Origin of the sequence: Parabacteroides caecihominis (assembly GCF_023656785.1) — a bacterium.
Taxonomy (GTDB): Bacteria; Bacteroidota; Bacteroidia; order Bacteroidales; family Tannerellaceae; genus Parabacteroides; species Parabacteroides segnis.
The window spans coordinates 1-230,686 of the sequence record NZ_JAMOKS010000007.1; the positions used below are offsets into that span (position 1 = coordinate 1).

The following is a 230,686-nucleotide window of genomic DNA, read 5'->3' on the forward strand; positions in this document are numbered from 1 at the left end:
ATAATGAAAAACTTTATGCCTAAAGATACAAAAACTTTGGGTAATAACAAAGCCCGGGCTTGTGAAAGTCTGGGCTTTGTGCATAAAAAAAGGTTGTGCCAGCGTTTTGACACAACCTCTTTTATCTTTCAAATAAAACTATTTTCAATTCTTAAAGACCAGCCCCTCCCCTTCGCGATCAATCGTGATCGGACGGTTCTTGTCGATCTTCATGCCCAGTATTTCCTTCGACAGTTCGTTGAGGACATACTTCTGGATGGCACGTTTCACAGGACGGGCACCGAACTGGGAATCGTAACCGGCATCCGAGATAAAGTCGAGAGCGGCATCGGTAAAGTTCAAAGCGATACCGTTGTTTGCCAGCATCTTTTTCACACCGTTCAACTGTAAAGTGACAATCTTGCGGATCTCTTCCTCGTTCAGCGGAGTGAACATGATGATCTCGTCAATACGGTTCAGAAATTCCGGACGAATGTTTTTCTTCAACAGTTCCAACACCTGGATACGGGTTTCATCGATCACCTTTTCACGGTTGTCGGGCGTAATCTTCTCGAAACTTTCACGAATCAGCGATGAACCCATATTGCTGGTCATGATGATGATGGTATTCTTGAAGTTTACGACACGGCCCTTGTTGTCCGTCAGACGCCCGTCATCCAATACCTGCAAGAGGATATTGAATACATCCGGATGCGCCTTTTCGATCTCGTCGAAGAGGACAACGGAGTATGGCTTACGACGGATAGCTTCCGTCAACTGGCCGCCTTCATCGTAACCGACATATCCCGGAGGCGCACCGATCAAACGAGTCGCACTGAATTTTTCCTGATATTCACTCATATCGATACGCGTCATCATATTTTCATCGTCAAACAGATATTCAGCTAACGCTTTGGCCAGCTCTGTCTTACCGACACCAGTCGTACCGAGGAAGATAAAGGAACCAATCGGACGTTTCGGGTCCTGCAATCCGGCACGGCTACGGCGTACGGCATCGGCTATCGCACTGATTGCCTCATCCTGACCGATCACACGGGTATGCAGTTCATCTTCCAAACGAAGCAGTTTGTCCCTTTCGCTCTGCAACATCTTATTAACAGGGATACCTGTCCAACGGGATACTACATCGGCAATATCTTCGCTGTCGACTTCCTCCTTGATCATGGCAGCAGCACCTTGCATCGTATGCAATTTAGCCTGCACTTCCTTGATCTCTTCTTCTTTGGCTTTTACTTTGCCGTAACGGATTTCGGCCACTTTACCATAGTCGCCTTCGCGTTCGGCTTTGTCGGCTTCGAATTTCAGGTTCTCGATGTCTATCTTGTTCTGCTGGATCTTGTTGATCAATTCTTTTTCGCTTTCCCATTGAGCTTTCTGTTTTCTCTCTTCTTCTTTGAGGTTGGCGATTTCCTTGTTCAACTGCTCCAGCTTGCCTTTGTCGTTCTCACGTTTGATCGCTTCGCGTTCGATTTCCAACTGTTTGATACGACGGGTCACTTCGTCCAATGATTCCGGTACGGAGTCTACCTGCAAACGCAGACGGGCGGCAGCCTCATCCATCAAGTCGATTGCCTTATCCGGCAAAAAACGGTCGGTGATATAACGGCTTGAAAGCTGGACGGCCGAAATGATTGCGTCGTCTTTGATACGAACCTTATGGTGGTTTTCGTATTTCTCCTTCAAACCACGCAGGATAGAAATAGTATCCAGTTCATCCGGTTCTTCGACCATGACCACCTGAAAACGACGCTCCAGGGCTTTATCCTTTTCAAAATATTTTTGATACTCATCCAGGGTAGTCGCACCAATGGAACGCAATTCGCCACGTGCCAGTGCCGGCTTCAGGATATTGGCGGCATCCATAGCACCGTCGCCCTTTCCGGCCCCTACCAATGTATGTATTTCATCAATAAAGAGGATAATCTCACCTTCCGATTTGGTTACTTCATTAACAACCGACTTCAGACGTTCCTCAAATTCACCTTTATATTTGGCACCGGCAATCAAAGCTCCCATATCCAAAGAAAAAATCTGTTTCGATTTCAAATTCTCCGGAACATCGCCACGTATAATACGATGTGCCAAACCTTCAGCGATAGCGGTCTTACCGACACCCGGCTCACCGATCAGGATCGGGTTGTTCTTTGTACGACGGCTCAGAATCTGCAATACACGACGGATTTCATCGTCACGGCCAATCACCGGGTCGAGCTTGCCGCTACGGGCACGTTCGTTCAGGTTGATGGCGTATTTGCTCAATGAGTCGTATGTATCTTCTGCGGACTGACTGGTTACCTTATTACCTTTACGCAATTCTTCGATCGCTTTTTTCAGTTCATTTTCCGTCACGCCTGCATCTTTCAAGATCTGTGAAGCAGTACTCTTTACGGTAAATAAAGCGAGGATGATATGTTCCAGAGAAACATACTGGTCACCCATCTTACCGGAATAGTCGATTGCTTTCTGCAAAACGGCATTCGATTCGCTTGACAGATAAGGTTCACCGCCGGATACTTTCGGATAGGATTCTACCTGACGATCCAGCACCATATTCAGATTCTGGATATTCACACCCAGCTTCTGGAAAAGGAAGTTCGTTACGCTTTCGCCCGTCATAATGACAGCTTTAAGCAAATGGACAGGCTCGATCACTTGCTGGTTGTTCTTCTGAACCAACTGAACGGCCTGCTGAACAGCCTCCTGTGATTTGATTGTAAAATTGTTTAAATTCATATGCTATATTGTTTTCTTGTTATCTTTATCATTTTCAAATTCCACTGATATACCTACAAAAGAAATACCAGAATAAAAATAAGACATTTTGTCATATTTATATAAAAATCAGAGAAAGACACCATGTCGTTCAGTCGGAAGTAACGACACATTGCGGACTTTCGGAGAGAAAACAACAAGAAAGCAAAAAAGGTTTGCCGGATAGTGTTATATTCGCTCCGAAAACTGGATCTGAGAAATCACACCCCGAGAATAAGGAGTTTTTATTTTCTCTTTTTACTTACCAGCGTTAACCGTTTCAGGGCAACAGTGCTTCTCATCATGCCAAATGCAACAGTGGCCTGTTTTCCCTGTAACTCCAGAATAACGCCGACTGTCGGTTGTCCGTCCAGTTTCACGCTATCTCCTTTTTCGATAACGGCATTTTCGAGGAATTGCTTCCTGACAGAATTTTCTGCTTTTCCTTTTGATGATTCAAGAGACCCGGCAGCCTCTATCGCCCTAGTTTCAATCGCTTTACGTTCAATGGCTGTTATCTCTTTCCGCTTATCTTCCCAATACAATTTATCCCGTGCGATAGATTGCAGGAAGTTATCCATATTGATAAAATCCTCACCCATTTTAGCAGACGAATCGACAATAATATCTTCCGGAAGACCGATCCTGCGGGCTACTTCAACAGCAAACGAACTTCCCGGACTGCCGATGGAAAGCCTGTATAACGGCTGCATGCGTTCGGCATCGTAAAGCATGGCTCCGTTCACAACTCCGTCGGTCTCATAGGCAAAATGCTTCAGGTTCTGGAAATGAGTTGTTATTACCCCGAAGCTATGCTTCCGGTTAAACCGGTCGAGTATGGTTTCAGCGATAGCACCTCCGATTTGCGGTTCCGTCCCACTACCGAATTCATCTATCAGGATAAGCGTTTTATTATCACAGTTTTCTACAAAAAACTTCATATTGGTCAGATGCGAAGTATAGGTACTAAGACTATTTTCTATACTCTGCCCGTCTCCTATATCGACAAAGATATGATCGAAAATACCTGTCCGCGAACTTTCATCCACAGGGATAAGAAGTCCGCACTGCAACATATATTGCAGCAAGGCAACCGTTTTCAGACAGAGGGACTTACCTCCTGCGTTTGCTCCGGAAACAATCAGTAACCTGTCCTTTCGGTTCAACCTGATATCCAAAGGGAATGCTTCCTTATTCTGTTGACGCAACTGTATATTCAGCAGCGGATGCACAGCCTGTATCCATTCCACCTGTTGTTCATTTTCAAAGACCGGTTTGATCCCATTGATACGCAGGGCAAATGAAGCCTTGGCACGGATAAAGTCCATTTCGCCCATAAAATGATAGGAACGCATCAGATCAGCAAGATGCGGACGTACCTGATTTGTAAATTCGATCAGTATCCTTGCAACCTCACGGCGCTCATCGTTCTCCAATTCACGAAGACGGCTACTGGCTGCTGCTACTGCTTCCGGTTCGATAAATACTGTTTTACCACTGCCTGAATCGGCATGTACCACGCCTTTGATCTTTCGTTTATTGGCTGCATTGACCGGAATCAACATATGGCCTTCACGCAGACTGGGTTGTGCATCCCTACCGATAAGTCCTGCCGCCTGTGCCTCCCGTATCGCTATCTGCATATTGCGGGTAATGGCTTTAGCGGCTTCGGCTTTGTCCCTGCGTATATCCGCAAGCCGGCGCGAAGCATTATCTTTCACCTGGCAGGATTTATCCAATATGGAATTGGCTTTATCAATCAACAAGGGGAAAACGGTTATCTGGCCGGCCATAAATGTCAGTGAGGGATACTTCATTCTTCCGGTATCCGTCCTGGCATTATGCAGAAAGGCTACTATATCGCTGATAGTCTGAAGAGAATTCATCAACCCGGCTATTTCTTCTTCCGAAAGCCATGCCGTTATATCCTCTCCTATCCGTTGCAGGGTATCGCGGACATCCAAAAAGAAATCGACCGGGAAATCTTCTTTATTACGCAAGATTTGTAAAAACTCCCCTGTTTGCTCCAACCATCTGGCAATGGTGGCATAGTCTGTCGAAAAATCCATCGCTGCGACCTTTTCTTCTCCCAGAGTACTTAAACATTTTTCTGTAACAAACTGGCGAATTGTATCTATACCTATTCTTTGTTCAAAATTATTCGGGTAAATCATGTTCTCATTACTATATAACATTGGCCGTCCATCAGATTAATAGACCAATATCTGTTTATAAAATAGTTTATTTAGAAAATGAGATTATCCATATTCCGACAGAATACCAACAAAACGATTGATCCTCCTCTCGCAAATACGCGAAGCTGACCGTTAGTATAATGACATCTCAAAGACCGGAGATGTGAACTCGAAATACGGATTTATACCGATGCACTAAACATAAAAAGGTTATTATATTGTTTTATTTACTCTGTTCGTACCGCAAAGATAGTTTGTTTTTTTAGATTTACAAGAGGCTTTCTGCCTTTGAGTCATTTTTTTAATACCTTTGCGCTCAGATATTTCCAGTTTGAACGCATTATCTACTATGCAATTATGATGAAAAAAAGCATATCCGTCTTATTATTATTCTGTACATTCATATGCTTGTCATGTAACAAGTACCTCTTGAATGAAAAAGACAAGGAAGAAGAAAAAGAGGATATTTTTATTGAAGCATTCGACGGCTTTACAGACGTAGACCTATCCCAACGGAGCAATTGGATATTGGCTATGAATTATTCTTACATATATGATTACACTATAGACGGAAAAATGATTAAATCTTTTCCCAAAGATGAACCCTGTTATATTCCAGGCTTATTTATAGGAACAAACAACAATGGCGAAGACTGGCTTGCTCCGGGAGCTGGTCCGTTTATACTCTTTGCCTCACCTAGTTTTTACTCCAATTTCATATACGGAACTTCCGATACTGCCTCTATAAAGATTTTTGATCAAACAACCGAAGAAAAGTTATTAGCAGCCGATTGTCTATATTGTCAATATTCAGGAAAAGCATCTATAAGCATTTCCGGTACTCTGGTTCATTACAATGCTTTATTGGATTTTGAATTGAAGAATGTTCCGGCCTCCGCTACTGTCATGCTGGACAACCAGATGTCAATCAAACCATTCAGGGACAAAAAGAACCCACAACATTATAAAGCGATTGTATTTGCTTATTGGGGGGAGAAATATTCACAAGTACATATAACAATGAACAACAAGACTTACATTGTCAAATTAATTCCTCATATTAACTTGCCCGATGAAAATAGTTATGCAACCCCAAGTATATTCCGCCACATAAAAAGTGATACATATTACAAATTCACCTTGTCTTTTGACAAAGATAAGGATACATTTACTATTGGGGATATACAGAATGAGGTATGGAGTAAAGTTTCTATTTTATAGGTTATACCCCATATTATAAGACTCAACAAGCGATGCCCTTCATTTGTAGCATATTATTATAAAGTTAACGGATATAAATCATAAAATAAAAGGACTGTTTTATCGGCTTCTTCCAGTATATCTTCTTTTCTTAGGTACTCGAAACCATTCTTTAAGTAAAAAGGAAGGGCTATCCGCAAGGCATCAACAGTAATAAAACCACATCCCGTTCTATTATCGGTAACAAACATTTTCTTGATAAAGAAGAGTATATCAGAACCCAAATGTTCATGTTGATACTTTTTACTTACAGCAAGTCTACCTATTTTCACTGCTGGATAATCATTCCTATGCTTTGCATGAGGAAAACGTTTTTTTATTCTGCGCCACGTAGCTTTATCACTCTCTGGGATAGATATTTTATCATTAGACAAACTAAAATAGGCAACAATGTCATCATCTGAAACCATTAGATAAGTAACAGAAAGCAAGCGTTGTTTATAAGGTAACGCATCTTCTACCAGAAAATTATTCAGATCATTATCTCCACAGTCAAAAGGTCTTAGCTGATAATTTTCCGATAACTTAATTATTCGGAAATTGGATCTCATACTTCTAAAATTTAAATGTCATCATTTTATTTATTCGTTGAAATCCTTCGTTCATTCGTTCCAGTTCTTCTTTACTGGCCTTTTTGCGCTGTTCTATTTTATAAATAAAATTGACAGCATCTTCGCCCTTTAGGACAGGTGTTGGTTTAATTTGTCGTGCCATAATATTTAATATTTTAGTCGTACAAAGTTAACAAGAAATTTCTTTCACAACAATCAATTGACCTATTATTTCATTAAACTTTTCCGGTATTCGTTTTTTGATTTCCCGCTTTATATCTTCCGGCATTCCATAATAAGCCTCTGCAATCCCGCCTGTTATGCAAGCCAGCGTATCGCTATCGCCACCCAGCGAAACTGCCAAACGGATGGCATGCTCGAAATCCGAATTATCCAGAAAGGCAATGATCGCTTCGGGAACGGTTCCCTGGCAACTAACATCAAAAGAATAGTCCGGACGAACGTCATCACAGGAACGGTCCAGGTCGTAAAAAAAGACGGTTTCTATATATTGCTTGATCTCCTGTTTGCACTTTCCGCTTCGTGCCAGGTAAATAGCGGCAGCAGTGGCTTGTGCTCCTTTTATCCCTTCGGGGTGATTATGAGAGACAATAGCCGTTTCCTTAGCCACTTCCAATGTCTTTTCCAATGAATCAAATTTCCATCCGACAGCACTTACCCGCATCGCCGAACCATTTCCCCAACTATTATAAGGTAACGGATTCTCTTCCATAAGCCAGTAACTGAAACGGCCACCATAACCGCCCATCGGACAAGGATATTCAGCTGAATACCGCTGCATAACCTTCACCAGGTCTCCCCCATTCAATAACCAGTCCGCAACGGCCACTGTCATAATTGTATCGTCGGTATAATCGCTTTCGTCCGTAAACAGCGGGAAGTCCGTTGTCTTTATATTATCAAACTCATAAACGGAGCCAATGATGTCTCCTGCTATTGCACCTGTCATAATTCTATCTTTTACAAAGTTTCAATTTATTATTCACTAACAATCCTGTCCGAACAGAACTTCTTCCGTTTACAAGTCTTACAGGGAATCCCCATCCACAAACAGTCAAATTGTTCGACAGCCTCTTTCACCAGTTCTTCCACCGAAGTAAATATTCCCGCTTCAAAATTACGGTTATCTTTTCCTTTCATGCCCAAAGCGGCTCCCGTTAAGTTTGCCGACCCAATATAGGCTTGCTTCAAATCGAATATCAACAGCTTGAAATGGACACGCGGACACAATACACGTTCCATCCGGCTCCAAAGCAAGGGATATTTATCGAAGTCGTCCCGAAAGTTCTGTCCCGGTTCTTTGGCATGGATCAGACGGACCTCCACCCCTACCTTCACCTTTTGTTCCAGTAGTTTCAACAGAGGGACGGCATTCTTTCCTTCCTTGATATAAAGGTCCTTAATATCGGCCGTCCCGATCCAGATCGTCCGCCTGGCTTGCCGGATAGCTTCGATAAAGAAGGTATAATGTTGTTCATTTTTGATGTACTGTAGCATAAATAGTAACTTCTCTGATGAAACATTGAAGCCATATCATATGGCACGCGCTTGACCACACACAGCAGTCAAGCGCACAACAAGTATACAAAATATAATCTACATACCCTAAAGTTTATCTACTTAACCAGAAACTTTTTTGTCTGATCTTTGCAGTTCAGCAAATAAATGCCACTTTCCAAAGAGAAGTTACATTGGCCGCTATTATCCGTTATGTGAGTGGATACGGCTCTTCCGCCTATTTCATAAATGGTAAATGAAGTCCGGGCAGGAAGTCCTTCCACTAGTATCTGGTTATCTGAAACAGACAGATGGAACGACACTGCATTTATTTCATCTATACCTGTTCCGGTCTGATACGTGACTATGTTATTACCGGAAAGTTTCAACTGACAGACGTTATTGTAATAGATTATCTTCTGCAAATCGGTTGCTGCCAATCGATAACCGTTACGACCGGTAGCAACTATAGTTCCGGCCGGAGGTGTATCGACATAACTGATCTGCCAGTTATTCCGTAAGGCCGGATTAACTAAGAGACTGTTCCCGTCATTCAGCAAAGTTAATCCGGTAACTTTTGCCGGTCCGCCTATTTGCAGATCAGACCAGGTATAAAGATCACAGTCCTCATTGCCGGATATTTCACCTCCGGTCATGGTGAAGGTACAATTATCGCTGACAAAGACACCGCCGCAACCATCGGTCACTTTATTGGAAGATATTCGACCTCCGGTCATTATAAACTCTCCTCCGGCATTATTTACGACAGTTCCGATCTGGCCACTGTTGGCTGAGATTTCTCCATCGGCCATTGTAAATGTTCCTTCATTATAAACGGCACTACCATAGGCTCCGGTATTACCGGAAATAGTACCTCCGTTCATTGTCAATACACCACCCTGTGCTACACAAATTGCACCGGAAGGAGAATCTGCTTCCGTACGGTAACAGTTCTTTATAGAAACACCGTCTTTCAATTTCAACTTCCCGTAGACAATCAGGGTTCCATCCTTCTGCCTGAGCACATTGCCATCAATCGTAATATCCTCCAACTCTAAAGAATAACCGGAACGGATACGAAGCATAGCATAAGGATTGTCATTGCTTCTTATTAACTTTCCTCCTTTTAAACGGATGTGTTTATTTATATCCAAAGGTTTTTCCAGTGTAATGCCATCACTGGGGATAAAGATTTCAGTAGGACTATCTTCGGAGCCTTCGGGAGCGTCGCCGATAGCACCTTCGAGTTCTTCATCGGTTGTTGGATTGCTGGGGGTTGGGTCGGGGTTAGAAGGTATAGTTTCACCATATGATATGATATATTTATTATTACCTTCCCTGATTTCTATAACATAACCTTCTTCATCATACAAATAGTTATAATTAACATTTCTCATTGAAGCCATTAAATTTATATCTTTATTTCCAAGATATCCACACAAAGCAAAGCCCCACATATCTTCCATATAAGTTTCTCTCATCAAATGATTAAAATTTATATTGGCTTTATTAATCACATTAGTATATGTATAAGACTCATTTAATAGACTTGTAACCTTCACTACATTTCCATTAATCCATTCAAACGAAGCAGGCGTTCCATCATACGAAGCTGAAATTGTTTGCCCATCAGAATCATATGTATATATAAAAACACCTTCATTAGCAGAGCCAGAATCTAAATCAGTCTCTCTAATAATATATCCCATATTATTTAAGCTACAGGCGCATAATTTCGTTTTATTAATAGAAGAACCCTCTCCATATAAATCAAGCTGATTTCCTTTCTTTTCATAATATAATGTACAATTTTCCGGTAAAGCCGAAATATTTCCTAAACCTTCCATTTTCAATGAATAAACTCTCCCCGTTTCATCATAATCGAAAGTTAAAACTTCATCTAAACGATCGTTTTTTCCATATACAGTAATAGTCTTAACTAGCTTTTGTTTCTCTTTTTTCAATAATCTTATTGAGATATCTTCTTTCTGAAGTTCTTTCTCTAGATTGAGTTTCAATGATTTTTGAGAAAATACAGCGAAAGGTAATACAAGGATCATTCCTACAATCGATAAAACAGGAATAATCAAATTGTGTAACATGTGTTTCATAATACTAGTAGTTGCAACACTGAGGCCCGAAGTGTTTTTTTAAGAAAAGAAGTGTGAGCCTGTTAGTTTATCCAACAAAGAGGCTCTGGACTGCCCATTATGAAGATAAAAGATAACAGCTCACACCTTTATCATATATGAAATACATATACAACAAGGATGAACGTTCCCATTTATTCCTTCATAATAGAAATTGTCCAGATTTCTTTGTTAGGAATAAGCTAAACGCTTCTATAAATATTTATGTCAGCTCAGGAAATAATTCCTTTGCCGCAACAAATATATGAAATGTTTAGTATAGAAACGCTCTGTGAGCTGTTTATTTTTCTTTCTGAGTAGTAATGAAACTTTAACGTGAAAGTTTGGCAAAGCCTATTCTTTGCCATCTTCTTCGTTTCGCATCCCTTTCTGCCATCTCTCCTTCAGCACATAATACTTTTGCTTTCCCCTTCCCAGCCAGGTTATCTTACCTAGCTCATTCAGTTTCTTCAGGTCTTTCAGGGCCTGATAACGGCTGCAATGATTGAACAACATACAATCGGTGGAAGAGACAAGGCGTTCGTCTTTTAGCTTGGAGAGGATATTTGCCAGGCGTTCCTCTTCTGCCAGGTCCTTTCGTTTGGGTAGTACGGCACGGACAAGCGGGATGGTTTTCAGCTTATGTTTCAACTCAGGGGAAGTACGGTAGACGACATTGTTGAAACGGATCGATTCGGCACGGATTTGCTTAGGGTCCGTAATGCCTTTCAGTGTCTTCAATGTCACGGAAAAATTACCGATACCGTCAATATCGACAGTCTCGCCTTCGCTAAGATGATAGTGCAACATCTCCGACAAAGCCTTTACCACTCCTTTTACATCGCCGGAACTAAAGGTAGATCTCTGGGCTATTTCGTCGGCCAGCTTGTCGGTCGTGATCTTACCTCCTGAAACTACTTTAGCATACAGCGAACCTGTTTCTCCCGTCTCACGGTTCGGTGGGTTCTTATAGAACGCATATTTAGCACACATATGCAATAGATTTAAGTTTAAAGTCCTTGTTATTTAGTTCGAAAGATAGGAATAATTTTTCTTTTCCGCAAGTATAAAATCAATTTTGAGCATGCTAAAAATTAAATTCGACGTAGCTAAAAATTAATTTTGCGCATGCTCAAAAGCAAAGAAATAAGGGAGGAAAATATTAGTTTATAGTATGTTTTAAATTAAAGGACAAGGAGAAACGAACTAATACTACTTAATCGGTTGGTGCCGTTACGGTAAATGGTGTATTACAGGCATTTATAGCTGCTTGTTGGCATATTCTAAAATTCTTTTCCGTAACAGGGGTATCTCCATACGCATCAAGGAAAGGAGTATCAGAAAGTTCGACTTTGTAAACAGAGGTTATTAATGCCTGAAACAGCGTGCAAGAAGCAGTATACCGGCCTATACCGCAATCAAGATGACGATAATCTCTCGTTATATCCAACGGAGAATTGTTCAGGCTCGTATTTCTTAAATTCTGGATTGCGGTACCGACCGGCACCAGTATATCCACCTCAGATTGGTTCATCATTACTTTCGTCGCATTGGTGATGGCTTTGTACATCTTCTGTTGATTATATCCGTACTTGCCAAAATATTCTTCCTGACATCCGGTTCCATATGCCCAGGGCATTTGCCAGGCAATAACAGGTTTGGATTTACGGCATTCGTTTTTTGCAATATCAATCAAACTGGAAAGAACAGGCTGATAGGTTTCATATCTTCCGGCTTTATAAGAAACCTGCTGAAAGGTTATGATATCCCAGTCCGCATATTGCAAGGCTTGCTTCAATGTATAATTCTGCGATATCGTCATCCATTGCATTTGATCGTTTGTAACCTGATATATACCGATGGGAGAATTCTCCATATAACCTTCATAAAACTTTCTTAGAGAAGCTCCTCCCGCAATGAGGTGACCGATACAAATATGACTCAAACCGACTGATTTAATAATCCTTGGCAACCCACTTGTCGCATCTTCCGTAAAACTATTACCAATGCATAATATTTTCAACGCAGCAGGATTGGCAGGAAGATGTTGCTTCTTATCAGACAAATGATTATTACTTTTCTGCCTCATAAACCGGAGGATCGTTCTGTCGGTATAATAAAAATAGAAGAAATGCCTTGACTCTATTATATTTTTAAGGACAGGGATGTCAGGCATATCCAAAGGCATGGCGGCCTGTATAGTCGTACTTTTTTCGTTTATCGACCAATTTCCTCTGCCATCGACATCTATAGACTGAAGGTTTGATTCGGAATTTGGTATGTTCGATAGGGCCTTTATATCGGTATTGACTCCATTGATCAACCAATTATTATTGTTTCCGATAGTTGTATAAAAGACTTTCTTTCCGCCGGGAAAAGAGATGACACTATTATCGCTGAACAAAATCTCGAAGGAACCGGACGTTTGCTTAATTTCCCGAATGGACAAATCATTTTGCAAAGCCTGAAATAACAGCTCCTGAGAGACCCCGACCCAATCATCGCCTTCCTCTTTTTCCGCACATGAAATATTCAAAAGGAAAAACAAGCAAGCGAACAAAACATGTATCCTCATACCAACATTCATTTTATGCAGGCAAATATATAATATAACTTGATTTAACGGATTTCTAAATAAATAAAATAAATTAAACGCATAAAGATTTAACAACAGCACCAAGTTGTATTTGTTATTGTTACTTTTACCCGTTGAAACAGATAAATAAATTAGTATGCTGATTATATTGACTTCGGCCAAAACAATGACCGGTACATCCAAAATAAAAGCTCCTGCCGGGACGATGCCCCGTTTCGCACAGGAAGCGAATGAAATAGCCCTGAATATGGCACAGTTCTCTACCGACGACCTGAAAAAGATTCTGAAACTGAATCCCAAACTGGCATTGGAAAATTACAACCGGTTTCAGGAATTCCATACCGCAGAGGTACACTCCTTACAGGCATTACTGGCTTATACCGGAGTGGTTTTCAAGAATATCAACCCCAAAGATTTCACGGAAGATGATTTCCTGTATGCAAACGACCATCTGAGGATTGCCTCCATCTGCTACGGACTGCTGCGTCCGCTCGACCTGATCAAGCCTTACCGGATGGAATATGAGGTGAAGCTGCCGGAGCTGGGAGAAGGAAATATGTATAATTATTGGCGTCCGCGTCAGACAGAACTGCTGATCGACGAAGTAAAAAAGAGCGATAACATCCTGATAAACCTTGCCAGCCAGGAAATACAGGGGGCGTACGACTGGAAGAAAGTCGGGAGCACCGTCCGCATCATCACACCGGAGTTCAAGGTATGGAAAGACGGAAAAGCGCAGACTATCGTGATCTACATGAAGATGGCCCGCGGGCAGATGACACGATATATACTGAAAAACAGGATCACTGATCCGGAAGCTCTCAAAAACTTCTCCTGGGAAGGTTTTACCTACGACGAGAGTCTGTCAAACGGGGACAACTGGGTTTTCCTGCAAAGCTAAATGAAAAGAAATTGCCGCTTCGTTCAATAATCCGGAGATAAAAGCGTTATATTTATGTTCCTTTTTAAATGAATGATGAAATGAAAAAGACCTGTTTGCTATTACTTTTGCTCGTTGGAATAATCTACATAAACGAAGGTTACAAGATTATAAGCGAAGATATGCCGGTGAAAAGCACCACCGAAGGCTCCCTATCAGACGTTGCCGACGAAGTGATCGCCATTCCGCTGGAAACAACATCCGACTGCCGGCTGAAACATGCCACACAGATCAAGCGCGACAGGAATGAATTGTTCCTGGTAAGCAACGGCCAGCTTTTTCATTTCGACTGCTCCGGCAAATTCCTTAGCCGGATCACCAGCAATAAGCATTTCCAGGTTACCGATTACGTCATCGATCCGCTCGAAAAGCAACTGGTCGTCATGGACGACCGGGAAAACGTTTATTATTATGATTACGACGGGACGTTGCTGGATAGGAAAAGCCTTGCCGGAATCAATCCGTTGAAAACCCCTACCCGTCTGATGTACCATAATCGCCATATATGGATGACGGCACAATCGTTATCGCCTTCCGAAGAGGGGACCGGCAAACAATGTGTCAACCAGTGGCTCTATAAATTCGATACGACATTCAACCTCCAGGATACCCGCAAACTGACGGCTGCCGACCTGGGACGGTTCTATCTGGGTGCCTGCTTCTCTACCGAACTGTCCGTTGCCAACGGGAATGTCTACGCCTATTCTCCTTCCACCCAGCCGGACGAGTTGCTGGCGGATACGCTTTACCTGATCAGACGGAACAAACTGAATATACATGAGGAATATTCCTCAATCCTACCCCTCTGCATAGCCGGACGTTATCTGGTTTCCACTTACTCGGACGCGACTGATACGGATAAGAATTACACGTTCTGTTACGATCGCCGGGAAGACTATGCCTATAATGTAACAGGAGGCTTCGAAGATAATTTCTACCATACGGGAAGGGTTCCCGACCTGAAATCACTGGATATTTATAACAATTCTTTCTGTTATTGCCGTTCAGGAGAAGATGTAAAGAAAGCATTCCCGGATCGCACGGAAGAAGATAATCCGGTGCTGTTCATTGTTAGGATGAAAGCATAATGAAGGACAAGGTAATTATAGCAAAATAGATATTTCAAATATTGTCAAATATGAGCTATTTGTGTCTTTTTAATGGGGCTTTGCCCCATGCCGCAGGCTCTCTTTTGCCGTCAGTTTCAACTGACGGATAGATAAATCTTCCGGTTTTGCCGGATTCCTCTGTGGGTTTCAACCCCTTTTCCAGATATTTATAAGAATATGAAAGGGGATAAATCCCACAGAGGAAGAGGCTTTGCCTCCTATATTTAAAACCGTTGGTTGAAACCAACGGCAAAAGAGAGCCTGCGGCACGAGGCGAGCCTCGTTTAAAATAAACCGTAGATATTTCAATTCTTTCTAAGAATGAAATTATTCTACTACAATTACCTCCTCTTTATCAGAACAATCTGCCGCAAAAGCGCAGTTTCATAACCGGATAAACAGTCAGTTTATCTATGATTTTTGTGAAACTGTCGTCTCCGTCGGTTGAAGTGCTGCCCAGGATTCCGGCATCAGTATACACTTTGGGAGTTCCGTGGAACTGAACACCTAATTCAAACTGTACGCCGATACGCTTTTTAGGAACTGCACGTCCGAAACCTACTCCCAGATAAGGACGAAATCCGGCTGCTTTAAGACCGCCGGCGATATTACCATCCTTGTCTACCGGAATCGTCTGATCACCGATAACAATACCAGCCTTTCCACCTTCGTTCACATATTCCTTCAACTCATCACTGTGGCCAGTGATCTTCACTAACTTGGAACCGCCGAAATAAGCACCGGCCGTCACAAAGAAAGAAGAACTCAGGAACGGATAGTAGTTCACCAATAATTCTCCGGAAGCACGGCTCATACTACCTTTAAGGTCAAGCGTACTCGGATAGCTTCCCAGATCAGGATCATTCAGTTCCACATCCACATCTGTGCTGATTTTAATACCCGGCATAAACGAAACGCCTCCACGGATGGCAAAATGGGGAGTGACCGGAGTCGCTACATCAACGCCAATACCTGTTGTTCCGGCACTTACACCAACTGAGAGAGAATTGAAAATCCCCAGCTCTTTCTGAGCGGAGACATAAGAAGAAATTACACTCATAGCTATGAGTGCACACATGAAAATTACCCTTTTCATATCCAATAGAGTTATTATTAATACTAGTCGCTGCAAAAGTAATAAAATAAATATAATTTACATAAAAAAAGAAGTGATACCGACATTTATTCGATACCACTTCTTTTTTATAAGGTCAAAGCGAATGTTATTCTTCTTCGCTATCGTCTTCCTTCATAATAATAAAAATGTTTACAATCTAGTATTCTTCATCGTATATTTGCAGCAAACAAACAGACAATCAAAATGAAACAAGCAGCTTTATTATTAAGGTGTAGCACTGATTCACAGGACTACGATAGACAGCAAAGAGATTTACTACCTACAGCTAAAAATCTGGGATATGAGGTTACAAAAGATCTTATATTTGGAGAATATGTTACAGGTAAAGATGATGTAAGAAAAAAAGATAGAGAATCTATAGTCAATTTAAAACAAGCGTGTAAAGAAGGTAAAGTAGATGCTATCTTCATTAATGAAGTTTCAAGACTATCCAGAGATAGCATAGCTGGCAGACTTTTTGTTAGAGAATTTAATGAACAATACAAAGTCCCCATATTCTTTAGAGACTTACAACAATGGACTATTGCCCCAGAGACTAAAATTAAAAATACTTATTTAGAACAAATGTTAGGCTTTCATTTTGATGTAGCAGCTACAGAATTAAAGTCTATGAAAACTAGATTTGCTTCTGGCAAACGCAAAAATGCCAGAACAGGCAAAAGTATTGGTGGTGTCCCTTCCATTGGTTATACAAAAGACAATGAAGGTACTATTATTATAGATGAAGAAGCCGCTAAACTTATCAAAATCATATTTGACAAGTACTTAGAGAAAGAAGGTACAATAACAACGGTATGTAGATACCTTCGAGGAATTAGCAATATTAGGGCTTGGGGTACTGGAACTATTGGTAACATATTAAGAAATAGAGCCTATACTGGTAAAATGGAAGTTTCTATTACTAATCCAGATGAGCAAGATGAAAACAAAAGAGTTGAAAAGTATATAACAACAATTCCTATTATTATAGAAGAAGACACATTTAATAAGGTACAAAAAAAATTAGATAAAAATAGAAGTACCCAAGAATATACTAGATCTAAAGTTCATCTGCTACAGAAACTTATTAAATGCAGTGATTGTGGCAAACTATTTTCAGCAAAGACAGTAAGTTCTGGAAAAAGCACTGCATATTGTTGCGTTTCAAAACAAAATGGCATCAACTGCAATCTATCTATAGCTTTAGACGCAAATAAAGTTGAATCTATTATTTGGAATTTAGTTAAAAGTAAATTAATGGAATTAAATAGATTAGGGGAAGATGAGAAGATAAAGCGTATTACAGCAGAAAAAATACAAATTCAAAGCTATATAGAAGAAATTAATGGATTAGAATTAGGCATCAATAAATTAATAAAAAGAAGGAACAACTTAATTTCCTATATAGAAAATGCTGAAACTGAAGAAGAAATAGCAGAAATTAAAGACAGGAGAAAGAAGCTAGACAAAGAAGTCAACGACAACAAAGAGAGAATCAACCATTTAAAGAAGAATATAGAGATATGTGAAAGTAATATCAATAATCATTTAAATAATTCTTATACTTCTTCTATCTTAGAATCTATAGAATCAGATAGAAATAAATTAAAAAAGCAAATAAAGGAGTTTGTAAGAGAAATATTACCCTACCCTATTGCAAATAGTCATTCAGTACTAAAAGTTAATACAACATTTGGGATTTACTATATTCTTTATAGCAGTAGGGATAAAGACAAGCAAGCGTATTATATACAAGATATGTATGCAAAATTCTTTCCAACTGACAAGAAATTTCTTATTATTGGAGATAAAACAGAGATTCCTATGTGTGATAAGATAAGTTCTCTAGCTAGAGTTGCTAGAACAACAACAGATGAAAAAGAGAAAGAAGAAATGTATAGACAAATAGAAGAACTAGAACCACAAAAAATAAAATATCCACAGAAGGAAACAGCAAGCTTAAAAGATATATATCAGCTTAACACAGAATACTTTAACAATATACTAAAAAAACTAGATCAAATAGGAATATATACTTATGATGAAATGAAAGAAATGTGTAAAAGTATGGGATTTATACTACCATTCAACTAATTATAGCGAAAACCCACCAGTTTATGCTAGTGGGCTTTGTTGTATTAGAAACTTTACTTACATTTGTATCAACTTCTAAAACTCAAAGCGTTGAACCTCTTAGAAGGGACATATTTAATTTAAGAGCGTTAAAGATATTATCTTATTGTGGAATCTGGACAATTCTATATACTGGGATAATAGACAAAGACGCTCACGCTAGTATTATATACCTACCTGAAGGTGGACTATATAGCTATTTAGCGTGGGCTATTGTTTATTACCAGTATAGGGCAGTCCAGAGCCTCACAATAGTAATATTCAATAGTTCCCACGCTTCATATTTTATAATCCTTACCAGAGGGAGCAGGAAGGGTAAAATTTAGATGTTATGAAGAAGATATTATTTGTACTCTTTACGTTATTCACACTTACTAGTTGTGGAGGTGATGATTCCCCTATTGATGAACCAATTGATCCAGAGCAACCAGATGGAAAAATAGAAGTACAGTTAAGTGATGTTACTCTTTCTCTAAAGATAGGAGAAGAAAAACAATTAACTTATACAACCAAACCTGAATATTCAGGTGATGTTATATGGAGTAGTACTAATGATCAGATCGTTTCAGTATCTGATAAAGGGCTTATAAAGGGAGAGTCTGCTGGTGATGCAACTATTTCTCTTAAATTGAAACAATACCCTAACATTATTGAAATCTGTAAAGTTGACGTATCTGATTCACCTTTAGAAGCTCAGGATAAGAAAATTAAGACAATGAATATTCAATGGCCTAATGAATCTTGTTTTTTTAATCTTGAGTTCTTTTATGATAAAGACGATAGACTAGAAAAAGTTGCATATATAAACTCTGAATATAAAGGAGAACGATCTATTAGCTATCAAGAGGATAAGATTATATTCTATGATTATGAACAAGATGATCAACATACAGATCGTGATACCTTTTGCATTAAACTGAACAATAATGGATTCATTGATAATATGAATGGTAACTATGGTAATACCGTAACCTTTGAATATACTGATAATTTTTTAAGCAAATCACAATATATCAGTGATAATGGTTCTTCCTATATGCCTATAGAATTCATTTATTCAGAGGGTAATTTAATCCAGATAGTTGATGGTAATTCTGGACCTTTTGAAAAACCTAAATTTCATTATACTAAATATGATAATAAAGCCCATATATTCCCATTTTTAATTGATTATGACGGTATGATGACTGATGATTACAACTTTCTATTTCATTATATGGGATTATATGGAAAATGTTCTACAAAGCTAGAAGAATCTGTAATAAATAATTATTCTCAGTTTTCCTTTTCTTATACATTTGATAAAGATGGCTATCCTACTAAAATCCAACGTAAAGAAACTAAAGATAATGATGATGATTATGTAGCTTCTATTAGCTACTATGAATAAGACTATCTATGATATAATTGTCATAGTTATTAGACTAGAAACCATATAAATAGAAAGTCCTGTCTATTTAGACGACACTGTCCATAAAACAGCTTGAACTGTGTTAGCAAAGTTACACAATCCTTGCTAACATAGTTTAATTTGTGACTCTTTATTCTTTTATCATCTGTAAAAAAATGACACCCAATTCATTTATAGAAATATAAGGCTGATCTAATATGGGATCTTCACATTTAACATTAAAACTCTCAAATGTTTTTGCCACTTTCAATTCTGGAGGATTTAAATTATTACTTACATAAATAAGTCCACGTTTTTCCAAATCCATCAGAAAAAACCACATATTATCTATAGTTAGATCTATAATGTTATTATCCTTTTCAAATAGATAATAATAATCTGAAAACGAATCTATCTGAAATAATTTATCTTTATTTAAATATATATAATTCATAAATAGTATTTGTACAGGGTGTAATTCTTCTATATATCTGACAAATATTGACTTCAAATAATAAGAGACATCTATTAATATTGAATTTTTTAATATACAAGCATATAAATTCATTTGCTCATCTAAATGAGTTCTTAATGCCCTTTGAGTAGTTTCTAACAAAAGAGAAATAAATTCTTCATCATTTTTTAGGCGATTTATAAGATTATTATCTTTTGCTATTAATTCATCTAACCTATTAGCTACTTCTTTAAACCATTTTTCTTTTCGTCTTTCAAAAGAAGAAGGTAAATATTCTGATAATATTTCAGATAATATATTTCCATAAGGCACAACATCTATCACTTGCTTAACCATCCAATACCAATAATCTCTTTCTTCTTTTTGAGGAAATTCTAACTTTGTATTTTTCATATTACTCAATTAAAATATTAACAAATATACAAAAAAGCCTAACAGAATCAACTGCTAGGCTTTTTTTTTAGTTTACTCTTGTTCATTTATTATTAACTCTCTCAAATCTAATAGCATACTTAGTAGGAATATCTAGAAACTGCTTATATTCATAGCCATTATTTGCAGCTGTAGTCTTTGGCACTCATTTTTTTATTAATGGACAGGTAGTAGTACTAATATGCTTCAAATCATAGATGTACATAACATCTTTACCAAAGAAATTCACATATCAGGCTTTAGAGCAATTACCATCTATCTTAGCTTTTGTCAGGTTCATATACTTATCTAACTCTATCCAATGGCTAAAAAACTTAGCATAAGCTGGGGTTCTGGTTTTAATCTCTACTACTGCCTTTTTATTATCCTGTACTACATATCCATCTACAAAATCATATTTACCTGTAGTTGGCTGTCAGGTAGTAGCTGCTTTCAATTGCTTTACAAATCCTTCAAATCAGGATCTGCCTATTAGTTCGTCTTGTTCAAATTTATCCATTGTGTTGTAAATTAAAATTATAAAGAAGTATCTATTTGGCTATGTATATCTAGTGTAGCACCATTTAAAGGAAGAATGCCAGATCTATTCTGGTTTATCCTCTATTTCTTCTTTAGATGGTTGAGCGTTAATATCACTTTGAAGATCAGCTATTAAAACTGCTACATCTTTATAGGGCTGAACTGCCAAATAGTTAAAAATTGCCTGTACTGTTTGTACTGATAGATTAATTGATTCCATTTCTTTTATTACTTTTAAATTTATTGTATTCATCTTTGATTAGTAAATATCCAGCATATATTAAAACTAGATTCGATAGTGCATTTGATATAAGTATATAAGCTATCATATTGGTTTTGTATAAAGTTTGTTGTTAAGTGGTCTTATAATTTTCTATCTATGAATATTTCTAATCTATATTTTAAGGTTATAACCATTTAAAGATGAAATAGCCAAATTAATTCGGTTATATAGTATTGATTCTGTTTAAGGCATTTTTAGCCATTCCATTTTATTTTGGATGGATTATACCCTTTTCTTCTTTAAATGGTTCTACGCTTAAAAATGCACTATCAAAACTTATTTTACAGATAAATATCCTCTATTGGCTCTGAATCTTCTTTACTTTTATATGGAACTCCAGATATAACATAGTTCATAAAATACTCCATATTGCGTATTTTCTTAAAGTTATCTTTCTTTGCTGCCAGATATTGCATATATGATCTAGGTAATTGTACATCTGATTCTTTCATAATAAGTATTACATTCTCTACTTTCTGTATCAATAGTTCTACTTCTACAGATTGACCTTTTAGCATATCTATCAGAAAACTTTCTATATGTAAATCGAAACCAGCACCATTTAAAGAGAGAAAGCCTTTGTTTATTAGTTCATTATTATATTTACTTACAGTTACTTTAGCCATTTTAAATTCTTTAGCTATTGCTGTGGCAGAGTAACTGATATGATAACTATGTGCATCTGCCAAAGCGAAGAGTTTCAGTAAATAACCTTTTAGTTTAATTGATAAGTCCAGATTTATAAAGCCTCTGCTGATTCTTCTGTATTTAGTTGGAATTGCTTCTTTAAAAGCATAGATGATTCTATTTACTTCCTTATTCTCTTTTAGAGATTTTGCCCTAATATGTTCTATTTCCACTTCTCCAGATTCGGCTAATCTATCAGTTAAAGCCGTATTTATTTTACCTGAATCATAATTTCTTCTACTTTCTCCAACGAAACTAGCTAGTTGATCTAAAGTAGTATCTGTTTTTAAAGTCTTTTTATCAGTGGTTAAAGACAATACGAAGAATCTGTATAAATCTGGACAGCTTAATGTATATGCAGCTGATATGTTCATAGTGGTGTAACCTTTAAATGGTAGTTTTATTGATTGATTCATTGAAAGCAAGTGAATTAGTTTTAGTAAATATAAAATCTCTTCTTTCTAAGCATCTATTATATTCTGCTGTTCCAAAATAGATTTTGGCTTCTTTTCGATTCTGAAATATTTGTCCAGTTGGTTTATAGACTATCATATATTTGATTTTTTAAACTTGATAAAAAATAATTGATCTAGGAACGTCTGAAGCCCGATAGGGCTGATAGCGTACTAATAGGAATGGAGTACTGGAGTGTAGTAGAACGGTAAAAATTACCACCTTGTACACGGTAAATATTTTAGCACTATGGAATGTAGAATAACGGTAAATGTTTTCTATGAGGACGGTAAAATAATTATGTGACTAGTAAATTTTATCAATTTGTACACGGTAATTTTTCAGTAGACATAAAATAAAACCAGATTAACATCTGGCTCTATTTCGTTTAATTTACTTACACACAGGATAAATTTTTAACTCTAAGTATATTTGTAGCAAGTTACCTAACACACTATTTATCCTTTTTCTTATAATACAAAGATACTGCTTTTTTTCAAGGCTGTCAAATGATTTTTCAACAATCTTAATATTTAACCGTATGTATATCTGATGTTTAATTATTTGTGTATTAGTGGTAATCTTAGAGTGTTTTTAAGTTTTAAACCATCTAAAAGAAGAATGATCTGGTAACTCCAAATTAATTCAGCATATTCTTCTTTAAATGGTCTATATCCTTCCATTCCTGCAATATAGATTTTATATCTGTAGATTGTTTGTCTGGAGTTGATGATTCAATTATTTCTTTTATTCTTAGTTGACCATCTTCTAATCAAATTTTAATTTTTTTCATTATGTATTTTCTGGTGACATTCTTTACATAAGGACATTAGGTTATCTGGATTATAAGCTATGCATTTTCTCTTTAAATGGTCATTAGTAGACATAAAGCTGATAATATGGTGTACATCTACGGCAGGAACTACTTTATCTTCCCGCTGGCATAACTCGCATAGTGGATGCTGTTGTAGATATGCCGATCTAAGTTTACGCCATTGGCTAGTATCATATATCTTCCTTCTATCCTCTCTATTTATCTGTCTATTCTTCTGTTTGGCAGGCTTCTTTAGATATGGCATTTGTAAATAGTTTTTTCAGTTGTTTGTGATCCATCTTAGTTTGGTAGCGTAACATCTTAATTCGGTATTCTATTTGATCTAATATACCATCTTCTATTCCTTCTGATATTACTTTGAGTAAGGTATTATGAAATATATCTTCATCTGTCTGGGATAATTCCAGATAGGTAGTATTACCCACATATTTAGCCCTTAGACGTTCATAGTTTTTAGCAATCACATCTGCTACTGCTGCACTGACTTCTTTTGTAGTATAGTTAAACCTGTGTTCTCCAATTGTTTCTGATGAAGGGTTAATGATAGCTTCTATATCTTTAGGCTCTATCCCAAACCGTTTAGATGTTTGATCTGCGCCATAGTCATAAATGTATTGTAGTAGTGTTTCTCTATCTGGTCTTAACTTTTTCATAGTATTGGTTTAGTAGTTCTTCATTATTATCAAAAAAATCTTTTAAAATCATTCTAATTATCTTAGATTTGTCTGTGGAAGTAGCTTGTTGGAGAATTGATAGGTTAAGGTCTAGTTCTTCATCCAATCTCACAGTAACGCGTGTAGATTTTGAGGTTGGTTTCATTATAGAATATTAATTTTCAAAACTTAAAGATACTAGTATTATGGGACAAGAACAAATGAACACAGCAAATTCTACAAATACTGTAGAAATGAATTTCTTAAAAAAATTTGTATATCTTTTAATTAGCAGCTATAGGAATAAGCCTTTTAAATTGTGGGTAAATGTAATCTTATTTGTGTTGTCAATAGGAACATTAATAGTAATAAGAACTAACAATGGCTTTATATCTTCTTTATTAGATAACGAAACCAACCAGCTTATCAATACATTTTTAGACTTCATTTCAATATCCTATATTATTGGATTAATGTCTTATTTATATTGGGAGGTATCTCCAATTAAAAAAGAATTAACATTGTCTAGTGGATTAATCTTTATAATACTTATTTCTATTACAGTTGCATTGTTTCTAATACCAGTTTATGATGGTTTACGAAATATTATTTTACCTGATATAAAACTAACATTAGGGGAGTTTGGTTCTTTTTTCGCTTCAATAACTGGATTGTTGGCATTTCTTGCAGTATTATATACATCTGGAAACGCAGATAAGAGAGCAAAGGAAACTATAGCATTAACTAAAGAAGAAGCGGAAAACAATAGGGTTAGAGCAGAGAAAGCAGAAGAAAATAATAGACTACAAATAGAAGAGGTAAGAAGAAGATATAGAGAAGATAGTGAACGAACTATATTCTTCCAGCTATTAGAGTTGCATACTAAGAAAGTAGAAAGTGTCATTTATTCAAACGCTAATAACATTAAAGAACTTGTTGGAGCTAGAGCCTTTGAACGGTTTGTTGATAAAGCCAATACATATTGGGTTTTAACTATTATATTTGAGCATATACTAACATTAGAAGAAGACGATTCTATTTATTATAAAGATGCTTATATGAAAGTAAAGGAGATCTTTGAACAATATAACTTAAAGGCTGTCCAAAGCCTGATAAGAGATAATAATAATCGGTTTAAAATAAAAGGATATGAGAATATTATAAGAGATCCTAAATATATGGATGATGATGGACGATTTGAAATATGGAGTTGGGCGAGAAGTATAGAGATTGAGCTACTAAAGAATGAGAACTATAGTTACATTACGAAATTGATAACAATGATAGCAGATGTTATATATAAAGAATACGGACACATATTAGGTCACTACTTTAGGAATATGTTCTATGTAATGGATACAATTAATGAATTCTCTGATAAGAAGAACTATAAAGAGTTATTTAGAGCACAGCTATCCAGATTTGAATTAACACTAGGTTTATTCAATGCAGTTAGTAGTAATTCCAGTATTAAGATGGTAAAACTATTAGAAGAGTTTGATGTATTTAAAGATGTGTACCCTGAAGATCTACAGTTATTGAAAACAGCCAAGGAAATAGGTATTAATCCTAATACTCTTATAAATAATATACTTAATGAATATAAGAAAGATATAAATAAGTTGTCTGACAACTAACAGGTTCCAATATAGAAACAACCAAAATCTTAACTATTTATGGGAAATTATAAAATACCTTCTGACATCTGTAAAGAAGCAAAAGACTATATGAAGGACGTACTGCAAAGATTGGAAGAATCAGGAGTATTGGAAAATGTAGATACTGCTGCACTAGATATGCTAGCCAGAAACTACAGTATGTTTATCGCTGCTTCTAAACAGCTTGAGCGTGAAGGTGCAACTATCACTAATGTACAGGGAAATATAGTCAAACATCCTGCTGTAACTATTGCCAAAGATGCACAAGTACAGGCTGTAAAAATTATGCAGGAATTTGGCTTAACAGCTAAAGCCAGAACCAAACTACCTAAACTGGATAAAGAGAAAGAAGAAGATTCACCACTGGAACAATTTGTAAAGACTGCTAAAGAAGTACGCTAATGAAACTATACTACGATTATTGTAGTAAGGTTTTAGATGGAAGTATTGTAGTTGGAGAATACATTAAACTAACCTGTGAGAGATTCCAGAACGATCTTCAAAGGGATGATCTGGTATTCATAGAAGATAAAGTAGACCGGGCTATTCAGTTTATTTCTACTCTTAGACACTATACAGGTAAACATTCTGGTAAATCATTCATACTAGAAAGCTGGCAGCAGTTCATAATAGCTAATATAGTAGGCTGGTACTGGAAGGAATCAGGTACAAGAAGATTTACCAGTAGTTATATAGAAGTAAGTAGAAAACAGGGTAAGACAGCCCTAGCTGCTGCACTATGTTTGTACTACTTAATTGCTGATGGCGAAGATGGTGCAGAAGTTTTATTGGCTGCTAACAGTAAAGAGCAAGCTAAAATTGCTTTTGATATGTGCAGTAAGTTTAGTAAAGGGCTAGATCCTAAAGGTAAATATCTCACTGCTTATAGGGCAGATATTCTATTTAGCCTTAATAATTCAAAACTAAAAGTACTGGCTGCTGACGATAGTAAGCTGGATGGTTTTAATGCTAGCTTTGGTTTATTGGATGAATACCACGCTGCTGCAAATAGTAAAGTGAGAGACGTTATTAAGTCCTCTATGGGAATGCGTGAAAATCCACATCTATGTACTATTACTACTGCTGGGTTTGATAAATCATTACCCTGTTATCAACTTAGAACTGTAGCTATTGAAGTGCTAAACCATTTAAAGGAAGATGATAGTATGTTTATTGCTATCTACTCTTTAGATGGTAGTGATAATTGGCAGGATGAAAAGAACTGGTGTAAATGTGCTCCCAATTTAGGTGTAACAGTTACTAAAAAATATATCAAGGAACAGGTACAGCAGGCAAAGAATAATCCCAGTGATGAAGTTGGAGTTAAAACTAAGACGCTTAATATCTGGTGTGATTCTGCTACTGTTTGGATTCCAGAAGACTATATAGTGAAATGTAGTGATATAGTTGATCTTTCTTCTTTAAATGGTAAAGAGTGTTATGTAGGTGTAGATTTAGGTGCTACCAGTGACTTAACAGCTGTATCATATTTAGTAGTAGATAATGATAAGTATTACTTCAAAACTCACTATTACCTGCCAGAATCAGCATTGGAAGAAAAGACTGATAAAGAATTATACAAGTTATGGAAGCGAGCAGGACTATTAACTGTTACGCCTGGGAATGTTACAGACTATGACTATATAACCAGTGATCTGCTTAAAGCCACAGAAGTTGTTAATATTGTATCAGTTAGTTATGATAAATTTAATGCTACTCAATGGGCTATCAATTGTACTGAACAGGGTTTGCCATTAGATGAATATCCACAAACACTAGGCAGTTTCAATAGACCTACTAAAGAACTGGAAAGACTTATACTATCAGGACAGGCAGTAATAGACAATAACGATATTACTAGAAACTGCTTTAGGAATGTAGTACTTAAATCTGATTACTGTGATAATGTAAAGCCTGTAAAACAGCAGGATAAAAAGAAAATAGATGGTGTGATTGCTATGATACAGGCATTAGGGGGATACTTACAAACGCCACACTACAGCAATTCAATATTTACGATATAAAACCTTAACTATGGGATTATTTGATTTTTTGAGAAAGAAACCTAAACAAGTAATAGAAGAAGAAAGGGCATATTCACCTTATGGACTTAATAGTCTGGTATATAATTCCAATTCCAGCTACAGTAATAACAAAGCTATGCTATTATCTACAGTTTATAGATGTGTAGATGTTATTGGAGATTCTGTAGCTCAATTGCCTTTAGAACCTTACTTTATTGATAAAAATGGTTACAAAAGGAAGTTTACAGAACATCCTTCTTACTATTTACTAAATAGAGAACCAAGTAAAAAGATGAGCCGATTTACTTTTATGAAAACATTAATTACTAGTGTTCTCTTAAAAGGTAATGGCTACGCATATATAGAAAGAAATAACAAAGGGGATGCAGTAGCATTGGAATTAATTCCTTCTGAATTAGTGACTGTATCTAATTTGAATGATAACATAATGTACAATGTTGTAGGATTCAAGCAACTGGTAGAACCTGTAAATATGATCCATATTCTGAACTTCAGCTATGATGGCATTACAGGGATCAGTACACTGCAACACGCTAAAAATACTTTAAGACTAGCTACAGATAGTGAAGCGCACGCTGAAGGATTCTTTAAAGGTGGTGCAAACTTAGCTGGAATCATTAAATTACAATCTTCATTAACACCAAAGCAGAAGCAAGATATTAGTGAGGTTTGGCAAAAGACATTTAGCCCGATTACAGGTACTCCAAACGGTGTAGCTGTACTGGAAGGTAATATGGACTTCCAGTCAATTACAGTTAATCCATCTGATGCACAACTATTAGAAACTAGACAGTTTAATGTAATAGACATTTGTCGCTTCTTTGGAGTTTCACCAGTTAAAGCATTCGACCTAAGTAAAAGTAGCTACAGTACAGTGGAAGCTACACAACTGGCATTCCTTACCGATACACTAGCACCTTTATTAGAAAAGATTGAACTGGAATTTGAAAGAAAACTGTATAAACCATCTGAAAGAAATAGTATAGATGTGCGCTTTGATACATCTGTATTGCTTAGGGCAGATAAGGCTAGTCTTGCAAATTACTATAATACCTTATTCCAGATTGGGGTTATTACTCCAAATGAAATTAGAAAGGCTTTAGATTTGGAAGCTATAGAAAATGGTGATCACACATTTGTACAGGTAAATATACAGACCTTAAACAATGCAGTGAAAGATAAGACAGATATTAATCCTTTAAATGGTGAAGATGGTACAGAAAATATATAAAGGCAGTGATATACTAATAGATTTAGTATTGAAAGATATAAATGGTACTCCATTTAGAATTAGTGCTACCAATGAGTTTAATATTAAGTTCTTTACTACTAATCCAGATATATTTATAGAAGGCAGTTATTCCATTAATAAATATACAGGAATTATAGCAGGTGAATATATTGATTATATAGCTTTAAATGCCATTGATCTTGATAAGTTAGAAGATGGGATATTAAACTATATCTACACTATCAGAACCATAAATACAGACTTTAAAGATGGATTTTATGATGAAGTAGTGAAAGGACAAACAAACTTTTATTTAAAATCAAAAATCTGTGGTAATGAAATATAGCTTAGAACTAAAAAGAGCTAATGTGATCTTAGGTTCTGGAGGTGAAGTTACAAATGCAATTTGAGGAACAATTACAGGTGATATAACCCAACAGAAAGATTTGCAGGCAGAATTAGATACTATTAAAGAATCAATTCCAGAGCCTTACAACGATATACAAGTAAAAGAAGATATTAACCATCTAAAAGAAGAAAAGGCTGATAAAGCTGATACATACACCAAAAAGGAAGTAGACGATAAGATCACTGGTTCTGGTAGTGTTGATCTTACTGATTATTATACCAAACAGGAAATAGAAAGCAAAGGATATTTGACTACAGAAACAGATCCTACAGTTCCTGATTGGGCTAAACAGCCAAATAAACCGGTATATACAGCAAGTGAAGTCGGCGCACTGCCTGATACAACTAAAATTCCAGATGTTACAGGGTTGGCTACTAAGACTGAATTAACAGAAGGTCTGGCTACAAAGGCTGATATTTTTTCTTTAAATGGTAAGGTAGACAAAATAGAGGGTAAAGGATTATCTACTAATGATTATACAAATGAAGCTGTAGCACAACTAGCACAATTATGGAAATTGGATAAAGCTATATGAATAGGCGAAACAGAACCACCTGATAAGAATTATCCTATTTGGATTGATATAAGCGAAAATTAATATAGACAATGAAAGAACTACGAAACTGTAACTATGAAATTAGAACCACTACACCAGAATCCAGAGAAGTTGAAGGCTATGCTTTAGTATTCAATAAAGAATCTAGGGATCTAGGTGGATTTACAGAGATTATAGAACCAGAAGCATTAGAAGATATATTAGATAAATCTGATATTCTTTGTCTGCTTAATCATAATGAAGAAAGAGGAGTACTAGCCAGATCAAAATATGGCAAAGGCTCACTTACTTTATCTGTAGATGGTACTGGTTTAAAATATAGATTTGAAGCACCCAATACTGCACTTGGGGATGAACTACTGGAAGGACTTAAAAGAGGTGATATTACTACTTCTTCTTTTGCCTTTACTATTGAAGGTGATAAATGGGAAAAGAGAACAGACGGTAAGTATCTAAGACGGATCACTAAGTTTAAAGAACTATTCGATGTTTCCCCTGTGTATAGACCTGCGTATCCAGATACATCTGTAGCTTGTAGAAAGATGCAGGAACTGGATACAGAAGAATTAAAGGACTATTACCAAAACCTTAGAGAAGGATTATAATGGACACATTGACTTTAATAGACCAAAAAGAACAACTAAGAAAAAAGGCAGAAACGTTAATCGCTGATGCTGAAAAGGAACTAAGAAAGCTGAATGAAGGAGAAGAAAGTGAACTTATTTCCATTAAGAAAGAGATTGCAGATTTAGATAGCCAGATCAGACAAATAGAAGAAGAAACAAAACGTAACTATAAACCACAAACTAAAACTATGGAAAAATTTTCATTGTTAAAGGCTATTAATGATGTAGCCAACAACAGACAACTAGACGAGAGAGCACAGGAAGTTGTATCTACAGGTGTTGCAGAAATGCGCAAAGCAGGACAGTCTTACAGCGGACAAATTGTACTACCTATCGAAGAAAGAGCAAACATTCAGGCTACAGTAGCTACTGCTGGACAGGAAAATGTAGCAGAAGATAAATTAGGAATCCTAGAGCCATTAAGAGCAGATTTAGTGCTGGTACAAGCTGGTGCTTCTTATATGACTGGCTTAATTGGTAATGTATCTATTCCTGCTTATTCTGGTTCTAATGTTACTTGGGCTGGTGAAGTAACAGAAGCTACAGAAGGTGCTGGTATATTTAGTGAAGTGAACCTAGAACCTAAAAGATTGACCGCTTATATTGACGTATCAAAACAGTTCTTAATACAGGATTCTAATTCTGCTGAAGAAATGTTGAAACGTGATATTGTTGCTGCTATTTCTAATAAACTGGAAGCAACTATTTTAGGTACTGGCGTAGGATCGGCTAATGAACCTAAAGGTTTACTAAATGGCGTAACTGCTGATACTGCTGCTATCACTTATAAGGATATTGTAGCTATGGAAGCTGAACTGGAAGAAGCCAATGTAAGAGGTGATATTAAATATATTGTATCCCCATCTGCTAAAGCAGATCTTAAAACTACAGATAAAGGGACTGATACAGGTAAGTATCTGATGGAAGGAAACGAAGTAAATGGTTATCCAGTTCTTTGTACTTCTGCTGTAGCTGGTAAAGGTGTAGTAATGGGTAATTTCTCTGATTATGTAATTGGTCAGTGGGGAGGTATCGACTTAACTGTAGATCCATATACACAGGCTGCTAAAGGTAAAGTAAGATTGGTTATCAATGCTTACTTTGATGCTAAACCACGTAGAGAGGAAGCATTCGTTACTAAAGTACTGAAAGCGTAACCTTAACAATGAATAAGCTATGTATGTAACTTTATGCGAAGCAAAGAAACATCTGTTAGTTGATAATTCATTTAAGGATGATGATGAGTATATACTAGCTTTAATAGATGTAGCAGAAGATGCTGTAGCTATAAACTTAAATGTTCAGCTAGCCAGCATTACAGTAGGTGGAGAATTACCACCTGCTGTAAAAGCTGCTATTCTTTTATTAGTTGGTAACTTATATGCTAACAGAGAACCTGTAGCCTATACTTCTATTAATAAAGTACCCTATACTTTCGATTACCTTATATCACTATATAAAAACTACAAGTAATGAGAGCAGGACTATTAACAGAACCTGTTACTTTTAAACGTGCGACTACTGCTAAAAATGATTATGGACAGGAAGTTACATATTGGGAAAACTATATTATAACCAGAGGTAACGTAAAGTACAATACAGGTAACAGGACTATCGAGAATCAGGAGATCATTAATACCTATACAGTCACATTTATTGTTAGAAGCTATCATAAGATAGATGAATCAATGAGAGTACTGTATAATAAGAAACTGTATAGAATCCTGTCAATTAATGAGGATAGATTAAAACAATCAACAACTATTATTGGAGAACTGGTAAATGAGTAATGCAGCGGTAGTCGATACAAAGCAGGTGCTAGAAATGTTTGCTGAACTGGATAGTAAAAAGCAAAAGAAAGCACATAGAACTGCACTTAGAAAAGCTACTGGCATACTGGTTAAAGAGGTTAGAAAGAATTTTAGGCAGGTAATTAAGAATCCTAATGCTAGAAACAGATGGAACGGTAAAACCTTTTCATCTGGTATTAAGTCCAGTATCAATAAGGAAGTTACAGAAGGTAAGGTTCACATACTGGGAGACTTTAGACTAAAATTCTTTGAGCTTGGGACTAAGACACGTTATAAGAAACAAACTAAAGGCAGACCGTCTACAGGAAGTATTAAGGCTACTAACTTCTTCAAAAAAGCCAGAGAAGCCAAAGAATCAGAAATAAGTAATAGTATGAATAATATAATAACCCAATCTATACTAAAAGTAAATGGACAGTTTAAAGGTAGGTAAAGTAATCTTTTCTCTTTTAAATGGTAATAGTGATCTTACAGCCTTTGTTAATAATAAGATATATCCTATTATAGTGGAAAAAGAAACTACTTTTCCATTTATTGTATATAAGAGAAATAATATTATTCCAGACTACACCAAAGACTTCCATTTTAAGGACAATGTAATAATTGATATTATATGTGTATCTACTAATTATGCAGAGAGTATAGAAATAGCTGGAATAATAAGAAATATATTGGAAGATAAAAGATATGATGATATACAAAGCATTAAACTGGAATCTGCTGATGAAGATTATACAGATGATGCTTATGTACAAACACTAAGTTTTAATTTAACTATAAACAAATAATATAACTATGGGAAAACCAATTGACGGTAGTGATTTGATGTTATTTATAGGCACTGGCAGTGGTCAGTCTATTACATACAAATCAATAGCCTTTGCAACCAGCCATAAACTTTCTATGAGTGCAGAAACAGTAGAAACTAGTTCTAAAGATTCTGGTGGTAAATGGGTATCTAAGGCTGTACGTAAACTAAGCTGGAATATGAGTACAGATAATCTGTTCTCTTTAGATGGAGAAGGTTCTACTTATGATGATCTGTTTGATCTAATGACAGGAAGAAAGGAAATAGATGTAGTATTCAGTCTGGAAAAAGATTACGCTAGTAAAGCGGATGAAGTACCAACAGGAGGATGGACACCTGTAACTACTGGACAATATAAAGGAAAGGTAGTTATTACCAGTCTGGAACTAAATGCACCAAATGGAGATAACGCAACATTTACAGCTTCTTTTGAAGGTGTGGGAGCACTAGCGAAAGTATCTGCTTAATTTTTAATTTCTAAAGCCTTTATATCTCTGCTATAGGGGTGTAAGGGCTTTACTTATATATAGACTATGGAAATAACAATTAAAGACAACACATATAAAGTGAAGTACAGCATTAGAGCAATGTTTGTATTTGAGAAGTTGACAGGTAAAATATTCAATCTGGAGAATTTGATGGACTGGTATATATTCTACTATTCTATGATACTGGCTAATAATCCAGAATGTACTTTACTGTTTGATGATTTTATAGATGAATGTGATTCTAAACCTGCTTTGGTAATTGATATTCAGAATTATCTTACTACTGAATTTCAGAAGCAAGGACAACTGGAACCATTTAAAGAAGAAGATACAGCAAAAAAAAAGTAATAGCCATATCAGACTTATATAGTATCATAGTAGTAGAATGTGGAATACAGCCAGATTACTTTCTGGATCGTATGCAATGGTATGAAGTAGAAGCCTGTTTTAATGGTCTGGAAAATAAAAATAAGGCAGGTTGGGAACAGGCTAGATTTATCGGTTATGTTACTGCACAGGTTAATAATACAAAGAAACTGAAACCAACCGATATACTTACTTTTACTTGGGATAAGCCAGAAGATGTTAGTAAAGAAACTATTATTACTAATGAAGATGTACAGCGATTAAAAGATAAAGCAAATCAAACCTTAACACTATTATAATAATGGCTGATTTAATTACAAGGCTAATACTTAATACACAGCAGTTCGATCAGAATATAGGTAAATCCAGTAAGCAAATACAGGGATTCCAGCAGAAGATACAAGGATTTTCCAGTGGTGCTATTGGTGCTTTTACTAAGTTTGCTGGCGGTATTGGATTAGCAATTAGTGCAGGTGAAGCACTCAATAAGATGATGCGCAGCAATCAGACTACCAGTGATATGTTCGATAACAATATGAATGCAGCCAGAGATTCAGTAGATGCTTTCTTTAGATCATTAACTACTGGTGACTGGAGCGTATTTAGTAATGGTATTATTGCTGCCTTTACAAACCTGAAAGAATTATCTGCTTTAATGGATGAACTGGCAGATAAAAAGCTATCCCTGTCATATATTAAAGCAGAGGATTTAAAAGAGATCGAGCAATACGAGACTGTAGCCAAAGACACTAATAAAAGTCTGGATGAAAGAAAAATAGCAGCTGAAAAGATGGCAATGGCTGTAAAGCACCTGTCTAAAGAAACTGCTGATTATATAAAGTCCAGTGAAGAAGGACTATCTAAAACATATAAAGCTAATTATGGAGTTGATGTGGATAGAGAAACATTGGATTACTTCTTTAAGCATACTAATAAATCAGATGGTAGTGTATTGTCTGAAATAGATAAGTATAAGAAAGAGAGAGCAGCGTTAGAACGTAAATATACTACAACTACTACAGTTCCTTCTTCTTTTGGTGCTACTACTATATCTACTCTTAGTAAGGAAGGAAAGGAAGCATTACAGCAGTATGATAAACAGAATGAGTTTATAAGGACACAATCTGTTTTACTGGAAGAAGTAGACGACAAAAGAGTAGCTACATTGAATGTGCTGAAAGAACAGTATGCAATGGAGCGTGAGATATATAGTCTACAAAAGAGAACGGATGAAACAGGCAGAACGGTTAATAATTCTGGAAAGACTACTAAGGCGAAAGAAATAATACCAGAAGGTTCATTAGCAGAACTGGATAAGAAACTGGCTGAATGGCGAAAGAAATTTAATGAAGCAACTACTTTAGAAGCCAGACTTGCTGCTGATAAGATGGTAAAGGAGATCAGTCAGCAGAAAGCACATCTAAATGTAGAAGTAAAATATGGCGAAGCCAGTGATTTAAAGGAACTAGTTAATAAACAGAAGATTCCGACACTATCAGTAAAAGGAAAGAATGTTAAGGAGGATATTAAAAGCGGTGCATTGGATATTAAGCCTATCGACAACAGTGTAATAGAATCAAATTATAGCTATGCTGATTCTTTAAATGCTATTGGTTCTATAATGGGATCAGTAACCAATCTGACAAATGAAGGTGCTGCTGCTTGGATTAGTTGGGGAGCTAATATACTCACTGCTATAGCTGCTGCTATACCTGCTATTGCTACATTAACCGTAACAAAGAAAGCAGAAGCTACAGCCAATAGTGAAGCAGCCGTTACTGGTGCTATGTCGTCTGTGGCTTCTATACCTTTTGTTGGTTGGATTATGGCTTTAGCTGCTGGTGCTTCTGTTATTGCGGCAATGGCTTCGATTCCTAAGTTTGCTGGTGGTGGTATATTTAGTGGCAATTCCTTTATAGGGGATAATATGATAGCCAGGGTAAATAGCGGTGAAATGATTCTGAACAACAGACAACAGAAGAACCTGTTTAACCTCTTAGATGGTAAAGGAGGAGCTGCTTCTTTAAATGGTGGAACAGTTGAATTTAAACTCAAAGGTAAAGAACTAGTAGGTGTTTTGAATGCACAAGCAAGTAAGACAAATAAATACAAATAATCAATGTATAACCTGATATATACAGTACCGTTTACTAATGTAGATGGTGAAGCCTTAACTGTACAAATACTGGAAGATGGTGGAACTGGATTACCTGTAGAACTTACAGGTGGTACGCCACCATTTATAGTAGATGTAAACGATGAAGATTTTTTATATACTCCAACCAGATTCAGTGGTGCTACATTAAAATTGGTAGGTAGTGATTACCTACAGAAGTTATTTAGTACCCAATACCAAAAGTTTAAAGTAAATTTGGTGAAAGCTGGTTCTGTTATCTGGACAGGCTTTATAACGCCAGAACTATATTCACAGGATTATGATAACAGCCTGTTTGAATTGGAAATAGAATGTATATCAGCCTTATCTACTTTAGAGTATATAGACTATAAACAGGAAGGATCTACTATCTCTTTACTTGGATTGATTAGGAAATGTATTACTGAAAGCAAAGGAGATTTTAGAGCCGTTTATATTCCCAATACCTATACTTCTTCTTTAGATGGGATTACTGTTAGTACAGCTAACTTCATTGATGAAGATGGTAAAGCTATGACTTTAAAAGAATGTCTGGAAGAAGTATGTAAGTTTCTTAATTGGACTGTAACGGAGTATGACGGTTGTGTCTATTTCATAGATGTAGACTATATAAAGGCAGGTAAAACAGCATACACTAATATACTCACTAATACATCTGTTATATTATCTTCTACTATTAACTTACAAGCAATACCATCTAAAGGTAATAGTAATAGCTTATCTCTTTTAGGTGGATATAATAAAGTTGTTATCATAGATAGTGATTATGAAGCAGATAAAGATCAGCTATATCCAGAACTGGAATTTGCTAATGATACAAAATTACATCATAAAGCAATGGATAGAGATGGTAAAAGGTATCAGAAAGAGTACTATGATACAACAGTGGTCCAATTATTCACTTATAAATATAATACTTCATCAAATAGTTATGAATCAACATCTGATAGTATGTTTAACAATGTTGGAAAACAATTAGCTGGTTCAATAGCTGTACAACAATCGAATTATGAAATTGATAATATGCCAAATAAATTGAATTGGGATAAAATGATTGAAATAAAGCAATATGAAGATGGTTATTCAACAGTAGGTAATAATACATTCTTATGTAGACAATCAGATTCAACTATATTGGCTAAATATCCAGTCATTAAAACTAAGACATCTTCTTCAACATTAGTGTTTGATCCTTCAATTAAGTTGGCTGTCAATTTCCAGATCTATCCTTTAGCTGATGATTTAAACGGTTACATAGGTGATTTTAATTATAAAATTGGTGGTACAGACAATTTTGATTTAGATGGAGTATATGTATTAGCAAGATTGCGCTGTGGAGATTATTGGTATAACGGAACAACTTGGACAATTAATTCTAATAACTCATTTAAGATATATACTGACATAACAAGAAAGAACGTAGTTGGTGAATGGTTTTACGCAAGGAATACAAACGACTTTACGCAAGGTGTTAATGATCTTACTGGTACGATCATTAATTTTGACAAGGTTATAATAGGTGACTTGGAGTTAGTTCTTTATAATCCCAAATTTGAAACAGCAGTCACTTATTTCTTTCTAAAGGATATAACAATTGATAGCCAGAAGGTTAGTTATTCAACTGTAACAAAGGATGATAATAAAGAAGATACTAAGTATGAGAATGTAGTAAATGAAAGTTATATCAATGCTTTGGATGATATAGAATTTAAAATAACATCTAAGAATGATAGCGAATTATCGTTTAGTAAAGCTATAATAGGTGGTTTAATACTGGATAAGCTGGCTAATACCATTTATAATAGTAGTGATAAACCAGAGGAACTATTAATAAAGAGAATCATTAACCAGTATCAACAGCCAAAGATCAAACTAGCCCAAATTGTAAAACCAATCATATTCCCTTATTCCATTATCACAGATAGCTATCTATCTGGTAAAAAGTTCCTGTTTACAGGCGGAACTGTTGATTACGAAGATAATAGTATAGAATGCAATATGATAGAACTAAATTAACTATGGATATAATTAGCAATAGAATACCAGCTACACCCAGAAGTAAGTACACCCAATATAATACTGGTGTATCCTACTCTTTAAATGGTAGTGGAACTAATATAGATACATCTAACTTTGTAAAGCTAAAAGGACAAATCAGCCAAATAATAGACGGTTCTGTAGGTGCAACAGGTGATATAGTAGCTTACCAGACAAATCCAGAGGCAGGAGATTTTAAGCTACCTATTGCCTCTACTGATGCTTTAGGTTGTATTAAAATAGGTGAGAATTTGACCATTACAGAAGATGGCACGGTAAATGCTAATGCTGGTGGTGTAAGTAGTTGGAATGATCTTACAGACAAACCATCTACATACGCCTCAACTTGGGGACAGATAACAGGCAAACCGACAGTATTCCCAACTAATTGGGATTTGGTAAATAATAAACCAGCCACATTTATACCTTCTGCACATAAACATTTAAAGGTTGATATAACAGATTTTGCACATACACATAAAATACAGGACATATCTGATTTCATAGGTGTAACTATTAATACAGATCAAACAATAACAGGACAAAAGACTTTTACTAAAACTATATTAGGACTGGCTGATGTAGTAGCTTATGCAACTGGGGATTATAAAGAATCATTTCCTATAGCATCTACAAGTGCCTTAGGTTGTATTAAAATTGGTAATAACCTTTCTATCAGGGAAGACGGCACAGTAGATGTTAATGCTGGTGGTATAACAGAAGTAGATTGGAGTATTATAAAGAATAAGCCTTCATTTGCTACGGTAGCTATATCTGGATCATACAATGACTTATCTAATAAACCAGCTATTCCAACTTCTTTAAAAAGTCCTTATAGCCTTACTATCTCTTTAAATGGAACTTCGCAAGGTGCATATGATGGTAGTGCTGCAAAATCATTTAATATTAATTATTCAAATATTGGGGCAGCAGCTGCAAGTCATACTCACGGGAATTATGCCTCAACAGTAACTACTACAGGTACAGGTAATGCAATTACAGCCATTAGCCAAAATGGTAATACTATTACAGCAACAAAAGGAAGTAGTTTCTCACTGTCAAGTCATACACATAATTATGCAGGTTCTTCAACTGTTGGAGGTGCAGCTAATTCAGCAGTAAAATTAACAACTGCACGAACTATTAATGGAACTTCATTTGATGGTACAGCAAATATAACTACGGCTAATTGGGGTACTGCTAGAACATTGACATTAGGGAATGATGTTTCTGGATCAGTCAGTATTAATGGTTCCGCTAATGTTACGCTTAATGGTTCTGTAAATCGTATTAGCGGTGTATATACAGGTAATGGAGGCAAACAGGCTCCATCTTATGTTACCAGTGGTAAAGTTAGATTCAATATGATGAATACTAATACTAATGGCAATACGAACTATAAAGACTTTATCCTTATGGATACTTATACAGGTTCAGATGTACCTTATGTGACTGCCATAGGCATATCAAAGACAGCTATACCTATGGCTTTTATTATGAGCGGACCAAAGGGTAATACAACTGAAGCGACCTGGGTTTCCAGGCAACTGGCTACAACTGTGGATAATGTAGCGTCTGCAACGAAATTACAGACTGCACGCAATATCTGGGGACAATCTTTCAACGGGACATCTAATATTAGTGGGAATATGACAGGTGTGGGATCAATTACTGCATCTGGATTAATAAGTACAACTAATTCAATTAGAGCAAATGGTGATGTGATTGCATATAATGGGAGTTCATCTGTTTCATTAGCCAATCATACACATTCTTACTTACCGCTTGGAGGTGGAACGCTGACAGGTGCTTTAACGATTAATTATAGTGATTATTCAAGTGTTAAAGTTGTACGTAAGTCAAACTCAGCATATAATACATATTTAGCAGCAACCAATGTGAATGATGTTGGTGGTATAATTCAATCAAGTCATAAATTTCTAATAATGGCAAGGAACTCATACGGTCAACACGTAGAGTTTGATAAGGGGAATATTCTTGCATACGGTAGTGTTACTGCCTATGCGTCATCTGATAAACGTTTAAAGAAGGATATAAAGCCATTAACCAATTCTTTAAATCTGATTAATCAATTAGAACCAGTTCAATATAGGTGGAATAGCAAAGCAATAGAACTTGATTCATTTAAGGATACAGAAAATCGTCAATACGGCTTAATTGCCCAAGATGTTGAAAAGTTGATACCAGATATTGTACACGATCAATATAAAGATGGAGGTACAACATACAAATCAATTGATTATGTAAAGATTATACCATTATTGATTGATTGTATACAAGATTTATCAAAACAAATAACTGAATTAAAACAACTGAATAAATAATGATACTTCCTGCAAAAAATATAGGCATAATAGATGTGCATAACTGTTTAGGTGATGCAAGTTATGATTTAGGAACTCTTTGTAAATCAACTAATATAAATCATTGGAGTAAATGGAAGCCTATAAATTATAATGGGACAACAATTGATGAAGTTATCCTTAAAGGTAGAAATTATGGGATTAATTTAACTCAATCAAATGAAATTACAGTCTTAATAAATAGAATAGATTCTAGTGGTACATATACATATAATAAGCCTACAGGCGGTTCTGCTTCACCTTTTCGCTTAGGTGATTTTAGAAATTACGATCATAATGCACCACTACCAGCACACCCTATGTCAAACAAAATGATAAACAATGGTGGTACGGCGGTTACCGGCTTAGCTGGTATAACATCAATTGGCACAACGACAGCCATAGGTTATAATGATATATATCCAGCAGGCTTAAAAAGAGGTATTTATATGAAGAACTCTAAAGGAGAAATAGCTTGGTGTACTGACAAAATTGAATGGAGTAAAATTAATAATATTAATAACTGGAAAGGAGATGTAACCGCTTATGATTTTTATACGAACGTGAGTAAAACAATAAATGGAATACATACAGGTAATGCTAGCGATTTATTTTATGCAGTCACTTCAACAAATGATAATCCAAATCCCTACACATTGACTTTGACAGGAGATAAGCCAGCTGGTTCAGAGAAATATTTCTTTAGCCTTAATTGTAAGAAGGTTCAAGGTACTACTAATAGAGTACATTATAATGTGACAATCAGTTCTATCGGTGACGTTTACAGAGGTGGAACGGCTAATAATATTGCGATACAAATTCATAAAACAGCGGAATCGACGTCTCAAATGGTTGCATCAGCTACAATTGCAAGTAGTTATACAATAGGAGCAGAAACATCTTATAGTTGGGAAGGCAATATTACCGTTAACGTAGCGTCAACAGCTGGTCTACGATGCTTCCTGTATGCAGATGGTCAGATACAAGCAAGAACTGGTATTCTACAAGAACAATAGGAATAGATAATATAGTAGTAAATTGAACAATGAATAAGTACTTAATAGTACAATTGATAGTAGCTTGTGTATTAGTAGTTTTAGGAATAGGATTACTTATAGCAGGCTTCTGTGTACCACCTGTAGGAATAATCCACGGTAGTGTATTAACTGCCTTTGGAGAAGTCTGTACATTTGCTGGGGCACTATTTGGAGTAGATTACCATTACAAATTTAAGATGAATAAGAAGTAGAACACAAGCCTGTTTGCCTTTATATGGTAGACGGGCTTTTTCTGTATTAACCATTTAAAAGGAAAATACTCCAATTATAGATATTTTAAGCCTTTTGATGTTAATAAATAGATACATTTTTTACACCATTATCATACTACTGTATATCCTTGAAAATCATATCTTCATTATATTAAACATCTATTAGATAAACACTCGTGCAAAGATATTTAATTGAATAAGTTTCATTTCATTTTATACCTACATTGCCGCCAGTTTAATCAATAAATACAATTGTTATGACAGATCAAAAGTTAGAGAAGAAAGAAGAAAAGTTATTCACATTAGAAGGTAGTGGAAAGATATTGGCTTTTACCAATATAAATAGACAGATCAATAGAAGTATAGTTAATTCTAAAAAGAAGTCTATTGAAGAATTTGGTTTATTATCACCTATAACAGTAATAGATGCTAAAGATGTTATAGAAAAAGGTATTACTGTTTATGATGCCAATAATCCTACTGATGAAGTAAATGCTGAAAATGCAAAGAACTATTTAGTGATCTTAGATGGACAGCATAGATATGCAGCTATTAAAGAACTGAATAAGAAAGATAAGTATTATGATATTTGGCTGATGTATCCGCTTAATAGAGAAGTAGCCGTATCTACTTTAATAATGGAAATTAATACTACTGCTATTAACTGGAAGAATGATAATTATATTTCTGTACTGGCAAAATTAAGACCAGAAGATAAAGGATTAGCATTTATAGATCAGTATATGCAGCTAAGACATACAAGAACTAAAGATGGTGAACAATCTGATAATTTGCCCAATAATGGTTATGGACTATCTGTATTATCTAAGTATCTCACTTTGAGCACTGCTATTAATAAGGACTATCTTTATAGGATGGCAAATAATCCTAATAAGAAATTACCTAATGAAAGTAATGTAAATAGAGCAGAGAAGATAATACAGACAGGAAAAGAAGTTGGTTTTACACATACTTTCTTATCTAGTAGATTCTTTATTGATTGGATTGCTAAATGGGTTAGAAGTGAATATAAAGTGGATCAGATCTTAGAATGTGTAAAAGAATCTATGACTGATGAAAAGGCAAAGAAATTGATGGATGAATGCAAGGCTGATAATTTTAGTGATCTATTCGATGAAGTTATAGAATTACATTAATAATCAATATTATGCAGATACCTAACAATTTTAAATTATCTTTTAAACTGGGTGATATACAAGTAGATTCTTTAGAAGAATTTTATGCTTTGGATAAAAGGAGTGTATTAGAGCACTTTGGCTTTATTATTAGTAAAGACACATTAGGAGAAGAATTTACCAGTAGAAATATAACTAGTGTAGAAGATGTACAGGAGATCATTTTTATATCTAATGCTGCTTTATATTGCCAATTAGAAGATAAAGAGCTAGCAATAGACGATAAAATGAAAGACTTATATAAAGTATGGATTCATAATACAGACCTATTAGAAGATTTGTTTATAGCCTATACTAAGTTAGATCCAGATAAGATGTCTAAAAGAATACTGAAACAGCAGAAAGATGGTACTATAGAACGATTCTTAAATAAATAAGCTCTATTTAATTCTTAAGTCCAGTTATCCTAGTGGTAGCTGGGCTTTCTTCTTTTTAGGGGTATGGGGTAATATTTTAGAGACAAAATGAAAGTAACCACACTCCCCCCAACTTTTCGCAGCTGGTAACTTTCTAAAGTCTCAAATTCCTCTATCAGAAAAATAAAAAGGAAGTACAAATGCACTCCCTTTTGTTAATCTATATTAAATAAATCCGTATACAAATTCATAAAAGGCTAATACACAGACTATTCTTCATTGTCATCAATTCCATCTTCCTTCATATTATGGAATACATTCTGTACGTCGTCATCTTCTTCCAGCTTTTCAATCAGCTTATCCAATGCTTCACGCTGTTCGGCTGTCACTTCTTTCAGATCGTTCGGGATACGAACAAACTCGCTACTTGTGATTTCGTAACCGTTCTCTTCAAGATATTTCTGGATAGCGGAGTTCTGGGCGAATTCGCCGTAGATAATTATATCTTCTTCGTCTTCGTCTACTTCATCCACTCCATAATCGATCAGTTCCAGTTCCAGGTCTTCCAACGAAATACCATCTTTCTTGTTGATATGGAATACACATTTATGATCGAACAGGAATTCAAGGCTACCGCTTGTACCCAGTGAGCCACCGTGCTTATTGAAATAACTGCGCACATTGGCAACCGTACGGGTTGTATTATCGGTCGCTGTTTCCACGAAGATAGCAATACCGAACGGGCCGTAACCTTCATAAGTCATCTCCTTATAACCGGAGAAATCTTTTTCTACAGCACGCTTAATGGCACGTTCCACATTTTCTTTCGGCATATTCTCCTTCTTTGCATTCTGCATCAATGCACGCAAATGGGGGTTATTCTCCGGATCAGGACCGCCTGCTTTCGCAGCAATAGTGATTTCCTTACCCAGTTTTGTGAATACGCGGGCCATATTACCCCAACGTTTAAATTTTCTTGCTTTACGGAACTCAAACGCTCTTCCCATATTATATCTGTATTATATTATTATAAACTTTTGTCTTATCTCAATGATGCACCCAGTTTGCTTTCCAGATTCTTGCGGATCTTCTGCATGATCGCGTCGATCTGTTTGTCGTTCAATGTCTTCGTTTCATCTTGCAGGTAGAAACTTACGGCATACGATTTCTTTCCGGCCGGCAGGTTTTTGCCTTCGTAAACGTCGAACAGGGAAACCTCCTTCAACAGTTTGCGTTCGCTTTCTTCGGCAATCTTTTCGATCTCAGCAAACTGAACGGACTTGTCCAGCAACAAGGCCAGGTCACGTTTTACTGCCGGGAATTTAGAGATCTCGGAGAATGTCACCTTATTCTTCTTTGTCTCCTTCATCAGCAATGTCCAGGACAACTCAGCATAATATACCTCGAAATCAATATCCATAGCCTTGCAGATCTTACGGTTTACGATACCGAACGTACCCAGTTCGCGGCCCGAAGTTGTTGTAAGACTTACGCCTGTTGAATAAATATCATTGCTCAGGTTTCCGAAGACAACCTTCTTCAAATTCACGCCCAGACGGATAAGGATATTTTCCACATAGGCTTTCAGTTCATACACGGTAGCCTTTTCATCTGCATGCGCCCAACTGTTTTCCACACGGTCGCCGCAAACCCATAATCCCAGGCGATAGTCTTCCGAGAATTCGGCCAGTGTAGCGTCTTCACGCTTCTTCTCTACATTATAATCGTAGCAGTTGCCGAATTCGAAGAAACGGATATTGCCGTTCTTACGTTTCGCATTATGTTCGATGCTTTCCAGACCGCCGAACAACAATGTCTGACGCATGCCGTTCAGGTCTGCACTCAACGGGTTCATCAGCATAACGCAATGAGAAACCGGATAAGTAGTCAGTTCATCGTAATAAGCGGAACGTGTCAGCGAATTGTTCATGATCTCATTGAAACCTGAACCGCAAAGCTGTTCAGAGATCAGGTTTTGCAGATCGTAGCCACGGTCGGTAGCTGTCTTGTAGCTCAGGTTCGATTTTACACTGTCGCTGAACTCTATATTATTATATCCGTAGATACGGAGGATATCTTCAATTACATCGACATCACGCTGTACGTCGATACGGTAAACCGGCACATGGATGGTCAAGCCTTCGGTTGTTTCCGAAACGATTTCCATCTCCAGGCTGGCCAGAATACTCTTAACTGTCTCTACCGGAATGTCCTTACCGATCAGACTGTTGATCTTGTTGTAAGTCAGTTCTACCGTATAAGGCTGTACCGGATTCGGATAAACATCCTGGATAGATCCGGTAATCTTACCGCCGGCTACTTCCTGGATCAACAGAGCGGCACGTTTCAATACATAGATTGTATTGTTCGCATCCAGACCACGTTCGAAGCGGAAAGAAGCATCGGTATTCAAACCGAAACGACGGGCTGTCTTACGAATCCATGTCGGATGGAAACAAGCCGATTCAAGGAATACATCCGTAGTCTGCTCCGTCACACCCGAATCCAGGCCGCCGAACACACCACCGATACACATTGCATCTTTCGTATTGCAGATCATCAGGTCACGGTCGGTCAACGTACGTTCAACACCATCCAGGGTGACGAACTTGGTACCTTCCGGCATCGTCTTCACGATCACTTTATCGCCTGTAACCTTACCTGCATCGAATGAATGCAGAGGCTGTCCCATTTCATGCAATACATAGTTGGTTACGTCCACTACGTTATTGATAGGACGCAAACCGATTATATTCAGACGGTTCTTTAACCATTCCGGACTTTCTTTCACTGTTACGCCCTTGATGGTAACGCCGGAGTAACGGGGGCATGCTTCCGTATTTTCAACGATCACTTCGATAGCCGGAGTTTCATCGTCGATCTTGAATGCGTCGACAGACGGACGTTTCAGTTCCGTCGGCTTACCGTTCTGTTTCAGGTAAGCAGCCAGGTCGCGGGCAACACCGAAATGGGAGGTTCCATCCACACGGTTCGGAGTGATATCCACTTCCAGCACATAGTCGCTCTTTACATTATAATATTCCTTGGCAGGAGTTCCTACAACCGCATCAGCCGGAAGCACGATAATGCCGGCATGGTCTGTTCCGATACCGATCTCATCTTCCGCACAGATCATACCGTTCGACTCAACGCCACGGATTTTTGATCTTTTAATGGTAAAGACTTCGTCACCGTCATAGAGTTTCGTACCGTTCACAGCAACAACCACTTTCTGGCCTGCTGCGACATTGGGCGCACCACAAACGATTTGTAAAGGTTCTTCTCCACCGACATTCACCGTCGTGATATGCAAATGGTCAGAATTCGGATGTTCCACACAAGTCAGAACTTCGCCGATAACCAGTCCTTCCAGTCCACCTTTGATCGTTTGAACTTCTTCTACTCCCCCGGTTTCCAAACCGATAGAGGTTAGTGCTGCTGATACTTCTTCGGGCTGCAAGTCGAAATCAAGATACTCTTTCAGCCAGTTGTAAGATATATTCATTGTTCTAAAATTTATTCAATCAATTTTTATGCGTCCGCGAGATTCCCCGCCAGCGGCAATTTGACTGGCAAAAGTACTAATAATAGAATAATTATTCAACGAGTGTGCGGACTTTATTCTTACCACAAGCCAAAAAATCTTATTAATCAACGGTTATTTCATTTCCAAATCTTTGTCCAATATAAAAATTCAGCCTAATTTAGAGGCGTAATTCTTACTGAATATCAAAAAATACAAACACACTAGGGATAAAATATTTACTTAATCATTCATAATGTAATGTCTAACAAGATTCTATCAGTGCAATATATACTCATACTTGTCCTATTTTGTATTCTAAATGGTTCATGCAACCAGACGACGCCTCATAAACACATATTAATCATCCAGTCTTACGAAACCGGTCTCCCGGCATATAAGAAAATGAAAAATATCTTTGCAGAACAATTACGGAAAAGGGACATACATGCGGAAGTCCATACCCTTTATCTGGATTGTACTAAAAAAACGGAGAAGAAGCAGAAGCTGACCATCTATGAAGAACTGAATACTTTGTCATCCTGGACCCCTGATGTAATCCTGACTTGCGATGACCCAGCCCTGAACGCCTTACTGACCTGCGACCATCCTTCCGTTAAAACGACCCCGATAGTCTTCACCGGAGCAAACTATCCGAACGAGCCTTTCATTCAAAAGTTGCCCAACATAACAGGCTTTCACGACAAACCGGATTATAAAACCAATGTAGAGCTGATAGAACAACTCATAGGCAAATGTATTGTCGTGCGGGTTACCGACGATATCTATGCAGACAAAATCATTTTGGCCGATATGGACGAACAAATCAAAGACATCTGCAAAGCGAACAATATTTTCTCCCCGGACAGAATACGCTTATCCGGAAAACGAGGCACCTCCATCCCCAAAGAAAAGAAGATAATACCGGACGCCATGTACATAAGCACGATCAACGGAAAATCTACCCGGTCACTGATCAAAGGATTGGGCGAGAACTATTATAATAAGGCCTATCTGGCAATCAAAAGGGACTACCTGACTCTTTCTTTGGGACGTTTCAGTTCTTTCCCCGGTTTCTCGGTCCTCAACGAAATGGTCGGTTACAATTATGGCGTAGTCGGAGGATATGTCACGACACAGCAGGAACAGACAATACTGGCAGCCAACCGTATTGCCGATATACTGGACGGAACTCCGGTAAGCAACTTTCCGCAAATTACGGAGGCAGATAAAAAGTACATATTCGATTATAAAATACTCGACCAATGGGGGATCAGCCTCAATAAACTTCCGGTAGACAGCGAGATTGTAAATATCCCCTTTTATATCCGTTATCAGTTTTATATTATATGTATAGCAGTTCTGCTGGGAATCATACTGATAATCATTATCATTTACCAGCGAATGTTGTATAAAAGAGAAGCTACCCATAAAAAAGAGGTGCAGGAAAACCTGAAACATGAGAAAGAGTTCCTCTCTTTCGCTTTGGAAAGTGGTAACATCTTCACGTTCCGGTATAAAAACGGAACCTTCTATTTTGATAAAGAATTTTACCATTATCTGGATATGCCTGAAAAACCGATCAGTGCAATAAGTTTCAGTAATGCCATTCATGAGAATGAGCAATCTGATTTCGAACTGAACAGATACAAACTAGACCATGGTTTTCCATCCCGGCAAATCACCAGAAGAAGGTATGATTTCAATGGGAAAGGACACCAATGGTGGGAATTCCGGTATGCCCAAAACACCAATACAAACACCGACGGCACTGATAATTCCGTTGAAGTAAACGGCCTCTGCCTCAATATCCAGCAAATCAAGGAAACAGAAATCAATCTGACCAAGGCCCTGAAAAAGGCGGAAGAATCCGATAAGATGAAATCGGCCTTCCTGGCCAATATGAGCCATGAGATACGCACACCGCTCAACGCCATCGTCGGCTTCTCCCAACTGCTGAGTTCGGATATGGAACTGGAGCAGGATGAAAAAAATGAGTTTATCGGCCTGATAAACACGAATAACGACTTGCTTCTGAAACTGATCAGCGACATTCTCGACCTGTCGCGCATCGAATCCGGACAGATCTCCTTTACCTATGCAGACTGCGATCTGAATCAATTGGTGGAAGATATTTTTAATACACATCGCGTACTGATGCCTCAGGGAGTAGAATTGATCAAAGAAGTTCCGGAGATCCCGGCCATTATCTATACCGACCGATTCAGACTGACCCAGGTAGTTACTAATTTCATAAACAATGCGACAAAATTTACTACTCACGGATATATCAAAGTCAAATACGAATACGATACCGAACATATCCTGCTGTCAGTCGAAGATACAGGAAAAGGTATTCCTAAAGATAAGATAAAGCAAGTATTCGAACGCTTCCAGAAACTGGATGAGTTTGCCAAAGGAACCGGTCTCGGACTGGCAATCAGCCTGAGCATTATAAAAACGTTTAAAGGAACCATCCTGTTGGATTCGGAAGAAGGGAAAGGCAGCAAGTTTACTATCTCGCTACCTTATACTCCTCAATAAAACGTTTATTGGCTTTTGCCTCTTTAGTCCATTCCGGTATAACGGTTTTCAGAAATTCATCTTTGGCAGCCAGTTCTGATTTCATATCCAGACCTATATATTTCTGTGCCTTCTCCTTGGTTGAGATATCGGGCATGGGTACTTCTTGATTATAACCGTGTTTGTTCAGTACGTCTTTTATGACCAGGCGGGCCTGCATCGTTTTATACAGGCCGTCTCCTAAAATACGTTGTACTTCTTGGGGAGCATGGAAGGCAGCGCCATGGGAAGCGATAGCAAAATCCCAACGCCACTGGGCCTGACGCAGCAGTTTGAGCACGGGCTCCATCTGGTTATCCGCCGCTCCCCTATCCCAGGCAAACTTCGCTTCGATATGTGCTTTCGCCAATTCCTTTTCCAATTTATTACGCAGTTCCACGGCTTTGTTCTGCCGGGTATATACGTCCTGACGAAGCACTTCCGCACTTTCATGATGACAGGTCTGGCAAGTTTTTTCGATCATTGCCAGCGGGCTTTGGATATGATGATTATTATAGGAACGAACCTCTTCCTCGACATACGGCATGTGGCATTCACCGCAGGAAACACCCCGGCGGGCATGGATTCCCATCTGAGCCAGTTCAAAATCCGGATGCTGGGCTTTCAACATAGGTGCTTTACTCAGTTTATGGACATAATCGGAAAAACCGATCTTATCGTAATAGTTTTCCATAGCTTCAACCGTATAACCGGAATCCCAGGGAAGGACGACTTCCTTATTCTCCACTTCAAAATAATATTCCGCATGGCATTGGGCACAAACAAGCGAACGCATCCTCTGGTCGGAAGCATCTTCAATGGGATCGCCTTCCCGTTTCAGAGCGTCGATCAGGAACTGGCGCGGAACACGCAAATCCATACTCTCCGGATCATGACAATCGCCGCAACCGACAGGATTGACCACTTCCGATCCCCAGTCGTACCATTTCTTTTTATAGAACCCATCCGAACCCACTTCGTCTATCAACCGTGGGACATCCAGGCTTTTACAGGCCCAGCAGGAAGCAGGCTGAGGACCGTCGTTCGCCTTTCGAGGAGCGCCGGTACGCAAACTACGATAAAGATCTTCAATAGCATACATATGTCCCCTCGGAGACAAATAACTTTTTGCAAAGCCATAACCCGCCCACAAGATTACCATTTCGGGCCGCATAGCCAGAATGTCTTCGGCCTGATTACCGTTATACAAACTTTTGAAAGTCGTATCCGCCGTATTCTTCCAGCTCTTATATTCGTAGGAATTCGATAGATTCAGTTCATTGGCTTGAAGGGGGTCTTCGGTTCCCCCGTTTTCCACCTTGTCGATAAATATGATTTCTCCCCTATTTACATAAGAATATCCTGTAGTCACGATCAAAATGGCTATAACAGTTGCGACCAGCAACACTTTTAAATACCCTACACCTAGTGTTTTTTTCATCAGATATAATTTGCTTATATAAAATCCATATGTAAATAGCTTTAATAAGCTTTGATTTTTGAGCTGTTTGATTTAGATCACAAATGTAGTAAAAAGATATTATGGACCAAGAGAATTTTGATAACTATAAAATAAAGCTGTATTTTTGCAGCATAAATAAATGAACCTCTATGCGTATCGACATACTGACCGTACTTCCGGAAATGATCGATGGAATGATTAATTGCTCCATCGTAAAAAGAGCACAGGACAAGGGACTGGCTGAAATCCATTTACATAACCTGCGTGACTACACCACTAACAAATGGCGGCGTGTGGATGATTATCCTTTCGGCGGTGAGGCCGGGATGGTGATGCAGATCGAACCGATCGACCGGGCTATCTCCGCTTTGAAAAGCGAACGGGAGTATGACGAGATTATTTACACCTCTCCCGACGGGGAAACATTCAACCAACCGATAGCAAACAGCATGTCCCTGTTCAATAACATGATCATTCTATGCGGCCATTATAAAGGGATCGACTACCGTATCCGTGAACATCTGATCACCCGGGAAATATCCGTAGGCGACTATGTCCTGACAGGCGGCGAACTGGCTGCCGCTATTATTACCGATGCGGTTGTCCGCCTGATACCCGGAGCCATCGGTGACGAACAGAGTGCCCTCTCCGATTCTTTCCAGGATAACCTGCTGGCTCCGCCGGTCTATACACGCCCGGCTGATTATAACGGTTGGAAAGTTCCGGATGTGCTTCTCTCCGGCCACCAGCGTAAGATCGACGAATGGCGGTTGCAGCAAGCACAGGAACGGACGGCACGGCTACGGCCGGATTTGCTGAAAGGGGAATAAATCGAAACTACCTTTTTGACAAAATGACACCCTACCAGGTATTTTATAAACATATTTATATGTTAAAAAATATTACCCAGTAGGGTATTTTATTTTACCCGATATATTAATCCGATTTACCCGGTAGAGTAGTGTCATTTTGATAGTTGTCTATTTTAGCAAAATACTCAAATCACTATTCTTTTGTCGCGCCATCAATTGCGCTATATATAAGGAACGGGGAAATAGATTGATCTCATTCTGTCCTTCCCAGATGCCATCCGGGCGATCGGTAAAATGACCGGGATACTTCTCTCCTTTCAATCCTATACAATAATTATGCCCCGAAGTCCACGGGTTCTGTACGGCAGCACGGTTCACCCGGCAGTTCCACAATACCTGCGTCACGCCTGCCCAACCATGTCCGCTTCCCATCTGACCGCGGTCCTGTACGTTTATTTCGCCATCGGTGACGATATTGTCATATAATGTGCCGACAGACCAACGGTGGTGCGGACCTATATCGGCAAACGTCTGCGAAGCCGTGCAATTATAGAAGACATTCGGACCGCATACTTGTGCACCGGTTACATAATCATGACGGCCTTCCGCCGCCTGACAGTTCATAAAGAGATTCTGCTGTCCCCAGTTATTGAAAGAATAACGATAACCTCCGGTAATAAGTGACTTTGCTTCCAAGCAACGACAATCCACAACAGAAACGTTTTTGGCAAAACGTTCGCAACTGACAGCCGAGTAGCCGAAATAACGCGCCGTGATGTTCCGCACCCAACAGTTTTCCGCTTTATCCAGTCCGACGGCAATCCAACCGTGTTCCAGGTCTTCATAATCTTCAAACTCGGATTCAAAGCAGATATCCGATATACCGACCTCACTGATACGTCCGTCGAACGTATATTTATAGACTTCGCCACCTCCAAACTTCTTATCCATCTGCATCACGACAGGGTTGTCGATAAAAAGACGGTTGCCTTCGATCTTCGTGATCTGACGTTCGAAAGCCAGGTTATATTCCTGCGGCGTCCATTGGCGTGTACCTTTCCGTTCCACGATCTGGTCCATCTTAATGGCATGGATCCATTCCTGGGTGCCGGGACGGTAAACGATCACCCGGTCGCCCACCTTAAAACCTTTTGTCGACGAGACCCGGAATGAATGGGTACCGACCGGCACGAAATCGTCTGTTATCTTCACCCGTGTATCCGGTATTTCCTTCATCGAACCGCTTCCTTCCACCCGGATCAAAGTACGACGCTCTTTACCGGTAGCGATCAGACGGGTTTCATTGACATTATCGCCTTCTCCCATCAACACTATACCACCGGTGTTTATCACGACAGAACCGGCAATCCTGTAAACACCCCGTTTTAAAAGAATCGTCCCCCGATGACCGTTTTCATCCGGTTGTCTGCGGGATATTTCATCGACAGCCTCTTGTATCAAGGCTCCGCTATCCCCTTCTTTTACAGGAAAAACGACTTTAACGACCGGATATTGAGGAATACTTTTATCGCCATGATGATAGCCTACCCGGCTGAAATCAGGTATGGTATTGCCGTCTTTATCGGGAATATAAGTCAGAATACCTTCCTCACTGATCCTGACCAGCGAAGACTGCCAGGCCGGCGGCAGCTTCGTCTGTGCATGGCTACAAACGAAAGCTGCTCCGGCCACCAGTCCGATTATGATTTGTTTAAATGCGCTCATTCGATACTTAATCTTCAATGATTACACGGAAACCTACATTATGCACTTTCTGCCAGGGCAGATAAGATTTACGGTAATAGGCTGTCGAGGTTTTCGGATGATCGGTCCAGGAACCGCCGCGTACCACTTTTTCGGTTCCGTTACCTTGTGCCTTCTCGTTATAAGGATAAGGCAGATAGTCGGAACGTGTCCATTCGGCGATGTTACCCTGCATATCATACAATCCCCAGGGGTTAGCCTGATAACCGCCGCCTTTCACCATCAGCATATTGCCGTCGTCGACATTATTGTCTTTCGGCTGGTATGTGTAGTATTTGTACCAGGGGTCACCCGGGCTCATCGGCTGCGGGTTCACACCTCTTACCGCCAGCTTGTTCAGTTGCTTGTCACCCATATTTTCATAGGCGGCAAAATTGGTATTCAGCGCCCCGTACCAGAAATCGGATTCACTACCGGCACGGCAGGCCCACTCCCACTGCATTTCAGTCGGCAAAGTCACTTTCAAACCGGTTTTCTCACTCAGCTTCTCACAGAAGGCCATCGCCTCTTCCCAACTGACACGGATGGCGGGTTGTTCCGGATTGTTGGCCGGATACCCCTGGTGCACATGATCCTTCCAAAGTTGGTTCACGAAACGGCTGTTATGATCGGGGAAAATTGTACGGAACTGTTCGTTACTCACCTCTATCTCCGCCATCCAGAATGCCTTTTTCACCTCCTGCTTATTGGCCGGAGAGTAATCGGAATGTCCCTTGTTACTTCCCATCACAAACTTACCTGCCGGGATGCGGACAAAGTTCATCACGATACCCGGAGCCAGTTCGATGCTCTTCTTTGTCTCCTGTTCCTTTGCCAGCATGCTCTTAGCGGTTGTTGCATCAAACGGCCAGCCTTTCACATTCACTTCTTTATCTTTATATTCCCTGCGTTCCGGTTTTACGGGAGACGGCTTCGGCTGTTTGCCCAGATAATCGGCATAGGCACGGATTTCCGACTGCCAGTCTACACCGGAACCGGCATATTTCTCCGTCAACTCCGTACGACGGCTGATCTGTTCCACTCCCTTGAAGATATTTGCTTTAAATTTACTGTGATAAGGAGCATTAAAGTCAATCCAGTTATAAAGCGTTTTCCATTCCTTATCGGTCAGTTCAACGCCATGATGTCCGGTTTTCAACATCTTGATCAGTTGGCTGGTCGAGGCATGATATTCGTACGGATTCAAGACTTCGATCTCCGCTTCCGGTCCCTGGCGGTGGATATACGGATGAAGATTCAGATAACTTTTGCCAAATCCGGTAAAATCATCGATACGGCCACCGGTAAAATCGGCCAGTTTATTGGAACCGTCATGGCAGGCGATGCAGGCACGGTCCAGCACCGGCTGTACTTCCAGTTCGAACGTGAACGGACGCTGTCCGCCTTCCGGCAATGCGATCGCATGCGGTTTGATAGTCGAAGCGACCACACGTTTCGGGATAGGTATCTGGTTCTGGTCTTCGTGACAACCGATACAGGAGACGGTTTCTCCCGGCATTCCGGTCAGCCAGCTACGCATCCACTGCACGGCACGTCCGCACGAATCCAGCGGTTGAAGTGAGATCGGCGTATTGGCGGGGATAGTGAACAAGGCAGAGCCATCCTCTTCGACCGGCACCGTACCCAACAGGCGTTTGATATCCCATCCGCTCTGAACACCCTGTGCCCAATGGTCGGACGGAGTTTTATTATAAGCATATTCGTAAGACAACACACGGAATGCTTTCACCGTACCACGGGGTACGCCCTTCAAACCTTCACCTTCGTAAATATCCTGAATAAAGACAGTTGCCTCCTTCGTGCCCGGTTTCGTACGGTCGGGAATAATGGGGGGAACCGGAGTTTTCTTTACCGGTATCGGGTGGATCAATCCTTCACCTTCATACTCGGCAATCAGAGTCAGGTTATCATACACGTCTACCAGATAAATGCCCCATAAAGCATTCGGATTCAATTTGGCGGCAACCAGATAATATTTATCGTTCAACGGATAAGGCTTGATAAACTGAGGCCAGACATCATCCACCAGCCGGTCTTTCACGATCGGTTCGATCTTGCGGTCGCGAAATGGCAGTTCCTGCACCATTCCCAGTTCCGACTTGCGGCCTTTGGAGGGATCGAACAGGATCAGACGGCCGGAACGGGCAACACCGTGGTGTCCGGAGATGATTCCGACAAAACCGGATGCCTGGCCGGGTATCGGTTTCGCGTCGAATGTGCTGTTCGGAAAATAAGAGCCGCTGCCGTAAAGTGCTTTCTGCTCGGTTCCGTCGGGATTCATATGCATCACGAAGCGGGAGAAATAGTGTGTCAGGTCGGTGTACTCCCAACGGGTATACATCACCTTGCCATTGTGCATGATGACCGGCGACCAGTTGGCATCCTGGTCGAACGTCAGACGACGCAGGGAACGGTCTTCCGGATTATAAAGCACCATATTACCGACCTCATCATTCCCATTTACACAAGGAACACCGTTGTAACCGATATTGGATACAGCAATGATCTTTCCCGAAGGCAACCAGGTCGCATCAAAGAACTCAAGGTCTTTCTCGGGTGACTCGATCAGTTTTTTCAAACCTTTCCCGTCCAGTCCCACTTCGAAAACCTGCCAGCGCTTGTCGGTGTCGATCATGGAAAACATCACCCGGTCGGCATCCCAATGCAGTTTCAGGTCGGGAACGGAGGAACCGTTATCCGGCTTGAAGATGGTACGTGACTGAATGTCGCCGCGAAGATTCGAAAGTTCAACGATCTCCGCATCGAATCCGCCACGCGGGGCGGAAGTCTGGTTCGACCAGTTATTATTCTGTGTTCCCAGCGAGCGGGGGTTGACCTGGCGGGCAGAGGTACCGATATGGTAACGGCCCACGATCAGTTTATCCATATCCAGTTCCGGATTGGCCAGCAGTATTTCCCGTTTTAACTGTAATGCCTGCCGAGCATCTTTTATCGTATTTTCATCGTTTGAATAGATACCTGCAAAACCTTTGTCTGCCAATTCCTTTAAGGTTGACAATCTGGATTGGTTAATGGCCTGGTCAAACGACTTACTGCGTTTCATATCATTGAAAGCCTCTTCGATGGCCCGCATATTAAGCCAGCTCAGCGACTCCTGCAATTCGTATACCTTCATGGCATCCTGTGCAATATTCAGGTATGTCACCACTTGTTTATCCAGCTCCTTCTCCTGACCGGCAGCAGCGATACGGGCTGTAAAATATTTTTTATCCGTCAGCAGGTCTACGACCGATTCGGCGATATGTTTTTCTATGGTAGCATCATAGGTTGTCACCAGGGCTTTCATGTCGCTTCCGGCAAACGGAAGGAATTGTGCCGATTCAGCCGGATAGCCGGCAATAATATCTTCGGATAACTCTTTGCCTGTTATCCCCTGCAAGCGGAAAATGACGGTCCCTGCGGAAGAACGGTTTTCCAGTCCGATTTCCGCTTCAAAACGGACATATTTTTTATCCAGCGGAACGGCGATCTGTGAGTTGGCATTCGCCATAATCGTCCGTTCGTATGTTTTTCCTTTCATGATGACCGGAACGCCTTTGGCATTGGCATTAAAGACCGGGCGGCCTGTACCGGTATCCTTAAAAGTATCTTTCAGATCGTTCAGCCAGACGGAAGAGCCGTCGGCCGCGATCAATCGGGCATTTGCCCATACAGCCTGGTCGTCGGCAGTCCCGTCAACCGTACCCCAGGTATAAAGTACCATTTCATCCAGTCCGGTCACATCGGCGGTAAACATTTCGGTAGCTTGTTTCGCCTTAATTACCTTTGAAGAAACCGGAAGGCTGTTCATTTTCATCTGTTCGTAAGCATTCTGCTTGGCAACGGCAATTTTCTCAGACCAGGAAGCAGGCGTGTTACCCTGCTTTTTCTGCTTTTGAGGAAAAGCGGAAAGCGAAAAGGCCAGGCAGGCTGATAAAACAATTAAACTCTTTTTCATGATATCTATCTCTTATATTTTACGATGATCTGCGCTACCGGTTTATGAAATCCGGCCCCTCTTGTTAGTGGGGGTATCCCACTAACGTTAGCAGAGATGCCCCACTAACGTTAGCAGAGATGTGCCACTAACGCTAGCGGCGGTGTCCCACTAAAATCGGAAAGAAAGCCCCGCCTTTAACAGCGGAGCTTCTCACCCATACTTAAATTATTATCGAACGATTAATAGTTCGGATTCTGGATCAATACACCGTTAGAGAAGTCGATCTGCGACTGCGGCAACGGGAAATACTCATGCGCTTTCGACCAGGCAGTCACATGTCCGGACAAGAGAGGATCGAGTTCAAGGCCATTCAGTTTATCCATGATTTTCCAACGTTTCATATCATAGTAACGGATTACCTCGAACGGAGTTTCTACGCGGCGTTCATGACGGATCTTTTCACGCAACTGATCCTGTGTCAGATTGGTTGCCAGGTCAGCCAATCCTGCACGCTTACGCACCTGATTTACCATATCGGCAGCACCACCGATACCTAATTCATTGGCAGCTTCAGCTTTTAAAAGTAGCAATTCACCCCAACGCAGATAGATGAAATCCGTTTCACTGCGGAAACTTGCCCCCCATGAATCGCCTTCTTTCATTAACGGTGTCAGATATTTAACCATTGCCTTCTTCAAATCACTTTTAGGTAATGATAGCAATTCACCACCGGGCCACTGATATTTATCATCAAAAGCAACAATCTGACCTAATCGGTTATCACCTTCTTCATAATCATTTGTCAAATTTGCGACAGGGCGAACCGCAGCATAGTCACCATATATACGGTCAAAATCCGTATAATTATTCGGAGCAAGATATTTTATAGAGAAAACAATTTCATTGCTGCCTTCTTGAGTATCGTAAGTGAAATTATCTGCATAACGATCGGTCAGTGAATATCCATTGATTTCATTCAATAAATTATATGCTTCCTGTACCTCGTCCCGATTAGCCACTTTACCATCTTCACCATAAGCATGATACATCAGGAGACGCGCTTTTAGCCCTTTGGCAGCACCTTTGGTTGCATGCCCACCAGCACCTTTAAAAGTCTTGTCATCCATTTTATCGATAGCCGTCTGCAAATCAGTAATCAAATTTTTGTAAACTGTTTCCAAAGGCTCTTTCGCCATATTCTGAGTTACAAGATCCAGCGGTTCGGTTGGATAAGGCACTTCCCCATAGCACAAATAAAGCAGATAATAACAGTAGGAACGAAGAAATAACACTTCACCTTCGTACTGATTACGTACACTATTCATATCCGCTCCTTCATAGTTTTTCAACTGATAAAGGAATATATTCATACGAGCAATGGCAGAATAGGCTTCTTCATAAAGATCAGGAATAAAACCGGTCATTGACGGATCGATATTGTCTGCCTGAATCATATAAGACAAATAAACATAAGAGGACCCGGAACTTCCGTAAGCATTATCCGTTAAACAGTCGAAAACAATAGACCGATGTGACAATGTATTTTGTTGCATGCCTTGATAACAACCGGTCAATGCAGAATCAAAATCAGACTTGGACTGCCAGAAGATACTTTCCGACGGAGTTGTTGTCGGAGGGGTGTCCAGAATATCTGAACAGGAAGACATTGTCATCAAGCCGGCAACCAACAGCGAAATATATGATAATTTATTCATTTTCATAATTAATATACGATTTAATTAGAATTCAAGATTTACACCAAATGAAATAATACGGTTCTGCGGATAATATACCAGACGCGTACTTTTTGTCGAATTGTAGTTACGTTCCGGGTCACCACCCTGTGGAAATTTAGTTATTGTCAGCAAATTGTCACCAGAGAAGTAGAAACGCAGACGTTCGATCTTCGCTTTGCTTGTCAGTGCTTTCGGCAAAGTGTAGCCGAATGTCAGGTTCTTCAAACGGAAGTAAGAAGCATTGTATAACCAGTAAGTACTTTCACGTTGATTCTTTGCACCTCCCAAATCGGCAAAATACAGGCGGGGATATTTAGCATCCGTATGCTCTTCTGTCCACATATTATCTATATAATCCTGAGAGATTGGTGAGCCTTGGTAGAAAGGACGTAAACCCCAACCACTGGCATAATGTTTGACTCCTTGCACACCTTGTCCCATCAAAGAAAGATCAAAACCTTTCCAACTGGCAGCCAGGTTCACTGTATATTCGAAGTCCGGTAAACGGCCGTCCAAAACCTTACGGTCATTTTCATCGACTACACCATCAGGGACACCATTCGGGCCACTGATATCGGCATATTTGATATCACCCGGCAAAGTCTTGTCATTAAACTGTTTAGGCGAATTGGCTACATCTGCTTCATCTTTGAATATACCGATTGCTTCATAACCGTAATACGATTCGTAAGGTAAGCCTTCCTTATAGATTAAACCTTTAGTAGAGTTAATATAATCAGTACCATACTTTGTCAATTCGTTTCTCGTACGGTCAAAGAAGATACCAGCATTATAACTCAATCCTTTAAATACACCTTCCTGAATATATCCGTTATAAGCCAATGACACTTCAATACCTTTATTGACCATTTCACCAGCATTGATATACGGAGCCTTCAAACCTAATAATGAATTACTCTGTGCCTCACGAAGAATATCGTATGTCCTTTTCTTATACCAGTCGAAAGTTACATTGAAACCATTGAAAGCGGTAATGTCAATACCAAAGTCACCAATAGAAGTGGACTCCCATTTCAGATCACGATTAGTAAGAGCAGTCTGAGCCACACCTGCATTCAAATTTGAATTATCAAAACTGTAATCCTTACCGGTTGTAACCGAGGCATAATAAGAATAAAGATCTATATTCTGGTTACCAAGGATACCCCATGATCCACGTAGCTTCAGACTGTTCAACCATTCCCAATTCAGTTCTTTCATCCACTCTTCTTCTGTCACACGCCATCCCAAAGAGAAAGAAGGGAATATACCCCAACGAGATTCGGAAGAAATACGGGAAGAACCGTCGTAACGAGCATTTACTTCTAACAGATAGCGTTGTTTGAATGCATAGTTGGCACGGAAGAAAGCGGACATAATTCCCCATTCTTCAGACTTACCTTCATTAGTCTGTACGGAAGCAATACCAGTATTCAACTCATGTAAGGGGAAGTCATAATTCTGACGATAACCGGAAAGATTGTCCAGCTTATAATATTCCAGATTATAACCGGCCATTACAGAAAAATCATGTTCTTTATTCGGAGTAGCCCAGTCATATTTCAAATAAGTATACAAGTTATAATAAGAACTATTATTCATCGTACTGGTTAATCCTGTACCTCCGGTATTCAGCGTTCCATTCTGCTTGCCATCGTGATAATAATAGATCGGTGTAGCCATAGCTCCCCAAATTTTTTCATGTTGCTGTTTGTAACGCATGGCACCTTTCGTATACCAAGTCAAACCTTTGATCGGATTTACTTCCAACCAAGTTTGTGCATTCACATCCGTATTGACATTCGTCTTAAAATTCTCAGTTTCTACAATGGCGACCATATTCTTATTGTTAGACTCGAAAGAAAATGCCTTTGAAGTATAACGTTTAATTCCTGTACCGTCATCCGGCAACCACGGCATATAAGTCGGAGCTTGCGAAATTGTAGACAGATAAGCATCCGTATCACCCTGGCGTGTTTCCTGACGATTGCTGCGGCTACCGGTAAAATACATTCCAAATTTTACCCAATCATTTACTCGTGAAGTAAGATCAAGTGTTGCATTGTAACGTTTAAACTCCGAACCTTTCAATGTTCCGGGCTGATTGACCATACTTAAAGATGCATTATAAGATGTTTTACCAGTTGTACCTGCAATACTCAGATTATGCTGTTGTACAAATGCAGGATTAAACATATAGTCAAGCCAGTTGAAACTCGGGTACTTGGTTGGATCAGACGGATTAGTATAATTAGCAATCATTTCATCCGAATAACGGTCGGTAGCCGGAGCACCGGAATTATCTTTAGCCATATTAAAATACTTCATATAGGTAGGAGAATCCCAAATCAGATCTAACAAAGTAGTCGGATTGTAAACAGCAAAGTTTCCGTTATAGCGGATAGAAACACGTTCTTTCACTTCCGAACCATTCTTTGTAGTAATCAAAATCACACCGTTTGCAGCACGCGAACCATAAATAGAAGCCGAAGCTGCATCCTTCAACACAGAAACACTTTCGATAATGTTCGGATCGAGGGAGGCCAGGTCTCCCTCGACACCGTTAATCAGGATTAACGGATCGGAACCGGTACCGGAATAAGTACCCTGACCACGCACGCGAATATTAACATTTTCACTACCCGGCTGGCCTTTGTCGGAAGTGATACGCAAACCTGGCATCTGGCCCTGCAACATGGTCGATGTATTGGCTACCGGACGTTTGGCAATTTCTTCTCCCGTCACAGCTGAAACGGCACCGGTCAGGTTTACCTTTTTCTGTGTACCGTAACCGACTACGACTACTTCATCCAGATTCTGGCTATCTTCCTGAAGAGTAATTTTCAGGCGGGCATCACTTGTTACTTTTATTTCCTGGTCTTTGTAACCAAGATACTTTACCAATAAAACATCACCGGTTTTAGCCGGGACGGTGAAGTTCCCTTCTACATCTGTAATAATACCTGTGGTTGTTCCTTTCACTAGTACAGATACACCGATCATCGGGTCTCCAAATTCATCCAGAACGATTCCGGAGACAGTCTGTGTTTGCGCAAACAAACTCAGACTTGAGTTAAACGCCACCATTAATAATAATAATCGCCAAAACGATTGAGTGGCCCTTTTGATTTCTTTTTTCATTTAATCATGGATTTAATTAGACTTAAAATTTCAACAAATTCAATAACACAAAGAAACATATTCTCTTTTTCACAAAAAGAAAATATGCTCCCAATTTAATATTAAATTATTCTATATGAATAGATTGAGACAAAAGTAACAGAAATGTGATACGATTTTATCAGCCGCCCTGTTCCTGATTGTTTTTTATCTGCACAAATTCAGTCGGAGTGCATCCATAAAAAGTCTTAAAGGAATTGGAGAAGTAAGAGTGACTGTTAAATCCAAGATGTGACGCAATTTCAGAGACATTCATTTCGGATTCTTTCAACAATTTTGCCGCCATCTCGAGGCGTTTGTTACGGATCAGTTCCATCGGTGAAAGTTCGGTGATGGATTTGAGTTTGCGGTAGAGGTTCGCACGGCTGATACCGATTTCCGTGCATAACAATTCGACATCCAGCTTTTCATTGGATATGTTTTTCTCGATCACGTCAAACAGTTTCTGCGAGAACCGTTCGTCGGCCGACTTCACCTCGATCCCCATTACATCCGGGGAGAAACGTTTTCCATAGAGTTTTTTCAATTGCTCCCTCGAAGCCAGCAAGCTACGGATACGTGTCTGCAACACGTCCATATTGAACGGTTTCACAATATAATCGTCCGCTCCCGCCTGGAATCCTTCCTTGATATGGACTACCATCGAACGGGCAGTCATCAGAATAACCGGGATATGTCCGACGCGGATATCATTCTTGATCATCGTACACAGTTCCAGTCCGTCGCGCTTTGGCATCATGATATCGCTAAGTACCAGGTCAGGGAAATCCTGCACTACTTTTTCGTAAGCCCTCACTCCATCGGCTGCTTCAATAACAATATATTCGGCTTCCAGGCTTTTCTTCAGATAATCACGTACATCCTTATCATCCTCGACCAGCAAAATCTTATATTTAGGTTGATCTTTATTCTCCGGCACCGGCAACGAGACCGATATATCCTCCGTATTCGTTATTTCCGCAATTTTATCTATTTCCCTGCTCTCTATCTGTTCTTCAGAGAATGCCGAACGGGATACCGGAAGGATAACGACAAAGCAAGCACCTTTTGTTTCCGTATGATCCACATAAATTACCCCACGATGGAGCTGCACAATCGTATAAACAAGACTCAGACCGATACCTGTCCCCGACAAATTAATACCGGACGTTTCAGGAATCTGATAGAAAGGAGTGAATATCTTATCCGCCTCTCCTTCTTCAATCCCTTTACCGGAATCTTTGACTTTCAGGATTACGTAATGAATGTTTTCATCTTTATACAATCCGTCAGTCTGTTTCGGGTCCAGTTCTTTCAGGGTTACTTCCGACACCTCCATAAGAACAGATTCACCGGAAGCCGTATATTTGAAGGCATTCGACAAGAGGTTAAAGACGACTTTTTCCAAGAGGGATTTATCAAACCAGCCATTGATCGTTTTAGGAGTACAATTCAGGGTGAATTTGACTTCATTGGTCAAAGCAATCTGATTGAACGCATAATAGATTTCTTTGATATATTCGCAGATATCCCCTTCACTTACCTTCAGGTCCATGCTACCCGCCTGGTTCTTATGCAGGTCCATCAGCTGATTGACAAGAAGCAAAAGTTTTTGGGCGTTCTTATAAATAATGGATAGCTTGTCATGCAACTCCGCCGGAATATCCACCCGTTTGACCAGCTCTTCAAACGGAGTGATAATCAACATTAAAGGTGTACGCAACTCATGAGAGAAGTTTGTGAACAGACGTATCTTTGCCTGATGAAATTCTTCCTGTTTTTGTTTCTCCAGTTGTTTCATTTTCAACCCGGCTTCCAGGTTACGTTTGATATTTACATAATAAAGAATTCCGTAAATAATAGCCGCTAAAGCAATAACATAAAATAGATAAGCATACCAGGTCCTCCACAGAGGCGGCTGCACGATAATAGCCAATGAACGTCCTTCCTCATTCCAGACACCGTCATTATTAGAGGCTTTTATATGAAAAATATATTTGCCGGGACTCAGGTTGGTATAAAAGGCAGAATTACGTTCTCCTACATAGTTCCAATCCGTATCATATCCTTCTAGTTTATAAGCATACTGATTTTGCGTCGCATAAATATAATTTAAGGCCTGGTAAGTGATTGAAAAGTTATTTTCATTATAAGCCAGACGGATCGTTTCCATGCCGTCCAATACTTTATTCAGGATAGCAGACTCATCACCGACTTTCACCGGATGGTTGTTAACAGATAATTGCTCCAATACCACAGGCGGAATATTATTATTTTTATCCATCGCCTCCACATGAAATGTCACAAAACCGTTGCTTCCGGCAAAACAAAGACTCCCATCCGGCAAAGCGATGCCGCTATGCAATGTAAATTCACGAATATCTATTCCGTTATGACGATGATAATTCCTGACTTCATCTTTCGCCGGATCAAACATGATCAGGCCGTTTACCGTACTCATCCATAACCGTTGATCGCTACTTTCTACCAACGTACAGATATTATTATCCAGCAAACCTTCCCTGACAGTCATTATCCGCCGGATCGCCTTCGATTCATCCAGTTGAAAAATACCACCTCCGTAAGTCGATACCCATATCTCACCGGATTTAGTCCGGACAATCGCCGATATATAGTTATTGGGTATCCGGTATTTCTCTACAGAAGCCTCATTGGAATATTTTGTCAGCTGTTTTTTATGCGTATCGAAGCGAAGTAATCCCTCAGCCGTACTTCCCAGCAAAAAGACGCCGTCTTCTTCTTCCAGGATACAACGTACATTCGAAAAATAGATCGGTTCATCTACATTATTATAAAAGGTAGTAACCAGGGAATCATTCACAAAACAGGTCAGTCCAAATTCGGTCGATGCGCCACCCACCCATAAAACACCATTATGGTCGCGAATGATAGAATAGATGGAATATTCAATCGGATACTGATGATACAAGGAAAATTTTTTGGTTTTGATATTAAACTTGTAGATTTCTCCTTTAGTCGTTCCGCACCAGACATAACCGTCTTCGTAAAAAACGGATTTAATGATATTCGTATTAAATGCGAACCGGACGGAAGGATCGATCAGGTAATAATGTGACTCATTCGTCCGCTTATTATAATTCAATAATCCGTATCCTTCTGTCGCTATCCATAAATCTTCGGGAGATTCATACGTAATAGCTCCGTAAATACCGGTCCTGATATTAAATTCTTCCTGCGGTTTATGAAGAACAAAGCGGTTTGTGAATTTATTCAGATAATTAACCCCTCCGGCAAATGTACCGACCCACAGTGTTTCGTCCCGGTCTACACAAAAACAATAAACCGAATAATGGCTTAATGACTTATTTATATCGTCGTAACCGGCCACCTTTACGATCCGTTCGGTCGCTTTATCCAAATCAAAAATGCCATCAAAAGTACCGATTAGCAGCTTCCCCTGCCATTCGATTATACAACGCACCGAGTTATTGCTCAATCCGCTGTTTAAATTAGTATATGAGGTCACCTCATTATCACGCAGATTGATTTTATTCAGTCCGCTATTCTTACAACCAACCCATATCTGCTTCTTATCATCTTCATAAATGGAAGTAATATTGTTGTTATTCAATGGCATATTTTTAGATTCACTCGTAAACTGACTGATCAGATTCATCTGATGGTCACATAGGAGCAATCCTTTGTTTCTTGTACCGATCCAAAATCTGCCTGAGCTATCTTCCAGCAAAGTCACTATCATTGCTCTTTCAGTATCATCTTCTATAGGGATATATTCAAAATGGTCTCCCTCCCTATTATAGCGATTCAACCCCTCCCAGGTTCCAACCCACAGACAACCCGAACGGTCGGTGTATACCGTAGAAATACTATTGGCAACCAATCCGTTTGTCTCCAGGTTATAGCGTTTAATCTCATTTGTGTTCAGATCTATCCGGTTCAGTCCATTGCTGGTTCCCACCCAGAGAAAACCTTCCTGATCTTCGGTAATGGAGGTGACGGAGTTATTCGACAGGCTCTGCTCATTTCCGTCTTCCCGATGATAGATTTTATATTCTTTTCCGTTAAAACGGTTCAGTCCGTTCTTGGTTGCAAACCACAAATATCCTCTCGAATCCTGATAAATAGTCATCACAGAGAGTTGGGAAATCCCTTCATTCAGATCTGAATTAAAAGAATACAGATAGTTTGTCTTTTCTGCATGTAGTGTTAATACGGAAAGGATTAGAAATAGTATCGAAAAAGATTTCCTGATCATACTTGTTGCATCTGATTTATGTAGAACAAAAATAGTAAAAGTTTCGATTAGCAAAAATAATCAATAGGAGATTAACAGCCGGTTTATGTTTAGAAATAATTGAGCTATCTGTTTAGTGACTGGTTGTAACTAAACAGATAGCTCATATTTGATAAATTCTGAATCAAATAACCTCCTTATAAATCAGATTTACTGTATTTCCATAAATACAGTCGGTATCCCCTCTGACTTAACGGCTACTATGCTCTTTCCTTTATTCAGATTTACTTTGATGCGAGCCCTGCCGTTATAGGCCTGGACCTTACGGCTGCCGGTAGATGTTCCCTGATTCTGAATCAATGTACCATCACCAGCCAGTTCAAATTCAAGATATTTCTTTGAATCGAGGCAGCGAACGCCTTCCTTATCGTAAAGCTGAGCTTCCAACAACGCCATATCGCCTTCACGTGATACGATATGTACTGTAACAGAGGCTTCTTCTCCCCATTTTGCCGTCTGATATTCTTGGCTGATCTCATCCGTAATCTTTGTCTTTCCTTTTACGGCCACAGCACGAATCTCGTTCTTTCCTTCTTCATATACACAATTCCAACGCAGTCCGGCCGCCGGATAATCCTGACTGTTGCGTTTCTTCACTCCCTGGCTGACACCGTTCACGAACAACTCCACCTCGTCGCAGTTTGAATAGACCAATATTTCTTTGCGGTCTCCCTGGTTACCCCAGCGCACCGGCCAGCTATGTCCGTAAATATGTACCATAGGCTCGGTCGTCCAGTATGACTGAAAGACATAATAACTTTCTTTCGGAGTGAAATCACGCTCTATTACCCCTTTCTGATTCACATACGGGACCGGATTTTCAGGACGAACAGGAGTTGAGAAATCCTTGAACGGCCAATAAGCAGCCCCAGTCAGCCACGGCATTGTTTCCTGCTCTTTCAAATGCCAGTCGATCAGGCGGACAATATAACTTTCCGACCAGTCGCCATCCTTCGATGCACGGGCGGCGCCACCGTATAAAGAAGCATCCCCGGCACGTTCGTCGGCACCATTGCCGGATTCAATACCTTTCAGATTGGCAAATACATTCTCTGAATGACGGCGGGCATGGCTGTCTCCTCCCCACTCCACATGCAGGAAACGTTTTACCTTCTGCATCTCCTGTTCCGAAACGGATTTATAATCAGTAAATACCCCACGATACCATCCGGCCCAGATAGAAGGAGAATAAACATCCACAATATCACTACAAAACTCACAGCGGCGGATGGCCGTCATACGGGTATCATCCAAGCGATGAGCCAGGTCATGCAATTCCTTCATAAAAGTACGGATAGCCCCTTTATCAAACTCACTGAAATCGTTGGGCCAATCGTTTTCGTTACCCAGGCCCCAGATAATAACGGCCGGGTGATTATGATGCTGATCGATCATATTAGCCAGCATACGACGGGCCTGTTCCTTATATACCGGACCTCCCAGACCTCCGCGGCACCAGGGAATTTCTTCCCAGACAAGGATACCCAGTGAATCACAAAGTTGCAGGATAATATCCGATTGCTGGTAATGTCCGAGACGGATAAAGTTCACACCCATATCCTTCATCAGCTGCATTTCCATACGCATCATATCTTCGGTCATAGCCTGGGCTACTCCGGCGTGATCTTCATGGCGGTGCGTTCCCTGAAGCAAAAGACGCCGGCCATTCAGGAAGAACGGGCCTTTCTCCTGAAATTCGAATTGACGGAAACCGAAGCGTTCTTCCGCTGTCAATGTCTGTCCGTCGGTATTTATAGTCAATTCGCAAGTATAAAGGTTGGGAGAATCCACGTCCCACAAGACGGGGTTCTTCACTTTTACTTCCGTCAGGAATTGATTGCCAAGAGGCTGAACATTTTCTATCGTTTGAGTAAATATCTGTTTGCGGTTTGCATCATATACAGAGACAGTCACATCCGCCTTTCGTATATCTGCCGGATTATAGAAAGAGGCTTTGACTTTTACAGAACCTTCTTTGCGGTTTGCCGAAAGTTCCGGCTCCAGGCGAATCTGTTCAAAAGAGGCTTTCGGAAGATAAACCAGGTTCAGGTAACGATACAGACCTCCGTAGAGATTAAAATCAGACAAATCGGACGGGATCATTTCGAGATCGCGCGAGTTATCGCAACGGATAGACAGAGGTATTTTTCCTTTGAAACGCTTCATCTGCTTATCATCCGCCATAAATGACTTCACGGCTTCCGTAATATCGACACTCCAACCGTCGTAACCACCGGTATGTTCTCCGACTAATGTGGTATAGACATATACTTTTGTCTTCTGTCCCGCTCCTTCAAAATCCAATATGATACGGCCATCCGCATAGGGATTATCAATTGTCAGCAGTGTTTTATACCAACCCGGTCCCTGATAATAATTCACATCGGGATCTACGGCATCTTCCGCATTGAAACAATGGGGAAGAGTGACTTTTTGCCAGACAGGAACCGTCTCCGGACTTCCCGGTGAAGCAGGGCGCACAGCTTCCCAGATTCCGCCCAGATCACCTTTCAGATATTCCCAGTTATCCGTTAATCGTATTTTTTGTTTAGAAGGTACTTTCCCTGCCATCGAAAAGCAACAAAACAGGAAAAGACAGGAAAAAAGAATGTTTCTCATTATTTATTCGTTTTATATTAGTTAATCATTATCAATAAAGATATACCAATGCAAAGATTGGTTAGTTCAGAATTTATCAGATATGAGTGTTTGTTTATAGCAACTGGTTGTACCTGGCTCCCCTCTGGAGAGGGGGCAGGGGGTGTGTCATATCCCCGCCATACAACCACCATAATCAGAGTCACTTGACTATTACAGGTTCATTTGCCGTTTGCTTCAGCTAACGGTTTACAAGTTGTTTCTCTCTTTTGGCTTCAGCCACATTTCTCCTAGATAGAAAACTGTAAGAAATGGGACTAAAGTCCAATGAGATAGACCCTTTACTAATCCGTCAGCTGAAGCAGACGGCAAATAAACCTGTTACAAGGCTTGTTTTATTGACTGGCTTTAACACACCCCCTACCCCCTCTCAAGAGGGGAGCCAGTTACAACCAGTCAATAAACAGATGATTCAATTATTTCTAAATTCACAATATCGCTGTTCCTTCCTTCTCCAGTTTCTGTTTCCGGAGGAGGGCTTCCAGATAATAATAATCAGCATATACAATCGGGACGTCCACCTCCACATTGTGCATTTTAGTACCTGTGCTATGCAATAGCAGGAAGCCTCTGTCTTTGCCGGCTGCCGCACGATAGTTTGCTGACAGATTCTCAAGGATTGTATTTGCTTTTGTAACATAATCCTGGCGTTTAGCCGGGTCATACATGCTTAACTCATATAAAGCAGAAGCTGTAACAGTTGCAGCAGAAGCATCGCGAGGTTCATTGGGTATTCCCGGAGCATTGAAATCCCAATAAGGAACAAGGTCTTCGGGCAATGTCGGACTGGAAAAGATATAATTTTCTATATGCTTCGCCTGTTCCAAAAACTCAGGCAAACCCGTTTCACGGTAACACACGGTATATCCGTAAAGTCCCCAGGCCTGTCCACGCGACCAGGCCGATTCATGCGCATATCCCTGATGCGTATGTTTATGCAGTACTGCCCCGGTAATCGTATCATAGTCAACCACATGGTAAGAACTGTAATCATCGCGGAAATGATTCTTCATTGTCGTACGGGCATGATTTACGGCTACATTATAAAACAGAGAATCACCGCTTGTCCTGAACGCCCAGAAAAGAAGTTCCAGGTTCATCATATTATCGATAATAACCGGACAATCCCATTTATCCCGGCTATGGTCCCATGAGCGGATTATCCCCGCACCCTCTTTATAACGGGTAGTCAAGGTATAAGCAGCCTGCAACAGAACATCCTTATAAGCCGCATCCCCCGTCAGCCGGTAACCGTTTCCGAAACTGCAATAGACCTTAAAGCCCATATCGTGCGTTCCGCCGTTCATCTTCTCACGTTCGATCAAGGCAGTTTGCTGCTGCGCCTTTTCTTTCCAGAAATCATCCTTGGTATATTCATACATGTACCAAAGTTCACCCGGGAAAAATCCACTCGTCCAGTCGCGGGAAATAACCATATGCAACGTACCGTCCGGTTCGACATTACGCGGACTGGCCAACGGGCCCAGGTTTTGTTTATCACGTAATTCCTGCTTTTGTCTCGGTTCCGCACAACGGGCAGCATCCATCTCGACAAAAGCCTGTTTGAATTGTGTTCCGGCAAAAGCAAAGTTCTCCTGAACCAGATCGGGTTTCTCGATTCCGCAGGAAGCCATAGCAGCCAGTAACAGAAAAATAGGAGTTTTGAATTTCATATTCTTTCAACTAAATAAGATAAATCAATAATAACTAAAACAGAATAATCACAGCCACAACAGCGGATGACGAAGAGGAAAATTCCGTATCACCTCATCATTCTCCGGAAAATGTTCCAACTCCGACCAAAGGGAGAAATAATTTTCATCAGGCGTATCGCAGACGCTGAATAGCAAAGCTGTATGCGCCACCGGCCATTCATCCCAATACATCACATCTTTTTCAAACGGCCACGCAGACTTATCCTTTATATAGGGGTACAGCCAGGCCACCCCTTTCTGCATATTCCGTCCGTCTTCCGTTGTATATTGCCAGAGATTATTTGTATCATCGGAAAGGATATGGCACACTGTTGCCATAGCATCCAGATTGAAAAGGGAATATCCGTACGGTTTGGTTCTCGCCAATTCCAACGGAAAACTACCATCCGTATCCATCTGTCCCGGTAACAGAACTGTTTGATAACGTTCGCGGCAGAAGTCCAGCACCTCTCTATTCCCGGTATACTTTGCAAACTGGGCCGCCTGCATCACCCAGCAGGTACCATGGTTGTTTTTGGCATTCATCTCATCCTTTCCGTAAGGATGGTTCGTCAGCCAGTATAAATAGTTGGAAAACCAGTCTTTGGTAGCAACGGCATCTTCACAGGAAAGCAAACCGGCCTGTTCCATTACGATCAGTGACTGCACGACTTCCAACAGATGAATAGTATCGATTATTCCTATTCCACGGCCCGTAACAATTCCTTTTATTGCCTGGGCGTATTGAAGATCGGGATTCATCCGTGTCTCCGGATCAATGAACCAGGCACGGATATGTTTTAATGCCTGTACAATATATTTCTCATCTTTCGTCACGATCCAGGCAGAAGTCAAGTCTCCTACAATCGAACTGAAACGGATCATTGCATGGCGATGAGCAACAAAGTTCTCCGGATTCGTTTCCCCGTCACGCCGGATATAGGCACTGTCCGGATTAACCGGATCAGGCCACCAGTAATCACCTTCCGAATAAAAATCGTGTACCCCTCCGGCGCTTCTCTCAGCGACAAAAGAAGTAATGGTGACAGGTTCTTGCGTTAAAGCCAGGTCTCCCCGGGTTATAATTTCCGTATGTAACAAATCTGATACCCGCTTTTGCAACCGCGTTCCGTCAGAACAACGGCAGCATACAAGTATTGTTGCAGAAATTAATAATAACAATTTTAGATTCATGGCATAGACAGATTATTTTCTGTCCAAAATTACGCCAAGCATCTCTTTCCGGTTTTTAATATTATCGCAAAAGCTTGCAGATTTATTACAAAAATGACATTTGATGAGATAATTATACAATACCGACAGATAATACTATCCGATCTTATTTAGTTTGTTTCATAATTATAAACAAAAGAATATTCATACGTATTCTGTCCGGCATCCAGACCTTCTACTGATTTTATATCTTCTGTAATAACCATGCCAGTGATATAGTCACCGACAGTCTGGTAACGAAAAGTATATTCAGCACCATTTTTACTCTCGCCCAACAAATAACGGCTGGCCGATTCCGGTAAATTACGGTTGGAGGTCCCGTATAACGAATTCAAAGGATTTACTAAATCCGGTGTTATCGGTCTCAATGTATTAAGCACACGGAACGGGAAATTGGCAGGGCACAACTGGCTACCATAGGTATAACTCACCTCATCACGCGGAAGACACTGATAAACGGTTACATTCCCATTAGTCCACGTATATTTATCTAAAGATACTGGTTCATTTTTCTTATATCCTCCTTCTTCCAACGGACGTTGAAAAATCCAATCTGCTTCAGTCAGATTGCTACGATCATATTTATACCGATATTCATTCTTCACATATTCCGCATTCGGGACATATTCATTGATAGCCCATTCCTGCTTATTTACGACCACATTTCCACTCATCTGAAAATCTTCCGTATGCACATTTGAAGCATCGATCACAGATATCTTATTTCCTGTATAAATCAAGTTAAAAGTACCTTTGGAAGTCGTTATTTTACTAACATTACCATCCTGATTGTAAATTATATCCAATGAATATTCAGGGAAATCGGCCCCGTTCTTTTTACAGGTTATCTTTGTTAACTTATTCAACTTCGGAAGAGAAGGCTTATCATCATCTCCGCAAGAGATCAAGCCAATCACTAAAATCAACATCAGGTATACACACTTTTTCATAAGTTCTACTTTTATAATTCAACATCACAAAAGTAAAACATTTGGCAAAATAAAGGCAGATGTAACCAATTTTAAGTAATCTCTACATTTTAATAACATGGATTCACTCCCCTTTTATCAGCTGCTGTATCTTATTTTTATCGCCCACTACCCAGACCAGATCGTCCAGTTCGAACACCGTATCGTTATCCGGCGTCATCAGCGAATCCCCGTTACGTTCGATCGCAACAATCAGGCAGTTGTACCGCCGGCCTACGTTCGACTGCATGATACTTTGTCCGAGGAACGGAAAACTGTCATCGACAACAAACGAATTGACCGTAACCTCTTTCGGCTGCCCGACCGAACAATCGGAACCGTTCTCCTGATCTTCCAGCTTAGCCTGAAAGGCTTTTAACTGTTCGTCGGTTCCTACCACAACCACCTTATCCTGCGGATAAATATGATCGGAACCACCGGGGATATAGATTTTATGATCACCACGGATGATCTCTACGATACTTACTCCAAACTCCTTCCTAAGCGGCAAATCCGACAGCGCTTTCCCTGCATAGGGAGAACAAGGGGAAACCGGAACTACGGCCAGGTGTATATCTTTATCACTTAACTGATTATTAAAACTCGCCTTCAACGGATTACGTTTCCGGTCGACCTCTTCCCTACGGTTCAGGTTAGTAAGAAAATGGGCTTCCAGCCTGGAATACTGGTTCAGGTCGCGGCGGAACAGAATAACAAGGATCAGGACTCCCACTGCAATAATAGCTCCGATGCCATATTGCACATGATAATATTTAATCAGCACGATCGAAACAAACAGAATGGCGACAAACACCCTGAACAACACAAGCGCCACCAGTTTCCCATGATTATATTTATTATCCTTCCACAGGCTCATAAACAACTCCGGCGAATTATTCTTGTTCGCCACCAGCCCGGACAGGAAAGGAACCATCAGTATCAACGTCAGCACACTCATAACGATACTCCCCCACATCTCCATTGCCGGAAATTTTTCTATCAGCAACGGATGAATAACCTGGGTGGAAAGTAACAAGATAGCCGTCAGCAACACCGAATGAATCAATATCTTTCCTACATAAATCTTTAATAGCTTACGCCAGTCGCTTTCATGGTTGATCGTTTTCGTTCCGGAAGAATAGCGGTCCAGAAAATCGCGTGTCTTATCCGGCAATACCTTGTACAGCCACTCAGCAAACGGTCCCGACAAACGGATAAAATAAGGAGTCGTAAAAGTCGTTATCACCGACACGGCAACGATAATCGGATAAACATACTCGTCGAGTACCTTCAACGACACCCCTAAAGCCGCAATGATAAAAGCAAATTCACCGATCTGAGCCAGACTGAAACCCGACTGAATAGATGTTTTCAGCGGCTGTCCGGACAAAAGTACTCCGAAAGACGAAAAGAAAGCCTTCCCCACGATCGTCACCAACGTGATCAGAATGACAGGCCATGCATATTGCACCAGGACAGCCGGATCGACCAACATACCTACCGACACGAAAAAGATGGCGCCAAACAAATCCTTGACAGGCTTGATAATATGTTCGATGCGCTCCGCCTCTATCGTTTCGGCAAGGATAGACCCCATAATAAAGGCCCCCAAAGCAGCCGAGAAACCCGTTTTCGTCGCTACCACCACCATTCCCAGACACAGACCCAGTGCAATAACCAGCAACGTTTCATCATTCATCAGCTTCTTCACCTTTTTCAGGAAAGCCGGAATAATAAATATACCTACCAGAAACCAGAGAATCAGGAAAAAGGCGACCTTCAGGATACTACCGATCATTTCCTCCCCGGCAAACTCCTGGCTCACCGCCATCGTTGAAAGCAAGACCATCATAATAATGGCAACCAGGTCCTCGACGACCAATGTCCCGAACACAATCCCCGTAAACCGCTGGCTCCGCAACCCAAGGTCATCAAAAGCCTTTATAATGATCGTTGTCGACGACATCGACAGCATCCCGCCCAGAAATATGGAATTCATCGTAGACCATCCCAGCAGATGCCCGACCAGATAACCGACGATCAGCATCGTTATCACCTCGGTCATCGCTGTAATAAAAGCGGTAGAACCGACATTCATCAACTTTTTGAAACTAAACTCAAGTCCCAGGGCAAACAGCAGGAAGACGACTCCCATCTCCGCCCACAAATTAATATTTTCAATGTCTACAACCGTAGGAAAAATCTGTACATAAGGCCCGGCCAGTAAACCGGCGACGATATACCCCAGCACCAGGGGTTGTTTCAGCCATTTAAATAATAAAGTAATTATCCCTGCGGATATAAGAATCAATGCAAGATCGGAAATCAAATCAGGTAAATGCGACATACACTATATTATTGATTAATCTGTTAGCTAACAAAAATAACATTTTTCCGTATTTTATCAAGTACAGCCGATGCTTTTTTATAACTTTGCTAGAAATAAATAAAAACATCTATCTATTTACTTAAATCTGTTAGTATATGAAAAACAAGATTATTCTCTTTCTTGTTCTGTGTTTCTGTTTTAATTTAGCAGGATTCGCGCAAAGTACCGTTCATGAATCGGTCAAGTTCCAAAGTAAAAAGTTAGGAAAAGAAGTCTCCTACTCGATCTATCTTCCGGACGGATACAACAGCTCCGAACGTTATTATCCAGTGCTTTACCTGCTGCACGGTTATACCGATGATGAAACCATGTGGATACAAACCGGGCAGATGCAGGAAATTACCGACCGCGCCATCTGTAGCGACCAGGCCGTGCCTATGATCGTTGTCATGCCGGATGCCTGGGATACCTGGTATATCAACCAATACGATGGGAAGGTACCCTACGAAGACATGTTTTTTGAAGAGTTGATTCCCCACATCGAAAAGACCTACCGCGCCCGCAGTAACAAAGAGTTCCGTGCCATCGCCGGACTGTCGATGGGAGGTTACGGTTCGTTCCTTTACACCCTGCATCATCCGGATATGTTTTCCGCCTGCGCCCCGCTTAGTGCCGCTATTTTCGACGACAGCGTGATGGAACGCCGCCAGGCTGAATCCCACAAAGACCTCTTCGGCCGCCTGTTCGGTCCCGGACTGGATTACTGGCACAAAAACAGCGTCTTAAAAATGCTTTCCGAACTGGATAAAGAGAATCTGCCCCGCATCCGTTATTACATCGACTGCGGAGACCAAGACGGCCTGCTGGATGGTAATTTCCAGGCCCATAAGATCATGCGGGAGAAAGGGATGAAGCATGAATTTCGTGTCAGAGGCGGCGGACATACCTGGTTATACTGGCGCACGGCATTGCCCAACGTCCTGGAATTTGTCAGCGGAGCATTCCGGAGGGATCAATAGTAATCAGTACCAAGATACCCCCAAAACATACCGGTGCGCCCCACTATGCACAACAATTACATACTCACATTCTTGCGCCTGAAGGCACGCTACTGCTTAGCTTCACAATGACACGCAGATGACACAGATAAAGCAGATGAGCACAGATCAACGTTTAAAATTAAAATAAAAATCTGTGCTCATCTGTCCAATCTGCGTCATCTGTGGACCATATAGAAACTTGATACATTAAGTTCAATTATTTCTAAATTGGCATATTGGCTCATTTTTTCTATAATGGAACTATTACCCATCAACTCATTATTTCTTATACCAAACCGGACCTGGCTGATTTCCCATTTCAAACTCAAGCGTTGCGCCGCTCATGATCTGGTCGTGGGTGATATAGCTCTTGTCGTAAGGCTGGCCATTCAGTTTGACTGACTGGATATAGATATTCTCCGCATTTACTCCCGGAGCTAAAATCTTGAATACTTTACCATCCGCCAAATGCATTTTTACTTCCGGGAACAAAGGTGTTCCTATCTCATACTGTCCGCCTACCGGATCGACAGGATAAAATCCCATCGCACTGAAAACGAACCAGGCCGACATCTGTCCGCAATCTTCATTACCACAGATACCATCCGGAGCATTCAGATACAAATCATGCAAAACCTGAGCCACATACTTCTGCGTCTTCCAGGGTTGTCCCACCTTATTATACAGATAAATAACATGATGGCTCGGTTCGTTACCATGCGCATATTGTCCGATCATACCTGTACTGAAAATTGGCAGGTCTTCTTTCGCATCCGGAGCATACGTAAACATGCTATCCAGCTTTTCCGTGAAACGCTCCTTGCTGCCCAGCAAACCGATCAAGCCGTCCAGATCCTGCGGAACATACCAGAAATACTGCCATGCATTACTTTCGCAGATATCTTCCGTATAATCTTTCGCATTGAACGGAGTTACGAAATTACCCTTTTCATCACGCGGCTGCATAAAGGTCGTTTCAGGATTATAGACATTGCGATAGTTCTGTGAACGTTTATAGAATTCATCCGCAATCGCTTTCTTTCCCATCTTTTCCGCCATACGGGCAATGCAATAGTCATCATAAGCATATTCCATTGTTTTGGACAACGACCAGTTTTCCCATTTTTCCGGATCACTGTTAGCCGGTACATATCCCAACTTCTTATACTCCCCAATACCCCGGTAATCATCCCGGTTAGCCGTAGCAACACATGCCTGTAAAGCCAGTTCCGGATTAAAAGTACTGATACCTTTCAGGTAAGCATCCACAATCACAGGAACAGCGTGATAACCGATCATCATATTCGTTTCATGCCCATACAGGTTCCACAAAGGAAGGGCGCCATTCTGTTCGTAGAATTTCAGGAAACCCTGAATCATATCGTTCACACGTTTCGGGTCCGTATAAGTGTACAACGGATGGGCTGCCCGGAAAGTATCCCACAAAGAGAAGGTCGAATAATTATTCCAACCGTCAGCCTTATGTATCTGATTATCCGGACCATAATACGAGCCGTCCACATCACTGAAAATAGTCGGGGCGATCATCGTATGATACATGGCGGTATAGAACTTAACCAGGTCATCTGTATTATTGCCGTTCACTTCGATCTTCGACAATTCTTTGTTCCAGCGGGCAACAGCCTCCGTATGATAACGGTCAAAATCGTTGACCGGCACTTCTGCCTGAAGGTTCTTTGCCGCACCTTCCATGCTCACACCCGAAATAGCCGTATTCACCAGAATCTCTTCGTCCTTTTCCGTATTGAAATCGAAACGGGCTACATAGGCTGTACCGATACGGCCTTTATCCTTCGTCACAATCGCCGTTGTATCCATATGGTAAGCAACAAACGGTTTGGAGAAACGGGTCTGGAAATAGACATGCTGGTCGGGCGACCATCCTTGTGAAAAACGGTAACCGCGGATAGTAACGGAATCGACCACCTCGATATAAGAATCAAGCGTGAAATCCCAGTTCATCGCTTTCTTCAGATTCAAAAAAACGGAAGCTTCTGCCTTTGGGAACGTATAACGCTGGATACCGCAGCGTTCGGTAGCCGTCAATTCGACATTAATATTATAGTCTTTCAGCAACACCCGGTAATAACCGGCCGAAGCAGCCTCGTCATTATGTGAAAAAGTGGAATAAATACCCAGCGGTGCTTCAGCCTCTTTATACGGACGGGTCACCGGCATAAAGGAAATATCATATAAATCCCCTGCCCCGGTACCGGAAAGATGCGTATGGCTGAAACCGGCAATCGTCGTATCCGGATAAAAATAGCCTGAGATACGGTCCCATCCGGGCAACCCGTTATCAGGACTTAACTGCACCATACCGAAAGGAGCCTGTGCTCCCGGATAAGTATTCCCGGTAAAATCAGTACCGATCATAGGATTAACATACTGCGCATAATCCGCCTCCTGTTGTTTCTCCGGCGTGCAGGCCATCAAAGCCAGCAAGGAGACCGCCAATAAAGTGATGTGCCTCATTTGTTTATAAATTGTTTAAGTCTTGACAAATATACAAAAAGAGACGTAACATTTAAACAATGTACGTCTCTTTCTATAACTAAATTCCAATGTCTATGGTTTATTAACCTTCATTTTCTTCTTCGTCCTCTTCATCCGGTTCTTCTTCCGGCGGTTTTCTTACAAAGAATGCACTTAATTCGTACAAACCGTAAAGCGGGAAGAACACGACACTCAGTGTAAACGGATCGCTACTTGGTGTTATAAATGCTGCGGCAACAAGCAATCCCACAATGGCATGGCGCCTGTACTTATGGAAAAATCCTCTGTGCAGCAATCCCAGCTTCGACAACAACCACGATACCAACGGCATTTCAAACACAATCCCCATCACAAAGATCAGCATCAGGAAGTTATCCATATACGAATCCAGGGAAACCTGTTCCTTAATGTCAGGACTCAGCTGATAGGTTGCCAAAAAGCGGAGCGTCATCGGGAATACCATAAAATATCCCACTGCACATCCGAAGAAAAACATAATTGTTCCGAAAAAGAATACCCAACGAATATTCCTCTTTTCATTATCATACAAAGCCGGGCTGATAAACTTCCATACTTCATACATCAAGTAAGGAAAAGTCAGAACCAAAGCCAGCCAAAAAGAAGTTGTCATGTGAGTGAAGAACTGGGATGCCAGTTTGATATTGATAATCTCCACATGAAAATCATCATTACAGAAATCCGGCAATACATCCAACCAGGGACTTACATTGATCATCCATTGGTTTAATTCACACAACCACTGATAAAGAATAAAATCGGAACGACAAGGTGCCGTGATAACGTGATTAAAGATATCACGCATAAAAGCAAAACTACCGATAGCAAAAACAAAGAGCGCCAGAATAGAACGGAATAAAGTCCAACGAAGTTCTTCCAGGTGGTCCCAGAAGGACATTTCATCTTGTTCCAATTCTTCCATTTCGTCTACTTCTTATCGTTGTCGTCCAGCTTAATGTCGTCTTCTAATCCTTTTACACCGTCTTTAAAGTTCTTCACACCTTTACCGATACCTTTCATCAGTTCAGGGATTTTCTTTCCACCGAAAAGTAACAACACAACAATAGCGATGATAACGATTTCGCCTGTACCTAAATTTCCTAAAAATAGTAATTCGTTCATGATATTATAAATATTAGTCGTTAATATTCTCCTTTTAATAGGGGCAAAGATACTATTTGTAACGAATAGTCACTCCATTATTCTAAATTTATTACCTTTGCACCGTCTTAAAAAACTGAAATTAGAAAAAGATTAGAAAGATGAAAGCTTATGTATTTCCCGGTCAGGGTGCACAGTTTGTCGGAATGGGAAAAGACCTTTACGATAACAATCCCCTTGCAAAAGAGATGTTTGAGAAAGCAAACGAAATTCTCGGTTTCCGCATTACAGATCTGATGTTCGCAGGAACAGACGAAGATCTGAGACAAACCAAGGTTACACAGCCTGCCATATTCTTACACTCGGTTATCCTCGCTAAAACTTTAGGCGACCAGTTCAAACCGGATATGACAGCCGGGCACTCCCTGGGTGAGTTCTCTGCACTTGTTGCAGCCGGAGCACTATCTTTTGAAGATGGTCTGGTATTGGTTTCCAAACGTGCCATGGCTATGCAGAAAGCTTGCGAAGCCACTCCTTCTACGATGGCTGCCGTACTGGCTTTGCCGGATGCAACAGTTGAAGAAATCTGCGCAAGTATTACAGACGAAGTAGTTGTTTGTGCAAACTACAACTGTCCGGGTCAGCTGGTTATCTCCGGTTCAATCCCCGGTATCGACACTGCCTGCGAAAAGATGCTGGCTGCCGGTGCAAAACGTGCATTGAAGCTGAAAGTAGGGGGTGCGTTCCACTCTCCGCTGATGGAACCGGCCCGTGCCGAACTGGCTGCCGCTATCGAAGCGACTCCAATCCACGAACCTTCTTGCCCTGTTTACCAGAACGTAAGCACAAAAGGTGAAACCGATCCTGAAACAATCAAGGCCAACTTGATCGCCCAGCTGACAGCTCCGGTTCGTTGGACTCAAAGCGTTCAGAACATGATCGCCGACGGTGCCGACCATTTCATCGAATTAGGACCGGGTGCCGTACTGCAAGGATTAGTCAAGAAAATCAATAAAGAAATGACTACAGAAGGTATGCAATAAGCGACAAATCCATGTATATAAAAAAGGTTGGCAAAAGAATATTGCCAACCTTTTTTTATTCTTAAATATGACTTCTACAATGTACTTAATGATTCAATACTTATCATATTTGAACTATCTTTTTTATATCAGAGCGCCAGCTCTGTCATCCCGGGCTTGACCCGGGACCTCATACTTAACTAATAATCAACCAGTAGGATGAGGTGGCGGGTCAAGCCCGCCATGACAGAAAGAGGGGCGCCTGAATAGGATAAAAGATTCACCTTTTTCTAAACACAAACCAAACTCCCAACAACAATACCCCTCCCCCACCCAGCACCCACCAAACCGGCAAGCGCCCCAGCGACCAGCCGCTTTCTTTCTGCTCCGTAGCCACTGTTTCCCGCAGCCGGCGGCCTTCCTGTCGCGAAAGTGAGAGCAGTGTATCCTGACTGACAGATACCTGCCGGCAGTCCGCCACAGCACGCCTTATTTGCCCTACGTGCTGCCTGCCATTGCTGTCAGGAGCCGAAAACGAGACCTCCTCCCACCGGAGCGTCGTTTGCATATCAGACTTCCGTACACGTTCCGCCCACAAGCTGTCGTACCGTTCCACAATCAACGAATCCCTCTCCCCGAACGTCCGCTCCGCCACCGTTTTCCTCCCCGCAACACAGCCACTGCCGACCGCCAGCATACACAAAAAGCACCCGATCAATCCTTTACTCTTCTTTCTCATCCCTTCTGATCTTATATTTATAACTATAATCCACCCCGAACAACGCCCCTGAAAACGTCGACACCTCACCGAATCCCACCAACACCGAGTTATGTATCTCCCCTGCCGGACTGCACCAAAACCCCATAAACAACAATACAACACCTGCCAGCGACAACAAAACCGCCACCCATAACTGGCAACTAAGCGGCCAACCCCTTCTTTTACAATATCCCATACTCCTCCTCCGCATCAAAACAAGGACACTCTTTCAACCATTCATCCCGCGTGATCTTCCCGTCGCCATTCCGGTCGGGCGACAAATCACGGTGCCCGCAGATCCGGCATCCCGGATACTGCACCAGCAGCAGCAACAACAATCCCCTGATAGACAATTTCTGCCTCTCCGTACGCGTATCTTTCGGATGCCCGCCGGCATCCAGCCCACCTTCGTAACAAATCCCCAAGCTGAACGCGTTATACCCTCTCACATGTGCCGGAATCTGCTCCGGCGGACGCATCGGCACGAGCTCACCCGAACGGCGGATATAATAATTATAACCGGCCGAAAAGAAACCACGCGCCTTATGGTCACGTTCCAGCTGTTCCGGCGTATACTCCATCGTCTCACGGGTAGCCGAACAATGCAAAACAATCAGATTAATTTTTCTCATGATTCAATTCTGTTTATCGTTAATGTGAAAGCAAATGTACAGGAAGGGGAAAGTATGGAATCGGTTTAAATGGGAATAGCAGGGAATAAGAGGGAATAAAACAGATTTTACCGGGAACCGGAGTATTCAGGTAAAGAGACAAGGATTGAACCCGAACACGTTCACCGTCCCGCTTCGTTTATTTATTATCAAATATTCCAGGTCTCAGGATCGCCCAGATGATCCACCAGTATCTCCACCTGGCGCGGCGTAAACATACGCTGTCCCTTGCGGTAACCCGCTTTCTTCAGATCATCCAGCAACTCTTCATCCCGTCTGATCCACAACGACAACTGTGCAGAAGCCGATTTCGGTAAAATACCCGGGAAATACAACCGGGCCAGTTCCGTATGCCCCCATACCTTGCTCTTATCCATGATCATTTTGTTTTTGTTGTTTTTCTTTCAGTTGCAAATATTCCTCGTAAGTGATACCGCCGGACGACACATTCTCCGGTTTCTCCTCCTTCTTTCGTGCCGCCTTATAACGGTTTGTCTCCGTCAGGCGTTCGCCCATAAACTGCATCAGCGCACTGGTGACAGTCAACGCATCCACCATCCCGTAAAAACGGCCGTAACGCCCGCATTTCAGCCGATGGAAAAACAGCAGCAATTCCGTCACCTTCAGATAAGGATATTCCGCCAACACCAGACGCGACAACTCGCGCTGGCGGTTGACCGGCATTTTCTCTTTCACCCCAACAAACAGGTTAATATCTTCCAGCAGAGCGCATATAAACACCATGACCACCAGCTCGCCATACCCCAGGCAAACCGTTTCCAACATGGGAGCCGTACCGAAATAAGCACGCTCGGTATAACGGGCGGCCATTACCTGCATATCCGGTTTAAACGTATTCAGGAATTTCTCCGCATTCCCGTAACGAGCCGTCATATCAGCAACTTCTTGTTGCTTCTTCAGCCATGCGGAGGAGTTCTTCCCGTCGGGCAGCTTCTCCGTTATCGTCTGAAAATCGAGTTTCATTTGATTTTCCATATTGTGTAGATTGATTTACATTTTGATTTCCATTTCCATTTTCCGGGGTTTTCGTTACAGAAACCGGAGTTTCTGTTGCAATAACCGGGGTTTCTGCAACAATAACCCCTTCATTCGCCCAATTATCCGGTATTTCGAGATCCGGATCGATCTTTATTCCGAGTCTTTTACTGATCTCCCGGAAGCGTCTCTGTATCGCCAGCGAAGAAAGTACCTGCCGGTATTCCAGCAGTTCCCTGTCGAACAACTGAAGATCTATACAATAAAGGACCGCCTCACTGACCGTAGCCTCGTCCAACCCCAGGATAACAGAGATATCGAAACAGAAATCACTGTCATAAGAGATATAATACCCCTTCTCCCGGTAAATTTCACAAAGGATCGCTAAATAAATACAGATGCCCTTACACCCGTACTTTCGGAGCAGGCGTTGTATTTTCCTGTCCGAATACAGGTCCGTATCCAGCGGAAAATAGCCCAGTCCTTTTTTTAATGGTCTAGCCATAATTTTAATTTTTAAAATGTTGATTACCTGAAGCACCAACGGTTAACAAATCCGGTGCGAAAGAAAGGAAGTGATTTACAATAAAAGTCTTTGGCGTGTACAAAAACAGTAAAAGTTGAACTCCAAACTCCCGTTTAAAATTCAACCCTTAGACTCTTTATGCGGTAAACATAGACAAATATATTTTTATATCCTATTTATCCGGTAAAAATCAGGATAATATGCTTTTAGATTAAAAAAAAGCATATCTTTGTATCGTAACAATTTAAATATGAACAACTATGAAAAATGATTCTGCTTTGGTCCGTTTCGATTGGGCCGTAAAGCGCCTTTTACGTAATAAATCAAACTTTGTTGTGTTGGAAGGCTTTTTGTCCACTTTACTTGGGCAAGAAATACGTATTGTCAAAATGCTGGAAAGCGAAAGCAACAAGGATAGTGTCGATGATAAGTTCAACCGGGTAGATATGCTGGCAGAAGACAGCAAAGGGGAACTCATCATCATTGAGGTACAGAACAACCGTGAACTGGATTATTTCCATCGTATGTTATACGGAGCATCCAAAGCCATTACCGATTATATCAATGAAGGCCAGGAATATGGTGTTATTCGTAAAGTATATTCAATCAACATCGTTTATTTTGAATTAGGGCAAGGCAAAGACTATGTCTATCATGGTCGTACCTGCTTTAAAGGAATCCATTACAATGACATTCTTCAGTTGTCCGTACGCCAACGTGAACAGTTTGTACGACACGAAGCCGGAGATATTTTCCCTGAATATTACGTATTACGGGTAGACGGTTTTAACCAACAGGCTAAAACGCCTTTGGACGAATGGATTGCTTTCCTGAAAACCGGCGAGATCGATAAAAACAGTACGGTTCACGGTTTACAAGAAGCACGCGAACGATTGCGGATAGACCAGTTAGACGAGAAAGACAGACGACAATATTATGCAGACATGGAAGCTATACGTTATCAACGCAGTGTGATCAAGACCGGATGGATTGAAGGCCGGGCCGAAGGAATAGCGGAAGGGAAAGCGGAAGGAATAGTTGAAGGGAGAGCAGAAGGGAAAGCAGAGCAACAACGACTTATAGCTATAAACCTGAAGCAGAACGGAGTCGACCCTCTCATTATTGCACGATCTACCGGCTTGTCGATAGAAGAAATAGAACAGCTCTAAAGACCTGACACGGCATAAAACATATTCCCGGGGAGGCTCTTCTCGCCGGGATTTTTATAGCAATACATACAAAATCCCAAATTGCCATTTTGATAGTGAATAGCGATTTTGAAAATCGCTTTGATACGTTAAAAAATATTACCCGGTAGGGTATTTTATTTTACCCGGTATATTAATCCGATTTACCCGGTTGGGTAGTGTCATTTTGATAGTTGGAGAAAGTCATCTGATAACCGGTCCCCCAGTCCGACTCTATTTTAATACAGGGAAATGCTCTCAGATTCTCTCTTAAACGGGATATAGCCATAGCTACACAATCCTGATCCGACTTACAGACCTTACTTTCAACCAAACGTCCCAAAACATGGACACAAATATCCTTATGTGTTAATTTATAATTCTCTGCTTCGATAAAACACTTAAATAATTTTGAAGAATTACCTTTCAAAGAAATAGATAATTTTTCCTGAAAACGTAGAATTCGTTGTTGTTTATGAAAATAGAAATCACACGGCAAAGCTATCCAAGGATTTTTCTTCAACATAAAAAAAGTTCTCTTATTTTGTAATTTTAATATTTCAGCTTCCTTTTGTTCTATCAATTCTGCCTGTTGTCGATTAACTGATTCTGCCTGTTGCAATTTAAGTGATCCAGCCTCTTTCAACTCGAGCAGTTCAGTTTCTTTTCGTTCTATCAAATCAGCCAGCTGTCGATTAACCGATTCTGCCTGTTGCAATTTAAGCGATTCAGTCTCTTTCAACTCGAGCAGTTCAGCTTCTTTTCGTTTTATCAAATCAGCCAGTTGTCGATTAACTGATTCTGCCTGATGCAATTTAAGTGATTCAGCCTCTTTCAACTCTAGCAGTTCAGCTTCTTTTCGTTCTATCAATTCTGCCTGATGTCGATTAACAGATTCTGCCTGATGCAATTTAAGTGATTCAGCCTCTTTCAACTCTAGCAGTTCAGTTTCTTTTCGTTTTATCAAATCAGCCTGCTGTCGATTAACAGATTCTGCCTGTTGCAATTTAAGTGATTCAGCCTCTTTCAACTCTAGCAGTTCAGCTTCTTTTTGTTTTATCAATTCAGCTTGTTGTCGATTAAATGATTCTGCCTGTTTCCTTAAATATACCCAAACTAATCCTACCAAAATCAGCAACCCAAAAGGTATTGTCAGAAACCATCCCATTCGGTTCAAAACAGTTCGAGCAGGAATATTTACGTAAGCTAAAAGTGTTATATCCTTCTCTGCATCTTTATCTTTCTTGCAGACGATCGGCCCCAAAAACTTAGCCACCTCATATAAGGTACTATCTGTTGAAGAATCAAATGATTTTCCATTCCTTATACAGCGTATTGCTGTTTCAGCCTGAATATTATGTTCCAGTAGTATTTGATGGAAAAGACTGTCCAGTACATACCGGTTCGAATCTTTGTCTGCAAGATAGTCTTGATTAAACCAAGCATTTTTCTCCTCCTCCGAAAAATCATTCAGAGACTTTTGAGAATCATAATATTTTTTTCGGACTGTGATTCGTTGTTTCTTTTCTTTTTGCATGGCCTCTGTAAAAAATATAAAAGCTTCTGAGTGTAGTTTTTCTTTCTGACTACGATAAATATCCATAAACCACAACACCAATAAAACGATAATAACTATAAAAACAAATCCGATCACCAGTGTTTTGCTAAACTTTATTATTATTTTCATATTATTCTCCTTTCTTTTACTAACAGATTTCTAATCACTTTCTGACAATTTACTAACAAATTTGCAATTAAACAGTTATTTTTCAAACGATTAATATTTATAGTATTTCTCACATCCATCTTTCTATCAAATTATTACATACCTTTGCGATAAATCAAAGGATGCCTGATAATCATTCTTAGAACAAAGTTAATCAACTTAAATAAAAAAGTATATGAAAAAAACAATTAAAACAGGATTTATTCTTTTATCATTATTCGGTGCTTGGTATTTTAGTCACATTAATTCAGAAAAAAAATCAATGGAAGATTTGGTACTCGAAAATATCGAAGCCTTGGCTTGGGATGAAAACGGCCTACCTGACGAAAACTTTCAATGTTATAATTGGGGCGAAGTCGACTGTTACGGAGACAAAGTTGAAGTTAAATACAGTGGTTATAGTTTAGACTAACAATGAAATCTCTCCCCTCCATATTATTAATAGGTATTAGTACCCTTGCCGCCTGTTCCGGAAATCAGCAAACCCCTTTCCCCCGGTACGCTGACTTTCCTGAAACAAAGGCGATCAAGGCACAGGTCGCAGACCTGGATACTGTCCTGCTCCGTTACCCATTCCGGGTAGCGGTCAGGGATAGTATTGCCGTGGTGATGGACCTGCATAATATGGATCATTTCCTGCATGCTTTTACCTATCCCAGATGGAAGCATCTCGCCTCCTTCGGCAAACGCGGGGAAGGACCAGAAGAAATGCTTTCTGCTGAAAATATCCAATTCAACTCCTTAGACTCTTTATGGGCGATCGACGCCAATAAAATGGAGATTACACGTTGGAAAATATCTCCGGCTACCGGCTCAGCGGAGCGCGTCGAAGAGATCAAGCTGGATAAGGAATTAGTACGTTCACTGGACTTTCATACGATGGAATCGGGGTTTTTCATTCCGGATTACATGGGAGAGTTCCGGTATTGGGAAGTCGACAGCAACGGTAAGCCGGTCAAAAGCATCGGAGAAATCCCAGGCGAAACGATCGATGAAAACACCGTTCGTCCGGCACTCGCTCAGGCATGGAGAAGTTTTATGGATTACAATCCCGACAACGGTATCCTGACAATAGCTACCCAACTGGGGGAAGTATTTGAAATCTTCAATCTGAAAGATAACACTCATAAAGTCCTTTATGGTCCCGCAGGTGAACCGCAATACAAAACGGCAAAAGACGGCACAGGCGTTCCCACCGGAATTATGGGGTTTAGCGATATAAAGGTGACAAACAAATACATCTACGCTGTTTTTCAAGGCATTAAGTTCGATGACAAAATTGCTGCTATCAAGCAAGGAAAAGAACCTGAAAACGGAGCAAAGTATATCTATGTATTCGATCTGGAAGGTAATCCGGTACGTAGATACGAACTGGATCGTCGCATCAACAGTATAGATATCAACGAAGAAACAAACACGATCGTTGCCACCGAGGTGAAAAGCGATGATCCGATCATAGAATTTAAGATTTAGCAAACGATATGAAAGCCTTTTATCTTTACATATTATTAATAGCAACCACCTTCTTCTCCTGCCACAACGAACAGAAAGAGAAGGAAAATAAGATTGCGCATCTGGTCAGCGAATGGCAAGGGAAACAAATACAGTTCCCTGAAAACCTGACCTTCACACGCTATCTGACAGATACTACGGATTTCCAAATCCCACAATCTGAATACAAGGTATTAATATATGTAGACTCTATCGGTTGCACCAGTTGCAAACTGCAACTTCATAAATGGAAGGAACTGATCGAATACACTGATTCAGTAACACAGGGAAAAGTTCCTTTCCTCTTCTTCATGCATCCAAAAGATGCAAAGGAAATACGTTACCTCCTGAAACGAGACGCATTCGATCGCCCTATCTGTATTGATATAGACGATCGACTAAACAAACTGAACAAATTCCCGGCAGACATAACTTTCCAGACATTCTTGTTGGATAAAGACAATAAAGTTGCTGTATTAGGAAATCCGGTACATAACACAGCTGTGAAAGAACTGTATCTGAAACAGATTACAGGTAAGGACAGTCCGAATAAAAACATACCGAAAACAACAGCCGAAGCAACAAAGACAGAAATCGACTTCGGTACTTTCAACAAATCGGAAGTAAAGGAGACAACCATAGAAATAAAAAACACCGGGGACACTCCCCTCGTGATAGTGGACGTAAGTACCACCTGCGGCTGCACAGCAGCCACATACGACAAACGACCCGCGAAACCCGGAGAATCTCTTCGGGTGGGAATTAAGATGACACCGAAAGACACAGGTTTCTTCGATGAAGTCGTTACGATCAAGTATAACAGCTTGAATAATCAACATGTTAAACTAAAGATAAAGGGGAATGTTCGGTGATCGAACGAATGGGAGTTTGCTGCATCTCTGGCAAGAATGTACAAGCAAACTCCCGAAGTCCCCTTGCAATACAGAAAGGAGGTATATCATGATAACATAACCGACAAAACAGAATGATACAGGTGTCATTCGGCTATCTAATCTGAAGAATAGTAGGCAAAGATAGAAAATAGCCTGATTAAATAATAATTTTAATAAATAATTAAACATATACGGATATGAAAAAGTTATTCGGCATCATGGCTCTAGCGGCGATAGCAGCTGCAGCTGGCTGGAATTTCTGTCAGAACCAAGACAAAGTGGAACTGTCCGACTTGGCTCTTGCCAATATAGAAGCGTTGGCCAGAAATGAAGGTAGCGGTAAGACTTGTTATACTTATTGCTGCCAAACAAGATATAACGCATGTCTCGATGCACTTCATGCAGAAGGATGTACAAGCATGAACATAACATTAGATACAAGTTGTTAATCGATATTTGATCAGGTATGAAGCCTTTACTCATAATCTTCATACCTGATTTATAAATCATTATTTACTATTTCATATGAAGATAATACATTTCAACAAAATGTCACAAATTATTCTATGTGTTGTATTTCTAATATCATGTAATACACCTAAGGATAAAACTGAAACCATCATAAGTTCCTCTTTAATTAATATTGACACATTATCCGTCAATATCAATGAGAATTATATGCAAAATTATACCTCATTAAAAAATCGAATTTATAACGATCAGCTTTACGCTTATAATATTCATCAACATACAATAGATATTTTTGATTTCACTACACAAAATTTCACATCTAAGATAAAACTACAAAAAGAAGGTGCCGATGGAATACCTAATATAAACTCATTTATTGTTACAAATGAGTTTATTATTACACAAAATGAATCCAATTACACAATAATTGATCACAACGGGCATATTATAAAAAAAATCTCAAAAGAAATACTAACCAATAATTTAAACAACAAAGATTACTTATTGGATGCACCTAATAATATATCAATTAGCAACTTCGAAGACATAACATATGACTCTAACGATAAAAAATTGATAGTTCCTATAAGCACATTAGACCCATTTAAACTAAAAGGTAAGTATTGCTTAGCTAGTATAGATATAAATAGTGAAGAAATCTCATTATTTCCAATTACTTATCCAGACAATTTCAGCAACGAGTATTATGGAAAACTTTCCAAACCAAACCCATTAATTGCCAATAACAAAATCATCTATAATTTTAGTTACTCTTCTAATGTATATTCATTTGACAAAAAAAATAAAACAATAAGCTCATACAATATCACAAGTAATTTCACCAAAAACAAATCTGAACAACTTGATAAAAATGCAAATATAAAAAAACAGTTAGATCATTATTTTCACTCCTTATTTTTTCATGGATTACAATACGATCATTACAGGAATATATTTTATCGTATACACACGGATAAAAGTAACGACATATCTGTTTTCAACAATAAAGAAACATACTTAACTATCATTTCTGAAAATCTTCAAAAAATATCAGAAATAAAATTACCTACAAATCTATATCCGATATTCAACATAACAGAAAAAGGTCTAATATTCCAATTTATGGCAGGATTATATGAGGATAAATATTCCTATATGATTATCACATCTCCATATATTATGCCTGTAAAAAAAATAGAAATTCCTCATAAAACAGAGACAACACCAGCAATAGAAAAACCGACAGTACATAATTCTATCGAAATTATATCAACAGATAACATAAAAAATTTTATTACTAAAAATTTAGTTTATCCTACTCTTGAATTGGAAAATAACGTAGAAGGCGCTGTTTTTATTATTTTAGATAGCGACAGTTCTGGAGCAATAATTAATTGCAAAATTTCTGACATTGCAACAACAACTGATAATAAATCCCTTAGAAATGAAGCCATACGTATAGCTAAATTAATAAAGCGCGTAGAGCCAAATTCAATATTTAGTTTTCATGTTAATTTCAACAAAAAAGAATATTTATCACAAAAAAAATAAAAACTAAAAAACATAACCCTATCATAGAATTTAAGATTTAGCAAACGATATGAAAGCCTGGAATCTAACCATATTAACACTAGTATTACTACTCTTCTCCTGCCACAACAAGCAGAAAGAGAAGGAAAATAAGATTGCGCATCTGGTCAGCGAATGGCAAGGGAAACAAATACAGTTCCCTGAAAACCTGACCTTCACACGCTATCTGAAAGATACTACGGATTTCCAAATCCCACAATCTGAATACAAGGTATTAATATATGTAGACTCTATCGGTTGCACCAGTTGCAAACTGCAACTTCATAAATGGAAGGAACTGATCGAATACACTGATTCAATAACACAAGGAAAAGTACCTTTCCTCTTCTTCATGCATCCAAAAGATGCCAAAGAAATACGTTACCTCCTGAAACGAGACGCATTCGATCGCCCTATCTGTATTGATATAGACGATCGACTAAACAAACTGAACAAATTCCCGGCAGACATAACTTTCCAGACATTCTTGTTGGATAAGGACAATAAAGTCACTGTATTAGGAAATCCGGTACATAACACGGCTGTGAAAGACCTGTATCTGAAACAGATCACAGGCAAAGACAGTCCGAACAAGAATATTCCTAAAACAACCGCCGAAACAACAAAGGCAGAAATCGACTTCGGTACTTTCGACAAATCGGAAGTAAAAGAGACAACCATAGAAATAAAAAACACCGGGGACAATCCCCTTGTGATAGTGGACGTAAGTACCACCTGTGGCTGCACAGCAGCCACCTATGACAAACGACCTGCAAAACCCGGAGAATCTCTTCGGGTAGGAATTAAGATGACACCGAAAGACACAGGTTTCTTCGATGAAGTCGTTACGATCAAGTACAATAGTATTAACAATCAGCCTGTCAAAGCAAAGATAAAGGGGAATGTTCGGTGATCGAACGAATGGGAGTTTGCTGCACGACCTCGAATTGTACAAGCAAACTCCCGAAGTCCCCTTGCAATACAGAAAGGAGGTATATCATGGTAACATAACCGACAAAACAGAATGATACAGGTGTCATTCGGCTATCTAATCTGAAGAATAGTAGGCAAAGATAGAAAATAGCCTGATTAAATAATAATTTTAATAAACAATTAAACATATACGGATATGAAAAAGTTATTCGGTATCATGGCTCTAGCGGCGATAGCAGCTACAGCAGGCTGGAATTACAGCCAGAGTCAGGACGAGGTAGAACTGTCAGACTTGGCACTGGCTAATGTGGAAGCGTTGGCTTCTGCAGAATATCCAGACATAGATGGCTTTAACACATGGATTTTATACAAAACTTGGGATTTTGACTATTCTCCACCTAGATTAAAAACATCTTGCACATCTGGAGGACACAGCGTTTGCGCATAATATCGACTTCATGTCAAATAAATTGATTGTGTACTGAATATCTGTATTTAGATATATATTAACAATATCTAATACAATACTAAAATTATTAGGAGGGTTGAACCAAAAGTCCCAAAAGTCGACTTTTCCCCTTGCTGCAGATACCTGTAGAGGAGATAATTGTCTACAATCTCAGCTTTTTGTTCAGCCCTCTATATTCAAATCATTTACAAATCACCTTATTTATATAATATGAAACTTTTTCTACTACTATCTATACTGATATTCTGTTCATGCTCTAGAAATGAACAAAATACAAATATTGAAACACTATTTTTCGATGAAAATAATAAACTAGATATAAACGATATTATTTCTTATAAATTTATACCATTAGAAACATCTGATGATTGTCTCATCAATGGCACAAAACAAATAGTAATTGAAGACAATTATATTTATGTCAATAGTGGCGGTGATAAACTATTAGTTTTCGATATATCAGGTAAATTTATTACACAAATAGGAAATAAAGGTAATGGACCAGGTGAATATCGATTAATTTGCAATTTTCACATTAATAAAGAAAAAGGAATTATTACCATTGCAGATAGTGGACAAAACAGAATAATTTATTATAAATTAAGCGATTACAAACATATAAAAACAAAGACTATATTTTACTTTGTAGATTGTTGTTGGTTGTCTGATGGAAATATTGCATGGTTTTTTCTGGGTGGATATAATTCAAAAAACAAAGAGAAATATTTTATAAAAATAACCGACTCACAGTTAAATGAGTTAAACCTATTATATCCAATGGATATAGAGTTACAATATCCTATTTTCTCTGGTTCTCTTTTTTACACACTAAATCAAAATTGTTATTTCAATCTTTCCCATATTTCAACAATATACAAAGTAACATCTTCTAATATTATTCCGGTTTATCAACTGGACCTTGGTATTCATAAATTCGCACCACAAGAATGGATAGACCGCGAAGCTGGACGGAATTATTCAGCAATAGTAAAAACAGAGTATATATCAGCTCAGAATGTAAGAGAAACAAATAATTATGTTAGTATTGGATACTGTGCGCAAGGTGCAAATGCTTATATCGGCTTCTATAATAAAACAACAGGTCAATCATATAAATATGCATTGCCTGAATTTATAAGGCATACTGGCCTAACGGGAGTAGGTATTGTAAAAAACACTTTTAAAGACTATTTTATTACAGCATTAAATTCTTCTATCCTAAAACGTAATCCAAATTCTAAAATTCCTGAACTTAAAATTATCAGTGAAAATATAAATGAAGAAGATAATCCTGTTATATGTTTAATGAAACTTAATTAGTGATAAATACATGATCTCCGTACTAACATGTGTAAGATTTTTGTATCTCCTAAGCAGGAAAATGATACCGTTTGTTATTTCAAAAACGTTGTTGGAGATAACATCTTCATGGTTGCCGATTCACCGGATGGGAGCAAATTGAGAAATATTATTGCTCCCTTTTATACGGATAAAGATGGAAACAATGGTTCACTATTCCGGAAAAGCTCGTTAACCAACGGATATTTTTTATTGAAAACGACAGTATAAAAAGCTATTAATTCGATGAAAGAGCATAGAAAAATACATAACCTGATCAACAAAGCCATCAATATAGTCTTCTGGCTATGTATGACAGTTACTCTATGGTTTGTTTTACAGGTATTTATCTTTGCTTCTTTCAAAATCCCCAGCGATTCGATGGAACCGGGATTAATTACAGGAGACAATATACTTGTCTGGAAACCGACCGTTGGACCTCGCATATTCAACCTGTTTGCCTCCATGAGAAACGAACAGACAGATATTTATCGCATTCCAGGTTTCAATAAGATAAAACGCAATGATATTCTGGTTTTCAATTTTCCGCATCCAAACAGTTGGGATAAAATTGAAATGCATATACTCAAATATTATATCAAACGGTGTGTCGGAATACCGGGAGATACCCTATTCATCCGAAACGGATTCTTTCATGTGGAAGGCGTACAAACGCCTCTCGGCAATATGGAGTCACAAAAAGGAATAGCAGCAACTGAGAAATTTCAAGACGGTATATTCCAGAGTTTCCCATTCGACAGCATCATCGGTTGGAACATCAAAGATTTCGGACCGCTCTATATACCGGCAAAAGGTGATTCCGTTACTTTAGATCGTACAAACTTCCGGTTATATAAAAAACTGATCGAATGGGAACAACAGGGTAGTCTTCAATACAAGGATTCTACGACTTTTCTTAACGGAAAGCCGATCTACGGATATCGTTTCCAAGAAAACTATTATTTCATGGCAGGCGACAAAGGCCTAAACTCACAGGATTCACGCTATTGGGGATTACTACCTGAAGAATATATTGTCGGGAAAGCATGGATTATATGGAAATCGGTAGACCCATATACGGATAAATTCAGAAGGGACAGATTTTTGAAAATTATTCACTAATAGAATTGATTATAAAGCAATTCCACCATATATGTATCAAAATTACAGTAATATGAAATTAAATCTGTTTGCCACAATTGTACTTGGGCTGTATCTGTTTCTTTTATCGGGATGCAGCAACACCAACAATAGACAATTGGAATTAGCCTTACAAACCGCAGGAAATAACCGGCAGCAACTTGAAAAAGTTATACAACATTATCAAGGAGATAAACAGAAAGAAGATGCTGCAAGGTTTCTGATACGGAATATGTTGGGAAAATACTATCAGGAAGGAGATCGAATTGATAAATTCCACCAGTTTATCGACTCTGCATACCAGATAAAACAAGAAGAATACGACCAGCAGACTATAAATGACACTTATAGGACAAACAACAAACACCAACAAGACGACGCTAAGCAACAAGCAGACTTGCAACAACTAAATGCAAATTTCCTGATTACACAGATAGATGCAGCTTTTCAAGTATGGCAAAAACCCTGGAACAAACATCTTTCTTTTGATGAGTTTTGCGAATGGATACTCCCCTACCGGATTGGAAACGAATTGCCGGAGATATGGAGGGAAGAATACTATAATGCCTTTTCCGGATTATTAACAGATAGCATATTGACCACCCGCGATGCCTGTATTGCTATCAATAATGAACTGATTAAATTACCGATCCATGTCTTTAACGATTTCCCAAAACCGGCGGACATAAAACCCAGTAGCCTTATCCATATAAAATTCGGTTTATGCGGGGACTATACCAACCTGGCAATATATGCCATGCGATCTGTAGGGATACCTGTTACAACAGGAAGTATTCCGCATTGGGGACATAGCAATAATAGCCACGCGTTCAACCTTCTAAATGGCGAAGACGGAAACTATTATGATTTTGCTGGAGGTGAGCACCATCCGGGAGATCATCTCAAACGTTTTGATGGCATACCGAAAGTCTATCAGAAAACATTTTCCATACAACAGACTTCTTTAGTGATGACAAATACATCTAAAGAAGAAATTCCTGCATTCTTCAAAAATCCTTTCATGAAAGATATTACGGACCATTTTCCTGCTATTCATCCGCAGACCGTATCCATCCCTTTGAATAGAACCTGCCACAATAAATATGCCTATCTATGCGTATTCGATCCGCAAGGGTGGTTCCCGGTAGATTGGGGAAAGATATCCGATAAGAAAGTGACATTCAACCATATCGGTCCTGATATAATCTATCAGGTCAACAGTTATGAGGATAACTCTTTGCAACCGTTAAGTTCTCCCTTTGTCGTCGATTCTACCGGAAAGGTTACTCTTTTCAAATGCCGGAGAGAAAAAGAAGACCTGTACCTCGAACGCAAATACCGCGAACCCAAACATCTCGAAGCCATACCTCCGGCATTCGTTGGTGGCAGATTCCAGGGATCGGATTATGCGGATTTCCGGATAGCGGAAGATTTATATACGTTCACAGAAGCTCCAAGTTTCAAGTATACCACTATCGAGGTGAATCCTAAAAAGAGTTACAAATATTACAGATACCAGTCTTCTCCCAATCTACGGGGAAATATGGCTGAACTGGAATTTTACGATACAAATAGTCAGCAAATACTAAAAGGGGAAATTATCGGAACAGACAACACCAGCATCTACAACCCGCATGCAACCAAATATAATGTATTCGACGGAGACCCTCTCACCTTCTTCCACACACGCGACAGCATGAGTTGGGCAGGTCTGGCATTATCCAAGCCGGCACATATTAACAAAATACGCTATATCATCCGGAATGATGACAACGGAATACGAAAAGGTAATCTCTATGAACTTTTCTATATAGATGAATCGGGTGCATGGGCCTCTGCCGGAAAACAAACGGCAGAGCAGGATGAATTATTAATATATAAACAGATCCCCCAAGGTACTTTATACTGGCTACGCAATCATACCAGAGGAAAAGAGGAACGGATATTTACGTATGAGAAGGGGAAACAGGTTTGGTGGTAAAAATAAGTCATAATTATTCAACACAATATTTTCAAAGCTTATAAAGAATGAATATCTTTACGGACAGACTGAAAAAACACTGGCAAATGAAATACTTTATACTCTCATTATCAATATTCTTATTATACTCATGTTCTAAACAGGAACAAGTAACTGATACTAAAAAAATTATTTTTAATGAAGAAGCTAATCCGGACTTTTTCAATACTCTCACATGCAAGTTCATTCCATTGGAAACAAATGACAGTTGTTTGTTTAATGATATCAAAGAAATCCAAATTGTTGATAACAAAATATATATTATTGACAACAAAAGAAGTAAGTTACTTGTTTTTGATATTTCCGGTAAATTCATTACCCAAATTGGTAATTTAGGTAATGGACCTGGAGAATATCTAACACCTTCAAACTTCAATATTGACAAAGAAAAACAAACTATCACAATTGCAGATGTAGGTCAAAGTAAACTCTTATATTACGATTTAAATAATTATCAATACATAAAGAGTCAAAAGGCATTCTATTTTTCTAATTGCAGCTGGTTGCCAGATGGAAATATAGCTTGGGCAATAGAAAATGGTTATGATTCAGGTAAAAGGGATCCACATTATGTGAAAATAACAGATTCTAATTTAAACACTGTCAATTTATTATATCCTACGGATTTTAAACCTGAGTACTTAATGGTTGCCGGATCATTCTTTTATACATTTAACCAAAACTGCTATCTTAATTTACCTTTCATTCCAACAATATATAAAGTCACTTCTCAAAAAATAACACCAGTTTATGAATTAGATTTTGGCAAACAAAAATTCGCATCAATGGAATGGTTAAAAAGGGAGGCTGAAAAAAATTATTATGGAACAATATCCAAAACAGAATATATATCTACACAAACAGTAAAAGAAACAGATGACTATATTTGTGTCGTATATTATGCACAAGGTCTAAATGCATATATCGGTTTTTACAATAAGAAAAATGGGGAATCTATTAAACTAAAAGGATCTGATTTCGCAAAACACACTAATTTATATGGACTTAGCCAAGTCAAAGACACATATAATAATTATTTCTTATTCTCCATGTTAGCTTGTACACTAAAAACATATAAAAGTTCTCTACCGGAATTACAACCTATTATCAAAGATATAAAAGAAGATGATAATCCAGTCATTTGTCTATTAAAGTTCAATTAGAATTATACAATTAAATAAAAATTGCATATGAAATATATATTATTATTTCCACTTCTATTTATGGCTTTTTCATGCCATAAAGGAACAAAGATCAAAAATTATAACATATCTACAAAAGTAGACAAACAACTGGCTGGTGAAATTCTACTCTCAAAAGATGATCACTGCTATTTTTATGATTTAAAAATAACAGACAATTTCTATTTATTTCTTGATCAAAAATCTGATACAATACTTAGAGTATATAAACAAGATAATCTATTTACCCTTCATAATAGCTCATGCAGAAGTTCGGGAAAAGATAAACTCTGGAAGCCTTTGTTTACAAAAGAAATACAGACTAATTCTAATGATAAAGATATTACCTTTTTGGTCGATGAAAATCAGTATTATAAAGACATAACCCTAAACAATCAAAATAGTGATATAAAAATAAACACATCTAAACTATTAAATCTTAGAAATGTATCAGGTCGTGATTTTAACATCACAACCAAAGAGGTATACGCTATTCCTGTAAATAGAGACAGTAAAAGTCCATTCTTTTTTTTCAATCCTGACTCCGGATTTTATTGGGTAGATCCATCTCCCTCTGTTGAGAAAGTGATGCCTAAGGATGTTTTATCATATATTAATACGATTTGCTTGAACGAAAGTCAAAATGCTGTCGTTTCTGCTTGCAGATTTACAAACTTTGTATCTTTCTACGAATTGAATGGAACATTAAAGACAACTGTCAAATTTGGAAACACACCTATCGTACCTGTTATTTCTCCCAATCAAATTGGCATAGATATTAGAAATACAACCAAATGTTTCACTTATATATGCGGAACACCACAATATGTATACTGTTTATATGATGGTTCGTCTGATTTCACCACTCCCTCAAAAATAGTAGTTTTCCAATGGAATGGAAAACATATAGCTACATGGCAAACTGATCGCATCCTGCAAACAATAGCTGTAGACAAAGAAGACAAATTCGTTCTGGCTATTGCATCCAATGATAATGGCCAGGATATTATTAAATATGACTTGAAATAAAATACAAATAGTACTATGCGAAACGAATTCTTTCATGTGGAAAGCGTACAAACGCCTCTCGGCGACATGGATTCGCAAAAAGAGATAGCTGCAACTGAGAAATTTCCGATTATCTGGAAATCAGTTGATCCGTATACAGAGAAATTCCGGTGGAATCGTTTTTTAAAAGTCATTCATTAAATCTAAAACAATGAAAAAAGTATTTATAACAGGAATAAACATACTATTAGCCGTTTTTCTTATGGCTTGCGCTTCATCGGATAGTAAACGTCTGGAGCAAGCACTCTTGTTTGCCGGAAATAACCGGGGCGAACTGGAAAAGGTATTAAGCCATTATGAGAATAATCCGGAAAAACTGGAAGCCGCCCGTTTCCTGATCCGTAATATGCCCCGATGGTACGGATATGAAGGATGGCAACTGGATTCTATCAAACCGGTATTGATACAAAAAGAAAAAGGAGAAGCCGTTCCTAAAGAGGTGATAACAAAATGGCAACGGGTTTCTTTCTATTCACTGCCGAAAGTATATGACGCCAAAGTGATCACGGCCGGTTACCTGATCGAGAATATCGACCTGGCCTTCGATGTATGGAAAAGGTATCCGTGGAACCGGAATCTGGGATTCGATGATTTTTGCGAACTGATCCTTCCTTACCGGATCGGAGACGAGCCGTTGTCATCCTGGCGGAAGCTGTACCATGATTATTATACGGCCATACTCGACTCGGCTTATCAGGGGAATGATGTGATTGAAGCCAGCAAAGCCGTCGATAAAGATCTGAAAAGAGTTTATTACCGTTGGGATACGGATTTTAGCATACCTCATCAAAGTGCGGACTTCCTGTTCTATCATCGTGTCGGTTTCTGTAGGGAGGCTTGCGATGTCACACTTTATGCCATGCGTGCCTGCGGTATTCCTGTCGCCAGTGAATATTTTGTTTATTCTCCTGAATACCAACATCCTCACTTCTGGACAGTGCTACGCGATACGACCGGAAAGTTCATCCAGTTCGGTTTCAATGAGTTTGAAGCATCCCGCATAAATCCGGGTACCGACGGTAGAAAAAAGGGGAAAGTCTACCGCTACTGCTTCGGAGTACAGGATGAACTGTTTTCCGGAATTACAAAAGATAATAAAGTACCGGCTTTATTCAGGGATCGTTTTATCACAGATGTGACTGCCAATTATTTCGGTGAGAATAAAGTCTCCGTCTCCGTGCAGTCCGCATATGAAGATTATATCTATCTGGGCGTTTTCAGTCCGGGCGGATGGATTCCGGTCGATATCGCACACAACAACAAGGGGAATGTGACTTTCCGGAATCTGGAACCTGATGTTATTTACCAGCCTTTGATCTCGGACGGGCAAAACCACCGGGCGGCAGGTTTTCCGTTTATTTATAAGAATGAAACAGTTCATTTGCTAAAGCCGGATACGACTTCCATGAAAAAAGTTGTACTGAAAAGAAAAATGTCGCTTATGCCAACTATTGCCGAATTTCTTTATCGGGCCATTATCGGATCGAAAATAGAAGTGAGCACAGATCTTTCTTTTACCCGATCGGATCTGGTATATCAGTTCAATGATACATTGGATTACAATTATTACGAACTGACTCCACCGGATATTAACAAGAAATACAGATACATAAAATATATCGCTCCATCAGGAAAACGAATGGAACTCAGTGAGCTTTCTGTTTTCAAGGATTCCTTATGCAAAGAACAGATTCCATTAAAACGAATGAACGATATAGAACCTGTACGGGCATTGGATCACATAACAGACGGAGATATACTCAGCTATTTTCAGGCAAGAGATACTTCTTGTTTTATCACATATGATCTGGGAAAAACAACAACGATTGGAAAAGTCGTTTTCTCACCACGCAACGACGACAATTATGTCTGGCCGGGAGATGAATACGAGCTATTCTATCAGGACGGAGTAAACGGGTGGAAATCGCTCGGGGTTCAAACGGCTACCGGCTGGGAACTGGAATACCGTGTTCCGGACAATGCGTTGTTATGGCTGCGCGACCGGACCAAAGGACGGGAGGAACAGGTGTTTATTTATAAAGAGGGGAAACAGTATTTTACGGTTGATTTATGAAATACAGACAATATATAAGTTACTCACTGCTAGCCATCAGCGGAGTTTTTCTGCTGTGTACCGTTTTTGCTACAGACACAGGGCTGGCTAACGGGCTGGTCACAGGGAAAGTTCTTTGGTTTCATCTAGCGATGTTGTTGCTGGCAGCATGCAGTCTGGTGGCGGCTGTTCTGACGAAACCGGCAAAACCCTTTGTCTTTTCGGTTGCAGACGGATTGGTGCTGGTTTTGGCGGTTATCGTTGCACTTACTTATAACCGGCTACTGGATCCCGAACCGGAGAAAATGTTGTTTGGCGGGCAATTAGTCGTATTGTGGTTTCTGCTGCGGTTCATATTGACCGGATGGCCGCAGTTACAGTTATTTTTTCTGGCGGTGGTTGTTGCGACCGGAGGGATTGAAGCTGTGTCGGGAATGCGGCAGTTACATGGATTCGAAGGATCTAACCATTCCCTATTCAGACTGACCGGTGATTTTTATAATCCGGGACCTTATTCGGGGTATCTCGCAATCGTTTTGCCGGTTTGCCTGTGGATGATTTTAGAATGGGGGAAGGAGAAGAGAGCGCACAGCCACGCGTCTCTACGGTATTTGGGATGGATCGGTTTGCTGGCGATCATTGTCGTGCTTCCTGCCGGAATGAGCCGGACGGCATGGATAGCGGCTGCCGTCTCATGCGGATGGGTGTACTGGGTGCAACGGATCGGATGGGAAAAGACTAAAAAATACATGGATGGAAACCGGACCTTAACTATCGTATCTTCTATTTTGATCCTGATCTCCATAGCCGGTGCATTGGCGGGTATTTATCTGCTAAAGAAAGATTCTGCCAATGGCCGGCTACTTTTATGGAAAGTGACGGGGCAAGCTATCAGGGAACAGCCCTGGACAGGAACCGGGACAGGTGGTTTTCCGGCTGCTTATGCAGAAGCACAAGCGGAGTATTTCACTTCGGGAAAGGCTTCGGAGACAGAGATGATGGTTGCCGGATGCCCGGAATACGGATTTAATGAATTCTTACAAATAGGTTTGGAACAAGGGCTGGTGGGTTTAATGGTTTTTGTATTGTTGTTAAGCTATTCTTTGTTCCGGGGGGTGAAAAACAGACAGGCGGGAGCAGCCGGAGGAATATTGGCGCTGATGGTGTTCAGCCTGGCATCGTATCCGTTGCAGTTGCCGGAGTTCTGGGTAGTGTTGGTGGTGTTGATGGGGGTGGCTAATAGCAATACTCCGGTTGACGCTGATATTTCGGTTGACGCTAACACACCCCCTACCCCCTCTCGAGAGGGGAGGAAGATACTTTCTGTCACTATGATAGGGATACTGGTTATATGTTGCGGGTGGATTTTCTGGCAGCAGAAAGGGTATTATGAAGGATATAAAAAATGGAATACGTTGAAGATGTTGTATAATAGTAAGGCTTACGAGGCGGCAGGTGAAGGATATGAGAAACTGGTGCCGTTGATGGGACATAAACCGGAGTTGCTGTTCGAGGCAGCACAGTGCCTGAGCAAATCGGAACGATTTGAAGAAGCGAACCGGTTGTTAGAACGGGCCATGAAGTTGAGCGGTGATCCAATGATACATTATATAGCGGCAAAAAATGAGCAGTCGATGGGAAACTATCAAAAAGCGGAAAATTTATTGCTGCACGCGATCGACATGTTACCAGAACGGATCTATCCGTATTACCTGCTTACCAAACTTTACTCGGAACCTACTTTCTTTCAGGAAGATAAGTTTATCAAAGCGGCTGACGCCGTACTGAAAAAAGAGCCAAAAGTAAAGAGCACGGCTATCCGGGAAATGCGGGAAGAGGTCAAGATATTAATTCAAAACAGAAAATAAATTTCATTCAGAGCAATTTTTCAATAGATAAGAAGATTTTCATATCTTTACATACAAACAGATTAATTCTCTTGCCATATGATACGAATACCAAAAACATCATATCACATTTTCTGTAATTGGACAAAACTACTGCTTGGTACAATTTTTCTCTATTCATGCGAAAATCATCAGAAAATATCTTTAAATCAGAATCTGATGATTGACACAATCAACATTTCAATAGGCGACAGTTGTCTTCAAACATACACCTCGCTAAGAAATAGAATTTGCGAAGATAAATTATATTGCTTCAATAAAATACAACACAGTATTGATATATTTAATCTATCTACTCAAAAACTATCTAACCAGATAAAAATAGAACACGAAGGAGCAAATGGCATAACCAATATGGATGCTTTTTGTATTTATGGTGATTCTATTTTCATTCAAAATGAAACCAGCTATACAATAATAAATCATCAAGGTAAGATTATCAAAAAAATATCCAGGGAAAAACTAAACAACCTCATTGACAACAACGAATATTCTATTTTCCCAACAAACATCACATTATCTAATTTTGAAAATCTCATCTTTGACAATAAACACGATGAGTTAATAATACCAATCAATACAGTACCACCTTCAAATTTAAAAGGTAAAAATTGTATGGCGACAATAGATATAAAAAAAGAAATTGTAAACTTACTTCCTATATACTTCCCTCCCACCGTCACAGACAAGTATTATGGAAAATTATCCACGGCACAAATACTTAGCAAAGGAGACAGCATTATATACAATTTTGGAAATTCATCAAAAATATACATTTATAATCGTAGAAATAAAGAAACCTATGAATATGACATAAAAAGTAATTTCACGGATAATTTATCTGAAGACTTAGACAAAAATGTAAATACAAAAAAATTATTTGATCACTATTTACATTCTTTATTCTTTCACAATATACAATATGACCCATATAGAGATTGCTATTATCGTATACATACTAATAAAAACAACAATCCGTCGGCGTTTAATGACAAAGAGACATTTCTAACAATCATAAATTCAAATTTCGAAAAAACAGACGAAATAAAATTACCTGAAAATACTTATCCAATATATAATATATCAGCTAATGGATTAATCTTTTTCACCATGATAGGTTTACAGGAAGATTCTTTTAGCTATATCAATTTAACAACAAACAATATCAACAAAATAACTAAAAATTACACTCAATTAGATACTACACAAAAATCAGAACAAATCATAAAGGAAGAAAAAATAAAGAAAACAAGACTTCCTTCATCAAAGCATTCCAAAAAAGATTCAATAATGACTACTGACAAAATAAGTTCTTTTGTCAGAGAGAACATGATTTACCCCCAAGAAGAATTAAAACAAAATATAGAGGGATATGTACTTATCATCCTTGAAAGCGATAGTACAGGAAACGTTATAAGTCATAGAATATCAGAAACTGGAACAACAACTGATAATGAAAACTTTCGTAAAGAAGCTCTCCGGATAGCTCATTTAGTAAAATATATCTATCCTAATATTACATTCTTTTTCCATGTTCCATTCCTTGTTGATAGATATTTTGAAACTCACAAAAAGGAATCATAAATCTATCAGTGAAAATATAAGTGAAGAAAACAATCCGGTTATATGTTTAATGAAATTAAAATAATATGAAAAGCATTTATACAATCTTAGTTATACTCCTGACAATAATGGCTGGATGCGGTAATAACAAAAAATCTGACTGTCAAAAGGAAGACTCTGATGCTATTACTATACCGGATACTTTTATTACGATTGACGTTAGTAAAAAATATCCTCTAAAAGAGTTAATTCTTCAGGATATTATGGATGTGGAATATATTACATTAGAATCCACGGACGAATTTCTTTGTCAAGGCATCGTACAAGCCATAGGTAAAGAAATCATATTAGTAAAAAATGTCATCAACGATGGCGATATCTTTATCTTCGACCGAAATGGCAAAGGTTTGAGAAAGTTTAACCGGAAAGGGCAAGGTTCTGAGGAATATATATTCAACCTAAGTGCTTTCATAGATGATAACAGCGGTGAAATATATATTGATGAAATAATAAGAAACGTTCTGGTATATGATTTTCAGGGAAATTTTTTAAAAAGTATCCCCAGAGGCGATAACAAATGGATTAATGCTACGAATTACAACCAGGATTATTTGATTGCCAGAGAATCACCTTCCATCCAGATACAAAATAAAACGGATTACCAACGTTTTGTTATCCTTTCCAAACAAGACGGGAACATTGCCAAAGATTTTCGAATCTATTTTAAGAAGAAAGTAGAATGGGGAATAACCAACCGCGCAGAAAATGCAGGGGGTGCCCCTCGTCTTTATCCTATCGTTCCTTACGATGATAGTTGGTTGCTAACGGAACCCTCGTCCGATACGATATTCAAACTCTCACCGGATTACAGTCTGACTCCTTTCATAGCCAGAACACCATCTATACAATCGATGAAACCAGCCGTATTCCTTTTACCATGTATATTTACCGATCGCTACTATTTTATGGAAACAGTAACGATGGATGCCGACATTTTAAGAAATGAGAAATTCCCAAAGACACATTTAATGTATGACAGAATAGATAATACATTATTCGAATATACTGTATTCAATGATGATTTTTCCGAAAAAGTCCCCGTGAACTTAACTATGCAGGAAACTACAAATAGTGAAATCGCCTTTTGTCAAAAATTAGAACCTCACGAACTTATTGAGGCTTACGAAAAAGGGCAATTAAAAGGGAAGTTGAAAGAAATTGCTGCGGAGTTGGAAGAAGATTCAAATCCCGTAATTATGCTGGTAAAATATAAAAAATAACTTCTATACCCTTCCATTCCCTCCTATTCCCTTTTAAACCCATTTATCTCCATCTAAACCGTTTTTGTGTTTCGGCTGGAAGTTACTTTTGTAATGTTTTCGAAAACAGATAAAGTAATTTCTATTAACACTTAAAAAATTAAAATTATGTCAGTAAAGTATCGTTTAGTCGAACGTAACAACATGGGGAAAGACAAAGAAGAAACCCCGAAAAAGTTATATGCACAACCGGTTTATTCGGATTTGGTAGGATTTGAAGAACTATTGGGTGAGATCAGTGAAGCCGGTATTCCTTCCAACCAGGTAAAAGGGGTTATGGACCGTATGAACTACCTGATCAAAAAACATTTGGCAGCCGGACGACGGGTACAGTTCGGTGAATTCGGAAACTTCCGTTACGGAGTTGGTTCTACCGGAGCTGCTGAAAAAGAGGAATTTCAAACCAATATGATAAAAATTCCACGAATCATTTTCAGTCCGGGAGCGACCTTGCGTAAAGCTCGTAAGGATGCCAATTTCGAGAAAAAGGAAGAGATTGTTACCAAAAATGACGGCGGTGGCAACGGCGGCGGCGACAGACCGGAAATTGAATAGACGATCTAATTTCAAGTTGCTGTAATGTAAAAAGGGAGTGCTTCTACGTTTTGAGGCACTCCCTTATCTTTATTCTTTTAATTGCTCCATAACCTTTTCCAGCTCTATACCCAGTTTATCTAATTCCTCCGAATAAGCATCCGTATCTTCGTTAAGCGATTTGGCTATCATCTCGTATATTCGGACACGAAGTTGGCAATACTCAATCAGTAATTTGTTGGATTTCACATACTCGGAAGGGATATCCGGGATTTCATTTGTTTCTTTTACCAAATCGATATTTTCTTTCCATTTGGGAATACCGGTTTCTTCTATAAATTCAACAACCTCCTTTACCGGTTTCTCTTCTATCATATCATAAAGCCTGATTGCCAGAGATTCATTTAGTTCAAACCGTTCCATCTTTGCATTATACCGGTCACTGTCCCAGTCTTTTGTACCCAGCCAAAGACCTCCCAAGATGACCGCAACAAGTATTAAACAACAAACAGCCCCTACCCCGGTAGCCCGCCAGTTTGAATAAAACAGGCCATTCCCAGCTTTATGAGCTTTCAGCTCTTTCCCCTGCAATTTGTCTACAATCACATAAATAATGGCTGTATAAATTGTCGGAATCAAAGCATTCGGTACTTTTTCCATAGCAGACTCCGGTATCATTAAAATTCCGCCAAAAAGCAGAAATGTTGCAATAATACCGATTACCAGAGCATTGAATCCCTGTCTTTCATTGCCCAAAGCAATACAATTCTTCCGTATCAGGATACCGGCAGCAAAAGGACCACCGAAAAAGGTTGCCACAGCAATGGCATTCTGTGAGTAGAGTGTTTTGTTTTCTTCCATAATCCATTAAAATCAATGAGTAGCATTCGTTTTCAAAGGCAAAGATAAATTAATTTACCCAATTACACTCTTTCAATCAAAATAAGAATCATTTCCTTTGGCTTTGTCCTGATATTTACATACATTTGTTGGCAGTAACCTTGTTAGAATGAAGACTTTAGACAAAATCACATATTTATGAGACTACACTTATTCTATTTCGTTCTATGCTTCATCCTTTTGTCCTGCCAGTCTGATAAATATCACTGGAAAAACCAGGATGACAGAATGGTTCTCATGTCCGGAAAAACGGTTGTCGGAGAGTTGAACCCTTCCGTAACAAAAGGAATGGACCGTACAGATCAGATTGAAATGCTCGATTCCTGTACGTTTAAGATCACCTGCCAATACACAGCATTGGAAGACATGGAAACAGCCAGGATTAACCTGGATTTCGTACACAAATCCGCCTCCGACTACTGGATGATACCTTCCGTCTCTTACAACGGAAACAACTGGGGACGGGGAAAAGAACCCAAAGGCGCACAGCAAAACGGGAAATGGCGAACTTATTCCTACCGCAGCACACCTATTCCCGGAGCAACCTACTCGGAAGGGACACGGTTTGCCGTTGCCATGTGGAGCGACGTCCCCCAGAATGAAAAAGAGAGTATCTCCTGTTCCCTGATGCCGGACAGGGAGACCACTACCCACCGGCTTATCTGGCCGGAAGAAGAAATGCCGGTCATGTATGCAGCCAGGGACCGCTACAAACCGGGATATCAGAAACAGGAAAAATTATCCAAAGGGGAAACGGTTACATTGACCGCTTATCTCTCCGTCTGCGACGTGCAGCCCCATCATTATGCCATGCATAACTTTTTGCACGAAGCCTGGGAACGTGCCGACAAACAAGGGACAGCTATTTATCCACCCGCCAAAATATGGGAACTGGGCCTCCGGTATGCTAAAGAATATCTTTGGACGGAAGAGGGTGCTTTCAGTGGATTTACAATCGGTTTCTCACCGGATAAAAGCGGGGAATGGAGTAAACGGAAAGGATACGAAATAGGTTGGTGCGGGCAAAATGCGTCTTTTGCCAATTCACTGCTTTTCGATTATATCAAACATAATAACAAAGAATCTCTGGATAAAGGGGTAGCCACCCTCGATGCATGGGCAAAACTCTGCCGGCTGCCCAACGGACTTTTTATCACGAACTATGACCGTATCTCCGGCCAGAGAAGTCAGATCGACAATGTCGTCATAGATGCCTGCAACCTGGGAACGGCCGCCTTGAATTATTTCGAAGCGACTGAACTGGTGAAAGCCTGCGGACTGGAAAAACCTGATTATGAAAGCCTGGCTTTCGGTATCTGCGATTTCGTCAGAAACGACCAGCAGGACAACGGAGTATATGGCCGCGGCTGGTATCCGAACGGAGAATGTTTCTACCGGGAAGGGACTATCGGTTGTTTCATGGTTCCTCCCATGCTCGAAGCATTCACCCGTTCGAAAGACTCCACCTATTTATCTTCCGCAACCCGGGCTTACGATCATTATGTGAGCGAACTGAAAACAAAAGGATATTCTACGGCTGGGGCTTTGGATACCTGGTGTATCGACAAGGAGTCATCCATTTCCCTCCTGCGCTCGGCTTTAAAGCTGTATAACCTGACAAGCAACAAAGAATACCTCGATGATGCCGTTGCCGTCTCCTATTATCTATCTACCTGGTTGTGGCATTATAACGGCGTTTATCCGGAAAACGACAACTTCACCCAATACAACTATAAGACCTTCGGTGCGACTTCGGTTTCCGTGCAGCATCATCACCTGGACCCGTACGCTTTGTTCTGGGTGCCGGAATGGTTTGAGCTGACGAAACTGACGGGAGACAGCCAGTGGAAAGAAAAAGCGATTGCCATCTGGCATAACGGTTGCCAACTGATATCCGACGGTACACTGGTGATAAACGGACGTGTCCGCCCTGTCGGTTCCCAGAATGAAGCCTATCTGCAAAGTCACTGGAACTGGGATGCCGCGCCTCATTTCGACCGGCTCAATTCATGGCTGGTGGCTTGGCCCGGCGCTTTCAGGCTGGAAACTTTGAGGAAGCTGGATGCCATCGATGCACCACAAATACAGTAAAAAGTTGTATGTGAACATTTAAAAGTAATATCATGAGAAAGTTATTCATCAGTGCCCTTGCTTTTCTGACACTCCCCCTGTTTGCCCAAAAAGATGCAAGCATCCGTGTGTATCCCCAGCAAGGAGCACAACAAATCAGCAAACACATCTACGGGCAGTTTGCCGAGCATCTCGGTACTTGTATTTATGGCGGTCTTTGGGTGGGTCCCGACTCCGACATACCTAATACACAAGGGTATCGCAACGATGTGCTCAACGCCCTGAAAGAGTTGCAAATTCCCAACCTCCGCTGGCCGGGCGGCTGCTTTGCCGACGAGTATCACTGGATGGACGGTATAGGCCCGAAAGAGAACCGTCCGAAAATGGTCAACAACAACTGGGGCGGAACGATCGAAGATAACAGTTTCGGAACCCATGAATTCCTCAATCTCTGCGAGCTGCTGGGATGCGAACCTTATATCAGTGCCAATGTCGGAAGCGGTACGGTGGAAGAAATGGCCAAATGGATTGAATATATGACTTCGGAAGGTGACAGCCCGATGGCACGCCTGCGCCGTCAGAATGGCCGCGACAAAGCCTGGAACGTAAAATTCATCGGTGTCGGTAACGAAAGCTGGGGGTGCGGAGGCAGCATGCGCCCGGAATATTATGCCGACCTATACCGCCGCTACTCTACCTACTGCCGCAACTACGACGGAAACCGTTTATTCAAAATTGCCAGCGGTGCCAGCGACTACGATTATAACTGGACGGAAGTACTGATGAAAAATGTTGGCGGCCGCATGGACGGGCTTTCCCTGCATTACTACACCGTTTCCGGTTGGAACGGCAGCAAAGGCTCGGCAACAAATTTCAACAAAGACGATTATTACTGGACAATGGGGAAATGCCTGGAAATAGAAGATGTGATAAAAAAACATATCACGATCATGGATAAGTACGACCCTAAAAAGAACGTAGCCCTGATGCTTGACGAATGGGGTACCTGGTGGGACGAAGAACCCGGAACCATCAACGGCCATCTTTACCAGCAAAATACCATGCGCGACGCTTTCGTTGCCGCCTTGTCCCTAAACGTATTCCACAAATACACCGACCGTCTGAAAATGACCAACATCGCCCAGATCGTCAACGTCCTCCAATCCATGATCCTGACCAACGGCCCGAAGATGTTACTGACGCCAACTTATCATGTATTTGAAATGTACAAAGTGCATCAGGATGCTACATTCCTGCCGATGGACCTAATCTGTGACAAAGCCCGGGTACGCGACAACCGCGAAGTCCCGATGCTGAGCGCATCCGCTTCCAAAGATAAAAACGGTCTGATCCATATTACGCTGGCAAACGTAGACGTCGACAATACGCAAAATATCACGCTTGACCTGCAAGGCCAGAAAATATCGGGCGTAAGCGGCCGCATCCTGACCTCCGCCTCCATCAACGACCATAATACGTTCGAAAAACCGGACGCAGTAAAACCGGTGGCTTTCACCGGCGCCAAAGTGGAGAAAGGACAGCTGAAAATCAATATTCCGGCCAAATCCATCGTTGTACTGGAAGTGAAGTGAATTTTTCAGGGTAAGGATATTTTATTTCGGTCGGCATCTCAAATCAGGAGAATATTGTCTTGCTGTTCGTAAATAGTTTTCTACCTTTGTCAGCAAAATGAAAAATACACTATCTAATTAAAATAAAAGAATTATGAAACCTACATTATTTCTATTGGCAGCCGGTATGGGCAGCCGCTATGGAGGATTAAAACAGTTGGACGGACTAGGTCCTAACGGAGAAACAATTATGGATTATTCAATCTATGATGCTATTCAGGCTGGTTTCGGAAGACTTGTCTTTGTTATCCGTAAAGATTTTGAACAGGATTTTCGTGATAAGATCATCTCAAAATATGAAGGTCATATTCCTTGTGAATTAGTATTCCAGGCATTGGATAACCTCCCCGAAGGATTTACCTGCCCGCCGGAACGTACAAAACCGTGGGGAACAAACCATGCCGTAATGATGGGTGACGGTGTTATCAACGAACCGTTCGCTGTAATCAACTGTGACGACTTCTACGGCCGCGACTCTTTCCAGGTAATGGGCAAGTATCTGGCTGCACTGCCTGACGGTTCAAAAAATACCTATGCAATGGTAGGTTTCCGTGTAGGAAATACATTGAGCGAAAGCGGAACCGTTTCACGCGGTATTTGCGGTACGGACGAAAACCAACTGCTGACATCAGTCGTTGAGCGTACCAAAATCCAGCGTATGGATGGCGAAGTAAAATATATCGACGACAACGGCGAATGGACAGCTACTCCCGACACCACTCCGGTCAGCATGAATTTCTGGGGCTTTACTCCTGATTATTTCGCTTACAGCAATGAATTCTTCAAAACTTTCCTGAGTGATCCGAAAAACATGGAAAACCTGAAGAGCGAATTCTTCATCCCGCTGATGGTTGACAAACTGATCAGTGACAAAACTGCCACTGTAAAAGTTTTGGATACAAACAGTAAATGGTTCGGTGTCACATATCCGGAAGATCGCCAGGAAGTAGTCGACAAGATCCAGGCACTGGTTGATGCCGGTGAATATCCTGAAAAGTTGTTCTGATAAAACAGAAACATTACATAAAATTCCCGGTGGAACTACTATTTTTCAGTTATTCTGCCGGGAATTTCTTTTATTCTAGAAAAAAACGTAATATTGTCTCAAATTAGGAATTTGTGTACATGAACTTCAAAGAAAAGACAGACACAGAATTAGCCACACTACTCATTCGGGACAATGAAGCGGCTTTCAGTGAGTTATATGTGCGCTATAAAGATAAATTATACTATTTTTGCCTCCATCTGCTCAAATCGAAAGAAGAAGCGAACGACATTGTACAGGAAATATTTATCCGCTTGTGGGAATCGCGCTCCTTTATCAATCCGGAGTTGTCCTTTTCTTCTTTCCTTTATACGATGGCCCGGAACCGCATACTCAATTATTTCCGGGATATCGATATTGATGAGAAAGTGAAACAAATACTGTCTGCACAAAAAATTACGGAGGAAGAAGCGATTGACTCCAAAATCATCTATACTGAATATCAGATGATTCTCCAGAATGCAATCAGTCAACTCCCCCCGCAACGTCAAAAGATTTTTAATATGAGCCGTATCGAAAGTATGTCTCATAAAGAAATTGCTGCCGAATTAGGTATTTCAGTCAACACCGTACAGGAACATATTTCTGAGGCGCTCAAATTCATAAAAGTCTATTTCAGCAAGCACGCAGACATTTCTATAAGCCTGTTGCTAGCAGCTTTTATCCTATACAAATAATACTCAGTTTTTACTGAAAAAATCACCGGTCGTATTCACTTCCTCCAGCTTTTCTTCTATCAGGGAAGTCAATTCCTTCACAACCTCCGGATATTTGGTTGCCAGATTATATTTCTCAGAAGGATCGGCATTAATGTTAAACAGTAACGGTAATTCTCCTTTAAAATAATCCAGTCCCAATTGGCTGTATGTTTTTACATGCAGCTTCCATTGTCCTTTACGTACCGCCATCAGCTGATGGTCGATACCAAAATAGAAATACGGAGTTTCCGGTTTCGGAGCCACATTTTCGTATCCGAGATAAGAAGCTATATTCTTTCCGTCAATAACGCGGTCGGTTGGAATTGTTGCCCCTCCCATCCATACGGATGTAGCGAAAACATCCATGGAAGTAATAACTTCTTCATTCACCTGCCCATTCAAATGGTCGGGCCAGCTAACAAAACAAGGTACGCGAACCCCTCCTTCCCAGGTACTGCCTTTACCGTCACGGAAGATACCGGCCGAACCGCCTTCCTCGTTCCGGGGCAACCAGGGACCGTTATCACTCATAAACCAAACAATCGTATTCTTGTCTATTCCTTCTTTTTTAAGAGCAGACAAAATTTCTCCCACTCCCCAGTCGATTTCTTCCACAGCATCGCCGTAAGTACCTCTCTTAGATTTGCCTATAAAAGCTTTTCCGGGATATAACGGGACATGGGGCATTGCATAAGGAACATATACAAAAAAGTTTTCTTTCTTATGTTTCTTAATGAACGATATAGCTTTTTCCGTGTAAAGGGCCGTCAGTTCCGACTGGTCCGGATTCATTCTAAGCGTATCATTCCCACACATCAAAGCAATATCCGGATATTTCGGGGGAATCATATCATTGCTATACGGAAGGCCGACATATTCATCAAAACCATTCTGCAAAGGCAGATATTCTTTCTTCGTACTACCTAAATGCCATTTACCATAAATAGCCGTAGCATAACCTTGTTCCTTCAGAAGTTCGGCTATTGTCAATTCCCGGGGATGAATACCTCTCTCCGCATCCGGACTCAAGACCCACCGGAAACCGGCACGAACCGGATAACGTCCCGTCAACAAAGAATAACGGCTTGCCGTTGAAGCCGGCGATGCACTGTAATAATTCGTGAAGCGCATACCATCCAGAGCCATTCGGTCCAGATTGGGTGTTTTTATATCCGGATGTCCGGTCACCCCTATATCACCATACCCCATATCGTCACAATAGATAATAACGATATTCGGACGGTCATTCTTATTTTCTTTGGCTGCTACCTGGCACAAAGGTACCGACAGCAAAGCCAAACTTATTTTTATATGATTATTCATTCGTACTTTTATTTTTAGACGCTAGCTTCTCATGTTATTTGAAAACCTGTACCATCGGACGACCAATCCATACCTGCGGTTGTTTCAGGTTAAAAATATGAGCGATAGTAGCGGCTGTATCAAACTGCATCATACTTTCTGTAAATTCATAGCCTTTCTTGATTCCTTTTCCGGAAATAATGAAAGCTGTTTCCATTTCCTGCATAGTCTTACCACCATGTCCTTTTTTGATTCCTCCGTGGTCGGATGTAACAATAAAGATCGTATCATCCAACATTCCGGCTTCTTTAACAGCTTCTACTATCTGGGCGATATAGCCATCCAGAACTTTCAACATATTATAATATTCAGGAGTATCGTGTCCGTCGGCATGCCCTACATGGTCCGGATTATCAAAGATGACCGCACATAAATTCGGTTTGGCCGATTTGATATAATCGACTGCATAACGAGCTGTTGCATCCGGTTCTTTCGATGCTTCCGCTACATGTTTGTCATAACTCAATGCCAGTGTATCTATCACATAACGAATACCTTTCCATTCGCAAACGCAACCGATCTCCGCTTTGGCGTCCGATTCACGTAAAAGACCAAACACGGTAGGAAAAATACCGTCTTTACTCAATACACGCGACGGCAGTTCAGGTGTCCGTGACCCCCATTCCGTATATCCGTGTAGCTCAGGACCAGCACCCATAAACATAGAAGCCCAGTTCACAGCGCTGGAAGAAGGCAGCACGCTTCTTTTTTTCAAGGTATAGGAACCTTCAGTCATTAATTTCTTCACGGTGGGCATTTCAGCTTTTTCCACACTATAAGCGCCCCAACCATCGAGACCGATCAATACGACATGTTTAGCTTTCCATTTAGCAGCAAATGAAACATTGGCAAATAGAAAAATAAAAGCAACGATATATAAATATTTTCTAGTGTTCATAATATTTGTATTAAAGTATAAAGGTTGTCCCTATGACAACATTGTCCGGAAACAACCTTTAAAGTAGTAATTGATGTTAATTATTCAGCGGTTTCCCAACCGGGGTTCTGTTTCAGTTTAGGATTCAAGGCAATTTCCTGTGTTGGAATCGGTTCCAGATAATATTTTTCCAACCAACCTGATGGTTTGGCAAACAGGATAGAATATCCTTCATCAGCACCTCCAAGAATATTGAGTTTACTACCATAGTCACTGCTTTTTACCCATGCACCTAATGGTTGTTTATTCACATATTCTCCTTTCTTCCAGCGTTTCAAATCACGGAAACGGAAACCGTCACCCATCAATTCGATACGACGTTCACGACGAATTTCCCACAAAACAGGATCTACGCTCAAATCTCTGTTTAAATCAAAGGATGCATCTATTTCCGAAACATTCATAGCAGGAATAACCGCACGAACACGAAGTTTATTAATAGTGGCATCAGCTACAGATTGAGAGAATTCACCCAATTCAAATTTAGCTTCAGCATAATTCAACATTACTTCTTCTATACCGAAAAGCAAATAATCGACCGTAGAGGAACGCAACGCCATATTATCGACGTGACGGTTATAATATTTCCAGAAATAGAAACCTAAGTGAGTAACCAGAAATCCCTGTCCGTTCGGATAGTTACGGAAGTGTGGAAAACCAGAAACCTGATAGCCGACGAAGTTAGAAACCGGCAAGCTCTTACCCGTTGCCGAACCACCTATTTCTTCCATAAAGTCAATATATTCACGATCGCTGGCCACTCCGGTATGCTCCCAACCGAATGATGTTCCGGCAGCACCAGTCAATTTCACTTTATACGGAGGAACTACCGTCCAATATAAACGACGGTCACGATGACGGAACTGAGCATTCAAATCTTTATCACCTTCATATACCTTACTGGTAGAAACCGGACGTCCGTCTGAACACAAATAGCTGTCAACTGCATCTTTTGTCAGGTCGACATACCAGGCTGAAGAACGGATAACACGTGTAATACTATGTGTTACCATATCCGTTTCATATTGTTTTGCCAGGATCACACCTGCTTTTCCGACCAATTCTTCGGAGTTGTAAAGGTCATCATAATTAGGCATGATAGAAGGATAAGCACTCATCAACTTTTCTGAAGCATTAGCACAAGCTCTTAAATACGTTTCGCTATCATTCAATCCATGATATTTACGCCAGGTACCTTCAAATAATCCGAAACGTGAAATTAGAGCTCTGACCACATGAACATTAATTGTATTTGTTCCTGTACCATCTTCTTTGATGTGTTCTTCCGCCCATTGCAGATCTTCCAGGATATGCTTAGCGACTTCGTCTCGCGGAGTACGTTCACAATAAAGATCCTCCGTATCCGTATCACTCAGCACTTTGTCGATCCAAGGCACATCGCCATAAGCAGCCATCATATCGAAATAACGTAACGCTCTGAAAAAGTAGCCGACACTTCTCCAGTGGTCTTTATCGACATCACTCATGGAAGAACCATCAATATTCTGCAACATTATATTAACACGACGGATATACGTAAAACTCCAGGAATCGCTAGTTGCCGGTAATTTCTTTAACTGATATGCATAATCAGACTCTCCTCCGGAATTAGCATAAATGATATTATCCGTATCATACTCACTCGATATATTAGCCGGAGTATACCCCCCATCGGTTGGAAATCCGTCGAAATATTCATATAATCCCCAGGCATACGTTTTGAAGTTATCACTCGTTTTAAATGCAGTAGCTTCAGTCTGCTGGTCCAAAGGGATTTTATCCAAAAAGTCACTTGAACATCCCGTCAATCCCAAACCGGTTAAAGCAATAACCGGTAATACGATATATTTTTTCAAATTCATATTCTCTCTTTTTAATAGTTTCATAATAATACAGAATTACAAGCTTACGCTGAAGCCAAAAGCATACGAACTCATAAACGGATAACCCAATCCGTTCGCTTTACTTTCAACTGCCGGATCCAACCCCTTAGGCATATGATCGAACGTAAACGGATTTTCTGCAGAAACATACACTCTCAGGTTATTGATACCAATTTTAGAAATAACACTCTGAGGAATCGTATATCCCAGTGTCAAATTCTTCACCCGCAGATAAGCACCGTTAGTCAGATACTTTGTCTGGGCACGCACATTCGCTGCATAGTTCGTATTTCTCATCCCTGTTTCATACAAACGTGGGAAGAAAGCTCCTGTATTTTCGGAAGTCCAGTAATCCAGTTGGTGTTCATAAATTGTACCGAATTCATAATAATACGGGAAGATCAAATCGTTGGTCAACCATTTATCACACTTTCCGACTCCTTGCAAAAGGAAGGAGAAACTGAAATTATTCCATGACAAGCCACCATTAATACCATATTGAAAACGTAATGAATTGTTTCCGATAATTTTACGGTCACCCGGATCATAAATCGTTTCATTTCCTGAATTAATGATACCATTGCCATCCAAATCTTTATACATCATATCTCCCGGATTCGGTTTCACGCCTTCCACGTGAGGAATACCGTCTTTCAGGGTACCATTTTTCAGGTTGGCATCCAAAGTTCCTTCGACAAAGTCATCGACCGTATACAGTCGATCAGTTACATATCCCCATATTTCCCCTAGCTGTTGTCCTTCCACATACGTTTTGTTATCAGAAGTACGAATCACACCAGCTACATTATTTTTAAACTTTGTGATATAGGCTTTGTAATCATACAAATTGAAACCTATATTATAATGCACTTTACCAATCTGGTCACGCCATGCTAATTCCAATTCGAAACCAGTAGATTTCAAATCAGCAACATTCTGTAAAGGAGCTGTTGCACCCAAAGTTGCAGGTAACTGTGATCCGCTAGTCAACATATCTTTCGTATCACGACGAAAAAGATCGAAGTTGGCAGAAAGACGATTCTTCAAGGCACTGATATCGAAACCGAGATTTAAAGTACGAACTGTTTCCCAAGTGAAATTTCCACTCACCAAACCCGGTTGCTTCAGAGTAATAGGCTGTGTATTATTATCTAGCCATTTTGACTTTTCAGATTCCATACTTGGCACAAACTGGTAAGGATCGATATTCTGATTACCAACCGTACCAATTGATCCTCTAATCTTAAATTCCGGAATATAATCGCGCAATGGCTCCATAAAACTTTCTTCCATCACTCTCCAGCCCACAGACAGAGAAGGGAAGAAGCCCCAGCGGCTACCCGACGGAAATTTAGAAGAAGCGTCATAACGCCCGTTCAGTTCAAGCAAATAACGATTTGCAAAATCATAATTCAAACGTCCGAAAAATCCCATCACCGTATATTCAGTAAACTTATCATACGCTTTCTGTACACCCACAGACTGAGATATCGAAGGCATATCATCATTGATCATATTTGAAGTTTCAGCCTTCAAATAATCATAATGATTGGATTCCTGATTGTATCCCAATAATAAAGAGAAATTATTATTGGCAAAACTTTTAGCGTATGAACCGTAAATGTTCAAAGCCGTATAATTTGTAATAGCACGTTGACGGCTATATGTTGAATAATCAGATGTGTATTCTTCCGAGAACTTATCAGAATTAGCAAAACGGGTACGTTTTGAATACTTTGTCTCGGTTTCATTCAGGTTATCGTATGTAAACTCTGCATTAAGAACCATATCCTTAATCGGCGTTGCTATCAATTTGGCAAACACACGCGTATCAGAGATCGCATTCGTGTTCTGTCCTCCCAGACGAGTCAGGTTACCTGCCGTACCAGAATACAATTCCTCATCATTGATTGTAATCATTCCTGTCGGGTTGTAAGACGGTGCCCATACAGCTTTGGCATAATTTGCACCGCTGGGCATACCTTTATCCGACTTATAGAAACTAAGATCCAACTGTCCAGTCAACCAATTTGTTATTTTCGAACTGATAAAACCTTTCGCATTATAACGTTTATAACTATCCATATCGGTTGTCATAATACCATCGGAACCCGTATATCCCAAAGAAATACGGTATGAAGAACGCTCGGTCCCCCCACTCACAGAAAAATCATGTTTCTGCTGGAAACCTGTTTCCGATAAGAAATCCTTCATTATATCCGTTTGTGCCAACTGATAACGCATGCCACCGATCTCTGCATACCCATTCGCATAAGCAGACGGATTAGAGCCGTATTCGTGAAGTAAATCCAGCCATGTATCGACTGTCTGACCGGAATAATAAGTAATATAACCCATATCGGAATATGCCTGAACGGTCTGAAGCGGAGTTGCTTTTACCGGCAAATTCGTTGGTTTTGAAAAAGAAAAATTATTACTGTATGTCAGCTGTACCTTCTGTTCTTTCTGAGCTCCTTTGGTTGTAATCAGGATAACACCAAAAGCAGAACGGGCTCCGTAGATAGAGGCTGATGCTGCATCTTTCAGAACTGTAACCGATTCGATATCATTCGGATTGAGTAAGTTCAACGAACCGGAGAACGGGACATTATCGACAAGTATAAGAGGCTCACCTTCATTGATACTCGTTGTACCACGAATATTAAAATCCAAACCGCCACCAGGTTCACCGCTACCGGAAGTAACCTGTAAACCCGGAACCGCTCCCTGTAACAAAGCACCTGTAGTCGGAACCGGACGGTCTCCCATCACCTCATCCATTTTAACACTACTTACGGAACCGGTCAGATTAGCCTTCTTCTGTTTCGCAAAACCAACTACTACGACTTCATCTAAAGCCTGGGTGTCTTCAATCAATGCAACTTCCACATTTTGTTGTCCTTTTCCTATCGGCATTTCTTTTGTCAGATAACCAATATATGAGACAACTAAAGTACCCTGCTCCGGAACTTCCAGGGAGAAATTACCATCCATATCCGTCACTGTACCACTCGTTGTACCTTTTACAAACACATTCGCACCGATAATGGGTTCACCATGATTATCGCGAATAGTACCCGTTACTTTCTTCACTTTCTGTTCAACAGCCGGAAAAGAAGTTTTAGCTTGTCCCTTGCTGACCGATATGGTATTATTGATCTTTTTAAAAGACAGTCCCGTCTGACGGGATAATTCGTGTAAAATAGTATCTATCGTACCTTCTTTAATTTGTACGCTTACATTTTTTAATCCTTTTAAGACTGATTCGTCATAAAAGAAATTAAAACCGGTGATTTTACTTAACTGTTCAAAAGCGTCACTGACAGACGTTTGTTTCACCACATACGTGATATCGTTTTCTTTAAGACTTTGCCCTAAAGCTCCTTCCGCACAGAGTAACTGAGACGACAGAGCGATAGCACAAACGGTTAACGAAGTTCGCATAAGAGTCTTGTTATAGATTAGATTATAATTCATACATTTGTAATGTTTTAATAAATGATGTTTGTTAAGACAGGCAGAAATACCTTACAACCCAGTGGCTCAATACTGTTTTAAAGGTTTCTGCTGAAATTTAGTGAAGGCAGTAGTGTAGCAGCACTACTGCTTTTTTCATATACGTTACTATCAAATGTTTATCATAGGCATTCTATTTTTTTAGTGTTAGACTTTAATGTTTCTCATATAATATAATATTACCTCCTTCACGTTTACTTCGAAGTCCTGTTGTAAAACAGATAGCTTCAATAACAGCCTCAATGCTCTTGTTATCATGAGTACCAGTTATGCGATAATCACAATTTTTACATTGCAGAATCACTTTCCGGTTATATGTACGATTGATTGTCTTGATTACTTCACGGATCGGTTCTTTGTTAAAATATAAAGAACCATGTATCCATTTTATATAGTTATTTTCCTCTATGCTTTCCTTACGGACATTTCCATCTATTTTATTGATTGAAAGATGTTCATTCGGTGAAACGGCCAGTTGGAGATCTTGGTCGGCAACATTTACTCTGACTTTTCCTGTCGACACCGTCAGCTTAATGAATTCATCTTCTTTATAAGATTTAAAATCGAAAGAGGTACCCAATACTTTTACCCGGGCTTCCCCACTTCTTATAATAAAAGGTTTATCCGGATTAGGAGTCACATCGAAGAATCCCTCTCCTTCCATCTCTATAATACGTTCCTCTTTATTAAAATTGCTGGGGATTATTAGTTTTGTATCAGAGTTAAGGATTACTTTAGTACCATCTGCCAGAAGTAAGTTTTTCTTTTCGCCTTTTGCAGATATTTTCTCCGCATAAGTAACAACCGATTGCGGACGATCAAGGACTTTCAGTAAACCTAACGTCACACTGAAAGCAATAATTAAAATAGCTGCAACCCTGTAAAAACCGTTTAAACGGTTTTTACTTCTGACTCTGGAGTCAGAAGTAAACTTATTCTTTTGTTTTATTTCAGACAACAAGGAAGAAACTTCCCGGCGCAGTTCATTTTCTCTTTCTTCATTCGGATGAGACATATCTTTATCTATTGCATCCCAAAGCGGTTGTACAACCAAATCGAGATCAATATGGCTGTCCGGAGATTTCAACCATTGAAGTAAAGTACGCAACTCCTGCTCCGTACATTGATCTTTTATGTACTTCTGAAGAAGAGATATGATTACTGTGTCTTGCATATATTTCCTTAATAATAGTACCTTTTTCAGGTTCGTTTATAAAGGATACACACAACACTTTCCTATCTAGGGGTGCCTCGTATATATTTAACACATATTAATATTTTAGAAGTTTCTACCCTTATCCCACCATACTCTTGTCCCGGCATGATCGGGACCATCCAAAGCCTTCACAAGCGAGTTGTAGAGCGGAATATCCGTATCGATCAGATCGGCCGGAAAATTCAAGCGCCGGATCATAATTTCCGTATCGATACAACCGTCTTTACTATTATTTATTTTCACAGGGAAAAGACGGGGATAGCCGGTACGCCTCTGTTCCGCCCAGGCTTCACAACCCTCCGGGAAGACCGCCAGCCATTTCTGGGTGATGATTTTCTCCAGTTTGATTTCATTTGGGGCCGTTTCAATCCATTTGGGAGAGACCTTGCAACGGGCTTCTATATTGTTGGAAGTGTCAATGGCATCTATATAATCTGCACCGGTGCGCTCAGACTGAAGATAATCCTCCAGACCGCCTGCTCCCCATTGGATAAATGAGGTCGATACTCCCTGGCGATAGTTATCCCCGGCATTCTCCGCCGTCCAACCTCTCAATGCTGCTTCGGCACGTAAAAACCAAACTTCGGCGGCAGTCATCAATATGGGTTCGGTCGATTTATTCACATATATCTTCGAATGAGAAGCATATAACAAATGAGAGAAACAGGTACCCTGCCTTATTCCCTTGTATTTTTCGTGCAGAACCGCTTCTCCGGTGTCTTCCGCACAGGGTTCAAAAAAGAATTCACGGCGAGGGTCTTCATAACCATTCAAAACAGATTCCATGGATGCGTTCATATAGACTTCATTCCATATCCGGTTTATTTCCCCCAACGGATTCTGATAACCGTTCCGGGTTGAAACGACTAACCGGTCTTTTACCGTTTCGAAAACTCCGTAAGAATTATGGAACGCTTTCAGAAATTCACTGCGGGCCTTTTCAGGATCAGCCATTGCTATCCGTATCGCCAGGCGCATCCGTAATGAATTGGCAAACTTCAGCCAGGAAGTATAATTTCCGTCCAGCAGAATATCAAAATCCGAAAGGTCGGGAACAATCGTTTTGCTCCGGAGATGTTCGGTTATCAACCCGACCGCTATATCCAGGTCCCGGAAGAAAGCATCATATGCCTCTTTTTGCGTATCGGCAGAATAAACACCGTCGTCGTTTCCGAATGTAGAATATATGACAGGACCATACATATCGGATATTCTGTGCATGACCTCCACTTTCAGAATCTTCGTTATTGCGTAGACTTCCGGGTAATTGACACGGGTAGAGTCTTCCAGTTTATCTATCTGCGGAAGGATATAGGCATAGGTATATCCCCAGTTCGTACCATTCCAACCGTCCTGCAAGTTATAATCGGAATTGCTGCTTCCACCGTTATGGGGTTTATAATCGTGCATATACCCGCTGAACATATCGGCATTCAGATTCTGCATAATCTGGTAAGGCCAGTTCTTTCCTTTTCCGAAATCATAATTGAAATAGATTCCCTGCTGAATGATTCCCAACGGAATACCCAGATTATTGAAATCGACAGTCATATCCTCATCGGTGATTCCGGACTGGTCTGTATTCATTTCCTGGAAATGTCCCGTACAGGATGGAAAAAACAGGAAAAGAATAAAAAGGAAGGTTGCTTTCTTTCTGTTTATCATCTGCATACTCCTGAATTAAAAATCACATTTTACACTGAAACCAAAACTCCTGGTGGTCGGCATACCGTAGACCTCTATTCCCTGGTTATCATTTCCCGTTGAAAGAATCAAATCAGGGTCGAAAGGGGCTTTCTTATAAAGGAAAAAGAGATTACGGGCAGTGAAAGCCAGGTGAACCTGCCTGATAGCTTTCGTCGCCTCCAACCATTTCCCAGGCAAGGCATAGCCGAGCGAACATTCACGCAGACGGATATTGGTCGCATCGTACATATAATATTCGGTTACTCCCGCACGTCCTCCCACTACATTTTTATAAAAGCCTTTTACATCTTCTATCCTGTTTCCTTCCAGCATGACAAAGCCGGCATTACGGGCATCAGCCGTTACCTGAGTCACGCCGAACATATCCATATCGGCCTGCGTCTGCGACAAGACTTCACCACCAAAACGGCTGTCTATCAGAAACGAAAGAGACAGGTTCCTGTAAGTAAACGTATTGTTCCAGCTCATTGTGAATTTGGGATTTGCATTTCCTACCTTAATCAGGTTTCCTTCGCCTTCCACCTGGGGCAGACCTTTTTTGCCACCTTCCGTTTCATAAAGGATATGCCCGTTCTCATCACGGCGGAATGCTTTCCCATAGATATCCCCGAAAGAACCGCCTTCCACCAGCTTCATTGCATAACTGGAAGAGAAGCCTCTCGGACCATAAATAAAGACAGGCAATTCTTCATGCAGCCTGACTACTTTATTTTTATTGGTCGAATAGTTCAGCGACGATTTCCATTCGAAATCTTTACCGACAACCGGCAATGCGGAAGCACTGACCTCCCAACCGATGTTTTGAATATCTCCTGCATTGACATAACGATAAGCATATTTGTCTCCCGACTTGGCGGGGAGTTTGAAGAACTGGTTACGGGTATTCGTCTTATAATACGTCCCGCTAAAACTGATACGGTCGTTCAGGAAACGCCATTCCGTACCCAGCTCCACCGAAGTTGTCATTTCGGGCTTCATATTTTCAAACGGGGCGGAATCGGCATATTCTATTTCACCACCGGCTCCCACATGCGAAACTGGGTTTGTTATATATAAAGGTATGTCGTTACCGACCTTGCTCCATACGGCTCTCAGCTTGCCAAAAGAAATAAATTCCGGCAACCGGAACATCTTGCTCATCACCCAGGCCCCGCCTACCGACGGATAGAAAAAGCCTTTCTTTTCATTCGGAGTAAAGGCCAGCGTACTCGACCAGTCGTTCCGGGCTGTCAGGTCGAGAAAGAAAATATCCTTGTAACCGACCTGCGCAGTAGCAAACAGCGACTGCAACTGACGGTGGGCATCAATCTGCTGGTCGATATAAGCTGAACCGTCCATAATGATATTCGCCACATTAAACACATTGGCATATTTCAATGATGCAGTTTTCGAATCATAGCGCAGGGAGTTCACCAACTTGTCGTTGATGCTCCCTCCTATCACACCGTTCAGGGAAAACTGTCCGAATTTCTTTTCAAAGGAACCGATAATATCCCCGTACAAAAGCGTTTCCTGATAATCCGCCTCGATATACCTGCCGTTCTGACCGGACAAAGCCGGGGCTGTGGAGGCATAAAACATCTGACGCACCTTATCCGACAGATAGTCGAGGCTGCCGCGTGCCTGTATCTTAAACCAGTCCGTCACTTTGAGTTCGGCATTCAGCGACAGGATCGTACGGGTACGGGAATCTTTGCTCCGGATACGGTTTGTGACCCAATACGGGTTCTGTTCAAAATCCTGGGTATCGGAATGCCAGTTCTGTTCGTTAAGGTTCCGGGACGGGTTCCATACTTCAAAGTTCTCCTTGTATTCGGAAATATCCACACCTCGCGGGAAACGATAAAGTCCCACCAAAGAATTCATATAGAAGCCGCCGCTGGGATTGCGGTTCTTCGTTGTTTGCCGAAGGAATGAGGCACTGCCGTCCAGTTTCAGACGCTCGTCAAACAGGAAAGCCGTCTCTCTGAGAGATATATTATGTTTTGACAGGCTATTATGTTCGATGATACCTTTTCCCGTTGTATTGGCATAGGAGAAATAAGTCTGGTATTTCTTGTTACCTGCACTTACGGAAAAAGAAGAGATAGAGGTCAGACCAGTCTTGAAGAATCCGCCCGCATTATCATATACCGGCAGGTCGGCTTTCTTTCCCCAGCTTTCCACGTTGTCGGACACTCCGTATTCGTTCTGGAACTCGGGCAGGCAAAAGGCTTTATCAAACATCAGGCTGGTTGAAAAGGATATCTTACGGATATCCGGATTGCCTTTCTTCGTTGTAATCAGGATAACGCCATTAGCCGCCTGGCTGCCATACAAGGCTGCTGCCGGCGAACCTTTCAGGATACTGATACTTTCAACGTCTTCGGGATTCAGATTAGAGATACCGTCACCGCCATCACGGTTTCCGGCATCGGCAGTACCGCCGATAGCGGAAAAAGCCTGTTCATTGGCAGAATTAAGAATAGGGACACCGTCTATGACATACAAAGGCTGGTTGTTACCTACCACCGAGCGGATGCCACGCATCAGGACTTTAGAAGAGCTGCCCAGGCCGGAAGCAGCCTTGTTTATTTGTACCCCCGCAACTTTTCCGGCAAGCGTATTAATCATATTCGGGTCTTTCACCCGGTTCAGTTCCTCGCCATCAACCTGTTCGACGGAATAGGTCAGCGAGGCTTCTTTTCTTTTTATGCCCAGGGCGGTTACGACAACATTGTCGAGAAACAATACATCTTCTTCCAACACGACTTCCATATATTGCTGTTCGCGGACAGGAATATGTTTTGTTTTATAGCCGACAAAAGAAAATACCAACGTCGCTTCTTCCCCCACTGACAGCGAGTAATTACCTCCTGCATCCGCGACGACACCGTTTGTCGTGCCTTCTTCCACCACATTTGTTCCCGCTAACGGTTTACCGCCGGAATCAACAACCCGCCCGGTAACTTTCTTTTCAAAAGGGAATGCTCCGGCCGCATCCCGAGCAGATACAACCGGAGTATTCTCTCCTTTCGCATATATCGATAATAACAATAGCAGCGATAGAACCGCAACCTGCCTCATCATAAAATTCATATTACCTTTTTAATTATCCCTCAATAGCTACAAAGGTATACAAAAAAGCAATACGACAAAGAGGCGCTTTGACTTTTAACGGTTTTGCCCGTTCGACTAGAAACTATACTGAACTGCCAGATTCAGACGATTGGCATGGCGAGTCTGGTCGTTAAAGTCCGTGCGCCATCCTCTCAGATATTCGGCACCGACCTGCAAGTCGGGAGTGATATTCCAGAACAGGTTGGCTACCAGATATTGTCCGTAGCGGTATTGTTCGGAAGGAGTCGACGGATAATCGTTTTCACTATATAAACGTGACTGGCTGTAAGTACTCGAAACAAACACATTCGGAGTAATATTATATTGCAGGCCGGCATACCATCCCATCATCGGAAGAACCTGCATACGTCCGGCTTTGTCGGGATCGGGAACAATATCCACATTCAGATTACTCAGGTCGTTCATGTACTGGCTGATACCCCGACCGTAAACACCTTGTCCGTACACCTGTACTTTGCTGCAAAGGTTGAATGTGGTGGAGAGCAACACGCCCCAGCCTGTTTCCGATTCCGCTTTATTGGCAACCAGGTTATCATACGTCATACTTCTGACGATAGCGGCGGCACGCAGATGGCTCTTAGAGTTCCAGCCATATTGCAGATAGGCGGGGAAGTTCGGCATGCGTTGCGAACCGATACTCAGGTTATCATTGGTCAGTCCATCCACCACCGGCATTTCCACACCGACACCGGCTTTCCATCCTTTCCCGAACGAACGTTCGTAACGGAACTGGGTAGCATGATAAATCGCCATCCCGTTCGGACCGGCAAAGTCGATCGTCGGAGGAATAGCCGCCAGGTCCATAAACGAACCATAGTCATATCCGAGTGTGAATCCCAACAAGGAAGCATACGCATTTCTCAGTTCAAAACCCTTACCATTTCCACGGAAATTACCGGCCGTATAGACCACGAAGTCGCCCAGATGTTTGGTGTGTCCCACCAGTTTAAGGAAGACCGTGCTGGTTGTTGCATCCATCTGGAACTGGTTTCTGACATGCGACGCACCTTTGTTGGGGATCAGTGCGGGATAGAAATCAATATCTTTGGAGATACCGCCAAAATCATATTCGGCTGTTGCCTTCACATATCCTCCGATACCGAGAGCGAAACGCCCTTTACGGTCGGTCAGCAGAAAACGGGGAATGCCCGGTTCATGGAAACGCTGATTCTGGGTTTCGTTCAGTATCCGGATAATTTCATCACCCGCCTTATCACGGGAAATAAACAGGATTGAATTCGGCTCCTCATCTTTAATGATCACTTTCTGAGCCTGGGCATGGGTGGATAACAATCCGACCCCGAGCAACAAAGCTGCTCCTTTAACAAATGCTTTCATAAATGTGTTTTGTTTAGACGTTTTACCAGTAAGGAACAAGCATTGCATGAAAAGGTTGTGTTAAAAGGTTGCGTTAACGACTAAAAGTAACTATTTTTGTTGCCTTAATAACAAAATAAAACGAAGATGAAAAAGCTGTTTGCTATAGGTTTACTCCTAATCGGATTATTGTCATCCCTTCATTTGCAAGCGCAGGAAGTTGAGACCCTTGTTCTGATCGATACCGACATGGGAAAGATCAAAGTGAAGTTATTTAACGACACGCCCCAGCACAGGGATAATTTTATCAAAAATGTGAAAGAGAAGCGCTACGACGGCCTCCTGTTCCACCGTGTCATCAAACAATTCATGGTACAAGGCGGAGACATCAACTCGAAAGATGCACCTATCGAACAGCATCTGGGGGACGGCGACCCGGGTTACACCATCCCGGCAGAGATCGTCTATCCGAAATATTTCCACAAACGCGGTATGCTCTGTGCCGCCCGTACCAGCGACGACGAGAATCCGGAACGCGCCTCATCGGGTTCGCAGTTCTACATCGTTACCGGAAAATTCTATACGGAAATGGAACTGGACAAGATGGAGGAAAAAGATAATAAAACCTTTACTCCTGAACAACGAGAAGCCTATATGCTTGAAGGGGGCGCTCCCCACCTGGACGGGACCTACACCATCTTCGGCGAAGTAATAAAAGGCATGAAAGTTGTCGATAAAATCCAGTTTGTCGAAACAAATGAGGACGACAGGCCGTTAAAGAATATAAAGATCAAGACAATGACGATTGTCGATAAATAATCATTAAACGAAACGAAAAATGGAAACAAACGAAACACAGGTTCTGATGAAGACCAGCCTGGGTAACATCAAACTAAAATTATACAACGAAACACCGCAACACCGCGACAACTTTATCAAACTGGTAAAGGAAGGCACTTACAACGGCCTGCTTTTCCACCGTGTCATCAAGGATTTCATGATTCAGGGTGGCGATGTCACCTCTAAAGATGCTCCGATGAACAAACAACTGGGTGCCGGCGACCTGGGATATACGGTCCCTGCCGAGTTCGTTTATCCGAAATATTTCCACAAAAAAGGAGCACTCTCAGCAGCCCGTACTAGCGATGAAGTGAATCCGGAAAGAGAATCTTCCGCTTCCCAATTCTATATCGTAACCGGAAAAGTTTATTCCGACAGCGAACTGGCCCAGATGGAAAAGCAGAAAGAAGGTCGCCTGAAACAGTCTATTTTCGCCCGTCTGCAAAAAGAGAATGCAGCGAAGATCAAAGCAGCTTACCAAAGTGGCGACAAAGCCGAACTGGCCATCATCCGCGATACCCTGGTCGGAAAAACAGAACTGGAAGCTGAAAAGCGCAAAGAGGAAGCCAAGCTGACTCCGGAACAGCGCGAAGCTTACAAAACAATCGGCGGTGTTCCTTTTCTGGATAACGAATATACGGTATACGGCGAAGTGGTAGAAGGACTGGACGTAGTGGACGCCATCCAGAACGTAAAGACCAACCGCCAGGACCGCCCGTTGGAAAATGTGGTTATCGAGTCTGTAGAAATAATTTAATACGATCCTTTTCCGGAAAATACACAACATCTTTCCGGAGAATATCCAATGTTTTTATATTTAGAGGTAGGTCTAAATCAATTTAGAGGTACGTGTAATTCAATTTAGACCTACCTCTAAATTAAATTAGACCTACCTCTTTCTGAAAACTCATCAGATACTTACCACTCTTTTGTGCTGATGAACCGACTAAAAGAATGCAATGATACAACTCTCTGCTTACAAAGAACATTATAAAGAAACAATCCGTCTGGGTGTCCCGATCATGCTGGGGCAGCTGGGCATTATTATTGTCGGTTTTGCCGACAACATCATGGTGGGACATCACAGCACAGCCGAACTGGCCGCCGCTTCTTTTGTCAATAACTTCTTTAACCTGGCTTTTATCTTCGGGATGGGTTTCTCATACGGCCTCACTCCTATTATCGGCGGCTTGCATGCCAACAAAGAATATCACAAAGCCGGAGAGACATTGAAGAACAGTCTTTTTATCAATTTCATCGTCGGGGTATTGTTAAGTACTTTGATGCTCCTGCTCCTGTTGAACATCGATATTTTAAAACAGCCGGAAGAGTTGATGCCATATATCGTTCCCTACTATATCTTACAGCTTTTCTCGGTGATATTCGCCATGCTGTTCAATTCGTTTAAGCAGTTCAGCGACGGTACGACCGATACGGTTACTCCGATGTGGATCATGCTCGGGGCAAACGTGTTGAATATTATAGGGAACTATTTTCTTATCTATGGAAAATGCGGCGTTCCGGAGATGGGACTGACCGGGGCAGGTATCTCCACACTTGTCAGTCGTATCCTTACATTTATCGTTTTCTGCGTTTTATTTGCCCGAAGGGAAAAATATAAAGAGTTCCTGACCGGATTCAAAAACGGAGTCGTAAACCGCCTGAACCTCTCCAACCTGATACGTTTAGGCTTTCCGGTGGGATTGTTAATGGGGGTTGAAACGGGTTCGTTCAGTCTGAGTGTTATTATGATGGGATGGATCGGGAGCACCGCACTGGCCGCCCATCAGGTGTTAGGTGTAATCACGACACTCGGATTCATGGTCTATTACGGGATAGCTGCCGCCGTTACAATTCGTGTAAGTGTATTCAAAGGATACAGTGACTGGCTGAATATCCGTCAGGCTTCTTTTGCCGGACTACATCTGATTATGGGAGTGGCTGTTCTGTTTGTCCTGTTCATCCTCGCCTTCCATAAAAACATGGGATATTTGTTTACTCCCGAACATGATGTGGTGGCAATGGTTTCCCTTCTGTCGTGGTCGGTTATCCTGTATCAGTTCGGGGACGGACTGCAAATACTGTTTGCCAATGCATTACGCGGCATAGCCGATGTGAAGTATATGGCTTACAGGGCTTTCTTCTGTCATTTCGGGCTGGCTTTGCCGATCGGATACATCTGCGGATTCATCCTTGACTGGGGAGCGATAGGTATCTGGTGCGGTTTTCCTGTCAGCCTGACTACGCTAGGAATATTACTTTGGAGAAGGTTCAATAAATTGTATTATCTTTACGCCTTCACCAAATCAGGTTCCTGATTTCACTATGCAAATACGGATAAATAGCTAGAAATACAACTTATAACTGATGTTGGGGATCAAACCGGTTCCCTTTTCTCTTTTGATCTTGTTAGTTTTCTCGTTATACTCATAATAATGCATACCGGTACACATTCCGACATTGAGCATTTTCAACGAGAATTCATGAGATAACTTTCGTTTGTTTATTCTGTAATTGAGCGATACATCCCCGTTCAGTACCGGACTGAATTTCCTGCTGAAAGCTTTCGTTTCGTCAAACAGGACATCCTGCTCTTCATTCGATCTTTCTTCGTCAACAGGCGTATAACGGTCGCCGCCATGAAAGAACAGGCGAACGTTTATATTAAACATATTCTGTTTCTGTTTACCTACCATCCACTCTTTTCCGGCAAGCACATTCAACAGGAAACCTCTGTCCATCCTTGTATTCCGCCAGATATTATCGCCTCCTTTATATTTTGATTTGAAAAGAGAACCGGTCAGCATGTAGTAAAATCCGTTTGTCATGTATTGTTCCAGCGTTACATCGACGCCGTAGTTCTTACCCGAACCGTTATTTGTCAAAACTCTATCCAGGTAGAAATCCTGAAGATTAATCAGGGAGAAAGAGGTATGATCCTCGACAGGAATGTTATATAGATATTGATAATAAGGTTCTATCTTCACATGCAGATTCGGTTTGACAGTCCAGTCGTAGCTGAGTCCGGCATGATGCGCATACGAGAAGTCCAGATATTTGTTGGAGGCAGATTGCCCTTCGACGTTCCGTTCTACAAAATAGTAATCAAGCCTTTCTCTACGGCTATGCAGGCCATAGGCTAGGGAGAAAGAATGCCGGGCAGCCGGTTTCCATTTCAGGGCGGCTCGCAGTTCCAAAGACCAGTTGTTATTGAGTGCAAAATAAGAAGAAGTAATTCCCAGGCTGACCGTTATACGGCGGTTTATGTCGATCACCGAACTGCTGAAAGCCGAAAGAACCATACTTTTACCCTTCCCTTTTGAAAGCTGCTCCATGGGCTTATTCAAACCAAAATTAGGACTGATCTTGTAATCGAGATCGTAATTCAACCCTGTAATTGTAATACCGGTTCTGTTGGTATGTGCACGGCTGAACTTCTTATTGATGTATGCGTTGAATAGGATATCCCATTTCCGGTTTTGAATATCTCCGACATGTACAGAGTTGCCGTCCGGGATTTGTTGATCGGCCAATATATGATCTTTGGAATAAGTGGCAGACAAGGAGGAACGCAGGTAAGTATTCCGGTCGAGGAAATAGGTATGAGTAATTCCCCCGACCAGTTTTTCGAGGTTGTTTCTAGCCGATTGCCGGTCGGCTTGTGTTTCCCAGTCAGAAGGATCTTCTGCATCCGCTTTATTCCGGTCTATTAATCCCAGTCCCCAGATAGAAAATGTTCCAGCTTTCGAAGTCGGGAAATGCAGCTTGAATGATACATCCTGATATTTCAGATTAGCACTGCCATTCGTTGCAAGTGAAGTCGTCGAGAAGCGATAGTTGAAGAGGTAAGAACTACCCTGCTTCTTATTGATCGGGCCTTCCGATGCCAGGTCGATACCCATTAATCCGACCTGAAAGGCATGTTCGTACTCCCGGTTATTCCCGTTACGCATATGCATATCGAAAACTCCCGAAAGAGCATTGTTATATTCAGCCGGAAAAGCTCCGTTATAAAAGTCGGAATTACCGATCACCTGCGTACTCAATGCCGAAAGAAAACCACCACCCAAACCGGAGAGATCAGCAAAATGGGTGGGATTGGGAATCTCGACACCCTCCAGTCGCCATTGCGTATATTGCGGAGAGTTGCCCCGGATGGCAACGGCATTTGTTCCTACTTCGCCGGCTACACCCGCAAAGGCGGAACTCAGACGAGCCGGGTCATCGAAGCCGTTGGCAAAACGGCTTGCCTCTTCCATACTTATCATGCGTCCTCCGGTGATAGCCATCGGATTAACCGTTTCAGACTTCTTCACTTCGGGATGCACGACGATCTCACTGAGAAGATGAATGTTTTCGTTCAACGATATATCCAATTGTATTTCTTTGGAGGAAGTTACAAGCACTTCATTGACTATATGGGTATTATACCCCATATAGGATATCTGTATGTCATAGCGTCCGACAGGCACTTCTTTCATATGGAAGCAGCCCAGACTATCGGTAACAGCCCCCAGGGAGAGTTTACCTAAAATACTTACTGTCGCATACTCGATCGGAGTATTGCTTTTGGAATCAGTGACGACTCCCCGTATCGACTGCACGAACCTGTTTGTTTCTTTTTGCCGGCCGGCATATTTTCCCGGAGATAAAATGATATGATACCCTTTTATCCGATAAGTGTATTGTCCGTCTTTCAATATTTCTGCCAGAGCCTGATCGACATCTGCCTCTTTGAGTGAGAGGCGGACCATTTTATTCAGGTCTAAAGCCGCTTGTTCATAAGCGATACTGTAACCTGTTTGTCGTTCGATAGCGGCGAGAGCTTCTTTGACGGATATGCTTTTGTTTTGTATAGAGATTGTTTTTCCTTTGTTCTGAGCGATGCTCACGAAAGAATGGAAAACAAGAGATAAGAAAACGATAATCCGGTAAAACCGTCTTGATTTGATCCGATCCATCAGGTTTTATTTGTATTGTTTACTTAATACGATAGTTGCACCTTGCTGTCGATAGGTAAAACCGACAACATCCTTCAACACATTGAGTATTTCATCCAGTGTTTCACCTTTCAGGAATTTAACAGTATATTGCTTGGATGCCGAGATAGCTGTTTTATCATCAATCGTAACATTAAAATGCCTTTCCAACGTCTGTATCATCTCTCCGAAAGAGGTATTGATGAATAAGATTTGTCCGGAAAGCCAGGCATCGGTTTCTGCCGGTGAAACCTTTTCAATATTCAATACGGAAGTCTTGATATTATAAATTAGTTGCTCGTTGGGCGCAAGGGTTTGGGGGGCTTGTGATTGGGGGCTGACTTCTACTTTTCCGCTTGTCAGTGTTGCAGTTATGCATTCATCGTCCGGATAGGCTTTGACATTGAATTTCGTGCCAAGCACTTTTACCGAGAGTTGTTCTGTTTTCACAATGAAAGGTTGAGCCGGGTTCTTTCTTACGGAGAAATAGGCTTCTCCTTCCAGATAGACCTGTCGCAGACTGTCGTCGGTAAATGTTTTCGGAAACTTTACGTTTGAACCCGCATTAATCCATATTTCAGAGCTGTCGGGCAGGAATAGATGTTTGGTTTCTCCGTAAGCCACGGTAATCTCTGTCAGTTTATGCTGCGTATAATAGAAGTATCCGCCGGTAATCAGAAACAGAGGTATGAGTACAGCTGCAATCCGAAGTGCTTTTTTATAGAATAGGGTATCGGCCGATTGCCTTTCGGAATATCCGATTCGGCTGTTGACACGCTTCAAAGCAGCATACGTATCTGGGGTGATTTTCGTTTCCAACTCAGTCCAATAGGCCAACGAGGCTTCCTCTTTCTCTTTCATGTGCTTATCAGCAATAATCCACCGCTGAATCCTTTCTTCAGTTTCCTTCGGAAAGCGTTTGCTTAGATATTGCCGGACGATTCGCGATATATTACTATTCTCCATTTGATTACTTTTTATAATATACAATTAAAGGGAGGAAAACTCAGTAAGAAAATGAATATTTCATGAATATCCCCAGTTATTTTTACAGTGTGGGGAAAATACCCCACATAGGTGGGAATACTTCCCCATCATAGTGGGGATTTTTCCCCATACGAGTGGGAATATGATTTTCCTATTGTTTCCTCACGCACAAATTCCCCACTGTTTTTTGATAACAATCCACTTTTCTTATTGAGCTTTTGTCCTCCAGTTTGTATATTAATAGACAATAACAAAAGAAACGAAACTAAAATGAATGCTTGATATGAAGATATTATTCACTATTACCTTCTTGCTGATGCTTTTTTCTAACGAAACTGTATGTGCACAAAATGACTCAATAGCCAAAACAAAAGTACAAATATCTTATAATCATCCCAAACGGTATAAGATTGCCGATATTAAGGTGACGGGTATTAAGAATTATGATGATTTCGTGTTAATAGGCTTCTCCGGGCTGTCGGTTGGCGACATGGTGACAATCCCTGGCGATGAAATTACAACAGCGGTAAAGCGTTTTTGGAAACATGGATTGTTTTCGGATGTAAAGATACTGGCAACTAAGCTAGAAGGCGACGAAGTCTGGCTGGAAATCCGGTTGAAACAACGTCCCCGTATATCGGAAGTAAATTATCATGGCATCAAGAAAGGAGAGCGGGAAGACCTCGAAGCCAGGCTGGGCTTGAAGAAGGGCTTCCAGGTAACTCCTAACCTGATGGATCGGGCAAAGATTGTTATTCAGAAATTCTTCGACGGCAAAGGTTTTAAGAACGTAGATGTGGATATCGTTCAGCGCGACGATCTGTCGAAAGAAAGCGAAGTGATTGTCGATATCAATATCAATAAAAACGAGAAGACAAAGATTCACCGTATCTACTTCAAAGGAAATACAGCGCTGACTACCGGAGTGCTGAAGAAGGCGATGAAGAAAACAAACGAGAAATTCAGCCTCCCGAACGACTGGAAAAGCAGCATACTGGAAGCCTTCAGCACAAAAAAGTTTACCTCCGAAGAATATGAGAAGGATAAACAGAACATCATCGCCAAATATAACGAACAGGGTTATCGTGATGCCGTCTTACTCTCAGACAGTGTTGTTAATTATAATGAGAAGCTAGTAGATATCTTTCTGAAACTGGAAGAAGGCAACAAATATTACCTGAAAGATATTCGTTTCGTAGGTAATACACAATATGATTCCAATTATCTGGAAGCGATACTGAGTATGAAGCCGGGGGAAGTTTACAACCAAAAGAAACTCAACGAGCGTTTGTCGTTGGACGAAGACGCCGTGTCTAACATTTATTACAACAACGGTTACATCTTCTTCAGTGCCGATCCGGTGGAAGTGGATGTGGATAACGACTCTATCTCGCTGGAAGTTCGTATTCAGGAAGGCCCGCAGGCGACTATCAACCGTGTAATCATTAATGGCAACGACCGTTTGTATGAAGATATCGTGCGTCGTGAGCTGCGTACCAAGCCGGGCACGTTGTTCAGTCGTGAAGATCTGATGCGTTCAGTCCGTGAAATTGCACAGATGGGACACTTCGACCCGGAGAATATGGATCCCAAACCGCTGCCCGACCCGGAGAACGGAACGGTAGATATACAGTATAACCTGACTTCCAAGGCAAACGACCAGATCGAGTTCTCAGCCGGCTGGGGACAGACAGGGGTGATCGGTAAGCTAAGTCTGAAGTTTACCAACTTCTCCATGAAGAACTTTCTGAACCCGAAGACATATAAAGGTATCATCCCGCAGGGGGAAGGACAGACATTGACATTGAGCGGCCAGACCAATGGACGTTATTATCAGGCATACAGTATTTCATTTATGGATCCGTGGTTTGGTGGAAGACGACCGAATACGCTTTCTGTAAGTGCCTACTTTTCCAAACAAACAGATATCAGTAGTAGCTACTATAATAACAATCTGTCAAATTACGGTAGTTATTATCCCGGTTATGGCAGCGGCTACGGTAATAACTACAACAACTACGAACTGGCCTACGACCCGGATAAGTCGATCATGATGCTTGGTGTTGCTGTCGGTTACGGTAAACGACTAAACTGGCCGGACGACTACTTTCAGTTCATGGCAACATTGAATTATCAGATGTATATTATGCACGACTGGGCCTACTTTCTCGTGCAGAACGGTACCAGCCATAATGTCAATCTGGAATTGATGTTGCAACGCAACTCGATCGACAACCCGTTGTACACTCGTCACGGTTCGCAATTTTCGGTGTCGGTAAGCGCAACTCCCCCTTATTCTTTATGGGATGGAAAGGATTATACCAGCATGAGTGATAGCGACCCGAATAAGTTTAAGTTTATCGAGTATCATAAATGGAAATTCAAAGCAAAGCTATTCTCTCCATTGGCTCCGGTAGCGGTAAAGCGTACGCCGGTATTAATGACACGTGTTGAATACGGATTCCTGGGATCATACAACAGCCATAAACGTTCACCATTTGAAACCTTCTACATGGGTGGCGACGGCATGAGCGGATACTCCAGCACCTATGCTACCGAAACGATTGGTTTGAGAGGGTATGAAAACGGAAGTATTGCCGGTAACGCTGGTTACAGTTCATACGGGCATGCCTACTCTCGTTTAGCAATGGAGTTGCGCTATCCGTTCCTGCTGGAACCGTCTTCTACCATCTACGGATTGGTTTTTGCAGAAGCCGGTAACGCCTGGAAGGATTTGAAGAGTTTTAATCCGTTCGATCTGAAACGTTCTGTGGGTGTAGGTGCACGTATCTTCCTGCCGATGATCGGTTTGATGGGTATCGATATGGCTTACGGATTTGATAAGGTAAATGGAAAAAGAGGAGGCTGGCATCCTCACTTTATTATCGGACAGGAATTTTAATAATAATAAGAAAAAGAAGAATGAAAAGTATATTCATATGGCTATTTGCATGTATCGCGCAAATAGGACTATCTCAGGAAGTCAGAGAATTAACGTCAACAGAAAAAGAGAAGGACTTTCTCTTTCTGGTAGAAACACTAAAAAGCAATTATCCCTATTTCAGCCTGTATGAACGTGTATACGGAAAGTCGTGGTTATCTCAAAAGGATTCTTTTCTGAAGAAAGTGTGCAACACAAAGAATAATAAAGAATATATATTGCTGCTCGACTCCATCGTAAAAAGCCTGCATGACAAAGAAGTCGATCTCTCCCCTACTGTGTACTGGAGCCACTACCGCACAAAATACGGAGAAGCTTGCTTAATAAATCCGGGATATATACCCTGGGTAAATACATTGAACCAATCGGACAAAGAGATGGGGTATTGGAGTAAATTATTAAAGAAAGGTAATACAAAAGAAACCGTTTCAAAGAACAATTCACAGTATAAAGATTCGATCATTCCTTCACGTAAGATAGGGATCTTACACATATCGTCATTCGATCCGGAAAGCCGGGAGAATGATTTTCAGCGAATAAATGAATTTCTTTATAGGATTAGCAACTACAACTATCTCATCATAGATATACAAGGTAATAAAGGAGGGAGCAGCTCTTACTGGATGGAAGGGATCGTGAAACGGCTGATATATGCACCCGCCTGCTTCCAGCGTTACTTCGCGATCAAAAAGGGAAGGCACAACAGTTTATTCTTTTCACGCTATCTGAACAGTGATGTCACCATAGATGTATCTTCACAATTTATATCACCACCTTTGGAACTTTCAGAACAAACATTTAAGGTAACGAAGGAAACAACCATCATCTATCCGTATTTGCCTATCCCTTTTAAAGGGGAAATAATCATCCTGACAGATTCAGGCGTCTTTTCTGCGGCAGATGAATTTGCTTGTTTTGCCCAAAGCACCTCCTGGGCTACTGTTGCCGGCCAGACAACTGCCGGTGGCGGTATCGGAAGCGATCCGGTAGTGATACGGTTGCCGGCTAGTGGTATACTCGTACGTTACCCGGCATTGGCAGGATTAAATCCTAACGGTAGTCTGCATATAGAAGATAAAACAATTCCCGACACAGAGATAAAAGGAAACAAACCGGATGAAAGATTAAACAACCTGATCGACCGATTAAACGACAGTTTGTTGTTCATATAACGATGCAGACGGAGCGCAGCGTAACCGGGGAAACTATAACAGAGCAAGGATGAAGGCGAATATAGCTTTGCGAATCTCTTTCAGGGCGAGGCTTAGCTGACTTTCAACGTTTCTTTTGCTCGTATGCAGCCGTTCGGCTATTTCGCCGTTACTCAGTCCTTCGTTGCGGCTGAGTATGTAAATCTGCTTACGCTGTTCCGGCATTTTGTTTACGAGATCATCGATTAACAAGCCCAGTTCTTTTGCGATAAGATCTTCTTCTGATGTAGAACCGGCTTCATCCGGTTGGAAATTATTCGTATAAGCCAGATGGATGTATTTATGGTTGAGGTAGTTTATAGCGGCATTGCGGGCAATCGTATATAAATAGGCGTCGAAAGATTTGGCGGTGTTGATAGCTTGCCGGTTGATCCAGAGGTTTACAAATAAGTCTTCAGCCAATTCCTCGGCGTCGGATTCCGATTTTACATATCCGTAGATAAAAGCTTTCGTCTTATTATAATAGGTAAGAAATACCGTTTCAAAAGCCTTATGATCTCCATTCCATAAGCCTTCAATCGTTTTTATGTCAATACTGCTACCTGCCATGAATCAACTTCTTAGTATCGGGAGACAAAAGAAGTAATTATTTGCGGGATAGAAAATATCTTTTTGAAATCTTAATGTAAATAGCTATTTATATACAAAATTAAAATGTTTTATGGGAACTAGGGGCATCGTTGCAGTAGCCGGTAACGAATAAGCATCGGTATGCAAATGAGTAGTTACTCGTTTAAATGCCGATGCTTATCCGTTTAGCACTATAAGGCTGGCGAGCTGGCTTGCCTGTGTCGCCAATTCAACACAGGCAAGCCACTCTTCCAGCACAAGCAGGCTGTTATTTCTTCACCCACCGATCCAGCCATTCAAAGAATGTGCGCTGCCAGAGTACGCCGTTCTGCGGTTTCAATACCCAGTGGTTTTCATCCGGATAGATTAACAATTCAGCAGGAACACCGCGTAGCACGGCTGCATTGAAGGCCGCCATTCCCTGACCGGCAAGGATACGATAGTCTTTTTCTCCGTGGATACACAAGATTGGCGTATCCCATTTGTCTACGAATAAATGCGGAGAGTTGGCAAATGTGCGTTGTGCCACCGGATTATTCTTTTCCCAGTAAGCGCCGCCCATATCCCAGTTGGCAAACCACATTTCTTCCGTTTCCAGATATTGCATTTCCATATTGAAGATACCGTCATGGGCAATGAATGCTTTGAAACGTTTGTCATGATGACCGGCTAACCAGTAAACGGAGAAACCTCCGAAGCTGGCTCCGACACAACCCAAACGATCGTTATCCACATACGGTTCTTTCGCCATTTCATCAATAGCCGTGAAATAGTCTTTCATACACTGACCACCGTAATCACCGCTGATTTGTTCGTTCCATTCCATGCCGAAGCCCGGAAGACCGCGACGGTTCGGAGCGACAATGATATAATCGTTAGCCGCCATAATCTGGAAGTTCCAACGATAAGACCAGAACTGGCTGACCGGACTTTGTGGGCCACCTTCGCAGAACAGCAAAGTCGGATATTTCTTGTTCGGATCGAAATTAGGCGGATAGATTACCCAGGTCAACATTTGCTTACCATCGGTTGTCTTCATCCAGCGTCCTTCTACCTTACCCATGGTCAGCTGGTCGTAAATCTGCTTGTTTTCAGTAGTCAGCTGAGCTACCTTATTATTATCAGCCAGGTCGATAGAATAGATTTCATCGCCCATACTCATAGAGTGGCGCTTAACAATCAACTTGTTTTCTCCCAGCAAGTTCACTGAATCATAATCATACGTACCGGAAGTAAGCTGAGTCAGTTTATTGCCGTTGTCCAGTTCTATCTTATATACCTGCGATTCACCATGCCATACTCCCGTAAAGTAAAGCGTACGGGCATCGGCACTCCAGCAGAAACCGTCTACATTTGAATCGAAGTCCTTGCTGACAAATGTCTTTTCGCCCGTCTCCAGATTCATAACCATCAGGCGGTTCTGATCCGATTCATACCCGTCGCGTTCCATACTCTGCCAGGCAATATATTTACCGTCAGGCGAATACTGCGGATTGGTATCGTATCCCATAATACCTTCGCTGATATTTACAGTCTGCTTGGTATTCAGGTCATATACATAAATATCCGAATTAGTGGAAAGAGCATATTCCTTACCGGTCTTCTTACGGGAAGTGTATGCAATCTTATCGGAGGTCGTATTCCAGGCCAGCTGCTCGATACCACCGAAAGGTTTCATCGGTGATTCGTACGGTTCGCCTTCCAGCACATCAATCGGACTGCCGACCTTATTTCCGTCAAAATCAGCAATAAACGGATGGGGAGCTGTCGTTACCCATTCATCCCAATGCTTATACATCAAATCCGTCACAATGATACCGCTGGCTTTATCCAAATCCGGATACTTGTCTTTTGTGCTCGGAACCGTCTTTACCTGCGAAATAAACAGGACCTTCTTTTCATCCGGAGAGAAAGCGAAGCCTTCGATATCGCCGTCATAATTGGACAACTGCTTCCGTCCGGTTCCGTCCGGATTCATTTCCCAAAGCTGGCTGCTTCCGCTTTCGCCGGAAAGGAAAGCAATCTTTGTGCCCCCTTTAATCCAGGTTGCTTCATTTTCAGAAAAGGAAGTGTGGGTAATCTGTTTGTTATCAGTACCATCGGCGTTCATGACGAACACTTCACGGTTGCTGCTGTTGAGAGGAACACTGTAATAAGCTACCGTGTAAACTACTTTCTGTCCGTCGGGCGAAACATTCATGCCGCCGATACGTCCCATGGCCCAAAGCGCCTCGGGCGTCATCCGGCCGTCGGCAATCTTGATTTCCGAACGTCCGATAACTGGCTTTGTGTCTTCTGCTTTCTTAGCTTCCTGATTACAAGCACCTAGTAATACGGATGTTGCCATAACCATTGTTGCAATAGATTTATTCATGTACATTATAATATATTATATTCTGTGTGCGAAATTAGTAAATATAATTTATATCTTTGCACAAGTAATTTAAGAACTGAACAGTATGAATAAGATTTGGTTATTTGGAGCCGCTATAAGTATGGTATTAGCATTCGGCTCATGTAAACCTAAACAGAGTGCTTATAAGGCTGCTTACGAACAAGCCAAAGAAAAAGAGTCTACAGCTCCTGTTGAGGTAGTAGAACAAGAAGAAGAGATTGTTGAAGAGGTTGCCCCGGTTTCCAAACCCAGAACTTCTACAGCAACGACTCGCTCGGAAAAAATCAGCGCTGCACAAGGTGAAGACGCCAGCCGTCTGAAACGTTACAGTGTGGTTATCGGTAGCTTCAAGAACAAGACAAATGCTTACTCTTTGAAAGAACGTATGCAGAATGCAGGTTACAACGCTGTATTAGGTGAAAACGAACAAGGCATGTTGCGTGTAATCGTTGCCAGCTTCAATGATAAAGCTGATGCTGCCGACAGTCGCGATGCTATCAAAGCTAAATATGCACCTGATTTCCAGGATGCCTGGTTGTTGGAAAGACAATACTAATAAGACGTCTGTTAGTAAAACAGGCAAACATTATTATCGATACATAAAAAGGGATATCCTCCGGGATAATCCCTTTTTATGTTTTCTCCTTAAAACATAAAAAGGCCCGGCAATGCCGGACCTTTTAACCAACCTAAATTAAAAACCTAAAACTAACCATCTTTTTGCCTTAAACAATTAACCTATACATATATGAGTATCTTCTATTTCTTATTCGTAAGCCGGCCATGCTCCCTTATGGGAACAAACAAAAGCCGATATCTTTACAGCACATTCGTGGGCTTCTCTCAATGTCTGCCCTTTCAATAACGACATCACCAAGGCTGCCGAAAAAGCATCTCCTGCTCCTACCGTATCCGCTACATCCACTTTTGGAGTAGCTAAGGTAGAGACTTCGTCGGGGGTGTAAACCGTACTGTAATCAGCACCCGCCGTCAGAACAACCATTCGCAGGTTATAGTTCTCCATAAACCAGTTAGCCACCTCTTCTTCGGTTCCTTTCAAACCGAACAGGTTTTTCAGCTCCGACATTTCATCATCATTCATTTTCAGTACGTTCGCTAGGTACAGAGATTCTTCAATCAATACCTTATTATAATAATGTTGCCGCAGGTTAATATCAAACAACCGGTACGCCGAATCGGGAGCAAACGAAAGAATAGCCTGAATCGTTTCACGGGATTGTTGACAACGCTGTCCCAAAGCACCGAAGCAGATAGCATCCGCACGTTCTGCCAGGTCTACCGCATCAGAGGTAGGCGACATATGATCCCAGGCTACACGTTCCGTTATTGTGTAATGGGGAATACCGTCATCCTCTATATCCACATGTACCGTTCCTGTAGGATACGGTAACTTTTCTATTAAATACTGAATTTTGTACTTATCCAGTTCGCTCAATATATCCCTTCCGTTATCATCATCACCAATGGCACTGATAGCATACCCTTCGGCTCCCAAACGAGAAGCATGGTAAACAAAATTAATCGGTGCGCCGCCTGCCGTCTTACCTGTGGGAAGCAAATCCCAAAGAAGTTCGCCAATACCGACCACTACCGGTTTTTTATTTTGTTGCTTCATCTGTTCCATGATGTAGTAATTCTTTATAATACGAGATTTTTTGTTCCTTATGTTTGATGATGCAAAACTAAGGAACGGAACAGAAGCAGACGATAACGGATGCTACAAAAAGGATAACATTCGTTACATAAAAGGTTTATTTTCAACAGGCTTATAGTATCGTTACATAAATGTAACGAGTGTTATCCTTTCTCCTGATATTCGGTTGGTGTAATATTGTACACCGCCTTAAAGCATTTGGAGAAATAAGGAGGGGAACTGAAACCGGTTGCATAAGCAGCCTCATTGACATTACAGTCTTTCTGACGCAACAAGGCAGCGGCTTGCTTCAAACGGTAGTTACGGAGGAAATCGGTAGGCGTCACTCCTGTCAGTTCTTTTACTTTCCGGTAGAGATGCACACGCGACAGGCCAAGCATTTCGCTCGCTTTTTCGATACTGAAGTTTGAATCAGGATAAGATTCCTCGATCAATGCCATGAACTTGCGCATAAACAATTCGTCCATACTTTCCGCCTTATCCGTTTTCAATCCGGAAGCGGCAGGCGATTGAAGTTCCTGGGCAAATGCATTCCTCAGCCGGGCACGTTCCTCCAGCAGACGGACGATACGGAGTTTTACTTCTTCAATATTAAACGGTTTCTGGATAAACTCATCGGCTCCGCTGGCAATACCATACATCCGCTGTTTATCATCGGAAAGGGCGGTAAGCAATATAACCGGTATATGGCTGAAAACAATATCCGATTTAATCCGCTTACACAATTCATAGCCATTCATTTCGGGCATCATCACGTCACTGATTACCAGCGACACATTTTCTTTTGCCAGTATATCCACTGCAACCAAGCCATTCTCTGCTGTCAGGATACGGAAATTCGGTTTCAGTTCTTTTTGCAGATACGCATTAATATCAGGATCGTCTTCAACAATCAGGATCGTATAATCGTAGGTACGGTTCACAATCTCATCCATTTCACGGGTATCCAGATTGGCTACGCCGCTCGACAATTCTGTTACGGAAGGGGCAAACACACAGGATTCATCAAAGTGAGATTTTCCTTTGGGCAACTCGACAAAAAAGACGGTACGTTTCCCCGGTTCACTTTCCACACGGATACTTCCTTTATGCATACCGACAAACTCATGAGTCAGATGCAGGCCAATCCCCGTTCCGGTAAGATGGTCGGCGGTAAAAAACTGATCGAAAACGGAAGACAGGTTCTGCGGCTGGATTCCCTTCCCGTTATCTTCTACCGAAAGGATAACATATCCCGCATGATCCTGCAAACGAATTGTGACGGTTCCTCCGTCGGGTGTAAACTTAAAGGCATTCGACAACAGATTGGCCAGTATCTTTTCCATCTTATCCGTATCCACCCACAACATTACGGAAGAGACATCGTGTTGAAACGAGTATTGTATCTGTTTGCTCTGTGCCATATTATCGAAATAGGAACTGACATCTTCGATAAAGGTAATCAGATCTATTTCCGTCACCCGCATATCCATCTTGTTACTTTCTACCTTACGGAAGTCGAGCAGCTGGCTGACAACACGTTTCAGGCGGTCGGCATTCTTCTTTATGATATGTATGTCGTCGGCAAGCGGAGAATCGGGAGGCAACTCTTTCGATAGCTTATTCAATGGGCCGAGTATCAGTGTCAGCGGTGTTTTGATCTCATGGGATACATTTGTGAAGAACTGTAATTTGCGGGTAGTAGCCTGTTCGATCTTCCGGTTGGCAACAGCCAATTCTTCGCGTTGCTGTTCCACCTGTATATTAGTTCGCTTCAGTTCATGGTTCTTACGCTGTACCTTACGGAAGATATGTATTACATAAAGAGCCAATAGGCCCACTACTCCCAGCAACAACAGGATCAAACCGACTGAATTTTGTAAAAAACGATATTCCGAAAGCATCTCTTCCAGATTATTCCGCTGTTTCTCGATCTGTTCCTGATAATCGGCCAACTGTTCAGTCTGCAAATATAATGTACCGGCATTCTCTTTGTCGATCAGGGCTGATGTCAGTGCATATTGTTTGGAGACAGGCTGCCCGTTCAGTATCTGCCAGGCAACCTTTATCGCAGTAGTTCCTCCGGTTGGATATACGAAAGAGGCAGTCAGATAGCCGTTACTTACCGCTTCGATTCCTTTTCCTTTCCCCGGCAAAGCATCTATGCCGATAAACTTTATCCTTTTTACTGCCAGCGGATCTATTTCCATAATAGCTTCCCGCGCAGCCAAAGCCATCACATCGTTATGTGCATACACGATATCAATATCATCAAACAGGCCGAGTGCAGCTATATTCTCTTTTGTTTCTTTCGAATGCCAACGCCCGTAAACAGTTTTCAGAATCACATTATCATTATGAATAAGGGCATCACTAAAACCGTTATGTCTGTCGCGGGCAGAAGAAGAACCTTCGCGCCCCCACACTTCGACAATCGTTGTCTTCTCTTTCTTCAACAATGAATTGATAAACAATCCGGCTGCACGGCCAATCTCATAATTGTCCGCACCGATAAAAGTCGTATATTCTTCCGAATAAATCTTCCGGTCTATTATAATAGTAGGAATCCCCGCCCGGAAAGCCTCTACGGCTGCGGTTGTGACAGGCTCCGATTCGTTGGCAGATATAATGACAAGGTCTACCCGTTGTTTGATAAACTCACGTATCTGTTTGATCTGAGTGTCATTGTCCTCACCGGCATCTTTTATTTGCAGAGTCAGTCCGGGATACTCGGAGGCTTTCACCTGCATATCCAGAACCATCGCTTTCCGCCAGCTATCATTGATAGAACTATGGGAAACGCCCACAACAAATTTCTTTTCTCCTTCCCGTTTACAGGAAATTGTTAGAGACAAGATACATATCAACAGACAAAAGCGGTATATAATGAGTTTCATGAAGCAGCCGATTTTCAGGGTTTCGTACAAAAGTACGGATTATCGGCATAACAGACAAAATTTATTTTGTACATTCGTCCCTCAAATAATTGTTGCATAACATGAAAATAATAAATAAACAACTACTCGACGAGACCAGCGAACGTGCCAAACAGTCACCTCGCCTGCGTATGAATTACAACTTCCATGAACAACTGGACGATCCTGTAAACCGCCTGCTGAATGCCATGGAGCCGGATACTTATATCCGCCCTCACCGTCATCTGAATCCGGATAAAGACGAAATTTTTCTGCTGCTCCGTGGGAAAGCCATGCTATTTATCTTTGATAATGACGGAAATATCACAGAAAAACTTCTGCTGGACCCGCTTGCCGGATCGTATGGTGCAGAAATCAAACCGGGCATATGGCATAGCCTGCTCGTATTGGAACCGGGAACAGTTATTTATGAAGTGAAGCCAGGGCCTTTCGCGCCTTTACATCCTGAGAATATGGCTCCGTGGAGTCCGGAGCCAGATGACGAAAAAGGTATCAAAGAATATCTGATTTATCTATCCTCGCAAATCGAATAAAATCCGCTATAAAATGAAAAATTCCCGTATAATCAGACAAACCGGAAAGCGATTGGTTGCACTGACAGCCTTTCTGCTCTGTACTTTCATAGCTTCCTCACACATCAATTCGCCGGAAGAAAATACTTATCCGACAACAGAAAGGCTTTTCCATATCGCCCGGAGCGTCAATAAAAATCTGGTCTGCTATGATGTTAATCTGGAAAACGGCAAATTGAATACCAAAACGCCCCTCAATGTCTATTGGGTAAACCGGGAAGAACGACCGGGGGAAACAAACAGTTTAAGCTACTTCCAACGAAAAATGGCATACGGTTACAAACTGGTTTCGGAAGGGAATGATTCCAGCGAAGTTACTTTGAGCGCATATCCGGATAAAAAGCTGACTATTTGCAAAAAAGACTCCAAATATGTATGCCTGACAACAATCGAAAACCATCCGGCAATACTTGAGTCACTATATGTCAAAGCGAAGTCCGGCAATCCTCTAAGTGTAGAATATGTCGAGTTGCAGGGAGTGGCCACAGATACAGGGACAAAAGTGACCGAAAGAGTAAAGAAATAAAAAAAGGGACTGTGTCAAAATCCTGTTTCGTCATGGCGGATCAAGTCCAGGATGACAAGACAATGAATTTTGACGCAGCCCCTTTTATTTTATTTACAAAGTTCCTTATACCAACTTGTGAATAACCAGTCCCGAACGCAATTTCGGTTCGAACCAGGTTGTCTTAGGCGGCATGATATTTCCGGTATCGGCAATATCCATCAATTGCTTCATAGTAACCGGATACAAGGCCAGGGCCACTTTCATTTCTCCGCTGTCGACACGGCGTTTCAACTCCCCCAAACCACGGATACCTCCGACAAAATCTATACGTTTATCCGAACGGAGATCTTTGATTCCCAACACTTCATCCAGAATCAGGTTTGAAGAAATTGTAACATCCAGGACTCCAATCGGATCATTATCATTATAGGTACCCGGTTTAGCTGTCAATGAATACCATTTGTTTCCCAGGTAAAGAGAGAAATTATGCAGACCGGTTGGTTTGTATATCTCCGTTCCTTTATCCTCTACAATAAAGTTTGCAGCCAGCTTTGCCAGAAATTCCTCTTCGGTAAGTCCGTTCAAATCCTTCACCACACGGTTATAATCGATAATAGTCAACTGATTTGCCGGGAAGCATACAGCCATGAAATAGTTATATTCTTCATCTCCGCGGTGATTCGGATTTTGTTTGGCTTTTTCCGCCCCCACCAAAGCTGCCGCCGCAGAGCGGTGGTGTCCGTCAGCTATATACAAAGAAGGCATAGCTTCAAACAGTTCAGTAATACGGGCAATATCATTATCATCATTGATGATCCAGAACGTATGGCCGAAACCATCCAGTTCGGCTACAAAATCATATTCAGGAGCGTTTGCCGTATATTTCTTTACGATAGCATCCAACTCGGCATTGTCAGGGTAAGCAAAGAAAACCGGTTCGATATTAGCATTGTTGACACGCACATGTTTCATGCGGTCTTCTTCCTTATCACGACGGGTCAACTCATGTTTCTTAATATTCCCCTTCAGATAATCATCCACATAAGCACAAACTACCAACCCATATTGTGTACGTCCGTTCATCGTTTGGGCATATACGTAATATTGTTCTTTCTGATCCTGAACCAACCAGCCGTTATCCTGAAATTTCCGGAAATTCTCCGCTGCTTTTTCATAGACAGCCGGATCATGCTCGTCTGTTCCTACCGGAAAATCAATTTCCGGCTTGATTATATGATACAATGATTTTTCATTTCCTTTCGCTTCTTCGCGTGCTTCTTCCGAGTTCAACACATCATAAGGACGCGAAGCAACTTCCTTTATTAAATCTTTCGGCGGACGAATGCCTTTAAAAGGTTTAATTTTTGCCATGGTAGTAGATTTATTTATTGACTCTAAACTTTTCGTTACCGTTCTGCAAGAAATCAACGATTTGTTTTGCAGCAGCAATACCGGCATTGATGTTGGCCTCAGCAGTCTGGGCACCCATCTTTTTCGGTGTACCGAAATAGCGGTCCGGATATTTGGCAGCCAGGTCTGCATCGATAGCCGGTTTGATATCGGTGATATATTTAAAGTCAGGACGTTCTTCCAGCATCTTTGCCAAACCGGCTTCGTCGATCACCTCCTTACGAGCTGTGTTTACTACGATAGCGCCTTTAGGCATAGAGTTCATCAATTCAAAATTGATAGAACCTTTTGTTTCGGCTGTAGCCGGGATATGAAGAGATACGATCTGGCAAGCCTTGAACAGGTCGGCAGTGGAAGCAACCGCTTTTACACCATCTTTTTCAATCACTTCTGCCGGACAGAATGCATCATAAGCATATACATCCATACCGAAGCCTTTTGCAATACGGGCTACATTACGTCCCACATTACCATAAGCCAGGATACCCAGCTTCTTGCCCATCAATTCTGTTCCGGAGGTTCCGTTATAGAAGTTTCTGACAGCATATACCAACATACCGAAAACAAGTTCGGCAACCGCATTGGAATTCTGTCCCGGCGTATTCATTACACACACATTGTGGGCAGTGGCAGCAGCCAAATCCACATTGTCATAACCGGCACCGGCACGAACCACAATCTTTAATTCTTTGGCAGCATCCAACACCGGAGCATCAATGATATCACTACGGATAATCACCGCATTGGCATCTTTCACAGCATCCAGCAATTGAGCTTTGTCCGTATATTTTTCCAGAAGAGCCAGTTCATAACCTGCACCTTCAACAACTTCACGGATACCTTTCACTGCTATCGCAGCGAAAGGTTTATCGGTAGCAACTAATACTTTTGTCATGATCAATGCTGTTTTTCAAATTCTTTCATTGTAGCAACCAACGCTTCCACACTGCTCTTCGGCATTGCATTATAAAGAGAAGCACGGAATCCGCCCACTGAACGGTGTCCTTTGATACCTACCATACCGGCAGCAGAAGCAAATTTACTGAATTCATCTTCCAACTCCTTATATTCATCGTTCATTACGAAGCAAACGTTCATGATAGAACGGTCTTCTACGGCAGCAGTACCTTTGAACAATTTGTTACGGTCGATTTCATCATACAGGATAGCTGCTTTTTCAAGATTCATCTTTTCAATAACAGCAACACCACCTAACTCCTTATACCATTTCAATGTCTGCAAAGCGGCAAAGATCGGGAACACAGGAGGCGTGTTGAACATAGAGTCTTTCTTTATATGTGTATTGTAATTCAGCATTGTAGGAATAGCACGGTCTACATGTCCTAAAGCATCTGTACGGACAATAGCCAATGTTACACCAGCAGGAGCCAGATTTTTCTGTGCACCGGCATAAATTACATCATATTTAGAGATATCGATCGGACGGGAGAAAATATCAGAAGACATATCGGATACCAAACGTACATTCAGATCGGGATCATAACGCATTTCCGTACCATAGATCGTATTATTAGATGTAAAATGGAAATAGTCTGAATCTTCTGCGACTGTATAACCTTTCGGAATATAAGTATAGTTCGCCTCTTTTGAAGATGCTACAACATCAACATCTCCGAATAATTTAGCTTCCTTGATCGCATTAGAGGCCCATGTCCCCGTATCCAGATAAGAAGCTTTTTTGTTCAACAAGTTGAAAGGAACCATACAAAACTGCATGCTGGCACCACCACCCAGAAATACAACCTCGTAACCAGCCGGCACATCCAGTAACTCTTTGATCAAAGCTCTGGCCTCGTCGTTTACTGCAACAAATTCTTTACCTCTATGAGATACTTCAAGAATTGATAACCCCGTACCTGCGAAATTTTCAACAGCTGCTGCTGCATTCTTAATCGTGTATTCGCTCAGAATAGAAGGTCCTGCAGAAAAATTGTGCTTCTTCATATCAATTTCTTTTTAATGTTATATATTATTTAAGTAACGTATTTTTCGAAAACAGGCGGCTAATGTACGAATTTAATTGAAATTTGAAAACTGAATAGTGAAAATTATTAGCAAAAAGCCACTTTTTCCACTCATCCGACAACTTTATTCCAGTTAATCATCAATTTTCAATTATTAATTGTCAATAATCAAAACCGGTCTCCCCATAATTTCCTCATATGTTCGACCAATTTTTGCTCAGCCGGATTATTTTGCCCTTTCCAAAAGTGCTGATCCTGTACTTCCTTAGGCAAATATACCTGTTCAACAAAGTTGTTTTTATAGTCATGTGCGTACTTATATTCCTTCCCATAGTCCAACTCCTTCATCAAAGTCGTCGGAGCATTCCGCAAATGAAGCGGAACCGGGAGGTTTCCCGTACGTTCAACCAATGCCAATGCATCATTTATGGCCATATAAGCCGAATTACTTTTAGGGCTGCAAGCCAGATAAACCGTAGTTTCCGCCAATATAATCCGTCCTTCCGGCCAACCGATCTTCTTCAGGGCATCAAAACAGGCATTCGCCAGCAATAACGCATTCGGATTAGCCAATCCTACATCTTCCGAAGCAGAGATAACCAACCTGCGGGCAATAAATTCAGGGTCCTCCCCTCCTGCCACCATACGGGCCAACCAGTAAATAGCTCCATCCGGATCGCTCCCCCTGATCGATTTGATAAAAGCTGAAATAATATCATAATGCATCTCTCCGCCTTTATCATAAGCTGCCGGATTTTCCTGTAACCGGTCAACGACTTTTTGATCCGTTATCTCGATCTCGTCCGTTTCTTCTGCCGAAATAACCAGTTCCAGTATGTTGAGCAACTTCCGGGCATCTCCGCCGGAATAACGCAGCATGGCATCTGTCTCTTTCAGGACAATATCTTTATCCTTCAGTACGACGTCCTCTTTGATTGCCTTATTTAATAATGTAAGCAAATCATTTTTATCCAATGATTTCAGTACATATACCTGACACCTGGATAAGAGCGGACGGATCACTTCGAAAGAAGGATTTTCCGTTGTAGCTCCAATCAACGTCACCACACCCGTTTCCACTGCATTCAGCAAGGAATCTTGCTGGGATTTGCTGAAACGATGTATTTCATCAATAAACAATATAGGAGATACGGTATTAAAAAAGCGATTGCTTTTCGCTTTTTCAATCACATCACGCACATCCTTCACCCCCGAATTAATAGCACTCAATGCATAGAAAGGAGCCTCCAGCTTATTGGAAATGATCTGTGCCAATGTTGTTTTACCAACACCCGGCGGTCCCCAAAGAATAAAGGAAGGGACGCGACCTGCATCTATCATTTTCCTTAACACGGCTCCTTGCCCTACAAGGTGTTTTTGTCCGATATAATCATCCAACGTTTTCGGACGTAATCTCTCTGCTAAAGGTTGATTCATCATGCAGACAAAAGTCGGATATTTTATTTACTTTTCAAAGTATAACCTGCTGAAAAATTCACTTACAAATAAATGTTTGAGAACAGAATTTTACAACAAAAGGAAAGCCACAGGGAGTCAAAATCAGAGCAACACCCCACGCGGACTAACATTTTGTCAATAAAACATTAGAGAACCCAGAAAATCCCTCATAATCTCCCCACGTTCCCTAATGCCATTATCCAATATCATTTAATACTTGACAAACTCGAAAGATCACGTACTACTGTCATATCCATAATATTACTGTATATCTCCGTCGTACGTACACTTTTATGCCCTAAAAGCTTCTGCACAGTTGTTATATTCGCACCATTATATAATAATAATGTAGCATTCGTATGACGGGCAGTATGGAAAGATACTTTCTTATCTATATTCGCCATCTTACAAATCCGACGGAGTTGTTTGTTCACATTCGAATTTGAAGAAGCCGGCATATCGAACAAGGTCCACGGATTATTCTTATAACGTTCATAAATCGGAAGAGATTTCCCGTCAAACAATAAGAATAAAGGCAAACGAACATTGACATCCGTTTTGATAGATGAATAGATTAACCAAACCTTATCATCAATAATGAGAAAGTTCTCCCTCGTGATACTGACTATATCCGAAAAACGAAGTCCGGTATAGCAACTGAACAGGAACATGTCCAATGTCCGTTGTAATGTCCTGCGCCCTTTCAGGTTCAAACTCTCCAATTGTCCCAACTCTTCCGGAGTAAGATGAGTTCTTTTACTTTCCATATACTTGATCTTGTACTTACGGAAAGGATAGCGATGCAAATCAAACAGATCCTTATTGATCGCCAGATTGATGTAACGTTTCAAATGCTTCATATGTTTGGCAATCGTATTCCGGTGATATTTATTTACCAACATATAATGCTCAAGATCGCAAAGGAAATTAAAACTCAAATCATTAAAACTCACATCCGTTTTAAATGAGGAAAGAACCTGCAATGTCGAAAAATGATTCTTCAACGTTGACGGTTTCAGATTACTTTGGGTAATCTCATTTTTCATAAACAGAGAAAAAGAAGTCTGACCTGCTTCAGGTTTCTCTTTCAGATCATTCAACGAAAATTCCTTACCGGTATGTACAATCTCCAGTTCCAGCTGTTCTAATTCTGCAATAAAATTAGCCAGATACTGATTTAAAGAGTCCATATTAGGATGGTTCTTCACTGCTTTTCTCTTTGCATCCCACTGGAAAGGCTTGACATAGACCTTTGTCGAAAAATACTTTTTCTGCTTATTCAAGTACGCTTCTACCTGAACCAAAGCTTTACCTTCTGAGTTTAACTGCTTCTTGCGGTTAAATACCAAGTTATAAATTACTTTTTCCATGATATATATTTATTTTCTGAATGAAACACGAAGGAACAATAATTAGTTCTTTCTTATGTCTAAGACAAATTAAAAATTTGTTATTACTTATTTACCGGAGTTCCGAAGAGACAAAATCCCCACCTTGACTTGCCTTAAAAAACAATTGATCCGAATAACTCATTTCTACTATGAGTCTACAAAGATAAAAGAGACTTACTAATCATAAAAAACAAAAATCAAGAAGTAGCTTTCCGAAATGGATACAAAATTCGCATTTTAACACAATTGGTTCATTAAGTGAAACATAAGGAAATATATTTTTTTGTTGATTGAAAGAAAAAATAAAAAGTGTACCGTTTACTGATATTTTATTACACGCCATTCACAACAAAAAGGGCTACCTTTATTCTCAAGAGGTAGCCCTTTCTTTTATATTACAGAGCTGGTATGCCCCGAATTTTAAGTTTTTATGTTACATAATTTATCTAATCTGAACACCTGTTAGTATAAGGATACAGATTAGCATCTGATTGATTTGTCTACAGGCGGGAGGGTTCTGATACAAAGTTAGCTGAATAGGAAAATGTAAGTACACAAAAATCCCCTTAAATCATTCTTTCTCATGAAATAAGGGGATTTTTATCTAATAATTACTTAGGTAGATTGGTGTCCCATCCTTTTGTTTGTTCAACGCCGAAACCTGTATTAACTTCTGCTACAGGTATGGGATAAACAAATTTTGCCACATCATAATTTTTATATGTGTTATCTGAAACATTGATCTTTTCACCTAAACGGCGAGCATCAAAGAAACGATGACCTTCCTGGCAAAGTTCTAATTTGCGTTCTTTGTTTATGATCTGGATGATCGTTGCATCTTCTTTGATTGCAGCAACATCTAAAGCCGGATTACGTTTTGCGGCAACTTCAAGTAAAAACTTTTTAGCCTCTTTATAATCAGCTTTAGCTGCATATGATTCCGCAAGAGTTAAATACATTTCGGGCAAACGGAATACCGGCAAATTTTGAACCTGATCGTTACCAGTGATACCTCCCATCTTTCCTCCGGCCCATTCACCGCCGAGTAAAGACAAACGAATATCTTCCGAAGTGAATTCTGCTATAACTTCTTTTCTAACGGAAACCCCGTAGGTTCCATATAATGTACTCAGTGCATTTGCAGATAAATAATCTGTTTCCGATTTTGCTATTACAAATATATCTTCGGATGAAATTGTCAACTCTTTATACATTTTCTGATAGTCAATAACTGTGGACACTATTTTTCCATTACGTAAGCTGATGGCTTCACTGGCTGCAGCAATAGCCCCATCATAATCTTTCATATACAATTTTACACGTGCTTCAAGAGCAGCAACAGCCGCTTTATTCATCTTGACATTGTCAACATCTTCAACATTTTCTTTTGCAAAATATTCTTTTGCTTTACTGATATCTGAAAGTACATGTTTATAATTTTCTTCGACTGTTGCACGCTCTACTTTTGCAAAAGCTGCAATAGGTTCTGAAACATTAACTACACCTAATGTCGATTTATTATTATCGGAATAAGGTAAACCATAGATATTTGTCAAATAAAATGTTGCTAATGCACGTGTACCATAAGCCTGTGCTATATTCTGATTAATGGTAGCCATATCGGTTTCGGTGCCACTGGCTGTTAATCCCGCTTGGATTATCCGACTTGAGCGATCAATAGCATAATAACCGTAAGCCCAAATTTCTTCCAGATAGCTGTTTGTTTCTAAAATCTGATACGTAAATAGATTGTAGAAATGGGTTGTAGCGGCAGAATGCAAAGCCAAATCTGACGGGACATCCCCTATTGCCAAAACATCACGACCTAAGAAACGGTAAGTTCCTAAAGTATAGTAAACCCCGTTCATTGCGTTTACATAATCCTGTGCAGAAAGAAATGCAGCTTCATCCGGAATAGAAGTAGAAGGCTCTTCTGTCAGGAAATCATCGCAAGAAATTGCTGTTAGAGCAAAACATCCTGCTAATAAAATTGATAATATTTTTTTCATATCTGATATTTCTTTATTTATATAATTCGTGTACTGCTATATTTTGATTTTTAAAAACCAAGATTAAGTCCGAACATAATTGTCGTAGGTACTGGGTAAGCCCATGATTGTACACCGTTCGCTCTTGTCTGCGGATCAAAACCAATATAATCTTTAGCGGTGATAGTAAATAAATTATCAGCAGAAACATAGACTCTCAATCTGTCGATGCCTATCTGGCTTAATAAATTGCGAGGAATAGTATAACCTAATACCATTGATTTCATACGCAAATAAGATCCGTTCATCAGGAAGCGTGAAGAACTTGCATTTGCCCCTGATTTATCTTGAGCAACAAATTTAGGAACCTTTGTTACATCTCCCGGCTTCTGCCAGCGATTTTCAAATATATAATTAGATACAGGACCCAAGAAATAATGACCGACTTGCATATCATATGCAAACCCGCTATTATATACCTTATTACCTAATGTATAGCTGGCATCAAAAGAGAAATCAAAATCTTTATAACGGAAGTTCATACCAATCCCTCCATAAAACTTAGGATCAGCAGAGCCCACAATTCGTTGACCAGCTTCGTTAATATTTGAGGTTGTTTCAGAACCCTCAGTGCCCTTATACCATAAAGGAGAACCTGTTTCCGGATCAACTCCGACATACTCAGGCATATAGAATGAATAATAAGGTTCTCCGACTTTACGTATAGTAGTAGTCCCTTCAATCGGTTTATCAGTTGCAAGTTTAATAATTTTATTACGATTGGCAGTTCCGGTCAGATTAATATTCCAACTAAAATCTTTATTATTAATAACTGCAGCATTGATAAGAAATTCAAAGCCCTGATTTTCCATTTCTCCTATATTTTGTAAAATATCACTATATCCAGTGGTATAAGACAAAGGAACTTCAAATATCATGTCTTTAGTTCGTTGATTATAATAGTCCAATTCAACAGTAAATCGCTCGAACAAGACTGCATTAATACCAATATCAGCTTTTGCTACCGTTTCCCATTTCAAATCAGGATTGGCAATCTGATATGGAATAGCTCCAGGTTTAGAATTATAAGAATATCCATAATTGAATAAACCTTTTGCAGCATAATAGCCAATATCTTGATTACCAACAGTACCATAACTACCACGTACAGTTAAATCTGTCAACCAATCCTGCGTATTTTCCATAAATGCTTCCTGGCTGATACGATATTTTGCTCCTACCGACCAGAAAGGAGCCCATTTGTTATTGTCACCAAAGCGAGAAGAGCCATCATAACGGAAAGAAGCAGAGCCATAATACTTATTGTTGAAATTATATTCTCCATTAATGAAGAATGAAGACAGTGTGCTTGCTTTTGTCATTGAACCAGCCGATGAAGGTGTTGAAGCATTATCCAATTCAAAAACTGCATCACTGGGATATCCGCTTGCTGCTGCATAAATACTTCTAAAAGAAACCTTTTGTGCTTCCTGACCTACTAATACATTCAAATTGTGCACATCATTAAATGAGTGGTTGAAATTGAGTGTATTTGTAATAGATAATGTAGTTGCGCGCTCCAAATTCTTTTGTCCTAACATTCCACTACCGGAGTACTGAGGATTATAAATAGAATTATAAAAGAACTCTTCCAAATCAATAATACTCAAACCTGTATTTGTTTTCCAAGTTAATCCATCCATAAATTTGTAAGTAAAATACGGATTAATTACTGCTGTTATTTGTTTCTGATTTTTCTTATCGCCTTTGTCTTTATCATTCAACGCAATAGGATTGTAACTAGCATCCAAATTGTAAGTACCGTCTTCATTGTATACTTGCTGAAAAGGGCGTAAATCATACACCGCAACAATAGGATTCGTATACTGACTTTCAGTCATACTATTGTTTATGTTTGAAAGAGCAGCATTTGCAGATAAACCATAGCCGATGCGACCACTATTCCCGTCCAGGCTAAAACGGCCTGAGTAACGTTTCATACCTGTACCGATCATGACTCCTTCATTCTGAAAGTAACTACCGCTGATATAATAGCGCAACTTATCATTACCGCCTTGAACACTTAGATCATACTCTTGTGTCAAACCATTTCCAAGTATCTCATTCAACCAGTCTACACTTGGTACATTCCCAGTCAGATCAACCCCATACCAGCTGTTTACATACTCATTAACCATTTCACTACCTTCCGTCAAATTTTCTGCATATCCGGCATTCACGACACCTTCTGCCCATATAGCCTTATATTTTTCCAGATTTGTTGTACGATAGTTGTTATCCAAATATCCTACAAAACTTGTACCGGCCTTTGCATTGAAATTGAAACGGGCTTTTCCAGTAGAGCCCTTTTTAGTTGTAATTACAATAACACCATTAGCGGCACGTGCCCCATATATGGCCGTGGCTGTCGCATCCTTCAATACTGTAATGTTTTCAATGTCATTCGGATTCATGTTTGCTAAAGGGCTTGAAGCCATATCACCTCTTCCTGCATCACTATATCCTCCCATTTTGTCGGTGTAGATCGCTATACCATCCACAACAAACAAAGGCTCTGTTCCTGAGTTTACGGAACCTTTACCACGAATGGTTGTTGAAGAAAATGCTCCGGGTTGTCCGGTAAAGCTACTAACCTGTAAACCTGCTACAGATCCTTCCAGGGATTTCATGAAGTTGGCATCTGTTCTTTTTGTTAAAGCTTCACTGTTAACAACCTGTGCAGCACCGGTAAATGCCGCTTTTTTAGTAACTCCATATCCGGTAACAATTACCTCATCCAAGTGCTTTGTATCCGAATTCATAACAACCTTCAAATGAGGTTTAACAGCCACTTCCTGAGTCTCCATACCTACGTACGAAATTACCAGAGTCTTTGCAGAACTTGGTACATCCAAAGAGAACGCACCATCAAAATCAGTCACTGTACCGACCATCGTACCCTTTACGACAATCGATGCACCAATAATTGGCTCATTATCATCCGCCGAGATAACAGTACCTGTTACCTTCGTCGTCTGAGCAGTCGCCATCCCAATACCTAAAATTAGGCAAAACAAAAGATAAGTCAACTTTTTCATAGACACACTTTTTTATTTAACTTATAAATAACTAATTTGCACTATATTTGTGAATACTTTGCCAAAAACCTATTATAAAACATACCTGAGAGACCGCAAATGTAATAATAAATTTATTATAACAACTAAATTCTAATAACTTTTTACAAAAAAAGGACTGTTAATTAACAAAATAGCCAGTAAATCGGGTATTCCGGAAGTGAAACAGCTGTTGTTATTTTAAGATTTCCGACAAACAGACGAATTAAAATTATCTATTTTTAACCCCTTGCCTTTTACACTTCAGGCTAAGATTTATTTGACCTAAAAACCGCTGGGGACCACCCCGGTAGAAAAGCCTCGCGATTTTTTCGTTTCATTTGCCCCCAAATAAAGATGATGGATTGAAACGCAAAGCAAGTCAAAAAATATCGGCTACTAATTTTCTGTGAAAAAATATAGTCAGTCAAATCCCTCTTTTTTTGAAAATGAGTAGTAAATAAAGTCATTTCTATTTCTGTTCTAGCAAGATAGAAAATACATTGAAAAGATACCCACATGTATATCCTGTTACTTCTTTTAAATCTTTCGCCCTTGATTTTAGATTCGTTTACGCATTTTATACCAAGTTCTGCAAAGACTAAATAAACTCTTAATAAGTCTGACATTTATTACTTAACTATCTAAATATCTTACACTTGTCTATATATGGTAAATTCTATTAGTTTAATAAATAATGTGTGTTTATGATGAAAAAGTTCACTTTTATTCTGCTGTGCCTCATAATAGGTATAAGCACTGTGGTTGCTCAGAACACGAAAGTAGCAGGTTCTGTTATTTCCGCTGATGATGGGCTGCCGGTTATTGGGGCGTCGATTGTTGTGAAAGGTACAATGGTCGGTACAGTGACAGACTATGATGGTAACTTCACGTTGGAAGTTCCTTCTAACGGTAAAGTACTGATAGTTTCTTACGTCGGTATGCTTACACAAGAAGTACCCGTTTCCCCGAATGTAAGAGTAGTTTTAAAATCAGATACTCAGAATCTGGATGAAGTTGTTGTTACAGCGATGGGTATCTCTAAAGAAAAGAAAGCATTGGGTTATGCTGTCCAGGATGTAAAAGGAGATAAATTAACTCAGGCTGCCAATTCAAACTTAGCCGGCGCATTGCAGGGTAAAGTTTCAGGTTTGGATATCAAACCGTCTTCCGGTATGCCTGGTGCGTCTTCTCAGATCACGATCCGTGGTGCACGTTCTTTCTCCGGTGACAATACTCCGCTGTATGTAATTGACGGTATGCCTGTAACAAGTACACCTGACGTTGATACGGATTTGCAGAACAATGGTAGTGTGAGCGGTGCCGACTTCGCAAACCGTGCGGTGGATATCGACCCTAACGATATTGAAAGCATCAATATCCTGAAAGGTCAGGCAGCTTCTGCTTTGTATGGTATCCGTGCTTCTAATGGTGTAATCGTTATTACGACTAAAAGTGGTAAAGGCCTGGCTAAAGGCAAACCTCAGATTAGTTTTTCTTCTAACCTGAGTTTCGATGTAATCGGACGCCTTCCTGAATTCCAGAAAACGTATGCACAGGGAGCTTCGGGAAAATACAGTCCTACTAACAGTTTGTCATGGGGACCTAAAATTACTGACCTTCCTAATGACCCGACTTATGGCGGAAATACAAGTAATGCATATACTAAAGAATATGGAAATCATGAAGGTATGTATTATCAACCTCAACGTGCCGCAGCTGGTTTAGACCCTTGGACTACACCGCAGGCATACGACAACGCCAAAGATTTCTTCGATACCGGCGTAACCTGGAGTAATTCTATAAATGTCGCTCAGGCTTTGGATAAGAGTTCTTATTCCGTTTCTTTGGGTAATACTCATCAGGATGGTATCATTCCCAGTACAGGTATGGACAGATATAATGTAAAAGTAAGTGCAGAAACAAAACTACATGACAATTGGACTACCGGATTCATCGGTAATTACATTACTACGGCAATCGATAAGGCAGTTACTTCGGGTAATGGTTTGCTGAGAACTGTTTATTCAGCACCTCCAAGCTACGACCTGGCTGGAATTCCTAGCCATATCGCAGGCGACCCTTATACACAAAACTCATTCCGTGGTGCATTCGACCAGGCATATTGGGCGATGGATAATAACAAATTTACTGAAAATACAAACCGTTTCTTTGGTAATGCGTATGCAAACTACAAAACGAAATTTGGTACGACAGACCATACATTGAATGTAAGATATATGTTCGGTGTCGATTCATATACAACAGACTATGTCGATAGTTACGGTTACGGAAGTAACACCGGAGGCGGTAAAGGTCAAATCGAAAATTACGGTTGGACCAATGCGACCTACAACTCGTTGCTGACAATTAATTATGACTGGAATATCAACGAAGACTGGGGATTGAATGTAGTTGCCGGTAACGAAGTAATCCAGAGCAACAGAGGTAAATATTATGAATACGGAACAGGTTACAACTTCCCGGGATGGAATCATATCGACAATGCAACAACTCAGTCTGCTTCTTCCGAACACTGGAAGAAAAGAACTGTCGGATTCTTCGGAAACGTATCCGCTTCTTATAAAAACATGCTTTATTTAACCGTGACAGGACGTCAGGATTATGTTTCAAGCATGCCGCGCGGAAACCGTGCATTCTTCTACCCTTCTGTTTCTGCGGGTTTCATCCTGACAGAACTGGATGCGCTGAAAAACGATGTCGTTAACCATGCAAAGATTAGAGCTTCTTATGCAGAAGTAGGACAGGCTGGCGATTTCCGTGAAAACTTTTATTCTGTACCGACATACGGAGGTGGTTTCTATTCTTTAACTCCAATCCTGTATCCGATTAACGGTAGTAACGGTTATACGCCTTATTACAAAATTTACGATCCGAATCTGAAACCTCAGAATACACGTTCTTATGAATTGGGGACAGACCTGAGTTTCTTCGACAACCTGGTAACATTAAATTATACATTCTCCCGTCAGAATGTAAAAGACCAGATATTCGATGTGCCTCTGGCTTCATCGACCGGAGCCGGTAAGCTGGTGACAAACGGTGGTAAACTTCATACGAACGTACATGAAATCACTTTGTCTTTCAATCCAATCAGAACGAGAGACATAAACTGGGACTTCGGTTTCAACTGGACAAAAATAGACAATTACGTTGACGAACTTGCTCCGGGTGTGGAAAATATCAGCCTGGGAGGTTATGTAACCCCGCAGGTGCGTGCAGCTGCCGGCGAAAAATATCCGGTAATATACGGTGTCGGTTATAAGAGAGATGCCAACGGTAATCGTCTGGTCGACGAAGACGGTCTTCCTATTGCCGGTGAAGCACAGGTTATCGGTAAAGTATCGCCTGACTTCATTATGGGCTTCAACACGACATTACGTCTGTGGGATTGTACAATCAGTGCAGTACTTGACTGGAAGCAAGGTGGACAAATGTATAGCAGAACATCCGGTCTGGCAGACTATTACGGTGTAAGCAAGAGAACTGAAAATCGTGAAGGAACTATCATCTTTGATGGTTATAAAGAAGACGGTACAAAAAATGATATTGGCATTACAGGTGCAAATGCACAGCAAGAATATTATAGTATCCTGAATAATATTGATGAATCTTCAATCTATGATAATTCATTCATAAAACTTCGCGAAGTAGCAGTAAGTTATCCGGTATTCAAAAGCAATTGGATGCAGGTTACTCTGAATGTTTTTGCAAGAAATGTCCTTATCTGGGCGCAGGTTCCCGATTTAGACCCGGAAGCTAGCCAGGGTAACAACAACATGACTGGTGCATTTGAAGACTATTCAATGCCTCAAACAGCCAGTTACGGTTTTGGTGTCAATGTTAAATTTTAATTCGTACGCAAAATGAAAATAAATAAAATAGGAAAGCTGTTAGCTTTTTCATTTCTGACTGCATTCAGCATTACTTCCTGTACGGAAGATGCGATGGACAAGGTTAATAACAACCCGAATAACCCGACGGATGCTCCTGCTAAGTTTCTGATTACAGACCTGGGAGTCAGCACCGGATTTGGTGTAGTTGGCGGAGATTTTTCTCTTTACTCGTCTGTTTACATGGAACATGAAACAGGTATCAGCAATCAGATGTACAGAGCGGAAGTACGCACCGGGGAACCAACTATTGCAACGACTTATAACAATATTTGGGGAACAGTTTATTCTAACATCAAGAATGCTAAAATAGCCATTCAGAAATGCCAGGAAGACCCTTCCGAACAAGGAAATGTGGTGACTGAAGCTATTGCTAAAATTTATCTGGCCTACAATGCAGCCATTGTTACAGACTTCTTCGGTGATACGCCTTTCACAGAAACCGGTATATTGAATCCTGACGGAACTCCGGCTTATATGCAGCCGAAAATAGATACACAGGAGTTTATTTACACTGAAATTCATAAGAATCTGGATGAAGCCATCACTCTTCTGGACGGCGGTAATGCCAAAGATGAAGGTCTGTCAGGCGCAGTCGGTTCAAGAGACTATATTTATTCAGGTAAAGCCAGTGCATGGTACAAGGCCGCAAATGCGTTGAAAGCCCGTTATACAATGCGTCTGCTTAACAAGAGCAGCAATAAGACAAAAGATTTGGAAGATATTCTTACTTATGTAAACAACTCATTCAAATCTGCTGCCGAAGAATGTAAATTAACTATTTACGATGGAGATTCTCAGGTAAACCCATTATGGGGTTTCAGCTATAGCCGTAACAGTTTTGCAGCCAGCGAAAGCCTGATAGACAAGTTCGTAGAAAGAAATGACCCGAGAGCACCTCAGGCATTTATCGAACCGGACCCGACAGGATATATTGTTTACGGATATGGTGGAGACCAGGCTACAGATATTGAAAGTATCAATTTCGCACCCAACGGGACTCCGGATGAAGTACAGAATATTTATGGTATGTCTATGGCTTTATGGGCAATCACTACTCCTACGCAGTTAATCAGTTATCATGAAATAAAATTCCTTGAAGCAGAAGCTCTTTGTCGCTTAGGAAGAAAAAGTGAGGCTGAAGCTGCATTGAAAGAAGCTGTAATTGCCGGATTCGCAAATACAGAAAACATGTTGATAGATGCTACTGAGAATTGGGTAGGCGGCGAAGTAAACCTGGGCGCAGATGTTGCAGAAGATTATTTCGAGAAAAGCGTAAAACCTCTGTTCACAGTTAATCCTCTGAAAGAAACAATGATTCAGAAATACCTGTCATTCTTCGGAGCGTCAGGCGAGTCTACCGAAGCATACTGCGATTACCGCCGTATGAAAGGTGCCGGTGAAGAATTCGTAGAACTGAAGAACCCGTTAAATACCAACAGATTCCCGTATCGTTTCGGATACGGAGCAGACGATGTTCTTGCCAACCCGGCTATAAAAACAGCTTTTGGTGACGGACAATACGTTTACACTGAACCCGTTTGGTGGGCAGGCGGAAGCCGTTGAGAATAGAAAACAATAAAAAAATAGGGTGTATCGGCGATTACGATACGCCCTATTTTTTTATTGTAACACATTATTATTTATTCCTTTGTTTATGAACAACTTATTGCTTTATTTCTTATATTGGAAGCCGACGAAATCAGCGGCTGATAATTATCGACCGTATGGTTGATAATTGTGAGCCAATCGGCCGATAATTATGAACCATACGGTTGATGGTTATCAACCATTGATTACCTGCCGATGTAATTTAAATTAGTATGCATAGTAATCAAAAAGACATAGGGATAAATTGACCAATAGACAGGATACTTTTGAGAAGAAAGCCCACATCTAATCAATTGATTTGAAATAGATCGATTTCAAATTAGTTAATTAGATGTTTTTCTATTACTTTTGTTCTGTTCACAAAAACAGAAGCAATATGAATACTCCATTTGTTTACGGTCGCATAGCAGACAAAGAAAATTTCACAGACAGGGAACAAGAAGTCAAACTGCTTACTCAGAATTTTAACAGCCTGGTTAATACCGTCATTATATCTCCCCGTCGTTGGGGAAAAACTTCTTTAGTCAACAAAACAGCACAGTTGTTACTGAATTCAAGTAAGGATTATTATATCTGTCATGTCGATATTTTCAATTGTCGGACGGAGGAAGAATTTTATCTTGCTTATGCAAATGCGCTGTTAAAGGTATCGACTTCCGCCTGGGAAGAATTTGTATCCGGTGTCAAAAGATATCTGGGAAAGTTGGCTCCAATCATTTCATTATCAGATACCAGTCAGACTTATGAACTTTCATTTGGCATAACTTTCAAGGATAATAAATTAACTTATGATGAAATACTGGATTTGCCGCAAGCCATAGCTAATGACTCTGGAAAAAAAATAATCGTATGTATTGATGAATTCCAGAATATCAACGAATATGAAGATCCTTTGGCTTTTCAGCGCAAGTTACGCGCTCATTGGCAAATACAGACATCTGTCTGCTATTGCCTCTATGGAAGCAAACGGCATATGTTGCTGGATATTTTTAATGATTACAGCATGCCTTTTTACAAATTCGGAGATATTCTGTTTTTGCACAAAATAGGTAGAGCCGATTGGGTTTCGTTTATTTCTACACGCTTTACAGATACGGGTAAAAGCATATCAGAAGATTTATGTAACAGCATAGCAGCCAAGGTAAAAGACCACCCCTATTATGTCCAGCAGTTAAGCCAGCAGGTTTGGCTCAGAACTCCCCAAATATGTACTGAAGCTATCATCAGTGAATCTTTTTCAAGTTTGACAGGTCAATTAAGTCTGCTATTTGCAAATATAATAGACACGTTGAGTTCTAAACAGATAAACTTTTTATTAGCTGTGGCAGACGGTGTTGTCAACTTTTCATCCAAAGATGTATTAGCAAAATATAAATTAGGTACTTCAGCAAATATCAAAAACTTAAAAAAAGCCACCTTGGAAAAAGATTTAATCGATATTCTTCCGGGTAACGTAATAGAAATACAAGACCCTGTTTTTGAGTATTGGTTGAAAAATATTTATACAACCTCACGATAATAAAATACCTATTTAAAGGATAAAGAACGACTTGTAAAACATTAGTTAGTTTAGTTAAATTCATTATTTAGAAGGTAGAATTTGAGTATTATATTTTATAATATCAAATTCTACCTTTTGAATATATCGAAACTGTAAACATCTGTATTATAGATATATGTATTGGTTGTGCAATTTATTTCATTGTTGAAATCGGAGTTTACTGTCAGAAAAATAAACATTTTATCAGAAATCAATATGCTGATAATCAGATAATTACCTATGACTGAGTTCTGCAAAGACTCTGGTATTTTCGTACGTGGGTATGGAGACTCAGGAAGTGGCTGTTAAGCCTAAAATGCAGGTACTAATGGAGTCCAGTTCACAGGCTTTGGAAGAAGTGATGGTTGTAGCTTATGGTACAGCAAAGAAATCAGCGTTTACAGGATCTGCGTCAACAATGAAAGCAGAAAAAATTGCTGAGCGTCAAGTTGCGAATGTGACGAACGCGTTGGCTGGACAGGTGGCTGGTGTGCAGGGTGTTAGTGCAAACGGACAACCGGGTAAGGCTGCAACGATCCGTATTCGTGGTATCGGCTCCATGAGTTCAAGCAGTTCTCCTTTGTATGTAGTTGATGGCGTTCCTTATGATGGCGATATTGCGGCAATCAATCCGAACGATATCGAATCTATGAGTGTCTTGAAAGATGCTTCAGCAAGTGCTATCTATGGTGCACGTGGTGCAAATGGTGTTGTACTGATTACAACCAAAAGAGGTACAGCAAAAGAAGCTGTAGTGACTGTAGATGCAAAGTGGGGTAGCAACTCTCGTGCTGTACCACAATATAATGTAATGAAGGATCCTGCAATGTATTATGAAACAGCATACAAGGCTTTGTACAACAGTAAAGCCTATGCTGGAGCCTCTGCTGCTGATGCTCGTGCTTATGCACTAAACAATATCTTTTCTTCGGATAACGGAGGTGTAGGATATCAGGTTTATACAACTCCTAACGGAGAAGATTTTATCGGTGCAGATGGCCGTATCAATCCTAATTCGACATTAGGTTATAGCGATGGTTCTTATTATTATACACCGGATGACTGGTATGATAATACATTTAATAAAGGTAATTTGCGTCAGGAATATAATGCAACAGTATCTGGTGCCTCTGACAAAATCAATTATTACTTCTCTTTAGGTTATCTGGATGACGCAGGTATTATTTCCGGTTCGGGCTTTACTCGTTATACCGGACGTTCGAAAGTAGACTATCAGGCTAAAAAATGGTTGAAAGTTGGTGCCAATATGGCCTATACATATTATGATAGTAAAGCTCCGGATGCACAGGACAAATGGGGATCGTCAGGAAACTTGTTTTATATCACAGACCTGATTGGTCCGATCTATCCGATTTATGTAAGAAACAATGATGGTAGCGTAAGAGTTGATAATCGTGGTTATACGGTTTATGACTTTGGTAATTCAACTGGTCAGGTTCGTCCTTTCATGCCTATGGCAAACCCAGGGGTAACTTTGGAACTGGACAAATTCCATGCTTACACAGATGTTTTGAATACTAAATTCTATGCGATTGTAGACTTGTATAAAGGTTTGCAATTTACGGCAAATGTGGGTGTAAACTCAAGCAACCAGAGAAGTTCTATCTTAAACAATCCTTTCTATGGCGGTGCTGTAGGTTCTGAAGGTTATGTAAATGTTAAGAATGAAAGAAATGTAGGCTTGAACCAGCAATATTTGCTTACTTACAAACAAAGTTTTGGCTCACATAATATTGACGCTTTGGTTGGTTATGAATCTTATAACCTGAAAATTCAGAAAATGGAAGGTTCGAACAAAAAATTGTATAACCCGTTCATTGGAGAATTAAGCAATGCTATCCAAACACCTCCGACAGTAAGTTCTTCAACAGATACTTATTCAACACTGGGTATTTTAGCACGCGTACAATATGATTATGACGGAAAGTATTTTGCTTCTGCTTCTTATCGTCGTGACGCTTCTTCCCGTTTCCATCCGGACAATCGTTGGGGTAACTTTGGTAGTGTAGGTGCTGCATGGTTAATGAACAAGGAAGAATTCTTCAAGAATCTGGATGCTACATGGATTGATCTGTTGAAGGTAAAAGCCAGCTATGGTGTACAGGGTAACGATAACTTACTGCTCACTGATGGTCTTACTCCTAACTATTACGCTTATCTGGACCAGTATACAGTCTCTAACAGTGCTGGTGACTTTGCTACATCATTTACTTACAAAGGTAATAAAGATATAACTTGGGAAACTTCGTACAGCTTTAATGCTGGTCTTGAATTTACATTGTTCAAAGAAAGAGTAAGTGGTAGCTTCGAATATTTCAGCCGCAAGACTGTTGATTTGCTTTACAACCAGCCGGTGCCTATTTCATTAGGTTATTCAACAATCCCGATGAACGTTGGTTCAATGAGAAATGCCGGTGTCGAATTAGATTTGAATGCTGATATTATCAGAACAAAAGATCTGACATGGTCATTTAACCTGAATATGACTCATTATAAGAATAAAATTCTTGACTTAGCAGAAACAGCTAAGAATAATGGTGGTATCAAGAGTTCTGTAACTATCCGCAATGTCGGAGGTTCTTTGTATAACGCATATCTGGTTAAAGATGCAGGCGTTGACCCGGAAACAGGTAAAGCATTATATTATGTGGATCCTGATAACGGAGATATGACAACAACAGATGATTTCAGCGCAGCTAAACAAGCGGACCTGGGTTCTACTCTGCCTAAAGTATATGGTGGTTTCGGTACATCTCTTCAGTATCGTGGAATCGATGTTTCTGTAGGATTATCTTATCAGTTGGGAGGTAAAGTTTATGACTATTCTTACCAGCAGTTGATGCACAGTGGTGAAGCGAATACAGCAGGAACCAACTGGCACAAAGATATCTTGAATGCATGGAGCGAAACGAACAAGGGTAGTAACATTCCCCGTATCAGCAGTGCAGATAAGAGAAATCAGGATTTGTCTTCACGCTTCCTGCAAAGTTCTAACTATTTAAGTTTGAACAGTGTAATGATAGGATATACTTTCCCGAAAAAATGGACAACTAAATTCATGGTGAATAACTTGCGTATCTTCTTCTCTGGAGATAACGTGGCACTTATCGCTTCAAGAAAAGGTCTTGATGCCCGCCAGAACTTAGGTGTTGCATACTTTGGTAATGATGATGCAGTAGGTGCAAAATATTCAGCACTCCGCAGTTTATCCGGAGGTATTAGTGTTACATTCTAATTTATTGTAAACAAAAAAGATGAAGATTATGAAATTTGTAAATAAATCATGGATATTAATTCCGGGACTGGTTTTGGCTACTGCCTCTTGTACAGATCTGGATACACAGCCTGAAGGTGGAAATTCAACTTCTGACCAAAAGCAGGAAATAGCTGAAGCAATTCCTGAACGTGTAGCGGCCGATTTGAGTGGTATGTACTTTTCAATCGGTAAACAATATTGTGTGTATGGTGAAGATAACCCACGCGATGACGACTTTGGTTATCCGGCAGCATGTCTGTCTCTTGACCTGAATGGCGCGGATATGGTGAGTGATGCCAGTGGATATAACTGGTTCTCCGTTGCCAGTGAATATGCGGATAGAGTATATAATTATGCAAATCCCAATATGCGTTGGGCCATGATCTACAACCAGATTAAAATGGCTAACGATATTATTTCCACTATTCCGGAAGATAATACGGATAAAACACTTAATTATTATAAAGCACAGGCAATTGCAACCCGTGCATTCGACTATCTGACACTCGTTCAGCAATATCAGTTTACTTATAAAGGAAATGAAAGTAAACCGGCTGTGCCGATTGTGACAGATAAGGCTGAAGGCGATTTGTTGAATAATCCTCGTGCATCAGTTCAGGAAGTATATGATTTGATCATGGATGACCTGAACACGGCTATTCCTTTGCTGGAAGGATATAACAGAAAGTCTAAAAACGAGATCGACCAAAATGTAGCTTACGGACTTCGTGCCCGTGCTAATCTGGTTATGCAGAACTGGGCTGCTGCTTATGAAGATGCAACAAATGCATTAGGAGGATATACTCCTTATAGCCGCGATGAAGTTGGCAAACCTGGTTTCATCGATTCGAATGACCATAACTGGATGTGGGCTTTGATCCTGACTCCTACTAATATGCCGGATGCTTATCCTTCATGGCCTTCTGTAATTTCTTCCTTCTCAGGAGATTCATATTCAGCAGGTGTGGGATGTTATAAAATGATTAACACATTGCTTTACACTAAAATACCTGATACTGATATTAGAAAAGGTTGGTGGGTTGATGAAAATCTGGATTCACCAAACTTAAAAGGTGTATCTTGGAGAGGTTATGACGGACAGCCTATCGGACCATTGGTAGTTCCTGATGTGAAAATGGCATTTAATCCTTATACTAATGTTAAGTTTGGTGCTTATCAGGGTATTTTAGGTAATAATATCAATGCCGGTGACTGGTGTATGATGCGTGCTGAAGAAATGATCCTGATCCAGGCTGAAGCAAAAGCTATGAGCGGTGATCTTGGCGGAGGAAAACGTATCCTGGAAGATTTTGTGAAAGGTTATCGTGATCCTTCTTATACTAGCAAAGCTACTTCGGCTGCAGGATTCCAGGATGAAGTCTGGATGCAACGTCGTATTGAGTTATGGGGAGAAGGATTTGCATTGTTTGATATCCTGCGTCTTCAGAAAAATATAGTTCGTTTCAATAATCGTGTTGAAACAAACTTCCCAGACGGATTCAAATTTAATTTGGCTGCCAATAATGGTTGGTTGTTGATGCGTATCCCGCGTAATGAAATCAACGCAAATAACGGTATTGCAGAGTCTGATAACAATAATGAAGGCAGTTTACCGCAAAGTGGCGATGGTGCTGGCTTAACAGACGGAATTACGGATTAATCATAGTCCTTGAAATAGCAAGAAAGAGGGATGTAAAAATACATCCCTCTTTTTTTATGATAAAAATAACAGAATAACTTCTATATAGGAAAGGAATATTTCTTATAAGAAATAAAATTGCTATTTTTGCCAAAGGTTTTACTTATAAGTAATAAAATATGATAGTCCCGGAGTTTTATAAAAGAGAGTTATATCTTGATCGTATCAAGCCATTTGTAAATACGCAGATGATAAAGGTGCTGACAGGACAACGTCGTGTCGGAAAAAGTTTCCTTATATTCCAGTTAATGGACTATATACGCTTGTCATATCCTTCTTCAGACCTTATTTATATCAATAAGGAGTTATTTGAGTTTGATGGTTTAAAAGATTATTCTGATCTGGTAAATTATGTAACTCAAAAACGTAATAATCTAAATGATAAATGTTTCCTGTTTATTGATGAAGTGCAGGATATCACAAACTTTGAGAAAGCACTACGGCATTTTTTTGCGGAAGGGGGCTATGATATATATTGCACCGGTAGTAATGCAAACATGCTTTCCGGTGAGTTGGCTACTTATTTAAGTGGCCGTTATATTGAATTCAAAGTATACAGCCTTACTTATAATGAGTTTTTACAGTTCCACAAACTGGAAGATAGTTCTGACTCTTTTACGAAGTTCTATAAATTTGGAGGATTACCATATCTGATCAATCTCCCATTCAATGAGTTATTAGTATCAGATTATCTCAGAAGCATTTATGATACGATTATTCTAAAGGATGTAGTAAATAGGTACAACATAAGAAATGTCAGACAGTTACAAGACTTAACCATATATCTGGCTGATACGATAGGAAATCTGTTTTCAGCGAATAAAATAAGTGAATATCTTAAATCCCAACGTGTTGATTTACCTCCAAAGACGATATTGGAATATCTAACCTATTTAAACAATGCTTATTTTGTAAAAAGATTGCGACCGGCAGATATTCAAGGAAAACGCCAGTTCCAAATCGGAGAAAAGTATTATTTTGAAGATCTGGGCATACGACACGCAATACGTCCTTTCAGACCTAACGATATAGGACAAGTATTGGAGAATATCGTTTGCCATCACCTTCTTGTCAATGGTTATAACCTTTCGGTCGGAAGAGATGGAGATCGAGAAATTGATTTTGTCGGTGAGAAAGACGGTGAAAAAATATACGTTCAGGTAGCCTACTCTGTTATGGACCCAAAAACTCATGAAAGAGAATTCGGAAATCTATTGGCTATTAAAGACAATTATCCCAAAATGGTTATTACAATGGATGAACTGGAGGGTAGTTCTTATGAAGGAATAAAACAAATTCCAATACGGAAGTTTTTGCGAGAATTCAAATAATTTTTTCTATCGATTTATATACAGGAATTAGATATTCCTATCTTTTTCAGGTAGAATTTGAGTATTATTTTTATAATATCAAATTCTACCTGTTTTTATATATAAAAACATCAAACGTCTAATTATCAAATACATGGCAATATATTTGTTTGATAAAAAGAGATTGAATAAGCTTATTATATCAAAAATAACCGAATTACCCATTGTTTGTAAACAGCTAATAGTCAGTATATTATAATCAACTAAGTTCTGCAAAGACTCTGGTAATTTCATACGTAGGTATGAAAAGCCAAGAAGTTGCTGTTCAGGCTATTTTGAATATCAGATTAAATTCTGATACTCAGAATATAGACGAAGTTGTTGTAACAGCTATCGGTATTAAACGCTCTGAAAAATCACTGGGTTATGCTGTGTCGAGTGTAGGAGGGGAAGAGATTACCAAAGCGCGTGAAAGTAATGTGGTAAATGCTTTATCCGGAAAAGTTGCAGGTGTACGTATCGGACAGTCTTCTGGTACTGCAGGCGGAGCTGCAAAAATTCAGATTCGCGGAGCCTCTTCTATTGGTACGAACTCTTCACCTTTGTTTGTTGTTGATGGTTTACCTATTGATAATGGCGCTTATAATCCTGATGATATCACAGGAAACGTCGATGCCGGCAACCGTGCCAGCGACATCAGTTCAGATGATGTTGAGTCTATCAATGTCCTGAAAGGGGCTGCTGCAACAGCGTTGTATGGAGCACGTGCAAAAGATGGTGCGATTGTTATCACAACTAAAAAAGGTAGCAAGAACATGAAGACATTCATTACTGTAAATTCTTCTACGCGATTTGAGAATGTAGCTAAATTACCTGAATTCCAAAATGAATATGCTCAAGGTAACTACGGAGAATACAACGTTAAGAGTTTGAACGGTTGGGGACCGAACATTGCTAAAGCTGCTGCCGACGGTACGCAATATAACAACTATAAAGGAGAAAAAGTAACTTTACAGGCATATCCGGATAACGTAAAAGACTTTTACCAGACTGGTATGAGTTATATCAATAACGTATCTGTTGCCGGTGGTGGTGAAAAAACAGATTTTAGAACCAGCTTCTCTTCTGTTAACCAGAAAGGTATTATACCGGAGTCTGATTATAATAAATATAGTTTCTCCGTAAACGCCGGAATGGATTTCAACTCAAAATTTTCAGCCCGTGTCTCTGCACAATATGTACGTAATGATTCCAAAGGACGTGCCGCACAAGGTTCAAACGACCCGAACTTGTTAGTGCCTCTTGTAAATGGACTGCCAAGAACTGTTGATACGCGTGACATCAAAAACAATTGGGTGGACGAATACGGAAAACAGATTACTCTGGATCCTGACGGAAAAAGTAATAACCCTTATTGGATTATCAACAAAAATAAATATACGACAAGAATGGATCGTGTCATCGGCAATATCATTTTGACATATAAGCCTTTCGAAGGATTGACTATCTCAAACAATGCCGGAACTGACTTCTATAACGAAACCAGACGTAAAATATATGCAAAAGGAACTGTTGGTGAAATGGAAGGTAAATTCCAAACATGGGACCTGGCTAATAGAATTGTCAATAACGACTTGATGGTTACATACGAAAAGACATTTGATGATTTCGGAATCAAAGGTATTTTCGGACATAATATCAATCAGCGCGAATGGACTAATAACAATACATTGGCAAATGGTTTGATCGTCGATGGTCTTTATACTTATACAAATGCAAAAGCAACAAGTCCCGTAAACTACTACGAAATCAAACGCCTTATGGGTATTTATTTCGATTTGGGCTTCAGTTATAAAAGTATGGCGTTCCTGAATGTAACAGGACGTAACGACTGGTCGTCTACTTTACCTGTCAACAACCGTTCTTATTTCTATCCTTCAGTAAGTGCCGCTTTTGTTTTTACAGAGTTAATGGAAAATAAAGACATTCTGAACTTTGGTAAATTCCGTATCAACTATGCAAACGTTGGTAGCGATGAAAAACCTTATCAGTTGGCATTCCAATATAAAGCTGTAAACACATACTTTTTGCAGTATAGTATTGTAAACACTCTGCCACATAATGGTTTAGTTGGTTTTACCGGACCACGTATCTTCCCTCTGGAAGATCTGAAGCCTCAAAATCAATCTGCCTTTGAAATTGGTGCCGATCTGCGCTTTTTTGACAATCGTGTACGTTTAGACGCTACTTATTACCGCAACGTAACAACAGATCAGATTGTTTCTATCGATGTACCTCGTTCCACCGGTTATTTTACAAATAATATCAATGCTGGTAAATTAACAAACAATGGTGTTGAAATCACTCTTGGATTAACCCCTGTTCGTACTCGCGATTGGAAATGGGATCTGGATATAAACTTTGCTTCCAACAGCCAGAAAGTTAATGAGTTGGCCGAAGGAATGACGAACTATACATTGACTTCCGGATGGAGTGGCTTGCAGGTAAAGGCACAGGTTGGCGAATCATTCGGCTTGTACGGAACAGGATGGAAGCGTGATGATCAGGGTAACTTTATTATCAACGAAAAAACAGGTTTACGTGAAACAGAAAACAATGTCCGCTTAGGTAATATCTATCCTGATTTCACAATGGGCATCAATAACAGCATTTCTTATAAAGGATTCAACCTTAGCTTCTTAATCGACATTCGCCAAGGCGGAAGTCTTTATTCAGGAACAGTTTCTTCTCTAAGGTCACTCGGTCTATCTGCTGAAACAGCTGTCGGACGTGAAGAGCAATTCATTGAATCAGGAGTTATTTTGAATGCAGATGGAACTAGTCGTCCAAATGACGTTCCAGTTAAGAATATGCAGGATTATTGGAGTCATATGGCAAAAACATCTAACACAGAAGGCTGTGTTTTTGATGCTTCCTATGTAAAACTGAGAGAGTTAACATTTTCCTATTCATTGCCGAGAAAATGGTTTAAAGACTTCTTTATCAAATCTCTGGATTTAGGGTTTGAAGGTCGTAATTTATGGTTAATCAAATCTCATGTTCCCCATATTGACCCGGAAGCTAACTTCTTTGGTACGGCTGAAATTGGTGAAGGTGTAGAATTTAACAGTATTCCTGCAACACGCAGCTTCGGATTTAATTTGAAACTGACGTTGTAATTAATTCATTATTTCAACTAAAAATTAAATAGTAAATAAAATGAAAAATCTAATAAAAATATACATACTTCTATTGCTGGTTGTTTGCAGCACACTCAGCAGTTGCAGTGATTGGTTAGATGTAAACAATAATCCAAATACAGCAGAGAAAGTGGAAGCAGGGTATCTGTTCAACTATGCTGCCGTTAACTGGTCCGGTAATCGTATTGGAGGTGATTCTTACATTCCTTTCTCGCAATCCATTCAGTCGCAAGCTGACGGAGGCGACAATTATGGTGGTTGGGGCGAAGCTTATTATGTTATCAGTACGTATAGCTTAGGAAACACATGGGTTAGTTACTATTCCGTATGTGGTAACAACCTTCAATTAGCCATACAACAAGCACAAAATAGTGTTCCGGAAAATAAAAATGCTGAGGCACAGTGTTTGATACTGTTAGCTATGCAGGTTTATGAAACAACCATGATATATGGAGATGTACCTTTCTCTGAAGCATGGAAGAAAGAAATTAAATATCCGAAATTCGATGATCAGAAAGATGTCTTAAATGGTGTTATTGATATGCTGGACCAAGCACTCGCAATGATTGACCTCGATGATAAAAACTGCATTGACGAATATGACCCTTATTTTAAAGGAGATATGTCCAAATGGGTAGCGATTGCAAATTCCTTCAAATTCCGTACATTAATGGTTATGGTGGATGCAGATCCCAGCAAAGCTGATGATATCAAAAAGATGATGGATGAAAAGAAAATGATCTCTTCTGCTGCTGGAAATATGGAATTCCAATACTCCGAAACAGCTGGAAATGAAAATCCTAAATATGGAATTCTGGCTAAGTATACCGGAGGTATCAATACTATGTTTTTTGCACATAACAATGTGTTCAAACCGATGGAAAAATATGCAGATTCACGTATTCCACGCTATTTCGATCCAGGACATGATGGTGTGTTCAGAGCTCTTGATACCCGTCAGGATGCAGAAGATGATGAAGACGGAAACATTTACTCATCGGCTATCAGTTCCTATCTATATAGAAAAGATTGTCCGGATGTTCTTTATTCTTATCAGGAACAATTACTTCTGGAATCTGAAGTGTATGCTCGTGGTATCGGTGTAACTAAAGATTTGGCTAAAGCGAATGAATTATTCCAGGCTGGTGTGCAGGAGGCATGTAATTATTATAAAGCAGATACAGAAGCTACAAAAACATTTTTATCTAAATTACCTGATTTATCTAAATTATCAGAAAGTGAAGCTCTTTACGAAATTCATATGCAACAGTGGATCGATTTAATGGACAGACCTCTTGAAGCATTTGTTCAATGGCGTCGTTCTGGTACACAAGGTAATGAAGTTCCAGCTCTAACTGTACCAGCAGAAGCATCATCCAAAGATTTGATTCGTCGCTGGGAATATTCTCCGGACGAATTAAGTACAAACCCAAATGCACCTAAGGATTCTCCTAAAATATGGGACGCTATGTGGTTTGATAAATAATCTATATTACAATTTAATAAAAAGCGAGGAACCCCATTCGGTTTTCTCGCTTTTTATTTCTACCTCCAATTACTTTATAATCAAAAACTTTTACTTTGCAAACTTCACATCTATCCCTTTATCCTCTTTCGCTTTCAGCCCTAACACCCTGCCTCCTACTTTCACCTTTCCGGTAATAAACTCCGGAATATTATATGACATCATAAAACGGCCATAAAAGCCGGTATCTTTCTGAGGCAATAAAAACGGTTTGCATGCATTTCCTTTTTCATCTATATAAGCGATATAAGGACGCGTATATAATCCATCCATCCGGCGACTGCTGAATATAACCCAACGGCTATTGCTACTCCAGGAATGATAGCTTTCCACATCATCGCTATTCAATATATCTAACGACATGCTATCTCCTGTTGACAAATCCGCCATCTGCAAATCCGCATCTTTATGCCAGATTGAGAAGTTTCCATAACCCGAGACTGTATACATTAAATATTTCCCGTCCGGAGATACCCGGGGGAAAGAAGCACTCTGACCTGAAACTGCTGCATTATATAAAGTATCGACCTCCGAACCGAAACTCCGGCTGTCAGGATCGAATCCGATAGCACATAAATTATATTTGATCTCTGAAAACTCTTCCGGAATAGGACGTGCCGGGGCCGTACAGAAATAAAGCGTTTTTCCATCCGGAGAGAATGTCGGGAAAGTTTCAAAAGCATCTTTGGAAAACAACTTAGCCGTAGTCACAATCTCATGTTTTTCCACATCATAGACAACAACGTCCGACGCCTCATCAAACACTTCTATACGGTTCCTGTCGTTTGCATGGAACCCCTGCTTGGTGTTGTTTACAGAAAATGCCACATATTTCCCGGAAGGATGCCAGGAAGGATAGACCAAGGAAGATATTGTCTGCTCGGTTTTCGTGTTCAGTTTTTCTATCTTATCGCCATCTATCAGAAGAGTTCCCGGATATGTTTCACGCATATGGAAAAGCATCTTATCCGGATTCTGCATGCAAAATGAATGACAATTCACACAGTTCCTGCCACTCATCTTATTCTCGATAATAGGCGTCTCGGTATAATTCTCCAGGTTACGCTGATAAAGTCCCATTTTATTCCATAAAGTGTATCCCGGTGCAATCAGACGGTAAGCGATATAAGGATCGACCGGTTCTGCCGCCACATTCCATTTAACAGGAGCATATTCCACCCATTTCCCTTTATCTTTCACCTGAACAACAACTTTTACCTCATTTCCAGCCGCAGACGATAATAGTTTTTTCCATTTAGAAACAGGAAAAACGAACTGGTTGTCCTTCGCCTTCACTTTTATCTGCTGATCCGAGAATGACAGAACAGCACGTGCATCTTCAACAGGAGTCTCCAGAGAGAAATTCAGCGGAGCGATATTTGCCGGTATCGTTATATCGGTGTAATCCGGGAAGATAGCAGGCCTTTCGCTTAACGTATCACTTACCTGAACCGAGTCCGAGCAAGAAAAAAACAAGGCCAGCAATGCTATATATTTATAATTTCCATTCATATCCCATTCCTTTATTTAAACATAAAATAAAACCAGTAAGTATCTCCGTAGGCCCTGCGCAACAGTCCGGGGAGGGCACTCTTATTATTCCGGTTCGCCAGAACCTGCTTCTTGTATTCTGCAAAACGTTGCATGACGGAGGGAGAGATATCAAAACGTTTCCAATAATCCGGTTCCGCTTCCGACAACGTGATCACTGCTTCCTGGAAAGACTTCGGCAACACAGGGAGCACCTCCGTTCCATAATAAGTTTCGACCAGCCCTTTGAAACCTTCCATATTCTTTGCCAATAAAAGAAAGGCTCCCAGATACTCGATGGCCGCTTTATTTTCCGGATTGGCTTCAGCGATCATACGCATGTCTTTTTCGATATAGTTTATCTCGGAAAGATAGTTCTCTTTCGGTAAACATTTGCGCCTTGGTCCCAATACCGGATCCTGCTCTACAGCAGCATCATTATATAAAAATTTACGATGTTCACCGGCCCATTTTTTATAATAAAATGTATTCTCCAATATATTCAGATACTTCTCCGCCACCGGATATTCCCCATAAATAATATTTGTCTGAACAAGTCTCTTTAACATACGGGGGTTCCCCTCTCCTATGGCTGTTGCATATGCTTCAAAAGCCATTTCCTGAGCCATCGCCGGATTTCCCATGGCAAAAGCAATATCACTCAATAAAGAGGATATCTGCTCTGTTTTATTCCATCCGACCATTATTCCCTGCGGCCCTCTCTGGTCAAAACTGAACAAACGATCTGCCAACTCCCCTTTTTGAGATAATGCCAGATTCAAAAAACACATATTCAGATAATTAGTCAACGAACCTTGACTGCTTTCCACTATTTTATCCCATTGTTCCGTTCTTGCATAATAGTCGAGTTCTTTCACTTTGGCTGATTTCTTATCTCCATATTCAGGTATTCCCCACCAGCATAACGCAAATAAAAGGATTACCTGAAGGAGTCCGCCGGCAATCAGGAGTTTTTTACTGGTATCTTTCTTCCTTTTCCTCAACAGAAAAGCGACAATCAGGATCAGAGGCAACGAAATCCATGAATAATAGATGACAGTTTTCGGTTCCAATGCAGTATGATAGTAAGCATCCGGCAAGAAAGCAAAACGATATTCCCCCAGCATCGAGAAATAGACACTGCAAACCCCGCAAAGAAGAGCGAGAACAACAGAAAATAACGACCAGTAAAACCGGGGAGTTTTATTAAAGAACTCATATACTACCACCGACAAAGCGAACAAACATGCTACAGACCCGGCCAGTCCATAAAGCAAAGGTGTTATAATAATCTCTGCTATCATCCGCCATTTATCTGTCGATATACAAAAGCACAAATACAAAGCACAAAGCATCATATTGAATGCTATCGTTCCAAAAACCAGATAATTAAAATCAAAATGGAGGAACATAATTAAAACAACCGGGATCAGATAAAGCAGAAAACAATTCGTGTCCGAAGCGATCCGGCGAACAATCCCTCTCATTCCTAATCCGGTCAACAGCAACAGTCCCGCAGTAATTCCGGCACCAGCATAGGGATAGATAAGAAACTGCACCAAAAACTCAGATAAGGTTAACGCAAACCCGCCAGGCATAGCCAGTTTCTCTGAAATATACTCACCGGTAAATTGAAATAACTGACTTTGTTCGATAAAAAAGAAATGGAACTTGCTATATTCCTGAAGAAAAATGAACAAAGCAGCCAATACAACCAACCAGAAAGCTGTGACTTTCAATTTCATGGTATTATATTTTAAGCATGTTTAATCAATTCAAAACGTTTATCAACACACGAAGGTAATTCATGCGGATAATGAGTAACGTAAATCAATGTCTTTCCCGGCCGTTCACAAAACTGCTCAATGATACGGGCAGCCTTCCGTTTATTACTGATATCGAGTCCGTGCAACGGCTCGTCCAGAATAATTAAATCCGGGTCTTTCACAAAAGCCCGGGCCAGCAAAGCCAATCGTTGTTCTCCGGAAGATAATGTCAGGAACGAACGGTCTTTCAATTCTTCAATCCCAAAGACACGCATCCATGCCAAGGCAATAGATTGCTGTTCTTCCGTACATTTACGATACAATCCGATAGAATCAAAAAATCCGGAACCGACGATATTTAAAGTGGGCACATTCTCCATATAAAAGAGATGCATCTCCGGAGAAACATATCCTATCCTCTTTTTTATATCCCAGATACTCTCACCCGATCCCCGTTTCCGGTCAAACAAATATAAGGTATTTGCGTAAGATTGAGGGTTATCTGCATAAATCAAACTTAATAAAGTTGATTTTCCGGCACCATTGGGACCGAATAACGCCCATTTCTCTCCATTTTTCACCTCCCAGTCCAGTTCTTTTAAAATAGTGCGGCTACCATATTTAATGGAGACATGCTCCATACGGAACGTCACTTCATGGGTAGAGGGTTCTTTATCCGATGCGGGTAATGAAATATCCCCGGAATAACCGGGAAACAAATGTGCCAACAAGTCTGTCCGGGCCATGAAATCAGCCCGTGTCTGAGGAAGATAAGGTGTACGGTTATAGACTGGCAGGACGTGAGTTATCATCTCCGGTATGTCATCCGGATTCGACAGCAATAAAATAACCTGTACATTATCCAGCTTTGCCATTTGTTGCAGCAAATGAACCAACACATCACGCGAAGCCGCATCCAGACCGATAAAAGGATTATCCAGTATCAAAATACGCGGATGGTTCAATAAAGAACGGACGACAAGAAATTTCCGGAGTTCCCCGCTGGAAAGAAAAATAAGTTTTTTAGGCAGCAAGTCCTCAATACCGAAAAACGAGAGTATCTGATGTAAATCCGTTGTGCCGGAATATTCCTTCAAAATATCTTCTACAGTCGGCACTTCATCGGTTTCCGTCGAATGCCAGCGTTGTTGGTAATAAGAATTCCGGCAATCAGCTAATGAGTAAATGTCTTTGAATGCTATACTTTTTATCAGATTACTGATTTTGTCATCATAACCGAACGTCACCTCTCCCTCTTTCAATGCAAACTTGCGCTGCATCAGGTCTGCAATCAATGTTTTACCAGCTCCGTTAGGTCCGACTATTGCCCATTGTTCCCCTTCATTGATTTTCCAGCTGAATGGCTCAGCAAAACGCAGTTCCGGTAAACGGGTTACTACATTATTTATATTAACGATTGTTTTACTCTTTTCCATTGTTGTTAATTTGTCCCCCCAAAGGTAAAGAGTTTATTTATAAAATTAAACATACCGGAATAAAAGGAACTATTAAAAGAAAGGGATCACTCATCCCGAGCAATCCCTTATTATATATACAGGCCTGGTATGTCTATGAAATTCTTACAAATTAGTTATTTAATGCCTGTAATTTCCCTACTCAACTTAACGTATCTATTTAATATTTTTATCGTATTTACATTTTATCACATTTAATCCAGAAATCAGACACCAGCCTTTTCGAAACAAAAATAATAAAATAAAAGAAAATAGCAATAGAAAACATCATATTTCGTATAAACCAACCAGTTTTGTTACCATTCGAAAGACTTCTATAAAATTAACCAGTTTTTACTCGCTTATTAAAACAGATTATCTATCTTTGAATTTCTAATTATTTTATCTTAAAATCCAATAACATGAAACGATTTTTTTATTTCTCAATTCTCTTTCTAGGCATCATCAGCACCCTTAGTGTTTCAGCCTCCGACAACAAATGGAAACCCCTGTTTGGAGAAAACCTTTCCGATGCCAGCTACAATCCTGAAGTTTGGAGTATGACAGGTGGTGTACTTGCAGCAGTGGAGGATGAATCCATTTGGACAAAGACCGAATATGAAAACTTTGAACTGGATCTGGACTTCAAAACCGACGTAGGAACCAATAGTGGCGTTGTAGTATATTGCACCGATACTAAAGATTGGATTCCCAATTCTGTAGAAATACAGATTGCCGACGATCATTGTGAAAAATGGGGAAACGGCAAACCTTATGAAAAGTGCGGAGCCATTTACGGCCACCTGGGTGCAAAACAAGACAAAATAGTAAAAAAGCCCGGCGAATGGAACCATATGCGCATCAGATGTGTCGGACAACGCATTAATGTTATCCTGAATGGTAAAAAAGTAACGGAAATGGACATGAGCAAATGGACTTCGGGAACAGTCAACCCGGACGGCAGTGAAATCCCCAGTTGGTTGCCTAAGCCATTTGCAGAACTTCCGACAAAAGGATATATCGGATTACAGGGTAAACATGGTGATTCCCTGATCTGGTTCCGCAATGTAAAAATAAGAAGTATCAAATAATAAAATGAAAAGAGGAAAGTTATATTCGAACTTTCCTCTTTTCATTTTATCAATAAACTTTCGTTCCTTTTCCCTGATGGATTTCAGAAGCCTGGGTTATAATAACCTCTTTCACCCCTGCATCGATTGCCTGGAATGAGTTTTCCAGTTTAGGGATCATACCTCCCTGGATAATCCCCTCTTCTACCAATTGTTTAAATACCGTACGGTCTATTTCCGGAATAACGCTTTCATCATCATTCTCATCCCGCAATACACCTTTTTTCTCAAAACAAAAAACTAATGTTACATCAAAATGCTTAGCCAGTGCTTTTGCAGCTTCACCGGCAATCGTATCAGCATTGGTATTCAGCATATGCCCCTGTTTGTCATGGGTCAGCGGAGCCAATACCGGAACAATGCCCTGATGGATCAGAGAGGCCAGCAAATCTGCATTCACTTCTTTCACATCTCCCACAAAACCATAATCGACTTCAGCTACCGGACGTTTATCCGAACGCATCAGATTCATATCTGCTCCGGTGAGGCCTAGTGCATTCACATCTAACGCCTGCAAACCGGCCACAATATTTTTATTGACCAGGCCGCCATATACCATTGTTACCACTTTCAGTGTTTCAACGTCCGTCACCCTGCGACCATTCACCATTTTGCTTTCGATGCCTAACTGGCTCGCCAGTTTAGTTGCAGAACGTCCTCCACCATGCACCAATGCTTTAAAACCCTCTATATGAGAAAAATCCCGAAGTAAACTTTTCAATGTTTCCTCTTCCTCAACGATCTTTCCGCCGACCTTGATCAGCGTAAGCTTTTCTTTATTCATATCTGATAAAATATTTTTGCGTCAAAGGTACAAAAAAACAAAAGATTTATATACTTTTGCACCTGTCAACGCGGTAGTAGCTCAGTTGGTAGAGCATTAGCTTCCCAAGCTAAGGGTCGTGGGTTCGAGTCCCATTTACCGCTCCCTAAAAACAAGACCTTAATAATAATCTCTATATACCCATCGAAACATGACAAAGAAAGAAGCAATCAAAATTTTTGAAGAAAAAAAAGTTCGTACTCTTTGGGACGATGAAACCGAAGAGTGGTATTTTTCTATAGTGGATATTATCGCTATCCTAACTGAAAGCGTTGACCCAACTGCTTATTGGAGAAAACTAAAACAACGTTTAAAAACAGAAGGAAATGAAACCGTGACAAACTGTCACGGTTTAAAAATGCGTGCAGCAGATGGGAAAATGAGATTAACAGATGTTGTAAACACTGAACAACTTTTTCGTCTTATCCAGTCCATCCCATCACCTAAAGCAGAGCCGTTCAAACTTTGGATAGCCCAAGTAGCAAAAGAGCGGCTTGACCAACTACAAGACCCGGAATTATCCATTGATCAGGCTATGACTGACTATAAACGTCTCGGCTATTCGGATAACTGGATCAACCAGCGCCTCAAAAGTATTGAAATACGAAAAGACCTGACTGATGAATGGAAACGTCACGGTCTACAGGAGGGAGTACAATTTGCAACCCTCACTGATATTATTACCAAAACATGGTCAGGAAACACGACTAAAGAATACAAGCAACTGAAAGGTCTTAAAAAGGAAAATCTGCGGGATAATATGACAAACACAGAACTTGTACTCAACATGCTGGCAGAACTATCTACCAAACAAATTTCCGAGGCTACCGAACCGGATACGTTCAATGAACACATAGATGTAGCAACGCAAGGAGGAGAAGTTGCCCGTAATGCCCGACTTGAATTAGAGGCAAAAACCGGAAAGAAAGTCATTTCGCCCCTGAATGCAAAGAACGGATTACGATTAAATAAAGAGAACAAAAAGCAGGATGAGATATAATTCAAAACATTTCATCCAAAAGGAGTGTTAATCCCATATAATTCCTACATTTGCGACTATTAACTGAATTTAAAAAGAAAAAGAAGATTTGCTATGTTGACAGTAATGATTTTTGTTTTCCTGATTGGATACTTATGTATAGCTTTGGAGCATCCGCTAAAGGTGAACAAAGCCGGAACAGCCCTACTGACCGGAACAATACTTTGGGTTTTATACACATTTGCTGCACCTGATCTGATCCCGACCGCATCAGCCGAAGAATTTAAAGAATTTCTGGATGCCTATCCGGCTATAGCAGATCTTCCTTTTGTAGAACAATGTACCCGCTTCGTTGTTGAACACCAGGTACTGGACAGTATCGGAGAAATTGCAGAAACATTGATTTTCCTAATTGGCGCGATGATTACCGTGGAGTTGATTGACGCTCACGGCGGTTTCATGTTTATCACAAACCGTATCAAAACCAACCAGAAAAAAAAATTATTACTTCTGGTCGCATTTATTACTTTTTTCATGTCTGCCATACTCGATAACCTGACAACTTCCATCGTTATGGTTATGCTAATGCGGAAATTACTAGGAAACTACAAAGAACGGTGGGTATTCGGCAGCGTGATTATCATTGCCGCAAACAGTGGCGGGGCCTGGTCACCGATTGGAGACGTGACTACCATCATGCTTTGGGTCAGGGGAAACATTTCCTCATCCTCAACTATTCCACACTTGATTTTGCCCAGTCTGGTATCAATGATAGTACCAGTTCTCATCATGATGCGTTTCCTCCATGGGAAAGTAACCCCCCCCGATGCATTTACCTATAATGAAAATGACGAACTACTCAAAGAGTTAAAGACCAAAGAAAAACTCTCGATACTGATACTCGGCGTATTATGTCTTATATTCGTCCCTATATTTAAAACGATCACTCATTTGCCTCCGTTTATGGGTATCCTGATGGGAGTCGGTATTTTATGGATCTATACAGAATTAATGTATAAACGGGATATTGTCAATGAAGATCTTAAACTTCGTCTGTCAAAAATAGTGCGCCGTATAGACGGAGCAACCCTATTATTCTTTCTCGGAATCCTTTTGGCTGTCGACGCACTGCGATGTAGCGGTGTATTGACAAATTTCGCTTTCTGGCTAGACGAAACTGTCGGAAATGTATATGCTGTAAACCTGATCATCGGTACTTTATCGGCCGTAGTTGATAATGTTCCGCTGGTAGCCGGAGCTATCGGCATGTATCCGGTTGCAACAGACGCTATCATCGCAACAGCAACAGATCCGACTTATATGGCAAACTTTGTTCAGGACGGAATATTTTGGCAATTCCTGGCTTATTGCGCCGGAGTTGGAGGCAGCATGTTGATCATAGGTTCGGCTGCCGGAGTTGTCGTGATGGGATTGGAACGCATCAATTTCATCTGGTATCTGAAAAACATATCCTTACTGGCCTTGATCGGATATCTGGCCGGTGCAGGAGTATATATTCTTCAAAATGTAGTATTGGGATTATAAACAAGGGAGGCATACAATTATGTTATGGGATTTTATTCTGAGATTATTTATTGCCGGTATTCTTGGTGCCGTAATTGGTCTTGACCGGGAATACAGGGCGAAAGAAGCCGGCTATCGTACACATTTCCTGGTCTCACTGGGAAGTGCCCTTATCATGATTGTATCCCAATACGGTTTTCAGCAGATTATACAGGAAAGTAGTGTTTCGCTCGACCCCAGTCGTGTTGCGGCACAGGTTGTTAGTGGTATCGGCTTTATCGGAGCGGGAACCATTATCATACAAAAACAATTTGTTCGCGGACTGACAACTGCCGCAGGAATATGGGCAACAGCCGGAATCGGTCTGGCAATCGGTGCCGGAATGTATGGCATCGGTGTTGCGGCAACCGTACTGACTCTAATGGGACTTGAACTACTAAGTTATATCTTTAAAAGCCTGGGAATGAAAAGTTCGATGATTATTTTTTCCACCAATGAGAAAGATATCATAAAAAAGGTAACCCGGGTTCTGAACGACAAAGGCTACCTGCTCGTCTCCTACCAAATGGAAAAAGTCAGTCATTCAAACGTCGATACTTTCATTGTCACCCTGGTTATAAAGGCCAGGAAAAGTACGGACGACAACCAGCTGCTACTTTTCATGGAAGAATTTCCGGAGGTAACAGTTGAGAGAATTGAATAGAAATTCTTAAAACGGGGACAAGTTTTAGTATCTTTGTCCCCGTAATCATTTTATAACAGATACACATGAACATAATTTCTAAACTATTCAAGAAAGAAAAAGAGGAAACAGAAGCTACATCAAAAGGCTCCGTTGAAGAATTTGTAACATTAATCCGCGTATATTATCAGGCGGTAATGGCCGTACAGTTGGGTATTACCAATATTAATATGTTGTCGGATATGGCCCTATTCAAACGGATGCTGAAAATTCCTACCCAAAATAACAAGCCTGGCATCGCCGAAAAGGCACGTGTCCGCAAGATATTAATGCAGGACTATGCCATGAAAGAAAGTTTCTTCAAGGAAATAGAAGCCTCAGTAAAAAAGAACTGTAAGTCGCAAAACGACATCAAATCATACTTTTTCCTTTTCCAGGGATTTTGTAATGACCTGTTCTCCCTGCTGGATAACCTGATGCAATGGAAGTTCCGTTTCTCCATGCTGGTAAAAAAATTATTATATAACCAGACAGCAAAAACAATCCATGAGATTGTAACACGTTCGGAATGGAAAGAGGTCAGTGTCCAGAAAACAGCCTGGAGCATCCGCAAATACAAAGAGACATTAGGCTATTCGGAAGAATGGATGACTGATTTCGTTTACAACATTGTTCTTCTTGCCAAGGAAGATGCCAAAAACCAACGTAAAAAAGACAAATAAAATCAGACAGGCATGAAATATCTATTTTTAGAATATCCGAAATGCAGTACCTGCCGGAACGCAAAAAAATGGCTGGACGAACATAAGGTTGCTTATGAGGACCGCCATATAATCGACCAGCATCCTTCGGCAGAAGAGTTGACGGAATGGATAGGACGCAGCAAATTACCGCTGAAGAACTTCTTCAACACCAGTGGCCTTGTATATAAAGCCATGCAGTTGAAAGACAAATTGCCCTCCATGAGTGAAAAGGAACAGATAGAACTACTTGCTTCCGATGGCAAACTTATCAAACGTCCTTTGTTGGTAAGCGAGAATCAGGTCTTGGTCGGCTTCAAAGCGGCTGAATGGGAAGAATCCGTAAAATAAAGAGTATATGAAAGAGTTCATCACCCCTCCGGAGCATATTCATTTCCTGGCAAAAAAGTTATTTACCGATTGCGGGGAAATTATAGATGGTTCCATTGCCTATCTGGAAAAAGGAGGTGGTGGACCGACTTCCCTGCATACTCATGAGCATAATCATTTGTTTATCGTAGTCAGCGGACAGGCAAGGATTGAATTAGACGGTGAAGTAAAGATTGTGAATGCAAACGAATCATTCCTTGTAAACGGAAAAGTTCCCCATTCGGTATGGAATAATATCGAAGGGACCACCGTTATGATTGGTATTTCTGTAAAAGCTAAATAATCATCTTATCTATTATATCGTATGGAAAACCTTACATATCAACCCGACGCTGCATACGTTGCAGCTTGTGGCCTGTATTGCGGTGCTTGTCGCAAATTCGTAAAAGAACAATGCCCCGGATGCTGGGAGAATAAAAAAGCGGACTGGTGTAAAATACGGGCATGTAACATCGAGCATAACTATAAAAGTTGTGCCGACTGCACAATCAGTTCTATCAATGAATGCAAGAAGTTCAATAACTTCATCGGAAAAGTATTTTCTATCCTCTTCCGTTCCGACCGTCCGGCCTGTATCAGAAGGATACAGGCAATCGGCTATGATGCTTTTGCCAGGGAAATGCACGCTAAAAAACAACAGACAATAAAACGATAATATATATCCCGATGGTTTCAGAATTACATCCGTTAGGTTTCTTTTTGCCGGAGCAGACTAAATTGCTTATGTTGGGGAGCTTTCCTCCTCCGATGCAACGTTGGTCGATGAACTTTTACTACCCGAATATACAGAACGATATGTGGCGTATCCTCGGACTATTGTTTTATAGCAATAAAGAATATTTCCTTGAAACAAAGAAGGCGTTCAGTGAAGAGAAAGCCAAAGCCTTCTGCCGGGAGAAAGGTATCGGTATCGGCGATACGGCTGTCGAAATAATCCGGTTAAAGAATAATGCTTCCGATAATTTCCTGCAAGTGATAAAACCGATAAATCCGGAAGAAGTCCTATCGCAAATACCCGAATGTAAAGCGATTGTCGTTACAGGGCAGAAAGCGATGGATACGATTTTATCGGTATTGCCTCCGACAGAAGAGCCGAAAGTCGGAACTTATTCGACATTTATATTATTGGACCGGACATTCAGATTGTATCGGATGCCTTCGTCTTCCCGTGCCTATCCGAAACCATTAGAGGAAAAGGCGGCGGTTTACAGGGTGATGTTTGAAGAGCTCGGAATGTTATAAAAACATCGTATCTCTGCTTCGGGATACGATGTTTGTTAAAAATATGTTTTATTTCCATTCAAATATCCCAATATTTGCGAGCCTTCCAATAAGCCGAAACATGAAATATAACCCCACAACCCGACAAATGAGAATAGTCCATTGCAGAAACTACATTCTGTAAAATTTCTTTTTCATCATTTGCCAACATAAAATCATTTGTCATAAAAACAACCAGGGCAGACTCTCCTGCCTCACGTATTATATGCCAAATATTTCGGTATTTACCCCATCGGGGAATTTTATATCCGTTTTGCGTATGCCATTCCTTCACAGATCTCCAGTCTGGTCCCAACATGGATAATTCTGCTTTATCTATTTTTTGAATTTCTTTCAAACAATCGAGAGAACGCTCTAATGCCAATTGACCGACCCGTTTGATCAGTTTCTGTAACCTTTTCTGTAACAGACTATCAGTTTCTAACTCTGATAATAATTCAAATGAGTACATCATCTGTAAATACACATAAGCAGAATAATTATTTCCAATTTTTTCGGACTGGTCAATTGCCTCATTTATATAACTTCTATATAAATCATAATATTCTTTTTTTTGAGTTACATTCCATGCTGCAGCATAAAACATAGGTAAACGTGCCGCTTCATGCGGTTGTACATTCCACATCCTACAAATACCTAACGGGCATGGCTTCCCATCGGCCTGTAAAAAGTCAAAATTATTCTCAGCTATAACATTTTTATGCATTCTATCTGCAATGTCAGTAAGAATAGAACGGGCAATTTTTCTTCCGGAGTCATTAGACAGTGAACTGTTATAATATTTCCATACCCCATGTACACAATGAGTGTATTGATCTCTGGAAGAATTATAATAAAAACTTTTACCATCCTCCGTACAAACTCCCCTGGCGACGAATCCAGAAAAACCGGGTATTAAGGAACAACGCTTCAAACCCTCCAAAAGTAGAGATGCAAAGTTTTTCATTTGCTCATCTCCCGTTTGTTCATATCTATCAACAAGGGTACCCAGCATCGTACCCGTTAGAATTGCGCAATCTTCCATTCCTGTCCCATAACCACATGGATTAGGATACTGACGACTAACTTCCTGTTGAGTAGGCAGATGAGACAGCTCTTTCCCTTTTTCATAACTACTTATATAGTCATAAAAAAGATGAGTTCCGGAATGATAAAACCGATTCCATGAAACGGTCCATGCAACATCTATATTCGAATAATCTGTTTTTTCATTGCCATGAAGGGTAAACGCAGAACAAAGAAAAAACGCTAATAACAATCTCTTCATTTTATTATTTTATGATCTAAGATATGCCGGATGTTTTCTTTTTTATATAGAAACACATCCGACATACCAGCAATATTATTAATAACCCGGATTTTGATCTTTAATCGGATCAATAGCCTTATTATAGTTCGTCTCTACTACCGGAATAGCCCAAAGGAGCATAGAGGTATCCATAGCTATACCCTCTGCTTTCTTTATAGCTTCCACAGCTTTATCTGTACGTAATAAATCCAACCAACGCTTACATTCCAAAATCATTTCATATCCTCTTTCCTGAAGAACGAGTTCAAAAAATGAATCCGCATCATAATCTGAGATTTTAAAATCAACAGGAGATTCAGTTTCAGAATTATAACCATATCCACGGCGATGAACCTTATTCAAACATTCCATTGCTTCGACAGTTGGTCCGTTATTAGCCCGGCTAGCAGCCTCTGCATAAATCAACAGGACTTCCGGATAGCGATAAACAGGCCAGTCATTCGAAGCGTTTGTTGTCCCGTTCGGATCGATATACTTTTTAAAAAGCAATGTATTATCACCTAGACCAATGTCCCATGGATAAAAATTATGTTGTTTTCTAAGATCTTTATCATCCCAGTTTTTATAAAAATAATTATCTGTTGTTGAATAGAAAGAATACCAATTATTACCATAAGGTTTATAACCATCCCCATTTATATGGAAAAAATTCATCAATTCCCACCCCTTCTGATCTGTATATTTGAAATAAAAGATTTCTTCTGAGGTAGTTAGAATATCAGCACCATATATTTTTTCAAAATCATCGGGTTCCGAAACCTGTACTAAAGAATATTTACCGGAATCAATCACTTCTTTTGCTTTATCACGGGCATCTTCCCATCTTTTTAATGTCAGGTAAACATCAGCCAATAATGTTTTTGCCGTCCATTTAGAAGGTGTCCCCAATAGACGAGGAGTATCTGGCAGATATTCTTCCGCATATTCCAAATCACTGACTATTAACTCATAAACATCTTCCATAGAAGATCTGGCAACTTCTATCATATCCATGGTCTCTTCTGTACGAAGGGGAACTCCCGCCCATAACCGGACTAATGCAAAATAGTCAAAAGCCCGCAAAAACTTCGCTTCTCCAATAAATTGAGCCTTTTTATCTTCTGATATTTTATTTCCTCCCGTTGTATTCTTTATAACCACATTCGCATTCCGGATAGATAAATAAAGAGCGGTCCATACATGCCCCATATTAGTGATATTTGCAGTACTGAACCCCTTATATTCACTAATAGTAGCCAAGCTGCCTTTCCCATAGACATTATCCGGACATGCTTCCAATAACGTAAAGTAAGATGTGAATTTGCTTCCGTGTATCGGTTCATATACCCCATTCAGAGCAGCAGTAATTTCTTCTGCTGTATTATAAAACGTTTCACTTGCAATTGCTTTTGGATTTTCCTCCAACATATCGTTACATCCGGAAAAAAATGCCAGAACGATTATTGTATATATTATATTTTTCATCGTATTAAATATTTAAAATGACAATTTAGCACCAACAGTAAAACCCTTTGTTGTAGGATATGAATAATAATCTATCCCCTGATTCACAGAGGCTCCTCCTCCTTTTGAATTTACTTCCGGATCCCACCAGGGATATTTTGTGATAGTCAGCAGATTCTGACCACTGATATAAACCTGCCCTCGCTTCAACCAGCTAATACCCAGTTTACTCACCGGGATATTGTAGGCTAATTTTATATTTTTTAATCGGAGATAAGACCCATTATATACATAGTTATCAGCCATTTTTGTAGAGATCACATTATCTACAGCCGGATATTTTGCATTCGGATGATCGGGTGTCCAATGATTATAAAAAACTTCTTCCAACGCATTATATCCCAAATAGGTTTTATAATTTTGGGTAATCATGCTAAAGCTATATATATCATTACCCTGAGAACCCTGAATAAAGAAACTCAATTCAAAATTCTTCCACGACATATTAGAGGTCAGCCCATAGATAAAATCCGGATTAGGATCACCTATCACGGTCTTGTCATCTTCCGAAATACTGCCATCTTTATTATTATCCTTATAAACAAAATGCCCGTTCTCATCAAAACCTTCTGTCTGATATCCATAAAAAATACTCATCGGCAAACCTTCACGGAGCAGATTTACGTAATCATTAGCTACAATCAGATTATAAGTTGTTCCCTGGACATCCTGCCCCTCATACAACTTAACCACTTTATTACGATTAAATGAGATATTTGCCGAAACATTCCATTTGAACTCATTATCCAAAAGATCTGCATCAACCTGAAACTCAAATCCTTTATTCCGTATTTTTCCGATATTCTTAACCGTGGTTGTATATCCCAAAGAAGCCGGTAATTGTACTGTATTCAGCAGATCACGTGTATTTTTCAGATAATAGTCAGCCGTAATACGCAGACGGTTATTAAGAAATCCCAAATCCAGTCCAATATCCGTCTGGGAAGTTGTCTCCCATTTCAAATCACTGGGCAGACGGGTTCCCGGAGCATAATAGGTATACAAAGCATCATCAAAACTTACTTTTCCAGAAGATAACATATCTAAAGTATAGTAGGGATTAATAGCTGTACTACCTGTTTGCCCATATCCAATTCTCAATTTTCCGTTAGAGATAAAAGGCAGATCTTTCATAAAACCTTCTTCTGAGAAACGCCAGGCCAATGCACCGGAAGGGAAATATCCCCATTTATTACCTTTACTATAACGGGAAGAGCCATCAGCCCTAAAACTTACTGTTGCCAGATATTTCCCCTTATAAGAATAATTAAAACGCCCTAACCAAGATAACAACGCCCAATCTGTGTAAGACGAAGAAGGTGTATTAATAGTGGTTGCTGACCCCAAATCATATGATCCCGCCGCATCACTTAGAAAACCAGAACCAGAAGCACTCAATGATTTACCAGTATACTTCTCATAGGTAAATGCACCAGTTGCCGTAATTGTATGATCCTTATTTATTGTTTTATTATAAGTAATGATATTATCACTATTCAAGGTCAGGCCATTACTGGAAGAAACCCCTGCTGAACCAGAAGAATTGGGATATTCCACACCAGTATAGCTATCCAGCCGGGTATCTGTATTAGATACATTTCCTGATATTTTTATTGACAAGCCATCAATAGGTTTGTATGTCAATGCAATATTAGCCATTACTTTATTATCAACCTGCTTTTTGGATACCTCGTTAAAATAAGCAATCGGGTTAATCAGATTATCAGGACTAAAAGGATAGATCCCATTCAACAAACGATATTGTCCGTCTTCCATATAAGGCCCGACCGTCGGAGTCGCCGAAAGGGCGGATAATAGTATATTTTCTTCATCCGTCAACGATTGTCCAGTTCTACTTAATATTGAATTATATGATATTGAGAATTTTTTATTTATTTCATGATTAATGTTTGCCCTTAACACGATTCTTTGATAATCATTATTTTTAATGACTCCCTCCTGATTATAATAACTTGCCCCTACAGCAAACTGCGTCTTCTCATTTCCACCGTTTACAGTCAATGAATGATCCTGTACAGGAGCTGAACGAAAAATCAGATCCTGCCAGTCCGTACCCTTTCCAAAACGAGCAATTTCATCCTGGGAAAAGTACTTTTCACCTTTTGTATTCTCCCAAAAGAGATTATAATAATTAGCATACTCGGCCGCATCCATCAGTTCCAGTCTTTTTCTTACAGACTGCACACTATAACTGCCTTCATAATCGACGCTAACCCTCCCTTCTTTTGCCTGTTTGGTTGTTACAATAATAACCCCGTTTGCACCACGGGAACCATAAATTGCTGTTGCCGATGCATCTTTCAGAACCTCTACACTTTCTATATCCGACGAGTTAATCATACTCTGATCACCAGGGAAACCATTTATAATCCATAAGGGCTCATTATTGCCGGAAATAGAATTTGCTCCTCTGATTCGTATCTGCATATTTGCACCGGGAGCTCCTGAGTTCTGTTGAATTTGTACTCCCGGTACTCTACCCTGCAAAGCCTGTGAAATATTGTTAGTAGGAAGATCCATTATTGCATCACTTTTTACTGACGCCACAGATCCGGTCAGATCCGATTTCTTTACTGTGCCATAACCTATGACAACCACTTCATCCAATTGCCTGTTACTCTCTTCCAACAATATTTTTATATATGATTCTCCTTTGGCACGAAATTCCTGCGACAAGAACCCTATATAAGAAACAAGGATTGTAGAGTATTCATCGACCATTAACGAGAATTTACCTTCCATATCTGTAATTGTGCCATTTGTCGTACCTTTTTCCACAACATTAGCCCCAATGACAGGTTCCCCGTTCCGATCCGTCACGATACCAGAGATGCGCTTTTGCACCTGTTTTTGTTGCTCTACAGAACTGTTTTTCTTATATATAATAATATGCTTTTCATTGATGGCATATGTCAAATCCTGTCCGGATAACAATTGAGCCATTACTTCCTGTATATTCTCACGATCTATTTTTACAGAGACTTTTTTGGAAAGATTTACCTCTTCATTCCGGTACCAGAATGAAAATTCAGTTTGTTTTTTCACCTCATCTAAAGCTTCCTGCAAAGTAACTCCTTGCAAATGAAGTGATATTTCAGTCGTTTGAGAATAACCAACCGATGCAAATGTGCAGAATGTGGTTAACAAACATAGTATTATGGTTATTTTCATGATACTAAATACTTTTTTTAGCAGACTGACAGATACAGTCCGCCCATAGTTTGAAGATAATTTCATATATTTGTAAATGATTTTAGGTTTGTAATTTTGTTGCTAACGATTTCAGACTTAAGTCTTTTTTAAATCGGGAGATGTTGGTAGCATCTTCCGGTTTTCTTTACATTATTCTTCTCATAGGCATAGATATTTTAGTGATTAATAAATTATTTCTCGCTGATATAAACCTGGTTTCCTTCTATTTTATAACGCATACGTTTATCCAATGTCATAACATGTAATATCTGTTCCAGATTTTCTCCCCGTACAAAATCTCCGGTAAAGGCTATATCCTTCAATTTATCCGAAGAAATATGTATATGTACATTAAAGTTTCTCTCCAACAGTCTGGCTATATTTTCAAATGTAAGACCATCAAAATAAAATTTGCCGTCCTTCCAGGCTGTGTGATAATTTAGATCAACATCCCGTCTGACACATCCCCCGGTTCTTTTATCAAAACGTGCCAACTGTCCCGGAGCCAGACGAAGATCCCGATTTCCATTCCCCCATCCTACCTCCACACTTCCTTCAGTCAATGCAATCTCTACAAGCAGATCATCACTATAAGCTTTCACATTGAATTTAGTACCCAATACCTTCACTTGAACATCACCCGCTTTTACTAAAAACGGCCGGTTACGATCATGGACCACTTCGAAAAAAACTTCTCCTTGTACACTCACCTCCCGTTCCGGCAAAACAAAAGCAGTCGGATAACTCAATGTTGTACCGGCATTCAAAATCGCTTTACTTCCATCCGGCAACGTGACTGTTGATTTCATTCCTAAAGGGTTTGACAGCTCTATCTGCTGGCTATTTAACCGGTTATAACCTTGCTGAAAAGAATAATAGCCGGTTATACCTAATAAAACAGCAATTGATGCCGCCGCAGAAATAACCTTTATCCAAACTTTACGACGAAGAGACCTGTCTATTTTTCTATTCAACAGAGATAAAATGCTGCTACGCATCGCCTCCCCCTTAGCCATGACCTGAGGAGACAACTCTATACTGTTAAGAAGTCTAAGAAACTTCTCATGATCAGGATGCACCACTGACCATTGTTCCAGATATTTCTGATCCTCAGCCGATAAATCATTCATCAACCCGTCATTAACACGATCTATATTATTTTTTTCTTCCATATTTTCCCCTTATTACTTTTAAGGAGGAGACAGAAAAGGATTTCGTTTAAAAGAAAAACGATTTTTTTGATATTTTTTCAGATCATAGAATAAAACACCTGTATTATACTATATGCGCCAGCAATAAAGTAAATGTAATATCCGGAAAATAAGGTTTTAAGTTGGTTACAATCTTATCGACAGCAATCTTCATCTGCACACGGACTGTGCTTTCTTTGATTGAAAGTCTCTCAGCTATTTCTTTTGGTTTCAGTCCTTCCTGCCTGGCCAGCAGAAAAATTAAACGGCATTTCTCAGGTAATTCATCTATAACCCTATTCAGTATTTTTTCCATCTCCTCAACCAGTAATTTATCTTCAGGAGATTCATCCTCCCGGGCTGTAAGCCGGAGAGAAGTTTCATCCAAAGAAACAAAATGAGACTTTGACATTCGGGTTTGGTAACGGGTTGTCTCGTTGCGGACTGTTACAAACAAATATGTCTCAATATTTTCTATATCCTTTAATTTCAGACGTGATTGCCAAATTGAAAAGAAAACTTCGGTTACAACCTCCCGGCATGCTTCGGTATTTTTCAGAAAATAATATGCAAAACGGAATATCTGATCATAATACAGATCATAAAACAGAGTAAATGCCAGCCGGTTATCATCAGCTACCATTTTCAAAAGGTCCTTTATATCTACTAATCCCGTTTTCAAATTATCTCCTTTTCGCTTCTGCAAACGTAACAAAAATATTCCAGTGAATATCTTTCTGTAAAAATTTATACATAAAACAACCGATAGAAACCTCCATCAGGAGAAATATTCTACCGGTCATTTTTCAGTTTTATATTATCCGCAATGGAAATAAGTATTTACCAATCGAAGCATTCCTTCGGGGTCATTTTTCAAATCATCTCTCAGGGTAAAGTCGTTATAAGACTTCAACTTTTTGATTATACCGTCTATCATACTCGGGCTAAACACATTATATTTCTCAAAGACAGCCCGTTGTTTTTGCAGACGTTCGGCCGAAGCAGCACAACTGTCGGGTAACTGGTCTAGAGTTTCCAGACGGGCCTTGTTTTCTTCCTGGTGAATATTCACATTTACATAAGTCTTTTCGGCTATTTCCAACGCATTTTCTATCTCAAAACCATGACGACAAGCGACAGCCAATCCAGCCAACAACTGATACAAATCGGCGGAACCATCCGGCGAACGCATTTCAACCGTCTGTTTCTGTGTCGTATCATAATGGCTTTCCGATTCCAGGGGGTTAGCCAATACACACATGTCTTTTTTTGCAGCCCAGCCTAAGGGGACACGTACCAATACCGAACGGTTCCGGTCGCCCCAGCAAACGTTTGTCGGAGCTTCCTGATGAGGAACCAAACGGAAGTAAGAGGTTGGATTCGTATTTCCGAACGCAGTAATCGAAGGAGCCAGTTGCATCATTCCGGCAATCGCTTTACGGGCTGTTTCAGACAAAGCACCGTCGGCCAACATCTGGTTTTTACCGTCTTTCATAATTCGCATATGAACATGCAAACCCGAACCGGCTTTTCCGACTGTAATCTTAGGAGCGAATGTGATATCCAGACCATAGCTATAAGCCAGATTACGAATTACCCATTTGGCAATCATCAACTGGTCGGCAGCTTCTTCCACTTTGGTTGGTAGAAACTCGATTTCGTTTTGCTCATATATCTTTCCGTTCAATGTAAAGTTACCGACTTCGGAATGGCCATATTTAATCTGTCCGCCGGCCTGGGCAATATATTGCATACACTGGGTACGGAATTCATTGAATTTGGCAAACGGACCCGATTCATGATATCCGCGCTGGTCGGTTGCCGGGAATAATTCTTCCTCTTCCGCTATCACATAATACTCCAATTCGCCCATTGCCTGAAACTCCATGCCTGTTACTTCCGTAAAGGCTTTACTTGCCTTATGCAAGGTATATTCGGGAGAACTTTCCAACGGTTCGCCATCTTTATTAAAGAAGGAACAAAGCATTGTGATTGTCGGCAACTCGGCAAAAGGGTCGACGAAAGCTGTCCGGAAGCGGGGAATTACATACAGGTCGCTACTGCCGGCTTCAATAAAAGAGAACAGGCTGGAGCCGTCCACACGCTCACCACAGGTAAGGATTGCATTCAGATAGGCTGCATTATTAATAACAAAATTCAATGTTTTCAGACGGCCGTCTCCTGCCGGATACATAAAATTGACCATCTTGATTCCTTTTTCGCGGATAAAAGAAATAATATCCGCCTTTGTAAACTCAGATGAAGGTTTCTGCAAGAATTCGACTAAAAGATTCGAATTCATTTCTAATTCGTTTTCCATGTTTTGTTGATTGTATTTACACAGTATAGATTTAATTATATTTTCTATAAGGTTTCAAAGATAAAAAAAGATATGACGGTTGTTTCGCTTTTCGTTGGATTTTATCAGGTAAGTAAAAATAGAATTGCACTTTTTCTGAAAAAGCCTTGCATATTAAAAATAAAAACCTACCTTTGCACCCGCAATACGGAAGTAGCTCAGTTGGTAGAGCACTGGTCTCCAAAACCAGGTGTCGGGAGTTCGAGCCTCTCCTTCCGTGCAGAAGCGATACAATTTGTATCGCTTTTTTTATTTCCTTCCCTTATTTATTATGTAATTATCGTATATTGCACCCAATTTATCACCGTCTAAAACAAAAACGTTATGAATATAATTAAATACATATTATTCTCCTGTTTTTCAATAGGCTTGTTTACTTCTTGCGGAACAACCTTTAATAATGCCAAGAACGCAGATAGCAATATACAAAAATTAGAACTGGGAATGACTAAAATAGAAGTTATTGCCATTATGGGGAAGACTTATAAAAGGCTCGAAGTCAAACAAACAGCAGAAGGCTATCAGGAAACACTCGGATATGAAGACCTTCAGGATGGGCTATACCGTTTCAAATTACTGGATGGAAAACTTCAGGAATGGGATTATTTGCAACCCGACAGATGCAAGGAAAAACATTCGGATAACTAGTACTTACAAAACATATATGCTTTGATTGCGAAACATATATGCTTTGATTGCGAAACATATATGCTTTGCGTACAAAAGTCCCTTATTTTGATTTCAAAGGTCCCTTATCTTTGAACCGGTGTTTAGTCCGATAATATTTCCAACCCGTTTTCACGCATCACGAATGTGTGTTCCCATTGGGCGGAAGGAAGTTCGTCGTCGGTTATTACCGTCCAGCCATCTTCTTCGGCAATATAAACACGATATGTACCCATATTAATCATCGGTTCAATCGTAAAGACCATTCCCGGGACCAGTAACATGCCGGTACCCTTACGCCCGAAATGAGTTACTTCGGGTTCTTCATGAAATTCCAGTCCTACCCCATGCCCGCACAAATCACGGACAACGGAAAAACCGTTCTTTTCCGCATGTTTCTGGATGGCATGACCTATATCACCTACAAAACCGAATGGCTTAGCTGCCTTCATTCCTATTTCCAGACACTCTTTTGCCACACGCACCAGTTTCTCTTCTTTAGGAGAAACCTTGCCAATCATAAACATTCGCGAAGCATCCGAATAATAACCGTCCAGGATTGTCGAAACATCCACATTGATAATATCTCCCTCCTTTAATATCTCTTTTTCGCTGGGGATACCGTGGCAGACCACTTCATTGACGGAAGTGCACACGCTCTTCGGGAATCCTTCAAAATTCAGCGGGGCCGGGATAGCACCGTGGTCAACCGTATAGTCATAGACCAGTTTGTCTATTGCGGCTGTCGACATTCCGGCTTTTATTTCTTTTCCCACTAAATCGAGAATACCTGAATTTACAACCCCGCTTCTGCGGATACCTTCAATCTGTTCTTCTGTTTTAATCAATTTCCGGGAAGGTACCAAATGACCTTTATTCTGGAGGTTGAGAATCTTTTTATCCAATTCGGTAAGTGGCTGACCTTTGATAAGTTGCCAATTGTTTCTTTTTCTCATAAATCTTTGCTGTTATCGTTAGTAATAACACAACAAAGGTACGTTTGTTTTTCTTCTTTTCGGAAAAAACGAGTTTAATAAAGTTCAAAAAACAATCCCCAGCTTAAAGGAGAGGCTATGAAAACTCAACGATTCTTCATAGGAAGAATCAAGATAAGGGGTTGAATATTCTTGTAAGCGCTTTAAATCCTGCAATCCGTATCCCAGGGAAAACAACATCTCCTTATCAGACAATAAGTTCATCCGGATACCCACAGACGGGAACAAATAAAATCCTCCGTCCACTTTACTTGTCGGTGCAAAAGAATAGCCGGCCGCGCAATCCAGATACGGAGTGAACCTGCCCGGTTTCAACAGGTTGAATTGTAGGTTTCCCGTCAAAGGAATCAGTGCTTCCTTATCATAAAGGGAAAAACCGGTCCCCACCCCGGCAGCAAAGCGGCTACTGAAAGAATACAACGCCCTGCCTTCCAATGCGAAAGGGACTGTCGAAGGAGTGCTCATTGGGATACCCGTACTGACGGTTACCTGATACCGGACAGGGTTACATTCCCTCTGCCCTTTCGAAAAAAACGGTATCAGAAAGAAAAGCATGATAAATAGATATTGTTTCATGGCTGAATCGTTATGGTTATTTGTTCGACAATCTTCAAAGCGGAAGTCAGGGTGGAAGTATCCGTATATAGTTGCCCATTGCTTCCGTCAGGCGAACTATGGCCGATAAGGCTGGCGACATACGATGTAACGCCGGATGTCAGGTCGATATCTGCGGCATAAACAACAGCCGGTTGTCCGCTCCCTTCTTTTCCTCCCGAATAATTATCATCTCCCTCCTGAGCCGATTTGGGATAACTCTCATTAAAATCGGTCGAATGGTTGATTTCTATTTTTATACGGAACTGCTTCAGACCGTCTGCCGGTTGCATCTTCACATCGAATCCGGAATGCGGCGTAGCGCCGGTCAGACCGTCGGTGAAAGGTTCCTTTTTAGTCGGCAGATAAAGACCGTCGTCATATTTTACCCCACGGGAATAACACCAATGCGGCAATGCTTCTTTCCTTCTGTTCTTACCGGCCATCAGCCAGCTTTGAGTCGCAATCTTATGCGTCACATAGACAGTCGACAGATAATTTCCATCCTTATCTTCCAACCAGATTGCTATCTGGGGAGGATTCTTTCTACTGATTCCTAAAAACAAGGGAAAATCGTGCAACCATGATTCGCCTTTCTGCAAGGTAATCTTTAAGTCATTACTCTTATACTCAACCAAATCGTTGTTACAGGAGCAGCAGGCCAACAGTGCCATACAAGCTCCTAAAATAATACCATACTTATGCATTTCTATAATTTTTAATCCAATTATCAATCAACAGGTCTATACCTTTTTCCAATTCCTCCCAGCCGGTCTCACTCTGCAATTTGAAGCCGTTGTAGACCGGACAATTCTCTTCCAGCATAACCAGATAAGTGATAGAAGATGTGAGAACCGTCGCTATAACGGCAATATCCGCTTTCGGCCAGTCCGTCAACCGGCTGACAGCATCAATCAGCCAGATACCCTTCGCCTCCCTCCTCTCACGCAGTTCTTTGATTACTTTATTCTTGGCCGAAAGTTCCCAACGATACAACCGCCTCAGCGTATAGCTGTTACGCAACATCGTGATTTGGTCACGAAACAGTTTCTTGACAAACTCACCCAAGTGCTCCACTTCCGGCAGTTCCGGTTCCAGATTAATCCAGTAATCATTCCGTTCGATATAAGCAACAATCAATCCGTCCAGCGATTCAAAATAACGATAAATCAGCATTTTGGATAATCCGGCTTTGGCCGCAACCGCATTAATTCCCAGATTTTCGAAACCATCTTCTTCTATCAGGTCATCCACAGCCTTCAACAGAGCCAACTCTGTCAACTCTCTGTTTTTATTTGTTCTTACTACTTCTTTTTCCATACTTTATATCTTTGTTACCACTCGGCAACAAAACTAAGTTACCAAACGGTAACATCAAAAGGAAAAGTAATTTATTTTAAATTCACCGGCAACTTTCTCCTCTGGTGGAGAAAACTGTTCCGCAACAACACCTCATCACAAAACACACAAATATCAATAGTGGGAATAAGAAACGGAAAAATCATGTATCTTTACCGATGTATAACATAAAAATTGGAATGCTAAATGAAAACGTCTTATTCCCACTTACCTGATTATGCAAAAAACGATTTGCAACAGATCGTCACTCTGATACTGGAAAGAGTGCCCCATTGCGAAATGATTATCCTGTACGGAAGTTACGCCAGGGGAACATTTGTGGAATATGACGAACGGGATGAATTTGGCATCCTCACTTCTTTTATGAGCGACTACGATCTGTTGGTAGTTACCAGCAATGAAGACGTTCGTGAAGTAGGACATCTACTGGACACTGTGGACGACAAATATTATAAACGTCCCGACAACCAGGTTCCTATTCAATTTATCAACGACGATATAGAGAAATTGAACTCCGACCTGTCGGAAGGAAGATATTTCTATACCAGCATCCAAAAACAAGGGATTATGTTATACGACAGTGGAAATTATAAACTGGAACGTCCCCGGAAGCTGAACTTTCAGGAGATCACGCAACAGTCACAAGAGTATTTTAACGAGAAGTTTGAAAAGGCTGGTTATTTCATCGATCACGCTTCTTTTGATTATGAAAAAGGAAGATATAATTTAGCTTCTTTCGATTTACATCAAGCCTGTGAGAATTATTTCTATGCATTGCGTTTAGTTCATACCCTGAAAAACAGCAAGCAACACAACCTGTCAAAACTGTTAGGTGCAACCCATAAATATTCGCCCGAATTACAGAAAATCTTTCCCCGAAAGCCGAAGGAAGAAAAACGATTATTTGAACTACTCCGCCTGGCCTATGTAGAAGCAAGGTATAATTCTAAATTCGTTGTCACCAAGGAGGAGATAGAAGCATTATTTCCTAAAGTGGAAAGGTTGCGCGATATTACCGAAGAAATCTGTAAATCCCAAATAGAAACGTACAGGCAGATGGGGCAATAGTTATAGATATATTCGTATATTTACACTATAAAAATCATATATAACAAATTAACCTATTAAAAATGATAGAAGCACCGGAAGCCCTAATCCTATCGGAACAATTAAATCAAACGATTAAAGGAAAGAGAATCTCTTTTGTCAGTGCCGGATATACCCCGCATAAATTTGTCTGGTATTATGGAGACCCTGTCGGTTACAGTGATAAGTTACTCCATAAAACTGTCGGAAAAGCACATGCTTACGGAGGGTTGGTTGAAGTGGAAATCGAGGATGTACGGTTACTTTTCGGAGACGGGATGAATATTTGTTATTATGCTCCCGGAAAAAAGCTGCCGGAAAAACATCAGTTACTGATTGCCTTCGAGGATGAAAGTTGTATCATGGGTTCTGCCCGAATGTACGGCGGAATCTGGTGTTTCCCGGCTGATTCTTTTGAATGCAATTTTTCCTCCTATCGTGATGGGGCACGAAGCAAACCGCAGGTTCTTTCCGATGCTTTCAACAAAACCTATTTCCTGAGCCTGATAAACAGCGAAGAAAAACAAAAGAAAACAGCCAAAGCATTTCTGGCTACCGAACAAACAATTCCAGGTCTGGGAAACGGTGTTTTACAGGATATTCTCTTCAAGGCTCGTATCCATCCTAAAACACGCATCAGCACATTATCGGATAAACAGAAAGACACTTTGTTTCATTGCGTTAAAGATACGCTTCAGGATATTTATCTAGCCGGCGGCCGCAATTCTGAAACCGACCTGTTCGGTAAGAAAGGAGGTTATATTCCCATTTTATCTAAAAATACCGTCGGAAAACCATGTCCGGTCTGCGGAGAAAATATACGGAAGGAAAATTATTTAGGAGGAAGTATTTATTATTGCTTCGAATGTCAGAAATAATTCAACCGTAAGGTTCTATCTCTTCACAAACCCAATCGGAAGTATGTTCTATTGTATAACGTAACTTTTCCGGCTCCTGACGAGTATCAAAGAGCATAGCTATTTTTACAACATTGTATTCAACCCAATAAACGATCTTAATATTGGGATGTTACAAAAAGGAACGAAAACACTGAGAGAAATCCAGTAATGAAGGTTCCACATAACCTAATCCCGGAAAATAAGTCAAAGTTCTAATATTTTCTTTTATAGAAGAATAAATCAGATCTGCGACCTTCTTTCCATGCAATTTATGGTTAAAGACTTTTACATCATGTAATTGTCTTTTTGCTAAAGGAGACATAATAAACTTTAATCTTTTCATGTATCCAACCCGAATTCTTTATCCAATTCAGCAAAAACTTCTTCACCATCCAACATCCTTCCGTTTCGGTCATCCTCCAAAACCTGATCGATCAAACTACGGAAATGTTCTACTGAATGTATCTGCATACTTTCAGGACATGCAAACTGAACCTGTCCTTCTTGCAGATAAGTAAAAATCTGATCTTCCAAAGAAATCAGCAACTCCTCATCTTCTATCTGGCTGATCTGTTTTATCAGATCTTCCCGACGTCTGTTTATTGAATTGGTTGACATAATATGAACTATTAACGTGATTTACAAAGGTAGTAATAATATGATTCGATTCCGGATTTTTTCCAAATCAATTCGTATGTTTGCAATATGAAATGGAAATATTCTTTTATCGTATTATTATCTGCTTTGATTGCCTGTAATAACAATACGGAATCTAAAGACAATAAAGAGGTTAATGAAACATTGGAGACAATCTTCAACCGCAAAAGCGTACGCAAATACACTGAACGTCCGGTTGAAAAAGAGAAACTGGAGACACTGGTACGTGCAGGAATGGCCGCCCCTTCTTCCAGAGACCGCCGTCCATGGGAATTTATCATCGTAACAGACCGGGACATTCTGGATACAATGGGAGACGGACTCCCTCTGGCTCGTATGTTAAAAGAGACCAAGCAAGCTATTATCGTTTGCGGAGATACAGCGAAATCCAATAACGCCTGGCAACTGGACTGTTCCGCTGCCGCACAAAACGTATTACTGGCAGCCGAATCTTTGGGACTGGGAGCCGTCTGGACAGCAGCTTATCCGTATCCTGAACGGACGAAAGTAGTTCGGGAGGCTTTACACTTACCGGAACACATCGTTCCGCTGACTGTCATTCCGGTAGGCTATCCGACAGGCATTGAAAAGCCCAAAGACAAATTCAATAAGAAACAAATGCGCTATAACGGATGGTAAAAAAGACTCCCGGTGCTATCCTGCCGTCTGACAGGAAACACCGGGAGTTTCATTTATCGTTTAGTTCAGAGAGAGATCAGAATCCGGCATGTTCTTCCTTGTTCACCGACTGGTCCGAATCACGTTTCTTCTCGCCATTATATACCCACTCGATTTCATCCTCGTACGTCTTGCCGTTTTTCACAACAACCGTCTTTACGATATTTTTGCCCATATCGAGCGTAATGTTATCTATAATATAATGTACGGGCGTATAACCTTCACGGATACCGGTCAGTTCCTTTCCGTTCAGATACACTTTCGGCGTACCGATATTTGAATAAACAGTCACAGACGTTTCCTTTTTCTCACGGTCCCAGTTACGACGTTGAGTCAGATACAGTACAGGTTCTTTGCTCCAGTTTGCCTTGTACCAGAAATAAGAATCTTTCTTTATTTTACGGTCGAATGTTACCAGACCTTTCATATTACGTGCCGGAACACCGCCACGCACCCACATCGGAGCACAGAAATCAAACGTATTCCAAAGATAAGAAGCAATGATATACGGATGGGCAGCGATCACACTCCACTGATATTCGTGCGTTTTGGTAGCGAATGTTTCGGGATAGAACTCTTTCGTCCAATTCAGCGCATCTCCCAGATACTCCGTCTGATGGTTCAGGTTGGCATCTGCACCATATTCGGTCAGCATCAGTTTCTGATGCGGATATTCTTTCTCCAAATTCTCCACCCAGGGTTTGATATCCTGTATTTTCTTTTCATACCAACCGAAATAGCGGTTCATACCCTGAATATCGGCAACCAGGTTAACCGGATGCTCCATATGTCCGTATCCGTTCACCGAAACCGTATAACGGTCCGGGTCTTCCGTTTTAGCCAGGTCATGCAAAGACTGGGTCAGTTCTTTTGTATATTGGTGCGGCTGATATACCTCATTATGCAATCCCCACACATAGATAGAAGGATGATTGAAGCTCTGGCGGATCATTTCACGCAACTGGTTACGGCAATTCTCCGCTTCCTGCCCGGTCACACGGTTTACAAACGGTATCTCCGCCCAAATAATCAACCCCAGACTGTCACAACGAGAATACAGATAATCGGATTGCTGATAGTGGGCAAAACGAACGGTTGTCGCACCGACATCCATAATCGTAGCCAGGTCGAAATCATGGTTTTCGTTCTTCAAGGCACTTCCCAGCCCCCACCAGTCCTGATGACGGGTAACACCATACATCGGATATTTCTCACCATTCAGATAGAAACCTTTGCCGGCAACAATTTCATATTTACGCAACCCCAACGGCTGTACCATTTCATCAATCACCAGTCCGTCTTTAATCAAGCGGCTGACAACCTTATACAGATAAGGATTTTCACGTCCCTGCCACAAAGTCGGTTTCTTTATCGTAAAAGAAGATTCATAGGCCTGCTCACCTTGTGCCGACAGTTCGAAAGACTGGCTATGAGTAGCCACCTGCTTTCCTTCCTGATCGTAAATCGTATTCTGCAAAGTAACAGGAGCGGGTTGCAGAGTTCCGTTGTCGAGCTTTACCTTCACTTTTACATCTGCCTGTTTCTTCGATACATTCTTCTGGGTGATATAAACACCGGGAGATGCACAATCGGTCACACTTATATTATACGGTTCAGTGACAACCAGCCACACCGGACGATAGATACCGCCATATACGCCAAACAAATTATGATTAACAGGGATCACATCGGGACGTGATTTATTATCCGCTTTCACGATAATCTCATTCTCCTCTCCAGCCTTCAATAGCGGACTGATCTCACAGGCAAAAGCAGAATATCCGCCTTTATGGGAAGTAGCCAGCATGCCGTTCACAAAAACTTCTGCACAGGAGCCGACTCCCTCAAACCGTAAAAAGACACGTTTATCTTTCAGTTCAGTCGGGAAGAAATATTGTTTTTTATAATAAGCCGCCCCTTCATAAAAACTATTGGCCTGTACCTGCATATCTTTTGCATTCCAGGTATGAGGGATTTCAACTTCCGACCATCCCTTATCCCATTTTGGGGCATTGATAGCCAGTTCCTTTTCCGCCGGAGCTTTTTTAAATGACCAGCCGGAATTAAATGATTCGACTTTCCGGCCTTCCGCCTGCATGGTCATTAATCCCAGACAGGCTAATAATAAGGTTAAACTTAATACTCGTTTATTCATGATTTGTTAATTGAATGAATTGCAAATATACCCCGGCATTCTTTTTTTCAGTAATAAAATCATCTCATTACCGATTAAGATTGTCTCTATTTCGGCAAATACACCTTTATTTATTACCTTTGTAAATATAAAAACAATCAGTTTTTAAACCACATGTTGAAAATATGGCGAAAATACAAAAACAGATACTTATATATATAATTTTATTGATTCATTGCTTTTCCGGATATGCAGAAAACGAAAATCCTTTCTTTTTTTCCCATCTCGGAGTTGAAGACGGGCTTTCGCAGGTATCTATTCTCAGTATATTTCAGGATTCGGAAGGATACATATGGTTCGGGACACGTAACGGAGCAAACCGTTACGATGGTTATGAATTTAAAGTATACCAGAACGAAGTAAATAACCCGGCATCGATCAGTGACAATTATATCCGTAAAATAAGTGAAGACAAAAACAAAAATATATGGATAGGGACTTCCAACGGAGTCAATTGCATCGATTACAAGACACAGCAGATTTCCCGCTTCTATCCGCAGGCCATCAATCCACAGATAACAACGAATGCTGTCAATAACTTTCTCCGCCATGCAGACGGTGAGTTATATGCTTTCACCACACGGAGCATATTAAAATGCAATTCTGACAAAACGGTAGAGGAAATGCCCTATCTGACAGAAATGGAATCACCGATCCATTCTATTGCACAAGATAATGCCGGAGATATTTTCATCGGAACAGAAGATAAAGGACTGTACATTTTCACTTCCGGCTGGAAGCTGAAGAAACATTATTTACCGGACAGTTCTAATAATCAGCAAACATTACCCATCAGTACAATATCGGCCTTATTACCGGGTCCCGGTAATACTGTTTTCATTGGTACCAATGAAAACGGATTGTGCCTCTACAATAAAAAGGAGCAAACTTTCACCCGTTTAAACACGGATAATTCGGGGTTAAACAATAATTCAGTCCGCCATCTCACCGTATTAAGCAAGGACTCTATCTTAATTGGGACTTTCAGAGGACTGAATATACTGAACACCCAAAACATGATTATCACTCCGATCAATATGGATATGAAGGCAAAAGGAGCACTCAGCCATTATTCCATCCATAGCATGCTGATCGACCGTGACCAGACATTATGGGTAGGGACCTACTCGGCCGGAGTCAATTATCACAGTCCCTTTTACAGGCCTGCTTCCTTTATCACCACCAACTCTTTTGCCGGTATTATTGGACAAGGACGAGAAGACAGCAACGGAAATATGTGGTTCGCAACGGAAGGAGCCGGATTACTTTACTATAATCCGCGCACCGAAGAACAAAAACTCTACCCTATCAAGCCTTTACAGGCCGGAAATTATGAAATAAATATCCTTAAATCCATATTGATACAAGGAGATTCCATTCTATGTTCCACCCACTTCGGCTCGGTCTATCTCTTTTCCATCCGGGACAAACAGTACAAAAAAATACATGATTATAAATATAATGACATCAATACATTATATATAGACAGCAAACAACGGCTGTGGATACCGACCAACACCCCTGATCAAACCGTCATGGCCGATAAAGAAAAAACAACGAGTTATTTTAATGTAAACGGTCATAAAAAACAATTCAGGGGAATGTGCCTGATTAAAGAACTGGAACCGGACGTTTTCTTATTCGGAGCAATATCCGACAGTGTTTTTGTGTACGACATGAACAAGGAAACGGCTACCGACCTTACCTCCCTGCTCCAGAACGGCGATAAGAGAAAACGGCTGGGAAGTATATCGGGAGCCTTGAAAGATGACAACCAATTCATTTGGATAGCCACTACGAAAGGAGGTCTGTTCCGCCTCGACAGCAACCTGAATCTGATACAAAACTACCAGAAAGAAAACGGGTTATCAGAAAGTTACATCAATTCACTTTCGATCGATAAAAACGGAGATATATGGGTCGTTACCGGTAAAGAATTATATAAGTTGAACCGCCCTGAAAACAAATTCGAGCTGGTAAAACCGGTCGACAGCCCGACACAGGAATACTCATTATATGCAAACAATTGTGTATCAAACGACGGTACCCTCTATTTCCCGGGGAACCAGGGTACCCTGGCCATCAACCCGCAAAAAGTAATAACAAATCCGAACAGACCTCCTGTCTATGTCACCTCACTACTGATAAACAGCCAGGAAGACCCAGAAGGCCTGCCGACTTACCAGGAGTTATTGCCTTTGCAATATAATAACAACATCACGTTAAAAGCCAGCCAGGGTAATATCACCATCCGCTATTCAGCCCTCAACTTTATCCACTCCGAAGACAACTCATATGCTTATATGATGGAAGGGGCCGACCATAACTGGCATAATATCGGTAACCGCCGGGAGGCTTACTATAGTAATCTGTCACCCGGTAAATATACCTTCCGCGTAAAAGCGGCAAATAACGACGGCGTCTGGAATCCGGAAGAAGCGGTATTACATATTACCGTAAACCCTCCTTTTTACAAAACATGGTGGGCTTATTCACTCTACCTGTGTATCTTATCGTTAATTATTACGCTAATTATCCGTTGGCAACATCGTAAACACGAACGGGAACGGGAGGAAAAATACAGACAACTGGAACAGGAACGAATGAACGAACTGCATGAAGAACGCATGCGGATGTTCACCAACTTTTCCCATGAGTTAAGAACTCCCCTCACATTAATCATCAATCCGCTGAACGATCTTCTCCAACGGGTAACTTTCTCACCCGAAGTAAAAGACGCTCTGCAACTAATTAAAAAAAATACGGGCCGGATGCTGCTGTTGGTAAATAACCTGATGGATATCCAGAAATATGAGGCCGGCAAGACGATCCTTCAAAAGACCCGGTTTAATTTCTCTGCCTTTATGAACGAAATGTATTGTTCATTCGAAAGTATGGCAACCAACCGGGAAATCACTTTCAGATTAGAAAACAAGTTACCGGAATCATTCTTTACCTGCTATGACGAAGCAGAAATCGAAAAAGTCTTTTTCAACCTGTTGTCCAACGCTTTCAAATTCACTCCTTCCGGAGGGCAGATTACCATCACGATCCGACAGATAGCACAAAATGACTGCGAAGGCTTACCGGTTTTTCCTGAAGACGAAGCATCGATACTAATTGAAAACAGTTATCTTTTCATCGAAATTACGGATACCGGAAAAGGATTCAATCAAAAAGATGCAGAAAAAATATTCGAACCGTTTTACCGGGCGAAAGGAGATATTTATAAGCAAGTCTCCGGCACCGGTATCGGACTCAGTCTAACCCGTTCCATCGTCCAGCAACACCAGGGATGTATCTGGGCGGAAAGCATCGAAGGAGAAGGAACTCATTTCATGATACTCTTGCCGGATACGGAAAAACAGAAAGTGCAGACAGACGAAGTCCCTGCATCACGCCCATCGGAAATCAGTAAAAAGGTAGCTTTGCTGGTTGAAGAAACGGAAACCCGCAATAAACAAATCATATTGTTGGTAGACGACAACCAGGAAGTACTGGAATATCTAGAACAACAACTCCAGCACGATTACATTGTCATGAAAGCTATCAACGGCAAAGACGCCCTTGAACAGATAGACAAGACTTATCCTCATATCGTTATCAGCGATGTCATGATGCCGGAAATGAACGGACTGGAGCTATGCCGGAGGATCAAAGAAGATCAGAACTTCTGCCATATCCCGGTAATCTTATTAACAGCCAAGTCGATGGTTTCTCAAATCGAAGAAGGACTGGAGGCCGGTGCGGACGACTATATCGTCAAACCGTTCCATGTCTCCTTGCTGAAAGCCCGTATAAAGAACATCCTCTCACTCCGGGAGAAAATGAAGAATCTATACGGAGAATCTTTGACTTTAAAACAGCTCGGTGTAGAAAAGCCGGAAGAAGACAACGACTTCCTCAACCGGTATATAGAAATCGTAAAAGCCAATATATCCAATCAGGAACTGGACGTCTCCGTCATCTACCAGGCGCTGGGTATGAGCCGGGCAAACTTTTACCGGAAGGTAAAAGCCGTTACAGGCTTATCTCCTATCGAACTTATCAAGAACATACGCCTGGAAGCCGGAGCCAAACTACTTAAAGAATCGAACATGAATGTTTCTGAAGTAGCCCAGCATATCGGCTTCAGCAGCCGTTCTTATTTCGCCCGGAGCTTCAAAGCGGTATACGGAATGTCGCCTACCGAATACCAGGAAAGTAAATAAAACGGCATAGTAATTCTGCTTATCAGCAGCCTGAGACATTTATACTCTCTTTTGGGATAATTGTACTTATCCGGAAACAGGTTCTTTTATTCTTTTGGCGTTGTTAATTTTAATAGAAGAACCTATGTATTCAATGTCATTAAAACACATGGCTGCCCTGGCTAGTCTCAGCGCCGCCACTTTGTTGCCCGGAAATCTGATCGCACAACCGGCACCCGTTCCCTTTACAGAACAAAACACGGCTACGCCAGACAAGCAGGAAATCCTCTCCATTGCCCGGAAGGTGGCCGACTGGCAGATCAAGGAGTTCCCTAATAACAAATATGCCGTCAAAGAGCCGAAAGGCTGGATAGCAGGTGCCCTTTATATGGGAATGTTCGACTGGGCGGAACTCAGCGGTGACAACCAGTATTTCGACTGGCTGAAAAAAGTATTCAACCGCCAGCACTGGCAGGTAGCCGACCGTATGTACCATGCCGATGATGTTTGTGTTTCGCAAACTTATATCGATATGTATAATAAGTATAAGGAAGAGAAAATGCTCCTTCCCACTACGGCACGTATCGACTGGGTAATCAACAACCCGTCCAATGGCGGTCTGGATATTGACTATAGCAAACCGCTTTCCTACGAAAGATGGTCATGGTGCGACGCCCTATTTATGGCTCCGGCTGTCTATACCCGGCTGTACACACTCACCGGAAATAAAAAATACATGCTATTTGCCGACGCTGAATTCAAAGCGACCTACAACCATCTGTATGATACCGACGACAAACTATTCTTCCGCGACAGCCGTTATTTCGGCCAGCAGGAAGCCAACGGGAAAAAGGTATTCTGGGGACGCGGTAACGGTTGGGTTATCGGCGGACTGGCTGAAATATTAAAAACACTTCCGGCCGAAGATACCGAATACCGTCCTTTCTATCTCCAATTATTCAAGGAGTTAAGCGAAAGCCTCGCCAATCTGCAAAACAAAGACGGTTTCTGGCACGCCAGCCTCCTCGACCCGGACAGCTATCCTTCACCCGAAACAAGCGCCACCGGATTTATCGTTTACGGACTGGCTTACGGTGTCAACCAGGGATACCTCCCGGCCGACAAATACCTTCCGGTTATTCAAAAAGGATGGAATGCACTCGTTTCTGCGGTTGAACCGGACGGCAAACTGGGTTGGGTACAACCGGTCGGAGCCGACCCGCGAAAAGTGACCCGCGAGATGACGGAACTATACGGAACCGGAGCTTTCCTGATGGCTGCCTGCGAGATGTATAAATTTAACAAATAAAACCATGCGAAATACATGTTTTTTAGCTTATTGAGACAAAAATACACCCTTTTGGGACGTTTTTGCCCACACACCAAACCTGCTTTTTATTCTTTTGACAAAAAATTAGTGACACAACTTTATTTTTATTACTTAAATTATTACGAGTATGAACAAATCTTACAACGCCCTCCCTCCTCAAAAGAGGAAGGCAGCAGGGAGAAAGAACAGATTTCTTTCTTTGTTAATCATTCTTCTTACATCTTTATCCGTGCAAGTATTTGCACAAGATGTCAGAATAACTGGTACTGTTATTGGAGAAACCGACAAATTTCCGATTATCGGAGCAAACGTATTGGTAAAAGGTACTACTATCGGTACCATTACTGATGTAGATGGTAATTTCTCTCTTGATGCGCCTCAAAACGCAACCCTGGTAATTTCTTACATCGGTTGTCAGACGCAAGAGATTAAAGTAGCGGGAGCTAAAACATTGAACATTGTTATGAAAGATGATGCTATTGGTCTGGAAGATGTTGTTGTTATCGGTTACGGTTCACAGAAAAAGTCTGACCTTACCGGAGGTATTGTTGCCATAGGAGAAGAAAAACTCCAGATGGTAACAACCAACAACCTGTTGGACAAACTTGCCGGACAGGTAGCAGGTCTGAACATCACGACAAGTAAAGCCAGTCCGACTGAAGACCAGACACTGCGTGTTCGTGGTGAAAACTCGCTGACTGCCGACAACGCTCCGTTGGTTGTATTGGACGGTATCCCTTACAGCGGTTCGCTGGGTGACATCGACCCGAACATCATTGAAAACATGTCTGTCCTGAAAGATGCCTCTTCGGCAGCTATCTACGGTTCACGTGGTTCTAACGGTGTTATCCTGATCCAGACTAAAAAAGGGAAGAAAGGCGCCGCCTCTGTTTCCTACAAAGGTCAGATCGGTTTCTCACAGCCGGAACGTCATATCAATATGATGAACGGTACGGATTACATCAAGTATCTGCAAGCGCAGTATGCAGTATGGAAAGGCATTGAAAACCCGACTGTCGATGACGTATTAAGAGCGATTGAAAAAGAAAACTACCAGAATGGCATAGAAACGGACTGGCAGGACATGATCTTCCGTACAGCACTGACCAACAGCCATCAGATCAGCATTTCCGGAGGTACGGATGCAACGACTTATATGGCATCTATCTCCCGCCTGAATCAGGAAGGAGTTGTTAAAGATACCGGCGTTAAACGTACGAACATCTCCCTGAATATCACCCAAAAGTTAGGCTCCTGGTTGACTATCGGTATGGGAACGCAGGCTGTCCAAAAGGAATATGGCGGCATACAAGCCAGTATCAGCGACGCGATGCTCCAGTCTCCCTACGGAAAAATGTATAACACCGACGGTTCTCTGCGCGACTATCCGATGGATGAAACATTACACCCGAACCCGTTCGCCAATGCGAATGCGACCAGCGACAAAACATCGCGTAACATTTTCATCTCCACATTTGCAGATGCCATGCTACCGGTGAAAGGCTTGTCTTTCCGCACCAACTTCGGTTATAACTACCGTTCTAAATTCGAAGGTGAATACTATGGACGTAATACACTGACAGGACGTGCCCAGAACGGTTCGGCTAAAATTGTAAACGAACATTATTGGGATTACACCTGGGAAAACCTGTTGAAATACAACCGTGAGTTCGGCTTGCATAAAATCGATGCGACAGCCCTGTTCAGCTTGCAACAGACCAACCTGCAAAAGTCGGAACAATCCGGTACCAGTTTCGTTAACGACGATTCGGAATATCATAACATGGCCGGTGCAGAAGAGAACAAGACGCTGAAATCGGAACTGACCGAGACAGCGATGTTATCTTATATGTTACGTGTCAACTACAACTATGCCAACAAATATTTACTGACAGTTACCGGCCGTTCCGACGGTTACTCGGCTTTTGGCGAAAACAATAAATATGCTTTCTTCCCGTCGGTAGCAGCAGCCTGGAATATTTCGCAGGAAAGTTTCATGGAAAGTACTGCCGATGTATTGAGCATGTTAAAACTTCGTCTGTCATGGGGATCCAACGGTAACCAGGCAATCAAGGCTTACCAGACACTGGACCGCCTATCGCTGACAACCTACCTCTACGGAGATAAGGGTACGGCTGTGAACGGAGCTTTCCTGCCTTACGACGGCGTAGGTAACCCGAACCTGAAATGGGAAACAACCCGTACTGTCAATGCCGGTATCGACTTCAGTTTCCTGAACAACCGCCTGTCCGGTAACATCGACTTCTATGTTTCCAACACATCCGACCTGTTGATGAAACGTACCGTGCCTATCATGAACGGTTACAACTCCATCATGGACAACGTGGGTAAAACCCGCAACAAAGGGGTTGAAATCACATTGAACTCGGTAAATGTAGAAACAAAAGACTTCCGCTGGGGATCGACTTTCAACTTCGCACTGAATCGTGACAAGATTGTCGAACTGCGTGGTGACGGCAATGACGACCTGACCAATAAATGGTTTATCGGCGAACCGGTAAAAGTTCATTACGACTACAACGTAATGGGTACCTGGCAGGAAAACGACCGTTTCGAGTTGAACGGCCATACAATTGCCTGGGATGCTGCACAGAAGAAATACCTGAATGAAGATGGCGAAGAATATCAGAAAGGAGCAGCTCCGGGTTCAGCTAAACTGGAAGACCGGGACGGCGACGGCAAAATCACGGCAAAGGATAAAATGATTATCGGTTCGAAACTGCCTAGCTTCACGATGTCTTTGGGTAATACTATCAACTACAAGGATTTCACATTCTCGTTCCTGTTTAACGGCGTATTCGGCGTAACGAAGGAAATGCAGGATTACAACTTTGAACGTTGGTCCCTGGGATACAACTATATCGACGGTATGGACTACTGGACTCCGGAAAATCCGACCAACGAAATGACCTCACCGGGTTATGTGCCTTACGATAAACATACATTCTATAAAAAGATGAATTATGTTCAGTTGAAAAACATCACATTAGGTTACAATATCCCGCAATCCCTGTTGAGCAAGGCTGGTATCGCCGCACTGAATATAAATGCAAGTATAAATAATGTATGCACATTCAGCAACGTGAAGAACGCATTGAACTTCGACGGTACGGATACGAATGCCAACATCATTTACACCTATCCGACTGCCCGTTCATACATGTTAGGTTTAAATCTTACTTTCTAATCATTAAATGAATACAGATATGAAAAATATATTGAAAGTTGCCGCAGCAACACTTGTATTACTTTCAGGAACATCCTGTTCCGATTTTTTAGATGAAGATCTAAAAAAAGAATTAGCTCCGGATAACACATACACCAGCACATACGGCTTTCAGGTGGGTGTTAACGGACTCTACGGCTGGGCCCGTTCCGAGTTCAATACATGGGGAGGCGGAACCGCATCCCTGGGCCAGGCTTGTCCTTACGAAGCGTTCCAGGTAGCAACCGATATTGTCTATACCGGTCATAAAGACGGATCTTTGCTTCCGTTCGAAAACCTGTCTTACACCTCTTCTACGACGTTCGTCGAAAACTACTGGAAATGGTCGTACGGCCTGATCGCTAACGTAAACGAGTTGCTGACCTACGCTGACAAGAACGAGAACTGGAATGCCCCCACCGATAAGGTCGGTTTCCAGGCGGAAGCCCGTTTCTTCCGTGCATATGCTTATCGCTATCTGGTGTACCTCTATGGAGATGTACCTTATGTAGAAACGATCGAAGGACAATTCCGTATCGATTTTACCCGGACCCCGAAAGCAGAAGTGCTCGGACATATTATCGACGACCTGAAGTTCGCTGCTGAGAACCTGCCGGAAAATCCGGATAATGTGGAAGCGGGTAAACTGACCAAATGGCCGGCTCTCCATCTGCTTTCGGAAATGTATCTGCTGGCCGGAGAATACGCCAAGGCGGAAGAAGCTGCCCAACAGGTGATCAACTCCGGTTATTTCCAGTTGATGACTACACGTTTCGGTGCACAGAAAGACCTGCCGGGCGACCCGTTCTCCGATATGTTCACCGAATACAATCAGAACCGTACTTCGGGAAACAAGGAATCTATCTGGGTGATGCAGTTGGAATACAACACGACCGGCGGTGGCGGTAAATACGAAGACTGGACAAAACGTGCATGGGTTCCCAAATACTGGAACGAAACAGGTTTCACATTATGTGACTCATTGGGTGGACGTGGTCTGGCACAGATCGTTCCATTCAAATGGTGGATCGATGATGAAGGTTTTTATCCGGTAAATGATATTCGTAATTCAAAATATAATATCAAAAGACACTGGTATTATAACAACCCGGAAACACCGGAATTGCTGGGCAAGGAAGCGCCTATTACGGAAAGTACGTGGTCAAAATGTACCATTTATCCGGTTATCACGAAGTTCTTCTACGGAAAGACCGATGACAGCCCGAGTTATGAAGGAAACAACAAAGACCGTATGAAATTCCGTCTGGCAGAAACTTATCTGTTGCTGGCCGAAGCCCGTATCCGTCAAAACAATTCCGGCGGTGCTGCCGAAGCGATCAACGTAGTCCGCAAACGTGCCGGAGCACCGGACATCACAGCATCACAAGCAACAATGGACTTCCTGCTGGATGAACGCATCCGTGAATTGGTTGGCGAAGAATTGCGCCGTCTGACATTGGTTCGTACCGGTAAACTGGTAGAGCGTACAAGAAAGTACAACTCTTACAGCAACCAAATAGACGAACACCATGCATTATGGCCGATTCCGCAGACAATCATCGACTCCAATACAGGAGCTGATTTTCCACAGAACACTGGTTATTAATCTATATACCGATAAGGGACATTTACGGACAATGTACTTGTCCCTTATCATTTATTAAAACTTATTTTATCATGAAACATCTTCTAGTATTTCTATTTCTTCTCTCTACATTCAGTTTATCCGCCCAGGATTGGCTAATAGACGGTTCCCCTTACAAATCGACAGCACAAACAACCCATGAAGGGAAACGTCTCGAATTAACGAACGGCCTCCTTCGCCGTACATTCCTGCTTGCCCCCAATGCAGCGACCATCGCCCTTGACAACCTGATGACCGGGCAAAACGAGCTGCGTGCCGTCCGTCCCGAAGCCTTACTTGTCATCAACGGAAAAGAATATCCTGTCGGAGGCCTGACCGGACAGCCGGTCAATAACTTCCTGACAGAAGAATTTATCAACAATATGCAGGCTTGCGATTCAGCATTCATGTTGGTTAATTATCAGATAAGCGAAAGTAAAGAACGCTTCCCCTGGAAACCCAACAGCCAATGGATATCCAACTTATACCCCTGGCCTGCCCCGGGAAAACGGATCACCTTCAATTACCAGGCTCCGGCAACTGCCCCTCAGGAATGTAAAGACCTAAAAATACGTGTCATTTATGAACTGTACGACGGTGCCCCTATCCTGGCCAAATGGATCGAGATCGACAATAAAGGAACAATGCCTGTTACACTCGATTCTTTCAAGTCAGAAATACTTGCTTTGGTCGAAACGGCTCCGAAAGTACATTACGGCGAACCGCATGAAGTCCGCATGATGGCGCAGGAAGCAGGCGCTTACACAAAAGATTTCCGTAAACAACCCGTGCAGACCGATGCGCCGCGCGATTATATCGACCGCTTCACCCAACTGTTCGTCGTAACCGACTATGCCATGGGCGGCGATATGGAAGCGATGAAAGACAATCCTGCTGTCCGTTGGGTATTCGATCATCCGGAATACGAATTTACCGGTATCCGCTATTATGGTCAATATAAGCCGGCACGTCTGGAAGTCACTCCCCTACTCGGTCCCGGCTTGGAAATCAAACCCGGCGACACCTTTGAATCCTGCACTGCTTTCGAAATGCTGCGTGATGCCAGCGACCGGGAACGACGCGGACTGGCTGAATGTAAATTCTGGCGTATGATGGCTCCCTGGACACAGGAGAACCCTATCTTCATGCACGTCCGCCAATCGGACAGCGAAGCGGTGAAGCAAGCCATCGACCAATGTGCCGCTGTTGGTTTCGAAATGGTCATTATGACCTTCGGTAGCGGATTTAAAATCGAAAATGACTCAGCCGCCTATCTGCAACGAATGAAAGAACTTAGCGACTACGCTGCCGGGAAAGGTATTGCCATCGGCGGTTATTCCCTCCTGGCAAGCCGCGGAGCGAAAGAACAAGATGCCGCAATCAGTCATAAAACCGGAAAACCGGCCAAAACACGCGAAGAAGGCAGCCGCTTTGGCGTATCTCCCTGTATCGCATCCGATTGGGGAGACACCTACTTCCGTAAATTACAGAACTTCTTCACCACCACCGGAATGAATGTCTTCGAAAACGACGGTTCATATCCCGGCGACCCTTGCGCCTCCACTTCACACAGCGGCCACAAAGGCTATCTCGACTCCCAGTGGCAACAGTGGAAGAAAATCAACCAATTCTATCGCTGGTGTCGGGCAAACGGTGTTTACCTGAACGTCCCCGACTGGTATTTCCTGAGCGGCTCCAATAAAACGCCGATGGGATATGTAGAGACCAACTGGTCGCTGCCCCGCGCTTATCAGGAAATTATCGAACGACAGAATATCTATGACGGAACCTGGCAGAAAACGCCCAGCATGGGTTTCATGTTCGTTCCCCTCACCCAATATCACGGAGGAGGCGAAGCGGCCACAATCGAACCGTTGAACGAGCACCTCGACCATTACGAAACGCGTCTACGGAACCTCTTCGGGGCCGGTGTACAAGCCTGTTACCGTGGTCCGCGCCTCTATGATACGGAAGCGACCAAAGAACTGGTCAACCAATGGGTTGCTTTCTATAAAAAATACCGTCAGATACTCGATTCCGATATTATCCACCTGCGCCGTCCCGACGGACAGGACTGGGACGGTATCATGCACGTAAATCCTTCATTGAAACAGAAAGGATTCATCTCGGTATATAACCCGTTGGATATTCCCATCCGCAAAGAGATCAAAATACCTCTCTATTACACCGGACTAACCGACAAAGTGACTGTAAAGGAACAGGATCAGAATGTACAGGTATATGTATTGGAACGTGACTATTCCGTTACAATCCCCATCACAATACCGGCAAAAGGATACAATTGGTATGTTATTGAATAGGTTTTGCATATAATTTGCATATAATTTGCATATAATTTGCATATAATTTGCATATAATTTGCATATAATTTGCATATAATTTGCATATAATTTGCATATAATTTGCATATAATTTGCATATAATTTGCATATATAATAGAATAATCATGAATATAAACAACACATTAACCAGGCAACTGCTTTTTTGCCTGTCATTCGGACTGCTCCCTTTGCTGAATGCAAACACAAGCAGTTTACAAGCATCAAAGCCTGATACCCCCAAAAATCAGAAGAAAATATATCAGAAAGGTTGGATTGATTTCAACAAAAACGGAAAGAAGGATATATATGAAGATCCTTCGCTACCTATTGACAAACGGGTGGAAGATCTTCTTAAACAAATGACAATCGAGGAAAAGACCTGTCAGCTGGGAACGATCTATGGATACGGAGCCGTCCTTAAAGATACACTGCCTACCGATGAATGGAAAACCCGTATCTGGAAAGACGGTATCGGTAATATCGACGAGCACCTCAACGGAGAATGGAAACGCACCTCCCTTGACTTTCCTTACTCCAACCACGCTGAAGCAATGAACAAAGTACAGGCCTTCTTCGTAGAAGAGACACGCCTGGGTATTCCCGCCGACCTGACAAACGAAGGTATACGCGGACTGAAACATGAAAAGTCCACCTTCTTCCCCGCCCAGATCGGACAGGGTTGTACCTGGGATAAAGAACTTATCTACGAAATCGGACGCATTACCGGTGAAGAAGCCAAAGCATTGGGATATACCAACGTCTATTCCCCTATCCTCGACCTGTCCCGCGATCCCCGCTGGGGACGTACCGTAGAAAGTTACGGCGAAGACTCTTACCTGGCAGGAGAATTAGGACGCCAGCAAGTATTGGGTATCCAAAGCAACCGGGTTGTTTCAACACCGAAACACTTTGCTATCTACGGCATACCGGGCGGTGGTCGCGACTGCTACTCACGAACCGATCCTCATGCCTCTCCGCAGGAAGTACACGAACTGCATCTGGAACCGTTCCGCATCGCTTTCCAGGAGGCAGGTGCTTTAGGAACGATGTGTTCACATAACGATTATAACGGGACTCCGGTCAGCGCCAGCCACTATCTGATGACTGAACTGTTGCGTAACCAATGGGGGTTCAAAGGCTATGTCGTTTCCGACAGTTGGGCAATCGACAAAAACGTAAAATTCTACCATATCGTAGATACCGAAGAAGAAGCGGTTGCCAGTGAACTGAACGCCGGATTGAACGTCCGCACCTTCTTTGAGCAATCGGAAGTATTCATCGAAGCGTTGAGAAGGGCTTTACAAAAAGGACTGGTAGAAGAAAGTACCCTGGATCAGCGCGTCCGTGAAGTACTCTATGTAAAATTCTGGTTAGGGCTTTTCGACGAGCCGTATGTAAAAGACACCAAACTTGCCGATAAGATCGTAAACAGCGACAAGAACCGGGAAGTGTCTCTGCGTGCCGCCCGCGAATCCATCGTTCTTTTGAAAAATGAGAACAACACCCTCCCGCTGTCGAAAACCCTCAAAAACATTGCAGTAATCGGTCCGCAAGCAGACGAAGTCAAATCACTAACTTCTCGCTACGGTTCTCATAATCCGAATGTGATAACCGGCCTGCAAGGTCTGAAAAACCTGCTGGGAGAAAATGTAAACCTGATGTATGCCAAGGGGTGTAATGTCAGGGATAAAAATTTTCCGCAAAGTGATGTGATGTACTTCGAACTGAGCGATAAGGAAAAAGAAGAAATCGACGAAGCTGTAGAGGTTGCTAAAAAAGCCGAAGTTGCTATTATATATGTAGGAGACGATTTCCGTACGATCGGTGAATCCAGAAGCCGTGTGAACCTGGATTTATCAGGCAGACAAAAAGAACTGGTCCGCGCCGTACAAGCCACCGGAACTCCGGTCGTACTGGTACTGTTCAACGGACGTCCGGTTACACTGAACTGGGAAGATGCCAACCTGCCGGCCATCGTCGAAGCCTGGTATCCGGGAGAATTTTCCGGTCAGGCCGTAGCCGAAGTATTATTCGGTGATTATAACCCCGGCGGTAAACTATCCACGACTTTCCCAAAGTCAGTCGGACAAATCCCCTGGGCCTTCCCTTTCAAACCGAATGCCACCGGCAAAGGCTTTGCCCGCGTAGACGGCGAACTCTATCCGTTCGGTTACGGACTGAGTTATACCACTTTCGAAATCAGCGACCTTCAACCGTCTGCCACAAAAATCGCGGACGGAGACACTCTGACCGTTACTTGTAAAGTGAAAAATACAGGTTCGCTAAAAGGGGATGAAGTCGTGCAGCTTTATCTGAATGACGAGACATCTTCCATCTCCCGTTTTGAAAAAGAGTTATGCGGCTTTGAACGTGTCGCACTGGAACCGGGTGAAGAAAAAACGGTTACATTCAAAGTGAACCGCCGTGCTTACGGTATGTATAATGATAAGAATGAGTTTGTGGTAGAGCCTGGAAAATTCTTCCTGTTTGCCGGAAACTCATCCAAGTCGACCCCTTTAAACGCAGAATTTTATGTGGAATAGATTACTTATAAGCCTGTTGCTGCTCTTGGGCAGCCAGGCTCTTTTCTCCCAAACGTGGCTGAATAAAACGGATAAGGATATTCTTCTTTACATCTCAGAAAATAAAGAACGTATAGAAGACAGCAAACAAACGGATACACTTTTCACCCTGACTTGCCAGGAGGAAGATGAGCTGGGCCGCTTATTCGAAGTATCCTATCGCTTCAATTTAGAAAAAAATGTATGCATATCCTACGAACGTCTGCTTCCAATCCATCGTTATTGGGCTGCAACGTTGCTGGAAGAGGCCTCCTTACAGGAAGCCGATGTCTCCGGAGAAGAAATCGACGTAGACGGAGAGACATTGAATACCCTCTATACCTTCGACGACTTCCGGATACAGATTTCATTAAAAAACGACCGATTATCCTTACTTTATACGCTACCAGATAAATAAATTCCAGGTAATCCCCTGTCTCTTCGTGCAGACAGGGGATTTTTATATCCAGCCGTTTATACTGAATATCTCACCTTTCATCCATTTTATCGTAACTATCTCTTGACAACGCCTCATTGATTTTGTATATTTGTTACAACCTCTTTTCATAAAGACCTAGGTGTAAATCAATTTAGAGGTACGTCTAAATCAATTTACACCTACCTCTAAATTTAATTAGACGTACCTCTGATTAAAAAATGATTGAGAGAATATCAGAGAAACATCACATTCAGTTTAAACAAAAATCGTATTAATAGTAAACCAATATGAGCATCATTTACAAACCAAGAAAGATGGTATGCACCATCCCCGGCAAAGAAAAAACAGGTTACTTTGCTGCAAAAGCGGTCTCTTCCACAATCGACCTGAACAATTTATGTTATCGCATCTCCAGTAACTGCACGATCACCTCTGCCGATGTCAAAGGAGTGATCGAAGCCCTCCTGACCCAGTTCGAACTGGAGCTACTAAGCGGCAAAAATATCAGGTTCGGAGATATCGGGACGTTCAGTGCCTCAATCACCAGCGATATTGTTGAAAATAAAGAAGATTTAAAACCTCAGAAGGTCCGTATTAAGACAGTCACGTTCCTCCCGTCTACCCGGTTGAAAAATAAACTGAAAACAAAAGCCCGGTTCATGCGGTTACGCGATTTTAATAGGAAATACAACGGAGTTGACGAGGAATAAATAAAAAATTACATATCTTTGTACCAGACAAATCAATGGTTTCGTGGATTTATTCCTAAAAAGGCCGGTGACATATGACGAAGAACACACTAGTATTATTTCTTTTATTTTTATTTCCATATCTATTCCAATCTGCCAACAGTAAAAATACTTCCCCTTATTTTTTTACACAGATTGGAGTAGAAGATGGATTAACACAGGGTACCGTTACCAATATCTATCAGGATACGGACGGATATTTGTGGTTAGGAACCCAGGGAGGATTACACCGATATGATGGATACGAGTTCAAGGTGTTCAAAAACAATCCGACCGACTCCTGCTCATTGACTGATAACAATGTACTCGATATCGGGGAAGATAAGAATAAAAATATCTGGGTGATTACAGATAACGGCGTTCATAAAATCACACATCAAACAGGGAAGATCAAAAGATATTATGTAAAAGAGACCCGATTCATGCATTGCTGCATGCTCAGTCAAAGCGGAGACTTTTTCCTTGCCGGAGAAAAATTCATCTATCAATACGATGAGCAAGGCGATTCACTTGTTTTTAAAGACTGGCTGTCATCCACCCCTATCGCTTCGAATATAAAAGGACTTCAGGAAGATGAAGAAGGAAATCTTTATATAGCAAGTTCATCAACCGGACTTGCTGTTCTAAACAAACAGAGGGAAGTCATACGTTTTTACCAACATGAACCGGAAAATCCGTCTTCGCTGATTAAAGGAGCAATCCGAGGATTATTCACTGACAGCCGGAAAAGGTTATGGATACTTTCCGAAACAGCCGGAATCTGCTATCTTGATAAAGAAAACGAACGGTTCGTCCATCTGAATACGGATAACTCAGCTTTAAGCAGCAATGTTGTCCGTGCAATAGCCGAAACCGATCCCAGCACCTTATTACTTGGAACCTTTTCCGGACTGAACAGGGTAGATATGCAGACATTAAAAGTCACTCCCTATAAATTCAATCCGGATGAACCCGGTACATTAAGCTATTATTCCATACACAGTCTCCTGAAAGATAATACAGGTGCATTATGGGTAGGAACCTGGAAGGGACTGAATTATTACAGCCCGGTCAGAACACAGTTTTACCGGATCACGCCCCGTGAATTTACCGGATTATTGGGAATGGGAAAAGAAGACAGTGACGGAAATATCTGGTTCGCAACCGAAGGAGCCGGACTTTTTTGCTATAATCCGAACACGCAAAGCCAACAATTTTATCCTAAAAAGTCTCCTTACAAAAACAATTATAATTCAAATATCTTTAAATCACTACTTATAAAAGGCGACAGCATTATCTGTGCTACGAATCAAGGATCCGTTTATCTGTTTTCACGTAAACGGAAAGATTATCGCTTACTTTATGATTACCAGCATGGAGACATTTATACTTTGCTGAATGACAGTAAAGGCAGACTATGGATTCCGACAAATGCCAAAACAGGATTAGTCCTTATCGATAAAGGAGAACAGATCAATCAGTTCAAGGTAGACGGGGAAAACAGAAAATTCTTCTTCGTCACAGCAATAAAAGAAATAGAGCCGGATATTTTTATTATGGGTACACTCAGCCAAGGGCTCTACAAATATGACATGCAGAAAGAAACGCTGAAAACGGTCTCTTCAGCGGAACTGAACCTACCCGAAAACGTGAAGCCGGGAACTGTCAGTACGATCCTGACCGATTCATTACAAAATATATGGGTTTCATTTTTTGGCTATGGCGTCTTTCGTTTTGACCGCGACCTCAATCTGATCAAACATTATACAGTTGAGGACGGTGTGGCAGACGGCTATATCTATTCAATGGTAAGCGACCGGAATCAATCTTTATGGGCATTATCCGAAAATGATTTATATTGTTATAATGCTGAAAAAGATTGCTTTGCTCCCATCCGTAACGAAAGCCACCGGGCATTGGAATTTACATTACATGCAGGAACGACCGACACAAAAGGTACTCTTTACTTTCCCGGAAATAAAGGCATATTATGTTTTAACCCGTCCCGGATGGAGAAAAACACTTATATCCCTCCCGTATATCTGACAAGCCTATCCATAAATAATAATCCGGTAGAATTAGGGGACACCCAATCCCTCCGGTTAAAAGCGGATGAAACCAATATAGCAATCGGATATACGGCTCCAGACTTTATCTCACCCAAACAAAATCAATACGCTTATCAAATGGAAGGGGTAGAAAAGGAGTGGAACTATGTAAGGGGCAGAAGGGTCGCTTATTATAGTAATCTGGCCCCTGGTACTTACAATTTCAAAGTAAAGGTCTCAAACAGTGAAAATTTGTGGAATCCACAGGAAGCTTCCCTAAGCATCACAGTCACCCCTCCCCTTTACAAAACATGGTGGGCTTACATATTGTATATCATCACAATAGGCACTATTATATGGAAGTTTATATACCATCAGAAAGTACGTCACGAACTGGAAAGCAGTATCCGCTTCAAACAGCTGGAACAAGAAAAAATGAAGGAATTACATGAGGAACGTATGAGATTATTTACCAACTTCTCACACGAACTACGCACTCCTTTAACGCTTATTATCAATCCGCTCGAGGATATGTTGCGCCATAGTTCCTTCTCAACGGAAGTAAAAAATACGCTACAACTGATGCGTAAAAACACGCAACGGTTACTCTTACTCGTTAATAATCTGATGGATGTACAAAAATATGATTCACAAAAAATGGTACTTCAAAAAGAGAAATTCGAGTTATCCGTGTTCGTTCAGGAGTTATATGAGTTATTCGTTCCGGTAGCAAAGAACAGGAATATCACTTTTACCCAGAAAAATGAATTGCCGGTAGATTACTATGTCTATTATGATCGTCAAGAGATTGAAAAAGTGCTATTTAACTTACTTTCAAACGCCTTTAAGTTCACCCCGGAAAAGGGAACAATTGAAATAAAATTATCTGTACTTTCAAGCGAAAATGACGTAGTTCGTGTGAAACTATGTCATTTTCAGCATCTCTCAGAAGACTACTATTTACACATACAAGTATCTGATAATGGGGAAGGTATCACATCTGAAGATATTGAAAAAATCTTCCAGCCATTCTACCGCTCTTCACAAGATTTACATCATCAGATTGCAGGTTCGGGTATCGGACTTAGTTTAGCACGTTTCATAGTAGAACAACATAGTGGAATAATCTGGGCGGAAAACATAGTACCAACCGGAACATGCATGCATGTTTTACTTCCTCTCCCCGAAAAACCAGTAAGTAATCCGGTCAAACAGACAGAATCCTCCCCCCTGATGAATGTACAGGAGTTTATTCCTTCCGAGAAAAAAGAAACTTCGGTTATCTCACAAACATTGCTTTTAGTAGAAGATAATAAAGATGTGCTGGATTATCTGGAAAAACAATTCGAAAATGAATATAAGGTGCTGAAAGCAGAAAATGGAAAAGAGGCGCTTGCACAGATAGCCATAAAAATACCCGAACTGATTGTCAGTGATGTCATGATGCCCGAAATGGACGGACTTGAACTGTGCCGTCGGATCAAGCAAAATACGCAAACAGCCCATATACCGGTCATTCTATTAACAGCCAAAACAATGCCCTCGCAAATCACCGAAGGATATAATGCCGGAGCTGACGATTATATCATAAAGCCATTCGATATAGGCCTATTGCAGGCACGTGTGCGGAATCTGCTGACTTCACGAATACAGATACGGAAAAAATATGAGAAAAAGATCGATCTGAATGAACTCGGTGTCAAAACATCTCCGCTTGACGAAGAGTTCCTGAAACAATATACGAATATTGTGAAAGCAAACTTCTCCAACCCGAAACTCGATATCGATATGATCTGCAAAGAAATCGGTATGAGTCGTGCAAACTTCTACCGAAAAGCGAAAACACTTACTTCCCTCTCTCCGGCTGAGATGATCAAAAACCTGCGTCTAGAAGCGGCAGCCCAGATGTTGCGTGAAACAGATTTAAGTGTCAGTGAAATTTTGGAAAAAGTAGCATTCAGCAGTAGCGGATATTTTGCCTCCTGCTTTAAACAAGTCTACGGAATGCCTCCAAAGGAATACAGAAAAGTTAATTCGACAGGAAAATCAACGAGTTGACACAAATCTTACCATCATTGATATGAAATTAACCTTTCATGTAGGATAATACGGACAATTTTGCCCTCGAGTTAATTAATAAGAGTTAACCATTCATTAATATTATTCTATATGAAGAACAAAGTTTTAATCATGCTGATGGGCTTTTTCCTTTTTGCCCATCAATTGTTCGCCCAGGACGTCAGTGTGTCCGGTAACGTAAAAGATGAAAAAGGAGAAGCTTTGATTGGGGTTTCCATCCAGATAAAAGGAACACCCACTGGTAACATCACCGATATAGACGGTAACTTTACGCTTTCGTCTGTGCCCGCAAACGGCGAGTTGGTATTCTCTTACATGGGTTATCAAACCCAGACTATTCCGGTAAAAGGAAAATCAGTTATTAATGTAGTATTGAAAGAAGACTCACAAGCCCTCGATGAAGTGGTCATAGTCGGTTTCGGTACGCAAAAGAAAGTGAACTTAACTGGCGCTGTCGCATCAGTCGGTGCTGAAGTATTGGAAAACAAACCGGTAGCAAATATCGGTCAGGCACTGCAAGGCGTTGTTCCAAACTTGAATGTGTCGGCAACGAACTCATCTCCAAATGCAACACCTTCTTTTAACGTGCGTGGTGGCACGTCTATAGGTTTGGATTCTGATGGTAAAAAGTATGAAGTTAAAAATGGTAGTCCATTAATTATCGTAGATGGTATCCAGGTCGATGCTGATTACTTGAACATGATGAATCCTAGTGATATTGAAAATATCTCTGTTTTAAAAGATGCTTCTGCTTCTGCTATTTATGGAGCACGTGCGACATACGGTGTCATGTTGATTACTACAAAATCCGGTAAAAACGACTCTAAGGCTTCAGTTACTTACAACATGAACTTACAATGGAATACACCATCTCATATTCCGGATATTTTAGATGCTTATACTATTCAATTAGCTAAAAACAGAGAGGCAGAAATGACAGGAGGAACAGTTACCCCCTGGATGGAAACATTATTAGCTGCTAAAAAGAAATATATGGAAGATCCCAGATCGGAAAATGCTTGGATTTATAACGAAGGCAGTACAACTAATATGACATGGGTTGCCAATATGAACCCTTATGAAGTTGGAGTAAAAGACTGGACTCCGTTACAACGCCATAATATTTCTATTAGTGGTGGATCTGCTAAAACACGCTATTACATCTCTTTAGGTTATCAACGTCAGGAAGGAATGTATACAATCAATACAGATGTCCAAAACCGTTATAACATCAACATGAATTTGAATACAAACATTACTAAATGGTTGGATGTTGCGACTAAAATTTCTTATAATACAAGCAATTATAATGAACCATACATGAATGCTCAAAAAGGTAGCGTATGGTCGGCTATGAAAAACGATCCGGGTCGTAATGTTAATATGCCAATTAAAACTGGAGCAAATGATCCTATTCCTGACGCATGGACTGATAACATTCTTGGTTGGTTAGCTTATGGAGCAACACAAAGTACCAAAAATACAAATACAGTATTTAATATTACTCCAACTATCACCATTTGTCCTGAATTAAATGTAAAAGCAGAGTTGTCTTATCGTCCTACTGAATATTTCCAAAAACGAGTAATACCGACTCGCAATTATGTTGTAGACAACTGGAATTCAACAATCAACTCACACACTTATC

General features: G+C 40.7%; 168 protein-coding genes, 2 tRNA genes and 1 pseudogene (1 of these 171 cut by a window edge). 95 read left to right on the top strand and 76 right to left on the bottom strand.

The window, feature by feature from the left end; all coding sequences use genetic code 11:
* Positions 1-144: 144 nt before the first annotated feature.
* The gene (gene clpB / locus NBH14_RS07015; RefSeq protein ID WP_186960755.1) at positions 145-2,733 is read right to left on the bottom strand and encodes an ATP-dependent chaperone ClpB; all 2,589 of its coding nucleotides are present in this window, start codon (positions 2,731-2,733) and stop codon (positions 145-147) included.
* Between the two features lie 263 nt (positions 2,734-2,996).
* A complete protein-coding gene (locus NBH14_RS07020; RefSeq protein WP_186960756.1) occupies positions 2,997-4,946 on the bottom strand; it encodes an endonuclease MutS2 in 1,950 nt (649 codons plus the stop codon).
* A 429-nt stretch (positions 4,947-5,375) separates the two neighbouring features.
* Between NBH14_RS07020 and NBH14_RS07025 the strand changes: the two genes are divergently transcribed.
* Entirely contained in the window at positions 5,376-6,167 is a 792-nt protein-coding gene (locus tag NBH14_RS07025; protein ID WP_186960757.1) for a hypothetical protein, read from the top strand.
* A 56-nt stretch (positions 6,168-6,223) separates the two neighbouring features.
* Here NBH14_RS07025 and NBH14_RS07030 read toward each other — a convergent pair whose 3' ends face one another.
* The 7 genes from NBH14_RS07030 to NBH14_RS07060 all read right to left on the bottom strand — a co-directional run bounded on the left by NBH14_RS07030 (position 6,224) and on the right by NBH14_RS07060 (position 12,979).
* Positions 6,224-6,757, bottom strand: coding sequence for a GNAT family N-acetyltransferase (locus tag NBH14_RS07030; protein WP_186960758.1), 534 nt, complete (start codon positions 6,755-6,757; stop codon positions 6,224-6,226).
* A gap of 4 nt (positions 6,758-6,761) precedes the next feature.
* The gene (locus tag NBH14_RS07035) at positions 6,762-6,920 is read right to left on the bottom strand and encodes a hypothetical protein (protein WP_158579651.1); all 159 of its coding nucleotides are present in this window, start codon (positions 6,918-6,920) and stop codon (positions 6,762-6,764) included.
* A gap of 27 nt (positions 6,921-6,947) precedes the next feature.
* A complete protein-coding gene (locus NBH14_RS07040) occupies positions 6,948-7,727 on the bottom strand; it encodes an ADP-ribosylglycohydrolase family protein (RefSeq protein WP_186960759.1) in 780 nt (259 codons plus the stop codon).
* 29 nt (positions 7,728-7,756) lie between these two features.
* Complete coding sequence (locus tag NBH14_RS07045) at positions 7,757-8,275, bottom strand: phospholipase D-like domain-containing protein (protein ID WP_186960760.1); 519 nt, start codon at positions 8,273-8,275, stop codon at positions 7,757-7,759.
* Between the two features lie 119 nt (positions 8,276-8,394).
* Positions 8,395-10,386 (bottom strand): hypothetical protein, encoded by a 1,992-nt coding sequence (locus NBH14_RS07050; protein WP_186960761.1) that lies wholly within the window; start codon positions 10,384-10,386, stop codon positions 8,395-8,397.
* 372 nt (positions 10,387-10,758) lie between these two features.
* Positions 10,759-11,397: an HU family DNA-binding protein gene (locus NBH14_RS07055; protein ID WP_186960762.1), complete on the bottom strand. Its 639-nt coding sequence runs from the start codon at positions 11,395-11,397 to the stop codon at positions 10,759-10,761.
* Positions 11,398-11,620: 223 nt separating this feature from the next.
* Positions 11,621-12,979, bottom strand: a complete 1,359-nt coding sequence (locus NBH14_RS07060) for a DUF4886 domain-containing protein (RefSeq protein ID WP_186960763.1) — start codon at positions 12,977-12,979, stop codon at positions 11,621-11,623.
* A gap of 157 nt (positions 12,980-13,136) precedes the next feature.
* Between NBH14_RS07060 and yaaA the strand changes: the two genes are divergently transcribed.
* Both yaaA and NBH14_RS07070 read left to right on the top strand, forming a co-directional pair.
* Positions 13,137-13,901, top strand: coding sequence for a peroxide stress protein YaaA (gene yaaA, locus NBH14_RS07065; RefSeq protein WP_007652812.1), 765 nt, complete (start codon positions 13,137-13,139; stop codon positions 13,899-13,901).
* An 80-nt stretch (positions 13,902-13,981) separates the two neighbouring features.
* A complete protein-coding gene (locus NBH14_RS07070; protein ID WP_186960764.1) occupies positions 13,982-15,028 on the top strand; it encodes a 6-bladed beta-propeller in 1,047 nt (348 codons plus the stop codon).
* Between the two features lie 376 nt (positions 15,029-15,404).
* Here the strand turns inward: NBH14_RS07070 and NBH14_RS07075 are convergent, their stop codons facing one another.
* Positions 15,405-16,145 carry a hypothetical protein gene (locus NBH14_RS07075; RefSeq protein WP_010799921.1) on the bottom strand — a complete coding sequence of 247 codons (741 nt, stop codon included), beginning with the start codon at positions 16,143-16,145 and terminating at the stop codon, positions 15,405-15,407.
* 225 nt (positions 16,146-16,370) lie between these two features.
* On the opposite strand from NBH14_RS07075, the gene NBH14_RS07080 reads away from it, so the two are divergent.
* Positions 16,371-18,260 (top strand): recombinase family protein, encoded by a 1,890-nt coding sequence (locus NBH14_RS07080; RefSeq protein ID WP_186960765.1) that lies wholly within the window; start codon positions 16,371-16,373, stop codon positions 18,258-18,260.
* 370 nt (positions 18,261-18,630) lie between these two features.
* A complete protein-coding gene (locus tag NBH14_RS07085; RefSeq protein ID WP_186960766.1) occupies positions 18,631-19,689 on the top strand; it encodes an Ig-like domain-containing protein in 1,059 nt (352 codons plus the stop codon).
* A 151-nt stretch (positions 19,690-19,840) separates the two neighbouring features.
* Here NBH14_RS07085 and NBH14_RS07090 read toward each other — a convergent pair whose 3' ends face one another.
* From NBH14_RS07090 to NBH14_RS07110, 5 genes are all read right to left on the bottom strand, one after another.
* Positions 19,841-20,557: a hypothetical protein gene (locus tag NBH14_RS07090; RefSeq protein WP_186960767.1), complete on the bottom strand. Its 717-nt coding sequence runs from the start codon at positions 20,555-20,557 to the stop codon at positions 19,841-19,843.
* 622 nt (positions 20,558-21,179) lie between these two features.
* Positions 21,180-21,368 carry a hypothetical protein gene (locus tag NBH14_RS07095; protein WP_186960768.1) on the bottom strand — a complete coding sequence of 63 codons (189 nt, stop codon included), beginning with the start codon at positions 21,366-21,368 and terminating at the stop codon, positions 21,180-21,182.
* A 311-nt stretch (positions 21,369-21,679) separates the two neighbouring features.
* A complete protein-coding gene (locus NBH14_RS07100; protein WP_186960769.1) occupies positions 21,680-22,501 on the bottom strand; it encodes a hypothetical protein in 822 nt (273 codons plus the stop codon).
* A gap of 816 nt (positions 22,502-23,317) precedes the next feature.
* A complete protein-coding gene (locus NBH14_RS07105; protein WP_186960770.1) occupies positions 23,318-23,617 on the bottom strand; it encodes an HNH endonuclease in 300 nt (99 codons plus the stop codon).
* Positions 23,580-24,026, bottom strand: coding sequence for a hypothetical protein (locus NBH14_RS07110; RefSeq protein WP_186960771.1), 447 nt, complete (start codon positions 24,024-24,026; stop codon positions 23,580-23,582). The genes NBH14_RS07105 and NBH14_RS07110 overlap by 38 nt, the downstream gene beginning before the upstream one ends.
* Positions 24,027-24,232: 206 nt before the next feature.
* On the opposite strand from NBH14_RS07110, the gene NBH14_RS07115 reads away from it, so the two are divergent.
* The 22 genes from NBH14_RS07115 (at position 24,233) to NBH14_RS07220 (ending at position 43,422) form a co-directional block, all read left to right on the top strand.
* Positions 24,233-25,663, top strand: coding sequence for a putative phage abortive infection protein (locus tag NBH14_RS07115; protein ID WP_186960772.1), 1,431 nt, complete (start codon positions 24,233-24,235; stop codon positions 25,661-25,663).
* Between the two features lie 39 nt (positions 25,664-25,702).
* On the top strand, positions 25,703-26,086 hold the full coding sequence (locus NBH14_RS07120; RefSeq protein ID WP_186960773.1) for a phage terminase small subunit P27 family: 384 nt from the start codon (positions 25,703-25,705) through the stop codon (positions 26,084-26,086).
* Positions 26,086-27,708: a terminase large subunit gene (locus NBH14_RS07125; protein ID WP_186960774.1), complete on the top strand. Its 1,623-nt coding sequence runs from the start codon at positions 26,086-26,088 to the stop codon at positions 27,706-27,708. Before NBH14_RS07120 ends, NBH14_RS07125 begins: the two co-directional genes overlap by 1 nt.
* A 10-nt stretch (positions 27,709-27,718) precedes the next feature.
* On the top strand, positions 27,719-28,960 hold the full coding sequence (locus NBH14_RS07130; RefSeq protein WP_186960775.1) for a phage portal protein: 1,242 nt from the start codon (positions 27,719-27,721) through the stop codon (positions 28,958-28,960).
* Positions 28,941-29,306, top strand: coding sequence for a hypothetical protein (locus tag NBH14_RS07135; protein WP_186960776.1), 366 nt, complete (start codon positions 28,941-28,943; stop codon positions 29,304-29,306). The genes NBH14_RS07130 and NBH14_RS07135 overlap by 20 nt, the downstream gene beginning before the upstream one ends.
* A 100-nt stretch (positions 29,307-29,406) precedes the next feature.
* Positions 29,407-29,904, top strand: a complete 498-nt coding sequence (locus NBH14_RS07140) for a hypothetical protein (protein ID WP_186960777.1) — start codon at positions 29,407-29,409, stop codon at positions 29,902-29,904.
* 71 nt (positions 29,905-29,975) lie between these two features.
* Positions 29,976-30,530 (top strand): HK97 family phage prohead protease, encoded by a 555-nt coding sequence (locus NBH14_RS07145; protein ID WP_186960778.1) that lies wholly within the window; start codon positions 29,976-29,978, stop codon positions 30,528-30,530.
* Entirely contained in the window at positions 30,530-31,708 is a 1,179-nt protein-coding gene (locus NBH14_RS07150; protein ID WP_186960779.1) for a phage major capsid protein, read from the top strand. Before NBH14_RS07145 ends, NBH14_RS07150 begins: the two co-directional genes overlap by 1 nt.
* 19 nt (positions 31,709-31,727) lie before the next feature.
* Positions 31,728-32,024 carry a head-tail connector protein gene (locus NBH14_RS07155; RefSeq protein ID WP_186960780.1) on the top strand — a complete coding sequence of 99 codons (297 nt, stop codon included), beginning with the start codon at positions 31,728-31,730 and terminating at the stop codon, positions 32,022-32,024.
* The gene (locus NBH14_RS07160) at positions 32,024-32,341 is read left to right on the top strand and encodes a phage head closure protein (RefSeq protein WP_186960781.1); all 318 of its coding nucleotides are present in this window, start codon (positions 32,024-32,026) and stop codon (positions 32,339-32,341) included. Before NBH14_RS07155 ends, NBH14_RS07160 begins: the two co-directional genes overlap by 1 nt.
* The gene (locus NBH14_RS07165; protein WP_186960782.1) at positions 32,334-32,795 is read left to right on the top strand and encodes a hypothetical protein; all 462 of its coding nucleotides are present in this window, start codon (positions 32,334-32,336) and stop codon (positions 32,793-32,795) included. Before NBH14_RS07160 ends, NBH14_RS07165 begins: the two co-directional genes overlap by 8 nt.
* Entirely contained in the window at positions 32,773-33,150 is a 378-nt protein-coding gene (gp17, locus tag NBH14_RS07170; protein WP_186960783.1) for a tail completion protein gp17, read from the top strand. Before NBH14_RS07165 ends, gp17 begins: the two co-directional genes overlap by 23 nt.
* 7 nt (positions 33,151-33,157) lie before the next feature.
* On the top strand, positions 33,158-33,637 hold the full coding sequence (locus NBH14_RS07175; protein WP_186960784.1) for a phage tail tube protein: 480 nt from the start codon (positions 33,158-33,160) through the stop codon (positions 33,635-33,637).
* A gap of 66 nt (positions 33,638-33,703) precedes the next feature.
* Positions 33,704-34,006 (top strand): hypothetical protein, encoded by a 303-nt coding sequence (locus NBH14_RS07180; protein ID WP_186960785.1) that lies wholly within the window; start codon positions 33,704-33,706, stop codon positions 34,004-34,006.
* 71 nt (positions 34,007-34,077) lie between these two features.
* Positions 34,078-34,323 carry a hypothetical protein gene (locus tag NBH14_RS07185; RefSeq protein ID WP_186960786.1) on the top strand — a complete coding sequence of 82 codons (246 nt, stop codon included), beginning with the start codon at positions 34,078-34,080 and terminating at the stop codon, positions 34,321-34,323.
* A 2-nt stretch (positions 34,324-34,325) separates the two neighbouring features.
* Positions 34,326-36,140, top strand: a complete 1,815-nt coding sequence (locus NBH14_RS07190) for a hypothetical protein (RefSeq protein WP_186960787.1) — start codon at positions 34,326-34,328, stop codon at positions 36,138-36,140.
* 3 nt (positions 36,141-36,143) lie between these two features.
* Positions 36,144-38,195 carry a hypothetical protein gene (locus tag NBH14_RS07195; RefSeq protein ID WP_186960788.1) on the top strand — a complete coding sequence of 684 codons (2,052 nt, stop codon included), beginning with the start codon at positions 36,144-36,146 and terminating at the stop codon, positions 38,193-38,195.
* Positions 38,196-38,197: 2 nt separating this feature from the next.
* A complete protein-coding gene (locus NBH14_RS07200; RefSeq protein WP_186960789.1) occupies positions 38,198-40,561 on the top strand; it encodes a tail fiber domain-containing protein in 2,364 nt (787 codons plus the stop codon).
* The gene (locus NBH14_RS07205) at positions 40,561-41,595 is read left to right on the top strand and encodes a hypothetical protein (protein ID WP_186960790.1); all 1,035 of its coding nucleotides are present in this window, start codon (positions 40,561-40,563) and stop codon (positions 41,593-41,595) included. The genes NBH14_RS07200 and NBH14_RS07205 overlap by 1 nt, the downstream gene beginning before the upstream one ends.
* A gap of 29 nt (positions 41,596-41,624) precedes the next feature.
* On the top strand, positions 41,625-41,828 hold the full coding sequence (locus NBH14_RS07210) for a hypothetical protein (RefSeq protein WP_250817274.1): 204 nt from the start codon (positions 41,625-41,627) through the stop codon (positions 41,826-41,828).
* Between the two features lie 278 nt (positions 41,829-42,106).
* Entirely contained in the window at positions 42,107-43,006 is a 900-nt protein-coding gene (locus NBH14_RS07215; RefSeq protein WP_186960791.1) for a ParB N-terminal domain-containing protein, read from the top strand.
* Positions 43,007-43,017: 11 nt separating this feature from the next.
* Entirely contained in the window at positions 43,018-43,422 is a 405-nt protein-coding gene (locus tag NBH14_RS07220) for a hypothetical protein (RefSeq protein ID WP_186960792.1), read from the top strand.
* 248 nt (positions 43,423-43,670) lie between these two features.
* Here NBH14_RS07220 and NBH14_RS07225 read toward each other — a convergent pair whose 3' ends face one another.
* Both NBH14_RS07225 and pheT read right to left on the bottom strand, forming a co-directional pair.
* The gene (locus tag NBH14_RS07225; RefSeq protein WP_186960793.1) at positions 43,671-44,408 is read right to left on the bottom strand and encodes a YebC/PmpR family DNA-binding transcriptional regulator; all 738 of its coding nucleotides are present in this window, start codon (positions 44,406-44,408) and stop codon (positions 43,671-43,673) included.
* Between the two features lie 35 nt (positions 44,409-44,443).
* On the bottom strand, positions 44,444-46,906 hold the full coding sequence (gene pheT / locus NBH14_RS07230; protein WP_186960794.1) for a phenylalanine--tRNA ligase subunit beta: 2,463 nt from the start codon (positions 46,904-46,906) through the stop codon (positions 44,444-44,446).
* 279 nt (positions 46,907-47,185) lie between these two features.
* On the opposite strand from pheT, the gene NBH14_RS07235 reads away from it, so the two are divergent.
* Complete coding sequence (locus NBH14_RS07235) at positions 47,186-49,468, top strand: sensor histidine kinase (protein ID WP_186960795.1); 2,283 nt, start codon at positions 47,186-47,188, stop codon at positions 49,466-49,468.
* Here the strand turns inward: NBH14_RS07235 and nrfA are convergent.
* Positions 49,440-50,927 (bottom strand): ammonia-forming cytochrome c nitrite reductase, encoded by a 1,488-nt coding sequence (nrfA, locus tag NBH14_RS07240; protein ID WP_186960796.1) that lies wholly within the window; start codon positions 50,925-50,927, stop codon positions 49,440-49,442. The two genes, NBH14_RS07235 and nrfA, sit on opposite strands and share 29 nt — an antisense overlap.
* A 170-nt stretch (positions 50,928-51,097) precedes the next feature.
* Between nrfA and trmD the strand changes: the two genes are divergently transcribed.
* Entirely contained in the window at positions 51,098-51,778 is a 681-nt protein-coding gene (gene trmD, locus NBH14_RS07245; protein ID WP_186960797.1) for a tRNA (guanosine(37)-N1)-methyltransferase TrmD, read from the top strand.
* 150 nt (positions 51,779-51,928) lie between these two features.
* On the opposite strand, the gene NBH14_RS07250 is transcribed toward trmD, so the two are convergent.
* The 10 genes from NBH14_RS07250 to NBH14_RS07295 all read right to left on the bottom strand — a co-directional run bounded on the left by NBH14_RS07250 (position 51,929) and on the right by NBH14_RS07295 (position 75,556).
* Positions 51,929-53,485 (bottom strand): hypothetical protein, encoded by a 1,557-nt coding sequence (locus NBH14_RS07250; RefSeq protein WP_186960798.1) that lies wholly within the window; start codon positions 53,483-53,485, stop codon positions 51,929-51,931.
* 7 nt (positions 53,486-53,492) lie between these two features.
* The gene (locus NBH14_RS07255) at positions 53,493-57,482 is read right to left on the bottom strand and encodes an SUMF1/EgtB/PvdO family nonheme iron enzyme (RefSeq protein ID WP_186960799.1); all 3,990 of its coding nucleotides are present in this window, start codon (positions 57,480-57,482) and stop codon (positions 53,493-53,495) included.
* A 221-nt stretch (positions 57,483-57,703) separates the two neighbouring features.
* Positions 57,704-59,179 (bottom strand): RagB/SusD family nutrient uptake outer membrane protein, encoded by a 1,476-nt coding sequence (locus tag NBH14_RS07260; protein ID WP_186960826.1) that lies wholly within the window; start codon positions 59,177-59,179, stop codon positions 57,704-57,706.
* A 24-nt stretch (positions 59,180-59,203) separates the two neighbouring features.
* On the bottom strand, positions 59,204-62,341 hold the full coding sequence (locus NBH14_RS07265; RefSeq protein WP_186960800.1) for a SusC/RagA family TonB-linked outer membrane protein: 3,138 nt from the start codon (positions 62,339-62,341) through the stop codon (positions 59,204-59,206).
* A 160-nt stretch (positions 62,342-62,501) separates the two neighbouring features.
* Positions 62,502-66,617: a two-component regulator propeller domain-containing protein gene (locus NBH14_RS07270; RefSeq protein WP_186960801.1), complete on the bottom strand. Its 4,116-nt coding sequence runs from the start codon at positions 66,615-66,617 to the stop codon at positions 62,502-62,504.
* Between the two features lie 189 nt (positions 66,618-66,806).
* Positions 66,807-69,275, bottom strand: coding sequence for a glycoside hydrolase family 2 protein (locus NBH14_RS07275; protein ID WP_186960802.1), 2,469 nt, complete (start codon positions 69,273-69,275; stop codon positions 66,807-66,809).
* Positions 69,276-69,742: 467 nt separating this feature from the next.
* Complete coding sequence (locus tag NBH14_RS07280; RefSeq protein ID WP_128134007.1) at positions 69,743-70,987, bottom strand: glycoside hydrolase family protein; 1,245 nt, start codon at positions 70,985-70,987, stop codon at positions 69,743-69,745.
* Positions 70,988-71,035: 48 nt separating this feature from the next.
* The gene (locus tag NBH14_RS07285; RefSeq protein WP_186960803.1) at positions 71,036-72,202 is read right to left on the bottom strand and encodes an alginate lyase family protein; all 1,167 of its coding nucleotides are present in this window, start codon (positions 72,200-72,202) and stop codon (positions 71,036-71,038) included.
* 149 nt (positions 72,203-72,351) lie between these two features.
* Positions 72,352-73,191 (bottom strand): DUF5032 domain-containing protein, encoded by an 840-nt coding sequence (locus tag NBH14_RS07290; protein WP_186960804.1) that lies wholly within the window; start codon positions 73,189-73,191, stop codon positions 72,352-72,354.
* A gap of 103 nt (positions 73,192-73,294) precedes the next feature.
* Complete coding sequence (locus NBH14_RS07295; protein WP_186960805.1) at positions 73,295-75,556, bottom strand: monovalent cation:proton antiporter family protein; 2,262 nt, start codon at positions 75,554-75,556, stop codon at positions 73,295-73,297.
* Between the two features lie 137 nt (positions 75,557-75,693).
* Between NBH14_RS07295 and NBH14_RS07300 the strand changes: the two genes are divergently transcribed.
* Positions 75,694-76,557 (top strand): alpha/beta hydrolase, encoded by an 864-nt coding sequence (locus tag NBH14_RS07300; protein WP_186960806.1) that lies wholly within the window; start codon positions 75,694-75,696, stop codon positions 76,555-76,557.
* Positions 76,558-76,857: 300 nt separating this feature from the next.
* Here NBH14_RS07300 and NBH14_RS07305 read toward each other — a convergent pair whose 3' ends face one another.
* The 3 genes from NBH14_RS07305 to NBH14_RS07315 all read right to left on the bottom strand — a co-directional run bounded on the left by NBH14_RS07305 (position 76,858) and on the right by NBH14_RS07315 (position 80,235).
* Positions 76,858-79,074 (bottom strand): GH92 family glycosyl hydrolase, encoded by a 2,217-nt coding sequence (locus NBH14_RS07305; protein WP_186960807.1) that lies wholly within the window; start codon positions 79,072-79,074, stop codon positions 76,858-76,860.
* Between the two features lie 103 nt (positions 79,075-79,177).
* Positions 79,178-80,035, bottom strand: coding sequence for a twin-arginine translocase subunit TatC (gene tatC / locus NBH14_RS07310; RefSeq protein WP_186960808.1), 858 nt, complete (start codon positions 80,033-80,035; stop codon positions 79,178-79,180).
* Between the two features lie 5 nt (positions 80,036-80,040).
* Positions 80,041-80,235 (bottom strand): Sec-independent protein translocase subunit TatA/TatB, encoded by a 195-nt coding sequence (locus tag NBH14_RS07315; RefSeq protein WP_007652767.1) that lies wholly within the window; start codon positions 80,233-80,235, stop codon positions 80,041-80,043.
* Positions 80,236-80,375: 140 nt separating this feature from the next.
* On the opposite strand from NBH14_RS07315, the gene fabD reads away from it, so the two are divergent.
* Positions 80,376-81,257, top strand: a complete 882-nt coding sequence (fabD, locus tag NBH14_RS07320) for an ACP S-malonyltransferase (protein WP_186960809.1) — start codon at positions 80,376-80,378, stop codon at positions 81,255-81,257.
* 259 nt (positions 81,258-81,516) lie between these two features.
* Here the strand turns inward: fabD and NBH14_RS07325 are convergent, their stop codons facing one another.
* The 6 genes from NBH14_RS07325 to NBH14_RS07350 form a co-directional block, all read right to left on the bottom strand.
* Positions 81,517-81,975: a hypothetical protein gene (locus NBH14_RS07325; RefSeq protein ID WP_186960810.1), complete on the bottom strand. Its 459-nt coding sequence runs from the start codon at positions 81,973-81,975 to the stop codon at positions 81,517-81,519.
* Positions 81,959-82,192, bottom strand: coding sequence for a hypothetical protein (locus NBH14_RS07330; RefSeq protein WP_250817276.1), 234 nt, complete (start codon positions 82,190-82,192; stop codon positions 81,959-81,961). Before NBH14_RS07330 ends, NBH14_RS07325 begins: the two co-directional genes overlap by 17 nt.
* Positions 82,179-82,628, bottom strand: coding sequence for an N-acetylmuramoyl-L-alanine amidase (locus NBH14_RS07335; RefSeq protein WP_186960812.1), 450 nt, complete (start codon positions 82,626-82,628; stop codon positions 82,179-82,181). The genes NBH14_RS07330 and NBH14_RS07335 overlap by 14 nt, the downstream gene beginning before the upstream one ends.
* A 188-nt stretch (positions 82,629-82,816) precedes the next feature.
* Positions 82,817-83,044 (bottom strand): DUF4248 domain-containing protein, encoded by a 228-nt coding sequence (locus NBH14_RS07340; protein WP_128135553.1) that lies wholly within the window; start codon positions 83,042-83,044, stop codon positions 82,817-82,819.
* Positions 83,037-83,651, bottom strand: a complete 615-nt coding sequence (locus NBH14_RS07345; protein WP_250817278.1) for a DUF6633 family protein — start codon at positions 83,649-83,651, stop codon at positions 83,037-83,039. The genes NBH14_RS07340 and NBH14_RS07345 overlap by 8 nt, the downstream gene beginning before the upstream one ends.
* Positions 83,563-84,168: a DUF4373 domain-containing protein gene (locus tag NBH14_RS07350; protein WP_186960813.1), complete on the bottom strand. Its 606-nt coding sequence runs from the start codon at positions 84,166-84,168 to the stop codon at positions 83,563-83,565. The genes NBH14_RS07345 and NBH14_RS07350 overlap by 89 nt, the downstream gene beginning before the upstream one ends.
* Positions 84,169-84,449: 281 nt before the next feature.
* On the opposite strand from NBH14_RS07350, the gene NBH14_RS07355 reads away from it, so the two are divergent.
* Positions 84,450-85,358, top strand: coding sequence for an Rpn family recombination-promoting nuclease/putative transposase (locus tag NBH14_RS07355; RefSeq protein WP_186960814.1), 909 nt, complete (start codon positions 84,450-84,452; stop codon positions 85,356-85,358).
* Positions 85,359-85,530: 172 nt separating this feature from the next.
* Here NBH14_RS07355 and NBH14_RS07360 read toward each other — a convergent pair whose 3' ends face one another.
* Positions 85,531-87,063, bottom strand: a complete 1,533-nt coding sequence (locus NBH14_RS07360; RefSeq protein ID WP_186960815.1) for a hypothetical protein — start codon at positions 87,061-87,063, stop codon at positions 85,531-85,533.
* 214 nt (positions 87,064-87,277) lie between these two features.
* Here NBH14_RS07360 and NBH14_RS07365 point away from each other — a divergent pair, with 214 nt between their 5' ends.
* The 18 genes from NBH14_RS07365 to NBH14_RS07450 all read left to right on the top strand — a co-directional run bounded on the left by NBH14_RS07365 (position 87,278) and on the right by NBH14_RS07450 (position 107,072).
* Complete coding sequence (locus NBH14_RS07365; protein ID WP_186960816.1) at positions 87,278-87,514, top strand: NVEALA domain-containing protein; 237 nt, start codon at positions 87,278-87,280, stop codon at positions 87,512-87,514.
* A gap of 2 nt (positions 87,515-87,516) precedes the next feature.
* Positions 87,517-88,575, top strand: coding sequence for a BF3164 family lipoprotein (locus tag NBH14_RS07370; RefSeq protein WP_186960817.1), 1,059 nt, complete (start codon positions 87,517-87,519; stop codon positions 88,573-88,575).
* 8 nt (positions 88,576-88,583) lie between these two features.
* The gene (locus tag NBH14_RS07375) at positions 88,584-89,465 is read left to right on the top strand and encodes a DUF1573 domain-containing protein (protein ID WP_186960818.1); all 882 of its coding nucleotides are present in this window, start codon (positions 88,584-88,586) and stop codon (positions 89,463-89,465) included.
* 218 nt (positions 89,466-89,683) lie between these two features.
* Positions 89,684-89,935, top strand: a complete 252-nt coding sequence (locus NBH14_RS07380; RefSeq protein WP_186960819.1) for an NVEALA domain-containing protein — start codon at positions 89,684-89,686, stop codon at positions 89,933-89,935.
* A 100-nt stretch (positions 89,936-90,035) separates the two neighbouring features.
* Positions 90,036-91,508 (top strand): DUF4221 family protein, encoded by a 1,473-nt coding sequence (locus tag NBH14_RS07385; protein ID WP_250817280.1) that lies wholly within the window; start codon positions 90,036-90,038, stop codon positions 91,506-91,508.
* 49 nt (positions 91,509-91,557) lie between these two features.
* Positions 91,558-92,439, top strand: coding sequence for a DUF1573 domain-containing protein (locus tag NBH14_RS07390; protein ID WP_186960821.1), 882 nt, complete (start codon positions 91,558-91,560; stop codon positions 92,437-92,439).
* Between the two features lie 216 nt (positions 92,440-92,655).
* Positions 92,656-92,907, top strand: coding sequence for an NVEALA domain-containing protein (locus NBH14_RS07395; protein WP_186960822.1), 252 nt, complete (start codon positions 92,656-92,658; stop codon positions 92,905-92,907).
* A gap of 231 nt (positions 92,908-93,138) precedes the next feature.
* Complete coding sequence (locus NBH14_RS07400) at positions 93,139-94,248, top strand: 6-bladed beta-propeller (protein ID WP_186960823.1); 1,110 nt, start codon at positions 93,139-93,141, stop codon at positions 94,246-94,248.
* Positions 94,249-94,512: 264 nt separating this feature from the next.
* On the top strand, positions 94,513-95,388 hold the full coding sequence (gene lepB / locus NBH14_RS07405; RefSeq protein WP_186960825.1) for a signal peptidase I: 876 nt from the start codon (positions 94,513-94,515) through the stop codon (positions 95,386-95,388).
* Between the two features lie 52 nt (positions 95,389-95,440).
* The gene (locus NBH14_RS07410; RefSeq protein ID WP_250817282.1) at positions 95,441-97,387 is read left to right on the top strand and encodes a transglutaminase-like domain-containing protein; all 1,947 of its coding nucleotides are present in this window, start codon (positions 95,441-95,443) and stop codon (positions 97,385-97,387) included.
* 86 nt (positions 97,388-97,473) lie between these two features.
* A complete protein-coding gene (locus NBH14_RS07415; RefSeq protein ID WP_186961417.1) occupies positions 97,474-98,589 on the top strand; it encodes a 6-bladed beta-propeller in 1,116 nt (371 codons plus the stop codon).
* A 27-nt stretch (positions 98,590-98,616) separates the two neighbouring features.
* A complete protein-coding gene (locus NBH14_RS07420) occupies positions 98,617-99,636 on the top strand; it encodes a hypothetical protein (RefSeq protein WP_046146684.1) in 1,020 nt (339 codons plus the stop codon).
* A 15-nt stretch (positions 99,637-99,651) separates the two neighbouring features.
* Positions 99,652-99,816 (top strand): hypothetical protein, encoded by a 165-nt coding sequence (locus tag NBH14_RS07425; RefSeq protein ID WP_186961418.1) that lies wholly within the window; start codon positions 99,652-99,654, stop codon positions 99,814-99,816.
* Positions 99,817-99,826: 10 nt separating this feature from the next.
* Complete coding sequence (locus NBH14_RS07430; RefSeq protein WP_186961419.1) at positions 99,827-101,749, top strand: discoidin domain-containing protein; 1,923 nt, start codon at positions 99,827-99,829, stop codon at positions 101,747-101,749.
* Positions 101,746-103,596: an O-antigen ligase family protein gene (locus tag NBH14_RS07435; protein WP_186961420.1), complete on the top strand. Its 1,851-nt coding sequence runs from the start codon at positions 101,746-101,748 to the stop codon at positions 103,594-103,596. Before NBH14_RS07430 ends, NBH14_RS07435 begins: the two co-directional genes overlap by 4 nt.
* Positions 103,597-103,794: 198 nt before the next feature.
* The gene (locus NBH14_RS07440; RefSeq protein WP_222622147.1) at positions 103,795-105,219 is read left to right on the top strand and encodes a DUF4221 family protein; all 1,425 of its coding nucleotides are present in this window, start codon (positions 103,795-103,797) and stop codon (positions 105,217-105,219) included.
* Positions 105,220-105,284: 65 nt separating this feature from the next.
* Positions 105,285-106,478, top strand: coding sequence for a DUF4934 domain-containing protein (locus NBH14_RS07445; RefSeq protein WP_186961422.1), 1,194 nt, complete (start codon positions 105,285-105,287; stop codon positions 106,476-106,478).
* 147 nt (positions 106,479-106,625) lie between these two features.
* Entirely contained in the window at positions 106,626-107,072 is a 447-nt protein-coding gene (locus NBH14_RS07450; RefSeq protein WP_128134469.1) for an HU family DNA-binding protein, read from the top strand.
* A gap of 69 nt (positions 107,073-107,141) precedes the next feature.
* On the opposite strand, the gene NBH14_RS07455 is transcribed toward NBH14_RS07450, so the two are convergent.
* Positions 107,142-107,912, bottom strand: a complete 771-nt coding sequence (locus NBH14_RS07455; protein WP_186961423.1) for a hypothetical protein — start codon at positions 107,910-107,912, stop codon at positions 107,142-107,144.
* Between the two features lie 177 nt (positions 107,913-108,089).
* Here NBH14_RS07455 and NBH14_RS07460 point away from each other — a divergent pair, with 177 nt between their 5' ends.
* From NBH14_RS07460 to NBH14_RS07475, 4 genes are all read left to right on the top strand, one after another.
* Positions 108,090-110,042, top strand: a complete 1,953-nt coding sequence (locus tag NBH14_RS07460) for a hypothetical protein (protein ID WP_250817284.1) — start codon at positions 108,090-108,092, stop codon at positions 110,040-110,042.
* Between the two features lie 32 nt (positions 110,043-110,074).
* The gene (locus NBH14_RS07465; protein WP_186961424.1) at positions 110,075-111,613 is read left to right on the top strand and encodes an alpha-N-arabinofuranosidase; all 1,539 of its coding nucleotides are present in this window, start codon (positions 110,075-110,077) and stop codon (positions 111,611-111,613) included.
* 133 nt (positions 111,614-111,746) lie between these two features.
* Positions 111,747-112,658: a glycosyltransferase family protein gene (locus tag NBH14_RS07470; RefSeq protein ID WP_186961425.1), complete on the top strand. Its 912-nt coding sequence runs from the start codon at positions 111,747-111,749 to the stop codon at positions 112,656-112,658.
* Positions 112,659-112,777: 119 nt separating this feature from the next.
* A complete protein-coding gene (locus NBH14_RS07475; protein WP_007652692.1) occupies positions 112,778-113,374 on the top strand; it encodes an RNA polymerase sigma-70 factor in 597 nt (198 codons plus the stop codon).
* Positions 113,375-113,377: 3 nt separating this feature from the next.
* Here NBH14_RS07475 and NBH14_RS07480 read toward each other — a convergent pair whose 3' ends face one another.
* From NBH14_RS07480 to NBH14_RS07515, 8 genes are all read right to left on the bottom strand, one after another.
* On the bottom strand, positions 113,378-114,718 hold the full coding sequence (locus NBH14_RS07480; protein WP_186961426.1) for a sulfatase family protein: 1,341 nt from the start codon (positions 114,716-114,718) through the stop codon (positions 113,378-113,380).
* A gap of 34 nt (positions 114,719-114,752) precedes the next feature.
* The gene (locus NBH14_RS07485) at positions 114,753-115,655 is read right to left on the bottom strand and encodes an alkaline phosphatase family protein (RefSeq protein WP_186961427.1); all 903 of its coding nucleotides are present in this window, start codon (positions 115,653-115,655) and stop codon (positions 114,753-114,755) included.
* 80 nt (positions 115,656-115,735) lie between these two features.
* Entirely contained in the window at positions 115,736-117,556 is a 1,821-nt protein-coding gene (locus NBH14_RS07490) for a RagB/SusD family nutrient uptake outer membrane protein (RefSeq protein WP_186961428.1), read from the bottom strand.
* A 36-nt stretch (positions 117,557-117,592) separates the two neighbouring features.
* Entirely contained in the window at positions 117,593-121,021 is a 3,429-nt protein-coding gene (locus NBH14_RS07495) for a TonB-dependent receptor (RefSeq protein WP_250817286.1), read from the bottom strand.
* A gap of 226 nt (positions 121,022-121,247) precedes the next feature.
* Entirely contained in the window at positions 121,248-122,267 is a 1,020-nt protein-coding gene (locus NBH14_RS07500; protein WP_186961430.1) for a FecR family protein, read from the bottom strand.
* A 105-nt stretch (positions 122,268-122,372) separates the two neighbouring features.
* Positions 122,373-123,974, bottom strand: a complete 1,602-nt coding sequence (locus NBH14_RS07505; RefSeq protein WP_186961450.1) for a SusD/RagB family nutrient-binding outer membrane lipoprotein — start codon at positions 123,972-123,974, stop codon at positions 122,373-122,375.
* 15 nt (positions 123,975-123,989) lie between these two features.
* Positions 123,990-127,094, bottom strand: coding sequence for a SusC/RagA family TonB-linked outer membrane protein (locus tag NBH14_RS07510; RefSeq protein WP_186961431.1), 3,105 nt, complete (start codon positions 127,092-127,094; stop codon positions 123,990-123,992).
* Between the two features lie 96 nt (positions 127,095-127,190).
* Positions 127,191-128,474 (bottom strand): DcaP family trimeric outer membrane transporter, encoded by a 1,284-nt coding sequence (locus tag NBH14_RS07515; protein ID WP_007652667.1) that lies wholly within the window; start codon positions 128,472-128,474, stop codon positions 127,191-127,193.
* A gap of 126 nt (positions 128,475-128,600) precedes the next feature.
* Between NBH14_RS07515 and NBH14_RS07520 the strand changes: the two genes are divergently transcribed.
* The 3 genes from NBH14_RS07520 to NBH14_RS07530 all read left to right on the top strand — a co-directional run bounded on the left by NBH14_RS07520 (position 128,601) and on the right by NBH14_RS07530 (position 131,611).
* A complete protein-coding gene (locus tag NBH14_RS07520; RefSeq protein ID WP_186961432.1) occupies positions 128,601-129,272 on the top strand; it encodes a peptidylprolyl isomerase in 672 nt (223 codons plus the stop codon).
* 19 nt (positions 129,273-129,291) lie between these two features.
* The gene (locus NBH14_RS07525; protein WP_186961433.1) at positions 129,292-130,050 is read left to right on the top strand and encodes a peptidylprolyl isomerase; all 759 of its coding nucleotides are present in this window, start codon (positions 129,292-129,294) and stop codon (positions 130,048-130,050) included.
* A 202-nt stretch (positions 130,051-130,252) separates the two neighbouring features.
* A complete protein-coding gene (locus tag NBH14_RS07530) occupies positions 130,253-131,611 on the top strand; it encodes an MATE family efflux transporter (protein ID WP_186961434.1) in 1,359 nt (452 codons plus the stop codon).
* A 27-nt stretch (positions 131,612-131,638) separates the two neighbouring features.
* Here NBH14_RS07530 and NBH14_RS07535 read toward each other — a convergent pair whose 3' ends face one another.
* Together NBH14_RS07535 and NBH14_RS07540 are read right to left on the bottom strand one after the other, a co-directional pair.
* Positions 131,639-134,254, bottom strand: a complete 2,616-nt coding sequence (locus tag NBH14_RS07535; protein WP_186961435.1) for a carboxypeptidase-like regulatory domain-containing protein — start codon at positions 134,252-134,254, stop codon at positions 131,639-131,641.
* Positions 134,255-134,260: 6 nt separating this feature from the next.
* Complete coding sequence (locus tag NBH14_RS07540) at positions 134,261-135,238, bottom strand: FecR family protein (protein WP_186961436.1); 978 nt, start codon at positions 135,236-135,238, stop codon at positions 134,261-134,263.
* A gap of 295 nt (positions 135,239-135,533) precedes the next feature.
* Here NBH14_RS07540 and NBH14_RS07545 point away from each other — a divergent pair, with 295 nt between their 5' ends.
* Positions 135,534-138,161, top strand: coding sequence for a BamA/OMP85 family outer membrane protein (locus NBH14_RS07545; protein WP_436277992.1), 2,628 nt, complete (start codon positions 135,534-135,536; stop codon positions 138,159-138,161).
* Positions 138,162-138,181: 20 nt separating this feature from the next.
* Positions 138,182-139,372 (top strand): S41 family peptidase, encoded by a 1,191-nt coding sequence (locus NBH14_RS07550; RefSeq protein WP_186961438.1) that lies wholly within the window; start codon positions 138,182-138,184, stop codon positions 139,370-139,372.
* 33 nt (positions 139,373-139,405) lie between these two features.
* Here NBH14_RS07550 and NBH14_RS07555 read toward each other — a convergent pair whose 3' ends face one another.
* Together NBH14_RS07555 and dpp5 are read right to left on the bottom strand one after the other, a co-directional pair.
* Positions 139,406-139,960 carry an RNA polymerase sigma-70 factor gene (locus NBH14_RS07555; protein ID WP_128134479.1) on the bottom strand — a complete coding sequence of 185 codons (555 nt, stop codon included), beginning with the start codon at positions 139,958-139,960 and terminating at the stop codon, positions 139,406-139,408.
* Between the two features lie 289 nt (positions 139,961-140,249).
* Positions 140,250-142,355, bottom strand: coding sequence for a dipeptidyl-peptidase Dpp5 (dpp5, locus tag NBH14_RS07560; protein ID WP_186961439.1), 2,106 nt, complete (start codon positions 142,353-142,355; stop codon positions 140,250-140,252).
* Positions 142,356-142,440: 85 nt separating this feature from the next.
* Between dpp5 and NBH14_RS07565 the strand changes: the two genes are divergently transcribed.
* Complete coding sequence (locus NBH14_RS07565; RefSeq protein WP_186961440.1) at positions 142,441-142,932, top strand: SPOR domain-containing protein; 492 nt, start codon at positions 142,441-142,443, stop codon at positions 142,930-142,932.
* A 210-nt stretch (positions 142,933-143,142) separates the two neighbouring features.
* Here the strand turns inward: NBH14_RS07565 and NBH14_RS07570 are convergent, their stop codons facing one another.
* Both NBH14_RS07570 and NBH14_RS07575 read right to left on the bottom strand, forming a co-directional pair.
* On the bottom strand, positions 143,143-144,021 hold the full coding sequence (locus tag NBH14_RS07570; protein ID WP_186961441.1) for a carbohydrate kinase family protein: 879 nt from the start codon (positions 144,019-144,021) through the stop codon (positions 143,143-143,145).
* 173 nt (positions 144,022-144,194) lie between these two features.
* Positions 144,195-146,927: a hybrid sensor histidine kinase/response regulator transcription factor gene (locus tag NBH14_RS07575; RefSeq protein WP_186961442.1), complete on the bottom strand. Its 2,733-nt coding sequence runs from the start codon at positions 146,925-146,927 to the stop codon at positions 144,195-144,197.
* A gap of 101 nt (positions 146,928-147,028) precedes the next feature.
* Between NBH14_RS07575 and NBH14_RS07580 the strand changes: the two genes are divergently transcribed.
* Together NBH14_RS07580 and NBH14_RS07585 are read left to right on the top strand one after the other, a co-directional pair.
* Entirely contained in the window at positions 147,029-147,499 is a 471-nt protein-coding gene (locus NBH14_RS07580; RefSeq protein WP_186961443.1) for a WbuC family cupin fold metalloprotein, read from the top strand.
* 13 nt (positions 147,500-147,512) lie between these two features.
* Complete coding sequence (locus NBH14_RS07585; protein ID WP_128134734.1) at positions 147,513-148,064, top strand: DUF4833 domain-containing protein; 552 nt, start codon at positions 147,513-147,515, stop codon at positions 148,062-148,064.
* Between the two features lie 105 nt (positions 148,065-148,169).
* Here NBH14_RS07585 and NBH14_RS07590 read toward each other — a convergent pair whose 3' ends face one another.
* From NBH14_RS07590 to NBH14_RS07620, 7 genes are all read right to left on the bottom strand, one after another.
* Positions 148,170-149,417 carry a DUF1015 domain-containing protein gene (locus tag NBH14_RS07590; RefSeq protein WP_186961444.1) on the bottom strand — a complete coding sequence of 416 codons (1,248 nt, stop codon included), beginning with the start codon at positions 149,415-149,417 and terminating at the stop codon, positions 148,170-148,172.
* A 10-nt stretch (positions 149,418-149,427) separates the two neighbouring features.
* A complete protein-coding gene (locus NBH14_RS07595) occupies positions 149,428-150,351 on the bottom strand; it encodes an NAD(P)-dependent oxidoreductase (protein ID WP_007652647.1) in 924 nt (307 codons plus the stop codon).
* Between the two features lie 2 nt (positions 150,352-150,353).
* Positions 150,354-151,421 (bottom strand): 3-phosphoserine/phosphohydroxythreonine transaminase, encoded by a 1,068-nt coding sequence (gene serC, locus NBH14_RS07600; protein WP_186961445.1) that lies wholly within the window; start codon positions 151,419-151,421, stop codon positions 150,354-150,356.
* 188 nt (positions 151,422-151,609) lie between these two features.
* Positions 151,610-152,881, bottom strand: coding sequence for a replication-associated recombination protein A (locus NBH14_RS07605; RefSeq protein ID WP_186961446.1), 1,272 nt, complete (start codon positions 152,879-152,881; stop codon positions 151,610-151,612).
* Positions 152,882-153,105: 224 nt separating this feature from the next.
* Entirely contained in the window at positions 153,106-154,269 is a 1,164-nt protein-coding gene (locus tag NBH14_RS07610) for a site-specific integrase (protein WP_186961447.1), read from the bottom strand.
* A gap of 632 nt (positions 154,270-154,901) precedes the next feature.
* On the bottom strand, positions 154,902-156,299 hold the full coding sequence (locus tag NBH14_RS07615; RefSeq protein ID WP_186961448.1) for a RagB/SusD family nutrient uptake outer membrane protein: 1,398 nt from the start codon (positions 156,297-156,299) through the stop codon (positions 154,902-154,904).
* 50 nt (positions 156,300-156,349) lie between these two features.
* Positions 156,350-159,376: a SusC/RagA family TonB-linked outer membrane protein gene (locus tag NBH14_RS07620; RefSeq protein WP_250817287.1), complete on the bottom strand. Its 3,027-nt coding sequence runs from the start codon at positions 159,374-159,376 to the stop codon at positions 156,350-156,352.
* A 725-nt stretch (positions 159,377-160,101) separates the two neighbouring features.
* Between NBH14_RS07620 and NBH14_RS07625 the strand changes: the two genes are divergently transcribed.
* The 8 genes and pseudogenes from NBH14_RS07625 (at position 160,102) to NBH14_RS07660 (ending at position 177,431) form a co-directional block, all read left to right on the top strand.
* Positions 160,102-163,269: a SusC/RagA family TonB-linked outer membrane protein gene (locus NBH14_RS07625; RefSeq protein ID WP_186961321.1), complete on the top strand. Its 3,168-nt coding sequence runs from the start codon at positions 160,102-160,104 to the stop codon at positions 163,267-163,269.
* Positions 163,270-163,281: 12 nt separating this feature from the next.
* Positions 163,282-164,874, top strand: coding sequence for a SusD/RagB family nutrient-binding outer membrane lipoprotein (locus NBH14_RS07630; protein WP_186961322.1), 1,593 nt, complete (start codon positions 163,282-163,284; stop codon positions 164,872-164,874).
* Positions 164,875-165,295: 421 nt separating this feature from the next.
* Positions 165,296-166,438, top strand: a complete 1,143-nt coding sequence (locus tag NBH14_RS07635) for an AAA family ATPase (protein ID WP_186961323.1) — start codon at positions 165,296-165,298, stop codon at positions 166,436-166,438.
* Between the two features lie 283 nt (positions 166,439-166,721).
* Positions 166,722-169,715 carry a SusC/RagA family TonB-linked outer membrane protein gene (locus NBH14_RS07640; protein WP_186962081.1) on the top strand — a complete coding sequence of 998 codons (2,994 nt, stop codon included), beginning with the start codon at positions 166,722-166,724 and terminating at the stop codon, positions 169,713-169,715.
* A 28-nt stretch (positions 169,716-169,743) separates the two neighbouring features.
* Complete coding sequence (locus NBH14_RS07645; protein ID WP_186962079.1) at positions 169,744-171,396, top strand: RagB/SusD family nutrient uptake outer membrane protein; 1,653 nt, start codon at positions 169,744-169,746, stop codon at positions 171,394-171,396.
* Between the two features lie 158 nt (positions 171,397-171,554).
* The gene (locus tag NBH14_RS07650) at positions 171,555-172,766 is read left to right on the top strand and encodes an ATP-binding protein (protein WP_186962080.1); all 1,212 of its coding nucleotides are present in this window, start codon (positions 171,555-171,557) and stop codon (positions 172,764-172,766) included.
* A 245-nt stretch (positions 172,767-173,011) separates the two neighbouring features.
* Positions 173,012-175,924: pseudogene (locus NBH14_RS07655) on the top strand (SusC/RagA family TonB-linked outer membrane protein); the annotation flags it as partial.
* 40 nt (positions 175,925-175,964) lie between these two features.
* Entirely contained in the window at positions 175,965-177,431 is a 1,467-nt protein-coding gene (locus NBH14_RS07660; RefSeq protein ID WP_186961319.1) for a SusD/RagB family nutrient-binding outer membrane lipoprotein, read from the top strand.
* 90 nt (positions 177,432-177,521) lie between these two features.
* On the opposite strand, the gene NBH14_RS07665 is transcribed toward NBH14_RS07660, so the two are convergent.
* From NBH14_RS07665 to NBH14_RS07675, 3 genes are read right to left on the bottom strand one after another with little or no spacing between them, the layout of a single operon-like run.
* On the bottom strand, positions 177,522-178,982 hold the full coding sequence (locus tag NBH14_RS07665) for a TolB family protein (protein WP_186961318.1): 1,461 nt from the start codon (positions 178,980-178,982) through the stop codon (positions 177,522-177,524).
* A gap of 11 nt (positions 178,983-178,993) precedes the next feature.
* Complete coding sequence (locus NBH14_RS07670; RefSeq protein WP_186961317.1) at positions 178,994-180,745, bottom strand: DUF6057 family protein; 1,752 nt, start codon at positions 180,743-180,745, stop codon at positions 178,994-178,996.
* An 11-nt stretch (positions 180,746-180,756) separates the two neighbouring features.
* The gene (locus NBH14_RS07675; RefSeq protein ID WP_186961316.1) at positions 180,757-182,202 is read right to left on the bottom strand and encodes an ATP-binding cassette domain-containing protein; all 1,446 of its coding nucleotides are present in this window, start codon (positions 182,200-182,202) and stop codon (positions 180,757-180,759) included.
* A gap of 440 nt (positions 182,203-182,642) precedes the next feature.
* Here NBH14_RS07675 and NBH14_RS07680 point away from each other — a divergent pair, with 440 nt between their 5' ends.
* Complete coding sequence (locus tag NBH14_RS07680; RefSeq protein ID WP_010800008.1) at positions 182,643-183,311, top strand: 3-keto-disaccharide hydrolase; 669 nt, start codon at positions 182,643-182,645, stop codon at positions 183,309-183,311.
* Between the two features lie 49 nt (positions 183,312-183,360).
* On the opposite strand, the gene argB is transcribed toward NBH14_RS07680, so the two are convergent.
* Positions 183,361-184,134, bottom strand: coding sequence for an acetylglutamate kinase (argB, locus tag NBH14_RS07685; protein WP_007652612.1), 774 nt, complete (start codon positions 184,132-184,134; stop codon positions 183,361-183,363).
* Positions 184,135-184,204: 70 nt separating this feature from the next.
* Between argB and NBH14_RS07690 the strand changes: the two genes are divergently transcribed.
* The 9 genes from NBH14_RS07690 (at position 184,205) to NBH14_RS07730 (ending at position 189,730) form a co-directional block, all read left to right on the top strand.
* Positions 184,205-184,277, top strand: a tRNA-Gly gene (locus tag NBH14_RS07690).
* A 47-nt stretch (positions 184,278-184,324) separates the two neighbouring features.
* Entirely contained in the window at positions 184,325-185,173 is an 849-nt protein-coding gene (locus tag NBH14_RS07695; RefSeq protein ID WP_186961315.1) for a BRO-N domain-containing protein, read from the top strand.
* A 93-nt stretch (positions 185,174-185,266) separates the two neighbouring features.
* Positions 185,267-186,697: a sodium:proton antiporter NhaD gene (gene nhaD / locus NBH14_RS07700; protein WP_186961314.1), complete on the top strand. Its 1,431-nt coding sequence runs from the start codon at positions 185,267-185,269 to the stop codon at positions 186,695-186,697.
* Positions 186,698-186,716: 19 nt separating this feature from the next.
* Positions 186,717-187,379, top strand: a complete 663-nt coding sequence (locus NBH14_RS07705) for an MgtC/SapB family protein (protein WP_007652609.1) — start codon at positions 186,717-186,719, stop codon at positions 187,377-187,379.
* Between the two features lie 65 nt (positions 187,380-187,444).
* On the top strand, positions 187,445-188,080 hold the full coding sequence (locus NBH14_RS07710; protein ID WP_007652608.1) for a DUF8491 family protein: 636 nt from the start codon (positions 187,445-187,447) through the stop codon (positions 188,078-188,080).
* A gap of 12 nt (positions 188,081-188,092) precedes the next feature.
* The gene (locus tag NBH14_RS07715) at positions 188,093-188,449 is read left to right on the top strand and encodes an arsenate reductase family protein (RefSeq protein WP_007652607.1); all 357 of its coding nucleotides are present in this window, start codon (positions 188,093-188,095) and stop codon (positions 188,447-188,449) included.
* Positions 188,450-188,456: 7 nt separating this feature from the next.
* Positions 188,457-188,771, top strand: coding sequence for a cupin domain-containing protein (locus NBH14_RS07720; protein WP_186961313.1), 315 nt, complete (start codon positions 188,457-188,459; stop codon positions 188,769-188,771).
* 21 nt (positions 188,772-188,792) lie between these two features.
* Positions 188,793-189,143 (top strand): DUF3795 domain-containing protein, encoded by a 351-nt coding sequence (locus tag NBH14_RS07725; RefSeq protein WP_186961312.1) that lies wholly within the window; start codon positions 188,793-188,795, stop codon positions 189,141-189,143.
* Between the two features lie 11 nt (positions 189,144-189,154).
* The gene (locus NBH14_RS07730; protein ID WP_186961311.1) at positions 189,155-189,730 is read left to right on the top strand and encodes a uracil-DNA glycosylase family protein; all 576 of its coding nucleotides are present in this window, start codon (positions 189,155-189,157) and stop codon (positions 189,728-189,730) included.
* Positions 189,731-189,788: 58 nt separating this feature from the next.
* On the opposite strand, the gene NBH14_RS07735 is transcribed toward NBH14_RS07730, so the two are convergent.
* From NBH14_RS07735 to NBH14_RS07760, 6 genes are all read right to left on the bottom strand, one after another.
* Positions 189,789-191,036, bottom strand: a complete 1,248-nt coding sequence (locus tag NBH14_RS07735; protein WP_222622142.1) for a hypothetical protein — start codon at positions 191,034-191,036, stop codon at positions 189,789-189,791.
* A 78-nt stretch (positions 191,037-191,114) separates the two neighbouring features.
* Positions 191,115-192,542: a RagB/SusD family nutrient uptake outer membrane protein gene (locus tag NBH14_RS07740; RefSeq protein WP_186961310.1), complete on the bottom strand. Its 1,428-nt coding sequence runs from the start codon at positions 192,540-192,542 to the stop codon at positions 191,115-191,117.
* Positions 192,543-192,554: 12 nt separating this feature from the next.
* Complete coding sequence (locus tag NBH14_RS07745; RefSeq protein ID WP_186961309.1) at positions 192,555-195,773, bottom strand: TonB-dependent receptor; 3,219 nt, start codon at positions 195,771-195,773, stop codon at positions 192,555-192,557.
* Between the two features lie 212 nt (positions 195,774-195,985).
* Positions 195,986-196,966 carry a FecR family protein gene (locus NBH14_RS07750; protein ID WP_250817291.1) on the bottom strand — a complete coding sequence of 327 codons (981 nt, stop codon included), beginning with the start codon at positions 196,964-196,966 and terminating at the stop codon, positions 195,986-195,988.
* 103 nt (positions 196,967-197,069) lie between these two features.
* Positions 197,070-197,666, bottom strand: a complete 597-nt coding sequence (locus tag NBH14_RS07755; RefSeq protein WP_186961308.1) for an RNA polymerase sigma-70 factor — start codon at positions 197,664-197,666, stop codon at positions 197,070-197,072.
* Between the two features lie 135 nt (positions 197,667-197,801).
* Complete coding sequence (locus tag NBH14_RS07760) at positions 197,802-199,304, bottom strand: glutamine synthetase family protein (RefSeq protein WP_128134898.1); 1,503 nt, start codon at positions 199,302-199,304, stop codon at positions 197,802-197,804.
* A gap of 186 nt (positions 199,305-199,490) precedes the next feature.
* On the opposite strand from NBH14_RS07760, the gene NBH14_RS07765 reads away from it, so the two are divergent.
* Both NBH14_RS07765 and NBH14_RS07770 read left to right on the top strand, forming a co-directional pair.
* Positions 199,491-199,563: transfer RNA gene (locus tag NBH14_RS07765), tRNA-Trp, on the top strand.
* 104 nt (positions 199,564-199,667) lie between these two features.
* Positions 199,668-199,991 (top strand): hypothetical protein, encoded by a 324-nt coding sequence (locus NBH14_RS07770; RefSeq protein WP_186961307.1) that lies wholly within the window; start codon positions 199,668-199,670, stop codon positions 199,989-199,991.
* 122 nt (positions 199,992-200,113) lie between these two features.
* On the opposite strand, the gene map is transcribed toward NBH14_RS07770, so the two are convergent.
* From map to NBH14_RS07790, 4 genes are all read right to left on the bottom strand, one after another.
* The gene (gene map / locus NBH14_RS07775; protein WP_186961306.1) at positions 200,114-200,965 is read right to left on the bottom strand and encodes a type I methionyl aminopeptidase; all 852 of its coding nucleotides are present in this window, start codon (positions 200,963-200,965) and stop codon (positions 200,114-200,116) included.
* A gap of 84 nt (positions 200,966-201,049) precedes the next feature.
* Positions 201,050-201,580 carry a hypothetical protein gene (locus NBH14_RS07780; protein ID WP_186961305.1) on the bottom strand — a complete coding sequence of 177 codons (531 nt, stop codon included), beginning with the start codon at positions 201,578-201,580 and terminating at the stop codon, positions 201,050-201,052.
* Complete coding sequence (locus NBH14_RS07785) at positions 201,577-202,305, bottom strand: T9SS type B sorting domain-containing protein (RefSeq protein ID WP_186961304.1); 729 nt, start codon at positions 202,303-202,305, stop codon at positions 201,577-201,579. The genes NBH14_RS07780 and NBH14_RS07785 overlap by 4 nt, the downstream gene beginning before the upstream one ends.
* A complete protein-coding gene (locus tag NBH14_RS07790; RefSeq protein WP_186961303.1) occupies positions 202,298-202,918 on the bottom strand; it encodes a TetR/AcrR family transcriptional regulator in 621 nt (206 codons plus the stop codon). The genes NBH14_RS07785 and NBH14_RS07790 overlap by 8 nt, the downstream gene beginning before the upstream one ends.
* Positions 202,919-203,143: 225 nt before the next feature.
* Here NBH14_RS07790 and NBH14_RS07795 point away from each other — a divergent pair, with 225 nt between their 5' ends.
* On the top strand, positions 203,144-204,025 hold the full coding sequence (locus NBH14_RS07795) for a HEPN domain-containing protein (protein ID WP_186961302.1): 882 nt from the start codon (positions 203,144-203,146) through the stop codon (positions 204,023-204,025).
* Positions 204,026-204,087: 62 nt separating this feature from the next.
* Positions 204,088-204,921 (top strand): endonuclease VIII, encoded by an 834-nt coding sequence (locus tag NBH14_RS07800; protein ID WP_186961301.1) that lies wholly within the window; start codon positions 204,088-204,090, stop codon positions 204,919-204,921.
* Positions 204,922-205,281: 360 nt separating this feature from the next.
* Here the strand turns inward: NBH14_RS07800 and NBH14_RS07805 are convergent, their stop codons facing one another.
* On the bottom strand, positions 205,282-205,560 hold the full coding sequence (locus NBH14_RS07805; RefSeq protein WP_186961300.1) for a hypothetical protein: 279 nt from the start codon (positions 205,558-205,560) through the stop codon (positions 205,282-205,284).
* 87 nt (positions 205,561-205,647) lie between these two features.
* On the opposite strand from NBH14_RS07805, the gene NBH14_RS07810 reads away from it, so the two are divergent.
* Entirely contained in the window at positions 205,648-206,238 is a 591-nt protein-coding gene (locus NBH14_RS07810; protein ID WP_186961299.1) for a nitroreductase family protein, read from the top strand.
* A gap of 76 nt (positions 206,239-206,314) precedes the next feature.
* Here NBH14_RS07810 and NBH14_RS07815 read toward each other — a convergent pair whose 3' ends face one another.
* Positions 206,315-208,375, bottom strand: a complete 2,061-nt coding sequence (locus NBH14_RS07815; RefSeq protein ID WP_436277991.1) for a glycoside hydrolase family 2 protein — start codon at positions 208,373-208,375, stop codon at positions 206,315-206,317.
* A gap of 221 nt (positions 208,376-208,596) precedes the next feature.
* Here NBH14_RS07815 and NBH14_RS07820 point away from each other — a divergent pair, with 221 nt between their 5' ends.
* From NBH14_RS07820 to NBH14_RS07865, 10 genes are all read left to right on the top strand, one after another.
* Positions 208,597-212,682 (top strand): hybrid sensor histidine kinase/response regulator transcription factor, encoded by a 4,086-nt coding sequence (locus NBH14_RS07820; RefSeq protein ID WP_186961297.1) that lies wholly within the window; start codon positions 208,597-208,599, stop codon positions 212,680-212,682.
* Between the two features lie 124 nt (positions 212,683-212,806).
* The gene (locus tag NBH14_RS07825; protein WP_186961296.1) at positions 212,807-213,970 is read left to right on the top strand and encodes a glycoside hydrolase family 88/105 protein; all 1,164 of its coding nucleotides are present in this window, start codon (positions 212,807-212,809) and stop codon (positions 213,968-213,970) included.
* 148 nt (positions 213,971-214,118) lie between these two features.
* Positions 214,119-217,199 (top strand): SusC/RagA family TonB-linked outer membrane protein, encoded by a 3,081-nt coding sequence (locus tag NBH14_RS07830; protein WP_186961295.1) that lies wholly within the window; start codon positions 214,119-214,121, stop codon positions 217,197-217,199.
* Positions 217,200-217,218: 19 nt separating this feature from the next.
* Positions 217,219-218,823 carry a RagB/SusD family nutrient uptake outer membrane protein gene (locus tag NBH14_RS07835; RefSeq protein ID WP_186961294.1) on the top strand — a complete coding sequence of 535 codons (1,605 nt, stop codon included), beginning with the start codon at positions 217,219-217,221 and terminating at the stop codon, positions 218,821-218,823.
* Between the two features lie 71 nt (positions 218,824-218,894).
* Positions 218,895-221,162 (top strand): IolE/MocC family protein, encoded by a 2,268-nt coding sequence (locus tag NBH14_RS07840; protein ID WP_186961293.1) that lies wholly within the window; start codon positions 218,895-218,897, stop codon positions 221,160-221,162.
* A gap of 146 nt (positions 221,163-221,308) precedes the next feature.
* Positions 221,309-223,726 carry a glycoside hydrolase family 3 C-terminal domain-containing protein gene (locus tag NBH14_RS07845; RefSeq protein WP_186961292.1) on the top strand — a complete coding sequence of 806 codons (2,418 nt, stop codon included), beginning with the start codon at positions 221,309-221,311 and terminating at the stop codon, positions 223,724-223,726.
* Positions 223,716-224,162, top strand: a complete 447-nt coding sequence (locus tag NBH14_RS07850) for a hypothetical protein (protein WP_186961291.1) — start codon at positions 223,716-223,718, stop codon at positions 224,160-224,162. The genes NBH14_RS07845 and NBH14_RS07850 overlap by 11 nt, the downstream gene beginning before the upstream one ends.
* A 308-nt stretch (positions 224,163-224,470) precedes the next feature.
* Positions 224,471-224,893 (top strand): HU family DNA-binding protein, encoded by a 423-nt coding sequence (locus NBH14_RS07855; RefSeq protein ID WP_007652569.1) that lies wholly within the window; start codon positions 224,471-224,473, stop codon positions 224,891-224,893.
* A gap of 74 nt (positions 224,894-224,967) precedes the next feature.
* Complete coding sequence (locus NBH14_RS07860) at positions 224,968-229,017, top strand: hybrid sensor histidine kinase/response regulator transcription factor (protein ID WP_186961290.1); 4,050 nt, start codon at positions 224,968-224,970, stop codon at positions 229,015-229,017.
* Between the two features lie 111 nt (positions 229,018-229,128).
* Positions 229,129-230,686: the 5' end (the start) of a SusC/RagA family TonB-linked outer membrane protein gene (locus tag NBH14_RS07865; protein ID WP_186961289.1), read on the top strand. It continues 1,595 nt past the right edge of the window; only the first 1,558 of its 3,153 coding nucleotides appear in the window; its start codon is at positions 229,129-229,131; its stop codon lies beyond the right edge, outside the window.

What these genes read in the sequence shown, in the direction of transcription:
- clpB (WP_186960755.1), bottom strand. Translation starts at nt 2,733, where the DNA reads ATGAATTTAAACAATTTTACAATCAAATCACAGGAGGCTGTTCAGCAG.
- NBH14_RS07020 (WP_186960756.1), bottom strand. Translation starts at nt 4,946, where the DNA reads ATGTTATATAGTAATGAGAACATGATTTACCCGAATAATTTTGAACAA.
- NBH14_RS07030 (WP_186960758.1), bottom strand. Translation starts at nt 6,757, where the DNA reads ATGAGATCCAATTTCCGAATAATTAAGTTATCGGAAAATTATCAGCTA.
- NBH14_RS07035 (WP_158579651.1), bottom strand. Translation starts at nt 6,920, where the DNA reads ATGGCACGACAAATTAAACCAACACCTGTCCTAAAGGGCGAAGATGCT.
- NBH14_RS07040 (WP_186960759.1), bottom strand. Translation starts at nt 7,727, where the DNA reads ATGACAGGTGCAATAGCAGGAGACATCATTGGCTCCGTTTATGAGTTT.
- NBH14_RS07045 (WP_186960760.1), bottom strand. Translation starts at nt 8,275, where the DNA reads ATGCTACAGTACATCAAAAATGAACAACATTATACCTTCTTTATCGAA.
- NBH14_RS07050 (WP_186960761.1), bottom strand. Translation starts at nt 10,386, where the DNA reads ATGAAACACATGTTACACAATTTGATTATTCCTGTTTTATCGATTGTA.
- NBH14_RS07055 (WP_186960762.1), bottom strand. Translation starts at nt 11,397, where the DNA reads ATGTGTGCTAAATATGCGTTCTATAAGAACCCACCGAACCGTGAGACG.
- NBH14_RS07060 (WP_186960763.1), bottom strand. Translation starts at nt 12,979, where the DNA reads ATGAGGATACATGTTTTGTTCGCTTGCTTGTTTTTCCTTTTGAATATT.
- yaaA (WP_007652812.1), top strand. Translation starts at nt 13,137, where the DNA reads ATGCTGATTATATTGACTTCGGCCAAAACAATGACCGGTACATCCAAA.
- NBH14_RS07070 (WP_186960764.1), top strand. Translation starts at nt 13,982, where the DNA reads ATGAAAAAGACCTGTTTGCTATTACTTTTGCTCGTTGGAATAATCTAC.
- NBH14_RS07075 (WP_010799921.1), bottom strand. Translation starts at nt 16,145, where the DNA reads ATGAAAAGGGTAATTTTCATGTGTGCACTCATAGCTATGAGTGTAATT.
- NBH14_RS07080 (WP_186960765.1), top strand. Translation starts at nt 16,371, where the DNA reads ATGAAACAAGCAGCTTTATTATTAAGGTGTAGCACTGATTCACAGGAC.
- NBH14_RS07085 (WP_186960766.1), top strand. Translation starts at nt 18,631, where the DNA reads ATGAAGAAGATATTATTTGTACTCTTTACGTTATTCACACTTACTAGT.
- NBH14_RS07090 (WP_186960767.1), bottom strand. Translation starts at nt 20,557, where the DNA reads ATGAAAAATACAAAGTTAGAATTTCCTCAAAAAGAAGAAAGAGATTAT.
- NBH14_RS07095 (WP_186960768.1), bottom strand. Translation starts at nt 21,368, where the DNA reads ATGAATACAATAAATTTAAAAGTAATAAAAGAAATGGAATCAATTAAT.
- NBH14_RS07100 (WP_186960769.1), bottom strand. Translation starts at nt 22,501, where the DNA reads ATGAATCAATCAATAAAACTACCATTTAAAGGTTACACCACTATGAAC.
- NBH14_RS07105 (WP_186960770.1), bottom strand. Translation starts at nt 23,617, where the DNA reads ATGCCATATCTAAAGAAGCCTGCCAAACAGAAGAATAGACAGATAAAT.
- NBH14_RS07110 (WP_186960771.1), bottom strand. Translation starts at nt 24,026, where the DNA reads ATGAAAAAGTTAAGACCAGATAGAGAAACACTACTACAATACATTTAT.
- NBH14_RS07115 (WP_186960772.1), top strand. Translation starts at nt 24,233, where the DNA reads ATGGGACAAGAACAAATGAACACAGCAAATTCTACAAATACTGTAGAA.
- NBH14_RS07120 (WP_186960773.1), top strand. Translation starts at nt 25,703, where the DNA reads ATGGGAAATTATAAAATACCTTCTGACATCTGTAAAGAAGCAAAAGAC.
- NBH14_RS07125 (WP_186960774.1), top strand. Translation starts at nt 26,086, where the DNA reads ATGAAACTATACTACGATTATTGTAGTAAGGTTTTAGATGGAAGTATT.
- NBH14_RS07130 (WP_186960775.1), top strand. Translation starts at nt 27,719, where the DNA reads ATGGGATTATTTGATTTTTTGAGAAAGAAACCTAAACAAGTAATAGAA.
- NBH14_RS07135 (WP_186960776.1), top strand. Translation starts at nt 28,941, where the DNA reads ATGGTACAGAAAATATATAAAGGCAGTGATATACTAATAGATTTAGTA.
- NBH14_RS07145 (WP_186960778.1), top strand. Translation starts at nt 29,976, where the DNA reads ATGAAAGAACTACGAAACTGTAACTATGAAATTAGAACCACTACACCA.
- NBH14_RS07150 (WP_186960779.1), top strand. Translation starts at nt 30,530, where the DNA reads ATGGACACATTGACTTTAATAGACCAAAAAGAACAACTAAGAAAAAAG.
- NBH14_RS07155 (WP_186960780.1), top strand. Translation starts at nt 31,728, where the DNA reads ATGTATGTAACTTTATGCGAAGCAAAGAAACATCTGTTAGTTGATAAT.
- NBH14_RS07160 (WP_186960781.1), top strand. Translation starts at nt 32,024, where the DNA reads ATGAGAGCAGGACTATTAACAGAACCTGTTACTTTTAAACGTGCGACT.
- NBH14_RS07165 (WP_186960782.1), top strand. Translation starts at nt 32,334, where the DNA reads ATGAGTAATGCAGCGGTAGTCGATACAAAGCAGGTGCTAGAAATGTTT.
- gp17 (WP_186960783.1), top strand. Translation starts at nt 32,773, where the DNA reads ATGGACAGTTTAAAGGTAGGTAAAGTAATCTTTTCTCTTTTAAATGGT.
- NBH14_RS07175 (WP_186960784.1), top strand. Translation starts at nt 33,158, where the DNA reads ATGGGAAAACCAATTGACGGTAGTGATTTGATGTTATTTATAGGCACT.
- NBH14_RS07180 (WP_186960785.1), top strand. Translation starts at nt 33,704, where the DNA reads ATGGAAATAACAATTAAAGACAACACATATAAAGTGAAGTACAGCATT.
- NBH14_RS07185 (WP_186960786.1), top strand. Translation starts at nt 34,078, where the DNA reads ATGCAATGGTATGAAGTAGAAGCCTGTTTTAATGGTCTGGAAAATAAA.
- NBH14_RS07190 (WP_186960787.1), top strand. Translation starts at nt 34,326, where the DNA reads ATGGCTGATTTAATTACAAGGCTAATACTTAATACACAGCAGTTCGAT.
- NBH14_RS07195 (WP_186960788.1), top strand. Translation starts at nt 36,144, where the DNA reads ATGTATAACCTGATATATACAGTACCGTTTACTAATGTAGATGGTGAA.
- NBH14_RS07200 (WP_186960789.1), top strand. Translation starts at nt 38,198, where the DNA reads ATGGATATAATTAGCAATAGAATACCAGCTACACCCAGAAGTAAGTAC.
- NBH14_RS07205 (WP_186960790.1), top strand. Translation starts at nt 40,561, where the DNA reads ATGATACTTCCTGCAAAAAATATAGGCATAATAGATGTGCATAACTGT.
- NBH14_RS07210 (WP_250817274.1), top strand. Translation starts at nt 41,625, where the DNA reads ATGAATAAGTACTTAATAGTACAATTGATAGTAGCTTGTGTATTAGTA.
- NBH14_RS07215 (WP_186960791.1), top strand. Translation starts at nt 42,107, where the DNA reads ATGACAGATCAAAAGTTAGAGAAGAAAGAAGAAAAGTTATTCACATTA.
- NBH14_RS07220 (WP_186960792.1), top strand. Translation starts at nt 43,018, where the DNA reads ATGCAGATACCTAACAATTTTAAATTATCTTTTAAACTGGGTGATATA.
- NBH14_RS07225 (WP_186960793.1), bottom strand. Translation starts at nt 44,408, where the DNA reads ATGGGAAGAGCGTTTGAGTTCCGTAAAGCAAGAAAATTTAAACGTTGG.
- pheT (WP_186960794.1), bottom strand. Translation starts at nt 46,906, where the DNA reads ATGAATATATCTTACAACTGGCTGAAAGAGTATCTTGATTTCGACTTG.
- NBH14_RS07235 (WP_186960795.1), top strand. Translation starts at nt 47,186, where the DNA reads ATGTCTAACAAGATTCTATCAGTGCAATATATACTCATACTTGTCCTA.
- nrfA (WP_186960796.1), bottom strand. Translation starts at nt 50,927, where the DNA reads ATGAAAAAAACACTAGGTGTAGGGTATTTAAAAGTGTTGCTGGTCGCA.
- trmD (WP_186960797.1), top strand. Translation starts at nt 51,098, where the DNA reads ATGCGTATCGACATACTGACCGTACTTCCGGAAATGATCGATGGAATG.
- NBH14_RS07250 (WP_186960798.1), bottom strand. Translation starts at nt 53,485, where the DNA reads ATGAGCGCATTTAAACAAATCATAATCGGACTGGTGGCCGGAGCAGCT.
- NBH14_RS07255 (WP_186960799.1), bottom strand. Translation starts at nt 57,482, where the DNA reads ATGAAAAAGAGTTTAATTGTTTTATCAGCCTGCCTGGCCTTTTCGCTT.
- NBH14_RS07260 (WP_186960826.1), bottom strand. Translation starts at nt 59,179, where the DNA reads ATGAATAAATTATCATATATTTCGCTGTTGGTTGCCGGCTTGATGACA.
- NBH14_RS07265 (WP_186960800.1), bottom strand. Translation starts at nt 62,341, where the DNA reads ATGAAAAAAGAAATCAAAAGGGCCACTCAATCGTTTTGGCGATTATTA.
- NBH14_RS07270 (WP_186960801.1), bottom strand. Translation starts at nt 66,617, where the DNA reads ATGATCAGGAAATCTTTTTCGATACTATTTCTAATCCTTTCCGTATTA.
- NBH14_RS07275 (WP_186960802.1), bottom strand. Translation starts at nt 69,275, where the DNA reads ATGAGAAACATTCTTTTTTCCTGTCTTTTCCTGTTTTGTTGCTTTTCG.
- NBH14_RS07280 (WP_128134007.1), bottom strand. Translation starts at nt 70,987, where the DNA reads ATGAAATTCAAAACTCCTATTTTTCTGTTACTGGCTGCTATGGCTTCC.
- NBH14_RS07285 (WP_186960803.1), bottom strand. Translation starts at nt 72,202, where the DNA reads ATGAATCTAAAATTGTTATTATTAATTTCTGCAACAATACTTGTATGC.
- NBH14_RS07290 (WP_186960804.1), bottom strand. Translation starts at nt 73,191, where the DNA reads ATGAAAAAGTGTGTATACCTGATGTTGATTTTAGTGATTGGCTTGATC.
- NBH14_RS07295 (WP_186960805.1), bottom strand. Translation starts at nt 75,556, where the DNA reads ATGTCGCATTTACCTGATTTGATTTCCGATCTTGCATTGATTCTTATA.
- NBH14_RS07300 (WP_186960806.1), top strand. Translation starts at nt 75,694, where the DNA reads ATGAAAAACAAGATTATTCTCTTTCTTGTTCTGTGTTTCTGTTTTAAT.
- NBH14_RS07305 (WP_186960807.1), bottom strand. Translation starts at nt 79,074, where the DNA reads ATGAGGCACATCACTTTATTGGCGGTCTCCTTGCTGGCTTTGATGGCC.
- tatC (WP_186960808.1), bottom strand. Translation starts at nt 80,035, where the DNA reads ATGGAAGAATTGGAACAAGATGAAATGTCCTTCTGGGACCACCTGGAA.
- NBH14_RS07315 (WP_007652767.1), bottom strand. Translation starts at nt 80,235, where the DNA reads ATGAACGAATTACTATTTTTAGGAAATTTAGGTACAGGCGAAATCGTT.
- fabD (WP_186960809.1), top strand. Translation starts at nt 80,376, where the DNA reads ATGAAAGCTTATGTATTTCCCGGTCAGGGTGCACAGTTTGTCGGAATG.
- NBH14_RS07325 (WP_186960810.1), bottom strand. Translation starts at nt 81,975, where the DNA reads ATGAGAAAGAAGAGTAAAGGATTGATCGGGTGCTTTTTGTGTATGCTG.
- NBH14_RS07330 (WP_250817276.1), bottom strand. Translation starts at nt 82,192, where the DNA reads ATGGGATATTGTAAAAGAAGGGGTTGGCCGCTTAGTTGCCAGTTATGG.
- NBH14_RS07335 (WP_186960812.1), bottom strand. Translation starts at nt 82,628, where the DNA reads ATGAGAAAAATTAATCTGATTGTTTTGCATTGTTCGGCTACCCGTGAG.
- NBH14_RS07340 (WP_128135553.1), bottom strand. Translation starts at nt 83,044, where the DNA reads ATGGATAAGAGCAAGGTATGGGGGCATACGGAACTGGCCCGGTTGTAT.
- NBH14_RS07345 (WP_250817278.1), bottom strand. Translation starts at nt 83,651, where the DNA reads ATGAAACTCGATTTTCAGACGATAACGGAGAAGCTGCCCGACGGGAAG.
- NBH14_RS07350 (WP_186960813.1), bottom strand. Translation starts at nt 84,168, where the DNA reads ATGGCTAGACCATTAAAAAAAGGACTGGGCTATTTTCCGCTGGATACG.
- NBH14_RS07355 (WP_186960814.1), top strand. Translation starts at nt 84,450, where the DNA reads ATGAAAAATGATTCTGCTTTGGTCCGTTTCGATTGGGCCGTAAAGCGC.
- NBH14_RS07360 (WP_186960815.1), bottom strand. Translation starts at nt 87,063, where the DNA reads ATGAAAATAATAATAAAGTTTAGCAAAACACTGGTGATCGGATTTGTT.
- NBH14_RS07365 (WP_186960816.1), top strand. Translation starts at nt 87,278, where the DNA reads ATGAAAAAAACAATTAAAACAGGATTTATTCTTTTATCATTATTCGGT.
- NBH14_RS07370 (WP_186960817.1), top strand. Translation starts at nt 87,517, where the DNA reads ATGAAATCTCTCCCCTCCATATTATTAATAGGTATTAGTACCCTTGCC.
- NBH14_RS07375 (WP_186960818.1), top strand. Translation starts at nt 88,584, where the DNA reads ATGAAAGCCTTTTATCTTTACATATTATTAATAGCAACCACCTTCTTC.
- NBH14_RS07380 (WP_186960819.1), top strand. Translation starts at nt 89,684, where the DNA reads ATGAAAAAGTTATTCGGCATCATGGCTCTAGCGGCGATAGCAGCTGCA.
- NBH14_RS07385 (WP_250817280.1), top strand. Translation starts at nt 90,036, where the DNA reads ATGTCACAAATTATTCTATGTGTTGTATTTCTAATATCATGTAATACA.
- NBH14_RS07390 (WP_186960821.1), top strand. Translation starts at nt 91,558, where the DNA reads ATGAAAGCCTGGAATCTAACCATATTAACACTAGTATTACTACTCTTC.
- NBH14_RS07395 (WP_186960822.1), top strand. Translation starts at nt 92,656, where the DNA reads ATGAAAAAGTTATTCGGTATCATGGCTCTAGCGGCGATAGCAGCTACA.
- NBH14_RS07400 (WP_186960823.1), top strand. Translation starts at nt 93,139, where the DNA reads ATGAAACTTTTTCTACTACTATCTATACTGATATTCTGTTCATGCTCT.
- lepB (WP_186960825.1), top strand. Translation starts at nt 94,513, where the DNA reads ATGAAAGAGCATAGAAAAATACATAACCTGATCAACAAAGCCATCAAT.
- NBH14_RS07410 (WP_250817282.1), top strand. Translation starts at nt 95,441, where the DNA reads ATGAAATTAAATCTGTTTGCCACAATTGTACTTGGGCTGTATCTGTTT.
- NBH14_RS07415 (WP_186961417.1), top strand. Translation starts at nt 97,474, where the DNA reads ATGAAATACTTTATACTCTCATTATCAATATTCTTATTATACTCATGT.
- NBH14_RS07420 (WP_046146684.1), top strand. Translation starts at nt 98,617, where the DNA reads ATGAAATATATATTATTATTTCCACTTCTATTTATGGCTTTTTCATGC.
- NBH14_RS07425 (WP_186961418.1), top strand. Translation starts at nt 99,652, where the DNA reads ATGCGAAACGAATTCTTTCATGTGGAAAGCGTACAAACGCCTCTCGGC.
- NBH14_RS07430 (WP_186961419.1), top strand. Translation starts at nt 99,827, where the DNA reads ATGAAAAAAGTATTTATAACAGGAATAAACATACTATTAGCCGTTTTT.
- NBH14_RS07435 (WP_186961420.1), top strand. Translation starts at nt 101,746, where the DNA reads ATGAAATACAGACAATATATAAGTTACTCACTGCTAGCCATCAGCGGA.
- NBH14_RS07440 (WP_222622147.1), top strand. Translation starts at nt 103,795, where the DNA reads ATGATTGACACAATCAACATTTCAATAGGCGACAGTTGTCTTCAAACA.
- NBH14_RS07445 (WP_186961422.1), top strand. Translation starts at nt 105,285, where the DNA reads ATGAAAAGCATTTATACAATCTTAGTTATACTCCTGACAATAATGGCT.
- NBH14_RS07450 (WP_128134469.1), top strand. Translation starts at nt 106,626, where the DNA reads ATGTCAGTAAAGTATCGTTTAGTCGAACGTAACAACATGGGGAAAGAC.
- NBH14_RS07455 (WP_186961423.1), bottom strand. Translation starts at nt 107,912, where the DNA reads ATGGAAGAAAACAAAACACTCTACTCACAGAATGCCATTGCTGTGGCA.
- NBH14_RS07460 (WP_250817284.1), top strand. Translation starts at nt 108,090, where the DNA reads ATGAGACTACACTTATTCTATTTCGTTCTATGCTTCATCCTTTTGTCC.
- NBH14_RS07465 (WP_186961424.1), top strand. Translation starts at nt 110,075, where the DNA reads ATGAGAAAGTTATTCATCAGTGCCCTTGCTTTTCTGACACTCCCCCTG.
- NBH14_RS07470 (WP_186961425.1), top strand. Translation starts at nt 111,747, where the DNA reads ATGAAACCTACATTATTTCTATTGGCAGCCGGTATGGGCAGCCGCTAT.
- NBH14_RS07475 (WP_007652692.1), top strand. Translation starts at nt 112,778, where the DNA reads ATGAACTTCAAAGAAAAGACAGACACAGAATTAGCCACACTACTCATT.
- NBH14_RS07480 (WP_186961426.1), bottom strand. Translation starts at nt 114,718, where the DNA reads ATGAATAATCATATAAAAATAAGTTTGGCTTTGCTGTCGGTACCTTTG.
- NBH14_RS07485 (WP_186961427.1), bottom strand. Translation starts at nt 115,655, where the DNA reads ATGAACACTAGAAAATATTTATATATCGTTGCTTTTATTTTTCTATTT.
- NBH14_RS07490 (WP_186961428.1), bottom strand. Translation starts at nt 117,556, where the DNA reads ATGAATTTGAAAAAATATATCGTATTACCGGTTATTGCTTTAACCGGT.
- NBH14_RS07495 (WP_250817286.1), bottom strand. Translation starts at nt 121,021, where the DNA reads ATGCGAACTTCGTTAACCGTTTGTGCTATCGCTCTGTCGTCTCAGTTA.
- NBH14_RS07500 (WP_186961430.1), bottom strand. Translation starts at nt 122,267, where the DNA reads ATGCAAGACACAGTAATCATATCTCTTCTTCAGAAGTACATAAAAGAT.
- NBH14_RS07505 (WP_186961450.1), bottom strand. Translation starts at nt 123,974, where the DNA reads ATGATAAACAGAAAGAAAGCAACCTTCCTTTTTATTCTTTTCCTGTTT.
- NBH14_RS07510 (WP_186961431.1), bottom strand. Translation starts at nt 127,094, where the DNA reads ATGAATTTTATGATGAGGCAGGTTGCGGTTCTATCGCTGCTATTGTTA.
- NBH14_RS07515 (WP_007652667.1), bottom strand. Translation starts at nt 128,474, where the DNA reads ATGAAAGCATTTGTTAAAGGAGCAGCTTTGTTGCTCGGGGTCGGATTG.
- NBH14_RS07520 (WP_186961432.1), top strand. Translation starts at nt 128,601, where the DNA reads ATGAAAAAGCTGTTTGCTATAGGTTTACTCCTAATCGGATTATTGTCA.
- NBH14_RS07525 (WP_186961433.1), top strand. Translation starts at nt 129,292, where the DNA reads ATGGAAACAAACGAAACACAGGTTCTGATGAAGACCAGCCTGGGTAAC.
- NBH14_RS07530 (WP_186961434.1), top strand. Translation starts at nt 130,253, where the DNA reads ATGATACAACTCTCTGCTTACAAAGAACATTATAAAGAAACAATCCGT.
- NBH14_RS07535 (WP_186961435.1), bottom strand. Translation starts at nt 134,254, where the DNA reads ATGGATCGGATCAAATCAAGACGGTTTTACCGGATTATCGTTTTCTTA.
- NBH14_RS07540 (WP_186961436.1), bottom strand. Translation starts at nt 135,238, where the DNA reads ATGGAGAATAGTAATATATCGCGAATCGTCCGGCAATATCTAAGCAAA.
- NBH14_RS07545 (WP_436277992.1), top strand. Translation starts at nt 135,534, where the DNA reads ATGCTTGATATGAAGATATTATTCACTATTACCTTCTTGCTGATGCTT.
- NBH14_RS07550 (WP_186961438.1), top strand. Translation starts at nt 138,182, where the DNA reads ATGAAAAGTATATTCATATGGCTATTTGCATGTATCGCGCAAATAGGA.
- NBH14_RS07555 (WP_128134479.1), bottom strand. Translation starts at nt 139,960, where the DNA reads ATGGCAGGTAGCAGTATTGACATAAAAACGATTGAAGGCTTATGGAAT.
- dpp5 (WP_186961439.1), bottom strand. Translation starts at nt 142,355, where the DNA reads ATGAATAAATCTATTGCAACAATGGTTATGGCAACATCCGTATTACTA.
- NBH14_RS07565 (WP_186961440.1), top strand. Translation starts at nt 142,441, where the DNA reads ATGAATAAGATTTGGTTATTTGGAGCCGCTATAAGTATGGTATTAGCA.
- NBH14_RS07570 (WP_186961441.1), bottom strand. Translation starts at nt 144,021, where the DNA reads ATGGAACAGATGAAGCAACAAAATAAAAAACCGGTAGTGGTCGGTATT.
- NBH14_RS07575 (WP_186961442.1), bottom strand. Translation starts at nt 146,927, where the DNA reads ATGAAACTCATTATATACCGCTTTTGTCTGTTGATATGTATCTTGTCT.
- NBH14_RS07580 (WP_186961443.1), top strand. Translation starts at nt 147,029, where the DNA reads ATGAAAATAATAAATAAACAACTACTCGACGAGACCAGCGAACGTGCC.
- NBH14_RS07585 (WP_128134734.1), top strand. Translation starts at nt 147,513, where the DNA reads ATGAAAAATTCCCGTATAATCAGACAAACCGGAAAGCGATTGGTTGCA.
- NBH14_RS07590 (WP_186961444.1), bottom strand. Translation starts at nt 149,417, where the DNA reads ATGGCAAAAATTAAACCTTTTAAAGGCATTCGTCCGCCGAAAGATTTA.
- NBH14_RS07595 (WP_007652647.1), bottom strand. Translation starts at nt 150,351, where the DNA reads ATGACAAAAGTATTAGTTGCTACCGATAAACCTTTCGCTGCGATAGCA.
- serC (WP_186961445.1), bottom strand. Translation starts at nt 151,421, where the DNA reads ATGAAGAAGCACAATTTTTCTGCAGGACCTTCTATTCTGAGCGAATAC.
- NBH14_RS07605 (WP_186961446.1), bottom strand. Translation starts at nt 152,881, where the DNA reads ATGATGAATCAACCTTTAGCAGAGAGATTACGTCCGAAAACGTTGGAT.
- NBH14_RS07610 (WP_186961447.1), bottom strand. Translation starts at nt 154,269, where the DNA reads ATGGAAAAAGTAATTTATAACTTGGTATTTAACCGCAAGAAGCAGTTA.
- NBH14_RS07615 (WP_186961448.1), bottom strand. Translation starts at nt 156,299, where the DNA reads ATGAAAAAAATATTATCAATTTTATTAGCAGGATGTTTTGCTCTAACA.
- NBH14_RS07620 (WP_250817287.1), bottom strand. Translation starts at nt 159,376, where the DNA reads ATGAAAAAGTTGACTTATCTTTTGTTTTGCCTAATTTTAGGTATTGGG.
- NBH14_RS07625 (WP_186961321.1), top strand. Translation starts at nt 160,102, where the DNA reads ATGATGAAAAAGTTCACTTTTATTCTGCTGTGCCTCATAATAGGTATA.
- NBH14_RS07630 (WP_186961322.1), top strand. Translation starts at nt 163,282, where the DNA reads ATGAAAATAAATAAAATAGGAAAGCTGTTAGCTTTTTCATTTCTGACT.
- NBH14_RS07635 (WP_186961323.1), top strand. Translation starts at nt 165,296, where the DNA reads ATGAATACTCCATTTGTTTACGGTCGCATAGCAGACAAAGAAAATTTC.
- NBH14_RS07645 (WP_186962079.1), top strand. Translation starts at nt 169,744, where the DNA reads ATGAAATTTGTAAATAAATCATGGATATTAATTCCGGGACTGGTTTTG.
- NBH14_RS07650 (WP_186962080.1), top strand. Translation starts at nt 171,555, where the DNA reads ATGATAGTCCCGGAGTTTTATAAAAGAGAGTTATATCTTGATCGTATC.
- NBH14_RS07660 (WP_186961319.1), top strand. Translation starts at nt 175,965, where the DNA reads ATGAAAAATCTAATAAAAATATACATACTTCTATTGCTGGTTGTTTGC.
- NBH14_RS07665 (WP_186961318.1), bottom strand. Translation starts at nt 178,982, where the DNA reads ATGAATGGAAATTATAAATATATAGCATTGCTGGCCTTGTTTTTTTCT.
- NBH14_RS07670 (WP_186961317.1), bottom strand. Translation starts at nt 180,745, where the DNA reads ATGAAATTGAAAGTCACAGCTTTCTGGTTGGTTGTATTGGCTGCTTTG.
- NBH14_RS07675 (WP_186961316.1), bottom strand. Translation starts at nt 182,202, where the DNA reads ATGGAAAAGAGTAAAACAATCGTTAATATAAATAATGTAGTAACCCGT.
- NBH14_RS07680 (WP_010800008.1), top strand. Translation starts at nt 182,643, where the DNA reads ATGAAACGATTTTTTTATTTCTCAATTCTCTTTCTAGGCATCATCAGC.
- argB (WP_007652612.1), bottom strand. Translation starts at nt 184,134, where the DNA reads ATGAATAAAGAAAAGCTTACGCTGATCAAGGTCGGCGGAAAGATCGTT.
- NBH14_RS07695 (WP_186961315.1), top strand. Translation starts at nt 184,325, where the DNA reads ATGACAAAGAAAGAAGCAATCAAAATTTTTGAAGAAAAAAAAGTTCGT.
- nhaD (WP_186961314.1), top strand. Translation starts at nt 185,267, where the DNA reads ATGTTGACAGTAATGATTTTTGTTTTCCTGATTGGATACTTATGTATA.
- NBH14_RS07705 (WP_007652609.1), top strand. Translation starts at nt 186,717, where the DNA reads ATGTTATGGGATTTTATTCTGAGATTATTTATTGCCGGTATTCTTGGT.
- NBH14_RS07710 (WP_007652608.1), top strand. Translation starts at nt 187,445, where the DNA reads ATGAACATAATTTCTAAACTATTCAAGAAAGAAAAAGAGGAAACAGAA.
- NBH14_RS07715 (WP_007652607.1), top strand. Translation starts at nt 188,093, where the DNA reads ATGAAATATCTATTTTTAGAATATCCGAAATGCAGTACCTGCCGGAAC.
- NBH14_RS07720 (WP_186961313.1), top strand. Translation starts at nt 188,457, where the DNA reads ATGAAAGAGTTCATCACCCCTCCGGAGCATATTCATTTCCTGGCAAAA.
- NBH14_RS07725 (WP_186961312.1), top strand. Translation starts at nt 188,793, where the DNA reads ATGGAAAACCTTACATATCAACCCGACGCTGCATACGTTGCAGCTTGT.
- NBH14_RS07730 (WP_186961311.1), top strand. Translation starts at nt 189,155, where the DNA reads ATGGTTTCAGAATTACATCCGTTAGGTTTCTTTTTGCCGGAGCAGACT.
- NBH14_RS07735 (WP_222622142.1), bottom strand. Translation starts at nt 191,036, where the DNA reads ATGAAGAGATTGTTATTAGCGTTTTTTCTTTGTTCTGCGTTTACCCTT.
- NBH14_RS07740 (WP_186961310.1), bottom strand. Translation starts at nt 192,542, where the DNA reads ATGAAAAATATAATATATACAATAATCGTTCTGGCATTTTTTTCCGGA.
- NBH14_RS07745 (WP_186961309.1), bottom strand. Translation starts at nt 195,773, where the DNA reads ATGAAAATAACCATAATACTATGTTTGTTAACCACATTCTGCACATTT.
- NBH14_RS07750 (WP_250817291.1), bottom strand. Translation starts at nt 196,966, where the DNA reads ATGGAAGAAAAAAATAATATAGATCGTGTTAATGACGGGTTGATGAAT.
- NBH14_RS07760 (WP_128134898.1), bottom strand. Translation starts at nt 199,304, where the DNA reads ATGGAAAACGAATTAGAAATGAATTCGAATCTTTTAGTCGAATTCTTG.
- NBH14_RS07770 (WP_186961307.1), top strand. Translation starts at nt 199,668, where the DNA reads ATGAATATAATTAAATACATATTATTCTCCTGTTTTTCAATAGGCTTG.
- map (WP_186961306.1), bottom strand. Translation starts at nt 200,965, where the DNA reads ATGAGAAAAAGAAACAATTGGCAACTTATCAAAGGTCAGCCACTTACC.
- NBH14_RS07780 (WP_186961305.1), bottom strand. Translation starts at nt 201,580, where the DNA reads ATGAAACAATATCTATTTATCATGCTTTTCTTTCTGATACCGTTTTTT.
- NBH14_RS07785 (WP_186961304.1), bottom strand. Translation starts at nt 202,305, where the DNA reads ATGCATAAGTATGGTATTATTTTAGGAGCTTGTATGGCACTGTTGGCC.
- NBH14_RS07790 (WP_186961303.1), bottom strand. Translation starts at nt 202,918, where the DNA reads ATGGAAAAAGAAGTAGTAAGAACAAATAAAAACAGAGAGTTGACAGAG.
- NBH14_RS07795 (WP_186961302.1), top strand. Translation starts at nt 203,144, where the DNA reads ATGAAAACGTCTTATTCCCACTTACCTGATTATGCAAAAAACGATTTG.
- NBH14_RS07800 (WP_186961301.1), top strand. Translation starts at nt 204,088, where the DNA reads ATGATAGAAGCACCGGAAGCCCTAATCCTATCGGAACAATTAAATCAA.
- NBH14_RS07805 (WP_186961300.1), bottom strand. Translation starts at nt 205,560, where the DNA reads ATGTCAACCAATTCAATAAACAGACGTCGGGAAGATCTGATAAAACAG.
- NBH14_RS07810 (WP_186961299.1), top strand. Translation starts at nt 205,648, where the DNA reads ATGAAATGGAAATATTCTTTTATCGTATTATTATCTGCTTTGATTGCC.
- NBH14_RS07815 (WP_436277991.1), bottom strand. Translation starts at nt 208,375, where the DNA reads ATGCAGGCGGAAGGCCGGAAAGTCGAATCATTTAATTCCGGCTGGTCA.
- NBH14_RS07820 (WP_186961297.1), top strand. Translation starts at nt 208,597, where the DNA reads ATGGCGAAAATACAAAAACAGATACTTATATATATAATTTTATTGATT.
- NBH14_RS07825 (WP_186961296.1), top strand. Translation starts at nt 212,807, where the DNA reads ATGTATTCAATGTCATTAAAACACATGGCTGCCCTGGCTAGTCTCAGC.
- NBH14_RS07830 (WP_186961295.1), top strand. Translation starts at nt 214,119, where the DNA reads ATGAACAAATCTTACAACGCCCTCCCTCCTCAAAAGAGGAAGGCAGCA.
- NBH14_RS07835 (WP_186961294.1), top strand. Translation starts at nt 217,219, where the DNA reads ATGAAAAATATATTGAAAGTTGCCGCAGCAACACTTGTATTACTTTCA.
- NBH14_RS07840 (WP_186961293.1), top strand. Translation starts at nt 218,895, where the DNA reads ATGAAACATCTTCTAGTATTTCTATTTCTTCTCTCTACATTCAGTTTA.
- NBH14_RS07845 (WP_186961292.1), top strand. Translation starts at nt 221,309, where the DNA reads ATGAATATAAACAACACATTAACCAGGCAACTGCTTTTTTGCCTGTCA.
- NBH14_RS07850 (WP_186961291.1), top strand. Translation starts at nt 223,716, where the DNA reads ATGTGGAATAGATTACTTATAAGCCTGTTGCTGCTCTTGGGCAGCCAG.
- NBH14_RS07855 (WP_007652569.1), top strand. Translation starts at nt 224,471, where the DNA reads ATGAGCATCATTTACAAACCAAGAAAGATGGTATGCACCATCCCCGGC.
- NBH14_RS07860 (WP_186961290.1), top strand. Translation starts at nt 224,968, where the DNA reads ATGACGAAGAACACACTAGTATTATTTCTTTTATTTTTATTTCCATAT.